We start from the raw sequence: 230,686 nt of genomic DNA, 5'->3' as shown, positions 1-230,686 counted from the left end.
CAGATTCTACAGCAAACCTCTGATTTAGCCATTTTGATTCCCCTGGCTCGTTTAGGAACCACACTGATTGAAGACTATGTCTTAAAAGACTGGCTTAAACTTGCCCTAAACCAGCGAGCAGTGACCCCTGAGCAACAAAACGCCCTTGCTGAACACATTGAACAGGGCCATGGTTGGCTGCTGCTGGATGCTGTAGATGAAATGGACCAACGTGGCAGTTTAGCCATTACTCAACTCGCCAATCAACTACAGGGTTGGCTGAGTAATGGGCGTATTATCGTCACTTGTCGCCTCAACCTTTGGGATGCAGGCAAAAATACCTTGGGTCATTGGCCCACTTACCGACTGCTGGGTTATGAAAAGTATCGGCAGCAAATCCAACACTTTATTCGTCAGTGGTTTTCCCACCAGCCTGAACAAGGAAAAGCCCTGTGTCAAAAACTCTCACTTCCAGAAAACAAGCGTCTTCGCCACAATCTCCGTAATCCCCTACGTCTGGCCTTACTTTGCCGGTTAGGAAATAGCGGACACCTTCCCAACACACAACACCAGCTCTACCAGCAGTTTGTTACGGCTCTTTATGACTGGCAGCAGGACACCTCACCCACGACGCTGCTAGAACAGCATCAAATCAATACGGTGCTATCAAAACTCGCCGTTGTCACCCTCAAAGCCTCGACCACCCAGCTGAATCTCCCGCTGGTCACTCAACACCTGCAAGCCGAAGAACTCCCCTGGTTTGAACGGGCAATGCAACTAGGTTGGCTAATGCCCCTGGCAACGTCCACAGGTGAAAAAGTCTACGGCTTTCTGCATGGTACATTTCGTGATTATTTTGCAGCCCAGGCTATCGAAGAGTGGCAATATTTTACGACCCCAAAGGACGCTCAATTACCCATGGTGTTACCAAACTGGCAACCCGTGATTCTTCTCTGGTTAGGTCGTAGTGATATCGAAAACGCTGACAAGACGGCGCTAATTAATGCCTTACTTGACTTCCAAGATAACTGTGGTGGATTCTTTGAGCATCGCACCTGGCTACTTGCCGGTAGAGCCTTGGGAGAATATTCTGAGTTTCCCAAAGCCCATGGCATCATTCAACAACTGATAACATGGCGTTTTAACTTAACACGCAAGATATCACCCATCTTGATCGAAGCGGCTAAAGCGGCCTTAGCTGAGTCTGATCTGAGTCAGGTGACCCAGGTGCTTACCCAGTTCGCGCAAGACCCCAACCAGGATTTTTTTGATCGATGGATGGCCGCCTACAGCCTAGGGCGCAGCTACGATCCACAGAGTCAGGTCGCCGTCGAAACCCTTGAAGCGTTATTACCTACCGCACGTAGTGACTATCTCAAAATGGATATGGCCCGTCATTTGGGCACGCTATCCCCAGGCCATGGTTTAGCCATTGAAACACTAGAAGAGATTATTCATAGGAGTCAACAACCTATTGCAAAACGAAAAGCGGCCCTACGATTGGCAAAGGTTGCTCCCCATCATCCCTTACCTGTAGCAACTTTAGAAGACTTACTAGCCCATAATCCTCAAGATAAACCGACATTAGACGCGCTGGTCAACCTTAACCCCAACCATCCCGTCCCCATAAACAGAGAGTCATCCTCCCAATCTCCTAGACGCTTACAACACCGAAGCGGCAAGAAACAGCAGTACCAGCCTGATATTGCTAAACAAATTGACAGTCTGGTGACTCGGATAGAAAAGGGCGATCGCAATCGCCTCCGACTAGCCCAAAAGCTGAGCCAGCTGCAAGCCGGACATCCTATTGCCATAAATACACTATGGCAATACCTGATCACTAGTGAGAATAAAACGCAACGTAAACAAGCTGGCAACGCATTACAACGTGCGGCTACTGATGCTCAGTTACCCCAACTCGTCTCAAAACTACGCCTCATATACGAACAAGCCACCATAGCCGAAAACAAAGATCAACAATTAGCCTTCTTCAAATTACTCTGGACTTGGTCAGATACCTTAGGTTATCTAGACTTTCTTGCAGCTTGGCAGGGCACTGAAACTGAGTTGTGAACTAGTGCATTCAGGTGCAGACGTCTGCACCTTCGGATACTATTAACCAGGATTTCGTAGACTATGACAAAATACGTTCAATCGCATCCCTCAGGGCACTTAATCGTTGCAGTTGTAGATCGCTAAGAACTAACGCATCCAACTCTTCAACAGCATGGTTCAGGTTATCTAGCATGCGATCAGCTTTGGTAATCTTGCTAACTGTCTTCTTGCCATTGTTAGCTTTACGTTGTTTTTCGTGGGTACTGATCGCTTTTCTTAGTTGAGAAAATGACACCTCATGCACTGCAATGATGTCTTCTTCAAGGGGCAACTTACCCGCAAGCAACCCCGTTAACGCAACAGGTTCGGGCAAGCGGTAAACCTGTTCTAGCTTGGATACGCCCAGTTCCAGAACACCAGCAATACTATCGGCATAGGAATCTAAAAAGGACTCAACAATATCTTTGTTGACCTGTTTCCCTAAGGATTTAAGATGTTGTTCTAGTTCAGTAGATAATGCCTTGCCATCACGAATGGACTCGGCAATTTGCAAGAACTCTTTTAAGCCACGAGTCACCCGCCGATAGGCCCACACCTGGCGTGTGGTAATAGGCGTGCCATTGGGTCGACGCACTTCACCACCTTTAATAAAAGCAGTGAGATTATCATAATCTTTCTCCTTATAGAGATGCTTCTCTTCAATTACATCTAAGCGACTACCAATGGCATAGGCATATATGGTGCTTTGGGCCTGGGCTGTTTGGAGAGCCTGATCAATCTGACCTTGATAGGTTTCAATTTCATGCAACAGCGTATTCAAGGGCTGAGCATTATTGGCCTGACAAATATCGAGTGCCCGTAACCAATTTTCACGATCGGCCAGGTCCACACGTTCTAAGTTGACAACTTCATCTGTCGTCTTACGTTTGGGGACAACCGCTAATTTGCGAGGTACGGGGGCTTTCTCAGCAACAGTCGCTACCCTGGAAAAACTTTTTTTAGCCAACGGTCTCTACCTCCAGAAGATTAGACGAACTACGTAGGGATTCTAAATACTCTGCGATCGCAACAAACGGTTTACGATGTTCTTCTTTCACAGAGCTGTACGAATAAAGAGACTCCCCTTGAGCCGATAGCTCTGAGTACACGGTTAAATCTCGAATGGGAGGAGAGGTCCAAGACTCTTCTGTTTGATGGGGCAAATGGGTACGCACATCCCAATCGATAATTTGCTGGTGGATGCTCTTATGCAAACTGGTGGACTTCATGCGGTTCGGAACCAATGTGGAAACTCGCAAATCAGGATTCGCCCGATCAGCAATCTGACTCACCATTTGCAATAGTTCTGGAATATTCTTCAGAGCAAAGTACTCAGTTTGCACTGGCACTAACACCTCATCACAGGCAACTAAAGCATTTTTGGTAAATAAACCTTCCCCTTTAGGAGTATCTAGCAGCACGTAATCGTAGTTCTCATAAATACTATTAAACTGAGCCAAGGCATCCCTTAGACGACTCTCACTGGATAAGCCTTTTTCGATTTCAGTTTGATATCCACCTAAATCCATCCCTGGAGTAAGCAGGTGACACCACCCCTGCACGTCGATAATGCCCTGAGCCATCAGATCAGCCTGATCTCGCTTGGGAGCATAGAGGATTTGACCAATATCAGGGGATGAAGCGTCGCGTTCAACGCCCATAGCGGAGGACAGATCCCCCTGATGGTCTAAATCAATGCATAAAACTTTTTTGCCCAGATGGGCTAGGGTGGCAGCTAGACAGAACGTAATAGTGGTTTTGCCAACGCCTCCTTTAATTGCTGCGATCGCGATAATCATTGTCCCAATCCACAATTGCACAACTGTACACCGGACAGGATACATCAGTATTGCAATTTTGAACCATAAAATTGTGAATTAGTGCAATTAAGTGCAGACGTCTGCACTTACAAGAAAAATATGGCAGTGGATACAACACTGAAGACCCTATGGTGTGGACGGTTTTGATCTCACACCATAGGATCGCAGATCTGGCAGCGGCACGGCAGAAAGCTATCCTACTTCAACCTGAGTAGGGCGAAGACATCCAGCCATAATGCTATGTACGATGCCTACTCTATAACCGTTCGCTCAACGATCAAATTAGGCATATCATTCATGGTGCAATCCTTACTTTGCAAGGGTTATAGCTTTGTTTGCCCGCCGTTCAATTCAGTTCGACGAGTGTTCGAATATGAAGCCTTTGAACGGTATGGATACCGATTTACCTGCGAGGGTAAGGATAATACCGAATTTATCTGGAGCGTAGAAAAACTTTAAATAGGGTGTCAGAAATCTAGCCACTCATTGGCTGAAACCAGTTCAAAACAAGGCCTAAAGGGTGTCAGAAAACTCAGCGGAAACGCTTTAGAATAGGGTGTCAGAAAACTGAGGGCTAATAGGCTCAAACACTTATTGCATAAGCACTAGAAGGTGTCAGAAAATTAAAATTCGTAAGTTCGGCATCTTTACCCAACCCTGTAATATCAAAAACCACTTGCCTTGATTTCTGCCCCCCGATTAAAAGTCAGCCCATAATGGGGCTATTCTCAATAATCAATACCTTTGTACTTATTAGTCCACACAATGCTCGAATCTGGTCAGGTAGTCCCCATTAAATTTAAGGATCGCGACTTCAGGGTTGTGATCATCGATCCAGACGGACTTGGCCCCGACCGACCCACCATTGGTGTGGGCTATCGCACCATGAGTCGCCATACCAATGTACCGGCCCAAACCTTTGCTGATAGGGTGTCAGAAATCGAAGGGGTGAACTACCTCAAGCTCCCATCTGGCAAGCAGTTTAGGGTGTCAGAAATCAAAGCAAATGACGGCAATACCTACCGGGTAATCGAAGCATCTGACTGGGTAGAATTGGTCAGCGACTGGGCAAAGAATCCTGGAAAGCTGCGGGCAAAGGCAAAAAATGGACTGATCGACTTTTTGGCCTGGTTTGCAGCTGAAGGTCTATATGCTGAGGCCTACACATTTCTCAAGCAAACGTACACCCGCGAGGATAGTGAACGGATTCAGCAATGGCTAGTGGCTCGGCAGGCAGGTAAGCCAGCCAGAAAGGATTGGGCCTACGCCGTCGCCGAACAAGGGGGAAACAGTCCCTACAAATTTGGTAAGTGGACTAACTATGTCTATCGTGGCCTATTTGGTATGGATGCCAGCGAGATCAAACAAATCTGGGAAGCGCCTGTCTCGGGTTCGCGGCACATTGCTCGCAACTATATTCCTGAGACGCTGGGATTGGAGATGGTTGAGTATTGCGAAAAGCTAGTGGCTATTTTTGAACTCGACGATTTGGAGCAGGCCCATGATGAAGCTATTCGCATGACCCAGATGAAATTTAGACAGCGATTAGACTCTGAAAGATTAGGCGACTGAAAGCAGCACTTACGTTAAAAGCTTTGCAGACCGAGCATCTTAAAATAAGACAAGCAAATCCGTATCGGCTCACCTATAGGCCAAAGGGCCAGAATTACTCGAAAGTTTTGTCTCAATAAGACAGCATTATCCGTATCGACTCACCTGTTAGCAGGGCTGTCTTAACGGCTTGTCTCAATCGCTAAAATTCTCCGTATTCGATCACTTCACCGTCTTGGTAACGATAGTGATTGGAACCGCTAGGGCTAGAGCAAATGTAAGTTTGTCTTAATTTTTAAGACAGTCTTATCCGTATATAGTCACTGCTTTATCTACCGAAAACCTATATTCCTTGTAAGTCAAGGTTTACAGCCAACCTTCGTCAGCTTTACGGACTGTATTCAGCCCTAAAGCCAGAAAAATTATAAGACATGTCTCTCTGTATTAAATCACTTGTGTCTCCTCAGCAGGTTGAAAAGCTTTTAGTGGCATCACATTGCTTCTGGAAAGTCAGGGTTTTTTAGAGAACAGGTGAGATCGCTATCCACCATAGTCAACATCCTTGAGCAGCTACAACAACTAGATTGGGGACCACAACGCATAGGTCAAGAGCTACAAGCATGCTTCTCAGTATCCTCACTAGCCCATCTCACGACTGAACAAAGACAACAGTGGTTATCTTATTTGAGAGCGCACCCTGATACAGAATAAAGGGATGGATGGATTGCGATCGCAAAGCCTAAAAGGTCTTGAATCACCGCGCGCGATCCGTCCAAAGTCCAAAGAGTTTGGATCGACCACTGTACATATAGTAAATTCGACTGCCTAAGTTCTTCAAAAATCATTCTATAAATGAGAACTGAACAACTCTCTCTCTGCCCTCTATTCCAAGACCTTCTGGCTTGGAAAAAGCTTTTACACTTAGCGTATAATTTCCTAATACAGGTTGAACTCCATTATTACTGTAAAGGAAATAAGGACGTGTGTTCTCAGTTCTTGTCTGTTGGCCATCGTTAAGATTCAAAACCACACTACCAACGTATTTCGGATCAGCTATTGCCCTTAGGTTAATCATAGATGGCATATCATTAATGCTGAGCACATCACCATTTTCTATTGACTGGATATCTGCTTGAGTTTGAGCATCTACAAGTGCTAAGCCCATAATAGCCAGGGCAGGTGTTGGCTCTGAATCTGTTGATTCCCACTGCCAGCTCCCTGGAGGGTTCTGGACCCAGGCTGGCAGATCATCGTTGGCTCGTACATAAAGCAAATTAGTAGGAACACGAATATCCCACGGTTCACCAACCAGAATTTCACCCTGTGGTGCCCCCGTACGTTCTTTAATTTCATCGACAATCGATACATAGAGGGGACTGGTAATTTGTGGTGGTTCTCCTTGTCCGTCCCACAATTTACCCGTATCTAGATAATGTTGTAACGCTGTTTCAAACCCTGGGCGTACAGAAATCACGACCCGAGCTGCACCTGCCTTTAAAAACTCACGAAATTGCGGATCTGGATTGTCGGTTGTAAACCGATCTTCCCAGGTATTGGTACGGCTCCAGAAGTATGGGTAAAACACATATTGCATTTGTTCCCATTCAAACACCTGCTCAAAGAATCGGATCAAACTTCCTTCTTCCCGCGCTTCATCAAAATCAAAAATAGGTGGAGCACCATCCATTACCGCATTGATAAATTCATAACGGCTACCGGTGACAATAGATATGGCATGTTTCTTTAGTTCATTGCGCTCCGTTATGCGATTGAGAGACGGTGGAGCCCCAAAACTTCTTTCTTCTTCCGCTGCAGCCTGCGCCAAGGCTTGCTCCGCTCTGATAGCAGCTACCTTCTCCTCATATTCCAATACCCGTCGCTCATAGGCCTGTTGAATCTTTTGGAATGTTTTTAATTTCCATTGTTCATAAGCTTCAGGTCTGCGTTTGCAGACTATTGTGACATCGACTACAAAAGTCCTAGTTTCAAAAACAAGTGCTCCTACTGATAGCTGTGTACTTTCTGGGTAGGCTAAAGAGCTGTTACTTAAATCAAATTTTATTGGAAATGGTGGAAAAACTTTATCCGTTGTCTCAACTTGTCTAGCTGTAGCGCCAACAATAACTGTAATTTCTACTTCGTCATCTGTTGTACCACTGGCCGCATATTCTGCTCTTACAGGTCCATAATCTTTTGGTATTGAAAGCTTTGCCGTTTTAGCAAACCGAGGTCTACCACCTTCATCTCCACCCTGGTTTTCAAAGATTGTAGAAGTTAAAATGTAAGGATCAGGTGGGGGATCAATTTCGGTAGCTCCATATTTAGCTGCTTCAGAGCCATAATTGGCCTCAGTAATTTGCGTATGAGAGGTTAGCGTAAACCTAGGAGGGGGATCTGGTAACTCTAGCTCACTGTCTGGTTGATTACGGAGATAGTGTAAATAAGAGGCTGGTTCCGGAATCATGAAGTCATACATCATGCGGATGCCATAGTCAAAGACTTGAGCTTCGTAAATTTTGTCTACAAACTGATAGACCCCACGAATATGTTCCGCCCCACTATTGGTTAAGGAATGGGTATTTTTCTCCTCAACTTCTCGCAATATTCGCCGTGTTCTTTCTTCACGAATATGCTCAACTATCTTCTCAAGCGAACGCTCAACAATATTTTGGGCATAGCTGGTTGAGTTGCTATTGGTTTCCTCAACTGATTGACTGGTCTCTAACTCGAAATTGGTAGAAAACTCAACATATGGGCCATATTTACCCGATAGATTGACGCCGAAATTTACATTCTGATCCTGTTGAATAGTTCGAGAAGCCTCTCGATTTAACTCAAATCGCTGGGAGGTTTCGAGTTCATTCTGCTCTTCACGTGTTGTTTCAAAGACGTTGGAGAATGTTTCCTCAACCAGTTGAAGTTCACGCTGTTCTCTTGATTTTGCCTCACCAGATAAAATATTTTCAATATGTGCGACTTCCGTAGGCTCATAGCGCTTAATTTGTTGCTTAACGACAAGAAGATTACCGACTCCAGAAGGACGAATATCTCTCTGGGTGCTGCCAAGTTCTGCATGACGAATTACGCGAGCAATCTGCGGTTGAGCATTAGGATCTACAGTGGTAGATGAGATCGCAGACGACTCTTGCTGAAGCGTCGTATATATATCCATCACGATGGCATGAATGGGCGTATTTTCTGGATCAATCTGTTGTGATTCAAGCACCGCCCGTGTCTCAGTCGATAAACTGTTGACGACAGTCTCCTTTAGCGCAAAAACATTTGTCCCTTCAGTGTTTACTTCAGCTGATTCTGGCTGTATCAGGTTCTGGTTGCGATCGCATCTCATTAATTCTTGATAAGCGTTATAAAGCTGAGATTTTCGATCAATCGTCGTATCTTCTGATTGAGTAGTGACAGCAGTTACAGTCGGTTCCGATGAAGCTGCTTTTCGTAAGCTGACAACTGACGTTAAGGCATCCTCTGGAATAATAATGGACATGCGCAAAAATCTATCCCAGGATAGCTGTATATCTTCTTCAGCCGCAGTCTGGACAATAAGATAGTAAGCGCGATAAATGTTTTGTAAGATACTCAGATTTGGCAATGAATTAGTAGTAAACATCCTTGCCAAAAGCGTGTCAGATAAACGCACCCTATCTTGTTGAAACGCGGCATCGTTTGCTAGTTCAGAGATATCCGCTATTTCCAACAAGCCTATAAGCGTCACAATAAACAAATCTGTAGAAGGCTCATCCGCGTCTGAGGTGGTGGCTATCGAATTTTGAATAGCTGTGCCATGCTGAAGTTGCTCAGGGGAACGAACAAACAGCCCACTTTCAGAATTATTAGCAATATAAGTATCGGCAATGGATTGCCTCTCAGTGACCGTTGTAGCACTTTGCATCTGCGTAAAGAAATTCGTCGACGCTACCAACGGAATAAATTGATTTTCGGCCAGACTAATAGGTGGACGCAGCTGAACAAACCGAAACAGGTCATTTGGTGAGCTTTCAGGTCTCATAAGTAGGCCTCCAGCTAAATTATTGAAAATTATTGAAGTTTAAAGCACACTTGAACAAGTAACAGCCACTGCACACATAACTGTTATTTCAGAGAATTCGTCTCAGGCATAGGGTCTTAGAGATATCATATCTCGTGAAAATTGATGTTAGTAACTTACATGTTACAAATTATATTCTTGTTAGTTATTAGTAAAGCCTCACTTTGACGGTTTTGTAGCATTTTTAATACCTGACGGCATTTTGCGCAGCATTACTTAATCGGAGAAAAAACAAAGAGTTGGCTTCTCGGAACTTAATGATCAACAAAAAAATAAGAACAGTTATCATACTAAGAACAGCTGGCATAAGATACCGACAATGCTAGAAAGCATTAAAAATAGAGCGGAACTGACTTTATTTGAACCAGAACCGTAAGCGCTGTAAAGGAGTGTTTCACATGCCTGGAATTGAGCTCCATGCTGACTTTGACCGTGATGGAGGACTCACGGGAAACCCGCGTGAGCGAACTGCCCGCCAGAACTGGCCAGGTGCCATTGTGGTTCCGAATCTTGACCGCGATCAGCGTCGCTTACCTGCAGCTGTCTCCAGCAGCTCAATTCCACGGGCCGATTACAGCTTAGCTACCGCCAACAGTGGTGATGATGAACTAGTCCCCCTGCAAATTAAAGTGACAGCTGGTGCGCTTGGTCCCAACGAGAGTCTTCATATCCGTTGTCCTGGTGTTATGCATACCCGTATTCGCCTCTCCGACAGTACAGGTCAGATCATTCCCCAGCGGCTAGGAGAGCCTGAGGTGTTTGAACTGCCTCCCATCCCCACTAATGGTCGCTTAAACCTTACACTCCAAGTTCGGACAATTGCAGGGGCCAGTTTTGGGCGATTATCTAATCTCGAGCTCGCCTATCGAGCAGATGCCCGTGAGGAGACTCGCTTCGAACTCATACTATTTCGAGTTGATAACCTTGGCAGAGTCCATGAGGAAGATCGCGGTCGTTTCTCAGTTGCCCCCTTTATCTTGGATGATCGACAGGCACCAGCGGTACGGCTCTACATGGTCAACACCGATGCCAATCATCCGTCATTTGTTGATGTTCAGAATGCTACACGGGCGGCGGCGGTCCCGATGGTCCAGGTACCACCTGAGATTAGCAATGGTGATACCTGGTTACAGGACCAGTATCAGCACAGTTTTTTACAAGGGCCAAATCACTTTCGACAGCTCATCCTACATCTTCCTCGTCTACGTCATGAAAATACGAACGCAACAGTAACTGACAACCTGGAAGATTTTGTCAACAGCCATTTTCGTTCACGCAATATTGGACTTTACAACGATCTTTGGGAGCGGATTATCGTCGTTAATACCACCAATGGAAATGTCCTTAGGATTGACTTTCGCGCAGTTACCGATTGGGCTAAGCGAGTACTGAGAATTCTAGGCGTGGCGGAACGACTTAATCACTTTGGGAAATTAATAGACACCACCTGGCAAGAAATTAATGTGATGGCTTGGGTTGATACCCTCAGCAGACTTAGATCGGAGCTTGCTAGATTAAATCAAACCCTCGACCGGGCCATTGATGAAGCGAGACCAGAACGGGCAGAACTGATCAGGGGGTTGAAGAAAGCAGCAGAGAGTCTTGTAGACGAGGTAACTACTGAATTTACTGTCGTTCGCGGCGGTAGTGGTAGAGGCTTAGGCCTTCGATCTGAGATTGCTGGACAGACCGCGACAATAGACCGCGACACTGCGGAACGCCTCTTTGATCGGGCCAATCAGATGAATAGCTCAGCGAACTATGGCGGGAATGTTGAGTCGACACCGCCCGTTCCTGGTGCTCCGCTTGGCAAGATAATCATTGGTAATTTCATCTTTGGTGACGGCAGTGAATTTGTCGATCCCGATCTACTGCGCGTACTCGCCAAACAGAAAAAACAACCCATTGTTGAGATTAATACGGCGTGGCTGCGGGTTGGTCACATAGACGAGATGATGGCTGTTGTACCACACGGACGGTCCGACTTTTCTGTTCTGCACGCCTCATCACGGGCAGCAATGGCCCTTCTACAGCGAGCTGAAACCCGTTATCGGGCTGGGCTCCCTGCCAATCATCCTGATACTTTCCGTAACCGCCCCTCCGGTGTACTTTCACGGTTGATGAATGAAGGCAGTTCTCCGGTCACGCGGCTTTTTCGCGGTAAAGCCTGGCTACACAACCATCCTCCTGCCCAGCGTGGTCAGATACCCGAATCCCACGAACCACCTGCTACTTACATTAAATTAGCCGAAGAGTTGAGTGCTGGAAATGGGTTTAATATACACCGAATTGGCTATGTCCCAGGGGAAGGGCCGCCACGTCGTTATCCGGCTGACATCACCCCCTTTGAGATTATTTGGGCAGAGCGTGATGCCCGCAACAACAGTACCAATGACTTTATTGACAGCGAATTTCTACAGCCAAGCCGTGTCCATTTACAACGAGAGTTAGGGGTGCCTATTTATCCTATTCCTGTTCTCTGGGATAGGGTAGATGATATCAATCGCTTTCAGGAAGCATTTTGGCAACAGCCCACGACCGCATATTCGCCGGATATTGCAAATATGCAAGTCCTAAACAATCATCTGCTGGTTCCCAAGCCCTACGGCCCACGTATGCGACCCAGGGATGCCATGGCAGTGGTTCAAGCAGCGATGCAAGACGTTGGGGTGCCAGGTACCATCCGTGCCCAGGTCGGCCATCGACTGATCAGGCAACATCGTATGACACGCGCCCATTACTGGATTGAAAAAGTGTCTCCCGCTTACCTGTTCAGTCCTATTGGCTCCATTCGAGCGTCCTATGGTGGCTTAATGGATCAACAAGATGTGATTGATGCTTTTAAGGATAGTTTCCCCGGTGCCTCAGACCGTGAAATTCAACGCCGATTGATTCTCCCCAACAGGCGTCATTTTGACGCACGTGGTATTTTACGCCGCGATCATACGCGGCTCTTGGTGAATGATGGTATGGTCGACCTGTTTGAGTTGTTTACAGCCGCGATCGCAGCTCATTTAGGGGTCACTATTCATTTTGTAGATAGTTGGTATTATCACATCCGCGAGGGCCAAATTCATTGCGGCACCAATGTTTTGCGTCGGCCTCGAAGGAGAGCCGGATTACCTAATGTTTGGGATATACCTGATGTGGAGTTTCGTGGCCAAATCTTGATCTTTGAGGATGACGAAGTTTAGATAGTGGCTCAAGGATAAAGATGATGGTTGGGGTCTCTTGCGTCCCATCTAGGAAATAGGTCTGAGGAGATTCCAACCTAAGACAGGCGAGATTGCGATCGCTTATCCCATCAATGTTGTGCTAGAACAGCTCCGTGCTTGGGAGGTTATGAAGTAACTTTTGTCTTCATAACAATTACCAAGGTGTCTCCCAATGCTGAGGCTTACTCAATCGTTCCAACAGGGGAATCTCCTGTAGCCGGATCTCAGGCAAAATTGCTCCTTGTAAATTTGCCTCACGTAAGTTGGTGCGTGTCAGCTTGGCCTGACTGAGATCAGCATTTTGCAAATCAGCCCCATAGAGATTGGCCCCACGTAGATCTGCCTGCTGTAAATTTGCTTGCTGTAAATTTGCACCAGCCAGTATGGCTCCTTTTAAGCTGGCTGAAGATAGATCAATCTGGGACTGAAGCGTTCCCGTGAGCACTGCTTCACAGAGGTTAGCATGCTGCAAATTGGCCTGTTTGAGATTGGCCCCACTTAAATTGGCAACAATCAAAGTGGTCCTGCGTAAATTCGCACCACTCAGATTGGCCATGACTAGAAAGGCACCACTCAGATTGGCATTTTCCAGAATAGTATGGGACAAATCAGCCCGGATTAAATTAATACCGCTGAGTTTTGCTCCAGCCAAATTTACTCCACTCAGATTAACTTTGCTGAAATCTCGTTCTCCAGCCGCGTATCGTTCTAATAGCTCTTCGCGATCCATGGAATTCTCCTCGGTGCTGCGATACTTGAGCTTTAACCCAGGTGCCTGGGAGCATTGAATTTGATAGCGATAAGACTTGTAAGGTTTCCCCCTTAAGTATATTTACTCTAACGTAAAATCTAAATGGAGATTCTAAACCGTCAACAAAGTCAACACCACATTAGAGGGTTGGCACAATGGCTCGTATTCTTCATCGCAAACTATTTCCCCAGGATTGGGTCACAGGTACGATAGCCATCCTACTGGTGGGGACAACAGGTACCTATTTTGTTCTGTCTCAGGCACAAGAGCAGAAATTGGCGCAGGATACCCAGGTCGAAATTCTGCCTGTTAAAGCAGTGACTGCCCTGGGACGGCTGGAACCTCAAGGGGAGGTGATTAAGCTTTCGGTAGCGAATGCTCAGGATAGTCGTGTGAACCAGCTCTTTGTTGAAGAAGGAGATTGGGTAGAGGCTGGCAAGGTAATTGCCGTTTTGCAAGGACTGGATAAAAAACAGGCCGAATTAACAGAGGCACAACAGAATGTGGTCATCTATCAGGCCAGACAAGCCCAAATTGAGACTGGGGATGCCAAGATAGCAGACATCGCCGCCCAACAAGCCGTGATTAATCAGCTCAAAGCCCAGCTCCGTACTGAAACCATTGAACGACAGGCTGAAATTACCAGTGCTGAAGCTGAACTCAGACACGCGAAACAAACCTATCAGCGGTATCACCAGCTCCATCAATCAGGGGCTGTTGAAACGATCGCATTGGATGAACGACAGGAGACTTTCGAAACGACTCAAGCAGCCTTAAGTGAAGCTGAGGCCCATTTAGAAAATACGGTATCCACTCTGCAAGAACGGATTCGGCATGAGCAGGCCTTATTGGCCAAACTTGAGGAAGTTCGTCCGGTTGACTTGCACGTAGCCCAGGCAGAAGTGGAGCATGCGATCGCACAGGTCCATCGCATCAAAGCTGAACTGGAAGACTACTATGTACGGGTACCGGTGGCAGGCCAAATTCTGAAAATCAACACCCGTGTGGGGGAGCAGGTCAATACCAGCCAGGGCATTGTGGAACTGGGGCGCACCGCTCAGATGTATGCGATCGCAGAAGTCTATGAAACCGATGTGGGTCTGGTACAGCCAGGACAGCGAGCTGCCGTGATTAGCGAACATGGTGGTTTTAACGGCGAAATCCGAGGCACGGTTGACCATGTGGGCATGCAAATCAAAAAACAAGATGTGATCGATGCTGATCCGGCGGCAGATAAAGATGCGCGGGTGGTTGAAGTGAAGGTGCGGATTGATCCGGAAGATAACGATAAGGTGGCAGGTCTGACCAATCTGCAGGTACGCATCACAATCAATGTAGAACGCTGAGAGGTGGGCTGATGAAGTCCCCTGCTTTCCAGAAATTGTTCAAGCATTTACGTCAGGAACCGCCCCTAGGCTGGGCGCAGCTGAGCCATCAAAAAGTACGCTTATTGGTTGCTCTAACGGGAGTGGCCTTTGCCGATATTTTGATTTTCACCATGCTGGGCTTTCAGAGCATGTTGTTTGAGGGCTCCACCTTTGTCCACAAAAATCTGCGGGCCGATCTGGTGTTGCTGAGCCAGCGTACAGAGGCCTTGTACTTCGGGCAAACATTCTCTCGACGTCACCTATATCAGGCCAATGCCGTTGAAGGGGTGGCCTCTGCTAAGCCGTTCTATTTTGGTGGGGGTGCGTGGATAAATCCCTGGGATGGCGAAAGCACTGATGTGATGGTGCTCGCATTTGATCCTGCCCATCCTGTCTTGGATTTACCCGAAGTTGATCAGCAGCTCGACAAGATTAAACTGCCCAATGTAATCTTGCTTGATCGAAAAACTCAGCCCAAAGTTGGCCCTGTTGCGGAGACCCTGGATCAAGGCAAATCGGTAACCACCGAACTCTCAGGGCATCGCATTAAGGTGGAAGGATTGTTTACTCTGGGGAGTAGCATTTTTACTGAGGGGCATTTAATTACCAGCGATTCCAACTATTTACGCTTTACTGGCCCAGATAGTTTGGAAACGGTCAATGTAGGGGCATTAATTCTGGAACCTGATGCCGATCTTGAAACTGTTCGACAAGCCCTTGATACCCGTTTACCAAAGGAGGTTAAAGTACTTACCCCTGAAGAATTTATTCAAATTGAGGTCGGCTTCTGGGCGAGTCAACCCTCAGGGGTTATCTTCAATTTTGGAGCGGTTATGGGCCTGGTGGTTGGCATTGTGATTGTTAATCAGGTGTTGTACTCCGACGTTAACGACCATTTGCCAGAATATGCCACCCTTAAAGCCATGGGTTACTCTGATCGAAGACTGTTGATGGTAGTCTTTCAAGAAGCGGCGATTCTAGCGATATTAGGTTTTTTGCCTGGTTATGGGGTTTCGTTAGGGATGTATCAGCTACTGGCTTATTTAACGAAGATTCCCCTTGGCATGCGATTGGGGGTGACATTGCAAGTGTTTACGGCCACGGTGGCAATGTGCATGATTTCAGCAGCCATTGCCATGCGAAAACTGCAGTCTGCGGATCCGGCAGATGTCTTTTAGGAGGAACCATGTTTTCTCAACCTGTTGTTACCGTTCGTCATCTCAACCATGCCTTTGGCAAGGGCGAATTACGCAAGCCGGTTTTGTTTGATGTTGATTTAGATATCTGTGCAGGGGAAATTGTCCTGTTAACTGGCCCGTCTGGCAGTGGCAAAACCACGCTGCTGACCTTGATTGCGGGGCTACGGTCTGTACAGGAAGGCAGTGTTAATATCCTGGGGCAAGAGTTACTTGGGGCGAGTAAACAGCAGCTGGTGCAGGTGCGTAACCAGATTGGATTTATTTTTCAGTCTCATAATTTGTTGGCTTGTTTGACGGCACAGCAGAATGTGGGCATGTCACTGCGGCTACATGACAATCTGTTGCTTGAGGACCGGATTGATCGTGCTCAGGCAATTCTGGAGGCAGTTGGTATGGGCGATCGGGTTAGCTACTATCCAGATAGTTTGTCGGGGGGGCAGAAACAGCGGGTTGCGATCGCACGAGCCCTGGTCAGCGAACCGAAAATTGTCCTTGCCGATGAACCCACCGCTGCTCTCGATAGTAAGTCTGGCCGTGATGTGGTCGACATTATGCAGCGTTTAGCCAAACAACAAGGCGGCACAATTTTGCTCGTCACCCACGACACCCGCATTCTCGACATTGCCGATCGCATTGTCCATATGGAAGACGGTCGCCTGGCCCATGATACGGCGCTAGTCAGCAGTGAGTGATTTCCTCACAAGTTCCTCATGCTTTATTTTCATACTGAAGGGATAAGAACGCCAACTTGAGCTGAACCATATGAACAACTTAAATCGGAACAACCTTAATCGAAAGAAGTCCTGGCTTGGCTTTTTGGGATTTCTAGGATTTCTGGGATTTCTAGGATTTGTTCAAGATATTCCGGCATTTCTATTTTATTTTTCGTTCTTTTCTTTTTTTAGTGCTTTTCGCTATGTGAGAGAAGAGCTAAAGTATCTTAGCCTGCTAGGAGTGGTTGGATTTATCGTGGCAATATTGGGTGTTCTGGGGATTATTCCAGTCTGATGTTTTAACAATGTGAGAAGGAGCAACCCATGAATATGATCACAAAATGATCGCAAAGCGGCTTCTTTTCTAGTGAAAAAGACGATGAATGAAAACGGTTTGCGCATGATCGGTGTAGCAGTTGCATTTCTGCTGGTTTTTGGAACCGGCTTCTATTTGCCCCATTTCGGTAGGCCATATGGTGTGGCTCTTTTTACAGCGCATAAGCTGGTTGCAACTGGAATACTGGTCTTCCTTGGGGTAAACATCTACAAAATTTACAAGACATCAGCATTGGGGGGGAGCGCATGGCTGATTATATCACTTGCGGTTCTGGCATTTGTTGTCATGATTGCATCGGGTAGCGTGCTGAGTGCAGTCAAATCAGCACCAACAGTGATTGCGGCTATTCACAAAGTAGTCTCGTATATGACGGTGCTGCTTGCGATCGCAGCGTTCTATTTGCTGCTGGAGTAGAGAACTAAACCCACGCAAATAATTTTCTCACACCCGCCCGCTTCACGGAGAAATGGGTGAGCAAAAGAACAATTAAGCCAACGAGCGCTGCATCAACGGCATTGAGCTTATTAGTATCAAGGATCAACATACTCCACCCAAAAAGCACCCACTGCACAAAATATATCGCGGTAACGTTCTTACTCCAATAAATCAGCACTTTGATGATTCGATTTTCAATACTCAACGTTTGTTCAAGCCAATGGCAAACGCTAAACCATGCCAAAACGAACCCAATCATTAACAAATGGATGCTTGCGCCACTTCGATAGTAATCGCCTATAGGGGAAAGAACGTCAAATGCTAAAATTCCAACAGCACTGAAAAGAAATATAACTATTCCCAAAGCGCTTAGGCCAAAACCATACCAGCCCATTTTCCGTAGGCTACTCTTGAGCCTGTCACCACTGAGCAAATACCGGCTGAGATACATGCCTAATAGTGGATAAATTATCCATGGAAAAAATGGGAAATAGACAGTGTTAGCCTCGCCCCAAAAAGGATCAAAAAATGGATTACTGCCGAACCTACCCCACAAGAATGGAGAAGCTAAAAGTACAGTGAGAATCAGCAAAGGTATCGTATTTTTTTGATCAGTTATTTTTTTGATCAAGGTACAGAAAATTAGAGATAAACCAGCCAGATGAAAAATATCAACAGCAAATAGCAGGGTTAGAAGAGTCTCACCTTCAGCTAAGTTAAGGTTATCCCTGCCATATAGCGATATCGCGATGAGCACAGGGATCGTGAATCGCAGTAGGTTTAAAATAATCCCAAGTATCAGTAGCTTAATCCCCCGCCACATATTTTGGCGCGTACTTGCCTTTGATTTTATTAAAAATGCTCCCATCAGTAGCATAAATACTGGAGCAGCAGGAGCCGTCCCTAAGAGGACAAAGAGATTCGCTAATAAGCTGTCTCCTTCGCCGCCAGACACTTCATGGACAATCATGCAATGCTGGGTAAACATGCCAAATACAGCAAAACCCCGAGCAATATCTAAATAGTAACTTCGTTTGTTAACCTTGCCTTGTGGTGTCATGATTGATAAGAATTACTGGCTGAATTGTTGGGTGAGCAATTGTGTGCGAAATTTCCAAAAAATTATAGCGATGATGACAGCCACGATGGCTAAGGCTGCTCCAAATTCTCCAGTAATATGGGCAGTGATCTCCGTATCCACTGTCACAGGTAACTGCTATGTACAAAATCTTGACCGCTAGTCTAGTTTTTGCGATCGCTGTGGGGTGTAACAATTTTCTTTCAGACCGTAAAGAGTCTGCTGCCCCAGCTTCCTCGACCACAGACCCCGTCGAGATCAGGCCGTCTAATGAACCCACAACATCGGTACTTGAGCCAGAAGTGACCGTATCTCTAGCTCAGTCTGAAACGCTTTATAGACGATAGGCTCAACCCATAACCTCACAAATTTCTCATATTTTACGTTCAAAACATGATTTGCCGCCTTATCAAGTGGCAGTGGTCTCTCTTTATCCGGGGCTGGTTCGAACGGAAAGAGTCATGCGAGCGGCGGAATACCTGGATTTAAGTAATTCTGAGTCTCCCCAGTTTTTAGGAAGAGTGGTTGCGGCCTTGACATCAGCCCCAAATGTCATGGAAAAGTCAGGCAAGGTTTTAGTTGCCGCCCAATTGGCTATGGATTATGGGATTACTGATATCGATGGAAAACAACCTCGACCGCTATCGCTTGCTCAAGCCTAAACTGAACAACAGCGTGACGCCATCACATCAAATGCCATCACATCAAATGCCATCACATCAAAAATCACCAGTAGTCATGGCCTTACTCTTGCATAAGGTTGGGCGAACAGTTCTTTCTCGCCAACTTGATTTTCAGCCGCACTTTGCCGCCAGTGCCGTTGGGCCAATTTGATAAACAGCCATCGCCACAGGCTGAAGGGCATAAAGGGAATCGGTGTTTTTGTCATCAGCTTGGCGGCTTCAGGTGGGACCCGTTGCCCATCCGCCAGGGCTGCACTGGTGATATCCAGGGCCTGGATAACATGCTCTACTGGTGGCCCCTCGCGCTCAGTTCCCTTGATAGGTTGACCTCCAAACAACGCTTCTCCGGCTCCCAGCGCCAGCCCTCCTAACCAAATCAGCCCCATATCAATGGCAAAGCGTTGACAGATGGCTAACGCCAGTGCATTGTGATGGGCTTCGGGAAATCCATTGTTAGCGATCGCAAAAAGCCGTTTCGGACTTTCCGGTGGGTCGGTGGAGAGATGCTTAGCCATCACCTCAAGTGACTTCATCACCAGGAATGGGAGTGAATCGACATACAGTGGAAACGCCAACAGTATCAGCTCAGCTCGGTCCACAGCCGCCAAAAATTCCGCTTGCCCCTCGCCCTGTAAAAGGTTCTTCTTGAGTGTTAATGACTCGGTTTCCCAACCCCGCTGATTGAGTTGCGCCAACACATATCCGCCCAAGACGCCGGAGGTGCTGGGGGATTTAACCTTGGGGCTACCGATGATCAGCAAAGCCCGACCTGGACCATCCAGGGTTGGAGTGTCAACGCCAGCAGTGACAGCTGGCATTAGCGAGGCAACCACCTTACTTGACGGAAGATTATCATTTCTAACCAGCACGGATTGAAGTTGCTGGCGCACATCTTCTAGAGCATCCGTACTTAAGACAACGTCGGCAGCATAGGTGGGAGCATGAGAGTTGAGGGCGTTACGCCCAACCAGCAGCTTAAACAGGTTGGCTTCCGCGTCATTCGACTGATGCTGGACGCCAATGCCGACCAGTCGCGGATTTTTTGAATACCGGGGGTGGTGATGAAATTCACCATGATAAATGCCAAAATCAGGAAGAACTAGCGGTATCCGGCGATCTTGACTTTTTTTGATTTCCGATGAATATCCCCCAAATGTAACAGGAGTAAAGAGGATGGTCAGATCACTCTGGACGACTGCCTGAGTAATATCACGCCCTGCATCAGGCTCCAGACAGATGCCCGGCGTTTTTACCCAGCAGCCAAAGCAGCCGATACAGGTGCCCATTTTGATGTCTCTCAATGGAAAAGTCTGCACCGTTGCGCCACTACGGTGCAGCTCATTCAACAGAAGGTCTAATATCAGGGATAGGGATTCATCACCTACGCCTGAGCCATCTAGAAGAACAATTTTTTGATTCAACATAGGAAACCTCCCACATACTACAAAGAGTGTCTGTTCATCTTCGGTCACCGTTGCACACAACAGAATTATGAGCCGTCATCATTGGCGGCGAAGATACATCCCATTGCTTACTTCCAAGTTTCAGCAAAAAAGTTGAGGAACTTGTGGGGGGATCCGCTTTAGAGAGCTTCACAAGTTCCTTATGGTTTGTCCTCAAACTTAAAAAAGGGGAATGTGAACTGAAGATGTGGCGTTGAATCTATCGTAACCAACCATCAAAATAAGGAAACCCTGTCTGCTACGGTGTATCCAAAGCAGCCACCGACCGGTTAACGGCAGACACGGCACATGATTTGCAGCCCTATCAAGTAGCCGTGGTTTCTCTTTATCCGGGATTGGTTCGAACGGAAAGAGTCATGCGAGCGGCGGAATTCCTGGATTTACGTAATTCTGAGTCTCCCCAGTTTTTAGGAAGAGTGGTTGCTGCCTTGGCATTAGCCCCAACTATCATGGCAAAGTCAGGTAAGGTTTTAGTTGCCGCCCAATTGGCTATGGATTATGGGATTACTGATATCGATGGGAAACAACCTAGACCCCTGACGCTTGATCAAGTCTAAGGCGGATCAATTTATTCAGATGCGCGTACAATTGATGGGGCATCGTTAACCACCCCGATCAGGAGAAGTACACCGTGGCTCAGGTATTCGATGTTGTTATTCGTCCCATAGAAGATAACGAGCGACGAAGTGTACATGCTCTTATGTGTCGAGCTTTTTCACTTTCCGATCAACTGGCTTTTTCATGGACACCCAACGTCCTAGTTGCCGAGGGAAATGGTCAACTGTTGGGAGCGATTGTCCTCAAACTGTTTGCCCTCCCCCACCATCGTAAAGCAGGCTCGATTTCATGGCTATTTACAGCACCAGAGGTGCGTGGTCAGGGGGTGGGGCAGCGTCTGGTTGAGGCTGGATTTGATTTCTTTGAGCAACAGGGATGTGATGAGATTCTGGTTACCGTTGAGGGTTTTAATACTAGCTCCAGTAAACTATTTTCTACCCGTGGATTTAAGATCCTGTCCCCTGGAATGCAGTTTCGACGCTATGGTCTAGCAACATTTGCTGTATGGGCAAAGCTCTCTCATTATTTTGATCTAGGTCATTTCATATGGGCACGTCCTGCCCCACAGTCATCAGATAGTCCCACATTGCAGTGGTGGGGCACGATTATAGCCAACTCTCTGATTGGGCTATTGATGTGGTGGCGACTGGGCGATTCCATAGCAGTTGATCCATGGATGTGGTGGCAACTACCACCGATAGTGATGCTGTTGTTTGGTGTGCGATATTTGGGCATGGTGCTGATGGCACGCCAGCAAGGGTTGGCAGTACGGTTTCGTGCCTGGGAATCCGGATTTATGCTCAGTGCAGCCATCGCTCTAGTCTTTGCGGGGGCAATGTATCCCATACCCGGCAGCGTTTATCCCACAACAACCCAGTGGCGCTATCGAGACTTGTTGCCCAAGTTGGGTCGAATGGCATTAGCTGGCACTCTTCCGGTGTTGTTTCTCGTATGGGGAGCTTGGACGATATCCCGGTTAGGTTTACTCTCTACCACCTGGCTAAAGATACTGCTTTTAGTAGGTAAACCGTTGATCCTGTTCGATATTGTTATGCCGTTTTTCCCATTTTTCAGTTTTAATGGACGGCGATTATGGGATTGGCATAAAGGTATTTGGGCAGTGTTGGCAACGGCAGCTATAGCGGTCTTTTTGATTGGTAGAACATAGGAAATCAATGTGTATCCATTCTATGGACAAACTCATCGAAAATTTAGTGCATTTAAGTTCCTCAGAGCTTAATGAAATTTTGGATAAGCGAGATTCGGGTGCCTTTGACAATGCCTGGTGTAAGCAGAGTGAAGCCGTCCCAGAAGTAGAAGAACCTTTTGACTTAGAAGATATTTTCGTGAAATTGTCAAAAATCACCAATCACCATGAGATTTGTTCGTATATCGCTGATGATCTTGAGTTATTATATCGTGCAGACAAAGTCGGAATCACCTCTGATTTCTTAACGCATCTAAAGAGTTGTTATGCAAGAGGTGAAGTTCCCTGTAAATGGGAAAGCTGATAGTTCTCGATGGGAGTCGTATTGCGAACGTTAGCCTACAAAATGCTGTTAGGGCGATGTAGGGCTAACTCCACACCGAGTGCGATCGCTGCACTTTGATCTACCCCCCCTGCCGTCAAAATGCCCTGGGCGATCGCTGCCTGCTGCAGTTGTTGAACCGCATGACGACGGTCTACGTGGGCAATTTCGTGGGCGATCACACTGGCTAGCTGTGCCTCATTATCTGCCGTTTGTAGCAAACCTGTATTGAGATATACAAATCCTCCCAATGTGGCAAAAGCATTCACCCCATCGTCTTCAATGACTTGAAAGGTGTAAGGGATTTGGCGGCATTCAGTATAAAACGCCATAATTCGGACATATTCTGGATGATGGCGCTGTTAGGGAATTATAAATATAGTTAGACCAAAGCGGCTCTCTGTTCTGTTTTGTGTCATTGTCATGGGTCTATCTGGTGGCTTGACCAGGATCTATGCCATGGCCCAACACAATCTTGTGCTGCGGCAGACCAATCTGAATATTGGCCTTGTCAAAGGCTTGTTTAAGGCGCAGGCGAAACTCTCGTCCAACGGGCCATTGTTGCATCGCTTGGGTTTTGATCCATACTCGGATCAAGATACCAGCATGGGAGATGTGATCAACACCAAGAACAGAAGCGGGTTCTAGAATTTTGTCTTGCCATCGGGGATCGGCAAACAGGGTGTCAGCAACCGTGCGAATGAGCTCAAGGGCTTGCTTGATATCAGCGTCATAGGCAATCTCGATGGTGAAGTCAATCCGCGACCAGTCTTTAGTAAGGTTTGCAATCGTAGAGATTTGACCGTTTGGAATAGTAATCAATCGGCCTTCAGGATCGCGAAGTTGGGTCGTAAATAAACTCATGTGCTCGACTAGACCAGAATATTCGCCAATTGTAATCACATCTCCCAAGACAAATCGGTCGGTCCATAGAATTACCGCACCATTGAGCATATCTTGCAGGACATCTCGCGAAACAACGGCTGCTACAACTGCGATCGCACCAACACTAGCGAGTACCGTGGGATTAATCCCCAAAGCCTGGATAGTGAGGTAAATGCCAAGGGCTATAAAAAAAATAGTCGTGGCACTTTTGAGAGCAGGAGAATAGGTGCTAACGCGCAACGCAACCCGGCTGGAATTGGGATCTTCGATCTGGGTCACTTTACCCCACTGATTGAGGTGATAGTCAATCTCAATGTCAACCACCGTGTCGAGCAGGCCCATCACCAGCCAGATAATGGGTACCCAAATTGCCTGACTGAAGAGATAGGGGGCATAGGGTCGGGTCATCGGATATAGCCGTGCAATTACACCACCTGCTCCAAAGCCGGTACACACCTCTAACCAAAAGACCAAACGCACAACCAACTTTATCAGATTAAGCCGTTGCTTAAGTAGAGTTTGTTCTTTGAGAAATCCCGTAGAAAAGTTGATCCACAATTGATTCATCGACTGACCCGCCTCGGTTACTGCAATCAGCGGATTGAAGGCCCGATCAAAGCGAAGTTGGAGCGACTGCTGGGCCGATGGGTCGGCGGGGGGCTGAGTGGTCCCTGGGTTGCTAGACTCAGGAGCCACCGTAATTGACTGTTGGAGTTCTTTTTCTGACGCTTTGAGGCGTTTGCGCAGGGTACGCTTGCGACGACGCAACCAGCGACGCACATGCTCAAAGCTAGCGATAAGGAGAGCAGCCAAGGTAAGGACTGTGAGCATGATCAGCGGCCTCGCCCATGGGTACTGCTGATCAAATGATTGTTCCCATAGCCGATGGCTAAGGCCGTTGCGAATTTTCTCTTTCCAGTCTGCGGCTAGAAGTTCTTTGTCTTGACCATTATGTAACGCATCAAACTCATTAACAGTAACTAAGGATTGCTGCTGGAGCCTATACTCTGGCTGAGCAGGCAAAAACACGACCGTCTGATCATTTTCGAATCCCACCTCCACCCTGGGGGTGCTCGGGTGCAGCTCAGTTCGTGCTCGAAACAAGTCAATCCAGTAACTATTAACCGTTACCAAGGTTTTCTGAACCTCCTCCTGTTGCTGCATTGTGCGCAACACTTCCCGAAAGCTTCGCTGCACAAGCTTAGAACGGGTCTCGACATCCAGGGTTTGAGCATCTGGAGCGGCTACTTGAGTTGGGCCTGCAACGCTAAAACTAATCCCCGTTGAACCATAGAGGTAGACATTACTGCACATCAGCCTGCCGCAGGGGTACTCAGCATTAGGACGCCAACCAAAAACGGCTTCGGTCGGGTGATTGGATTGTTGGACGATAGGTGGCAATTGAGCAACTGCTGGAGAGGCAAGCAGCAGGACACTGCTAAAAGTGATGAGGGCGTAGAAGAGACGACATCGCAATGGGATAAAGGGCAAGAAAATGACTACGATATCAGTGTAACGAGGAAGTGATGACGGAACCAGCGGATACCTAACCGATGGCATGCTCAGGTTTATGACGCACGCAAACCGGACTGGGATAACTCACGATCTTGCACTAAGGTCGGTTGTGAAGCTCAAACCCACGTTGGGTTCAAAACCCAACGCTAATTGAGGGCTGTCCACTCAAGGGACAAGATTGGCTGGGCCGCTCTAAATAGAGAGCTTTTAGGGATTTTTTAACCGCTTGAGCGGTTTTGAGCCAGTTAGCCTTGCGACTTTGAGTCCAAGGCGGGTTAATGCTTCCTTGCCAGGTGCAAGATCTCAGATAAGGTAAAACCCAAGGACATTCTATTATTTGTTACGAATTATGTATTCCTAAAGCCCTGATGATGTAAGGCTGACAGATAACAACTTTCAACGGAGACTTGCTAAAAACCCGGTATGCATAGGATTTACTCTCAATGTCACCGATATCCTGACAGTTGTTTGACGTCTACACATAATCCTCATCTTTTTATTCAGGTATTGATGGGGTGAAGGCACTATTGTTAACAGTCCCAATCTGTTATGGGCGTTTCGCGCCACCAGGATACGGATGGGAAAATAGATCCATAACATCATAGGTGAGGGGAGTTTGCTAGCAGATATTATCCCTCCACAGTATACATAGCAATCTCTTTAGCTATCCTACTACACGGAACCAGTATCGGAAGTACTATAGAGGTTGGGTTAGACGACAATTACCCGTCACAATAATTGACGTCTAATATGATGGAGATAGGTGTTGAAGGGGAGCTTATTTCATGAAGCCTCACAAAGGTATGACTTGCCTGGCATTGATGATAGCCACAACAGGGCCGATAATATCTGGATGCACTAAGTTTATTGACCAAGCTCAATTAGGTGTTGATAGGCATCCTTTGACGAACGAGAAAACAACCGAAGCTCACCAAATAATTGTTAATGATGAAGAGGTTGCAACTATTTCTGCTCAGCCAGATGAATTTGCAGGATATGTCCCAGTTATGCCTATTGTAGAGGCGCTGGGAGGAACATATATTTGGGATAAAGCGACTCAAACTATTACTGTTGAGCAACAAGATGAGATGGGCCTCACATTTAGAGTTGGGGATCTAAATGTGATACGAAATGGATATCCACTTCGTATTCGTGAATCCCCCCAAATAATTGATGATCAGGTTTGGGTGCCTGGATACAACTGGCTACCGGGGAGTACCATATCTAGGATGTTTGACGTTGATTATGCCAACTGGGATCAGTCTGAGAAAGTATATCGAATCTATCGATTCCCTGAATCTGACCAGGTTCAGACCGATTTAGAAGATGCGGCTGTCGCAGCAGTGAAACAGTATCTTCAGGCACAGCACATTGAACTGACAAGATCTCCATCGGAATTGTCTCAATCACCACAGGACATTCTCATTAAGAGTGTACAGCAGCTTTCAGAGTCGGGTACAGTTAATAATGGCTTGGTAAAGGTAGTTGTTAGTTTTTCAACAGCCTATCAGCCTATACCTGAAGAGGCTTGGTTGTTTAGCCAAGCAGGAAAGACACAGTATGAGCATAGCTATTTCCTCCGGATTAGAGAAGGTGAGCCTCATTTTGAACTGATTTCAGAGAAGTCAGATCGAACTGGACTCGGTGCTCCCATTCCGCTTTTAGATGAATCTGATTTTTCTCGAATTGCCGACGATTGGGAAGCAGAGAATTTTTATTCCCTTCCCGAGCTATTGGAGATACTTGACCATATGGTTACAGAAGTAGACCGTCCAAGCTTTTCGGAACTATTGACTAGAGTCACTACACAGAACTCATTTTATCTCTCAGAATTGGATGGCGAAGTGATATTTAGCTATTTTTCTGAGTCTGTTAGACGTAGTCCAGAGTGGGAGATATTTCTGGAGCTAGAGAACTCTAAAGATCCTACCTTTACAGTTCTGAGTGCATCTTCATTGGAAGACCAGATTACTGCAACTATCCTTGGCAACTGGACCGTAGATAGTGTCAATATGAGGCCTATTCTGTTGAATATTGAGTTATCTCAGAATAACAAGATTTGGAAAATTACTCGCATGGAAAATATTCGTCAATATAAGAATATCTATAGTCTAATGAGGCTAGAACCTCAGCTCTATGAAGAAATTGCTGAACAGTTTGTTTTTAGGAAAGAAACGGATATTTCTCCTTTCTACTTATAATCTCAGGCAATATGTGTCAGAGGCATGAGATTTATGGGGAGAGCGGGCTATACGTTCGGCAGCTAATCTAACTCGACAAGACGGGAAAGATTTTTTAGCACTTGTCCCGCAGGTACCGATTAAAACAGAAGTGCAGGCATTTCCATTAAAGCAAGCAATCGCAGCGAGCGGATATTAGATCTGCCTTTGGCTGTAATCACAAAACCTTGGATTGAAACAACATGACTCAAAGATATTCTCATTTTATCCGGAAGGTAGCTAGTTACTCATTCGGGAGTACGAAGTACCTTGTGTAAAGTGTTGAGCAAAGACTCTGTAGCATAGGGCTTGAGTAAAAACGACTCGACATCAATGCTGAGGGTGGTGGCTAGATTACTATCCGAAGGCAAGCCACTAGTGGCAATAATCTTTACCTGAGGATTCATTTTTTGTAAGGTTTTGATAGCAGTGGGGCCATTCATCTGGGGCATCATCATATCCATTAAGACCACTGCAATATCTTGTTGGTGTTCAGCAAAGGTGGCGATCGCATCAATCCCATCATAGGCTGTTAAGACTTCGTAGTGATAGGTTTCTAACCATCGTTTAGTCACCTCACGGATAGGAGCTTCATCATCTACCACCAAGATTAACTCCCCTTGCCCCTGAGGTAAGTTCTCTTCGACAGTGGGTAACGTCTCAGAGGCCTCAGACGCTGGCAGATAAATCTGAAATCGACTCCCTCGGTCAACTTCACTGTAAATCTTTAAAAATCCACCGTGGCTTTTAACAATGCTGATAGCGGTAGAGAGTCCCAATCCGGTACCTTGACCCAATTCTTTGGTGGTAAAAAAGGGATCAAAAATCTGATCGATAATGTCTGGTGAAATACCTTCACCGGTATCCTCTACGCTAATGATTAAGTAAGAGCCCACATTGGCCTCTAAGTTCACCCGAGCATAGTTGTCATTGGCGTGAAAATTTTGGGCCACTACGGTCAACTTTCCTCCATTGGGCATAGCATCCCGAGCGTTGACACAGAGGTTCATCAATACCTGATGAAGTTGGGTCGCATCTCCATAAATGGTCCAGAGGTCCGATTCAAGTCGGCTATTAATGCTAATCGATTTAGGAAACGTTTGCTGGGCTATTTGTAGCACCTCTCGAATGAGATGCTTGATCTGTAGTGCACCGCGTTCTCCTTCTAGACCCCGTGAGAACGAGAGCACCTGGTTAACCATATCAACCCCTCGCTGGGTACTCGATTGCAGTACCTCAATCAGCCGCAGTGCCTGGGTATTATCTGGGCGAATCAGCATCGGTAATAGCTTGGCAACTCCTAAAATTGGCGTCAGGATGTTGTTTAAGTCATGGGCGATACCACCTGCCAGGGTGCCAATGCTTTCTAGACGTTGGGCACGTAAGAACTGACGCTCTAGCTGTTTTTTGTCGGTGATGTCTGTATTGACAACCAAGATTGACTGGGGATATCCCGTATCCTCTTGCATGAGGGTCCAGCGGCTTGCGACTGTGATTTTTTGACCAGTTTTGGTCACCTGCTGGAGTTCTCCTTGCCACTGCCCTGTCTGATCGAGTGTTGTTTGGATGTCTTCAAATTCAGGCAGTGATTCACGATAGATTAGCTGATTAATGGTTTGTCCTAGGGCCTCGTCTACGGTCCACCCATATAAGCGTTCAGCGCCGCGATTCCAAAAGAGAATTTGTTGCTCAGGACCACGCACCATAATCGCATCAGTGGTCACATCCAGCAAAGCTGCTTGCGCCCGGATTGTTTGTTCGGCCTGTTGGCGCTCATGTTCCTTGGTGTCAAGTTCCTGTTCTAACTGGATAGTACAGTTCTGCAGCAGTCGGAGATTTTCTGTTTCTAACTCCGTCAGTTTATGTTGTAGCAGTTCTAAAATACCGTACATCTCCAATGGATCGAGTATCCTCAGAATATCGGTTTGAGTGATAACCCCCTGCAGCTCTCCCTGGTGGCTGGCTACTACCAAGCGTCGGACTAAGTGCGCCTGCATCTGTTGATGCACAGCCCAGAGCGAATCGTCTGGGTCCACCAGAAATAACGGGGTGCTCATGACTGCTTGCACCTCTAGTTGTTCTAGGTTAAATTCCATCATCCGAAACTGGACAATATCTCGCTCTGTAAGAATGCCAATCGGAAAGAGCTGCAAAGACTCTTTATCCTTATCCGAGGCCTGGCATGCTTCTGTAATCACAATGCAGCTGGTCTGATGCTCGGCCATCAGCTGAGCTAGCTCCATCACAGAGCTGTTGGGTGGTGCATGAATGACTTGTGTGCTCATCACCTCCTTAACTGACCGGATTCTCAGCAAATCACTGGGTTCTAAGATTTCACGAATACTACGAAGCGTGACAATACCCAGGAGTTGGTCTTGTTCATCGAAAATCGGTAGATGACGAATCCGATGCTCACGAATCAGATTCAGGGCGACAAAAATGTCTTGATTGCCTGTTATTTTGAGCGAGATTACCGACTGGGTCATGACGTCGGCAATGGTTAGATCGTCCTGTATCCTCCCATTGGCGATTAGAGTGACCACATCTCGCTCGGTAAAGATACCTAATAATTGCCCATCCGTCATGATTAGGACACAACTCGACTGTTTGGCCTTAGCCGCAGGAGGCTGCGTCTCCGTTGCCGGTTCACCAAAGTTGCAATGGTTAACCCAAGCCTGATTCATCAAGCGGATGACCTCGGCAAGCGACGTAGATGGTTCGACAATCAGGGGCTCAGAATCAATTGCCTGTGACAGCATAAGGGGGGCGGGATTGCTCATTGGCTCAAGAAGAAGGTTGAAGGGGGCTCGAGTCGATGGGGTTGAGCTGTTGAGTTAGCCTAGGGGCATCTCAGAGTTGCGTTATGGCGGATAAAGTCTCTGGTTAATGTCCTTCTTAGATCATAGGTAAGGGGATAGTAGGCTGAGGAAGCAGTATATTTAGAGCCTGTTCGGACGTTGAATCCTGGGGATGGATAACGTTTGCTCTAGCTAGAGTTTGTCTATGGGCGTTGAAAAAATAAATTCACATGAATCCAGATTTACATAACTTATCTTAAGTAATCCTACATAGTTCAGAGGAAGAGTGTAAGGATGTTAAGTTTTCTAAACCACTATAAACGACACTGGCAACAAGCCTTGAGAGAATTTTAGAGAATCTAGCAAGCTGTCGCACCCACCTGATCCGAATCAGAGCTAGAGGTGCAAACTAATTTGTCAGCTACCATGTTTGGAATTATCTAATGCTCCTTTATTTTATTGAGATATTCTCGATATTTTGAAGACAAGCCATATCTAATCGAGCCAGGCCCTTGTCCCGGATCGGTCATTTTAAGAAAACCTAGCAGGCGTAGTGTTTCTAGACGATAATAAGTTCCCTCATCACCCTTAGGCTTATTCAACGGTGTAGAAATATCTTCCTCAGCCGTATCTTTCTGGTCAGCATCCCTTTCCGCAATGACTTGCAAAACATATTTCTGACCCGAAAATAGCTGAGCTAGTTTGACTCGAAATTCACGCTCCAATTCACTGACTTCTTGTACGCGTACCCTCTCTGCCAAAGTACCTTCGCCAGGAGGCAGGTTAGAACAGGTCTGCTCATAGGGAATATCAGGCCCCATAAACCATTGCCATTCCTTCTGGGTCAAGTTACGCTGCACCTTCTCACAGACCATATCGGCAAGTTGATCTGTGTCGATGATCCAATGGCGAACAGTATTGTCGTAGCTTCCTGAAATCAGTGTCTTACTGTCGGGATAGAACGCAACTGAAGTGACACTTTGTTCATGCCCTCTCAAAACAATGGGATCTTCATCTAAGTGGCGGAGGTTCCACATCCTGATGGTTTTGTCATAACTACCAGAGACCAGTCTTTTACCATCTGGGCTAAAAACCACTGAGCTCACCCAAAAATTATGTTCTTCAAGCTCTTTTAGGAGTGTAGGATGTACCTCGGTTTGGCTCAGATCCCATAATCTAATCGTTCGATCATCACTCCCTGAAGCGAGTGTCTGGCTATTTGGACTAAACGCTATTGACCAAACCCGAGCACTATGACCCTTTAGCACTATAGGAGCAACATTGGGTTGTTCATATAGTGAATCCCAGGACAGCCCATCCGTTTTACGTAGATCTAATAGTTTAATAGTTTTATCATAGCTAGCCGAAGCCAGCATTTGTCCATCCTGACTAAATGCGACTGATGTCACACTTTCTGATGCATGGGTCTCCATCTCTTCATGCTTCCACAAAATTGTGTCAATGGTTTGACCAGTAGCATCAGAATTTAACAGATCCCATAGTCGTACGGTGCCATCTTTTGACCAACTACCAGAGGCTAACCATCGACCGTCTGAACTAAACGCAACAGAACTGACCACGTCAAGATGGCCTCTAAGAATTTCAGGTTGTTGTACAGGGTTTTGAAAATCTCTCCAGAGTTTTATGGTTTGATCTTTACTACCTGATGCCAGCATTTGACTGGTTTGATCAAAAGCAACTACAAAGACCTTGTCATCATGTTCTCCAATGACTCTAGGTTGCACGTTTGGGTTACTCAGATCGTATAGTCTCACTGTCTTATCCCAACTACCTGAAGCTAACCAATGGCCATCTGAACTGACGGCGACTGATACAATATTATCTGTATGTTTTCCTATAATCCGAGAAATTTCCTTAGATGGATATAAATGCCAGAGTCTAATGGTTTTGTCCCAGCTACTAGAGGCTAATAGTTGATTGTCAGGACTAAAGGCCACTGCACTAACACCATAACTGTGACCTTTAAGTCTTTCTTTTAAGCGGCTAACTTTTTGATTGACAGCCGCCAGTTCCCATAAGCATATGGTCTGATCTTCACTACCTGAGGCTAACCACTGTCCATCTTGACTAAAAGCCACCGAATGCACACTGTCTTTATGAGCAAGTAATGTTTCGAGTTCTTCTACCTGTTTAAGATCCCTTAGATCCCAAAGAACAATATTCTTGTCCTCTCCTCCTGAAGCTAACCATTGTCCATCTGGGCTAAAAGCTACTGAACGCACTACATCAGCATGACGTATTAGGACTTTAAGGCATGTATTGTCACGAATATCCCAAAGATTGACTAGTTTATCTTTGCTACCGGAAGCAAGCAAATAGCCACTCTGTCTATCTGGACTAAACGCAACAGCTTTAACAGCCGCTTGATGGCCCCTGAGAACGGCTACAGGTTCATCTTCTGATTGATTGTCTAAATTCCAGAGTTTGATTTTGCCGTCATCACTACCGGACGCTAATATTGTTCCATCCCAGTTAAAGGCTACTGACGTAATATTTTGATCATGGTGACCCAAAATTCGAGATGACAAATTAGATTGGTCTATATTTGACCATAAATGGATCGTACAATCAGCACCACTAGCCGCTAAAATCTTACCATCTGGACTAAACGCGAGCGTGTGAACATCGTGTTGCTGATTTTGCAAAATCTGAGGTGGATGAACGGTCGGTGAACGATGAAGATCCCACAGCCGAATAATACCGTTATAATCAGCTGAAGCTAGCATTTGAGGATTTTTGGGATTAAAGGCAAGGGCAGCAAAGCCAAACACACCTTTCTCATGGCTTCGCAGAATGTTACTGAAATATGAAATGGAGAGTATTTCTCGTAACGCTTCATCAATTTGATAAAGAACTTTGTTGCGCTCTCGCTTATAAAAGCAATAAGCTTGGCGAACCAATAAAGCAGCTTTCTCATCCTGCATAGATTTGATCTGACGTATCGACTGAGCTGGCAGACCTTCTTTAATCGCAAGGTTACGGCGATATTTTTCTTCATCTAGTAAGTATTGCTTGCGCCAGTCTAAAATTGGCTGAGCTAGAACATCATGAAAAATTTCATAACGCTCAGAATATGCATCAGATGATTTGCTAGTAGTTCGAAGAAGGCGTTGTTTTCCACTTGTTAGTTTCTCTAGTAATCTTCTTAGCCGAGTTTCAGGCCATTCTGTAATTCCGATTAAATCCTTTAAAGGATAAGCAATCTTACTTCCAGAAGGCGTTACCAGGTATTGAAAAATCCTTGCTATAACCACCAACGACGCTTCACCTTCCTCTTTCCGTAACAGGTCCATCTGTCGGCTGAGATGGTCACTGACAATTTTTTCAGCTCCCCCCATATCAAACAATGTTTGTAGTCTTAAAGAATTTGAACGCTTATTTTCTATTTCCTTCTTCCAAAGGTATTCCATTACCAGTTGCAAATAAGGAGCTTCAATCTGCTTCTCCAACTCCACTCTAGATTCCTTAGAAATACCACGACCATCACTACCGCCAAAGAACTGACTAACTTGATCAACGACAACCTTGACTAAGCTATCTTCAAGGGTAACTGTTGTTTTATCAGGTGATTGACGATTATAGACTTCAATCGGTTTGGAAATCGCATCATAGGCTGACTTGGCATCGAGATGGTCAATACGCAAGTAATTACTGAATATATTTGGGATACTTACCTTAAATCGATCTAGCTTTGCTAAAGCATCTTCACGGATAGAAATTAGAAAATTAACGGAGAGATCAGGACGATTAATGGCCCGAGGAAACTCCTCAGCAAATGTGCCCTTTCCTTTTTCATTAGGGTGATATAAAAAATACTCTTCAAACTGATCGAGAATGATAAATAACTCACCGCCACCCTCGTTTTCGTTGAGACGTTCTGCCCAACTCTCTAGCATTTGATTAAATCTTAATGATGGTGATAATGCTTCAAAGGTTTTTCCATTGAGCAGACTTTTAATTTCTTTTTCTATATGCTGAGTTAACGCTTCTAATGGGTTATCTTGCCAGGCATTAAATACAACTACGGCAAATTCAGGTGCACCAAACTCTACCAAATTCTTTCTTGCATCTTGTTGGAGATGATAAGCAACACCTGCCCGTAGCAGAGAACTCTTGCCTACACCACTAGCACCGTAGAGCAACGTTAGTCTGGTCGCCATCAAATTATCAGCGACAACTTCCCACTCACTCGCACGACCAAAGAAGAAGGGGGCATCGGTTTCAGAGTAATGGGCTAATCCTTTATAGGGAAGGGAAGATAGATCTGTGTTAGATATGCGGTTGCTGGCTCCACTCATAAATCCTGTCTCCTTTTAGCAGGGATATTCTTTACCCTCCGGTCTAGCTCAGCAATGTAGTCTTTTAGAGGCCAATCATGTACAACGATGTTGTAACTCTGCCAAAGCTTCTGAGCTAAGGGTCTTGGGCTTGCCTGGACCGCCCACCAGGCATCTCTTTTTTTTAGCCCCAAATTTTGCCAAATCCGGTGTAAGATAATCCGCTGATTCCAGTTACCCAAGAGATACCCTAAAAATAATACGTTCGTTCTTTTAGTACGTAGTTTTCCAAGTATTTTAGCGGGTAGTAAACTAGAGAGATCTCTAGAAACCAGATATTCGATATAATGCTCTTCAGTAATGACTAAACTCTCCCCTTCACTAATTTGATCTGCAGTGCCATAAAGTTTGAGTATTACGGGTCTTTCATCAAATGAGAGACCTTTATATTTATTGGGCTCTTGAATTTCTTGAGGGGGACCATCGGGTGGCTGATGTACAAATTTATCTCGCTCTTGGGCATCAATAGTGTTGGAATAAAATACTAAATCAAACGGCTCATTAGCATCTTCAAATGCTTGTTCTAATGCCCGGTCATAGTTGGTGGTCACGATGAGTGGATAGGGGGGATAATATCCCTTATCTCGCATGATAGCTGGCAGCCTGGCAAAGAACCGATGTAATTGGTTTGGCTGGCAACCGAGTTCAAGGCATTGCAGTCGGTCATACAGCTCACCTTCTTTCGTCAAATATGCATATTGAGATAAATATTGGAGCAGTCCTCCGCCCACATGCAAACGTCCTTTACCTTCACTGTCGGGATAGATTAAAATTGCATGCTCATGAATGACCTCATTAATCAGAGGATATTCTGTCGGTAATTCATCAGCATTGATCTCTGAGTCTTGATGAGCCAGCAGACGAATAACTTTTTCTGGCTGTGGCGGAAAGGTTTTGGCCAGATAGGCAGCGAGTTCTTTACCTGATGGTGGGTAGGGGCATTGAGGTCTCCAGGGTTCAAATTCGCCATCGCCTTGAATGGAGCGATCGCACAAATTAATATCCGATCCTAGAAAAGGAACTACTCGACCAGCAGTAATCGCTTTTATAAGAGACTCGTAGTGAGCTTCCGAGCTTTCTGAGCCAGAATTTTCAGTTATGTTAGAGGGAGCTAAAAGCGACTTCCTCCCCTGATGAAGGACAGGCGTTAAATGTTCTGGCACCCCTACTAGCTGAATAGCAGTACAGCCTGACTTGTAAGCAAATTCAACTGAACGATCGGCACCTAAAGCGCCATAGAAACCGACAGCAAATTCGATGGCAGCTGTATCACTAATAGCTTGCTCCATGCCAATCACATAGAGGACATGTTTAGCAATTTCCTCAGCCTGTATCTCTGAGTAGCAACCATTGAGAACAACACACTCCAACTTTTCAGAGAATAGATTACATAAGGCAGCTAACGCTTCACCACTGACTAGCTTTGCCTGTCCGACTGTATCCTCAAAAATAAGTCCCTGGTCTTCTACGCCATATCCACAAAAATGAACAATTTGCGGCTCGACGTCTAACATTGCTTGCTGAATGTCTCGTGGACGTACGGCCCATCGCTGAAAAAGTTCAAACTGGTTATGATGTTTAGATCGCCGCAGACCCTCATCAATCTCCCGCACTTCTTCTTCCAGTCTGGTAGGCGAAGTACCAGTGGGATTTGCCGCCAAGATAAGAACTTTTCTAGACATCTAAACATCTCCTATAACTATTTTTTCAAGCGCACACTTGTCAGCGACCTGAAGAAAATATCAAAGATCTGCTTGTGCTAGGTTTTAGGCTTTAAACTTATCTAAACTGCACTTAGAGAGACCAAAACATCATCCTAAAAGCACTAAAGCTAACTCTTAGGGGTTTCCATTAAGAGTTAGCTTTATATCAGAAAAAATGAAAAAGCTTAGTAGATCGATTGTTCGCTACTAAAACTATATATCGACCGACGGGGCCTTATCATCTTCCTCAAAAATACTTAACTCAAGCCATCCCTAAAACTTTAAAGCTGGCATGATTCCTTTTTCATGGTGATCCTTGGGGGGTATAAAAATCTCTATCCAACCCAGAAATAATGGGCAGGGATAGACGAAACACTGACTTGTTGCAGCGTCTGGTCTAAATTGAAACCAGGATTTAAACCATAAAACATCTTTTGAGCCGCCGCCCAGGGAGTCCGGTTAGGTAAAATCGGTGTTGTTCACGATTTGGGTTTAAGCCCATCGGTGCCCTTGGCTTTGAGACCCCCTATCCAATCCCAGAGCAAAATGTCGATGCCTGGATGGTGAGATCGCTACAGCCAAATATAATTACATTTGATTCCCATGACTAAAGTTATGAAGCTTATACTCGCAAAATACCTTATCGGCTGATATCAGGTGTTACTCAGATAAAACTGCGGCCATGCCCCCCATGGAAAGTCCCTTGATTTGCGCCCAGTCTTCACACTCGCGATCAACTGTCAGAGAGACCTTATTGCAACGCTGGATATTTTGCACTTTCTGGCATGCGTGCCCAGTCATGAAATAGAGCTTGAAACCATCATTAGCGTAAGCAAAAGCCATGACGAACCTATGAGGATAGTTGTTCTTAATACTTCAAATCTCTGACTGCTTCACAAGTTCTTCAAGTTCTTTTTCTAGCCTTAAGCGGGAGGCTCGGTCTGATCAGAGATTACATGGCTTTTAAAGACACTCGCCTTTAAAGACACTCACTTTTCAAAAAATTGCTATTTTTGGAGCCAATCTGGGTGCTTTCTCAAGGGGTGTTCAGTTAACCACTGAAGACTTTGAAATGCTAGTGATAGCTGAGAAAATGTAAATTTGGAGAAATCCCATGAAAGCGATCGTATATACCAAGTATGGCCCGCCAGATGTTCTACAGTTAAAAGAGGTCCAAAAACCGGCTCCCAAAGACGACGAAGTCCTGGTTAAAATCCATGCGGCAGCCGCAAATCCATTGGATTGGCATTTTATGAGAGCCTCACCATTTATTATTCGTTTCATCTCTGGGTTGCTAAAACCAAACCCCAAAAATAGGATGCTCGGAGCAGATATTGCCGGGCTAGTTGAAGCAGTTGGCCCAAACGTTAAGCAGTTTAAGATGGGTGATCAGGTGTACGGAGAGATCTCTAGGGGAGGTTTTGCTGAGTATGGGTGTGTTACTGAAGATAAATTAGTGCTAAAACCGGCCAAACTATCGTTTGAGCAAGTAGCTGCCGTCCCGGTTGCAGGCCTTACCGCTTTGCAGTGTTTGCGCGATCAAGGGCAGATCCAGTCAGGGCAAAAGGTTTTGATCAATGGTGCATCGGGTGGTGTGGGCACGTTTGCCATACAGATTGCCAAGTTTTTTGGAGCAGTTGTGACTGGTGTATGTAGCACACAGAATCTGGACACGGTACGAGCGCTTAGAGCAAACCAGGTCATTGACTACACCCGTGAAGATTTCACCCAAACCGGGCAGCTATATGATCTGATTTTAGATAATGTCGGCAATCGTTCGATTTCAGATATTAAGCGTATAGTGAGCCCTAATGGCACCTATCTCTTAAATGCCTATGCTCCAACTTTGATGTTGCAATTGATGCTGCAACCAGGGAAATCAAAGACTGGAGGGCAGACAATGCGCAACACGGATATTACCAAAGCAAACCAGAGTGACCTGGAGTTTTTGACAGAACTGCTTGCAGCCGACAAGATTGTACCTGTTATCGATAGAGTTTACCCTTTGAGCGAAGTTGCAGACGCCATCAGATATTTAGAAACAGGGCATGTCCGAGGAAAAGTTGTCATAACTTTGTAAGCTTGGAGCCGTTTGCATGAAAGCGATTGTATACACTCAACAGGGATCACTGAATGTGCTCCGGCTAAAGGATGCAGAGAGGCCCACGCCCAGATAGAAGACTCTATAACTTAGACCAAAACCCGAGATCTTTGGATAACAACAGATCGGAGGTATACCTCATATCCAAAGGGTCTCAGAATCATTATGGTCTCTTTAGTAGAGAGTTCTATTCTTGTCATCACAAAAGAGAATTGTCAGAACAACTCTATGAATATTGAGTATATGTGGGGAAATGATTCAGTTAGATAGCTCTGAGTAATATAAACACTACTCAAATTCTGACCCACGTGGAGAACCGTAATTATAGAAGCCGGATAACCGAAGTATCTGTATAGCCATTAGAAATAGACATTTGTACGGGTTTCCACCCTCTATCTTCCAAAGGACGGCTAATTAGAATAGCTAATGTAAGTGTTTACTAAACGTAATAAATTGAGGCCGCTACGATGCCTTTGATGACCTTTGCAACTTTTCTGCTATTCCTTTGGTCGATTGGAATTGCGCTGGATCAATTTTCCAAACAAGAATCCGCCGAAAAAGCCTTATAAAGGCTCAATGTGAGGAAAAGTGCTCATAAACACGTTCATATCAGAAAAGATTTACCTCAATCCAAAATGTTTGGATGAGTAGCTTGAACAATATTTAGATAGATTTGGAGTCTTGCCATGCAACATTTCCACGTAACCCAAACGCTTAGGATGAACGTGCCCAACGAAGCAACTTCGATTGAGCACTATCTGTGCCAGCCTCAGCGTCTGGTTCAAGCGATTACTGATTCTAGCCGAATTCAACAGTTAGCCCCATCTCACTTTCGCTTGCGGCTTCGCCCCTTGCAATTCATGATGTTACGGTTTGAGCCTATTGCTGACTTGCAAGTCTGGACAAATCCTGATGGGACACTTCAGTTGCGATCGCTAAATTGTGAGATTCGAGGTGCAGAACGCCTGAATCAGTCTTTCCATCTAGAATTATCTGGCAAACTGCAACCTCAGCGTCAGAAAACAATCACCGAGCTAATCGGAAAAGCAGACTTAATGGTGCAAGTAGAAATACCGCCTACTCTCAAACTGTTTCCTGAGCAAGTTTTGCAGACAACTGGCAAGGCATTTCTCAATGGCATCTTGTTGACCATCAAGTCTCGGTTAGAACGTCAACTTGTTCAAGATTATCGTCGCTGGGTCAGAGCCAATCAGGATAGTCAAATATCTCCTCTAGCTACTTCAGTAGGCAGTCTTGCTAGCTAAGTCATACAGCGTTGGCATACTTGGTGGCATGGCAGGTATGACGTTACCAAGTCGGGGCGATCGCGTCATCAACTGGCTCCATCGGAATGACATTGTTGACACAATTGAATTTACTCAGTTCGAGGACTCAAGACCAGAACCAAACAATTGCAATGTAAATTTACATTGCGTTACAATAATTCACAAAGAATTCCAGATTCTAGGAACCCACCCCATGACTATTGCTGCTGACAAGCCAGTTTACTCTAATATCTTTGCCGCTGTGCCCGATGCGGTGGCCTCCATCCAAAGACTACCTGTTGACGACCAACTAGGTCTCTTATGGGTTCTATATGAAAACATGGGAGGCTTAGTAACGCCTGCAGCTTCCGGTGCAACAGATCGGATCAAGCTAGCCGGAAATTTAATCTATCAAGTGGCTAATCTATCCCATGAAGAGCAGCTACAGTTTATGCGCGATTTGGTGGTAGGAACTAACAACGCCATAACTCGCGATTACGGATGCCTGACTAGCAACAACAAATTGGCATTTTGGTATCAGTTGGCCGAGTGGATGCGCTCCGGAGATGTCATTCCGGTACCACAGGACTATCAGCTCTCTGCACCAGCAATGGCAGTCCTGAATAAGCTCATAGCCCTGGGCTTTAACCAACAGATTGCAGTCCTACGCCTAATCGTTGGCAAGATGGGCATTAATCCCTTAACAGCTTAACCGTCTGCTTAAGCGATTACTTATTTCCCAACAAGCAAGTCAATGCTCACTAGCAACATCAGATCATGCAAATTCATTGGCCGCAATTCCTTTTGAAAATTCTGTTCTGGTTAAGTGCAGAAATAGCATTGACTTGCTTAGGCTTGGACGATTTGGCTGACTACAGCGAGTTTCTCCTCCAAGATCGTAATAATTGCTCATCACCCGCAACATCTGTTGAGCTTGTCACTTCAATTTGACAGCTCACATCCTGCCAAACACTCCAACTTAATAATGCAGTCTTCTCTCACAACAGGTCGAGTTCCGCTTCAGCTCCTCAAGCTATCACTTCCCATGGTTTGGGGTGTCTTGGCAGTATTAGCGTTTAGTCTGGCTGACACGTACTTTATTGCTCAATTGGGTACAAATGAACTAGCAGCTATCAGTTTTACCTTTCCAGTCGTGTCTATTTTGGCGAGCGTAGCCATGGGCTTAGGCACAGGGGCGGCCTCTGTCATTGCTAGAGAAATCGGTAAAGGGAATCGGCAAACGGTACAGCGCCTGACTACGGATAGTTTACTGCTATCTTTCCTTATTGTTGGGATTCTTGCTGCTCTTGGCTTGATGACAATTACGCCTTTATTTACAGCTTTGGGAGCTGGCTCTGTCCTCCTGCCAATGATTCGCGACTACATGGGTATTTGGTATTTAGGCATGGTTTTCCTGGTTGTTCCCCTGGTCGGTAATAGTGCCATTCGTGCTTCCGGTAACACAATGGTTCCTAGCCTGATTATGACGTTTGCTGCAGCTGCTAACATTGTGGCCGACCCACTGCTCATATTTGGTTGGGGTCCGTTTCCAGCCTTAGGTATTCAAGGGGCTGCCTTGGCAACAGTGCTTTCACGTGCGGGTACTCTCGTCGCCTCTCTTGCCTTCCTTCACTTCCGAGAGCGCTTATTGCTATTTACCTTGCCAAGTTTGGCAACATTAGCAAAAAGTTGGTATCGCCTTTTATTTATTGGTGTGCCTGCAGCCGCAACCAATCTAATTTCCCCCTTGTCTGTCGGAGTTATCACAGGTTTGATTGCTCGTTATGGAGCTGAAGCCGTGGCTGGTTTTGGGCTAGCATCACGGATAGAAGCCGTGGCGCTAATTGTACCTTTGGCAATTTCAGCCAGTATTGGTCCTTTTGTTGGGCAAAATTGGGGTGCTCAGAGATATGACAGGGTGAAGCAAGCGCTCCAACTCAGCTTCTATTTCTGCCTGGGCTGGGGAGTTATCATCAGTATCTTACTGGCAATGTCGTCATCTCAAGTCATTGCTTGGTTTGATGGTAACCCTGACGTTATCTCCAGTGCTAATATTTATTTGACACTTGTGCCTATTAGCTATGGTGCCCTAGGAATTGTTTTGACGGCTAGTTCGGCATCTAACGCTTTGGGAAAACCAGCTCCAGCTATGGGAATGTCGTTATCTCGGTTGTTGCTTTTTTATATTCCCTTAGCTTATTTGGGTAGTCAGTTATTTGGCATCGCCGGTATTTTTGGTGCGGCCTGTCTGTCTAATGGAATAGTGGGTCTAGGAGCTTGGCTGTGGCAATCTCGCTGGATTAGTCCTCTCCCTAGAGCAACATCAGAAAAAATTTCAACTTTGCCAGAGGTTGTTGTTCGGTAGCAAGAATTGTCTAAGGACCTAAAAGGCTGGAAAAGTCAATGTAATTACTGTGGTTTTATGAGAGACTCCCTGATTACTTGGATAAAGTCGTGCTTAGTGGCGACTGCTATAATGTCTGAGAAATATGTATAGGAGAATAGATTGAGCACTACTCAGTCTGAGTAAAATGCAGGTTCCTTGCTTTGACACAACACTAAAGAAACCCCTTTGATGAAACTTTCTGGTCTAAACCCCAATACTGTTAACCGAGTCATCGAAATGGCCTGGGAGGACCGCACTCCCTTTGAAGCTATTGAGCTGCAATATGGCCTTAAGGAAAAACAGGTCATTACGCTGATGCGGCGAGAAATGAAGCATTCCAGTTTCAAGATGTGGCGAAAACGGGTTACTGGGCGCAAAACTAAACATTTGAAGCGGCGGAGCTTTAACAGTGGACGCTTCCGTTCACAAAATCAAAAGGGTTCATAAATAACATTACTAACTGGGAAAACCAGCTCCAGCTATGGGAATGTTGTTATCTTAGTTGTTGCTTCTTTATATTTCCTAATTTTCCAAGTCAGTACTTTAGGAAAGTTACGAATCAGAATCTGGTCTCTCTTTGTCAATCTTGACGTTTGATCGACGGCGGCGACAGCGATCTGAGCAATATTTTACGTCTTCCCAACAGGCGGCCCATTTTTTGCGCCAACTGAAGGGGCGATTGCAAACAGGGCAAACTTTAGTGGGAAGATTCGATTTAGAGCGCTGACGTGCCATATGTTCCAGGGAGTGTGTTAGCTAGTGAATGCAGAATTGTAACGTCGCTCATTTGACTTTATGGACTTAAAGAAGTCAACAACTGGGCGCGGGTAATCTATACCTAATTGACATTGATACCTTTTCTGCTCCTCCATAGTGAGTTTTTCTGGCTGATGAACTTTATCTCCAGGAATTTGCATAAGCTCTGGCAGCCAATGTCTGATGTAGTCGCCAGTGGGATCGTACATACTGGATTGCTTGAGCATATTGAAGTATCGGAAGCCTCTCGCATCATTGCCAACACCTGCAGCGTAGTTCCAATTTCCCCAATTGCTACAGACATCGTAGTCAATTAATTGAGATTCGAACCATTCTGCTCCCATCTGCCAGTTAATGCCCAAATTTTTTGTGAGGAAGCTGGCAACGTTTTGTCTGCCTCGATTAGACATAAACCCGGTAGCTGCTAGTTCTCGCATGTTTGCATCAACTAGTGGAAAGCCTGTCTTGCCCGCTTGCCAAAGTTGGAATCTTGGCCAGTCTTCTTGCCAAGCGATCATTAATCGTTGCAATCCAGTGCGGTAAAAAATGCGATCGCCATGTTTTGCACAGATAAAACGGAAAAAATCTCGCCATAATAGTTCAAATATCAACCAATAGGTGGAGTCGTTACGAACGCGTTCACTTTCATAGGCTTGGACTTGTTCATAGATCCAACGAGGTGAAAGGCAGCCTAAGGCCAGCCATGGCGAAAGTTTGGAAGAGTAATCAGCTCCCAACATACCATTTCGAGTTTGCTTATAGTCCTTGAGACAATCCTTAGCCCAGAAGTAATCATGTAATCTTGATTGTCCTGCGTTCTCTCCACCCTTAAACATGAGAACAGCTCGATCATCAAGTAGTGGAGCACTTAGCCCTAACGTCTCTAGTGAAGGGAGCTGCCCCACGTCAACTTCAGCTAGTTTTGGTAGCTGGACAGGTGTAGGAAACACGTTCCTAACCACCACAGCTTTCTCAACTTGCTTACGGAATTTAGAGAACAGTTCTGGCAGTTGATCAATCCCAAAAGGTAGATCGTCAGGATAGTATAACGTTGCCCCCCAGAATGTTCTCAATGGAATTCCCAGCGTAAGCAGTGCATCTTGGAGAGCTTTTTCAACAGCAACTTCCTCAGCAGTCACTTCATGATGGCAAAAAACTGCTTTGATGTTGAACTGCCGGGCAAGTTGTGGAATCACGTCCTCGGGTAAGCCATATCGAACAATTAAGTTACTGCCCAACTGTTTTAGCGAATGGCGCAAGTCGGCTACGCTTTCAAGCAAAAACTGTCCTCGAAAAGCTCCCGTTTTTGGGAAACCAAAAGAAGTCGTGGAAAAATGGCGTGGATCAAAGCAATAGACTGGAATAACCTGAGTGTCTTCTTGAAGTGCGCGAAACATTGGCTCATGGTCATACAGGCGTAAATCATTGCGGTACCAAACTAAATTGATCATTCGTAAGTACAATATCTGAACTTCAAAAAAACTTACTTAACCCTGTGTTCAATCACATGGGTGGCACTCACCCATTCACCTTTTTCGTTGTAATTACGAATCAAGCGTTGACGTTCATTGTCCGTCACGAGCCAACCTAACTCAACAAAAAACGACTGCCGGAGTTTGAGGTGCAGAGGGGTATTACTAGATGTGCCATCAGGGAGTAATAAAATCTTTCGTGGGGTAGGACTCTCTTCAAATTGCAGGATATTACCTGTTATTTGAGCAGTTGATGTAATGGCTTGATTGCCAAACGATAGGGTTTGTTGCAAACGTCCACCATTGATTTCCTGCACGTCCAAGTGAGTTGTATAGGTCGCAGATGGCTGCCAATCAGAGTAAACCGTCAAAGCGGTCCCTTGCCACTGCCCCACCAACTGTTCAAGGGTCAGGGGAGAGCGTTCAGCAGCATTTGTGCCTGTGCGAAATTCTCGAATCAGGGTAAGACTGCTCAACTCTCCTTGACGATCGTAGAGTTGAACAAAACGCAATCGACGGTTTTGAGTCACAAAACCGTATTCTGCTCCAAATTCACTAAAGGGTGCCAGTTGCAGTGACCCTTTAGAAAAGGCTCCCGTTTCGAAGAAAACCACTTGTTTTCCTAGGGAGCGATACTCCTGTGAGTAGTCTGAAACGGGAGGTTCACCGTAGCCACCAGAACCAAATCGACGTACCCTGAACTTTACTAACTGATTATCTTCGACCCCTTCCAGGTTAAGAATCGAAGGAGTCGAGTCTAAGATCTCTCCCTCCAGTGAAACTGAGGTAAACGAACCTTGCCATTCCCCTAAATTTTTTAAGAAATTTTCCCAGTTGGTCTCCATCATGAATCTGAATGGCCTCTAAAAGCCAGCGAAACTTCTGTTTAGCTACAGAAATGCTTTGCTATCTCTACAAAATCACCTAAAAACAAGCAATATGTTCAGACGTTTGTGGACAAATCACTTCCCTTAAGACCTATCTAGATACGTCTCTCTCCATAGCTTGTGTATAAACTGCTAGAGCATTCGCAAAATGAACGTCACAGTAGTTATTTTTTTAGACTTTTGTAAACATTGTAAGGGTTTAGTAGGATGTAAAACAATATCTACTTCCCTCTTGGGGCGTAGGCTCAAAGCAGTTTTGTGATCCGAGTCTTTGGAGATTCTATGGTTGTAGGAGTTTGGGTATTAGGCGATCAACTTTGGGCTGGGCAGTCAGCGCTACTCCGCTGTGCTGATCGTAAAGCACAGACACCTGTTATTGCGATCGCATCCTCCGAGTTTGCTCGTTCTCGCCCGTATCATCGACAGAAGTTGATCCTAGTCTGGTCTGCCATGCGTCACTTTATGACCGAGCTGGAGCAGGCGGGGTGGCCTGTAACCTACGAAATAGCTGACAACTTTGAAATGTCCTTGAGGCAGTGGGGAAAGGCCAATCAGGTGACCGAACTGTTGATCATGACTCCGAATGACCGTCCCTTTGCCAGCCAAATCCAAGCTTTAGACTTACCCTTCAAACTGACATTTGTTCCAAATAATCATTTCCTCTGGACGGAAGCGGAATTTAAAGCGTGGGCAACGGGTCGAAAAACCTTACTAATGGAAACGTTCTACCGAGAAGGGCGACGACGTTTCCAGGTTCTCATGGCGGGCAAGACTCCAGTTGGGGGACAGTGGAATTATGACAAAGCCAACCGCAAACCACCCAAAGGGGATCTCAATCCGCCAGAACCTCTTTGGTTCGAACCAGATGCAGTGACTAAGACCGTCATTGAGCATGTCAGGAGCCAAAATTTCTCCTCCTATGGAGATTTGGAACCATTTCGATGGGCAGTCACTCGTCAGCAAGCCTTACAGGTATTGGAGAACTTTATTGAGCAGCGCTTAGCAACCTTTGGCCCCTATCAAGATGCCATGGTGACAGGGCAGGATACCCTGTGGCACGCTTTACTATCTCCCTATTTAAACCTGGGCTTGATTCAACCGATGGAGGTGATTCAGGCAGTAGAGCAAGCTCACTACGAACGTGCGCTGCCTCTCAACAGTGTGGAAGGACTTATTCGCCAAATTCTTGGATGGCGAGAGTATATGCATGGGCTGTATGGCTATGTAGCCGATGACGTTATCGAGTACTCCAATCGTAATTGGTTTAACCACACTCGACCACTACCAGAGTTTTTCTGGACTGGTGAAACCGAGATGAATTGTCTGCATCAAACTCTCTCCCAAGTGCAGCGCACCGGCTATGCCCACCATATCCAAAGGCTTATGATATTGAGCAATTTTGCCCTGATTACAGGGCTGTCTCCTCAAGCTGTAGAAAGCTGGTTTCACGCTGCGTTTATTGATGCCTATGATTGGGTCATGCAAACCAATGTCCTAGGGATGGGATTATTTGCTGATGGCGGACTCTTGGCCTCTAAACCCTATGCGGCCTCGGCCAATTATATTAATCGGATGAGTAATTACTGCAAATCATGCCGGTACAATGCCAAGGCCCGTATCGGTGAAGATGCCTGTCCGTTCAACTTTTTCTATTGGGATTTTCTGGATCGACATCGAGATAAACTCCAATCCCAAGGCCGTATGAGCTTTATCTTGAAGAACTTAGACAAGATGACTGCAGAGGATTTAGCTCAAATTCACCAACAGGCAACAGATTGGCATAAGTCTTACATCGATGAGTAGTTCTACTCTAACTAGAACATTAGCCAGGAGAGGGTTCCGCCTGCTGCAACCCCAAAGAGTACTATCTCCTTTACTGGCAAAAACGACATAGCTGACCTTTGATGCTGCGATCGGTGCTGCAAGGCAACATAAAAATTTGGCATCCCCAGCAGGAAGAACATAATCGCCAGAGCACTGCTGGCCTGAGGCACCTGCTGTTGCTCCAATCTGAACGGTTGTGTTGTCATGGTTATCTGCTAAAAATATCGACGGTTTGGCTCTATAAAAAAATCCAAATATAAAACCAATGGGTTAGCCAATACCCCAAGCTTCTTTAAGGATCTGACTGAAAGATGCATTCTGAAAAAGCATTAATTCTTTCAATTTCACCAGTAATATCTGAGCATCTTCATGGGAGAGCCGCTCAACTTGCTGTTCAAAGGCCTTCAGTTCAAATTGTTGCTCTAAGGAAAGTTGTTCACGGACGTTCATAGCAACCTCAACAGTGATCGTTGACCTTTACAATCGACAACTTAACACTACGTTACAAACCTTGCAAGCGTAAACACTTTATGATAGGCAATTATGCCTATGTATCCATCGTCAGTCGTTTAGTGTTGGGTTAAGGAGCTGGATAGAAGCTGCAGCCGTTATATCAGAGTCGTCTAGTGACACCAGTGGTGCAGTCATTTTAGGTTTGCAAAATCGTATTAACAAGCATATTTACTTATGGTGTATTCATTAAGTCCATCCTAAAAGGTCAATTTAATTAGAATATAAATTAACACTCTCTTTATATTGCGTTACATTGTAGATACCGCTCCTAATTACAGCATCTTTAGCTGTTTAACGTTATGCCCACACCTTCATTTCTCTTTTCAATTCCAGGGCCTCTCAAGGCTCAGTCCACTGTCTTTGACCTCAAAGATCGTCTTGATTGGGGCGAACCTGCTCTGACTATCATTGATGTCAGAAGTAGAGATGCTTTCAACTCAAGTCACATTACCGGGGCAATTCTAATGCCCATGGATGAATTGGTGGTAAATGCCTCTGCATCTCTTGAGTATGAACGTGACATCTACATCTATGGAAGTTCTGATGTGCAGACTGCTAAAGCGGCTTCTAAACTCCGTGAAGTTGGGTTCCACAATGTTTCTGAGCTTACCGGTGGCTTAGCAGCATGGAAAGCAGCTAGAGGTGCAATCGAAGGTGCTCTGGTAGCTGCCTAGCACTTGACCTCTTTCAGCCAAGTTCTCCTATTTTCTAAAAAACAAGCTCCTCACCATAGCCACATGGTTTGGTGGGAGCTTATTTCTTCGCGGATTGCTTTCATGAAACAGGCTTTACAAAGTAGCTCAATTGCTCTGAGTCAAAGTTATATTCATCTGTTTGACCCATGTTCTTTGACTTACTGTTGCACATATCCCGCAGTTTGTTGATAACAACAGGAACTCAAGTAAACATTCGTCACGCAGAAAGAATTCCGTCCACGAGAGCGATGCTAGTGATTAGCAACCACCGTAGTTTTCTAGACTTAACGCTAGTGATGAACGTTGCAGACAGCTTGGGAATAGAGCTCAAGTTGGTCAACGTTTTTTTGAGGAGTATACACGGCGCTCGACTGAACTGTTAGTCACAAACAACGTTACACAGCTCTCTAAGTGATAACCATGTTAACAACACCTTTTTCGGTTCTTCCTACAGAACTTTCTGTAGGGTAATTTGAACTCGTCTAAAACTTCTTTTCTTTCTGTATTGCTGCAATGGCAGCGTCAGCACTCCTTTCTCTTCAATGCAAGAGTGCAAGTAGCTGAGAAATGCCGGCCTGCTTTATTGGTCTCGGCCTTGGTTGTAAGCATTGCAACCAATCATTATTTCCGAATCTTCAATGCTTGGTATGGCGCATATGCCCTGCAAAGTCGAATAAGTAAAAGTCTAAAATCGTCGGAGTCACTCCAATGGATAAAAACGAGAAAAACTATTTAGTTGCTGTACTACCAGAACGGATACAAGCTGAGAAGGCATATTTAGCTCTACAGAAAGCCAACTTGCCTATAGAACAACTGGACATCTTAGGAAGGGGCTACAAAACTGCAGACGAGTTTGGCTCGATAAATCCCAATGATGAGGCGAAAAAGCAGATTGATTTGCTTGCAAACTGGATCATCCTGTTTGGATTCGCAGCAGGTTATTTCTTCAACTTGCTAACTGGTATTGAAATCATTAGCTGGTTTGGCAATGTGGGCAATCACATTTTAGGTGGACTCTTTGGTGCAGCAGCAGGGGCTTTTGGTGCTTTTGCTACAGGTACTTTGTCTGGTTGGACCGTCAGCAGCAAGGATGCGATCGCTTATCGAAACCGATTAAATTCGGGTAAGTATCTCATTATTGTCCAGGGAACATCTGCTTTCATTCAAGAGGCAACCCAGTTACTCCGCAAGTACGGTCCTGAAAACTTGCAAGGGTATGTTGAGACCAGTCGAGTGTAATTCCTTTGATTGCTCAAAAAGAGTACAAAAAATCTAAGAATGGGATCATGATCGCATGGTCCCTGATATTCTCATCACTTCCCTCCAAATATTGCATCTGCCCAAGTATCAGCTTTGGGAGCAGTTTCTGAAAGTATAACCTTAGCCACATCTGGGAAATACTGTTGCATACAACTATCGCAAACGCCATGGGTAAACTCGACATCTGAATAGTGTTCGATAAACTTCGCAACAGTTAACCAAGAGCCCTGGTCATTGCGAATACCTTTACAGTAGGAACAAATTGAAATACGCCCTTCTATCAGCTCGATTCAGCAGGGGTATCCAGAACTTGATACTGTCTAATTAAAACACTGTCAGCCCCTTCTTATATTTTGACTTAGCATTTCCAGGGTGTAGTAAAGACAGGTGAAACCGCCGTGAGCCTCTCAATCAGCATCATTGATGTATTCCATGTTTCACTCCAGGGGCTCAGCTTGCTATACTGTCTAACTATAAATATGAACTTTTATAAAGCACTTTTTCAAATGGATAGTGTTTTGATAGCTTAACCTTTCTCATTAGAGCGGCAAAGTTGTTACATCTACCGCTGATTCATTGCTCTCAGATACTTTGGCGGGTTCAAGATTATTTCACCAGTGTGTATGTAGTCTTGCGTATGGATAACAAGTTATTTTGCATTATTTCTGTGGCCACAGCAGATTTTTAGATGGCTAGCACTTTGATTTGAGGTTTATCGGGTATGAATTTATTAATGCGCGTGGAAAAGTGGTGCCTTTGGGGCCACGTTCTCTCGATGGTATTTGGTTTAGCAGGGTTACTTTGGGTAATGCCTCATCCAGAGATTTTGGAATATTTACCAGCGGGTTCCACTCTTTACAGCTGGAGTTTAGCAGGTGGTGGAGTGGCCTATATCCTAATGGGAGTAGTCACTACCTCTCTTTATTGTTATCGGACTATTGGGCTTAAGGCACTGCTCGCTTTTTTGATACCCGCTATTAGTGTGTCTTTGTCTTGTGAATTATTGGGTACCAGTACTGGTTTGCCATTTGGCGACTACAGCTACCTCAATGGTTTGGGCTATAAGATTGCTGGGTTAGTTCCGTTTACTATTCCTCTGTCTTGGTTTTATTTAGGCATTTCCTGCTATTTACTGGCGCGAGGTGGCCTCCTGACGAAAGGCCAATCTAGTCTGTGGCAACTACCAGCCTTAACGACAGGGGCGTTATTGCTCATGTCTTGGGATTTCGTGTTGGACCCAGCCATGAGCCAAACAGCGATGCCATTTTGGTATTGGCATACGCCAGGAGAGTTTTTCGGTATGCCATATCAGAATTTTGCCGGTTGGTTTTTCACTGGGTTGATCTTCATGTCTATCGCGGCCACTTTCTGGCGAGAAAATGGGCATGTTAATGGGTTGACTCGTTCCGAGCTATCTATACCCTTGATTATCTACATGGCCAACTTTAGCTTTGCCATGTTGATGAGCTTAGCAGGCGGCATTTATACTCCTGTGTTTCTAGGACTGATTTTGGGTTTGTTACCAGCCTTCATGTGTTGGTTGACTGCCCCCATCGATAGCGACTTAGTTATGGTGCAAATACGGTTACGACCAACCGTTGAAATGCATACGGCTGGGGTATCTGAATCGTGATAAATGTGGCTACTTTGATGCAGGAGGTAGATGGGCTCAGTGCTATCTCACTTATCCTGCTGGCGGTTCAGCTACCAGCCGTGATGGTATTGTTATCACGGCTGTTCAAAGGCCCTACCCGTCGTCGTCCACTCCAACCTCGGTCAGCAGCACCAGACCAATCAGGTGCTGTGAGTGTAGTGGTACCAACGCTTAACGAAGCTAAACGGATTACTCCCTGTCTACAGGGCCTAAGGCATCAAACTGATGAAGTGCGTGAAATTTTGGTGGTGGACAGTCACTCAACAGATGGAACTCGTGATTTAGTTAAAGCTGCCCAGGCAGAGGACTCCCGATTTTGTTTATTGACCGATGATCCCTTACCCCCCAATTGGGTAGGACGTCCGTGGGCTCTCCACTATGGCTATACCCACAGCTCTCCCCATAGCAAATGGGTATTAGGTATTGATGCTGATACCCAACCCCAACCTGGTTTGGTAGCAGCATTGATATCAGCAGCTGAGAAGGAAGGTTATGATCTAGTCTCTCTATCTCCTCGATTTATTCTGAAAACCCCTGGTGAGATATGGTTACAGCCTTCACTGTTGATGACTTTGGTGTACCGCTTTGGTCCTACAGGTGCTAATAATAATTGTTCAGAACGAGTCATGGCCAATGGCCAATGCTTTCTTTGTCGGCGAGAACTGCTAGATCAGCTGGGAGGTTACACCATTGCAAGAACATCTTTTTGTGATGACGTTACCCTTGCCCGATACGCTGCTCACGTTGGGGCAAAAGTAGGCTTTTGGGATGGAGCTTTGTTATTAAAAGTTCGCATGTATGAGGGGATGGAGGAAACCTGGAAAGAATGGGGACGCTCTCTTGATCTCAAGGATGCATCTTCGCAAAGTCAGGTTTGGAGCGATTTGTGGTTTTTGACCAGTGTGCAGGCGTTGCCATGGCTAAGCCTACCTATCCTACTGTTAGGCGCTACTAATCCCAGCCTATCGCTAAGGCTAACTATCGGATTAAATGGCGGTCTGATTGCAATTCGATTTGCCTTACAGTTTGCAATTTCGGTTTCCTACGATTTGACTCAGGCCCAAGGAAAGTGGTTATTTTGGCTATCGCCTTTGGCCGATCCACTGGCAGTTTTACGCATTATGTTATCCTCACTTCGCACACCTAAAAGCTGGCGTGGACGGAAGTATGATCTAAATAACGTGCCGTTAGCTTAATTGAATTTCAGTTTTTTACTATAACACCACTGGTGGTTCTGTTTTCAAAGTGAGTAGAGGACCATCGCTCGTGCATGTGTCAAACATTACATCAGCATATTAGATCCCGAAGAGCCGTTTGGTGGGAGCTTGTTTCTTTATAAATTATCTTCTGGGCAACAATTCTTATTTTGAAGGAAAAACAATCACCTTCCAGCTAACGGTGCAAATAACCTGTGCAAATGGAGCGCAGCGAAATTGGCATCCGCGTTCATTAGCTTGTTATGTACTCTCCACTTTCCTCGCAACCACTGCCATATCAACAGAATTTGTGGAAAAAGCCGAGCCTGCGACATCAGAGTAAAACTCTACGACCTCAAATCCATTCTCTTCAAACTCTTCACGTAATGAATCCTGGCTGAAATATTGCAGCCAGTTATAGACAACACGGATTCTCCTCTCTTCAACTATAGTGTATTTATCAAGTGTTACTTTTTCCTGGTCATATTTGAATGTGTTCAGGAATCCATAATAATTTTCAGAAGACCAAAAATGATCGAGTTGGTTATATTCGTATGTTACAACCTCATCCCTATTATTGAACGCATTTAATGAATGAACGTCCAATAGGACTGATCCACCAAGCTTTAGAAAATTGTGAAACTTGGCAAGTATCGTTTTTCTCTGCGATGGGCTTAACGCACAATAGTCACAAAAAATCATCGTAATGAGATCAAATCGTTTCTCAGTCTCAAACTCCAAGTAGTTTTGTTGACAGTATGTAATATTCAATCCTCTTTGGTCAGCGATCTTTCTTGAATATCGAATAGACCTTTCGGAAAAGTCGATCCCGGTAACATCAGCATTATTTTCAGCAAACAGAGTGGTATACAACCCTGGCCCACACCCAAAATCAGCAATACTTGTATTTGAATGGATGTCAAAATGAGACACTATCCACTTTGCAGATCGGGCTATAAAATCTTTATTTCGGGATGAAAGGTCAACAGCCTCGTTCAAATGATATTCAAGCATTTTCTTTGATGTATACTCATCAGTCCATAAATCTTCTGCCGTATAGAACTGAAAAGGCATAGGGCGCGAGTTTATTTCTTCTAATTTATTAAACATAGATGTCTTCTTTATTATTTTCCACATAACAATTGATTAGGGAGAAACTTTCTGCCTAATTCTCCGATTTAGTAGATTAGGTAGAAATACTTCAGTCTAATACCCCTGATAAGAAGATTAGGTAGACACCTGTCAGCCTAACATACCGATTTGGGGATTATTAGGTAGACACTTTCCACCTAACCACCCAAGGCTTTATACAGTGGTATAGCTGCATAAAACTACAGCTATACCACCTCACCCCTACCACTCCATCAACCTCGGATCAAAATCACGACTATCCACCGCCGCCACCGGACCACCCACATCATCCACATCCTGCATCCATGTCTTGCATTCCACGCCTCAAACCGAGTCGCCTGGCTCAGCACAATAGGGTACGGCAATGATCGAAAATACTTCAGCTTGCCCGTCGCATTCCGCAATTTAGGCAACGGGTCTGCCCCTTGGCTGGCAATTTGCGGTCTTGGCCAGCGCATCGGCTCTTAACCCAAAATTGAATTATCTGAATTCTAAACAGATCAGATCACCACTTGCAGTGTCATCAACCACAACATCCTAGAGACCTGCCCCACTGACCAGTCACAAAAGATTACAACATTAACCTTTATGTCAGAGAAGAGACATTGAACCCCTCAAGGAATATGCTAAATACATGAGCTGAAAAGCTTATAACCACAACAAAGGAGGTCAACAATCGATATTTCTATATCATCGTTTGACAGACTACAAATAGCACCCAAACAGGTCACTGATATTTCTTCTTACTTGCGCTAGAGAGTATTGTTTTTAGTGAAGATAGTCCTTCTTAGAACAACTCTAGAAAGCCTCGTTTAATGCAGAAGAGTTCCTCAGGTAGATCGTTCTGGGTGCTGTTGTGCTTTAAAGCGTCCCTAGAACCATTGCCCAACGCTACACCTCACTGGGCCATAGCATCAGAGAAGCGCTGCTCAGACTATCGAAACCATGGAAACTGATGCTGAACTGTCCTTCATGGGTCGCACCTTCACAATGAGAGCCCCCAGGGCCATGCCTGCTTAGCCTGCTGCTCGCAGCCTCACATATCACGGCGTTCGAGGTCACCACGGCTGCCAGAATCTCTCCCATTTGCTCATTGACACCCAAATGGAGTTTGAGCCAAGTGCGACGTTTACTGACGCCATGGAGACGGGTTTTCCATTCCCCGTCTCCATAGACTTTAATGCCCGTAATGTCTACCACCACATGACGTCCTCCAGTCGTGGGTTGCGTTGGTAACTCAATCGCTACGATCTTTTGACGACGCGACAGGGTTGTATGCACCGGTAAGGTCACCAATACTCCCATCAGCTCAAAGTAAGAACAGATTATTGTTATTCTCCAATTAGTCCATTTTGTTCTAAAAATTCACGGGCTACTTCATCAGATTCTCGCCCATTACCGGCCACCTGCCAATTGAGGGTTCGCATTGTATCAGCGTCTAGTAAGGCAGAGAGCTGATTGAGGATATCTGCAATTTCGGGATATTCATTGAGAATTTCTTGTCTTACAATAGGAGCCGCCGGATAAGGAGGCCAGAAGTTTTTGTCGTCTTCTAAGGCCAGTAAATCATAGGCGACAATTTGTCCATCTGTGCCAAATCCAGCAGTTACATCAATTTCTCCTTCTTCAATGCCGGAATAAAGTAACCCTGGATCAAGGGCAACAACATCTCTAAAATTGAACCCACCGTAGGTATTTTTCAACCCAGGTAGTCCGTCCTCTCGGGCAGTAAATTCCTGGATGGTGCCAAGTGTCAAATCATTGGCTTTACTCGACAGGTCACTCACAGTTTGAATACCCAATTCACTCGCCCGTGGCTTGGGCATAAGGAAGACATAGGTATTATTAAAGCTTGTTGGGTCAAGGACAGCTAGATTGAATTGTTCGGCATAGGTGTCTTTAACTGTATTGTAGACTTCATCTGCTCCCATGCTTGAGTCAAACCCCATACTGAGGTGAACTAGTAGAGCGGTACCTGTATATTCTGGATAGATATCAAGATCTCCGCTGACAATAGCCTGATGGTTTTCACTGGTTCCTCCTATAGATCGGTAGTCTGCATTAAATCCTGACTCATCTAACAGGATTTCGTAGAGATTGCCGAGAATGTATTGTTCGGTAAATTCTTTTGAACCTATGCGAATTTTTGGTGCGTCTGGATTACTACTATTACAAGCGGTCACACCTCCGATGGAGAGGCCTAATAAAATACCTAAAAAGATACGTCGTCTAAACATCAGTACTCTCCTGGCAAGCTACAAGATAAACAATTAATCAAAAACATAGCGAAAATACAAAGGTCAACAAACATCAGGATTTATGGCGATGAAGCCATCCCTCGGAGGTGTTTAGTTCTGGCCTGATAATTGCGATAGTTAAGGATACATTCAAATCCAGTGATCACCGCAATGCTCAACGTCGCTAAGAGAAACATTCCCAATCCGATTTGAAGTTGTTCAATAGTGGTTAAGATCCCAATCAACAGCCATATCAACCCAGCAAGTGCTGTTCCGGCAAGGATAAACGAGGTCAGAAAAGAATGATCCTGCGGCTTTCGTCGAGGAAACAATGTTGCAGTTAAACTCAAAAGCAAAACGGGTAGACCAATGGCTCGATACTCAGGGTGGAGACCCGTTAGCACAATAGGATTGCCAGAAACATCAATAGATAATTCCCAGGGTAGCAAAACTCCAAAGATCAGTGGCATCACAACAACAGCTAATAAAACACTCGTAAATCCAGTGGGGGTTTTGGCTATATCCCTTAAGCCCTGAGGTGTGGCCCAAGTCTCTAGGCGACCAAAGGCCTCCTCAAAGTAGAAGGCTAACAAGGTCGCAGGCAATGCCCCTGCTAACATAATGTGATCTTTATTCAGGGCATGTCCCCGCAAAATCAAATCTCCTAAACCGCCACCGCCAATAAATGCTGCCAGGGTAGCACTCGCTACGACCACCACAGCTGCGGTTCTCACACCTGCCATAATGATGGGCAACGCAATCGGCAGTTCAAGTTTTAGTAAAACGTGGAGATCTCTCATCCCCATGCCATAGGCCGCTTCTTTGGTATCTGGGTTAACTTGTTCAATGCCAACGGTTGTGTTGAGCAACACAGGTAAGGTACCAATAAATCCCAATGCAACTAAGGTGGGTGGCGTACCAATTCCCAACAATGGTAAGGCAAGCGCCAAAATTGCCAAACTTGGGATGGTACGACCAATTTTACTGATGGTGAGCAAAGGGTCTCGTAACCATCTCACCCGTGAACTCAAGATGCCTAACACCAGGCCTAGGACAATCGAAATGGCCAGCGCAATGAATGTAATCTGCAAATGCTGACTCAACGCAATTGTAAACTCTTGAGACTGACTGACAATGTAATCGAACATTTCCCTCAACATGCAGACTCCTCCTACTGAGTGGCGGAGCCGGGCAAGGCTCGCTCAATGTATCCAATGACCTGATCAAATAAAACAGCAAGGACAGCGGCACCAATCGCGCCAGCCACAATTTTGTCGTTCCGGGTACCGCCTGCAGAAATCCCTTCAAAAATTAGATTGCCTAGACTAGTTGCTCCAAAAAAAGAAGCTAACGTGGCCAAACTAATGGTCGAAACCGTTGCAATGCGGATTCCTGCAAATATGACCGGTAAAGCAAGGGGGAGTTCAACCTTAAGTAAAATACTGCGATCGCGCATGCCCATGCCGCGAGCGGTTTCAATGACAGCGGCATCAACGCCGTCAATACCAACCGCCGTGTTACGGATAATCGCCAGCAAAGAATACAGGGTGAGGGCAATAATCGCCGCCTTAAACCCAATACCTACCAGCGGCACCAGCATACCAAACATCGCTAAGCTGGGGACGGTATACAACATTCCAGCAAGTTTAATGACCGGATCATAAAGAACGCGTACACGCGTGATTAAAATCCCCAATGGCACACTAATTAGGACAGCAAGCACCAGTGTCACCAATGTGATCAACAGGTGTCCTCCCAAAAAATCTAGCACTCGGTCAGGACGTCCTACACCAGGCAGGTAATACAGCAAACCATCTTTGATACTGACTAGAAAACGAACGAAATTTTCCATTATTACACTGGGGTTAACGGCCTATTTTACGGAGGTAGTCAGAACCTTGGAGCGTTTGATCAGACGCTGGGCATCGTCCGCTGAGACCAGTCCCACTAAGTGGTGCGCGCTGTCAAGCACAGGCAAAAGACTTATCCCATAGCTCAACATTACAGAGAATGCATCTCGCATGGTGGCTTCCTCTTCAGTTGTCGTAATAATCTCATGCACAATCTCATGGGCATATTTACCCGGATGAGCTTGTGCACCGTCAAGGGTGACATAGCCAATAAGCGTTTGAGCATCATCAACGATAAATATGCTATCCAGGTTGTACTGCTGCATGCGAGTGGCCAAATCCGACGCAGACTCATTACATTGACCTTGAATTAGAGTGGTCTGCATCACCTCACCGACACGCACCAGGGTAAGCTTTTTTAAGCCTCGATCTGAACCGACAAAATCTGCAACAAAGCGGTTAGCCGGATTGGACAGAATATTAGTCGGTGTATCAAACTGTTGCAGGACTCCCCCGACTTGCAAAATACAGATAAGCGTTCCCATTTTGAGGGCTTCATTGATGTCGTGAGTAACGAACACAATGGTTTTTTTCAGCTGCTTTTGCAGACGCAGGAATTCGTTTTGCAACCGATCCCGAGTCATGGGGTCAATGGCCCCAAAGGGTTCATCCATCAGCATTACCGGTGGATCAGCCGCCAGTGCTCTTGCCACACCCACGCGCTGACGCTGCCCCCCTGAAAGCTGTCGAGGATAGCGATCGCAAAACTGCGAAGGATCTAATCCAACAATGTCTAAAAGCTCATTCACACGACGATCAATGCGCCTCTTACTCCAACCCAACATTTGAGGAACAAGGGCAACATTGTCTCGAATTGTGAAATGGGGAAATAGACCGACCTGCTGAATAACGTAACCAATATTGCGACGGAGCTCAATCGTATCCTGCTTCAGGATATTGCGTCCCCCAACAAAGATATTGCCACTGGTGGGTTCAATCAGACGGTTGACCATTTTTAGAGCCGTTGTTTTGCCACATCCAGAAGGACCAATGACGACACAGGTTTCACCTTCAGGCACAGCAATCGTTAACCTCTGAACCGCAGGCTTGCCTGAACTGGGATAGTATTTCGTGACATCATCAAATTGAATCATTGGTACCATTGCATTTACCTGGATTGTGAAAGATCAATACCAGCTAGTTGAGAACAGTCATTCTTAAGATTTAGTTCTTATTACATTTATTTTTATAGTGTGATTGTTAGGGATAAGAGTCATACCACAAGTCCATATCCTTGACTGTGTCTCGTCAAGCTACAAAAGACACCTTCTCATCTTTAATGCCACACCACAAGTAATTGGCAAAGATATTGTCAAAGCTTAACCTCAGAAGAATATTAATAATAATTGAATATTTGGCTCTTAAAACACCTTGATTCGAAGGTGTCTGAGCATTCATGAACAACTCCCTTCTAAGCTGATTGGCTCTCTTCAAAGAGATGAACTCACCTAAAAACAATTAATTGGGGTGATATATCTAAATATCAATTTGAGGTCAAGGGCTAAGTTGTTCCATACTACTTTAGTAACATAGATATTACAGAACAACTTTCTCACTAAATCAAGAGTAAACTAACGATTGTTTTTGAGCAATGAACAACTCCAGTACTCAATTGAGCTGATCATTAATGGTGATAATCACTTTCTGTTATCCCAGTTCTGGGGAGTAGAAAAGAGTTCTTCTATATCAACGACTCTGTTGCATCCACTTGCCCTAGCTGTTGCAAAAATAGTTTTATTTTTTTTAACAGCTAATCACCCCTTGTTGCTGCTCCTTTAGAGGCTATTGCACAAAACCTGAACCCTCTAATACATAAGGATTTAGCCATTGTTTCTTGTAGATAAACACGTCTATACTCACATCATCTGGACACAAGGAGTACCCCATGAACCAACGCCCCAAACGACAACCCAAACGACGGCCCAGACGACAACGACGTTATCGCCTTATCAGCAGTAGCATGCTTATACTCCTCGGTTTCAGCCTTGGTATCGGCCTTCGCTTCCAAGCCAAAGCTGCCTCAGCCAAGAAAGACCTCTGCCAGGATATAATATCCAGCCAAGCCGTTCTCTCACGACAACAGCTTATCCAATTGCTCACGATCCCCGAACGAGAAAATCGCCAGGCCATCGAAGCCATTGCAGAAGAGCCTTACTGCACACTAACCACCCTTGAGGTGAGGGCTGGGGTCATCGCTGAACGCACTGCCTATCCCCTGGCATTTGATCCCAATACCTGGTTGGTTGTGCTTTACGAAGAGGAGGAGTATGTCGGCTATGGCTTTAAACTTCAGCACTAAACACATACTAAAAATCACTGGTGGTGCACTGCTCACTCTGCTGACGGCCTGCCAGTCAGATCCCCCAACTCGCAACATTACCATTCAACAAACCTGGGAACTCCAGGTGGGTAATCAGGTAGGAGATTATCGCATTAGTAGCGGTCTTGGGGACGTTACTCTTGAATTGGATGATGATCCAGTGCGGCTACCCTTTGATGGCCAAGTCCAGCCTATGGATCCGCATTGCATTGCGATCACCAGCCCCGAGGTGCCCGCTTATCTGTTTCGACTCTGCGGCATCAATAGCCCCAAGTTGGGGCAAAACAACAAAGGTCACATCATTGGTCGGGCTCAGCAGCTAGTTTTTGCCGCTTTTAGAAAAGAACCTGATGGTACTTGGGCACTGATCGAACCGGCCACTGATCTGATTGAACAATTTCTGACGGAGTAATGCATCATGACCTATCGCTGGTCAGTTCACTGGTCAATTCCTATGGGTATTGTCTTACTGTGGGCCGCTCCGGCTCCAGCCAAAGATATTGCCCTGACATTTGATTCACCAAAGGCTCATCCTCCCCAACGAATCAAAAACACAGACAACAACAACGCAGTTAGTCTCAGCTTTGCGCCCAAGCCTCAAGGGGCACCAGTACCAGTTACCCAGGTTCTCCATACTTTAGACACGTTATTCCACGGCGGGAGCAACTCCTTAGTTGCTCGTGCTGTGGGCAGTGCTGAGGGCACCCGCACCCCCGACGGTGGCTATACCTCTGCTTACTACGGCCATATAGATCCTGGCAACCACAAGTGGAATCTGGGCAGCTTTTCTTATCAGCATGGAGCCAACTCCCCTGGCGAAGCCGATAACAAACAGCTCCAGCGCCTGTACAACCAGGCTATTGAGCTCCGGCAACAGGCTAGTGCACAACAGATCACTCTATCCCTTGCTGAGGAACTCAACGGCATCGATCTAGCTAATCAGGCCCCCTTAGCGGCTCTAGATCGAGGCTATATCAATTGGCTGGCAAAGCTCTACAGACGTGATAACACCAACATCAACCTGCAAACAATGAGTGCAACCGACCGCATTATCTGGGCCAGAACCCATGCATTTCTTGATCCCGATAGCGGTCACTGGAATGCCCCTGGTCTAGGTAACACCCTAAACTCCATCCGCTGGGACCAGGCTAGACGGCAACAGGCTGTGCAACAGGCAATTGAAATGAACTCAAGCAGGTGAGCCACAACATCGCTCACCCCTAACTCTAAATCAACAAACGTTCTGCTGAGGGATGGGAATGGTGAGGGATGGGGTGATGGGGGTGAAGGCTAGGATGTTGATTGGCTATTTCTGGGGTGAGGAGGCTTATGCGATTCTGGGGATATATTCGCTGGATGGCTTGCATATCAAACTATTGGGCACTGTTGTCTCCCCCTTGAGAAAAGGGGGCTTCTTAAGCTTGTGGAAGTTTAGGTGTAACTGAGCCGATTACAGACTGTTGCCAATCAGGTTAAATCCGGCCCATTCTCTGGGAGTACGACCCTGTTCAATTGCTTGTAACATAGCTTGACGTAGGGCTTGGGCATAAGAAAGATGAGGATTTTTGGTCACTTGTTGATAAAAATCTTGCATCAGGTCTGCTGTTGGGGCATCGGGAACTGCCCATAAAGAAACCATCACCTGCTCTGCTCCGGCTAGCAAAAGAGAACGGGATAACCCAACTACGCCATCGCCCGTAATCTCACCACGTCCAGTATCACAGGCGCTTAACACCACTAGCTCTGCTGATAAGGATAGGTTGGCAATTTCTGTTGCCGTTAGTAAGCCGTCCTGACCATCTCCGGCAGCTAACGCGATCGCACCGGGGACCGTAATCGATTCATCCTCACCAGCGTAATCCAGTAATCCATGGGTCGCTAAATGAATCCATCGGGCATTGGCCAATTGAGGAACTACGGTTGCTTCAGTTGCAGCCTCCCCTAGTAAGGGAGTGGTATTGAGGAGGGGTGCGATCGCAATCGCTTCCTTCTCGGCCCCTGGCAATGGGGCCAACTCAAACCCTGGCACCTCTGGCATCGTTGGGTCACCCACTACAACAGCGCCAGACCCACTGGCAGGTTGGATTAACCCTAATGCTTGTAAAGAGGGCGCACTGAGTAGGGTATGGTGCTCAATAAGATAGCGATTATCATCATCCAGTAAGGCAGCAAACGGCACCAGCAACAAACTTTCCTGGGGAATAATCACAACTGGCTCAGTGGGGTCTGGGGGTAAATGCTGGCCAATGGGAGCTATTAATATATCGTGGAGCTGGCGTAATGAGTTACCTTGTTGTTCCGGATCAAACGTAGAAACAACCTTAATGCCACCTCGACCCAGTACCCCCAAGTCTGAACGAGCATCAGCCACCAAATCACCCAGGGCAGGATAGTCTGTCAGGTCAACCTGCTCAAACTGAATCTCTCCGGTGGGTTGTACCACCCAGATGAGGAGCTCCATAGGCTGATTTTGCAGTTGATTATCCCGTCGCTGGGGTGCAAAAATCTCTTGGTTATCAACAATGAGGGCATATTCTACTACCGTAATTTGCTGCTCTTGGGCAATTTGTTTAAGACCTGCCAGGGTGGGCTTTGGTTGGGCAGGTGGTGGGTTCTCTTTTGCCAGCTGTTCAACAAACGAGCGGGCGCGCCCTTGTTCAGTCACTTCCAGGGCTAACTCAGGCTGGCCTTGGGCAACCAATACCTGCTGCAGGGTGCGATAGGTTAATACCTGGGTATCAAACAACTGAATCCGACTTTGATCATCGGTACCCAGGGTAGAGCGTTGGTCTTCCCACAAACGAATGGCTTGTTGTAGGTAGATAGCAGCTTCGTCCAGACGGTCATCAAGAAAGGCCACATTACCCAGATTATTGAGGGTTTGGGCAGTCCCTAACAGACTACCTGCCGCCTGTTCCGCCTGTAGCCGCTGTTGCAGCAGGTCGGTGGCTTGGCCATAGTTACCCAGGGTGGCATGGGCTAACCCCAGGGTGCCTAGAACATTGCCAATGAGGGTCGGGTCACCCGTTGCTTGGGCTAGTGTTAGCGCCTGGGGCAAGGTTTCTAGAGCTATCTCGGGTTGTTTTAGCGCCAGCTGGGTTTCACCAACGTTGGCCCGTCCTATGGCTTGAAAATAGGGATCTTCTAATGCTTCTGCCCGGGTGACAACCTGTTGATGATACGTCAGGGCTTGGGGATAGTCTCCCTGGAAGAAGTAGGCGGTGCCCAGACTTTGGGCAGCCTGTATTTGGAGGCTTGGGTTTTGGGTTAACATTGCAACCTCCTCCAACTCCTGTGCCGTACTCAACAGACGATCATAATTGCCTAGAACAGAATAGGTGACTGCCAGCAAACTCAGGGCCCTAGCCTGGTTCAGCGGGTCTGTTTGAGAAAGGGCCAAACTCTGCTGCAAATAAGACTCAGCCACATCAAACTGCTCGGCCTGCACGGCAGCACTGCCTAGATTGCCGAATGCCTGGGCTGTGAGCGATGGATCACCTAGCTGTTGGGCGACATTGAGCTGTTGCTGGTAGTGGGTGATGGCAGCGGTATAGTCAGCGGCACTAAAGGCTACCAATCCTTGTTGACCATAGATCAAAGCCAGGGTTTGCCAGATCAACGATAGAGAAGCCGTGTCATTAATCTGTTGGTAGAGACTGAGGGCGGTTTGGAGAGAGTCAATAGCATCGTCTAAACGGTTTTCACCATAGGCGGTGACACCTGTCTGGAGTAAACCATCAGCTTGATCTTTTAGCTCCTGAGAAGAAGCTGTTTGGGCGAGGGTTGATCGTACGCTATTTCCAGCAGGTGTACTACTGGCAGCAACGCTGCCAGGGATCAATAGCAGCAGACAGGATAGGAGCAGACAATAACGGTGGAGCATAGGGCACTGGCATTGATGCGGACACTTCTGGGGCAAATGTCGTTGTTTTTAGCTAGGCTTTCAAATAAGGCTGATTGTTGAATTGCTCTAAGTTTTGGTGGGTTTTGGCTTTTTTATTATAGAACTGGAGTATAGGATCTTGATTGGCCAACACTTTAGGCAGGTATAGCCAACATTTTGTTAAGTCTAACTAATTTAATATCAATCATTACCATAGATTGAGAGTCGCTTTAGATCACAGTCGTCCCATTGATGTGCGGTCATTTTTTAACTGTTGTCAGCATCCTTGTGCCATCTGAATGAAATCTTAAAATTACAGCTCGTTCGAATAACCTGGGTGCATCGAGCGGTAACGATAGATGTAGTGCAAAGAGTGCATCAACGGATCACCACATTGCAATTGACTTCGTTTATCAGATTGGTTTTAGACTAACCCATGAAGAAATTAGTATTCTCTTCTATCGTTGGCATTGGTATTCTTTTTACCAGTGGATTGAACTGGCGACAGCTACAGTCTGCTAAAGCAGATGTAACGATTCGGCGTTCAGCCCCTACATTCACCCTTGACCCCAGCGAACTTGATCTTTCCACATCGGCGTTTGTGCCCGATAATCTGCCCATTTCTAATGAACCTGACGGCGGTCGTGGCATCATTGGCCCTGATGACCGTACTGAGGTGCGCCTACGCGCCTACCCTTGGACAGCCATTGGCCGTTTAGATGGCATGACCCAGGACGGTGGCCGCTACCATTGCACCGCCACCCTAATTGATGTCGATATTATTCTGACTAATTCTCACTGTGTCATTGACCCTGAAACCAGTCAATTTGCTGCTCGGCTAGTCTTTTCACCGAATGTTATCGATGGCACCGTTAGTTCCCCCCTAGACCGTGCAGAGGTTATTGACGGGCTGCTCGGTACAGAATTTCAAGACCGTAGTGATCCCCCCCATGAGGATGATTGGGCCATTCTGAAACTCAATAAATCCCTTGGGGAACAGTTTGGGACTATTCCTTTAAAGGCGATCGATACCCAAACCCTTGTGCAAGGGACCTACCGTAATAACCTGATCATGGTGGGTTACTCCGGTGACTACCCTGCAGTACTTCCCGGTCTCACTGCCGCCGCCCATATTGGCTGTAGTATCACCGCTGAGGCGGAGGAAGTGATTTATCACATTTGTGATACCTATGGTGGTTCTTCAGGTGGCCCGCTTTTAGCTAAGGATGGTGAAGACTTTAGCATCGTCGGTTTGAATGCAGCCGCTCAGCTAGATCGTGAGGAGCGTGGAGTCGTTAACTATGGTGTCAAAATCTCTCGTATTCTTGATCGCTTTCCTCAGCTAACAAGTCGATAAAAATAGCCAGCCATTTACTCTGTGCCATTCACTCGGTGCCACTCACTCTGTGCAATTTAATCTATATGGATCAAACCTATCGCCTTGTTGTTACCCATGTGCAGCAGATCTGTCTCTTTGATCTGACCTGGGGCGATGGCATGCAGCTTACCGCCCAGGTGTCCTATCCTGAAGAACTCACCCTATTACACCAACGCTGGCAGCGGGCTTACTACAATTTCTATCGTGCTTTGCAGAAGACCAATGCAGTGGGTGAGTCATCGGCAATGCGGGGACGAACGGGGGCTGTGGGGCAAGTGCCTGTCGCCCAAACCGACTTGCGGAGTCAGCTGGGTCAGGCTGAGGTACGCCTATTGACGGTGTTTCAAAGTTGGCTGGAACGGCGTGAGTTAATTGGCATTCGTGAACAGTTGAATCGGCGTGGAGAGGGACTCCAACGTGGGGTTACGTTGTACATTACCTGTGCTGCTAAGGAGCTGCGAAGATTGCCATGGGAGACCTGGGAGCTGGCCCGAGGCTTTGGTCAAGGACCACCCATGCGGATTACACGGCTGCCTGCCAATATTTCTGTGGCGGCAAACCCACCGAAGAAGCAACGACGTAAAGCACGTGCTCTGGTGATCATTGGTGATGATACGGGACTGGATTTTAAGCAGGATTTAGATGCTATTGATCGGTTGAAAACACTGGTAACTATTCAAAAAATTGGCTGGCAGCTGGGGCAGAAAACAAATGCTCTGATTGATCAGGTGCGAGATGTAATTCGTGACCCAGAGGGGTGGGATATGCTGTTCTTCTTTGGCCATAGCAATGAAATGGCTGAACTCGGGGGAGAGATTGCGATCGCACCCAAAACCACAATCTCCATGCGCGACCTGGAATCTGATCTCACGGAAGCTAAACGCAACGGCCTCCAGTTTGCCCTGTTTAACTCCTGCAAAGGCTTAGACATCGCTGATCGGCTAGTGGCGCTGGGGCTAAACCAGGTAGTCATCATGCGAGAGCCGATCCACAATGACGTCGCTCAATACTTTCTATTACAGTTTTTACAACAGTTATCCCAATATGCCGATGTGCATACAGCTCTACAGGAAGCAACAAAGGCACTGAAAGCTGAAAAGACAATGGCCTATCCATCGGCCTATTTAGTGCCCTCTTTATTTAGCCACCGGGGTGCGCAGCTCTTTCGACTCCAGCCAGTGGGTTGGCAAGCTAAGCTAACAGAACTATGGCCCAGTCGAAAACAGGGGATGGCGCTGGGTGCGATCGCAATTCTCTCATTGCTACCGCCGGTGCGAGATAGGCTGATGGCGGGTCGCCTATGGACCCAGGCAGTTGCTCGTCAGATAACAACTCAACCTCTCCAGGCAAATGTTTCTCCCCCCGTGCTGTTGGTCCATGTGGATGAAACATCCATTGCCAAAGGGATTCCTGACGGTGATGCCAACCCCATCAATCGAGCCTACTTAGCTAAGCTACTAGACCGGATTGTTGAGTTAGATAGTCAGATCATTGGTATTGATTATCTGTTAGATCGGCGTCAGGATGAGAATAATGCCCGCTTGACAAAAACCCTGGAGAAAGCAGTCAATGAGGGTAACTGGTTAGTGCTGGCCAGTGATTTGCTAGATAAGCAAGAGATTGGCCCTTCAGAAGGGTTGGCTAATCCGGCATGGAGCATGCAGGGGTTGACTAAGGCTCCGGCTTCCTGGCACCTAAAAGCACTACAAATCGGTCAAGATTGCCACAGCCGTTGTCCTTTCAGTTACCTACTGGCAATTACCCATGCAGCAAGGGAGACACCAGCTGGCAAAAGCCTGACCCCCTCCTTAGACAGAACCCACAATCTGCGTAAAGAATTATTTGAGACGATTATAAAAGACAATAATTCTCCAGTCTTATATCAGCTATTGAACTATCGCCTGTCACCGATTTTAAGTCTGTCTCGGTGGATAGAACAACGCTGGTTCCATCCTATTTTAGATTTTTCAATGCCGCTCAGTCATATTTATGATCGCATACCAGCCCATGCGTTATTAGAAGAGGATATACAAGATTTATCTGCTCAATATGACTGGCAAAACCAAATTGTATTAATCGGTTCTGGTGGCTACAACGAGGCGGGTATAGGCTCTGAAAGTGACTATGTGCCGAATCCACCAGCCATTCAATTTTGGCGAGACCAAACCCAGGACTTGAGTAGTCGATTCACAGGGGTAGAAGCTCATTCGTATATGATTCATCATTTTTTAAATCAGCACTGGATGATACCGATTCCTGTTTTGTGGATGGTAGGAATTGGCACCATTGTAGGTGCGATGTCTGCGCTAGCTATGCAACGGGATCAGCAGTTACGACACTATCGCTGGCTAGGGCTCATAGGTTTCAGTGTCGGATATGGGCTATTCGGGATTGTCGTGTATGGTGCAGCCTCGATTGTTTTGCCCTGGCTACTGCCTACGGCCACTGTGTGGGTATATCACATACCCGGTTTGCAACGTTGTAATCAGGAGAAAAATCTATGACGATTCACTTCAAGGCCATGGGGCGCATGGGGTTGGTTAGTGTTGTTGCCCTATGCCTGGGCCTGGGGTTGGGATCAAATGCTAGCGCCCAAAACTCCTCTAGCGATTTACGCAGCCGCTTAACTAATATTTGGAGCCGTATTGTTAGGGATGATGAGGACAGGGAAAGAAGTTTGGTGTCACGGGGACCGCTATGTGTGCTCTCACCCACCCATCTGGGTGCAAATACTCCTGAGATCTGGCATGATCAGCCTGTGATTGTTTGGCAACCTGGGGCAGTGGCTAAAGTCTCTCTAGCGGTTGACTCAAAGAGTCCTTTTTGGGAATACACACCATCTGCTGATGAAACCCATGTAATTTATGATGGTGACCCCTTAGAACCCGGAGAAACCTATACGTTAGGAATATATGCCATTGAGAACGCAGATCCTACCTTAATTCCTAACTTTCAAATGGTCTCAGCTGAGACACGGACATTAATTAGCAATGAATTGGAGAGTTTTTCTAGCCCGAATGAGTCAACGGTGTCTAATGCTGAGTGGACTGCGATTCAGCAGACTGAGTATTTTGTGGAGCATAATTTTCCCTACGATGCGATTCAAGCTCTCTTTAGTGTAAGGGAGCCATCGGCTGAGCTGTTGGGAATCCAAGAAAAGATGATTGAGAAGGTGTGCACCTCTTCTCAAGATTAGGGCACGCTTATATTCAACAGAACGGTGCGCACTAACCAGTATTATCTGATTAGTGCGCACCTGATTTTTTTAACGCTTTTTCTTAAACCCAAGTAATCCCAACCCAAAGAACAAAATTATCATCACCATCCCTGGTTCAGGCACACTGACTACCTTGTCAGATGGGTCTGTTGGATGATGGGGAGGGCGACTACGAGCAGATGTCGGAGGTATATCCCTACCTTCAGGCAAGAACTCTTTGCCTAAACGTGGTTGGGGAGACAGGTCTGGCGGTAGCTCCTCTGGGTCAAAACTGATAATGGGTGTTTCAGGCGTTGTTTCCACCTCATCCTCAGGAAACTGAAAATTAAACTCAGGCTCGTCAGGTTTCTTTTCTGACTCTACTACTGCTGGATAAGGCTGTTGCCGTAAGACTGGAGTCTTTGGCAACGTCTTAGGTGTGGGAAGCTGTATTGGGTTACCTGGAACCGTTGGTAAAATTGGCTCAGGGGGCTGTCTCGGAGCATCAGGTACAGTGGCATCTATGGGTATTGGCTCAGGTCCTTCTGGTAGTGGACCAGATCCTTTAATGGAGGGCCGATCTGGATTAGTCAGAATAATCGGGCGTTCAGGACTATTGCGAAAATAAGGTGGCACTGTCACCTGGGGGGTAACCTCCAGACTGGGGGCAACGTCAAAGTTCGTATTGAGTTCAGGATAGACCTCAATTGTGGGCGAGACGGTAATCTCTGGGTTAAGTTCAGGGTTGAATTGCAGTTCAGGAGAAAAAATCATCCTAGGATCAACCGTAACTGGAGTTGTTACCGTGATGTCAGGATCTACAGATACCGTAGGCAGTTCAATATGAATGTTAGGAATCTGGCTATCGGGACGAAAATCAGGAACAGGTTTATCCAGAGGCTGAGACTCATTGGGTAGGTGAAAGATATTGGTATTGAACCAATTGTTAAACATGTCAAAGACATAGGTATTGCCGGACAGCAAAATGAAACTTAAACTGCCAGCGGCGGATAGTGCGATCGCAGGTAACCCATATTGGAGTAGCTGCCGCAGCACGATTTGAGCTTTGGGCATGGGAGTCTCCTCATTGAAGAATCAGGGACTGAATAGCTGCTACGAGCCACTCAGCAAGGGTTACTTCTTCGTTGTTAAAGCTTATTCACACTTGAGAACATTGTGGATCAGTGAAGTGGATCAGTGAATAAGTCCCTTCAGCTCAGAAGTAACGACGGAGAGTGGATTGAGGATTGACTGAATGCTAAAGCAATTACTTCCCTGGATTCTGATGGCAACGGGTGCGTTTACAGGGGTGTCCCAGCCAGCGGCAGTGGCAAATAATCAGCCCATACTTGCCCAAAATCCAACGCTCACTGCGGATCAAGCGGATCAAGAAGAACAGCTATCCTACACCTTCTATGGCCAACAAGTTCCCCTGGTGGAACGTTCAGATCAAATTGCGGTGGAGTTTAAGCCTGTTCCCTCCTTTACCCGTGACCTTAATGAACCGGCCTATTTACGGCTACAGCGAGACCTGACAGCGGCCACTAGCTTTAGTCGAGAGGCACATAAAGCGGATGTCACCGTGAAACCCCTGGGGAAACGCTATGCTCTGGTGGAACTGCCCCATGGGCTGGATGAACAATGGGCACAGCGGCTGAATCAAGCCTATGTGCAGGCCACCCTACCGGTGCTGAGTCGGGAGAATATGACTGAATCCATTGTGGTCACCCAGGAAATAGTGGTGAGTTTTGAGCCGAGCATTGCTGATGAAACGGCCCGCCGTTTGTTGGCCCAATATGGTGTAGACGTATTGCGATCGCTACGATTTAGTGAAGGACGCTACCTAGTGCGGGCCAATAATGTGTCAGGCACAGCAGTGCTGGCAGCAGCCAACCAGCTAAGGACTTTACCCAACGTTCAATCGGCCACGCCAAATTTTGTTCAGTCCATCCCGTTTGATGTATCCACATTGGATATTCTCTCTATGGACGACCCCCAACGCACCAATGGTCCAGAAAATGTATCGAATGTATCTGCGGCCCATGAGACGTCCCCATTTCCTAACTCATTGTTGCCATTGCAGTGGCATTTAAACAGTCGGGCTGTGCGGCCTCGCCCCTACCCACGGGTAGACGTGCGGGCAGTTGAGGCTTGGGAGACCACCCAGGGAGAAAATGTGGTGGTAGCCGTTATCGATAGCCTGATCCAGTGGGACCATCCTGATCTGGTGGACCGAGTGTATACGGTACCAGAGACTATAGCAGACCGGCTGCCAGACGAAGAATATGGTTGGGATTTCTCAAATAAAGAAATAACCTGTGCAGGGAGTGAAAACTGTGCTCTAGGAGATGCCGATACCCGCATTAATGAAGAGGAGTTGGCCTATCTGAGACCCCATTTTCAGCGCACATTTACATTAGGGGCTGCGGATCTGTTGGCAGCCTATCCAAACCTGGCGCAACAGATTGCTAGGGTCATGCCCACCGCCTCAGAAAAACAACAGGCAGACGTTCTGCGGCGGATTATTCAGTTAGAGATTGGCAATGAGTTTCATGGTACCTGGTCAGCTGGGATAATTGCGGCAAATCCTGCGGACCGTCAGGGAGTAGTCGGTGTTGCCCCTGAGGCACAGTTCTTGCCAGTGCGCGTATTTGGCCTGGGGGGAGAGATTACTGTAGCGGCACTGATTGAGGCCATGGGTTATGCGGCAGCAAGAGATGTGGATGTGATTAATCTGAGCCTGGGGGGATTGTTACCGGACCAGGAGCTTAGCGATCAAATATTTCAGATACTGGATGCACATCCAACCATGGTGATTGTCGCTTCGGCGGGAAATAGCCAGCTGGATGGAGTATCTTTTCCGGCGGCGTTGCCAGGCGTAATTTCGGTGGGGGCAACAAATGTACGGGGGAACCGCAGCTATTACAGCAGCTATGGAGCGGGACTGGATGTGGTAGCCCCCGGTGGTGAGACAAACCGTGAGCAGGCGGGCGGTATTTTGACGGTTGGGGGTACCTGGGTGCCTGGTTTTTGGCAGGGTATGGAGCCACCACAGACGAGTTGGGGCTTGACGTTAGATCCGTTGGGACAATATGTGCAGGTACAGGGGACGTCGTTTTCGGCCCCGGTGGTGAGTGGAGTGCTGGCATTAATGCGCTCGGTGAATGGGGCGCAGCAATTGAGTCGAGATGAGCTGGGGGCAATTTTGGGGCAGACGGCGAATTATGGGCCGTTGGCACTGAGTCAGGCGGATCAGAATCGGTATCGGCTGCAGGCATCTGCTGGATTTGGTACAGCAGTCGATTTTCCATTTGTGCGGCCTTCGGGCATTAGTGGGCCGGTGGAGGCCATTGCACCGGAAGTGTATTTCTTTGGGCAGGGGCTGGTGGATGCTGTGGAAGCAGTTGAAGCCGTGATGGAGGTGGTTGAGAAGAAAGGTTAATAGTTGGTTGAGTTTTTGGATGGGTGGGGGTCATAGTGAGGATGGCCCCTACTGCCGATGTTGCAACAAATTGGTTGCATTGTGGTTTAACTCTTGAAATGAATTATGAAAACCTTAACACTGCAAATAGGATTATCTGTTTTTTTCACAATGTTGATGATAGATAGTAGTGAAGCAGTACAGAAAAATCCAACTGTTGAGTACAGGGTTAAGTCAATTTCGGTAAAACAAGACGATGCCGTTACTTCTATAACAGATGAAGCTGAGCAATTAAATCGGATCGGTATTGCACTCATCAATCAAGAGAAATACTCAGAAGCACTGGAAAAACTGCTTAGTTCTTTAGCGCTCTATAGGAAAATTAATAATCTTCAAGGAGTCGGGGTTTTATTGAGCAATATTGCTACCGTTTATGAATATCAGTATAAGTATGAATATGCTTTGGACGTTCACATACAGGCATTGGCGATTCTTCAGGAGGTTGATAACCGGCATGGTCAACGTAATACACTAAATTCTATAGGTTTCATTTTTAATCGACTAGGTGACTATACAAACTCTCTAGAATTTTTCAAGAAGGCTTTAGTAATCGATCAAGAGATTGGTGAGCTTCATAATATTGGCATATCTCTAAATAATATTGGAAGTGCATATCATGGATTAAGTGATTATTCTCAAGCACTAGAGTTTTACAATCAGTCACTAGAAATTCGAAAAAAACTTAATGATCTTCAAGGGAGAGCTGCTGTCCTAAACAATATTGGTACTGTTTATTTCGAACAATCTTTATACTCCAGAGCCATCGACTTTCATCAGCAATCATTAGCGATACGTAGGGAAATATTTGATTCTTATGGCATCGGAGAATCTCTTAACAATATTGGATTGATTTTCGCCGTGTTAGGCCAGTATAAAAGAGGAGTTGATATTTCCATGGAAGCTCTTGAAATTCAAGAGTCAGTCTCGAATTTTCGAGGTATGAGGGAGGCTCTCACTAATATTGGATTTATGTATTCACGTCAAGGTCAATACGAGAATGCACGGCTGATTTACTCAAGGGCTCTGGAAATTAGTCAAAATATCGATGATCGACGTGGTGAAGCTACTTTACTCAACAGTCTTGGGTTGATTTATTCTAGACAAGGAGACGATTCCAAAGCGCTTAGTTCTTATCAAAAATCACTGAAAATCCGCCGAGAGATAAAAAATCCTTGGGGTATTTCGGAAACACTACACAATATTGCTGCTGTTTATTCACGTCAAGGTGAATATGACAAAGCATTAGAACTTTACAACGAGTCACTTTTGATTGCTCAGGATATTAGTGACCTTGCTGGACAAGGAAGCACATTAGGGAGTATTGGAAGCTTATTTAAAGAACAAAATCAAGTTGAACTGGGAATTACTTTTCTAAAAAAGGCTGTGACTGTTTACGAGAGTATTCATGGTGATCTCAGTGTTTTAGATCATGGGTTACAAGACTCATACAAAGAGACAGTATCAGCAACTTATCGTGAGCTGGCTGATTTACTCCTTCAAGAGAATCGAGTGCTAGAAGCCCAAGCTGTGCTTGATCTTTTGCGAACACAAGAGCTAGAAGACTATTTTCAGGATGTACGTAGTCATGATGATGCCCCTAGAGATGTTGATTATTGGCAACCAGAAGAAGAGATCCTTACCCTTTATAAAGAGGTTCTTCTGGCCAAAGAGGACTTAGCTCGACTCAAAGCCAAAGCAGATACTGAGGGCTATGACTCATTAACTCCCGACGAATTGGAACTGTTTGATCAACTTAGCGCCCGTGAAGGCGAACTGTTGGATAACTTCACTGAGTTTCTAGAATATCCAGCCGTTAAAGCCGCCATAGCCCTGCTACGCACCTCAACAGAAGGCCAAAATATTGAACTGGCCAGCCTCCGCACTCTCCAAAACAACATTGCCAACCTGCCCAATGCAGTCCTACTCTATCCGCTAATTTTTGAAGACCGCCTAGAACTCATCCTGGTCCCCCCAGATGCCCCACCCATCCGTCGCCCGGTGGAAGTCAGTGCTAAGGACGTCAATGAAGCTATCCTCAATTACCGCACCCTGCTCCGTAGCCCCCATGGTTCCACCCAACAGGCAAAAGCAGCTGCGCAAAAACTCTACAACTGGCTAATTAAAGATATCGAAGAGGACCTGGCCCTACTCGATAATGGCACCAGCACCCAAACCATTGTCTATTCTCCAGATGGTGCCCTGCGCTATATTCCCCTCGTCGCCCTGCACGATGGCAACCAATGGCTTGCCGAACGATTCTCAGTCACCCACATTACCACCGATTCCATTAGTGACTTTGACACCCCACCCCAGACTGAGCACGCTATTCTAGCTGCTGCCTGTGCCGACTGTAGTTTTAGCCCCACTGTTGGCGGTGAGCAATACACCTTTAGCGACCTTTCGTTTACCCGCACCGAGGTCAACAACCTGGCAGCCCAAATACCCAACACCGATGTTCTCCTCGATGTTGCCTTTAGCAAAACCGACACCAAACGCCGCATTGAATTAGTTGGCTACAATATTATTCACCTGGCCACCCACGGTGCCTTTGTCTCCAGCAGTCCCGATGAGTCGTTTATTCTCTTTGGCGATGGCAATGTGGCCACGCTACGAGAGATGCGCAGTTGGCCCCTACGCGACGCGGATCTGGTGGTACTGAGTGCCTGTGAGACAGGACTGGGCGGACAGGATTTAGACAGTGGGATTGAGGTATTGGGGCTGGGCTACCAGATTCAGCGAGCCGGGGCAAAAGCAGCAATGGCATCGCTATGGCGCGTAGACGATGGCGGCACCCAGGCCCTGATGAATGCCTTTTACCTGGCCCTCAGTGAAGGATTACCTAAAGCCGAAGCACTGCGACGGGCACAGTTAGCCCTGATAAAAGATGATCTCTCGGTAATTTCAGGAGAATCCAGAGCGGCAATTAATATTGTCGATTTCGACACAGGGGAACCGATTAGTCTGAATGCAAGTTCAGACCATCCCTATTATTGGGCACCGTTTATTTTGATCGGCAATGGTTTGTAGCTAGTGCGTGGATGTGGAACCGCACCAGTTTGGTGCCGCCTAAACAGACGGCTTCAAACATTGACAACCTGCTATCCAAAAAAGACTTCAACCTGACAGGTAAAGCCTGGCAAAATAGGCGATTTCAAACTATCTTGCGGAAATAGTGTATTCATGAGTTTCAACAAACCATCTTCTCGGCGATACACTTCCAACTGCTGAGCGCGCCAATCTAAAATCCAATATTCTTGAACACCACGTTCACTGTAGAGCTTCACCTTGGTTTCTCGATCTCGCTCTTGATTTTGTTTGCCAGCTGATAACACTTCAACCATAAGTTCTGGTGCAATGGTCAAATGGCCTTCATCATCTAACCCTACCGATAGACGCTCATAGCTAATCCATACAACATCTGGAATTACATTATCTGCATCCTCAAAAATGACACCAGGTGTGGGTACAGCTTCACCGAGATTACTAGTATCCGACCAAGTGTTGAGGACCCTGACTACATTGCTAATGACCTTTTGATGTTTCCAGTGAGGCGCGCGGGTCATAAGCAAGCGTCCATCAATTATTTCATAGCGGTTGCTACTATCAGGTAATCGCTTTAAGTCTTCGGTAGTCCAACGAACTCGATTAATAGATTGAGTCATGGCAGGCGCTAGGCTAGGGAGCCGATGGTTCTAGCCCCATGATACTAAAGTGCTTACTTAAACGGTAAATTGTGGGTATTGGGAGTGCGATCGCACTTAAGTGAAATTACCTCTCCGTTAGCTGAGCCTGCTTCTAGGCCTTCAAACAAAACCAAACGGAGGTAGCGTTAATGTTTCACCATCCGATGAACTAATATCCACAGTAAACAGCTCATCAAAATTACCAATTGCCTGGATATATAAAAACGTAGTCATCGCCCCCGGCTGCACCTTACTAGTAGACATGACCGATGTTTGATCGCTTACCTGAAGCTCTGTGCCAATGGGTAATGGCTCATTGGCATCTGCACCAAATAACACAAATAGACTACTCCATTCATTTGTTTCTGCCAGTTCCCAGACGAACGTATAAAAGTAACAAATGACATTACCCACTCCGATGGACTGACAAGCTCCAACTGCGTCAGTGGGCACACCCACACTTCGGTCCTGCAACTCCCTAAGAATGTCTGATATTTTACCTAGAGGATCTTCAGCATCTCTAAAGTCCCTGAGCTCATAGCCACATTCTAAGGACGGGATAAACTGCCACGCTAGCTGCTCGGCCACAGTATCTAACTGCCCCTGTAGCCATTTCCCCGTATTGATAACCGTAGTCACAGTCTCATGCAGCTGAGTAGTAATTTTCTCTTTTACGCTAGATGTGACCGTGTCAGGTTTGATAATAGCCTCTGGCTTTAAACAGCTGAGATACCACAACAGTTTTTCAGGAGGCACTGTAAACTCGCTTACCGGCACCCCATACTCCTCAGCCTCGCACTGTCGCTCAACATAAGCCTCTAGCTGATGAGAAAGTAACGCTGTCCTCACGCGCACCTGCGCCACTTCTTCGTGCACCTCTACTAACACATACAAATGGGCTGTGTGCTTCTCACTCAAGGCACTGGCTGGAATCACCACCTGATCATCCTTAAGCGTGCCCATGGGTAAAATATATAGCCGAAAATCTCCCACCTGAATAGTCGCATCTGTACCCGGCGCGACAGTCTGTGAATAGCTAATTGGTAGCCCACTATTCCCTTGATTTAGCCATTGTTCAAAGCCTGTAATGGCCAGGGCCCTTAAAAAGCTATGCCATTGTTCATCTGCATCTGCAATATCACGACAAACACGCTGAGCCCATTGAGTAGACGTATTAGTTAGCATAATCGTTTCTGTTGCTACAGGGTGAAAACCTTTGAAAGGATCTGGGTTTGAAGGTTGAATACTCATGGCTTATCATCGGGCTGCAATGGTAGGAATGTGTAAATCTTAGGAAGGCAAATCAGGGGGCAGTGGTAGTGTGTCAACAACTGCGCAGAGTTGTCGGGCAAATACACTATTGGCTGTGCGATTTTTCGGTATCTGTGCTTCCGAGGCCGCTTCTGCCATCACCGCATCCGCTTCTTCGTTTAGGATTTGCTCTAGCTTGTCAGCAATGTTATCTAACTGATCAGGCGAAAGATGTTTTAGGGCGTTTTTTTGTACACGTTCCTTAAGTTGGTTAAGCCAATAAATACAGACTTCAGTGCGAAATTTTTTAAGATTCAGTAGCCGTGTGACCTTAACCTGACTGTTTAACCCCAGTGTTTTGGCAATCTCTCCCATGGGCCGTCCCTCGCAGTGAAACAGCTCCAATGCTTGACGATATACTCTGCCCTGGGGGGGTCTACGCTTTTGGTAATGGACCGTGTAGGCCGTCACCGTTACTTTAATGGCCTCGCCTAGAGTATTGAGAAAATCTTGACGATAGTTCTTGGCAAATTCATCCTGGATCTCCTGAAAATCATCAGAGACTGGGACCGCTGGTTCGGTGTATTCATTGGCATCAAGAGATTGCCTAGGTAGACTGCCTCCCCGTGCAGCAACACGGGACTGGCGTAGCTGTTCTGCCAGGTCATGAAGCTGTGATAGAACGACATTTGGCGGTTGGCTAAGATCTATCCGCTGCAACTGTTCATCGGTAGGAGCGCTACATCGTTGCCCACGGCTAGTTCTCTGGGTAATGCGGTCCCTCCGATACACCCGATGGTAAGCTCCTAGCAACTGGGCAGCGATGTCTAACTCTGATGGACTCAGATGCGGTAAAAACCGAGGCAATTGGGTCGCCTTTGTATCATTCAGAATCGCCCAGGGGGTGGCTCGGTACAGTCCCTGACTAAGCAAAAAGTTATTTAATTCACGGTGATTTTTGGTGAGGCGACTGGCCCAGGTACTAAGGGCCCCCCGGTTTGGATCATAGCTAGCCAAGATCTTCATCGTAAACGATTGGTATGTGGCGGGCACTTTACCATCGTCATCTAACACCAATGGCCACAGGTCAGTTGCTTGAAAGCCATAGGTTGCACCAAAACTACGGGCTAGCTGGATGCAGATGTAAACAATTTGGTGAGATAACCAGCAGCGCAGACATAGCTGCGCCATGGACGCTTCATTAGGATGCGCCTGGCAAATGCGCCATAGCGTATCCTGACAAATGCGATCTGATAGCTCCTCAGCCGCGATTTCATCTTCAAAGCGAGCTTTGAACCATTGCTGAGCTTGGGGACAGTCTCGGTGTTCCAGCTGCCCTGCGGCGGTGAGGGTTGTTATTTGCCAATAGCGAAAGGGAGGTTCCATAGTGCTTGGATACGGACAGTGCCCTGGGGTTAGTCTAGATTGATTTTGGCCATGGTCAGAGAAATCTAAGGATTACCTGCAAAATTTCGATTTCGAGGCATTATAGAGGTAGAGTATCGTTTTCATAGGTGGGGGTTCGTTAACCTGTCGCCGTTGGGTATCGCTGGGTTAAGCAGACTTATTCACTCAGCTGGGATATTAACTGCAGCTGGAACTTTAAGCCAGAACTCGGCGAGGCAGGGCATCAGGTGTCAGTGAGATTCTGGATAAAGAGAAGCACTGTTCAACAACACGTCCCAAAAGACTTGCTTCAATGTTTTAATCCCCAACTATTGCTGTGCTAATTCTCTCCACTGATTTCGTAACTCCTGCGCCCGGGTATTTTGCGGATTAATCACCAGTACCTGATCCATCGCCTCAACGGCTTGTCCGTAACGTCCTAAATCTGCCAGGGCCAGCGCCTTGTTATACCAGGGACCCTCCGCCTGTGGATTGAGGGCAATCGCTTGATCATAAGAAGCAATCGCCTCTTCATACCGCTTGAGCCCGGCCAAGCTATTTCCCCGATAGAACCAGATGCGGGCATTATTTGCTGCCAATGCCACTGCCCGATCCAGGGCTGTCAATGCCTCACCTGGTCGCTCTAGCTTGAGCAATAAACGACCTACCCATAACCATGCCCCGGTCAGGTCTGGTTTGAGTTCAGTGGCCAGTTGAAAGTCCGCCAGCGCATCCCCATATTGCTCAGCGTTATTCAACGCAATGCCCCGATGGTAATACGCCCACGCATAGTTTGGATCTATCGTAAGCGCCTGCTGATAAGCGGCTAGCGCCTCTTGCAGGCGATCTGTTTCATCCAGCGCATTGCCCAACCAGACCCATGCGTAGGTTAAATTAGGGTTGAGTGCCGTTACCTGCCGATAGGCTGTTCCTGCCTCTGCATAACGTCGCAGACCGTAGAGGGCTTCTCCCTTACCCAACCAACCTTGAAATTGATTAGGTTCCATCGCAATTGCTGTCTCAAATGAGGTCAGTGCGGCTTCGTAGCTACGCGATTTTAGTTGTTCTAGCCCTGTGTCGATTAAATCACTGTAGGACTGTCCCTGAGATAGCTGGATTGTCTCTTGGGGATAGATGTCAATGTGAGGTTCAATGGCTGCCAGTGCTGTAGTAGACAACAAGATGGGAAGAACAGTACCTAAACCAATGGCAGATAAAAGTTTCATGGTGATGACTCCGAATAAATGATTAGTATTGTTGATCCTCAATGGGGCTCAACTCTTGAAACGTGAGTGTTTTTGAGGCTGATTCGCCATTAATGCTTGCTAAACTGGGTGTTTCTTGGCGGTGTGCACTTATTCATGGTTTATGTGGCACATGGAGAAACGGAAAGCTGAAATTTTGTAGAGAACCTATTGAGCTTCTCCCGTCGGCATCAATGCAGCCCAGTTCTTCACTCCAGGTAGTATGACAGCAGCCTGGTTAACCTTTTTGGACCTTCTTCTGAGCGTATAGTTTAAGAAAATATAATTGCTGTAGTTATGGTCACCCATGCATTGGCATTGATTGCCTTAACGTTCTTGACATCGCTGAACCGTTTGCCTTCGCAAGTAATCTTTGCCGATAGCCATCAGTCACCAGCCTCGGTTGAGGTGACAGCTGAGGCTAACCGTTTACGGGATCGTGGTGTTGCGTCGTTTCAAGCAGAGCAATGGCAAGCGGCTATCGATGACTGGAAGCAGGCTTTAGGGCTGTATCAAGCCATGGATAACCAGGGGAGTGCATCTAAGTTATTGATTAATATTGGGCTCGCCTATCGTAAACAAAATAATTACTCTGAAGCTCTGCGCTACTTTGAACAAGGCCTCAGTGTCAACCGAGAACTGAATAATCAGGATGGAGAGACAGCGGCATTGACCCACATGGGTGTGGTTTATGATCTGCTGAGTCAGTATAGTCTGGCGTTACAGTTTCACCGACAAAGTTTGGAGCTTGCCCGACGTATTGATAACCCCATCCGAGAGTTTAGGGCGTTGGGAAATTTAGGGATAGTTTATAAAAAACTCGGTGACTATGGGGCTGCCCTTGATGCCTATGAACAGAGTCTGTTGCTAGTACGTGATGCGGATGACCCGGTAAATGAAGCGCGAGTGTTAAACAATATTGGTCAGGTGCACCGCTATCTGAAGAATTACGACAGTGCCTTGCAGGCCTTTGCACAAAGCTTGAGCTTAAAACGCCAGCTTGGCGACCCACAGGGTGAAGCCACGACCCTGGGCAACATAGGGATTGTTTACGCTTTACAGGAAAACTATTCGCAAGCCCTGGAATATTATCAGCAAAGCCTTGAATTATCTCAAACATCTAGGTTTGCTGTTGGCAAACTCAGGGTCCTCAATAATTTGGGCGAACTTTATCAGTTGATGGGAGATTACGACACAGCATTACTTTATTATCAGCGTAGTCTTGCGATCGCAACCCAACTCAATCTCCGTCCAGCCCAGGGGACGATCCTCAGTAATCTTGGTTTACTCTACCGGGCTAATCAACAACCCAGTGTCGCAATTCTCTTTCTGAAACAAGCCATTAATCAATACGAAGCGATCCGCGCCGATAATCAGTCACTGGCAGTGGACCTGCAAACCTCCTATGTCGATACGATTGCCGATACCTACCGGCAGTTAGCGGACCTACTTTTACAGCAAAATCGAGTGCTTGAGGCTCAACGCATCTTGGATTTGCTGAAGGTACAAGAGGTGCAAGACTATTTTAACAATGTGCGAGGCAATGCCCGTACGGCCAGTGGCATTGAGTTTTATCAAGCTGAGCAAGATATTTTAGACCAATATGAGCGGTTGCAAACATCCGCCATTGAAATTGGTCAAGAGATTAGGCAGTTAGAAGAAGCAACCATTCAAGGGACATTAACCCCAGCAGAGCAACCGCGACTTGATCAACTGCTTGAGGTCCAGGATCAGCTATTCCTTCAGTTCAATGAATTTACGCGCAGTGAGGATATACAAGGAAGTCTACAGCAAATGGCTGCAGACGAAAGTAGCTTCTCGATCCAAGAAATTAGCAGCCTTGGAGATAATCTAGAACAGCTTAATGCTGTTTTGATCTATCCACTGGTCCTAGAGGACCGCATTGAGTTGATTATTACCACTGCAAATGCTCCACCATTACGGCGAACAGTGAAACATGTCAGCCGGGCTGAGCTCAATAGTGCGATCGCAACATTTCGATCTGTTCTACAACAACCCACACAAGATGCCAAAGGGTCTGCATATCAACTATATCGTTGGCTGATTGAACCTTTGGAAGAAGACTTATCCAGGGCAAATGCACAAACGATTCTTTACGCACCAGACGGCCCCTTGCGCTATGTTCCCCTGGCGGCACTCTATGATTCAGCGAATGCTAGTAACGGCCAATGGTTAGCAGAGCGCTTTCAAATCAACAACATTACAGCCACATCCCTACAAAACCTCAATACACAGCCATTAACCGCACCCCGCATCCTGGCAGCGGCCTTTGCAGATGAAACAGTGACCCACACTGTCAATGTCGGAAACCAAACCCTTAAGTTTTCGGGCTTACCCTTTGCTGGCATAGAAGTGTCCATTCTTGCTCGTACCCTATCCAATATTCAAACCTACATTGACAATGACTTTAGTCTGGCGTCACTGCGGTCCAGGCTAAATACCTTCAATATTCTGCATTTTGCTACTCACGCCTCACTTGTCCCCAAAGATGCAGGGGAGTCATTTATTTTGTTTGGCAACGGCGATCGTCCCACTATTCGAGATATCGAAACCTGGAGGCTGACCAGGGTTGATTTAGTGGTGCTGAGTGCCTGTGAGACGGGTCTGGGTGGGTTTGACAATAACGGTGAGCAGGTGCTGGGATTAGGCTATCAGTTTCAACGACAGGGAGCACGTGCTGTAGTTGCCTCTCTTTGGCAAGTAGACGATGGCGGCACCCAGACATTGATGAATGCCTTTTATCTTGCCATTAATGCAGGCTACTCAAAAACCGAAGCCCTACAAAAGGCTCAGCTAGCACTTATTAACAATGATCTGTCTAGCATCACAGGAGAACCGAGAGCCGCTATTAATATACTGGATACCGTTACTGGTAACCCCATCAGGTTACAGGCTAGCCCAGACCATCCCTACTACTGGGCTCCCTTTATTTTGATTGGTAACGGTCTTTAAGCAGTATCTAGGGCAGATGAGTAGATGGGTCGATGAGTGGATGATTAGTTAATGGCAAGTGTCTATGCGCACTTCTCCTCTAGGAAAAATCCACTCGTATATTTAAATTCGCTTTTACCCGACGGCCACCATCGATAATAAAGAGAATTTCGGCAAACCCACCAGGCCCCGGCTCTTTGACTGTATATAAACGCGTAACTGAGCCAAACCGAGTTTCATAGCTGGTAATACTACTAGGTCCTAAATATTCACCAGTATTCGGATCTACATCACCGTCCCAGGTGCCCCAGTCTTCAAAGCGATTACGAGTGGGTACCAGGGCACCATCTAACTCCAGCGCATCTAAATGTTCGTCGCCGCCCAGCACCTGCATACCGCGATCAACTCCAGCCGTAGTGGATCCCGTAAAGGCAATGGGGCTCACAAAATTATTCACAACTTGGATTGTGCCAAAGCCAGGATTAGGCCCTAGACGTTCATTGCGCTGTCTACCCCAAAGCGGGTTATCCACGTTACCTAAACGTTTAGAGAAAGGGGTTGCGCTATCTGTATAGCTGCGATTCGTAAACTCTTGCTGAACAGATTGGACAACCTCTGCAACAACCGAATTGGTCTCTGGGGGGAGGTTGGCCGTTTCTCCTTGGGCAATATTAACCTCACGAAAGGTTCTAAACACAGCATCAGCCCGACCATCTTGACTTAGCCGATAGTTAAGAGAATAAGCATTGGCCGGTTTAGGAAAAAAGAAACTGGAAGTCTTGGCAAAGGAAAGACTTCCCAGGGTACTGGTTACAATAAATTTGCGTCGGTTGAAGCTCATAGAGATGGCTGGCACTTAGGACAATAGGTTGACGCCAAGGGAGACAACGACGTTTAGAAGAGATCAAAAATATCGTTTACCGTATCTACAGCATCTTCAACTCCATTGAGCACATCATTGGTTTGATCAATCACGCTGCTGGGGTTATTGGGGGGAGTATGTCCTTCAGGACGATTGCTGTCTGAGGCTGTGGGATTTGTTTGAGGCTCGCCCGTGTTGATGACGTATCCTCCTGGGGCTGGGCTGCCTGTGGAGGGACTACTATGGATGGTATTATTTGTAGCACCATACAGCTTGGCTTCTAGAAAGTGAAGATTACAGCTGCTGTTCTGGCCGCTAGAGCCTGCCCGATGACACACAATTTCGATAGCAAAGTCTTCACCATTGCCTAGGGACAACGGAGTATTAATCAAACTACCTGGAATAATATTGTCATAGGAATAGACAACATTACCACTTTGATAAACATTGACTGTAGCTAATGTCTCCTTAGCGACATCATCGTCAGGCACCCCCATCTGTAACGATAGTAAGGGAAATATCCGTGAATCAGTCAAACAAGTAATCGCAGCCCTGTAGGTAGCACGAATCGACATGTAAAACTGTGACTCATAAGGGCGTCGGTTGACTGACACAATAGACGAGCCCGTGCGTAGCCGATCATACTGTGAGCGTGAACTAGTATGGGTACACTGTGCTCCGTCCAATAGCGGCATGTCCACATTAGAATCCTCTCGACCTCGGGGGTCAGGTCTAGATTGCCCTAGAACCGGTAGGCTCGACATTAACAAACCTGTCAACGACAAGGAAAATAATACAGTGGCTTTTGCTTTTGAGGTCATATGAGACATGGCGAGCTAGTAGGGACATCCTGAATGATGTTTGTATCATCAAACGTATCTGCTGCTTGTATATTTACACTGAGAAATAGCACTTCATGTGTTAAAAATTTATCCTGGTTGGATAAACAGTAAAGCTTACTTAAAGGCAATGTACTAGATAACTTTTACGATTGCTGGATATCACGGATCAACGTTTTCTTACATCTTGTGGCAACAGTATCCTATCAACGCTATTCCACCACTTCAAAAACCGCAGAAAATGCTGCTAGTCGCTGGGTATCAGAACTCTGGCGACCGCGTACAAGTACGGTGCTGCGTGCATTACGGTTTAAGTCACCCAATAAACTATCCAAAATCTCTACGGGAGCATCATCCCCTTCGTTAGAACCACGGGTTTGACCTTCGCCAAAAACAAGTGGATTACCGGAGCGGATACCTCGTCCACGGGCAATTTCTCTAAGGCCCCTCAGCGCATCCCGCAACTGGTCGGTACTGGCCAGGACCAACAGCTCAAAATGGCCAGCCGGTCCACCCACTTCAAACTCGAAATTGCTGCCTGGACTGGGGGCAATGAGTCGCTGACCGGGTTGCACCAGCGTCGCGGTTTCCGCTGCATTCCAATCCACAGGATGTAGCACAACGAGCTGACCTTTGCTATCGATAATGAGAATACTAATATAGAGATTTCTAGACTCATTATTGGTGACAGCAATCTCTATGCGAGTTCCCACCTCAACTTTTTGGATGCCTGTGTCGACGGTCTGGGCAATCAAGCCTGCTTCTTGAGCGGCGCGGCTGCCCCGACTGAGCAAAGTACCCCCAGTCGCGACTGGGGTAACGTCCACTTCTACATTGACATCCGAGGTCTCTCCATTAGCAATCGACTTGAGAATCCGCCCTGCCAGCAGCATCTTCATACGAGGTCGTAAACGAGCAACAGCGTTGACAACCGACTCATCGACCCGGCCAAAGGATTCAGGAACGGGCGTTAACCCTTCTGTAAATAAGCCGATACTACCGACAGGCGAGACCATGGTGATGCCCTCAGTGGCGGCTCTAGTTTTGATACTATCTGTCAATCTACCCAGTAGATAGTCAATGGGTTGAGTTTGGTCAACATTAACCACCGTGATGCGGTTAACGGCAGCCAGCGTTTCTCTAGCAATAGCAGCGTCCTCCGCCAGGCTAATATCTATGCCCACTCGTAGGGAAAGATCTGCCGGAATCCCCCGCACCTGTTCTCTCATCAAGATGCCGCGATCGCGTCCGCTGCGACCCATTGTTTCCAGAGTCCCATAGCCTTCCAGGCCAGCCCGGCCTGTTTGGGTTACCACACCGATCGGATTCCCCTCGGTATCGATCAGATTAAAAACGGCCCCTGTGGTAAAGGCTTCGATACTCTGCGGAGAGACACCCCCTAGCCAAAACGTGATGTTGTTGCCGTCGATTTGTCGCACAACGGCCTCCGCTGCGGGGTGAGGAGCCTTAAGAAATAAAGGTGGCTGCTGTTCAAAATTGCTATTGGGAGCAACCTCAAAGATGGGTTCTTGCTCTAGCCCTGCACTTTTAGCCACATCTTGGGTACTACGGGATAGGTTAACAAATACATTGTCGACCGATTGATCGCCCACCTGCTGCCATAAATAGCGCGTGAGTAAATAGCTAAACGCACCTGCATTAAAATCTCCAAAGGGCGCATCGGCGGCTAGCTGGTTAATGCGGGCTGATCCTAGGGCCATGCCTTTGGCAATGCCTGACTGGCGTAATTCTTGAAGTTTTTGTGACGATAGATTATTGAGCCCTTGCCACCTCTCTTGGTAAGCCAGTTCAGTATCCGAGGGTTCTATGTCACCACTCAACAATCGGTCGGTGACTGAACGAATGACTAGATTGCCCCTGGTGCCACCCCCAGCATGACAGCTATCTAAAATCAGGCTAACATTGTTGGTCTTGAGGGCATAGGTGAGCAAGAATAGAGTTTTGCCCATAATGTCATTGACCTGTTTATTATCGTGAGAAACACCAGCGCGTGCATCAATTGGAACAATAGTGCCATTGCGATTGTTAAAGCCTGGAATTCCATTTTCTTCTTTGACCAGCGCTCCATGGCCAGAGTAATGAAAGACAACAACATCGCCTTCGTTGGCCTGGTTGATCAGATGCTCTTCAAATGCAGTTAGTATATTTTCCCGCGTGGGTGGTGCGGCGACACGAGTGCTCAGGATGCCGTCAATCGGGTCGCTAATGATTTTTATGTCGTCGGGTTGAAAGCCAAAGCGATGGACCAGTAACTCGTACTGCATTTCGACATCTGTGAGGCATCCACGTAGACGACCTACCGATCTGGGATAATTATTGATCCCTACCAGCAGAGCCAGCTTGCGAGATGTTTCCTGAGCCAGTGCTTTGCCGTAGCGATCGCACTGTCGCAAAAAGTGTGTTTGACTAAGACCAATGGATGCCAGGGTAGATCCGGCAAGCTGTAGAAAATGACGGCGCTTAAACTGAGGCATGACAGGGGCTCTAACGTCTTATACATCGTCGCTATTTCTGGTGCCTTTGCGCTTATTCACTCAAATATTTTAAGAAATAGACAGAAAGTGCCTCATATTATGTAATTGTTTTTTCTGGCTATAAACAAGAAGATTATTCTACGGACTGATGCCCCTCAAGTCTCTTCACGTCTCAAAACAAGACCTACTGCGGCAAACTCTTCATTACCTACAAGCTGGCCTTCTATGCGTTTTATGACCTTAAAGCCTTCAGCAAGATACAGTTCCAGTGCAGGTGTATTGCCTTCAAGCAATTCAATTGCCATAGTTGGTGCTGAGTTTGCAACAGCATGTTGGACTAACGCACGACCCACACCTTTTCTATAAAATTTAGGATCAACGTAAAGCCAGGTAAGTTCTTCATTCGTATAGGCAACAAACCCTTGGATAACATTATCGACCTCTGCAACAAAGAGTTGACCATCAAAAAGGCCCTCCTCCTTGGCTGTTTGCCCAAGGGTCAGGAACGCATCCATACCAACAGTTAATGTCAGTTCATCGACACGTGATGCATCATGGATTTCGCACAGCCTGGACCAATCTGTAACTTCATAAGAACGTATGTTGATCATTATCGGTAATCGCCAGCAGCTATAGTTGCAACTACTGTTGATCGTGAGTGGGTCGTGTTGCAACTGCGGCGGGATGAGATACGGATGCCAGCGCGAAAAACATGCAACGGAATTTTATTTGCCACCTGATTGTTGATCTTAGTACCCACAGGGGTACTTTTCTTGCGCCTGTGAACCATCTCCACTGAGACCCGATGAAACTCCAGCACCAACGATACACAACAGTCTTCTAACAAAAAATACTCATAACCCAAATCATTAGCCCTTTATTTTCCATTGGGCAATAGAATAAAGACATTGTCGATGCTGAGGATCAACCCACGACTAACCTTTCTCAGGTTGCTAGCAAAACAGCTATCCGCACTGGATGTAAGCTGATTGCCCAGGACAATAACACTCTTACCACTGCATAACAAATTCACCGCTAAAACCCATACCCACCCTTGTTTTTTAACCTATGACCCAGACCATCCCTTCATCTCAACAATCGCCAGTCCAAATTATCGGGGCTGGTCCCGGTGCTCTAGACCTAATTACCGTTCGCGGTCAGAATCTCCTAGCGACGGCAGATACGGTTTTCTACACTGGGTCGCTGGTACCTGAACAGATGCTGCAATGGTGTCAGTCAACGGTGGAAACCATCGATACCCGATCCCATACCTTAGAAACCTGGTTGCCAATGCTCCAAGAACGGGTGCTCAAAGGCAAGCGTGTGGTGCGATTGCAAGATGGCGATCCGTGTCTCTATGGGGCACTCCATGAGCTGATGGCGTTTTTGCTTAAGCATCAGATAACGTTTGAAATTGTGCCGGGGGTCAGTGCATTTCAGCTAGCAGCAGCACGTTTGGCGGTGGAGCTAACGGTACCTCAATTAGTGCAGAGCATTATCCTTACCCGAGTGCAGGGCCGTACCAATGTGCCAGGCGATGAGGACCTGGCCTCCCTGGCCGCGCACCGGGCTTCTCTGTGTCTTTACCTCAGCGCTCGCCATGCCGCTGCCGCCCAGGATAAGCTAATGACCCATTATCCACCAGAAACCCCTGTTGCCCTTTGCTATCGCCTGGGCTGGCCCGATGAAGAGATTTTTGTAGGGCGTTTGGATACCATGGCAACCATGACTCAGGAATCAGGCCACGATCGCACCGTGATGTATCTGATTAGTCCGGCATTGGCTGCCCAAGAAGCGCGATCGCAACTCTATAATCCAGGCCACAGCCACCTCTTCCGTCCCCATTTATCCAGGGTGTGACCATTTGGCTAATCGGCGGCACCAGTGAAAGTCGAGCCATTGCCCAGCGACTCACTCAGCAAGGGATTTCGTGGTTGGTGACCGTCGTTTCCCCTACGGCAGGGCAGCTGTATCAGGGGCTGCCTGGTCAGATACAGCCAGGGGCATTGGATTGGGCCAGTATACAAACCTTGGTTCGGCAGCACCGCATTCGTGCCATTGTCGATGCCTCCCATCCCTTTGCCACCGAAATTTCTAAACAGGCCATGGCCCTCGGCTTGCCCTACCTGCGGTTTGAACGCCAGGCCTGTTCTCTAGAGCCACCTGCGGAGTCCGTGCCTGATTTAGAGACCCTTTTGCAACCTCAATATCTGGACAATCGTCGTGTGCTCCTTACCCTGGGTATCAAAGCACTGCATCGGTTTCAGCCCTGGCAACAGCGGTCTGACATCTGGGCCAGAATTCTGCCAACGGCTCAAGCTCAGGCCATCCAGCTTGGGTTTGAACCAAAACAGCTGATTTGCGATCGCTCCCCCACCGATGCCCTAGCAGAACAAACCCTATGGCAGCGTCTGGGAGTGGATACCGTCATCACCAAAGCCAGCGGTGGTCCAGGAGGAGTCCCCGTAAAACTAGCCGCAGCCAAAGCCCTGGAAGTGAGACTATTAGTGATTGCTCGTCCTGCATTAGTTTATCCCCAACAAACCTATAATTTAGATGAGGTCATTGAATTTTGTTGCTATGCATGATCCCGTAGGAGTCGTGCCTTGTGCCTACCCCGCGATACCCCACACGATTAGCCAGGATAACTAAATAATTCTGTAGGGGTAATGCCTTGTGCTTACCCCGTAATGCCTTGTGCTTACCCCGTAATGCCTTATGCTTACCCCGTAATGCCATACGCGATCAGCCAAGATCTCATACATACGAATTCTGGTTGGTGGCATAGGTTATCCCAGGGCAGGCACGAGACCTGCCCCTACGAGATATCTATAAGGAGATTCTATGGCCCGAGCCGGGTATACACTGCCAGTTTTTGCTGTTGCTGCCGCTAAAGCTGCTCTCATCCATCTGCTTGTTCAGTCTGGAGAGTTTGGAAAGAAAGAACAGGTTTCTAAGGCCCTACTATCTGACAAGGAACACGAGATACAAGTAACCCTTGATTTGGCTCCAGGTGAGGCTGAAGTTACAATCCAGCAAGTGGCCAACATCGACTCCACCACGGCCCTTAGCATTTGTCTTAGCGACCCCGGCGATAATCTTGACCTGACCCGCGATACCCCTATCTGGGCCTGGGTAAATCTAGAAGAAATTGGTGCAGATGCTGAAGACAATCTGATCTTGGAAGCGGGTGAAGGCATCGGTCACACTGCCGCCGGAGAACCTGCTTTCTATACCTATGCTCGTAAACTGTTTGATGTGAATGTTCGCCCTCTCATTCCAACTCAGTATCAGGCCAGGGTGCGGATTATTTTGCCAGAAGGGCGTCGGTTGGCCCAACGGACCTCCAATGAAGCTTTTGGCATTTTGGAAGGACTCGCCCTTGCGGGCACCAGCGGTATCTCTCAACCTCACTCGTCCACTGACCAGTTAGCAGAGTATCGAGCTAGCTTGCAAAAGGCCGTTCAGACGACACCGCATCTGGTGTTTTGTATTGGTCACAATGGTCAGCATACGGCCCACCGGTTGGGGATTGGCGCACAACATATTGTGCAGACGGGTAACTGGATGGGACCAATGCTGGCGGAAGCAGGGTTACGGGGTGCAAAATCTGTGCTGCTGCTGGGTTATCACGGCAAGTTGGTTAAGTTGGCAGGGGGGATTTTCAACACGTCGAGTCATGTGGCGGATGGCAAACTACCGATACTGGCAGCGGCAATTGCACAAGTGGAGGAGACTCCGGAAACGACGGATCGTTTGGCGGTAATTCGTTCAGTGTTGGCATCTCCTACGGCGGCAGCAGCCCATGAACTTTTGATAGAAGTGGGTTTAGCTGATTCGGTATTTGGGTTGTTGGCAAGGCAAATTAGCGATCGCGCCCAGGCGTATATTCAGAAGTATGCCAATGTGCGGGTGGAGGTGGGGACAGTGTTGTGCGATCGCAAAGGCCACATCATTGCCCAGGATACACAATTAAATTCCTATCTCTCGGATGATCTTTGAAAATAATGGACACCCCTGTAGGGGTGGTGCCTAGTGCCCACCCTGGACAATCTGGCGCAATCAACCAGAATCATATACAACAAATTCCGTTGGATGATATAGGTTTTCCCAGGGCAGGTACAAGACCTGCCCCTACCGGGATTGTCGCCTATTTTTCAATGTTTTTTGGAATTTGCCTATCTCTCAGATGATCTGTGAAAAAGAATGGATAACCTGGTAGGGGTGGTGCCTAGTGCCCACCCTGGACAATCTGGCGCAATCAACCAGGATTTATATTTAACGAAATGTTGCTAAATGGCATACGTTGTCCCAGGGTAGGCACAAGACCTGCTCCTACAAGGGTTGTCGTCTGCTTTTCAATGTTTGACGAAATGTTGCGAAATGGCATACGTTGTCCCAGGGTAGGCACAAGACCTGCTCCTACAAGGGTTGTCGTCTGCTTTTCAATGTTTGACGAAATGTTGCGAAATGGCATACGTTGTCCCAGGGCAGGCACAAGACCTGCCCCTACAAGGGTTGTCATCTATTGTTTGATTAAAAATTGTTCACTCCTGGGATAAATAGGCCAGGGCATTAACGATGGCAGCAGCCACTGGAGACCCTCCTTTACGTCCTCGCACCTGAATCTGGGGCACATGCACCTCTGCTAGAGCCTGTTTGGCTTCTTCAACGGCAACAAAGCCTACAGGTACACCGATTACTAGGGCTGGTTTTACTCGTCCTTTGCGAATTTGTTCCACTAGGGCAAGTAGAGCTGTAGGGGCATTACCGACAACAAAAATGCCAGTGGAGTATTGTTGTGTCAGGGTCAACATGCCCGCTGCCGTGCGGGTGGTGACGGCGGCACTAGGTATAAAATCCTCTGGAACATAATCCAGAGCACAGGCAATAGAAGAATGTCCTATGCCCTTGAGAACACCTGTGATGCCCATTTGCACCATGCGTACATCGACAATTACGGGTTGCCGTTGCTGAAGTGCCGCTATCCCTGCTGCCACTGCACCATCGCTGAACTCAAACAAGTTTAGAAGTTCAAAATCAGCGGTGGAATGGATGGCCCGGCGGATAATGGCATATTCCTCAGGGGGCCAATTGTGATGGTCAATTTCTCGGTCGATGATGGCAAAACTTTCGACGGTGATCGGGTGCATAGGTAAAGGACGAAGGCGGCAGGATGAGGAATTTGGGCGTTGTAGGGACCGTTGCATGCAACGTCCCCGCGTGGTTAAGGTTGTAAGGCCTGGGCAAGGGCGGTTAATAATTGATCGTTCTCTCCAGGAAGACGAACAGCAATGCGAAAATAATTCTCCCCGAGTTCTGGAAAGCTAAGGCAGTCGCGAATCAGAATTTTGTGAGATTTAAGTAAATCCTTTTGTAATTGAGTGCAAGGAACCTCTGTTTTGACCAGGAGAAAATTAGCGGCACCGACTAAGGGGGTAAGTCCAGGTAATTTTTGGAGCCCTGCAATAAGGGCATCGCGGGCAGGGGGCAACCAGTCCCAGGTTTGTTGCTGGAATGAATGGTCTTGGAGAGCTGAGATCGCAGCCACTTCAGCCAATGTATTCACAGGCCATGGATCCCGCCACTGCTGCCAACGTTTTAGATAGTCAGGATGACCCACGGCATAGCCCAGCCGTAGACCCGGCAGACTGTAGAATTTGGTTAGCGATCGCAACACAATCAAGTTAGGAAAGTCCGGCACCAGATCCAATACACTTTGCTGCTGCTCCGGCGGCAAAAAGTCCATAAAGGCTTCATCCACCACCACCAGGGCAAATTGATCAAGATAAGGGATTAAATCTTTTCGCAGTGTGAGGGTACCCGTAGGATTATGGGGATTGTTCAACAATAAGCCGCAGTTAGTCGATGCTGTTATGTTTGCCTGGGGGGGCACTGCTGCTAGATCCATGGGCACAGGAACAATCCTGGCGTTAAAAGCCTTGAGACTCCGTTGATAATCGGCAAATGCGGGTGTGACCAGATAAGTGGCATCTAACTGGGCCAATTCTCGCCCCATCCAGGTTAATAGTTCTGCGGCTCCATTACCGGGCAAGATCCAGTCCATGGGCAAATGGTGAAAGTTACTGAGGGCTGACCGCAGTTGAGGGTATCTGGGGTCAGGGTAGGCCGTTAGGTGCTGCAACTGCTCCGCCAGTATTGTCAAGACAGATGGGGGCGGTCCCAACGGGTTAATGCTGGCAGAAAAATCTAAAATCTCTTCCGGTGTGCAATTGGCAAGCTGAGCTGCCCAATTACGGTTACCACCATGGGTAGGGCGACCTGGGCTGGATGGGGAGGGAGCTGTAGTCATAGGGTGCCAGGTAGCCAATTACAGACATCCAACTGCAATATGTTAAGGAATGTATAGTCGACCAGTTCCAAGGTATTTGTCAAGGTCCAGAATAATTGCGACAAGACGTTCAGCACATTGCTCTCGATAGTGGCTATTTCCCAATCGCCTCAGGTTAGATATTGTTACGACTGGTAAAGAGGTATTTGTGTTTTCCTTACGAATAATCTCCTCTAATGAATTGTCTCCCTTCATATTCCGATTTGCTGTCAGCAAAATCATCTTATGAGATTGGGCGAATTGCCAAACAACTCGGTCACTACTATCAAAAGGTAAGCCAACGTCTTCAAATGTGACCAAACGAATTGTTAATAACTCTAACCACCCCTCAGTAGCAATAGTATTGGAACTCAGGACTGCATGACCTTCAAGATTATGATCAACTAGATAGCTCATGATTATTGGGCGTTCAGCCTGTTTTTCCAGGCTTGCAGCTTTTTATGAGCCGCCGTCATTTCATGCTCAGATTTTATAGATTCTCTGTAAGTCAGTAGCTCTTGATTACGGGTTTCCCAGTATTGGCGATTTTCTTCAGCTTGCGCTAAAACCTGATGATACTCACCAATAATATCTATATGATGGGCCGCAATATAGGTTTGAGCAGCATCCCACTGAGCTTGATTTAAACTCAACATCTTCCGGATAGTCTCATTTTCATATCCGGCTGTTAGATAATCCATTACGTCGTAGAGAGTAATGCGAGTACCTTGAATCGTTAAACCACGTTCAGTGCGACTAATACTAACCGATTCCCTATCTGATTCATTTTGTAGGGCATGGGTAATTAATTCAGTCACTATCTTATTGAGATCTTGACCTTGTTCGGTTGCCTTTTGACAAAGTAGAGCCTCTAAGGCGGGTTCTAGAGATATTTCTAGCGTCATGCCCCTCACATTAGTCAACAATGCTTAAATTTTAGCACTTGTCAAAGGTTGGCTATGTAGCAGTAACACAACGCTTTCAGTATCCTATCGCTACCAGAACTGACTGACACTTAACCAAATACTGAGCCATAGTAAAAAACAAAACCGATTTAACTGCAAACACTCTCGAATTACTTCAGGCGTAATCGCACGTATCGGGTCGCCCATCAGGGGTTTCACTTTAACCACACCTTTATAGACGTTCTTTCCACCTACCTGCACCCCCAAGCTGGCGGCATAGGCACATTCACTCCAGCCGGAGTTAGGGCTGGGGTCAGCGGCGGCATCTCTCTGGCAAAGGCCGATCACGGTTCGGGGTTTTCTAGAAATTAGAGCCAGGGTTAACACGGCTAAACGACAGGGAAGCCAGGTTAAGGCATCTTCGAACTTAGCGCTGCACCAGCCAATGTCGGTATAGGGGGCGGCCCGATAGCCCACCATGGAGTCCAGGGTGCTGGCGGCCTTATAGGCCAATGCTAAGGAGGCACTACCCAGGGGGGTGACGACTCCGACTAAGGCATAGAACAAAGGCCCCATAATGCCATCAACGCTATTCTCGGCAACAGTTTCAAACACCGCTCTAAGGATTTCAGGTCTCTCCAGATCGTGGGTATCGCGCCCGACATAGCGGCTCATACGCTGGCGAGCCTCGGCTAAATCGTTCTGTAGCAACGGCGCGAGTACATCTTCTGCTGCATCTCGCAGGCTGCGTCCGGCAAAACAGGAAGCGACTAAGATTATTTCTAAACTTAGGCCAAGCCAGGGATTGAACCACCGTGCGATCGCAACCAGTCCCCAGCCCACCATCGCACTCCCCCCAACCAAAAGAACGCTCAGCAACACCCCCAGCCCCTTCAGCACCCTTGCCGACTGCGTCGCCTTAAACGCCAGGTTGGTATACCGCTGAATTACCCAACCCATCGCCTGCACCGGGTGAGGCCAGTGCCACGGGTCCCCCACTAGAAAATCCAGCCCTGCCGCCCCCATCAGCACAATGGCCGCATAACCATCCACAAATTCAGTCATAGTAGTCATTCACCCATCCACCCCATCCCCCCATGAAAGCACTGTCTGTCCTCGGTACATCGTCTAATGCTGGTAAAAGCTGGATTGTTACGGCCCTCGGGGCCTGGCTGCGGCGACAGGGGGTAAAGGTGGTGCCCTTTAAGGCACAGAATATGTCCAATAATTCCTACGTCACCCTGGAGGGGGGGGAAATTGGGCGGGCCCAAGCGGCCCAGGCGGCGGCCTGCGGGGTACGTCCGGTGGCGGAGCACAATCCGGTGTTGCTCAAACCCTCGGGCAATGGTACGTCTCAGCTGGTACTGCTGGGGCAGCCGAAGCAGCATATTCGGGCGGGGGACTATTACCAGCACATTGAGGATATCTGGCAGGTGGTGGCGCAAACCCTGGACTCTTGGCGCGATCGCTGCGATGTTTTGCTGTTAGAAGGAGCGGGCAGCCCGGTGGAGCTGAACCTGATGCATCGAGACATTGTCAACCTGCGGCCCATTCAATACCTGCAGGGGCGCTGGCTATTGGTGGGAGACATTGAGCGGGGGGGCATTTTCTCCCAAATTATTGGCACCCACACCTTGATACCGGAACCGGCAAAATCCCTGGGGTTAGGGTTTATCGTTAACAAGTTTCGCGGCGACCTCAGCTTATTTGATACAGCAGGAGAACATTTTGCTAAGCACCTACCGGATTTTCCTTACCTGGGCACGTTGCCCTACCGGGGTCATCTGCAGCCAGAAAGTGAAGACAGTCTATGTAAAGAAGCAGAAGAATTTGGCAGTGGTGCAAAATTCGCCTGGATTCGGTTTCCTCGGGTGTCGAATTCCCAGGATAGTCAACCCTGGCAGTTGGATACGGGGATTCGCACCTGTTGGGTAACCACACCAGAAGACCTGAAGGATGCCCAGGCCATTATTCTCCCCGGTAGCAAAAACACGCTGCAGGATCTGGAGTGGCTACGAAAGACGGGATTAGCGATCGCGATTCAACAGGCAGCTCAACGGGGTATTCCCATTGTGGGTATCTGTGGCGGTTATCAGATGCTGGGGCAGTCTCTCTCGGACCCCCATGGCTATGCGGGGCTAGCAGGGGAGGTACCAGGGTTGGGGCTGTTGCCCATTGCCACTGAGTTTATTGCTGAAAAAGAGGTGCGGCAGGTGAGTGCGATCTCAACCCATAACAACACAACAGACACCTGGCAAGCCTACGAAATCCACATGGGCCAAACCCAGATAATGACCTCCCATATTCCAGCTTCACCCTTGCTAAAGATTGAAGTGCAGGGAACACAGCGACCCGAGGGCAATCACTGCGTCCACACCTGGGAGACAACCCAAAGTCACGTATGGGGCACCTACCTCCACGGATTGTTTGAATCCACCTCTATGCGCCAGGCTTTAGCCCAACTGGCACATGTGCAAGACTATCGACCTGGCACCATATCTTGGCAACAACAACAATTTAAGCTCTACGATCAGATGGCCGACACTCTGGAGGAATACTGCGATATGGCCCTCATTCGCGATTGGGTTGATCTGGTCTGATGAAGCTAATACAAAATATATGTCCGAATATGTCCGATAGTGATGAGCGGCACTATGGGCAAAACCGTTGAGATATACAGACCACTCCTGATTTGCTAAGCTTAATAAGCGTGATATCCCTGAAATATGCCGACCATCTTGAGAGTAGGGCCTTATCGGCTCTACTTTTATAGCCATGAACCTAATGAACCACCTCATATTCATATTGATCGTGATAGTTCATCAGCCAAGTTCTGGATCGAGTCTGTCAAGCTAGCATCTAACATTGGATTTAGTCCAAAGGAGTTACGCAAAATACAGGCCATTGTTGAGGCAAATCAAGAAAAATTATTGGAGGCTTGGCATGGGTACTTCGGCAATTCAGGTGGATGAGCGGGTAAAAGCAGTTCAATTTACAGAAGAGACAATTAGCGTTGATCTCATGGATGGACGAACAATTGTCGTCCCACTGGTGTGGTATCCAAGATTATTAAAGGCAACTTCAGAACAACGAGAGAAATGGGAGCTTTGTGGAGGTGGCTATGGTCTACATTGGGAAGAGATTGATGAAGATCTAAGTACATCAGGAATGTTGCGTGGTGCACCTGCGCCAGCCAGGTAAGGTTCCCTGACACCAGATCATATTTATTTTATCTGAACATTGTTTATCACAGAATCTCCGTTTTTATACCTAACTTCGGATACAGATACGTTCCACCCATAAATCTTCCGGGTAGCCTATCGTAGGCTTAGTCACCATAGGCTGGGCGCTAATCATCAGTTGAATTACAGATGAAATTGCTGAGATTGTTCTACCCAGTGGTTTTTGGAGTATAAAATTGCCATGGCAAGCGATACTTTATATGGGGTCCACTTATTATTTACAGATGGCCCTTCCCACCTTAATGACAATTCATCTCGGGCTGAAACCTTCAAGAACTACATTGATGAAGCCATTCGACTAGGCTCGGATGTGGTTCGATTTCCAGGGGATTGGCATGAGCTAGAACCTGTAGAAGGTCAATGGAATAACAACTACATCAATGATGTCCGTGATGCTATTCAGTATGCTGAGGACAATGGGGTCCAGGTTGTTATGTTATTTGCCCAAACCCCTGAATGGGCGCGCCCCAACCCTAACGATGACATTTGGCATCCGCCAGCAGATGTGAATGATTTTGCGAATGCGGTTGCTTACTTCTACAATCAATTGGCTAGTGTCCGCGACAATATTACGGCTTGGGAAATTTGGAATGAACCCAATGTGTTTGAGTTTTGGGGTAGCGCTGATCCCGCCACAGATCTCCGGGACGTCAACGGCCAAACGGCCTATGCTCTGATCGATACAGGGTTTGCCAGTGATTATGCCCCATTATTGAATGCCGCCTACACTGCTCTTCACAATGCTGCTAACGCTGCCAATACAAATGTCACCGTATTGGGTGGTTCGGTAGCGGGCACCGATTTTCAGTATGTCCAGGCGTTACTCGATGCCGGGGCCATGTTTGATGGTCTGGCGGTGCATCCCTACACCCGTCCTAATGATTCCACTGGGATTCCCTGGGCACCGGATACAACCTTTGCACCCACTGCTCAGCCCACCCTGGATCAGCTATGGTCGTTTCAATATGGCATGGAACAATTGCGGAATTTGGTTGCTCAGCCCCTCTGGATTACGGAATTTGGCTGGCGGATTGGTAATGGCTGGGGAGATGTGTCGTCTGAGCTGCGGGTCGACTATATGGAAACAGCCCTTGAGTTAATTCAGGGATGGAATGATGTGGAAGTTGCGATCGCATACCGTCCGTTTGACGATCCAGCCAGTTCTGGGAATACAAATCGATATGGTTTGTTGAATGACGATGGTTTAATTCGTCCAACTGGCAGAGTGTTGCAGGAGTATGCAGGGTTAACTATTCATGGGACTCCCAGTAATGATGAACAATTGTTTGGTGCCCAAGGCCAGGATGAGCTTTTTGGTCATGCAGGCGATGATATTCTCTGGGGGTTTGGTGGCGATGATTTTTATGTTGGTGGTGCTGGCAACGATCAATTTGTCTTCACGGCTGGCAACGACTTTGTCAAAGATTTTGAGGTAGGTGCTGATACTGTAGTGCTCTCAGAGTCTTTGGGAATTTCTTCTTTCAGTGAAGTTCAGCCCTTACTACAACAATGGGGAAATAATGCCGCCATTGTGATTGATGCAAACACCTCAATCGTAATGGAAAATATCGATATCAATCATCTCAGTGCCAGCTCTTTCCACTTTGATGATCCTGATTTACAAGTTTACGGCACACCAGATAATGATTTGCTGTTGGGCGCGTTAGGCCAGGATGCCCTCTTTGGCGGTGCCGGTGATGACATTCTTTGGGGGCAGGAAGATAATGATTTCTATGTCGGTAATGCTGGTGACGATCAGTTTGTTATTACGGCTGGCAATGACTTCGTTAAAGACTTTGAACTCGCTGCTGATCGGCTGATATTACTAGATTTGGGAGTTTCTACCTTCAGTGAGGTTCAACCTTTGCTGCAACAGTGGGGGAGTAATGCCGCCATTGTGATTGATGCAAACACCTCAGTCGTGTTGGAAAATGTCACCACTGGTGATTTGACCGCTACCCATTTTGGCTTTCTCGATCCTAGTTTACCCGTCTAGAAAGAACGTTTATTTTGCACTACTGGGCACTAAAAAATGTGCCTTGCAAGATATACATCCGGATAACATCTCGATATTTTCCACCTGTAAACACTTCTTGGATCAAGCGACCTTCTTCAGTAAATCCTGACTGATTATAGAGATAAATTGCTTTTTCATTTTCCACTGCAACAAGAAGATATACTTTATTGAGGTTGAGAATCGAGAAAGCATAATCTAAGGCTTGGGCAATCAGAGATCTCGCAAATCCTTTGCCTTGATAACCCGGTGAAATAATGATTGCGAACTCTGATGTTCTATGGATGTAGTCAATTTCCAGGAGTTCTACAAGCCCTATGGAATTGCCGTCGCTATCTTCAGCAATGAAACGTCTTTCTGTATTGTCGTGAATATGCTTTTTGTATAAGTCTTCCAATTCATCAAATGATTCATACGGCTCCTCAAACCAGTAGGCCATTATATTTCGATTATTGTTTAATTTATGAATAAATTCTAGGTCTGTTTTCTCTAGAGCACGTAATGTTAATTGTTCAGGCATGGTTTTCCATAACTTAACGGTAGGTCTATCTAACCATGGTTAATTGAACAGTTAGGATACTTTTCATGGCCCTATGCATTTGAATATAACGTTGCTCATCATCCGCTGTAGATAACCTGTGCATCATGCAGCTCATGTTTTTGGTTCGTCCTTCTTTCCCAGCACCTTGGTCACCAAGATTCCCATGCAGACGGCAGGAAACAGCAACAATAATCCCTGATAGAGCACCCGCCCGCCATGCAGAGGGAACAGGCCTGTCGAGCCGGCGACACAGAGGAGAACGACCAACGATGTATAGGTTATTGCGATCGCGTCATACACGTTGTGGCGAATATACCGACCGATCCCGGCTTGAAGGTCCCGAAAGAACTCTTTGGTTGATGCGATGGTGTACGAGAAATAGAAAACAAACCAAATCCCTGTGAGAATTCCCAGTCGAAGCAGGAGATGAACGTAAGCAAACCGTCCTTCCTTCGGTGTGTCGAGGCCGGTTACCATCATAACGCTGTTGATAACAGTGACGATCAAAAACGCGTCAGAAACTCCCGCGACGGCGTTCTTCTCGGAGAAGAAGCGCTTGAGCGCACTTATCACTTTTGGAGCACGAAACGGCATGTGCATTCACCCTATTATCGACTCAAATGCTTGAACAGTGAGCATTTCTTCCAGTTTTCCTTTAACCTCTTCCAGCTTTTCAGCCTGAGAGAAGTTCAAGCTAGCATGAGGCCAGGATCAAGCGAAACGCATACAATTATGATTGTCTTTTCAACTTGATGAGAGGCAGCTGCACGGCCCCAGCTTCTTGATTGAGAACAAGATTCTGAAGATACAGCACCCTCCTATAACTATACATATATCTAGCTATAACTATACATGTATCTAGAAACTTTCTGGACAACACCCTTTAGACCACAGGGCAAACGCATATTCAATGAGCGAGGATTCCTAATAGAATAATCGTTATCCTATCCAGCTTTGAGACGTTTGCCCTTCGTGCCAGCTTTGGTTAAAGCGTTCTACCCCACCGTCAAAACTCAGCAAATAATAGCGTTGTTCGAGACTGGGAGGGTTAAGCTCTTTAGCTCAATGTCCTTAAGGATATTGAGCTTTTCTATAGCTTTGAAATAATCAGCCTTGTCATACGTTCAGTGTGCCCATGATTCTCTCTCGTAACCATAGAGACCTACGAGGCTGAACTTATTAATGACGCAATTGTTCGTAATGCCTGATCCACCCCTTGTTCTGCCAGGTCCGATAAGGGATGACCCATGGTAAAGTCGCAGGCAGGCACTTCAACCCACCAAGCTTTCGGGAAATGGCCATAGACAGATTGGGTCAATGCCAACAAGGAGCAGGGACTACAGGAATGACCAAAACCAGGCAGTGCAGAACCCGTAGTTTCGGTGCCACGGGCATCCAATGGTTTAACTTGAACCGTGTCAGTATTTGTTAATTTACAAGCATCAACAAAAATAGCAACACTTGCCCTGGCAAGCTTACTAGAGAGTTCTGGCGTCAGTTGTTTAACTGAATAAGCTTCGAGATTAGGTGTTTTTAACCCTTGAAGTTGAGCAACGACTTTCTGACCAATGGCATCATCGCCTTTGTCAGGATTACCATAGCCAATCACAACAAAAACAGGACTAACCTCAGAGGAAAAACCGTCAATAACATTGGCCATGGTACCTTCCTCTACTCATTTACCGATGTCTTACCTACCTACATTCTAGTAGCAAATTGATCTACCTGCTAAACGATACTGATGTCGTTTTATTATGTCCTCTACCAGGCGTAATTGCCTGGTAGAGGACAAGGGAGCAGAACTATAGTGTGATGAGGCGTTATTGATGGTCTACGATGACGTCCTCAGTCTTGTGTTCATGACGTTTGGTTGCATTCGGCTCATGGACGACCAAGACCGAACAGGGAGCATGATGCATGACATAATTACTCACACTGCCCAATAGCATCTCACCCAAGCCTTTACGGCCATGGCTGCCGACCATCACCAACTCAGCTGACCACTCTTTTGCATGGTCACAAATGGCACGACCAACGTCGCTATTGACCAGCTTAAAATCACTCCGAACACCGGCCTGTGTTGCTTGGTCAACAAAGTGACGCAACCGCTCGGTTGCCGCCGCTTCATAGTCACGATAGCTTTTGAGATACACCTCCCAAAGACTCTCGTGCCCCCCTAACGCGAAAGCTGTCAGCCCAGTCTGTTCGGGGAGGGGTAAATGCCCACCCCCATCAGGGGTTAAGACACTGAAAAACAGAAGTTCAGCCCCAGTCGCCTGGGCAAGGGTCAGCGATTGTTGGCCGAGCTCATGGCAGGTATCGCCATGATCGAGAGCAACCAGAATTTTAGTGAACATCCCACAACCTCCCCATCAAAATAGATCGAATAGACCAACAATTATCCATCGTCGTCATGCCCCCCCTACACAGACAGCTCCCTAGGTCATGGTCTCCGCCTCCATGGCCGCAATCGCTAAGGTGGTCTTTAAGACAGAGTCTGGATTGAGACTAATGGAATCAATCCCCTGCTGCACCAAAAACTGAGCAAATTCAGGATAGTCACTCGGCGCTTGGCCACAGATGCCAATCTTGCGCTGATTCGCCTTCGCCTTCGCAATCACCTGACGTACCATCGCCTTGACCCCAGCACTGCGTTCGTCAAAGAGATGGGCCACCAGGGCAGAATCCCGGTCGAGGCCCAGGGTCAGCTGCGTGAGGTCGTTCGACCCAATGGAGAAGCCATCAAAGATCTGGCTAAACTCATCCGCCAAAATCACATTGTTGGGAATCTCACACATCACATACACCTGTAACCCCTGTTCCCCTCGCACTAACCCATAGCGGGCCATTTCAGTGAGCACCTGCTGCCCTTCTTCGGGGGTCCGACAGAAGGGCACCATGGGAATCAAATTGGTCAAGCCCATGTCTCGACGCACCCGCTGTAAGGCCTGGCATTCCAAGCCAAACGCTTCCCGATAGCGCGGGTCGGTGTAACGAGAGGCCCCCCGCCAACCAATCATCGGGTTCTCTTCGGTCGGTTCAAACGACGCTCCGCCCAACAGATTCGCATATTCATTACTCTTGAGATCGGAGAGCCGAATCACCACAGGCTTGGGATAAAACGCCGCGGCAATCATCCCTAATCCATGGGCCAACTGTTCCACAAAGTAGTCGGGCTTATGGGCATAGAGCGCGGTCAGCTGCTCAATCTCATGTTTGATGGGGCCGACGGCTAACTGGTCAAAGTTGAGTAAGGCCAGGGGATGCACTTTAATGTGGTTGGCAATGATAAACTCCATGCGCGCCAATCCCACCCCATCACACGGAATTTTCGCAAAATGAAACGCTTCTTCGGGATTCCCCACATTCATGAGAATTTGGGTCCGCGTCCGGGGGATGTCATCAATCGCCGTTTCTTCGACCGTAAAGGGCAGGTGTCCCCCATAGACTTTACCCACTTCGCCAGCGGCGCACGTCACCGTCACGCTCACTCCGGTGGCTAGACGCTCGGTCGCGTTGCCACACCCCACTATCGCCGGAATGCCCAACTCTCGGGCAATAATGGCCGCATGGCAGGTGCGACCCCCTTGGTCGGTGACAATCGCACTCGCCCGTTTCATAATCGGTTCCCAATCCGGGTCTGTTCGCTGGGTAATCAGCACATCCCCCGGTTGAAACTCGGCCATGTTTTGCACCGATTGGATCACCCGCGCGGACCCCTGACCAATCATTTCACCCACCGCTTGACCCGTCACTAAGGGCGTCAGGTCGGTGGTATCCGCCTGGAGAACATAATTACGCAGAATCGAGGCTGACGTTTGAGATTGAACCGTTTCCGGGCGCGCCTGCACAATAAACAACTCTCCCGTGAGACCGTCTTTCGCCCACTCAATATCCATCGGCGTGTAGGTGCCCCGCACCTGGGTATAGTGGTCTTCGATGATGCACGCCCACCGCACTAGGGTTAAAATCTCATCATCACTAATCGCATAGCGCTGACGCTCCACCTCCGACACCGGGACATTCTTCGTCAGCTTGCTACCGCCCACGTCGTACACCATTTTGATCTCTTTACTGCCCAGGCGCTTTTTCAATATGGGACGATATCCCTCCCGAAGGGTCGGCTTAAACACTAAATATTCATCGGGGTTCACCGCCCCCTGCACCACATTCTCGCCCAACCCATAGGCGGCGGTGACGAGTGCCGCGTTCTTAAAGCCGGTTTCGGTGTCGATGGAGAACATCACACCCGAGGTCGCCAAGTCCGAGCGCACCATCCGCTGCACACCCACCGACAGGGCCACCGTAAAGTGGTCAAAGCCCTTGATGGTGCGATAGGAGATCGCCCGATCCGTAAAGAGCGAGGCAAAACATTTATGGCACGCCTCCAGCACGCCCTTGACACCATGCACATTCAGGTAGGTTTCCTGTTGGCCGGCAAAACTCGCATCCGGCAGGTCTTCAGCGGTGGCACTCGAGCGGACCGCCACATCCAGCGCTGGATTCCCACTGTCAGCACAGAGGGTCAAGTACGCCTTGGCAATGGCCGCTTCGAGCTCCGGCGGAAAGGGCGTGTCGAGGATTAACGAACGGACGGTTCGACCACAGTGGCGCAGGGCCGTGACATCGTCGATATCTAGATCGCTTAGGTGCGCTCTCAACGCCTCGTCCAGACCGGCCTGCTGTATAAAATAGCGATACGCATCGGCGGTGGTGGCAAACCCAGTGGGCACCTGCACCCCTTGGGGCGTCAGCTGTTGAATCATCTCGCCCAAGGATGCATTTTTTCCCCCCACACAGGGAACATCATCAATCGTAATCCGCTCAAATTCAAGGATAAAGGCGGATTGAGTCGGCGTCGGGGCCAAATTTGCAGGGGTCGTTTGCACCATAAAAACAGAATCCAAAATAACAATCACTAGAAACGGGGGTGACCGTTTCCAATCTGGGTATAAGTCAAGACTTTGAGGAATCTATGAGGATGCCCACCCACGTATCGTTTCATTAACTCCAGACCAGGGGGCAGTCCCTTTTTTGGCATCCATGCAACAATTAAAGCAGGGTAGATGAGAGTCGTCGTCTGCTCGATGGAGTTCTCGTTCAACAGGGTGCAACAGCCTGGCTGTTGACCTAGGAGGAGACTATGAAACGACACTATTTAGCCGCACTCCCACTCAGAATGGGTTCGTAAATTATTGTAAAGGAGTGAATGTTCTTCCTTTCGTCCCTGTATAACCAGCAGTGTTGTTAGCACTGGAGGAAGGGATGAATTGTCTTCCGTATCCCTCAGATTTAAGCGATGATGAGTGGGACTTGGTTGAGCCATTAATTCCCGTCCATCAGGGTGTCGGTCATCCTCGAGAAGTGAACTTACGAGAGATCGTGAATGCCATTTTGTATTGGGTCGATAACGGTATCAAATGGCGTGCGATGCCCTATGATCTGCCGAACTGGTCAACTGTCTATGATTATTATCGTCGTTGGGTCAAGATAGGCTTATGGGACCAGATCAATGAACGCTTGGTAAAGCTAGTAAGACTCGCAGAGGGACGAGCTGAGCAACCGAGCTTGATCAGCATTGACAGTCAATCTGTGAGGACCTCAGAGAAAAAAGGACCTGAACAAGGAATTGATGGTCATAAGTGTGTCAAGGGACGTAAGCGTCATATCGTTGTTGACATCTTAGGCATGGTGTTAAATTGTTTTGTGAGTGCCGCCAATATGGCGGATATTAAAGCAGCCGTTGCAGTGTTAGGTCCTGTATTAGAGACCTATGTGAGGCTTGAGAAAGTGTTGGCTGACCAAGCATATAAGGGAGCTTTAGGAGAGATTATAAAACACGTTCATCACTGCATTCTAGAGGTGACAAAAAAACTAGGAGAGGGGTTTATCCCGGCTCCTTATCGATGGGTCGTTGAGCGAACCCATCGGTGGGCATAAGCGCAATCCCCCGAACGGTATGGGCATCTAAATAATTCACCACTTCAACAGTGCCACTTCCACCGATAATCACCTGGGTATGTAAGGCCGGTAAGGTGCCTGGAAAATACAGATCGACTACACTGCCTCGCACAGCAATCACTCTTCCCGAAACTGCTCCAGTCACGATAGACCTCATTGCTGATGAGTCTCTGAGATATCCCCATCAAAGGGTTGTACCCCTGTCTTAGGATCACCATCTTTAATGTATGAAGAAAGTTTGGGGATATTATGAGGAAATGAGACATCTGTTGCTTGAATTTACCCGATCCCTCAGCTCGCAGCAGTGTAGACGTTGAAGTAACAACACTGCAGTTAATATTGGAAAAGATAGGTTCTGTTGATGTGCTCAAGGTAGACGTTGAGGGCTCGGAACATAGCATTTTAATGCCCTTTGGCGACTTACTAAAGTCATCAGTTAAATATTTAATTGTTGAAGCTGGCGGTTCTCCCCGAGGAGATGGTATGACCTTACTAAAATTTCTGAAACATTTGGGGTTTTCCTGTGATTTTCAGGGTGACGCTTCGCTGATGCTAATTCGAGCTAAAAACAAACACTTACTGGGCGATTAATACCCACCCCATTTTAGAGCGATTTTTGATCTTGTAGAGTGCTCTCTTCACTGTACTCCTACATACCCTATCAATAGATTCTTGGGAACGCACCATGCCTATACATTCCTTGCAGTAAGCGGTCACAATGGGAAATGGTATGACAAAGTTTATGATAGTGCGAATTACTAGTTGTCTAAACCATCTACCCATACAGGCCCGTTATGACCATGGAAGCCTCGTCCTCTTCTAATAGTACGATTAAGCTTGAAGCCAGCTGGAAAGCGGTATTAGAAGATGTGTTTACCACTCCCTACATGCAGGATCTAAAAAAATTCTTAAAGGCGGAAAAGGCCGCTGGCAAGGTTATTTACCCCCGTGGCGCACTGATGTTCAATGCAATGGATAGCACACCATTTGACCAAGTCAAAGTTGTGATTCTTGGACAGGACCCATATCATGGCCCCGGTCAGGCCCACGGCTTGAGCTTTTCTGTCCCGGAGGGCATTGCGCCGCCGCCTTCTCTGGTTAATATCTTTAAAGAAATTGAGCAAGATCTGGGCATTAAACCTCCTAACCACGGCTGCCTGCAAAGCTGGGCAGATCAAGGCGTGTTACTGCTTAACAGCGTCCTCACAGTGGAACAACATAAAGCCGCCTCCCATCGGGGAAAAGGCTGGGAGCAATTTACAGATGCCATTATCACTAACCTAAATCAGCAACGAAAAAATCTCGTGTTTCTGCTGTGGGGTAGCTATGCACAACAGAAAGGAAAATTTATTGATCGTGAACGGCATTTAGTGCTGACCTCACCTCACCCTTCGCCGCTCTCAGCACACCGTGGTTTCTTTGGCAATCGGCACTTTTCAAAAGCCAATGAATATTTGCAAAAAAATGGCATTGCACCTATTTCATGGTCGCTATAGTCGTTTTTTACCGATTTCTAGACTTTGTAACCCCTGGGGGTAACCATGCGACCCTGATGCAAAAACGTGCGGGTATTGCCGATTAACACCACGGTGAGCATATCGATGGTGGTCACATCTACCTCTTTCAGGGTAAGACAGCGGACGGATTCTCCTGAACGGTAGAGAGAACGTGCGATCGCAACCGGTGTATCAACCGGACGATGCCGCCGCAAAATCTCTAACGCAATTTCAATCCCTTTGGTGCGGGTTTTCGAACGCGGGTTGTACAACGCCACCACAAAGTCACCCTGGCCAGCTGCCTCCAACCGCTGTTCGATCACGTCCCAAGGCACTAGCAAATCAGACAGGGAAATGGCACAAAAGTCATGCATCAGGGGAGCCCCCACCCGGGCTGCCACTGCCTGGAGTGCCGTAATTCCTGGGAAGGCTGAAACACCGGGTGTGTTGCCATCCCAGCCTCGCTGCACCAGGCATTCCATCACCAGGCCCCCCATGCCATAAATGCCGCAGTCGCCGGAGGACACCATGCCTACGGTTAATCCTTGGTGGGCCAGGGCAACGGCTCGCTCTGCCCGCTGTACTTCCTGGGTGATTTTGCTAGTCTCAACCACCTGGTTAGGATGGAATAGGGGCCGCAACAGGTCTAAATAAAGGCCATAGCCAATTACCACATCACAGTCCAACAGAGCGGCCCGGGCCGCTGCGGTGAGCTGGGCTAAAGAGCCAGGACCTGAGCCAATCAGATACAGGTGACCCGGCCGGGGATTGTATGGCTGGTCAGCGCGGGCTACGGCAATGGTGCAGGCCCCCTGCTGCTCACCTTTAAAGACTTGTTTTGTTATCACCAGTTCCTGACTATGGGCGGCCAGCAGGGCAGCGGCTTCAGCGACAGACGGTGTCCCCACCGCCTGGGTAACGACATCTGAGGGATTGGGAACCGCTGGTTCTTGTAGTTGAGCAGCGCTGAATAAGTGCAGGGGCCACTGATGCCGTTCTGCCAGGGTTTGAAAGGCGACTTCGTCTTGCTTGAGGTCAATGGAGGCGATGCCGGCGATGGATTGCCAGGCCAGGTTGCGATCGCGCAACACCTGTCTAATACTGACCTCAATTAACTCTGTCGATGTCCCTCGCTCACAGCCCAGCCCTAGCCATAATGTACGAGGATGCCAGCACACTTGAAGAGATTTCGCTGGGTTGTGCCCTTCTGAATCCTGACTAGGGGGTAGCTGATCCGAAATCCACAGTTGCGGAGAGGCTGGTAATTGAGTATTTGAAGCCGCAGTCTGCTGATCTGCAAAATAAAAAGAAGAATCGTCAGGTAACATCTGTCGCCATAGAGTCTCACCACAGGTTTGATGCACTGCGATCGCCTCTCGTTGTGCCAGCGCTGACGCCACCTTTGTCCAATCTCCCCCTCCACGCTGCCAACCATAGGGCTTACCCAACAGATCTACAGCCGGTAGCTGTTGTCCTTCAGAGGCTGACGTAATTACCGGTGCAGCTCTCAGTAGGGCCGCACATTGTCGTGTGAGCGCATCAGCTCCCCCCTGGTGTCCCCCGCTAACGCTAACCACAAACTTACCACTGTCATCAATGGCCACCACCCCCGGATCCTGGTGTTTGTTTTGGAGTAGTGGGGCAATCAGTCGCACCACTGCCCCCACGGGCAAGAAAAAGACTAGCTGTGTGGCTCGGTCCCAACAAGCTGCCACCACAGGGATTAGGGAGCCACTATAACAATGAACGACACCAAATTCTAAGTCAGTAAACCCAGCTAAAAATGGATGCTCCTGTAGGGGCAATCCCTTGTGGTTGCCCTGCGATATTTGGGGCTGACAATCAGGATATTGTATAACACGATCAGCAGTATCCATCGAAGCTAGAGTATCTTCCCTGGTCCAAAGTTCCAGGGGCTGCAGACCATCCCACAGCTGCAGAGCTTGCTGGCAACCTGCCTCCGTGGGCGCAATCATCACGATCTTGGATTCGAGCTGTCTAGATTCAGACTTTGGAGAAGATTTAGAAGTGATAGTCATGGCGGCGCACAATCAAAATGGAAAAGTAGGGGGGGGTATGGTCAGCCAGGTCCACCAGGCTAGAATACAGTTTTTCCTCCGGTGAACCCACTTGTTCCACCAGACTGGCGTGGTCTAGAAGGTCTGCTGCGTGGAGGATTTGCCATACCTGACCAAACACCGATGCCACTTTCATCAACACCACAACTTCAGCCCACTCCAGGGCATGGGTCAGTTCGGAAACGTCATACAGGGCAGGAAGAATGGCAATTTTTTCTGCCCCCAGGGATAAGGGCATATTGAGGGCAGCCATGGCGGCTAGGGGAGAACACACACCCGGTACAGTGGTAATCTTGACGTCAGGGGCCAAACGATGCACCGACTGGGCCACATAGCTAAAGGTGCTATATAGGCTGGCATCTCCCTCGGTGATAAACACCACATCCTGGCCTTGGGCTAACAAAGGTACTAGTTTCTCTCCTGCTGTGGTCCAGGCCTGTTGTAGCTGCACCGGATCGCGCACAAAGGGCAGATCTAAGGGCAAAATCGTTTGCTCGGGCCGCAGGTGAGATTTGACAATGTTGTAGGCCATGCCGGGCTTTCCATGTCGATTCTGGGGACAGGCCACCACATCCACGGTCTGTAAAATTCGCAGTCCTTTTAGGGTGAGCCATTCGTCATTTCCTGGACCAACGCTCACTCCCCACAACTTGCCCCAGGCAGAAGATTTTGTCAGTAACTCATTAGATGTCATTGCTTTCTCCTTGATCTGAGCCTGCATCGGGTTGAGGGAATGGTCGAGAGGCTTGCAACAAAATCACAGGGTTTAAAGGAACAAACCGGGTGGCGGTGGCCAGGGTGGCTGAGCGGGCAATGTTGACTTGCAATAGCTGTACAATCCAGCCCTTATTTTGTAGCTGTTGCTTGGCTAGCATACAGGTTTCGAGGGTGGCAAAGTTGGCGACAATGAAACCGTTCGGGCGGATGCGATCGCAACACACCGCCAAAATTTCCGACATTGCTTTTCCTCCCCCACCAATCATGATTCGATCCGGGTCTGGCAAAGAGTTTAGCGCCGCTGGCGCAACACCTCGGATAGGAGAAATGTGAGGCGTACCAAAGCGACGACAGTTTTTTTCGATTAAGGTCAGCCCAGCAGCCGTTTTCTCAATGGCATAGATGTGGGCATCGGGTATTAGCCGCGCAATCTCAATGGAGATGGACCCAGTACCGGCTCCTACATCCCATACCGTGATATCTGGCTGTAATCGCAGCAGGGAGAGGGACAAAGCACGGACTTCCTGCTTTGTAATCAAACCAGGCTGATCGGGAAAGGTGTGAAAGTCTTTATCGGCAATGCCGAAGAGGGGCTGAGGCAGGGCTTGTGTCAGAGGCTGTGCTTCTAGGACAACAACATTAGGGCTCGGGAACGAACTGTCTATTGCTGCTTCTATAGAAATTGATTGGATAGTCTCCTCAGTAGCTCCGAGCTGGCTACATACGGTCATGTGATACTGCGCAGGGGGGCGTATATCTTGAATAAGCCGGGCAATTTCTCCTGGCGTATGGACAAAATCGGTCAGAACTGCGAGGGGAGATTTGCCTTGTTTGAGGGCCTGCTCCAGGTGATCGGGCTGACGACCGTGGACACTGACGATGGTGGCCGACTGCCAGGGAATCCCTAGACGGTTAAAGGCCAGTTGGATAGAGCTTACCTGGGGATAGAATCGGAGATATTGCCGGTCGAATCGTTGTGTTAGGAGGCGGCCTAGACCATAGAACAGTGGATCGCCGCTGGCTAGAACTACAACGGATTGTTGTTGAAGTATGTCGGCTATTTGGTCGATCCAGGCGACAATATTGTTGCTGAGGGGCAGCTTGCGAGCTGGATGCTCGGCTACAGTTTGTAGATGGGCTTTACTACCTGCAATAATCTCAGCTTTTTTCAGACAGGCTAGAGATTCAGGGCTCAGACTTTGCAGACCGTCTAACCCTAAACCGATAACATGCAGTAAGTTTTGAGGACAAGATTGTTTCACGCTGAAGAGCTTTTAAACAAAAGAGAATTGCATGGCTTGGGATAACCTGAACAATCGACCCCACCGTAACCTCACCACACCCGTATTGTTGCTATGAGCGACTACCCTGTCGGGGAAACCCAGCTTGCCTAAGTGGGATCACTTGGATACTTCCGTAAAGGGGAGTTAGGCCCCCACGAACAGAAGGGGTTCGGGGAGGAAAGTCCTGAGCAGTCCTTATCGCAATTAGCCAACTTTACAACCAAGATATTTTGAGTAGTTGGCTAACTGCAAAACCAGCTGCTTGGGGTCCCTCCGAGTTCCCCAAACCCCCATGGGCAGGGCCGGAACGCCGCCCTACAACCCAACGTACTAGGCTATCCAAAATTGCATAGATTAAGGGGTTACGGCGGGGTCGATTGTATATATCCTGAGCTGCTGCCTGCCAAAAACGTAGCGCAGAAAAACAGAATCATGGACTTAGTGTTAATGCTCTTTTAGGGTACCTGCCAGGCTCGCTCATGGTAATCCTCCACTTCGGGATAGAGGTCGGGAATGCCGTGGTATAGGGCTTGTCCTTCAGGGTGGTCGTGGCTATGACTGTGGCCGTGCTCGTGATTGTGGCCATGGTCGTGGCTGTGCCCGTGATCATGATGGTGATGCCCATGTCCCTGGGCGCTGACTACCTGGCGAAACTTGCAGGTGTAGCAGTTCATGGAGACCTGGCCAGCTTGGGCTTCTTGTTCGCGATCGCGAATTAGCTCAAACAAAATTGGATCGGCACCAATTACTGATAGGCTCTGCACTTCTATGTCAGGGTGAGCCGCCTGCTCTTGTTCAACAATGGTCTGAATCCGCTTTGCCAGCACCCCATCAAACAGCAGGTGGGGGATCACAATAATTCGTTTAGGATTCCAGGCTCGGGCGCGCTCAAAGCCTCGTTCCATCCGAGGGTGGGTAATGCCGGTAAAGCAAACTTCCAGGTCGTGGTAGCCGCTACCTTCCCACAGCATCCGAGCCAGCTTATACACATCGCCATTGGCATCAGGGTCCGATGCGCCGCGACCGACAAATAGCAGTACGGTTTGTTCACGGGGTACGGTGCTTTCTTTATCTGCCTGTTCTAGCCGTTTTTGCCACAGGTCTAACCAGCGTAGGGATACACCAAAATGGCGACCATAGTTGAGCTTCAGTTGAGGGTGACGCTGGATAGCCCGATCTAGTTCATTGGTGACGTCAAACTTGCTGTGGCGTGCAGCAAACAGTAGCACCGGCAGTACGGTTAGCTCGTGATAGCCCTGCTCAACACAGCTATCAATGCCTGCCTGAATCAGGGGATCCGTCAGTTCCAAAAAGCAAGGAACCACGGGACGGCTAGGGTCATAGGTTTGAAACGTATGGGCAAAATCAAGAAATGCCTGACGCCCATTAGCATCACGAGTGCCATGGCCCAAAAGTAAAAGAGGGTTAGATTGACTCATGTGGTTATCATGGCCTCTGGGCAATCCAGAGAGATAGAGGTCAGGGATTAACGTTAACATTTGTCGGCAGCCGACGAAACATGGAATTCCCCCATGCCGATTTGCCCTATGCACACTTTGATTTTTCGGAAAACTATAAACTCTCGCCGTCTTCCAGGATCAAATGCTCCATAGGGCAGTGGCATGTTACGAGAAATGTTATGTAACTAAAGGACCTTTAGCGTTTCAACATAGTTTTCACAGCATGCCGATTCCCACCCTTGTTATTGCTGGAACCCACAGTGGTGTGGGTAAGACGTCTATTGCCATTGGTCTCATGCGGGCGTTTACCCATCAGGGTCTGCAGGTACAGCCTTTTAAGGTAGGACCCGATTTTATTGACCCCAGCCACCATCAGCGGGCAACGGGGCGAGTGTCCCATAATCTGGATGGCTGGATGCTAAATCAGGCTCAGAATCGTCAGATCTTTGATCAGGCTTGCCAGGGAGCTGATCTGGCCATTGTTGAAGGGGTGATGGGGCTGTTTGATGGCTACGGCGCGGAGTCTGAATCGGGGAGTACGGCGGAAATGGCCAAGTGGCTGGGGGCACCGGTGGTTCTTGTGATCAATGCCCGTTCTTTGGCCCGCAGTGCAGCAGCCCTGATTTCAGGCTATGGCAACTTTGATCCAGACCTGACGGTGGCGGGGGTGATTTGTAACCAAATTGGCAGTGCGTCCCACCTGGATCGCATTTGTTCGGCGGTCAGCCAGACTGTGCGGGTGCCTATTGTAGGGGGGATTCCTCGCTCTAAGCCCGTAAGGATTCCTGAACGTCATCTAGGACTATGGCGGGCGACAGAGGAAGAATTAGCTGAGACTGACTATCTGGACAGTCTGGCAAAGCTGGTAACCGACAATCTGGATTTGGCAGAGTTAGTCAATATTGCCAACTCTCGCTCAGACCAACTCGTAGCACCCAGTCATCTAGAGATGAAAACCGATGCTCAACAATGCTTGTCCCACTCTCCTAAGGTCCGTATTGGGATTGCCCAGGATCAGGCGTTTTGTTTTTACTATGGGGTCAATCTGAGTCTGCTGGAACAGGCAGGGGCAGAACTGATTCCTTTTTCCCCTCTAAAGGATTCTTTGCCTGAGAATTTGGATGGTCTTTATATTGGTGGTGGGTACCCTGAGCTGCATTCTAAACAACTGTCTGGGAATAAGGGTATGCGGGATGCGATCGCAAACTTTTGCCGGTCAGGACGCCCAGTCTATGCAGAATGCGGTGGCCTGATGTATCTTTCCCAGGGATTGTTGGGTGCTGAACAACAACGCTATCCCTTTGTCGGCATGCTTCCGTTTTGGACAACAATGGGACAACGGGTGAAGCTGGGCTATCGCCAGGTAGACATGGTGGGACCCTACGGTGGCTTCCCTAAACAGGGCACCATTCGCGGTCATCGGTTTCACTATTCAGACATTGTGGATGCTCAAGGTAATCTGCTGGAAATCACCCCGACGTCCCCTGAGCGAAGTCGAAAGGGACAATTAGAGTTTAATTACAAACTGCAAGGATGGAAAAACCATCAAACCTGGGAAGGTTATCAGGTCTATAATGTCCTCGCCAGTTACGTTCATTTACACTTTGGCAGCAATCCCACCTTTGCCCAACAGTTTGTTAAATGTTGTCGGCCATAGTCTTTAGAACTACCCCGACAACATTAGTATCAGCTAACGTCCTTGAGCCTAGCGATGCGGCAAGAGCTCTCGATTAAAAGGACACCCGTGATCGTCGCAACCCTAGAACATTATGGCTTTGTCTCTAATGCTGAGCCAAATGCCAAATCTGCTCTAACGCCACCGCTGCTCCTAAGGCAATCCGATATTCCACCACAGACGACAACATCGTTTCACCCGGATTAATTTCTACCGTGGGAATACCCTTCAACTGTGCTCTAACCAGAGGTTCGGCAATATACGGAAAAAGCCCCGACGTTCCTACCGCAAAGACAAGATCCCAGGCCATGTCCCGAAACTGGTAAAGCGCTTGGATGCCCCGTTCGGGCAAAGTTTCACCGAACAGGACAACGGCAGGACGAATAATCCCCTGGCAGGCTGGACAGATGGGGGGCAGAGGCACCTCTTGGCCATAGTCCGCCAGGAAGTCCTGGGCTGTGGTGACATAATCACACTTGATGCAATAAAGCTCTGAAGCACGACCGTGAATTTCCACCAGGTTTTGACTGCCTGCCGAGCGGTGAAACCCATCAATATTCTGGGTTAAGACCCAAGTGTTAGGCTTATGGTGCTCAATTTCCGCAATCACCTCATGCCCACGATTGTGGCAAGTATTGTGTAATGCCGCACCAAGTTGCCAGAGATATTTCCAGGTAATGTCGGGCTGCACCTGAAACATGGAGCCACTTAGGGCTTCTTCAATCGAAAAGCCTTCTGCTGTCGTTTGTCCTTCGTATAGCCCACCCACACCCCGGTAGGTGGGCAAACCCGAATCAGCAGAGAGGCCTGCCCCCGTAATAAACAGAATCTGCTCGGCTTGACTCAAATGCTCGGCAACGTCCTCAAGAATAGTAGTCATAGTCTAGGTATAGCAATGGGTAAGGTGTTTGGAACATCCAGGTTAACCTACCCATCCCAATGTCCTAATTGCTTAAGGACGACTATAGTCTGGTATTACTTCCTCGAAGCTACCGAACCACTAAAATCTCTAACTACAGGCCTTTTCTACATCACCCTTCGTAATGGAAAACGCATCAAACTCTCCCCCTTCAAACTCACCGGTTACAGTCACTTGTTCCCCGACGGTGATGTGACGAGTGGTGTTATCTCCACAAACGTCGTAAGAGTCAACAGTTATAGAGCGATCTTCCGTCTTCAACTGAAATCCGTCTTCCCACACTCGATACACTTCACCCACAAAGGTAGTATCCTGCGTCTGGGCAGTGGCAAGCTCACCAATAAGGATGCCGGCAAACACAAAGAAAGAACTTACAATAGTTAATTTCATCAGATACCTCATCTGCCATTGAGAATTATTAATTGTTTTTTAACCTTAATCAACTTTAGATGAATTGAGAATGACGTTTTTTTATCGTTTACATTTATAAAATCTCAGATTGCTGCAACACAAATTTCCAATATTCAAACAATTCGACGGCTCAAAGAGATACAACGCAGTTTGACTTCGCCTTACTTCGATGAACTTCGCCTGACATCTGGCCTATTGGATCTGCTTCCGTCAGCTACACCATACTCATGGAAAATTCATTGAAACTATTGCCAAACTGGCTCCATAGACAGATGAGGGTTTATGCAGGTAGTAGCTATGTCCAAGTTTCGTCGACAACTTCGCAAGGAAGCAGAACAGTGGTGGCAAGAAGGTGTCATTACCGTAGATATCTACGAACAACTGTCGGAGCGTTATAAATTTGGTGAGATTGAACCAGACGCCCAAAATCAGTTTATAGCTATTTTGTTAGGCCTTGGTGGCATCTTGTTGGGGTTGGGGCTAATCACCTTTGTGGCTGCCAACTGGCAGGTTTGGTCCCGAGCATTTCGAGTGTGCTTGTTGATGGTGCTGTTTGTTGGGATCAATGCAGCAGGGTTTTATTTATGGCGACGACCCTCTCGCCATAAAGGGTTACAGCGGTTGGGCCACGGTCTTTTATTAACAGGGGCACTATCGCTGGGTGCAAATATGGCCCTGATGTCGCAAATGTTTCACCAAAGTGGACAGGCCTATGAGCTTTACTTTTTCTGGGGAATAGGGGTGACCTTGATGGCCTACAGCCTCAGGCTCACATCCTTAGGTGTAATGGCTTGGGGACTTATGGCGATTAGCTATGGTTCATGGGCTGTTTCGACTTTCTGGCCAACAAACTCTAGCTGGCTAGAGTTCCCCATGAGAATGATGCCGCTGATAGTCTGTGGATTATTTGTGCCATTGGCCTATTGGTGTCGGTCACGGGTGGTGTTTGTTCTGGCTGGATTGGGTTTTGCAAGCGCATTTCCCCTAGCTCTATTTTCCTATGATGTCACCAATGGACTGTTGGCCATTTCACTGCTGCTGCCAGTCGCCTGCCTATGGAGCTATGACCGAGACGTGTGGAGATTTACTCCCCGTTCTATTCATACTCGACCAGATCCGTTTCAAACGGTGTCACGTAGCCTGGCTATTACGGTGCTGAGTCTCACACTCTATATCTTTTCATTTAAGGCTACCTGGGCCAGCCCACACCTATTTCAAGATGATACGTTGACCGAGTTGTCCTGGTGGTTTGTGAACATCGTAGTATTTAGCGTTTTTGCGGGGCTAGGATGGCTGCGACTGCGACACCAGCTGAGACATGGGAATCTCTGGCAAGAACAGTCGATCAATACCGTTACAATCGCCCTGATACTCATCCTATCTACCGGAATCGTAATTACCCACATCTCCCTGGGGGATATCAACATCGTTGCAACTATTGTCGTTAACATTATGTTGTTCTTACTGGCGCTGGCCCTGTTGCGGGATAGTTTAGCCTTAGGCGTACGCCGCACCTTTTGGGGTGGAATGGTGTTGTTAGTGTTAGGACTACTCAGTCGCTTATTTGAGTACAACACTGACTTAATGTTGAAGGCCGTTGTATTAGTACTCTGCGGCATCGGCATAATTGTTGCAGGGTTATGGTTTGAGCATCGACTTAAGCATTCATCAGCACGCCTCAGTCAAGCTTAAACCTGATTTTTGCAAACGACACTTCTTGAACAACAAAACAACATTTATCATTGATCGTTTTTTTAGGTACTGTCCTATGTCATCTTCGTCATCTCAACATCCCGACATTAAAACTCTGGTTAAGCCTGATGGTAAGCCAGTGCCCATCCAATCGTTGCCAAGACGTAGACTACCCGGTTGGCGATTGTGGGCTCCCCTACTGATTCAGACCGCAATAATTGTCGCAGTGCCTGCTCAGGATGTCTATACCTCCGCCACAGGCACATCTGTTACGCTACAAACTGCCCCTGTCGATCCCTACGATTTTTTGAGAGGGTATTACCAAACCCTGCGTTATGACATTTCCCAACGTGAGACGTTGCGCACACTTCCGGGTGGCGAGAAGTTTTTTGAGGACTATGACTATCAGCCTCAGGCCTTTTTTGTTGTCTTGGAAGCTCCCAAAACAGAGACTTCGCCTCCAACTCCCTGGCAACCCATTCTCGTCAGTGAAACACGACCTGACGATCTAGACACTAATCAGATTGTTCTAAAAGGTCAATACGCTAACAATCGAATCACCTACGGTCTGGAGCGTTACTACATGCCAGAGGATCAAAGAGTAGATATCAATGCACATATTAATGAAACTCAATGGCGAGATCAAGAAGCTTTTGTGGTAGACATCAAAATCGATAGCCATGGCAATGCGGTGTTAGTAGGACTATGGGTAAATAGCACTAACTATCGTTTTTAATGTAAGGAGATATCTTTGGGTTAGTCCCATTGGTGTTGTCGAGCTTCATCGACGATCCCTTGGGCCTCTTCGAGGGGAATATCATAGCGAGTGCTCAAGAGTTGGGGCATGCGATCGCAGGCACGATTGGGATTCACATCTGGTTGCTTGGAATAAGCAGGCAATGCAACATTACATAAAAAAGGTGAAGGTTTCACCTCGAGTTGAAGCGGTTCAAGATTTAGAACTTCTCGTAAATTTATAAAAAATAGCAAGGCCCCGCTGAGGTTAGCATCGCTGAGGTTGGCATCGCTGAGTAGGGTACAGTTGAGGTTGGCCCCGCTGAGGTTGGCATATCTGAGATCGGCCCCGCTGAGGTCGGAATATCTCAGGTCAGCCCCGCTGAGATTGGCATACCTAAGGTTGGCCCCGCTGAGATTAACCCCACTGAGGTCGGTACTGATAAGGTCGGCCCCACTCAGGTTAGCGCCGCTGAGGTCGGCCCCGCTGAGGTTGGCGCCGTTGAGGTTGGCACTTATAAGGTCGGCATATCTCAGGTCGGCATATCTCAGGTTGGCCCCGCTCAGGTTGGCACTGATAAGGTCGGCGCTGATGAGGTCGGCCCCGCTCAGGTCGGTCCCGCTCAGGTCGATTGCCTCTGCATTTCTGTTAGCAATGCGGAAACGGAGAAAAAGGAAAACTCCACCGGCAACCATTGCGAGCGTCCCAATCCCCCTGATGAGGGTTTGACGATGTGGGTGAGCAAGGGTGACTCTTTCGTTGTGGGATAGGCGACCGTCATCTGGCTGAGGTTGACGAACGGGGAGTAACCAAAGCCACCACACTAACCAGAGAAAGACTGGAGTGGCGATCGCTCCCATCACCCACCCCTTGTTGATGCTTATCTTTGGTGGCCACTGCTTGAATCGCTCTCGCATGCTTGAGACTCCCTCAATGTTGAGCCCATTATCGCTCCCATCATTCGGGAACGCCCTAAATATTTATGCGCGCTTAACCACCCCATTTACGCCAAGGCGTATTCTGCCTTTTTTGTGCTTTTGCAACCAATGCGGGTTTGAGCCATGGTCCATGGACTTTTGAACTAAGTCGATGGGCCATGGCTCACCATCAGGCCTATGCAGTTCCTGCCATAGCTTGAGTAACGGTCTCTTTATCCAGCTCAGAGCCAATGACCACTAGCCGAGTCTGACGAGATTCATCCGCTTGCCAGGGGCGATCATAAAAGTGATCAAAACGCTGGCCTACACCTTGCAAAACTAGTCGCATCGCTTTGTTTGGGACAGAGACAAAGCCTTTAATGCGATAAATCTCTTGCTGCTTCACCAATGATTGCAAACGTTGCACCAAAACAGCAGGTTCAAACGCCTTATCTAGCTCAACATAAACGGACTCCAGATGATCGTCATGCTCATGCTCTTCTTCATGATCATGATGGCTGTGACGACTATCCAAGTCATCTTCAACAGCGGCATTAAAGCCCAGCAAAATATCTGGGCTAATCTCACCCTGCTGACAAGGAACAACCTTAACACCCGTGGGTGCCTTCTGTTGGAGCCATCGTTGTACCTTAAGACGGTTATCCTCCGACATCACATCGGTCTTAGTCAGTAGCACCATATCAGCACAGGCTAGCTGATCCTCAAACAGTTCCTCAATGGGTGTCTCATGGTCTAATGAGTCATCTGCCTGTCGTTGGGATTCTAGGGCCTCTAGATCGCCAACAATTTGACCCTTGGCAAGGGCATTGCCATCCACCACCGTCACCACACCATCCACGGTTGCGCCAGTCCGAATTTCAGGCCAACGAAATGCCTGCACTAAAGGCTTCGGCAGCGCTAACCCTGAGGTTTCAATGACAATACAGTCAATGTCTTCTCGTCGCTTTAGAAGAGTTTGCATGGTAGGCAAAAACTCTTCTTGCACAGTGCAGCATAGACACCCATTAGCAAGCTCTAGAATTTTAGTATCAGGGGTCTCATCTTCATCACAGACCTGGCAGGATTTTAGAATTTCTCCATCAATGCCAACTTCTCCAAACTCGTTGACTAATACAGCGATGCGTCGTCCCTGGTTGTTTTGCAATAGATGACGCACCAGCGTAGTTTTACCGGAACCTAGAAAGCCGGTGACTACGGTAACAGGAATTTTATGCATTGGTTTTTCCTAACGACTAAAGATTCAAGATTTTGTGCAAATTTGGTTTGGTAGAGGTGCACATTGGTGCACCCGTCAGGATGCAGACAACTGATTCTGATCCTGCATTGGACGTACAGCAGTGGGTTCCTACAGAGGAACTATTTATTTCTAAAAAAGCTCTTTCCTAAATTCTCTCCAAGCAAATTGAAGTCAAGTATGAAAGAAAGCTAAAAATAACAAACAGGATAGTTTGAGATGTCTAGTCGATCTTTTACCTTTCCTTTTGGAGCTACCATGTACGCATAAGTTGCAGAGTGGGCAAATTCAAGACCATGTCTACCTTTTGGGACATTATCTTCCAGATACATACACAGTACCCTTTAAGAGGGTTCACAGTAGATCAGCGTAGGTTAAGCGAGCAAAACATAATCCATCATCAGTGTGGACAGAAACGTACCGCCCACACCGCAAATAATAAAACCAGCAAATCGCAGCGCTGAACTTTCGGGTGACTGTTGGAATAGGCGACTACCCATCCCATAGGCAGCTGTTGCGATCGCAAGCTGAATCAATGCAAATCCTAGCAAATAAGCCATCAAAGGACCCATTTCAGCACCAAAAATGGATTCTCCGTAAGCAAATCCATGGAACAACCCAGAAATGGCAGCTAAACCAGTGATAATTGTGCTATTTGGCCGCTTTTTTAGGGCTAGTAGTACACCAAAGACAAGCACTGAGGCAGAAATTACCAGCTCAGGAAGCGGCAAATCAATGCTCACCAAATGAATTCCTGTACCCAAAAGAGAGGCTAAAACAAAGGCAACAGGAATAATTAAGTTGCGACCAATGGCTGCTGCTAACAACCCTGAGGCAATGACAAACACTAGATGGTCTAATCCAATGACCGGATGACCAATACCGGATAAAAATCCTTCAATGAAATTACCGGGTGTCTTTCCACCTAACGGATGGTGAGCTAGGGCAGGCAACCCATTGAGGAGAAGTGCTGTGATCGCAACAAGCGCAATCTTGCCTGAACGACAAAGATTCTTAACCTTGAAACCCTTCAAGGCGACTAAAGCATATAAACCCATCTGTACCTCGCAGATCAATAAAACGGCAGGTTGACCATCGGCGGGCATTCTGACTGGGAGGTATAAAACTTCCTTCACAGCTGCGGGACAGTGGCAGATTTTCACTGCGCTTTCCCCCTTTCCTCTAGCGGCTGTTCCCCACTAGAACCGATGCTAAGCAGATTAAATCTACCACCTTCGCCTTCGCTTTGGATATCAAAATTGCATAGGATTAACTATTTAGGATTGGCATAGAACGTTGTTTCTTGGCCTTTCTGTTAGAACTATACCCATACCCTGTTGTAGGTCCTATGCCATTTGCCACGTCATCTCTTCCCCTGCCCGTAACGGCACAAGTTCAGACTCAGTCAGAGGCACTTGATCAGGGATGCGCCACGTTGTTTTGACCAAGGTAATTTGCTGCGTATTGCGGGGTAGTTGGTAAAAGTCTGGTCCATGGAAGCTGGCGAACGCTTCTAGTTTATCGAGGGCGTCAACGCTCTCAAACGCTTCTGCATACAACTCCATAGCATGCAAGGCCGAATAGCAACCGGCACAGCCACAGGATGTTTCCTTATTGTTGCGATCATGGGGGGCACTATCGGTACCCAGAAAAAACTTAGGATTACCCGAAGTGGCCGCTTGCAAAATTGCCCGACGATGCTGCTCATGTTTCAAAATTGGCAGGCAATAAAAGTGGGGGCGAATTCCCCCTTGGAAGAGCGCATTACGGTTAAACAATAAATGCTGCGGTGTGATGGTTGCAGCCACATGGTTATGGGCCAGAACAAATTGCACAGCATCTGAGGTGGTAATGTGCTCAAGCACGATACGCAGGTTGGGAAATCGCTGCTTAAGTGGGAGCAACTGTTGCTCGATAAATATCTTCTCACGATCAAAAACATCGACCCCTTTATCGGTCACTTCCCCGTGTAACAATAGGGGCATGTCCACCTGCTGCATGGCAGCAAAGACGCGATCGCACTTACGAATATCCGTCACACCAAAGTCTGAATTGGTTGTTGCACCGGCTGGATAGTATTTAACCGCTTTAACAAACTGGGAGGCTTTGGCCGCAATGATCTCTTTGGGGTCTGTATTGTCAGTCAGGTAGAGGGTCATCAGCGGCTCAAATTGTTTGCCAGCTGGAATGGCTGCGATAATGCGATCTCGATAGGCTGCCGCATCCGCTACCGAGCGCACGGGGGGCTTCAAATTCGGCATAATGATGGCGCGGGAAAACTGACGCACCGTATGGGGCAAAACCGCTTTCAGCATCACACCGTCCCGCACATGCAGATGCCAGTCGTCGGGTCGAGTTATGGTAAGCTTTTGCATCTTTTAATCATTAAACAAGTAGCAACGTGATTATAGTGTCCATCCACTATGGAAAGCCATCTAATACTCAATCCCTATCTGGGCTGGAATACCTGCACTGATGGGGTGCTTGATGCGATTCATTTCTGTCACCAAATCAGCAACATCAATTAATTCCTGGGGCGCATAGCGTCCGGTACTGGCCACATGACAATGGTTAGGACGAGCCTGAATGCCTGCCATTACAGGTGTCAGATCTAGCCGAGCTTTTTTGAGCGCAATGTGTAATTCATCCAGAACAACCAGGGAAATATCGGGGTCCGCAATGAGCTTGGTTGCCGTTTGCCAGGCCTGCTCCGCCATCCGCTGGTCTTGATCCGGGTCCTGGGTTTCCCAGGTGAACCCCCCACCCAGGGTATCGATACTGATGGGAAAACCCTGTTCCTTGAGCTTTTCCAACATGATGCGATCGCCATCGGGAAACGCACTGTCGTTTTTAATAAACTGCACCACAGCCACCCTCATATCATGGGCTAAATGGCGATAAACCAGGTTCATGGCACTACTGGTTTTACCTTTACCTAATCCTGTAAACAAAAGATACAGTCCTTTTTCATTCCCTGCGCGGTTGGCACGGGACTGATCTTTAGCGGCTTTTATCTTCTGTAGACGGGCTTGCTCTTCTGACGTATTTTGTGGGGTGTTCTGTGGGTTGGTCATAGTGTTTCCTCAATGTGAGCTTCGGCATCTAATACAATGGCCCTCAGCTGTTCTAGCATTTCGGGTGAAACCTGTTGCCATAATCCTCGCTGGTGGGCTTCTAACAACCGTTCTGACATATCCCGTAACGCCCAGGGATTATGGGTCTGGATAAAGCGTTGAACGTTGTCGTCTAGAATGTACGTCTCGGCAACGCCAGCATACATAAAATCAGCCACCGCGTGGGTTGTTGCATCATAGGCAAAGAGATAATCCACCGTGGCAGCCATCTCAAAAGCGCCTTTATAGCCATGGCGCATCACCCCGGCAATCCATTTAGGATTGACAACGCGGGAACGGTAAACTCGGCTGATCTCCTCGGGCAAAGAGCGAATTCGCGGCTGTTGGGGGCGGGAGTGATCACCAAAATAGGCTGTGGGATTTTTGCCCTGGGTGGCGCGCACGGCAGCGACTAGGCCCCCCTGAAACTGATAATAATCGTCAGAGTCCAATAGATCATGTTCTCGATTATCTTGATTGTGCAACACAATTTGCAGCTGCCCTAGCCGTTGTTGAAAGACATCGGGAACGGAGGTGGAGCGCAATTTGCCGTTACCCGGCTGTTGTTGCTCCGAAGACTCTCCTGTGCTGGGTCGCCCATAGGCATAGCAACTCCAGTTAATATAGGCCTGAGCCAGGTCGCGATCGCTACTCCAGTTTTGTGCCTCAATCAGTCCCTGAAGTCCGGCACCATAGGCCCCTGGCTTAGACCCAAACACCCGGTACTGGGCACGAATATCGGCATCCTCAGCACTAAACCCCAGGGACTGCCAATGGTCGGCTTCTTGCTTTACCTGGGTAGCCAGGGGATTCATGCCAGACGGTTCATCCAGCGCTGCCACCGCTGCCACCGCTGAGTTAAACAAATCAATCAGGTTAGGAAAGGCATCGCGGAAGAATCCCGAAATGCGCAGGGTAACATCTACGCGGGGGCGTTGCAGCACCGATAGGGGCAGAATTTCAAAATCCACCACCCGACGACCCACCCCATCCCAAACGGGGCGCACTCCCAGGAGAGCCAGGGCCTCAGCCATGTCATCTCCGCCCGTGCGCATGGTGGCCGTGCCCCACATGGACAGACCCAGGGTTTTGGGATAGTCTCCCTGCTCTTGGGTGTAGCGCTCCACCAGGTTCTCTGCGGCTCGACGACCCACATCCCAGGCACTTTCCGTCGGCAGTCCCCGAATATCAACGCTGTAAAAATTCCGCCCGGTGGGCAGCACATCCGCCCGTCCCCGCGTCGGTGCACCAGAGGAACCGCTGGGCACATAGCCTCCATTTAAGCCGTGGAGCAGGTGGGTGATTTCCTCGGAGGTTTGGGTGAGTTTGGGCCAGAGCCACTGGCGGATCCAGGTAAGTTCTGCAGTTGTTTTAGGACCGCAGACGAAATTCTCTTCCTTAGCCAGCAATTGTTCCACTAAGCAAGCCGCCTGGTGTTCTAGTACTTCAACGGCATCACCAACGGTGTAGAGAGTTGCCAACCGCTCAGGCTGCAACAAAGTATCTGGTATCTCCAGATCTTTGATAACAGTGCCTAAATCTGCGGTGAGGGGGTCAAAATGCAGATCCCAGCCCCAGTCGTCTGCGATCGCACGGGTTAACCCCTGACGACCGGGACCGGGCTGCCGGGCAATGGCCACCATCAAATCCCGCAGCTGCCTGCCATCGGGGCACAGACCTAAAATATGCAACCCATCACGGATTTGAGCTTCCTTGAGATCACACAGGTACCCGTCTGTTTGGGTAATAAATTCGCTAAAGGCATTTGAATCTAACGATTGATCATTGCGCCGCGATCCAGGTTGCTTTTCTTGGGAGAGTTGCAGCTGTGGCAAGATGGGAGCCAGACCTGGCAACAAACTGAGATCCTGTTGTAGATTTGCTTGGGTGACCAGGGAACAGATGCGATCGCGAATTACCGGAAGTCTTTTTGGATCTAACGACTCCGCATCATAATACTCATCAATCAGCGCCTCCAAGCGATGCAGCGAGCCATAGAGTTCAGCCCGAGTCAAAGGTGGCGTCAGGTGATCCAAAATCACCGCCTGCGCCCGACGTTTTGCCTGGGTGCCTTCCCCCGGATCGTTGACAATAAAGGGATATAAATGGGGCATTGGCCCCAGGGCCACTTCTGGATAACAGGTTTCAGACAGGGCCAAACTCTTGCCCGGCAGCCATTCCAAATTGCCATGTTTGCCCACATGGACAACAGCTTGGGCTCCCCACTGGCAACGCAGCCAAGCATAAAATGCAAGATACCGATGGGTGGGTTCTAAATCTGGCGCATGGTAGTTCAGCGACGGATCATCGTCATAGCCCCGAGAGGGTTGAATGCCGATAAAAATGTTACCCAGTTGAATGCCGGCAATGGGAATATCCACGTCAGGGTCCACCGCTCCCCAGCGGTCAATGACACCCTGTTGCACAGCCGCAGGCAGCATTTGAAAATACTCTTGATAATCTTTTGCTGAGAGAGTTTGATGCACAGGGCGCATGCCTTGCCCTTCAGGATCATTGGTAATGCCCTGGGTAAGCCAGTCGATCAAATCTGCACCGGTGGCCGATAAAATTTCTTCTGGGGGAATAGTGCCGGGGGTAACGGTATAGCCTGCTGACGTTAGCGATCGCAAAATCTCCAAACAGCTAGCGGGAGTATCCAGCCCCACCCCATTGGCCAAACGACCATCTTTGTTGGGGTAGTTGGCCAGAATTAGTGCCACCTTGCGCTGCTGGGGTGCCGTGCGCCGCAGCGTTACCCAATTAGCTGCCAGGTCAGCAACAAACTCAATACGATCAGCCTTCGGCTCATAGGCCATCACCGTCGTCTCCAGCTGAGGATGATCCGTCTGCACCGCCTTAAACGACACCGCCCGACTAATGATGCGGCCATCCACCTCCGGTAGCGCCACATTCATCGCAATATCTCGGGGTGACAATCCTCGCCACTGTTGTTGCCACTGGTCTTCACTGCCACCGCTGAGCATCACCTGAAGCACCGGCACATCTAACTTTTGCCAAAAGTCCACCTGGGGAGACTCAGCATTTAACTTAGCAAGAGAGAATCCAGTGGTATTCAAAATCAAATCAATACTACGATTCTCAGTGAGTTCAGTTAGCAGCTGAGCCTGAATATCTGGATTGCGGAGAGAGGGCAGAAAAAGCGGCAGCGGATTTAACCCACGGCATTGCAAGGCTTCGCAAAGAGTATCAATGACGCGGGTATTGCCAGACAGATAATGAGCCCGATAGAAAAAAATCGCCACCGTCGGCTGGGGCTTAAGATATTTTCTCGAAGAAACTATATCGGTTGAAGTCCCCCCGAGCACCCCAATTCTGGGAGAAATAACGACATTTTTGTCTGTTTCTTCCCTCTCCCACTCTCCCATTCTCCTACTCTTCCATGCATATTCCCCCCACTGCGGCACGGACTTCGGTGCAGGTGGCTCATAGGGATATTCCAAACAGGTTCGAGCCAAATACTGTAGCCCGTAAGTCAGATTTTCCGCTCCCCCTTCCACAAAGTAGTGCCAGAGTGTATCCGCTACGATTAGGGGCACCGTACCCAAACTGCTCAGGGCCGGATCGGGGCGATCGTCACCGGGTAATACCACCAGGCTAATGCCCTGGAACTCTGCAACTTCCCGCAGGCGTTCTAGACCATAGCTCCAGTAGCTGCGTCCCCCCAACAGCCGCACTACAATGACCTGGGCTTTACTCAATACATCATCTACATAAGTATCAATGCTCAGTTCTTGTTGTAGCTGCAGCAGGCTAGCGACTCGAAATTCAGGAAAGTCTTTAGGAAGTCTCGGCAGGCTAGCAGCCAGGGTTTGGATTTCTGTATCGGCAGCGGTGAGGATTACGATGGGGGCTGGGGTTTGTTCCAGAATGATGACTCCGTCTGTATCTGGGCTCCATCCTCCCGGTGTTGCGGCAATGCGATGCATGCGGTCATAGGTGGGTATCGGCTATGGATCTTAGCACTTCCCATCACCATCCTGATCCCGTCCATTGTGCAGACAGCCTGCACGCATATGCTCAGCAGAACAGCTTAAACCCCGCAATTAACAGCTTGGCAGTTCAGCACATTGATATTGTAGGTAAACCGTCCTGGTCTGTAGACGTCAAAGTTAATAAACGCAGTGTTACCAAATGTCACGTCCCTGGCGAAAACTTACCGATTACCAATCCTCCCAAGTTCCTCAAAATTCTTACCTATATTGCGGGGGTAAGGAAAAGAACTCTACGAGGTACTTACAAATGCTATCTCAAATAGAAACGGTAGCGCCACCCAGGACAGTACTTAGTATACGTAATACTACCGTACGTTATGGCTCTGCCTTGGGTGTTTACGACGTTTCTTTCGATATTCCAGAACATCAGATTACGGCTTTGATTGGTCCATCCGGGTGTGGGAAGAGTACCTTAATTCGTTGTTTGAATCGCCTCAATGATTTGATTCCAGGAGCACGTACCCAGGGAGATATCTTATTTTATGGTCAAAATATTTATAATTCGACGATGGAGGTCGATATCCTGCGTCGAAATGTTGGCATGGTGTTTCAAAAGCCCAATCCATTTGATCATTCTATCTATGAGAATATTGCCTTTGGTGCACGCATCAATGGTTATACCGGTGATCTAAATGAGCTAGTCGAGCTCTCTCTGATGCGGGTGGGGCTTTGGGATGAGGTAAAAGATAGGCTGTATTGTAGCGGTTATGATCTTTCAGGAGGACAACAGCAGCGGCTTTGTATAGCCCGCTCCATTGCGGTTGAGCCTAAGGTGTTATTGATGGATGAGCCTTGTTCTGCTCTAGATCCGCTGGCAACTCACCTGATTGAAGATCTAATGCAAGAGTTGCGGGAACATTACACCATTGTGATTGTCACCCATAACATGCAGCAGGCATCTCGTGTGTCTGACATGGCGGCATTTTTTAATACGAAGACTGATCCGAAAGGTCTTCGCTATGGTTATCTGGTGGAATATAATACTACCGAGACAATTTTTCAACAACCCCATGAGACATTGACCCGAGACTATGTGAGTGGTCGCTTTGGCTAGGCGAAGAGAAGGACGATAAACCATAGCGAACATTAAACTAGCGACGGGGAGATAGGGGGCAATGGCTGCCAAGTTTCTGCCATCGGATACTAGAGGCCTTTAATTACTGCTTTTTGCGAATATTCTTCAATCTTTTTTAAAGCAGTGTGATGGGCTTTGGTGTGGGTGGGCACCTGATGTAAATAGTTCAAGGCTTGCTCAAAGTTTTCAATAGCAGCTTGTTTATAGGCTGCGCGCAACAGGGTTTGGGCCATGATTTCTTGCTTCTCGCTGTATTCAGCTTGAGACTGGCTAAAGCTGGGACGAACATCAAATTCGCCGGGAGTCTCTGGCACAGGAATGGGGACTGAGTCACGGTTAGTTTGAGCAACCTCTATATCATCAGTAATAACCTTGGATGAAGTATCTGGTGCTGCGGTGACGTCTTGATTGAGATAGTTCCAATTTTGGTAGAGAATAACGCCACCCACTGATGTGGTCATTGCCAAGACAGCTGGTGTCCACTTAAAGTGAGATATTTTTGAACCAGGTGACTCTTTAGGCAGCTCAGGAGCCATCAGCAGTGTTTCTTTTGAGCCTTCAATAACAGTAGGGTTGGCATGGGCTATGGTTGCCTCAACGATAGTCGGTTGGGATAAATCTTCTATGGAGACTGTCTCTAGTGCCATAGAGGCTAGGACTAAGGTCTCTGTGTTCACCAGTTCTGGATGAACAAACGTTGAGTCACGGGATAGTACGTTTAACTCTGACTCGATAGAAAGTAAGGCTACCTGCGATTTGACAACTGGCAACGTGTCGGGACTTGATTTAAACTGGAGTAAAGCATTAGCTGATGGTTCTTTACTTGGCAGAGAGGCTGGGAGTGATCGCTGATCTAGCATCCCATCATAGTCTAGGAGCCTACGCTCCATTTGACTGAGTTGATAATGGTTTGGCTGTCGCTGCCAGGAATCTCCTAAGGTCAAGGGAGCTTGTGGAAGTTTGTTTTCTTGCTCTCTTCGTTGTTGTTCTATGGGTGCTGGTCGTTGTTGCTGGTCGTCTAATTGAACGTTATCTAGAGCAAACAGTGCGATCTGAGCATTCATATAGCGCTGGTCTGGGATGCTATTAACCATGCGCTTAAGGATAGTTACCAACGGCTGATAAGGTAGACTACTAAGCAGTTGATGGAGCTGCGTTTCAGAAGTCCAAGACTGGCGACCAAGAAGAAACTGCAACCCTAACATTCCTAGCGCATAGATATCGCTGCTGGGTTGATGACAGCCTTGCCATTGTTCGGGAGCGGCGTAGGCAGGATGTTCTAATAGTCCTAAAATGTTACTTCTGAGGCCCACCTTATGCCGTCTCAGGGTTTGGTGATAGCGTCCTTGGGTACCGGTAAAATCCGTCAATATCAGCTGTCCATCAGGTCGACGGATCACATTATTGGGGTGAAGATTGCCATGAACAGCACCTTCTTGATGACATTGGACCAGCGTTTTCAAAATTGACCGCAGCAGGTTAATGACCTGATTGCCATTCCAGCCTATCTGATTTGGAATTTCCCAAGTCAGCGGTTGTCCAGGAATATATTGACGAATGAGATAGCTGTAACTGTCTACTTGAAACCCACCTAGCAGTTGAGCTGCCGCTGAGATGCTGGGTGTTGGCTGAAACAATTCTAAAATCGGTTCGTCATTGTTATTTATCGGTAACACGCGTACAAGACAATAACACCCTTCAGGTTCGCGGTTATCTCTGGCGACGTAGGTGACGACATCTTGGAACGTGCTGAGTTGCTCAATTAGAGCATAGCCTCGGAAGGTTAAATGTTGGAGAACATGTTCCTCACGAACGGATTCACATTTGAGGCAATTGTCCACGGTCATAGGACTACCAGTTGAGCTAATAACGTTATATCGGTAGATTTGTGACCCTACCTACTTTCGATAGTTAGGAATTTAAATTAGCAACAGGGATAATACCCATTGCTCGTAGATGGTCCTGGCTTTCCTGACGATTGAAAAGTTAAGCAATAACTGCCTCCATTTCAGAGTTGTTTGGATATACCAATACCAGTGCATAGGCTAGTAGTTCTTCATCTACTAGCTGGTAGATCAGGGTTATATCTGGTTAAATAAAATTCTTATGGTCAAATGCATGATTGACATTGGTAAAAATGTCTTACTGTCTCCGGCTATGGCCGCTTAGAATTTGCGATCGCACTTCCCAAACAGATCCACCACCCAGTCCTGAGACCGTGTTTAGCTGAGAAAAACCGTGTTTAGCCGAGAATTACCGTGCGTAGCCGAGAATTACCAAAATAATATCATCGGCCCGCAAAACCGCCATGACTATCAGACTTTGCTATTGTCAGATGCTTAGGCTAAGAGACGTCTAAGCATGGGATGTTCTATCAACACTGGCTCTTCCGGTAGAAAACGGGAAGGATAATTAGATTTTTTGCCTAATGCCTTCATCTTACCGATGGGCAAAGGGGGTTGAAGTTTTTCTAAATCTTTGAGTAACCAAAAAACGGCCCAGGTGGGTTTGTCAGTGGCGGTTGTTTCTGGGCGATGTATCGCTTTGCCAGGATAGCGACCTCGACGAGAATGAACCTGTTTAATGTAAGTTGCCCTCCAGGTCGCCTGGGAATTTAAAGTGGGATTATCTGCATGGGATGCATAAATATAAACGTCGGCCATGCGATCTTTACGCAATGCATCTGCTTGCCCAAAAACTTCAAAGGCATTGCTGCCTAAGGCTACCATGGGTTGTGTCTCAATCGCATCATCGTCCAGCTGGCGAGTAATCGCATCAAGCCCCGAGACCAAATGATGTTCTGGCACAGGGGCCAAAATAGCAAAGGTTTTAGTATTAGTTTTTTCCATAGACTGTGTTCATTGATGCCAGCTGTTTAATGTAACAAGTTCTGAGGTACTTAGGTTAGATCGGGGCATAGAAAATAAATTTACCCTTCATACCTTGTTACCAATAAACACCCACCCAATAGGCTTACAGCCGTTAGTAAATATCATCTCCTGGCTTGATCACCCCATCCACATTTGATAGTGGTCAAACTTACGCCACACACGCCACACACACCACACAGTACTAGTAGGCAGGAAATAGCCGATGACCCCGAAATTACAGAAAATGGGCCATCAGACTAAAGGTATTGAATTCATTACACGGTCAAACGTTGGGCATGGGCATCACGGTTACACCATCGTTGCATTCATAAGCTCAGACGATTTTAACGGAGTGTACTACCTGGTATTGTTTGACGGGTTTCAGCTTTATAGTTTGATTGGCCTCGGTTGCAGAACTACCAGCACTGATAATTTCATCTTTCTCTTTAACGGTAACCTTATATATGCCAGTGCCAGAGGATGTCTCATAGCTAACGCTCATATTGACCCAGGTTGCACCTTTGGTCCAGCGGTCTAACCAGAGCTGCAACAATTTAATAGGAATGATTTTCAAGATCGGATAGGCAAGTTTTTTAATTCCCGTCAGTCCCTTACTGGTGGTTTTAACAGTTCTCGGGCAGTTAAACCAGTCCCATCCTTCTTGTTGCCAGACCGCTCGCTCAGCCATCTGCTCAAACTTGTTAACGCCTGCCCAGCCCCGATAGCATAATGCAAGCTGGCGTTGATCGCCGCTGCGCTGCATCAGATGTGTTAGGAGACCCGACTCTAAGTGCCCCCAAAACTGTCCTGTGGGTAGGTCAATTAATGTGGGGGCAAACTGATGACCACCAAAGTGAGTGCTTTGCCATACCCGAACATGGGACTGACCAAAGTGTTTGCGTAACTGGCGATATATGGGAGTGCCAAATCGGCCACAGGCCAGATCAACCTGGGTGTGGGTGCACACTAGCATCTCTCGTATATGTTGAGTCTCTTGTTGGTAGGTGGCAAAAGACTTGACCGGATTTTTTTTGCCCAATAGGCGATTTAAGAGGCCCAGAACCAGCTCAATGGTGAGATCTTCGGGGACCAGGTATTCTTCTTTCAGGTACTTGGCAAACTGTTTTGCGGGACGCGAGTAATACAGAACGCGGGTAAAGCCGGGGGCAGAATAGTCGGGATCGGGTGCGATCGCAATCGGTCTCACTATTACTCCCCGTCTAAAAATCAGCTTTTTGATCAGCGGAAATATCTGACTGATAGCTGGATTATCTGTAGCCATTGTGATGGGCCAGGGCTGAGGAACTTCCACAATTAGCCAGTAATCTATCTGAGGGGCTGAACCAATGGGATCTTCGCCATTGGCCTTAGAGACCTGGGAGCAATAGCGACAGTCAGCAAGACTTTCCGGCAGATTATCTAGAATGTGCATAGCTCCTTTATAGGATTTATTCCTAATAAATCTAATCTATGCACATCTTAACGCCTGGCAGGATTTATTGAAATATTGTTCTCTTTTAGGCTATGCCTTGTACCAATACTTTGCGCCCTATGGAAATCCGCACCATGGGAATCCACAGTCGTATTTCAGACCAGACTCTGACGTCATGGATAGCTGGGTAAAGAGATTCATCAGGAGAGATTTAGAACATTATAAAAATGGACAAAACCCTTTTTGTCTAAAACCCTACGGTGTACACATAAGTCCTGGATACTAGCGTTCGCGGTTGCATCACCCCCTCTAACTCCCCCTTGGTAAGGGGGAGGACTGGAGTTTCCCCCCTTACCAAGGCAGGGCTGTTTCATTGTCTGGACAGAAAATCTGAAGGCATTGAAAGCTCATTTGAGGAAAAGCATGCTCTACTTGGAGGTGGGCCAAACAACAATGCGATAACCTGATTAATCGACCCCGCCGTAACCCCTACTTTAATGCAATTGAGGACAACTCAGTAGGCTGGGTCCTAGGGCGGCCTCCGGCCCTAGCCATGGGGGTTTGGGGAACTCGGAGGGACCCCAAGCAACCGGTTTTGGTTCCCTCCGATCATATGTCGATTCAGTATGAACGAAGTAATAAGCCTTACAGATTTTCTCTGGTGAACATGAAACAACCCTGCCCTTACCAAGGGGGGATTAAGGGGGTAAAGCAGGATTTTGAACCATCTTCCGAGATATGTGTACACGGTAGGTCTAAAACCAATATCTGGTTTTAATAACCCTGGTTAAACAAAAGGATGACGTCGGGATACTCCCTTGGGAATGCCCCGCTAGGATTGTTTATTTAAAGTCTCTCTTGTTCAGGGCAAGACGTTGATAATTATCTTCTCTAACTGGGACTGTCTTGATTTATGCGTATCTGCCCAAGCTGATCTTTAAATGATTGAGCAGAGAAGTTTGTTCTGTTTGAATAAAAAAGTGTTTGCCTGGTAACACATGGCGGGTGAATTTGGCCTGGGTCTGTGACTTCCATGTTATTGAGCACCGCTGGTGGAGTGCCCTGAAGCCGGGTGAGTTTCTCTCGAAAGGCCTGTTCCGGCAGATTGTGCACCGGCTCTTCCGGGTCGGGCAGTTGCGGCGCACGATGACCTGACACATAGAGATGGCTGGGCATCGGCAGATGGTGGCGGCGACAATAGCGGGTCAGCTCAAAGCTGATCAAGGCTCCCATGCTGTGGCCGAAAAACACAAAGGGGCGATCGCAAAGGGGCAAAATCACCTGGGAGATCGCCTCCAGAACTAGATCCCAATTGTCAAAGGGCTGTTCAGTCAGGCGCATCCCGTGCCCCGGCAGTTCAAGGGCACATACTTCAACATTCTCCGGCAGGGACTGGCTCCAGGTTTGAAAAATGCGGGCACTGCCCCCGGCATAGGGCAGGCAAAAACAGCGCAGGGACGCATTGGGATTGGGGGTACCGCGTCGGAGCCAGCGGTTGGTATCAGGGGTGGTGATCATAGCGGGGATTTATAGAAACTACCTTAGGGTTTGCAATTTGGGAAATTGGTGGAGCAGTTTATCCACCTGGGCTTCGGGCAGCTGATCGATTTGGTCTAGCAACTGCTGGATATCTGAGCTTTCAAACCTGGGTAGGGGTGCGATCTCATCCACCACCAGCTGATTCTCGCTCTGATACTAGACAATCGCCCGAGCCAGACCAGCCATCGTCAATGCCGATGGGACGAATCCCTAAAAATGACTCCCAAATCTCCGCCACCTGCTGTTCTAAGGGAGAGCCGCCTGATAGTCACCAGCCAGGGCCGCACGCTCGGTTAGCCTCGTTGCTGGCGCTAGCTGTTGCTGGCGCGCCGTCAGGTCCCCTTTGGAGGCAATTATCTGGGGCACGGTGAATACGCAAACAGCCGCTGCCACGTTCTCAAGAGATTATAAAGTGATAGCAGACTGTACCTCTCCCTGGGCGTTATTTTTTATCGAAGAGAGAGGTTCTTCTGATCGCACCAGTTTGGTCATCAGGAGTTAAGTCAACTTTGTCACTTCTAATCCACGGGCAGCTGCAGGTCGTTGGCGGCAGCGTTCGTACCATGACATCACGTTAGGAAAGTCCTGCTGTAGCTGGAACACCTCAACTGCGCCATACCCCCAATCGAGCGCACCCACCCAAGGGAACATTGCTATATCAGCAATGGTATAGCCCTCTTTTAGAAGATAATCTTGTCCCTGCAGCTGTGTCTCTAAAACGCCCAACAAACGCTTAACTTCTGTTTGATAGCGATTAATGCCATAGGGAATCTTTTCCTTAGCGTACTTATAAAAGTGACCAAACTGACCAAACATCGGCCCCACGCCGCCTACTTGAAAAAACAACCACTGCAAACACTCACTACGAGCGGCTGGATCAGTGGGCAAATATTGGCCTGACTTTTCTGCCAGATAGATCAGTATTGCACCTGACTCGAATACTGATATCGACTCGCCCCCAGGCCCGTTGGGATCAACAATGGCGGGAATTTTTGAGTTGGGGTTAATTGCTACAAATTCATCGGTAAACTGATCGCCTGCCATAATATCGACCCGATGAGCCTCATAGGGCAGGGCCATTTCTTCGAGAGCAATGGCTACTTTCTGGCCATTGGGGGTTCCCAGTGAATAAAGTTGAATTCGATCGGGGTATTGAATGGGCCACTTTGAAGTCATAATTAAGTCTCCTAGGTTATCTCAGTTTAGAATTAGCTCCACTTAATCGAACAGCCCATGCTAGGGTGCTGGACCGTTGGACCAGCGCCAGTTGCTGCCACTAATGTCATGGCTGCCAGCAGCTCAGGCTTGCGGTTAGTCGGATCGCCCATGCGAGCATCGTCTAACCGACCACGATATTGCAGGGTGCCATCAGCATTAAAGCCAAAGAAATCAGGTGTACAAACCGCACCGTAGGCTTTACCCACAGACTGGTCTTCATCGACTAAGTAAGGAAACGTAAACCCATGCTGTTGGGCAAATTTTTTCATATTGGCAGGGCTGTCGGCAGATACATAGCGGTAGTCGTTCGACATCACCGCCACCACGTTCACTCCATTGGCTTGGAGTAATTTGGCATCAGCAACAAATCGGTCAATCACCGCCTGCACATAGGGACAGTGATTACAAATAAAGGCAACCAGCAAGCCTTTGTCGCCCATCAGACTTTCGAGAGAATAGGTTTTTCCATCTGGATCTGAGAGGGTAAAGTCTGGGGCCTGCTGGCCTGCTTGACAAGCCGGGGTGTTGAGTAACATGGGTAATGTTCTGTTGAAAGATTGTTGAGTGTTTTTTCTGATAGAAGCGTTATGTCGAATGGGGGTTAGTGCAGATAGGCTAGGCTTCGTTGGGCCATCGCCTATCTTTTAGGCATTGCATTAACCCAGCCGCTCTAAGGCAACATTTCAGCAAACTGTTTTTCAATGGCCTTGAGTCCTTCAGTCACTCCTGAGAGAACTTGTGCAGCTGTGTCATCGGGATAAATATCTTCGATGCCGTTTTCTAGTCCGTGCAATAGAGCATCGGCGACCTGGCTAGTGGGTGCTTTGTCCAAAGGTAGCTCTTCTGCCATTCTGGTGTCGATGGGACCGGGGTAGAGACCGACAACAAGCGTGCCTTGGGCCGCTAGCTGAGCCCGAGTACCCTGGGTCAGTGAATGTAGGGCAGCTTTTGCGGCGCTATAGGTGGCAACAGAAGGAACATTTACATAGGACGCGAGGGAGCAGAGATTGACCAGTGCACCGCCGCCATTGCGTTTCAAAATGGGTGAAAAGGCGCGGGTCATGGCCAATGTGCCGAAGTAAGTCACATTCATTTCCCACTGGGCGGTTTCAATGCTGTTATCGATGAACAGGTCACCGCCCCCCAGCACGCCTGCATTATTGATGAGCAAATTGACATCTTGAGCCTGCTGCGAAATGGCAGCTATCTGCTCAGCATTGGTCACATCTAGAGTTAGGGGAACAATCCGAGCTGGGTCGATGGCAACAACGTCAGCCAGGGAGTCAACATTACGCGCTGTTGCGTAAATCTTTTGTGCTCCAGCCGTGTGTAGAGCTTCAACAAACGCTCGACCAATGCCTCTGTTGGCACCGGTTACTAAAGCGATCGCACTTTTAATTTGAATAGGCTGAACTGCCATGGATTGATTCTCCGAATAAATAGGATGTTTTGAAACAGTGTTTAGACCACTTGGTACAAACTATCACAAAAAAATAGTTTGTACCACCCATTCCAGAAAAAAAGTTTTTATCGAGGCGACTCGGAGTCTAGGTAATGAGTCGCTGTGCCTGGGCTGCAATTGATCTCAAGGCGCTTTCTTCAAAGACTCCGCGACCCAAGACTCTAATGCCGGTGATCAGAGCAACTAAGGTTCTAGCGGTTGCCTGGGGATCGATGGATTCGGGCAGCTCAGATCGGGCCTGACCCAGTTCAATTTGGCGTTGCAAAAAAGCTTCAACGGCCTGTAGGCCAGTCTTTACAATGGTTTTAATCTCTTTGTCATGGGTTGGTAACTCTAGGGATGTATTCACCAGTAAGCACCCTTTTTGGTCCGGGTCGTTCAGGGCTTCTTGGATCACGCCTTCAAATAAGGTTTGGATGACTTGACGGGGATCTTCGATTTCTTCAAGCTTGCTTAGGGTGGCTCTGCTGTTCTCACGGTCGTATTTACGCAGTGCTTTAACGAATAGATCACGCTTGCCACCAAAAGCGTTATAAAGGCTGCTGCGCTTGATTCCTGTCGCTTCAAGCAGGTCTGCAATTGAGGTGTCTACATACCCTTTGGTCCAAAACACCTGCATGGCTTTGTCAACGACATCTTGGATTTCAAACGTTTTTTCCCACGGCATGAGCTGACACGGTTAGAGGATGGTGGGATCCTAACACTTTGGACCGATCGATACAATCTAGCGGGATTGGGCATACTATCCCTTACTGGCTGTGCGGTAGCTTAGGCGTGTCACTGGTTTTATCCATCACTGCTGAATTAAGTATTCGCTCAGGCTGCATCGACACCTATGCGGTGAACTCGTGGCGCGAACAATAACTTTAGCTAATGCTAGTCCTGTCTTTATTAAGCTGTGCCGGACAGCAGCTAGCCAAAAATATTGCCACGGTCGAAAGCTTCATCAGATAAGGTAATGCTTGTTTTAGGCAGTTGAGCTACCCATCTACGAAAATCCTCGGCGCGTTCTACAGGCGTTGCACGTTGCCAAAATGGCATTGACTGTGCGGATCTGCTGAGCCTGGTTATCATCAGAGGATTAGTTGCTGCGCACAGCAACTTGGAGTTATCTATATCTAGTTATATTAGGCTGATCTTCAAGTGATTGAGGAGAGAGGCTTGTTCCGTTTGAATAAAAAAGTGTTTGCCTGGTAACACATGGCGGGTGAATTTAGCCTGGGTCTGTGCTCTCCAAGCCCGTAGGCGGCCCCGTTGGGTGGTGGGATCTTGGGTGCCGCCAAAGGCGGTAATGGGACAGGGCAGGGGCGGCTCTTGAACATAACTGTAGGTTTCACACAGGGTGAAATCAGCCCGCAGCACCGGCAACAGCATCGCCATAAACTCTTTGTTATTGAGCACCGCTGGTGGAGTGCCCTGAAGACGAGTGAGTTTCTCTCGAAAGGCCTGTTCAGGCAGATTGTGCACCGGCTCTTCCGGGTCGGGTAGCTGGGGCGCACGATGACCTGACACATAAAGATGGCTGGGCATCGGTAGATGGTGGCGGCGACAATAACGGGCCAGCTCAAAGCTGATCAAGGCTCCCATGCTGTGGCCAAAGAACACAAAGGGGCGATCGCAAAGGGGCAAAATCACCTGGGAGATGGCCTCCAAAACCGCGTCCCAATTGTCAAAAGGCTGTTCGGTGAGTCGGGTGCCGTGCCCCGGCAGTTCTAGGGCACACACCTCAACACTGTCGGGCAAGGACTGGCTCCACGGTTGGAAGATGCGGGCACTGCCACCGACATAGGGCAGACAAAAACAGCGTAGGGACGCATTGGGATTGGGGGTACCGCGTCGGAGCCAGCGGTTGGTATCAGGGGTGGTGATCATGGCGGGGATATGTAGAAACTAGGTTAGGGCCTGCAATTGGGAAAATTGGTGGAGCAGTTCATCCACCTGGGCTTCGGGCAGCTGATCGATCTGGTCTAGCAATTGCTGGATGTCTGAGCTTTCAAACCTGGGTAGGGGTGCGATCGCATCCACCACCGGCTGATGCTCACTTTGGTGTTGAACAATCGCTTCGGCCAGACCAGCTACCGTTGGGTTATCAAACAAGCAGCGCAGGGGAATATCCACCTGAAATTGCTGACGCAGATGGACCATAATCTGGGTGGCCAGCAGGGAATGGCCGCCCAGTTCAAAGAAGCTATCGTCAATGCCGATGGGCCGAATGCCTAAAAATGACTCCCAAATCTCCACCACCTGCTGTTCTAAGGGGGTGGTGGCCGCCTGATAGTCACCGGCTAGGGCTGGGCGATCATACTGGGGACGGTTGGCCTCGTCGGTGGTGGTCGCTGGCGCTGGCTGCCATTGCTGCTGGCGCGCCGTCAGGTCCCCCGTGGAGACAATCATTTGGGGCACGGTGGCATAGGCAAACAGCCGTTGCCAAACGGCACCGCCCTCCGCCGGGGTGAGGGCAAAATCGGCCATGGTTTGCCCCAGCTCTGGATGCTCGTCCGGTTGAAACCGCCAACCATCCCAGTTAATGCTCATCCAGGGCAAGGAGTCGCCTTGGGACTGCTGCTGGGCAAAGGCATCCATAAAGTAATTGGCGGCGCTGTAGCTGGCAAAGCCTAACCCGCCTAAGACTGAGGCCAGCGAAGAGCAAAGCAGTCCAAAGTCTAACGATTTACCCTCCAGGGCCGCTGCCAGGTTTTGTAAGCCGGTAACCTTAGCCTGAAACTGCTGCTCTAATTCAGCACTGCTCGTTTCCGCGATCATCCGAAAGGCTTGCTCACCGACGGCACCAGCGGCGTGAATGACGCCGTTGATGGGGCCGAAGTGGGATTCGGTTTTTGCGATCGCACCCTCCAACTGTGCCGCATCAGCCACATCAGCGGCGAGTATGAGCACCTCCACACCCGCAGCCTCCATGGCCTGAATCTGGCGAATTTTGTCACAGATCGGATCGGTGGGCACATTCTCTAAATAAGCGGGCCACTGAGCGCGATCCGGCAGGCTGCGTCGACTCAGCAGGGCCACCTTGGCCTGCCAGGGGGCCAGGGATGCGGCCAGGGTAAGACCCACATTCCCCAGACCGCCGGTAATGAAATAAACACCCCGTTGGCGCAGCAGCGCTGGCTCTGCCTCCGGTAGAGGCATGGGGACAAAGCGCTGTACCCACCGCAGTCCGTGACGATAGGCCACCGTCGGTTCTTCAGCAGCCCCAGCGACCAGCTCTGCCAGCAGTACTTTTAGCTCCTTGGGGCTATCGCCATCCACCGGCCAATCCACCAGGCGGCTGGTGATTTGCCGATATTCCTGGGGAATCACAGTGCAGGGGCCAAGGATGGTGGCATGGGCTGGGGACAGGGATTCGGTGCCATTGACGTTCAAAATATTGGCGGCCAGCACCGTTAGCCGCAGATCATGGTGCCACCCGCACTGGGCTAAGGCCTGGGTCAAATACAGCAGGCTCTGGCAGCCCTGGGCCTGAATCTCGTCAAAGTCGGTGCCTGAGGTCAGACTCCAACCGTGCAGAATTTCGGTGGGGCGGTGGTCCCCCAAGGCATTGAGCAGGGCTCGATAGTCTTCTGGGCGGTGAGGGTTGATCGTAAAGGTGTGCTGATCTAAGCGACTAAAGCTGTCGCCAGGGTGTACCGTGACGGCGGCATGGGCCAAGGATAACCCCTGGGCAATGGCCTGGTTACGGGCGGTGTCATCCACAAACAACAGCCAGGCAGCCTCGGACGTGGTGTGGGCCACCGCCGGTCTTAGGTGAGAACGCTGCCACTCCGGTAGATAAAACCAGTCAGCCACATCGGGCTTTTTCTGTAGGACGGGCTGGGGGGCTGCGGCTAAGGGCTGCGCCTCAACCCAGTAGCGCTGCCGCTCAAAGGGATAGGTGGGCAAGGGGATCCGCCGTCGCTGCTCATGGGCATAAAAGCCTTGCCAGTTAATGGCCACATTGGCGAGCCACAGCTGCCCCACCGCCGATAGCAAACAGGCGAGATCCGGCTGAGAATCTCTGGGGTGACCCAGGGAGGGAATGATCGATGGGGTTTTCAGGTCATGCTGGCGAGCCAGGGTGGTTAACGTCTGGCCTGGTCCCACTTCTAGCAGCAGCGACCGATCATTATTGAGGGTTTCCAAACCAGGGCGAAACTGCACCGGCTGCCGCAGATGCTGCACCCAGTAGTCTGGATCGGTGGCTTGCTCGGGGGTAATCCAGGTGCCGGTCAGGTTAGAAACCCACAGTTTTTTGGGGGGATTGAGCGCAATTTGGCTCAGCTGTTGACGAAACGGTTCTAAAACACCGGCCATCAGCGGTGAATGGAAGGCATGGGAGGTTTTGAGCAACCGGCAAGCAATGTCCTGGGCCTCTAGCTGCTGCTGATAGAGGGCGATGGCCTCAATTGGCCCAGCCACGACACATAGCTCGGGGGCATTGTCCGCTGCCAACACCAGATCCGTCGGCAGCTGGGCTGCAATTTGGCTAGCGGATTGGGCCACACTTAGCATGGCTCCCTCTGGCTGCTGGGCCATTAACCGACCGCGCCATGCCACCAGGGGCAGCAGGGTGTCTAAATCCGCCACCCCCGCCAGACAGGCAGCGACATATTCCCCGAGACTATGGCCGATAAACGCCTTGGGGGTAACGCCCCACTCTTGCCACAGCTGGGCCAGGGCATATTCCACCAGAAAGAGTGCGGGCTGAGCGATGTCGGTGCGGCAAATCTGTTCCGTTGCTTCGGCCATCTGGCCATCGTCTGGGTAGAGGATCTGCCGAATATCTAGACCCAGGTGGGGCTGCAGCAGTTCGGCTCCGCGATCAATCACCTGGCGGAAACGGGGCTCCGTTTCGTAAAGCTGTTGCCCCATGCCCACATGCTGGGCTCCCTGGCCTGGTAGCAGAAATACCACCTGGGGGACGGTGTCAGGGGCAGTGTTGGACTTTAACCGCTGGGAGGTGGCTCCGTTGAGAACGGTGAGGGCATCGGTGCGATCGCAACACACCATCATCCGCCGATGCGCAAAGGCCTGCCGCCCCACCTGGAGAGTATGGGCTGCATCGGCTAAATCCACTTGTTCTAACGCCGTACCTAACTGCTGAGTCGCTGCGGTCAGCGCCGTCTCGGTTTTAGCCGACCACAGCAACAGCTGCCAGGGACGGGAGGCACTAGTGGCCGCCACCGGAGGCGCTTCCTCCACAATCACATGGGCGTTGGTGCCCCCCATGCCAAAGGAACTCACCCCTGCTCGCCTGGGGCTATTGGACTGCTCGGGCCAGGGCTGCAGCTGATCATTGACGTAAAACGGACTGTGGTCAAAGTCAATCTGGGGGTTAGCCGATTCAAAATGCAAACTGGGGGGAATCTGCCGCTGCTTTAGCGACAGCAAGGTTTTAATCAACCCCGCTGCCCCGGCGGCGGCATCCAGGTGGCCAATATTGGTCTTCACCGACCCCAGGGCGCAATATCCCCGCTGCGCCGTTTGAAACGCCTGGGTCAAAGCGGCCACTTCTATGGGGTCACCCAAAATTGTCCCTGTACCGTGGGCCTCAATATATTGAATGCTCTCCGGCTCCACCTCCGCCACCTGCTGGGCTGCCCGAATTACCGTCGCCTGCCCTTCAATGCGGGGAGCTGTGTAGCTCATTTTGGCTGAGCCATCGTTGTTGATGGCGGACCCCTTAATCACGCCATGGATCGTATCGCGATCCGCCAGGGCATCCTCCAGCCGCTTGAGCACCAGCATCCCGACCCCGCTACCGCCCACCGTGCCCTTGGCACTGGCATCAAAGGCGCGGCAGTGGCCATCCGGGGAGGAAATTCCCCCCTCCTGATAGACATATCCCCCCTTTAGAGGCATCCGAATCGAAACCCCACCCGCCAGGGCCAGATCGCATTCGCCACTGAGCAGGGCCTGGTTCGCCAGGTGAACCGCCACTAGGGCCGTGGAACAAGCCGTTTGCACATTGACGCTCGGCCCCTGCAAATTCATCAAATAGGAGGTCCGCGTGGTTAGAAACTCCCGACCATTGCCCAGCACCAGGGGAAACTGGCCCACGGTCTGCATCAGATGGGGGTTGCTGTAGAGATTAAATAAATAGCTGCTGAGGGTGGCTCCGCCGTATATGCCGATGGCTCCCCCAAACCGTTGCGGGTCGTATCCAGCGGTTTCTAGGGCGGTCCAGGCGGTTTCTAAAAATACCCGTTGTTGAGGGTCAAGGATTTCGGCATCGCGGGGACTGAGGCCAAAGAACCCGGCATCAAACACATCGGCATTTTCAAGAATGGCGCGGGCTTTGACATAGTTAGGCTGCTTTACCGTTGCCGTCTCAATGCCGGCATCCAGCAGTTCCTCCTCCGAAAAGAAGGAGACCGATTCCACGCCGTTTTGTAAGTTGTGCCAAAAATCAGCCAGGGTGGGGGCACCGGGAAAGCGACCGGCCATGCCAATAACGGCGGTTTCTAAGCCCGTGTAGTGAGTCGTCATGGTGAGTCTGAAATAAGGGGGATCAACTTAAGTCAAGAAATTTCGGCTAGGGTGGAAGGCGGAAGGCGGAAGTAAGAAGTAAGAAGTAAAAGGGAGATCATTCCGAATTCCGAACTCCGAATTCCTTAGGAAACCGTCTCGCTTTGTGTTGTTACCTGAAATAAGCACTGGAACTATCGAGATTTCGTGGTTTGGCGGCGCTGCCGTTGTTGCTGCAGACGGGATTTTCCTTGCTGCCGCTGGGGGGCAGCCGCTGGCGTAGGCTCAGCTGGAGTCTGGGTGCTAAGGAATTCAGCAAAGTCATGCACCGTGGGATACCGGAACAGATCCATTAGCTCAAACGATGTCTTTAGCTCTGTCTGCAGCCGGTGATGTAGCTGCATCAGTCCCAGGGAATCTCCCCCCAGGTCAAAGAAGCTGTCATGGATGCCTACGGTGTCCAGATGCAGCAAATCCTGCCAGATGCGCACAATGGTTTGTTCCTGCTCCGATTGGGGTCCGGCATAGGCCACGGGCAGGGATGGGCGCTCGCCACTGGGGGCGGGCAGCTGCCGCCGGTCGAGTTTGCCGTTGGGGGTGAGGGGAAATGCGGGCAGAGTCACCATGGCGGCTGGCACCATGTAGTCCGGTAGTTTGCCCTTGAGCCACTGGCGCAGTTCACCTTCGCTGAGGGGCTGATCGCGATAGATCGTGTAGGCCACTAGTCGCGGCTGAGCTGGTGGGTCATGGCGCAGGATTACCGTTGCTTCCCGGATTGCCGGATGCTGGTTGATTGCTGCCTCAATTTCCCCTAGCTCAATGCGAAAACCGCGCAGCTTCACCTGATTGTCCAAGCGGCCCAGATAATCGAGATCGCCGTCGGACCGCCACCGCACCTGATCGCCTGTGCGATACATTTTTCCTAGATGCGGATCAAATGGATTTTCTAAAAAGCGCTCTGCCGTTAGCTCTGGGCGATTTAGATAGCCCAGGGATACCCCGGCACCGGCCACATATAGCTCCCCTGGCACCCCCACCGGCACCAGCTGTCGGTGCTGATCGAGGACATAGAGGGCTAAGTCAGGAATGGGACCGCCAATCATACTGGTGGAGGCAAGGGCATCCTCTTGGCGCAGGGGCCGGTAGGTGACATGCACCGTCGTTTCGGTGATGCCGTACATGTTCACCAGCTGGGGGGTGCGATCGCCATGGCGTTCAAACCAGGGTCGGAGGCTGGGTAAATCCAGGGCTTCCCCACCAAAAATCACCCATTTGAGCGCTAGGGGGGCCTGGACCGCTTCGTCTATGGCCATGAGTTGACGGAACGCCGTTGATGTCTGGTTCAGCACCGTCACCCCGGTTTGCTGCAAATACTGGTAAAACGCCTGGGGTGACCGACTGATCTCATAGGGCACAATCACCAGCTGGCCGCCATGGAGTAGGGCTCCCCACGTTTCCCAAACTGCGAAGTCAAAGGCAAAGGAATGGAATAACGGCCAAATATCCTCATGGGAAAACTGAAACCACTGCTGCGTGGCCGTAAATAGGCGCACCACTTCGCCATGGCGCACCATCACCCCTTTGGGCTGTCCGGTGGAGCCGGAGGTATAGATCACGTAGGCCAGCTGCCCTGGCTGAGGGGTGGGTAGCGTTAGCTGGCTGGACTGCTGGTTAATCACTTCAGCATCGCGGTCCAGGCAGACGCTGACCTCAGGCGCTAACCCTAGCCGTTCGATTTCTGCCGCTAGGGTCACGACCACCGTTGGCTCCGCGTTGGATAAAACCCAGCGCAGCCGCTCGGTGGGATAGCTGGGGTCCAACGGCACATAGGCCCCTCCCGCTTTAAGAATACCGAGGGCGGCCACGATTAAATCTAAACTCCGGGGCAAACATAGCGCCACTCGGGTCTCGGCGGTCACCCCCTGCTGGGCGAGATAGTGGGCCAGCTGAGTGGAACGTCGATCGAGGTCTTGATAGGTGAGGGTGCGATCGCCGTCTAAGAGGGCCACGGCATCGGGACGCTGTTCCACATGGGTGATAAAGCGCTCCACCAGCCCTGGCTGCTTGGGAAAACTCCCCTGGGCCTGGCCCCAGCTGAGTAGCTGTAAACGCTCAGCCTCTGTCATCCAAGGCAGCTCTCCGAGGGCTGCGGTGCCATGGTCAGGGATGGCCTTAAGCAGGCAGGCCAGCTGCCCCAGTAGCCGCTCGATACTATCGGCCTCAAACTGCTGCGGGTCGTATAGCCCCTGCAGTTCCAGTCCCCCCGGAGCCGCCGTCGGATCCGTCAGGGCGACGATGGTTAAGGGGTAGTGGGTACGCTCGGTGGTGTAGATATCGCTGATTTTAGCCTGCTGGTTGGTGGCCGCCTCCTGGGAAACCGCCTGTAGCTCTGGGTCCACCGGGTAGTTTTCAAACACCACAATACTGTCAAACAAAGCGGTGCCAGGGGGCACCTCGCTCCAGCGCTGCACCTGGGTGAGCGGGCTATATTCGTACTGCCGCAGGCTGGCCTGCTGCGCCTGAAGAGACTGCAGCCAGGGCACTAAGGGCTGATCAATATCCACCGATACGCGGGCGGGCAGCGTGTTGATAAATAGCCCCACCATGGCCTCAGCCCCTGGTAAATCTGGGGGACGTCCGGCGGAGGTTACCCCAAAGACCACATCGGTTTCGTCGCTATAGCGGCTGAGTAAAAGGCCCCAGGCCCCCTGCACCAACGTATTTAAGGTGAGCTGATGTTGGCGGACAAAGGTTTTGAGCGTCTGTGTCAGTTCAGGGCTAATCAGGTGGGTGGCATTGGCGATGTCTGAGGTGCCTGCCGACTGCTTGAGGGTGCGGGGAATGCCCAGGGGTGTGGGGGCGATGAATCCCTGGAGATGCGATCGCCAAAAGTTTTCTGCCTGAGCTAAATCTTGCCGCTGGAGCCAGGCCACATAATCCCGGTAGGGCGGTGCCGGTGTGAGGGCGGGTGCCTGGTGCTGCCGTAGGGCCTCGTATCGAGTCAGTACAGCCTTCAGCACTAAGCTGGTAGACCAGCCATCCAGCAGCAGGTGATGCTTACTCCAAATGCAGTGATAGGTGGTGTCGGCCCAGCGGATTAATGTCAGCCGCATCAGGGGGGCCTGGGAAAGGGTAAATCCCTGCTGTCGATCCTGCTGGATCCAGGTCTCTAGCTCTTGCTGTTGCTCAGCGGTGGACCGGTCTCGCCAATCCAGCTGAGTCAATGGCAGCGCCACTTTTTGACGAACAAGCTGGATTGGCTTTTCCAAGCCTTCCCAAACAAAGGCCGTGCGCAGAATGGAATGCTGCTTTAGGGTTTGTTCCCAGGCCTGACAAAAGGTATCGATGGCCAGATCGCCCTGGAGGGTAAAGCCAAACTGGGTGCAGTACATGCCCTCATTGGGGGCCATTAAACTGTGGAATAAAATACCCTGCTGGGTGGGGGTCAGTTCGTACAGGTCTTCGAGATTATCTACTTTTTGCATGGTTTAACCCTCCCCACTGGTTTGCAACTGAGCTAGCACCTGATCGAGGGCCGTCTGACTCAGGTTGGCTTGGGGAAAATCAGAGGGGGTATAGCCGCCAGCCTCATTGGAGGTGCAGTGGGCAATCAGCGCTTTCAAGGCGGCCATTGTTTGCTCGGCTACCTGGGCAATGGTTTCCCGCCGATGGCACTGATCGCTGTAGGTCCAAGCCAGCTGCAGTTGGCCGGACAACACCCGGCCATTAATCTCAATCACATGGCGTCGCGGTGTCTTAGGGTCTCGACTGCGGCCCTCGGGTTCTGGAGCCAAACCAAACAAACTGGCCTCGGGCAGGCTGCTGTCAAACTGGCCCAGGTAGTTGAACACTAAGTCAGGCTCTGGGTGCTTTTGGCCTGCGGCACTGAGATAGCGCCCAACGCCGTAATCTAGGGGCCTGCCGGGGCGACGCAGCTGTTCTTTGATGGCCATCAGCGCCGCTCCAGGACTGGGGTCCGCAGGCAGTGTCAGCTGCACTGGGAAGATGGCGGTGAACCAGCCCACGGTGCGGGAGAGATCCAGCTGGCCGTCAAAATCATCGCGGCCATGGTTCTCTAGCTCAATCATCAGGGACGATTGCTGGGTCCATGGGGCCATCCCTTGCAGCAGCGCCGTTAGCAGTACGTCATTGATCTGGCTCTGGTAGGCCTTGGGCACCTCCCGTAACAGGGCCTGGGTTTCGGTGACATCCAGGCTGAGGGCCAGTGTGCGTGCAGAGGCCACTGTGTTGTTGCCGTCGGTAAAGTCCAGGGGTAGGGGGGCTGTGTTTGGAGCGAGCTGGGTCTGTTGCAGGTCCGCTGATTGACTGTAGGTGATCAGGTGTTCGCCCCACTGTTGGAAGGAGGTGGTTTTGGGGGGCAGTGCGATCGCAACTCCACTTTGCAGCTGGCCATAAACCGTCTGTAAATCCTCCAGCAGCACCCGCCAAGATACACCGTCGATCACTAGATGATGCACCACCACTAATAATCGGGCCGAGCGGGCAGGGCCGAAGTCAAACCAGGCGGCCCCCATCAGCGGTCCATCGGTAATATTTAATGAAGTTTGCAAGGCGTCGGCGTGGGTCACAATCTGGGTTTCCACGTCAGCATCAGCGCAGCCTGTCTGATCGATCCGCTGCAGCGAAAGCGGCCTGTGGTCTCCATGCACCGCCTGCCAGCGATTGTCTTGACGCTGGAACCGTAACCGCAGGGCATCGTGATGCTGGCTCAGATGATTGAGCGCTTGCTCCAGTAAATCTGGGTTGAGAGACTCTCGTGCCTCCAGCAAGAGGGCCTGGTTCCAGTGGTTGCGATTATCAACTGCCTGCTCAAAAAAGCGATGTTGAATCGGGGTGAGGGGGGCCACACCGCTCATGGGGCCTTGCTCCGCCTTGGCCGCTGTGGCGGTGCCCGCGACGGCGGCTAGGCCCGCAATGGTTTGATGATCAAAGAGTTGGCGGGGGGTGAGCTGCAGACCGGCCTGGTTGGCCCTGGCAATCACCTGAATGCTCAGAATGGAGTCCCCACCCAATTCAAAAAAGTTGTCGTGGATGCCGATAGTCTCCGTCCGCAACAGGTCTTGCCAGATGGCCACCAGTTGTTTTTCAGCATCGCTGCTGGGAGCCGTCTGCTCAACCGCCGAACCACGATTGGGGGCAGGCAATGCCTGGCGGTCAATTTTACCGTTGGCGGTGAGGGGAAAACTCCGTAATGGCACCACCGCTGCTGGCACCATGTAGTCAGGCAGTTTTGTCGCTAGATATGTTCGCAGGTCTTCTACAGACGTGGTCGGGGCAATCGCATAGGCCACCAGTTGGGGCGTCTCGGTCTCTTTGCGTAACAGAACGATCGCCTGTTGAACAGCCAGATGCTGTTGCAGTACGGCGGCTATTTCTCCCAGTTCAATGCGAAAGCCCCGCAGCTTAATTTGGTCATCAATGCGACCCAAAAATTCTAGCTGGCCACTGGGTAAGTGACGCGCCCGATCGCCGGTGCGATAGAGCCGTCCCGGTGCAAAGGGATTGGTGATATATCGCTCTGTAGTTAGGTCGGGGCGATTGAGATAGCCTCGACTAACAGCCGCACCACCCACATAAATCTCACCGGGAATACCCACCGGCACTGGCTGATGGTGAGGGTCCAAGACATAAACCTGGATGTTGGGCAGCGGCTGACCTAGGGGCAGGGTGGTGGCTGGCTCGAAGTGCTCGGGCACAGTATAGGTCAGCACCCCAACGGTGGTTTCAGTGGGGCCGTAGTGATTTAACAGTTTAAGCTGGGGCCGATAACGGCGTATCTCTGCGACCAGGGATCCTGGGGCGGCTTCTCCACCCAGTACTAAACAGTGATGGGGCAGCCAGACGGCGGCAGATTCATCACTGAGCAAGGCTCCGAGATGGGACGGCACAATTTTTAAACAATCGAGGGGATATTGACGACAGTAGTCGGCAAGGGCACTAGGCTGTAGGGCTCGATCATCATCAATCAGGTGTAAACAGCCGCCGGTACACAGGGCTGCAAACAACACGGTATTACCTAAATCTGCGGCCACACTGGACACTAGACCATAGTGGGCATCGGCCTCTAGACCCAACTGGGGTAATATACCCTGCACATAGTTGAGGATGTGGCGATGTTCAACGGCCACCCCCTTAGGCTGTCCTGTTGAACCAGAGGTGTAAATCACGTAGGCCAGATGTTCGGGAGCTGTCTGGTGAAGCAAGTTCTCGATATCTGTTTTATCCCAGGGGGTATCTAGACAATGGGTGGGAACAGTCTCGGGCATGCGATCGCACCATTCTGACCAAGTCAATACCTGTACTACAGCTGCATCTTGGCAAATGGTTTGGAGCCGTTCGGTGGGCAAATGGGGGTCGAGGGGCAGGTATGCGCCTCCAGCTTTGAGAATACCCAGGATGGCAACAACCCAGTCGAGACAACGGGGGAGGGCTACGGCCACCACAGTCTCCGACGTTACCCCTTGCTGCCTCAGCATTTTGGCTAACTGATTAGCCCGACTATTAAGCTGGCCATAGGTTAAACAATCTGCTTCAAATCGAACAGCCGGATGATTAGGCGTTTGCACGACCTGGGCCTCAAACCACTGATGTAGACTGGTATAGCCGCAGGACTGGCTGGTGGCTTGATTAAAGTCCACCAGTAAGGCTTGTCGCTCTGCTGCACTGAGTAACGGCAGCTGCGAAATAGTCATCTCCGGTGCAGCTATTGCTGCCATCATCAGGGTTTGCCAGTGGTTCTGAATCTGTTGAATAGCCCATAACTCTAAACGGCTAGCGTCGTAGAGCCAGTCTAGGGTGAGAGTGTTTGCTGCGGACCGACACACTAGCTTTAACATGGAGGGTTCTAGCAGAGCGTTGGCTGCCATAACCTTCACAGGAGAGAGAGTTTCTAGAGAGAACTCGTCTGGGGAAGCTGACTGCATACCAAAGCTAATGGGAAACCAGCCAGCTTCATCCTGCACGTTTTCCCAGGCAAAACAATCCTGCCAGGGTTTAATTTCTTCTAGTTTCTGATGAACGTGAGCGACAAGCGTGGCAAAACTTTGGTTGGGCTGCAGGTCTACCTGTAGCGGCAGATCGCGGGTTAATGGGCCACAGGCCGTTTGCAGCTCTTCATAATGCTGACGGGCATCACAGCTATAACCCAAGGTGAATGTCGATTGTTCAGTGAGTCGCGCGATTAAAATCTGCCAGAGTGTCAGACACACCTCATCTACTGTCACTCCCTGCTGAGCTGCCCAGCGATACAGGGTTTGGGTTTGCTCCACCGGCAACACAACAGAATGGACCTGGAGGTGAACGGTGTCAGCCACAGTAGAGTCCGCTGACCGCTCCAAAGGTAGTCGTTGTATTACCTGTTCCAAATTGCTTGAGCGTCGCCAGTAGCTACGTCCGGCGGCGGTATCTTCCCCTGCCAACAGATCGGTCTGCCACTCGGCTAGATCAGCGTATTGCAGTGGGGGGTCCTGATTGATTTGTGGGGTTTTTCCAGGGGTTTCTCCATAGAACTTCTGGAATTCGTTGGCTAACAGTGACAGGGTGGCACCATCGGCACACAGCGCTGGCAAATTAAATAGCAACTCATCGTAATCCCTTCGCTGAATCCAGTGCACTTGAAACAGGGGGCCTTTCACCCAGTCAAACGACTGCGCCAACAGGGTTTGCACCTGGGCTTCTACGACCTCAGTCGACAGGGTTGCATCATTATGCTGCGTCAGTACCGACTGACTCGACAGGGTTTCTGCAATTACCTGTAGTGGCATTGTCATCCCCGGCAGGGTGGGAAAGGTCGTACGCAGAATTTCATGTCGATCAATCAGCTGTTGTAGGGCTGTAGAAAGCTTTGCGGCAGCATAGGGCTGGGGCGATCTCAACCGTAGCGAAGCGCGAAAGGGCTGTCCAGGATAGCGTTGCTGTAGTCGCCATAAACGTTGCTGCTGGGGAGAAAGACGATAACCTGCAATTTCAGACGGAGGGGGGGCTTGGGTAATTTGCATAGGATCTACGCTGATGGTTAGAGAAAGATATTAGGAAACAAAAAACGAACAGTTAGTCAGCGACCCCTGCAAGGTTTTGGTGAGGTTGGGCCATGCCCACCAACACCTTGCGAGGGCCACTATAGGGAGTACGTCCGTGGGCCGCCAACATGTTGTCGAGCAGCAGCACATCCCCTTGTTGCCAGGGAAACATCACCGTATGGGCCTGGTAGGCCGCGCGAATAATAGCTAAATCGGCCTCATCTATTGCCGAGCCATCGCCATAGTAAGCGTTACGTGGCAAGTCTGCTTCGGCAATATCTGCCAGCAAACCCTTACGTACCGATGACTCCAGGTTAGAAATATGAAATAAATGAGCCTGGTTAAACCAAACCCAATCCCCAGTGTGGGGATGACGGGCCACCGCCTGACAGATCTGCTGGGTGCGGAGACGGTTGCCGTTGCCCCAAGTCCAGGTCATGCCGTTGGCCTGACAAAACACTTCCACCGCCGCCGGATCGTCCGTTTGAAATACGGTTTGCCAGGGCAAATCGAGGGAGCCACCATAGTTGCGCACATAGAGGATTTGTTGTTCTTGCCAGCGCGATCTCAAATCTGTTGGCAGGGCCTGATAGACCTGACGGCTGTCGGCAATGGGCGTCATCCCCCCCGAGACAGCAGGCTGGACACAGAGAAACGCAATTTTGAGGGGCCACTGACGGCTATAGGCCATTTCGTTGTGCAACGGAATGGTCTGGCTGGCCGGATATTCTGTTGAAGTATACACCTTGCCACTCACCTGAGTGCGTGGCGTAGAGCGGTAGGCGTAGTCCAACAGATTGTCACTGAGCACGTTTAAAAACTGTTCTAACCCTGGGGTGTCGGCGCTGTCAAAACCACGAAATAACAATCCACCATGGTGATGGAGTTTAGTCTCAATCCAATCTCGCTGGGTCTCAGCCCAGGCAGCCAAGTTGAGGGAACCCTGGGTGGGTCGCACCACCAGCGGTAGCCGCCGGTCGGCAGCCAAGGTCTGAGCTGTAATTAAAGATTCCGAAGAGACCTGAACCGAGCGGCGACGAATGCCAGTCAACCGCTGACGAGAAGAAAAAGTCATAGGGCTAGGAAGTAAAGGATTGACGGCGGGTGCCTCTAAGCTTTTGCCGCTGGGTCGATAACAGCGCTCGTTTTTGTTCCAGCATTTTTTGCTGCTGTCGCTGTTGTAACTGTTGGACCAGGTTTGCAATTGACTGGTCGGGATCGCGGGCAATGTCGGCCAGGAGATCTTCATAGCCACGGGCTAGCCGAGCCACTGTAGCCGATTCAAAGAGATCGGTGCTGTACTCCAATGCCCCCTGTAATCCCTGGGGACTTTTCCATAGACCTAGCTTCAGGTCATGCTTAGCGGTGCCCAAGTCAATCTCAATCGGTTCTAGGGTCAGCCCCGGAAACGACACCGTGGTGACTGGATCGTCCTGGAGATAAAACCAAACCTGATATAGCGGTGTTTGACTTAGATCCCGCTCGGGCTGGAGTTCATCCACCAGTTTTTCAAAGGGTAAATCCTGATGGGCATAGGCATTGACTGCCTGGTCGCGCACTCGCTGTAGCCATTGACAAAAGGACAGATTGTCGTCGATGTCGGCACCCAGCACCAGCGTATTGGTAAAAAAGCCAATCAGGTTAGCCACTTCCGGGCGATCTCGGTTAGCAATGGGGGTGCCCACTCGAATTGTGGCCTGCTGGGCATAGTCATATAGCAATACCTGAAAGGCGGCCAGGGTGGTCATAAACAGGGTGGCATTTGTCTGCTGGCTCAGCGTTTGCAGCTGGGCTGTGAGTTCTGGCGATATCCCTAGGGAATGTCGGTGGCCGCGGTGGCTGCGCACGGCAGGGCGGGGAAAGTCGGTGGGCAGGCTGGGTAACACAGGCGGAGAGAGTTGAGTCCGCCAGTAGTGAAACTGTTTTTCTAAAATGTCTCCCTGCAAAAACTGTCGCTGCCAGACGGCAAAATCAGCATATTGAATGGGCATAGGGGAGAGCTGAGCCTGTTGCCCCCGTTGATGGGCATCGTACAGAATGGCTAACTCCCGGATTAACACTTCCATGGACCAGCCGTCAGAAATAATGTGGTGCAGCGTGAGCAGTAGTACGTGGGTCTCGGTCTGTAATTGGATCAGATGAGAGCGCACCAAGCCATCTTGCTCTAAATCAAAGGGCTGTTGCACCAGCTTAAGCGCCTGGGATTGAATGGCCGCTGTTGGGTCCGCTGATGGTAAATCTTGCCAATCTAGCTGGGTCAACGAGACAGCCCCCGTGGGCTGCACCCGCTGATAGGGTTGACCATCCACCAGCACAAAACGCGTCCTTAAGGATTCATGACGCTGCACCAAATCCTGCCAGGCACACTTTAATGCGGCTACATCCAGGTCGCCCCGCAGCCGCACCGTGGCCATCATTGTGTAGGCCGGATTACCCGGTTGCAACTGGTCCAGAAACCATAGTCGCTGTTGGGCAAAAGACAGCGGGAACGTATTGGGATGTTGAAGGTGAGATCGCAGCAGGGTCGCTAGTTGCGATCGCTTATCGGATAGCTGGGCAATGGCTGGCCGAAGTGTGGAAGTCATAACCTTTAAAAAGAATAATTCTCGATAAATTTGAGGCTAAAAACCCATAAACTCAGGTGCGTGAGCAAAGTCAACAAGCTCAATCACCCTCTAACCTGATTTCACTAAAAACTTTCAATGCTTTTTTCAGAAAGAACTTTGTCGAATAGACACAAACGGATTTAAGATCTGAAACGTAGCAACGTCAGGACATGCATCCTTAATTAACTCAAGTATGTCCACCAAACAAATGGAAAACCATGCAATAGCAGGCTAGTCTTAAACAAGAATCTTTGTCAATAGAATTATTTTACACGCCATTTGCCATGAATCTTCTTTCCCTGCTGTTGCGCACATCCCCTATGGCAATGGTCATAGCTATCGTGGCTGGGGGGCTCAGTGGTGGTGGCAGTGCTCGTCTAGTGGCCCTGGTCAACGAAGTTATAGCGGGGCGACAAGCAACAACGGCATCCTTTTTTTGGGGCTTTTTGGGGCTGCTGGTCGTTGTTTTGGTGGCCGGCTATTTATCACAGCTACTCTTGATTCGCCTGGGTCAGGGGGCTCTGCTGCACCTGCGTTTGATGCTAGCTCGCCAGCTGCTAGACTGCCCGTTACGTCAGCTCGAAGATTTAGGCAGCCATCGTCTATTTGCCTCGCTCACAGCAGATGTTGAAACCATTGCCTCGGCATTCACAGTGGTGCCTTTTCTCTGTATCGACTTAGCCATCGTGGGCGGTTCTCTGCTGTATTTGGGCTGGCTATCGGTCCCGTTGCTGTTAATTATGGTCGCATTTTTGCTCTTAGCAACCGTCACCTATCAGCTGATTGCCCGACGCGCTCGACGCTTTTTGGTCAAGGCCCGTAACGAACAAGACCGATTATTCAAACACCTGCGCGGCCTGATTCACGGCATGAAAGAACTCAAACTGCACCAGCAGCGACGACAGGTTTTTCTAACCGATGAATTGCAACAGACAGCCACCACATATCGCCGTTTTACCGTCTGGGGCATGGGCATCTTTGCCGGAGCCGCTAGCTGGGGGCAGCTAATTTTCTTTGCCGTTATTAGCGTCTTTTTGTTTGTTATCCCCCAGTTCAGCGCCCTGGATATGACGCTGTTCTCTAGCTACGTGTTGACCGTTATTTATCTCAACGGTCCCCTCGAAAATTTAATGCGACGCCTGCCAATTCTGAGCCGAGCCAGTGTGGCCCTAGACAAAGTAGAGTCCTTTGGGTTTATGCTTAACCAGTTTCCAGAACTTCCTAGTATAGAGTCCCTATCTCCATCGTGGCAGCATCTAGAACTGAAAAACGTAGTCCACCACTATGACCGGGGAGCCGATACGACTCCATTCACCGTAGGCCCCATCAACCTGGCATTCAAACGACCAGAAGTGGTGTTTCTCATTGGTGGCAATGGCAGTGGTAAATCCACACTGGCAAAGCTGATTACGGGTCTATATCCTCCGAGTTCAGGCCAGATTATCCTGGATGGCAACCGGATTACTGATGCCAATCGAGAAGCCTATCGACAACAGTTTTCCGCGATTTTCGCTGATTTTTATCTGTTTGACCGCCTCCTGGCCCTAGATAACCCCCAACAGATTGAACAAGCCAACGCCTATTTGCAGGCCTTGCAGCTCGCTCACAAAGTTCACATCCAGGATGGCAAGCTGTCCGACATCGATCTCTCCCAGGGGCAACGCAAACGCCTGGCACTCCTGACCACCTATCTAGAAGATCGGCCCGTGTACCTGTTTGATGAATGGGCTGCCGATCAGGACCCCCATTTTAAGACCGTGTTCTATACCCAAATTTTGCCTGAACTCAAGCGCCAACAAAAGCTAGTCTTGGCCATTACCCACGATGATAAATATTTTCATCTAGCTGATCGTATACTCAAGTTAGAGAGCGGTCAGTTAGCCGATAGTTCAATGGCAAAAGTCCTTTCATAAAAGGGTTATAGTAAATTTATCCAGGAACGGAAGATAGTTTAATTATTGCAATGATTTCTCATTTAAACTATCTTGATTTTTTATGGGTCTAGACCGACTTAGGAGTTAAAGCAAAACCAATGTTGGAGGAGATGCGCTATATCAAAAGGCTGCTACCAGCCATCATCGCGTTGGTGCTAGTTGTTGCCTGTGGTGGGTCATCCCCCACAACTCAGCTGGTCATCCCAGAGCAGGGACACGCTGTCGAAACCGCATTAGGTGAGGTGATTGTTCCCCAATCACCCCAGCGGGTGGTAGTGCTGTCTCAGAATGCGCTTGATAACAGTCTGGCCCTGGGGATTAAGCCCATTGCCTCTACCTATTCAGGATTTCCCCAGCGCTCCAACTACGGCAATTTTGCCAGCTATTTGGCAGATAAAAGCGACGGAATTGTCAATATCGGCCATTCATCTCAACCTAATTTTGAAGCTATCCTGGAGCTAAAACCAGACCTGATTTTGAGTAATGTAGAGGACCACCGTACCTTCTATAATACGCTCTCCCAAATTGCCCCAACGGTACTGGTTGAGACCCGCGCCGATGCCATTACCACCTATGCTACGGCCTTGGGTAAACCAGAACAGGGGCAAGCACTGATTCAAGATTTTCAGGCTAGGGTTCAAGACTTTCGGCAACAGATGGGTGATCGTCTGGAAACCACTGAAGTTTCCGTGCTACGATTTCGCCCCGATCAGGTGCGCTTATATATGCGGAATTCATTTTGTGGCTACATTTTAGAGCAGGTGGGGCTGCCTCGCCCACCGTCTCAGGCCAAGGCAAAATTTTACGAAACGGTTAGCCTCGAAGCCATTCCCGCTATGGATGGGGATGTTATTTTTTACTTTCAAGACAATCCTCAAAACTCCATGGCTCAAAAGGTCACTCGCCATCCCCTCTGGCAACAGCTTGGGGCAGTACAACAAGAGAAAGTATATCCAGTATCCTTTGATACTTGGTTTTTGGGAAATGGGATTTTGGCAGCTAACGCGTTGTTAGATGATTTGTTCAAATACTTAGTTGATACCCCAGTGTGATGTCATCCCAATCCATTACCACTTGCCCCGACATCGATCTCTGTGCTGTGTTTTCTAAGCACAGCGGTGAAGATCCGATCGGGTCAGCCCCAGAGTGCGATCGCTACCTCATTGTTGAGGTGCCCATGCCCTGGGGACGTAATGTGCTACAGAGTAAAAATTTTCCAGCAGCCTTACTACCACTGCTATTACAAGCAGCGGCCCGCAGCACCAAGGGGCGTTGTCTAGCAATTGCTCCAGAGCCACGCTACCATCGGCCAGGCTACCGCCGCATTATTTACTTTCAGCGCCCTGCAGAACAGTTTTCTGTCTACGATAAGCAAGAGTTTTGGCTACCTGAGCATCTTGTGGTGCCACTGGTCAACGCCCTATCTACACCGGCCAAACTTAAAGCTTTTGAGGCCTATCGCCAGCCAGCTACAACGCGAGACTTTCTAGTTTGCGCCCATGCCGAGTTAGATATCTGCTGTGGTCGCTTTAGCCGACCCATTTATGAAAGGCTTAACACCTATGCTCAAAAAGATACCGTCCGCATCTGGCGCACCAGCCATATCAGCAGCCATAGACTGGCCCCCACCCTAATTGACTTTCCCGAAGGCCGCTATTGGGGACATTTAGAACCCGATACATCTCACCATTTGGCACAACGCAACAGATCTGTGACCGATTTAAGATCCTACTACCGAGGCTGGGCTGGGCTGCCACCCCTGGCCCAGATCGTAGAGCGAGAGATTTTTATGGAGAGAGGCTGGGACTGGTGTACCTACCGTCAGTCAGGCTGGGTATCGGCTATAGATGAGGCCCGTTCTCAGGTGCAAATTGACTTTACTAGCCCGGATGGAGAAACAGGCTGTTACCGCGCCACCGTAACAGTCAATGGCACCGTGATGACGTTACACAATTCGGGCAAAGGTGATTTCAGTCCAGTTAAGCAATACAAAATTAGCAACTTAGAACAACTGTAATGCCCGTCTACCCTGTATTTAGCCATGTCACCATTGACGCGTACTGACGGCGACTTTTGATCAGGATTCTGACCTTGGCGTAGTTTGGAAACACCAACGTACGCCAAGGCCAAAACCAATTTTCAGTAAGCGTTAGGAGTTTAGCTAATGCTGTTAAACCCTTGCTGTTACCATTCCATCAAATACATAAGACGTATGGTTCGGCCTCGACCTCCGACATAGTTACGATCGTCAAACCCCGACAAAAATTGAGCTGTAGCTGGATAGTATTGGATGTCAAAGATATTCTCAACACCCAGTTGCAACCTGCCTGAGCCAATATCCACACTACTGATAAAGTCAATCGTGGTATAGCTCTCAATCGATAAGGGCTCAATGCCTTCATCAGCGGCTCGACTACGACCGCCTACGATCAAGGCCTGTAGACGATTAGTCCAGCCAGGTAGGGTTTCATTTTCCACATAAGCGGTAAATTTAATCGGAGAAATTTCGCCACTATTCAAGGGGTCAAAATCATCATCTCGATCCACATCATTTTCACCTTCAGACCAACCAACCGTACCGCCAATGCCCCAGGTGTCTGCTGGTTGCCAATCCACTGTGGCTTCTACACCATATATCCGCTGAGGGGCACGCTGAATAGTCAGCAAACCATCTTCGTTGGGCACCAGACTTGAACCCAGGTCTGATGTGTTGTAAAAACCGCTGAGGCTCGTTTGAATCGATGGCCAATTACCGCGCACACCAATTTCATATTCAGTAACTTTGATCGGTTGAGTAATATCCAAATCGTCCTCAATACTAGTAAAGCCAGGGGGGGGCAAGCGTAAGACTCGACTAAACTCAGGCACACTGAAGCTCTGGGCAAAGCTGGCAAAGAGTGAAACCTCGTCAACAGGCTGATAAACCGTACTAGCGTTAAAAACAACGTCATCAAAGTTGCGATTGCCACCTTCAATATTGCGACTGCCAGTGACTGAAAAATAGTCATCCACGTCAAGGTTGATATTTTCATAACGCACCCCACCCCGCAGCAGCCACGATTCACTGGGCTCCCAATCAAGCTGAGTGAAAAGACCCAGACTATTCACCCGATAAGGGGGGGTAAAGTCAAATTCTTGGAGCGGGGTTAGTCGCTGCTCATTGTCAAATGTTGTTGCATCAAACTGGGCCGTAATCTGTTGATTTTTCTGATTTTCATAGTCTGCACCCCACAGTAGGTTAAGGGTTTCATTCCTGGTTAAAGGGGTTTCAACCTGTAGTCGCCCGCCCCAGCGTTCGGCCTCAAGACGTGATTGAAACAGAAAGGGAAAGAAATCGATGCCGAGACGACCATCAGCAAATTCACCACGGGCGAGCGTATTTTGGTAATACAATTGTCCTCGCAATTCGCTACCCCATAGATCATCATGGGAATAGCTCAAGTTTGTGACCAGGCTCCGATCTGTTGGATTATTTTCTCGTTCAAAACCAGGGATCTTCAAGGCCCGAGCAGTTTGTCGACCAGGAATAAGGAGGGTTTCGGGACTAGCAATAAACTCCGTATCTCGCTGGGAATTAAAGTAGTTAATTGTGAAATCGAATTGCTCTTGGTCGCTGGGCTCATAGTTAAATTTGCCCAACAGGTTGTAGCTGGTGGTATCGCTCAGACTCGACTCTGAAACGTTACGATTACCGTCGGCATCGAAAAAGCTACCGGTTTCGTCACGGGATAGGATCAATCTATAGGCGGAGCGTTCAAATCCTTCTGAAATATTGATAGCAAAATTAGTGCCAAAGCCATCGTCCTCTAGGTCACCTAATGATGCGCTACCGCCAACCCGAGTTTCCAGAATCGCTTGACCATCTTCGGGACGACGGGTGATGATGTTGATGACGCCACCGGTACTTTGGCCACCAAAAATGGCGCTGGGGCCACGAATCACCTCGACTCGCTCAATGGCAGAGGGGTCAATACTACGCAGTTCTTGGCGATTAACCCGAAAGTTAGTGGACAGCGGTACACCGTCAATTAAGATGGCAGCTTCTCGACCTCGAAGGGTTTGCCCACGGGTGGTGCGTAACTGGTTCGGGGGGCCAAATCCTGGCACTAAATTGCCTAACGTATCAGCAAGATCGTTGGAGAGAATAGACTGTTGTTCGATTTGTTCTCGCTCAATGACGGTGATGGAACGTCCGATGTCGTCTATGGACTCTTCGGTACGGGTGGCCGTAACAACTAAGCGCAGGGGAGCTGCGTCTTCCAGTCCCTCTGCCGATTCATCAGTGGGTCCAGGGGGATCGCCAGAGGGATCGGTGGTTACGGGCTCGCCATCGGGGGACGCTGGGTCAGTGACGACGGTGCTGACGGCGAAAATTAGACCTCCAGGCTGCTGATCAATTTCAACGGCTGGGGCAGTATCTTGCCCGACAATCGTTACCTGAATACGGTTGGTGGCCAGGGATTTAACCGTAATTGATTCGATCCCCGTAGCCGGATTGTCTTGCTGAAAGGTATCCCCCTCGGAGGTTTGAAGTTGGGCGTCAACAACATCGACAACAATTGTGTTGTCGCCACTGCGATTGATAAAGGTTTGTAGGGGGGCCTCAGTGGGAGATTCAAGGGTGAGTGACAACCCTGTGTCAGTTTGGGTCAGCTGTACAGCAGTAATTATGGACGTCTGTGCATAGACAGGTTGCGCGATCGCAACCGTAATCGCACTTGCGATCCCAAGCGTACAGGTTCCTAAAGACAATTTCATCATCATTCCTCACACACAAATAATGGGGCCCTAAGCCAAGTAACTGGGGCCTAAACTCGCGGGTCTCAGACATCGCTGTTGCCACGCTAAAGCTAAATATTGTCAATTAAGAGACCAAAAAATGGATTTTTAATGAGAATATTATCAAAAACCTAAAGGGCAAAACACTCCCTTGTCAAGCTCATCATGGACGTCAAGAAAATAATTAAAACCATTGATTTGCATAGAGTAACTGCATTGACTATCTAACTTCTTGCGAATGAGAGCTGAGTCATCTATACTCACTATTGCGAAATGGTATCAATTAATAAGTTTGAGTTTTAATCTCATTCGCAAATGTATTGCCTCCGCAATTCGCAAATGTATTGCCTCCGGCACTCCGGTTCGCTCCCGTTTACCTCAACCTGTTGGGTCCGTCTACCTCATCTATTAGCCCTACTCCATGCCCCATCTGACCTTTAACTGTCTCCAGGGTGTTAGCCCAGGTTTGACCTGGGTTGATCTCCTTAGGGAGAGAGCGGCACAACAGCCCTCTCGAATTGCCTTCCAAATGTGGAATGACGGTGTAGTGTCGTCTGAACAATTAACCTATGGCGATTTAGACTGCCGCAGTCGAGCGATCGCCGCCCAGATGCAGCGATTAAATCTCCAGGGAGAGCGCGTACTCCTGCTCTGTCCCCCTGGATTAGACTATGTTTTGGCATTTTGTGCCTGTTTGTATGCGGGTGCGATCGCTGTGCCGATACAGCCACCTCGCCCCAATCAGTCCCTAGAGCGATTTCAAGGTGTTGCTGCTGATACGCAAGCTGCGCTGATTTTGACAACGTCTGCTCAGCAGTTCCAACCCAGACCCCTGTCGAACATTCCCACGCTTCAGCTAGATTCTGTTCTTGCTACAGCGGCAACTGCCTGGCAGTCACCCAACATTGATCCTGAAGCAATCGCCTTCTTGCAATACACTTCGGGCTCTACCGCTGCACCGAAGGGGGTAAAAATTAGCCATCGTAATCTCATCCATAACGTTGCTGCCATTAGCCATAAGTTTGAGTTAAACAACCGTAGCGAGGGAGTGTGCTGGCTACCGCCGTATCACGATATGGGACTGATCGGCGGCATTCTCACATCTCTATACCAAGGATTGACCACCACACTGATGTCGCCCGTGGACTTTTTACAACGTCCCCTGCGCTGGTTACAGGCTATTTCCCGCACCCAAGCAACCATCAGTGGCGGTCCCAATTTTGCCTATGACCGTTGTGTAGAACGGTTCAAGCCAGAACAATGCGTGGGACTGGACTTAAGTCATTGGTCAGTGGCCTTTACGGGGGCGGAACCAATCCGGATGGCCACCCTTGAGCGCTTTGCTGCAACATTTGCCGATTATGGGTTTTGCCCTGAGGCATTCTATCCCTGCTATGGCATGGCCGAGGCGACGTTAATGATCACCGGTGGCGATCGCACCAGTGCCCCCAAACAATTAACCGTAGATGAGAAAAAACTAGCGGACCATCGCATTCAGCCTGCCGACCAGGGACGCTTGCTAGTGGGCTGTGGACAGGTGATTGACTCAGGTCAGCTGATAATTGTTAATCCCCAAACCCTGACGCGGTGCCAACCCAACGAAGTTGGAGAAATTTGGGTGACTAGCCCCAGCGTCGCCCAGGGCTATTGGCAGCAGCCACAGCTAAGCCAAGAAACCTTTCATGCCCACCTGGCTGACCCTGGGGCTGGACCTTTCCTACGCACAGGGGATTTGGGCTGTCTGCAAAATGGAGAGCTGTTTGTGACCGGGAGGATAAAGGAAGTCATGATTATCCACGGTCGCAATCACTATGCCAGCGATGTGGAAGCCACCGTGGCTGCTAGCCATCCGGCTTTTCGGACCACATGGGGAGCCGCGTTTACCGTGGATCGACATGAACAAACTCAGTTGGTTGTTGTACAAGAAGTCGGACGGGTGTGGCTGCGGCGATTAGAGCCTAAGCCCATCATCCGAGCCATTAAGCAAACCGTGAGCCAGGTTCATGGCCTGCGGGTGGAAACCATCGTGCTCGTTAAGCCTGGAAGTATTCCTAAAACCTCCAGCGGCAAGATTCAACGTTCTCGCTGTCGTTCACAATTTTTGGCTGGGCAGCTGCATCCCATTCCCATGGCCCAACCTGCAAACACTCGTTAATTGTGAGCAACTGTGAGCAAGGCTTCTCCTATGAATTCATCCGTTAACCCGCAACCATCTGTTATGGACCAACCAACGATAGCAAACATTGAGGCTTGGCTGTCTGAGAGACTGGCAGAGTCTCTGGGCACCACAATTGAGGGCATTGATCCAGATGCGCCTTTTGACAGCTATGGACTCGATTCTACCGAAGTAATTGGGCTGTCAGGAGAACTTGAGGAGTGGTTGCAGCGACAGGTTTCACCCACATTGCTTTACGACTATCCCACGATTGCCACCCTGGCTGAACACTTAGGAGACCTGTCCTTAGAAACTGAGGGGCAAGAGAGCTAGTACTTTATGGCGTAAGTTTGTCCACCATCCAATGTGGATGAGTCGATGGGTGGATGGGTGGATGCAAGGGTGCCAAATTTTTGCCATCGGGTACTAGGTCTTTGGCATTCCTGGCGAGAACAGTCTGTTTAAGAGCGACATTTGGCCAAGCCGATGCCATGGATGATGGCTCTGGCCAGGCAGCAGTGAACCAATGACCATTTGTTAATCTGCACTGAGAGGCATTCTAAACGATGAACCCAATTGCGATTGTCGGTTTGGCCTGCCGGTTTCCGGGGGGCGACAATGCCGATAACTTTTGGCAGTTCCTGTGCCAGGGAGGTGATGCCATGACGTCAGCTGCACCCAGAGAACTGCCAGGGCTAGCCACCACCGGATGGGGGGGGTTCCTGTCCCATATCGATCAGTTTGATGCAGCGTTTTTTGGGATTTCCCCCCGTGAAGCGGCCTATCTCGATCCCCAACAGCGGCTGTTATTGGAAGTTTGTTGGGAGAGTTTAGAGCAGGCGGCTATTGCACCTCAATCCTTAGCGGGCAGCCGTACAGGGGTATTTGTTGGCATTAGTCACAGTGACTATGGTTATCTTTTGGGTCAACACCACAGCCCAGAGAGCGACGTGAGCCCCTACAGTGCCACTGGGACGGCGCTTTGTGTGGCCGCTAATAGAATCTCCTATGCCCTCAATTTAAAGGGGCCTAGTCTAGCCGTTGATACTGCCTGTTCATCGTCGCTGGTGGCCGTACACCTGGCAGGGCAAAGCCTGGCGGCTGGCGGCTGTGACTTAGCGCTGGTAGGGGGGGTGAATTTAATTCTCAGACCCGAGGTGACGGAGGTGTTTCAACAGGCCGGGATGATGGCCGTTGATGGCCACTGCAAGACGTTTGATGCTGCCGCCGATGGCTATGTGCGCTCAGAAGGGTGTGGCGTTGTGGTGTTGAAGCGACTGGCTGATGCTGAACAGGCGGGAGATCGGATCTTAGCGGTGGTACAGGGTTCAGCCGTTAATCAGGATGGGCTGAGTAACGGTCTAACCGCCCCCAACGGCCCTGCCCAACAGGCGGTTATTCGTCAGGCATTGACCCAGGCCCAGGTGCCTGCCGCCCATGTTAGCTACGTTGAAACCCATGGTACGGGGACACCCCTGGGGGATCCGATTGAAGTGAATGCGCTAAAAACGGTGCTAATGGCGGGTCGTTCCTCCCAACAGCCCTGTGCCCTAGGGGCGCTAAAGGCCAACGTCGGTCACATGGAAGCGGCGGCTGGCATTGCGAGTCTGATTAAGGTGGTACTAGCACTACAGCATCGCTACATTCCGGCCCATGGGCATTTACATCAACTCAATCCCCGCATCGACCTGACGGACACGCCGTTGTTTATTCCTCAGCAAGGTTGCCAGTGGCCGTCATCGGTTGGTGTGGATCGACCGATAGCGGGGGTGAGTGCCTTTAGCTTTGGGGGGACCAATGCCCATGTAATTGTGTCTGCGGCATCCAGCTCCCCGACGCCTGCCTCGACTTCTGTTGCTGCTCCCGCCTGGCACAGCCTGATGCTAACGGCTAAATCGGAGCCTGCTTTGACCGCCCTGGCGGGTCGCTATGCGGAGTTTTTGCAGGCCCATCCTGGGGTGAATCTGGCAGATGTCTGTTGGACAGCCCATATGGGGCGTTCTATCTTTTCTCATCGGGCGATGGTGGTGGCGGATTCGTTAGAGGGGATGAGATCGCACCTCACTGATATGGCCCAGGGGAAAAATTCGACCGCTGTGGCTATGGCGAAAGCTCCCCGTCGTCCCCAGCGAGACATTGCATTTTTGTTTACGGGGCAGGGGGCACAGTATGTCGGCATGGGACGACAACTCTATGACACACAGCCCGTGTTTCGACGCATCTTAGATGAGTGCGATGCTGCCTTGCAATCTGAGCTAGACCCGTCGCTCCTGACAGTATTGTTTACGGAAACAGAAGAGCAGGCAAACAGACTACACCAAACAGCGTATACCCAGCCCGCCCTATTTGCTTTGGAATATGCCCTTAGTGAACTGTGGCGGAGCTGGGGGATTGTCCCCACGGTTGTTCTAGGCCATAGCCTGGGAGAATATGCTGCTGCCTGTGCGGCGGGGTGCTTAAGCTGGACAGATGGGCTGCGGCTTGTGACCCTGCGTTCTCGTCTGATGCAACAGTTGCCGCTAGATGGCACCATGGCCGCCGTATTTGCTGCACCTGAACAACTACAGCCCTTAATAGAGACCTTAGATGGGGTGGAAATTGCTGTCATCAACGGACCCGGCAACACCGTCATCTCTGGTAACAAAACAGCTGTGGACTCCGTCTTAAAAATTCTTGCTGATCAGGGGATTCGTACCCGCCCCCTACCTGTTTCTCACGCCTTTCATTCGACGTTAATGGAGCCAATGCTCGCGGAATTCGCAACATTTGCCCAAACCCTGACCTATGCATCCCCAAAAATCCCGCTAATTTCTAATTTGACGGGCCAGCCGTTAACAGCGGCCCCAGATGCCGATTACTGGTGTCAACAGCTGCGCCAACCGGTTCAGTTTGCCACTGGTTTAAAGACCTTGCTGGCCCAACGCCCTAATCTATGGCTTGAAATTGGGCCACAGCCCACGCTGCTAGGAATCGCACAGCGCAGTTTTTCTGAAGCTACCAAACCTTGGCTGCCCTCCCTGGTGCCGAAGCAAGATGACGAATGCGTGATGCTAAAAACCCTCAGTCAACTAGCTGTTCGAGGGTTTACCGTCGATTGGGCCGCTATCAATCAAACCCAGGGGCAGCGGATTGCCCTACCCACCTATCCTTTTCAACGCCAGTCCTATTGGTTTATGCCGACATCTCCCACACGACCTACCCCCACGGACACCGCCAAGGTCCTAGTAACGTCCAACCAAGTTGCCCAGATACAGACAGAATTGCAAACGCTGGTGGCCAAGCTGCTAAAGATCGCGCCAGAAGCCGTTGATTCGCAAGCGCCATTCCTGGAAATGGGCGCTGATTCTATCGTGCTGATTGAAGCTGTTCAGGCCATTGAAGCCCGATTTGGTGTGACGGTCACCATTCGGCAATTCTTTGAAGATCTACAGACTCTAGAGGCATTATCTAACTTTATCGCTCAGCAAACGGCAGATGGGACCAACCGTAATTCCGATCATAGTCCCAACAGTAGTACTGGGACGCCCGCAGCGACCGACTCTCCCCCACTCAACAACAGAGAACCACTCACTGTAACAACAGCATTTCCAGAAATGTCTGTGGGGACAAGTCCTGTGGTTGCTACCACAGGCTTAGAGCAGATTGTGTCACAACAGATGCAGCTAATGACACAACAGATTGAGCTGCTGCGTCATGCCCAGCAAGGCACCCAAATGCCAGCCACGGTCTCTCCAGCCACGGTCTCTCCACCACGGCCCCCACAAAAACCGGCCCCGCCACATGTCTCCTCTCCACCCCCCACAACAGTACCCGCAGCTCATCAGTCCCTAACTGAATCACAGCAGCACTATCTCCACACATTTATTCAGCGCTACACCCAGCGCACGGCTGAGTCAAAACGTCGTAAGCAGACTAGCCATCCCTATTTAGCCGATAGTCGTGCCTGTGCCGGATTTCGGCCCTCCATCAAAGAGATGCTCTATCCCATTGTGGGTACCCGAGCTGAAGGGGCTCGACTGTGGGATATCGATGGCAACGAATACATCGACATCACCATGGGGTTTGGAGTCTATCTATTTGGTCACCGCCCCGACTTTGTTCAGCAAGCGATCGCAACCCAGCTACAGCGCGGCATTCAAATCGGTCCCCAGGCAGAACTAGCGGGAGATGTGGCCAAACTCATCCATGAACTGACGGGCATGGAACGGGTCACCTTTACCCAGTCCGGCTCAGAGGCCGTGATGACGGCTCTACGGTTAGCCCGCACGGCCACGCAACGCCGTCTCATTGTCAGATTTGAGAACGCTTACCACGGTCACTTTGACGGAGTCCTAGCTAGATCAGCAGAAGATAATGCTGGCGTGCCCATCGCTCCAGGCACTCCCCCCGGCATGGTGGCGGATGTGCTGGTGCTACCCTATGGCGACTCTACTGCACTTCAGGTGATTCAGAACCGGGCCTCTGAACTTGCCGCCGTCTTAGTAGAACCCGTGCAAAGCCGTCGCCCCGGTTTACAACCACAAGACTTTCTGCAAGATCTACGTCGCATCACCCAGGACCATGGGGTGGCGCTCATCTTTGATGAGATTATTACGGGCTTTCGCATTCATCCCGGTGGAGCCCAAACCTGGTTTGGCGTGGAGGCCGACTTGGCCACCTATGGCAAAGTGTTGGGCGGCGGCATACCCATTGGTGTTGTTGCCGGTAAGGCCCAATACATGGATGGCATTGACGGTGGTCTCTGGCACTATGGCGATGACTCTTATCCGGGTGTGGAGCGTACTTTTTTTGCCGGAACATTTTGCAAACCCCCCCTGGCGATGGCCGCTGCTAAAGCTGTTCTGCTACACCTTCAGCAGCAGGGAGCAGACCTACAAAAACAGCTGAACCAGCGCACTGAGATATTTGCCCAGCGGCTAAATACGTTCTTTAGCCAGGCCGAAGTGCCGATCGAGATCGTGCAGTTTGGTTCGCTCTTTCGGTTTGCCTTTACCGGCAATTATGATTTGTTGTTTTATCACCTGATTGAGCAGGGAATCTATGTCTGGGAAGGACGTAACTGTTTTCTCTCCACCGCCCACACAGAGGCCGACATTGAACAAATCATCCAGGCGGTCCAAACAGCGGTGGCCCAAATGCAAAAGGGAGGCTTTCTGCCGGGAAAGTCATTGACGGCAGCTCAGGTACTGCCCTTGACCGAAAGCCAGCAAGAGATTTGGCTATTAACGCAGCTCAATCCTGATGCCTCCCTTGCCTATACAGAATGTGTCTGGTTAGAGTTGCGGGGGCCATTGCATGAGTCGGCGCTACGCCAGAGCCTGCAACAGCTGATTGACCGCCATGACGCGCTACGAACTGGAATTGTCTCCACCGGCACAACCCAGCAGGTAGTCCCCAGTCTGACATTCACCTTGCCGTTCATTGACTTGAGTGCCCTCAGCTCCGAGAAAAAGACTCTCGAAGTTCAGCATTGGCTACAGCGAGAACAACACCACGTTTTTGACCTCACCCAGCCGCCCCTACTGCGCATGCAGGCTCTGAAATTGGCGGAACAACACCATGGTTTGGTACTTACCGTCCATCACATTGTCGTAGATGGCTGGTCCACTCAGATTTTACTCGAAGAGCTGAGTCAGCTATATAACATGGCCGTTGGGGATAACATTCAACCACTGCCGTCCCCAGGTTCCTATCGAGACTATGTCCAGCGAGTCAGCCAGGCCGCCGATGCGGCCTACTGGCAACAGCAACCCCTGCCCCAATGGCAGCTATTGACCGACAGCGAGTCGATGGGGTCACCCGATTACCACAGCACCTCCCAATCATGGCAGCTATCTGCTGAGCGCTATCGACAGTTTCAAGTTTGGAGCCAGAAACACGGTTGCACTCCCTTTATGACATTGTTGGCGGCCTTTTGTTTACTGCTACATCGCTGGAGTCAAACAACAGAATTAGCGGTGGGTATTTCTGTGGCTGGCCAGGGACAACCCGGCTGGTCGCGGCTAGTGGCTCACTGTGTGAATGTGTTGCCAGTGTATAGCCAGCTTCGCCCGGAGCAATCACTGACCGATTATCTGCATACAATTCGGACGACATTGTTAGAGTGCTACGACCATACCGACTATTCTTTAAGCCAGTGGGCGCGCTGGGCAAAAAACAACCGAGCAGAAACATCGGCTAGATCCGCCGATCCGCTACAGCCAATTGTGCCCGCGTTCTTTAACCTAGACCCATCGTTAACCACTCCTGATTTTCAAGGATTGGCCGTAGAAGCAGTGCCCCCATCCCCAGTGTATGGACGGTGGAACCTGACTTGGCACCTGAGCGAGGCTGAAAACGGCCTTCATTTAACAACGGTCTACCGCAGTGCTCTGTTTGAAGACACAACTATCGCCGGTTGGATAGCGGCCTATGACAGGCTATTAAACCTGATGATGGAATCTCCGCAAGCAACGCTGGAAGAGATCCATCAGACGTTGGACGATTTTTTAACAACCCAGACTCAGCGCCTACAGACAACGCTCGTCCAGCAAAACCGTCTAAAACTGGAAGCCACACGCCGTTCTCAAGGGATCAAAAGGATGAATTGAGCCGGCTGAGCCCATAGATGGCCTAATACGTCTATGACAACAGAATCCTCTGAAGGCTAAAACAATTTCATTTTACTAGTCTCTGCCGTGGCTTGCATCGTGGCAGAGGCTATATTGTTTTCAAAAATGAAACTAAGTATCAATAGTGATTTCGCAATGAGCATACACTATGAAAGCTTTTGTATCTTGAATTTGCAGCCTTTTTATATAAATTTTCAACATATTAGCTTGATTTCAGTATAAAAAACTACTTTCGGCATGGCTGTATTTAATGAAAATGAATATCATTAAATAGAAGGTTTCAGAAAAAGGGGCAGTACCCTCTGTCATAGTGAACATGCAGACAGCAACATTAACTCGATCTAAATCTTTAATTGGTACAGCTGTTCCAGCTAATACCTTTATCCTGCTTGAGGTGCCGCCACCGTGGGATAAGCCAGCCTTGTTGTCGTCAGGGGTGCCTGAGTCCTTAAGGAAGGTGGTTAGGTCGTTATTGGTTGCCAAGTCTGATGTGCGTGTGCACCTGATTGCTAATGAAGAGTCTGGGCAGCAACAGCGGCGGCGCATTTTAATTTTTCGGCGTGCTTGTTTGCCAACTGACAGTGGCCTCCAAACCGAGCAAGCGAATACCTTAGTGAAAGACTATGGCTGTTGGGACATTCAAGTTGAATCACCTGATGATATGGCCGTAGCCATTGATGATTTCTTTCAGCAGAAATGCCGACCCCTAAAGCTTTCATCACAGCGACACTTGATGGTATGTACCCATGCAAGCCACAATGAGTGCTGCGGTATGTATGGTTATCCATTTTATCGAGATGCGATCGCAACTGTTCAGCAACTTGGCCTGAGTGACGACGTTAAACTGTGGCAAGTTAGTCACATTGGTGGGCATCGATTTGCTCCTACACTAATTGATTTTCCCCAAGGACGTTATTACGGCAATCTGAATCAACAATCTCTGATGTGTCTGCTGAAACAATCAGGCAATATGGCACCCTTGTTATCCACCTATAGAGGTTGGAGCCTTCTACCTAAACCGCTTCAGCGTTTAGAAGCAGAGCTTTGGCGACATCATGGTTGGTCTTGGATGCAGAGCCCAGTATTTGGCCAGATTTTAAAACAATCGACAGCCTATGTATTGGCTGAGTTGACTGTTAAGTTGCCTGGTCAAAACCTGTTGCGCTACATAGCTGAAGTTCAAAATAATCAATTAAACTGTTATCCACTGGGTTCGTTGGTTGGAAGCGATATGCCCAGTTTCTCGATACGGCTTGAGTAATTGCCCCCACAACTAGGGGTACTTTCAACTGTTCTACCACCTGATGCTAGGAACTACCACTGGCAAGATAACTGCCCACGAGCTTTTGTCGAAAACAAAGTGCATAAGGCTGTATAGCTTGCTAAGCCTAGCTTATTAAGTGGCACGAGAGTTTTGCCTCCGGCTAAATCTGATCGAGAAATACTATATCGTCTGATAGTGAAGACCTATGGCGAACTTGAATGGATTCCACTACAACAATATAGTAGGTGTTTAGTGGGATAGTTATGACTATCTTCACACATATCAAAGCATCAACAGATACGGGGAAGTTGCTCACCACTGAGAAAGTCGAGAATCCGCTGGGATCCAACAGCATTTTTTATTGTGACCAATGCCCTTTGATCATCTACGACTTGTCCAATAATTTGAGCGTGTGAATGGTACTGTTGCAGGCATTTCCATACATCTGATGCCACACTTGCTGGTACAAAAGCAACAAAACGGCCTTCATTAGCGATATACAGTGGATCAAGTCCCAGAATTTCACATGCACCTTGGACTTGCTCTTCCACCGGAATCGCTATACTCTCTAGTTCAATGTTCACATGGGCAGCCAATGCAATTTCATTCAGGGCACTGGCTAACCCACCCCGAGTTAGATCCCGTAAACAGTGGATTGGCCAATGTTGCAGCAATTCAAGAACAGGTTTCACTAAGGGAGCGGAATCACTCTTTATGGTCGTTTCAAACGTCAGCCCTTCTCGGGCAGACAAAATAGCAATGCCATGACGGCCAACATCTCCACTGAGAATGATCACATCGCCTACTTGAACAGAAGAGGGACCGATTAAACCGTCGTGCTGAAGCACACCAATCCCAGATGTGTTGATAAATATCCCATCTCCCTTGCCCCGATCAACGACCTTGGTATCGCCGGTAACAATCTGTACGTGGGACTGTTGCATGGCTGCTTGGATTGACTGCACCACTTGCCACAGGGTTTCCATCGGCAGCCCCTCTTCTAGAATAAAACTAAGACTGAGATAGTGCGGTCTTGCGCCGGCCATAGCCAGATCATTGACCGTGCCATAAACAGCCAGGGAACCAATATCACCCCCTGGAAAAAACAGCGGGGTGACCACATAGGAATCGGTAGTAAATGCCAACCGGTTACCGGCCATGGTTAAACTAGCGGCATCATGCTGCCAGTCTGGGTCCGGCTGGAATGTAGCTAGCAACATAGTCTCAATGAGCTGGTGCATGAGACGTCCGCCGCCGCCATGGGCCAGAAGGACTTGAGGATATTGATGAATGGGAATGGGACAGGCAGCATGCATAACATTATCTGGGTTTAACTTGACGCCCTGCCTGGAGTTGCCCATTGAGGTGCAGGACAATGTGTTCTTCAGGCTGTAAACTGCCTGTTATCTCAGCGGCCATAGTACTGCACTGAAACACAAATCCCACTGACTGACGGCGAAACCATGTCAGGGCTTGCTCATTAAACTCCCACATGATAAACATTAGCTTAAAAATGTGAAGAAGTTGTGAGCAGACGCCCATCAGGCCATAATATAGAATTGTATTCTTCTCTTATCTTCCCTCTCTTCTACTAAAATCCACATACCACTCCATTCTTCCTCATGAGTTCCTCAAACTATTCTTTTACAGTGTAGTTGAGGACTTAGCTCAGCTGCCCAAGTTCTCTTCATCCCCTAGCCAGCCATAGGAGGAAGCAGTATGTGGACCATATTTTTTAGTGCCGCTGCAATTTTGCTCATAGCTATAAGAGTCTTTCTCACAGCCGATAAACAATTTGAAGTCATCTCTGCTGGGCTTACCGCCACGGCCTGTGTGATGATTTTGATTGGAGTTGCTCCTCCGGCACTTCAGATCGCCTTGCTAGTAGCTATTTTCCTGATTGAAAACTGGGTTTTGGATCACCAACCCAAAGCCAGTTAACTATCTACCGCAATACCCATTAGTTTCTTCGAGGAAATTATCGACTGACTTCATTGTGGATACGGTAACAAGCCCATCCATTACCCATGAGTTGACGAGGTGAGGATTAACGAATATTCACAATACCTATTGAAAATTATCGATTCCAGAACTTGTTGAGCATGCGATCGCATTCATCTCATTGAGCTAGCTACCCTGAGACTGGGGAATATCTCAAAAGTCTCAGGGTATTTTTTTTCAGGATGGAATTGTCATTACTGGACAAGACGCATGGTGCAAAACATAGTTGCTAATACTACCCAAGAACAATTCATCTAGTTTAGAACGATCAGGTTGCCGAATAACAATCAGATCAGCCTCCCAATTATCGGCCATATGACAAATAACATGACCAGTGTTACCGACATTTTGTGAAAACTCAGCCTTTACTCCAGCAGTTTGAGCCTTTTCTGCTAAAGCTTTGAGCATTGCCAACCCTTGATTTTCGACATCTTCCCACCGTTGTTGATAGCCCTGCATCAGCTCATCTGTAATGACTGGATACCGATACAAGGTTGGATTAGGAAGTGCTGGAGTACTCCTCATCTCAGGAGAGATCACATGGAGCAACATCAAACCTGCCTGATTTTGTTGCGCTAGAACAAGAGCCTGATCAAAAACACCTTGATCGGTCATAGTTGTCTGAATTGGTGCAAGTATCTTAGAAAACATAGAGCCTCGATCTAAGTGGATAATGTAGAGGGGAACATTACTATTTTTATCTATCTCTACAAAAATATCTTTAGTTGTTAATCCAAATTATTTTTTGTAATCAAGCAACGTGCTTGAAACAACAAAAGCTATCACTAAACCCCATTACCCCATCACTCATCCACCCATCGACAGCCCCAACCTGAGTCTTTTTTTGTGCAGTCCCCCAATACCATGCTCACAAGTTCCTCAAATAAAATCTTTATATTAAAGACATACGACAGATGCCACCAAACTTTTAGCTGCTGTAGCAGCTGTGTAGATACGATTGCTCAATGCTATGCCAGAACATTCCTCGCCACCTCGCTCAACTCCACCACAAAAGAATTCATCTGGATTCAAATCACCCCTAATTAATCTAGGATGGCTGGTGGTTGGGCTGTTGATCATGATGTTCACAGTTACCCGCATGCCACAACGATCTAAGGAAGTAGCCTACAGTGAGTTTCTCAACCAGGTTGAAAGTGGCCAGGTCGCTAAGGTACACATTAGTGAGCACCAGATTCAATACACTCTCAAAACATCGGCTGATCAAGAACCAGCAGACACTGAGACTGTATCGAAAACATCCGTGACCACCCCCTTACCCGATGATCCCGATCTCTCCCGTATTCTACGCAGGCATGGTGTTGAAATTACAGCCACAGCCGCCAATGAAAACAACTGGTTGGTCGGACTTTGGCTCCTTGGATTTCCCCTATTATTGTTATGGATATTATGGGGAGTCTTTGCCAATAGAATGCAAGAAGGGCCTGCTGCTCTCAATGTTGGTAAGAGTAAAGCTCGTATTTATGCCCAAGGTAGTACCCATGTCACATTTGATGATGTAGCTGGTGTAGATGAAGCGAAAGAAGAACTACAAGAAATTGTTGAGTTTTTAAAAGATGCCCAAAAATATACTCGGTTGGGAGCCAAAATCCCTAAGGGTGTTTTGCTAGTTGGCCCACCAGGAACTGGTAAAACCCTATTAGCCCGAGCCATTGCTGGCGAAGCAGAGGTGCCCTTTTTTAGCATTTCAGCCTCGGAATTTATTGAAATGTTTGTCGGTGTGGGGGCCTCTCGAGTAAGAGACCTGTTTGAACAAGCCAAAAAACAGGCTCCTTGCATTGTTTTTATCGACGAACTAGATGCACTAGGCAAATCACGTACCGCGAATAATCCCTTTTCTAGTAACGATGAACGGGAACAAACCCTGAACCAGCTTTTGGCAGAAATGGATGGATTCGAGCCAAATACAGGTGTGATTTTATTAGCGGCAACTAACCGTCCAGAGGTATTAGATCCGGCACTGCTTAGATCTGGCCGATTTGACCGACGTGTGGTGGTCGATCGCCCTGATCGTCAGGGTCGAGAAGCTATTTTGCAGGTCCATGCCAGAACAGTTCACCTATCGGATGATGTAAAACTAGCCAAACTAGCAGCCCGCACTCCTGGCTTTGCTGGGGCTGACCTGGCCAACTTAGTGAATGAAGCCGCACTCCTGGCCGCCAGGAAAAATCAAGAAGCGGTGATGATGGCTGACTTTAATGAAGCCATTGAACGGATGTTAACAGGGCTAGAAAAGAAATCACGGATCCTAAATGATTTAGAAAAACGGACCGTCGCCTATCATGAGGCAGGTCATGCCATCATTGGAACCTTAATGCCAGGCTCTGGTCATGTAGAAAAAATCTCCATTGTACCTAGAGGAGTCGCTGCATTAGGCTACACGCTTCAGTTACCAGAAGATGATCGGTTCTTGATGATGGAAGATGAGCTGCGGGGGCGACTCATGACGTTGTTGGGCGGGCGGGCCGCTGAAGAGTTGATCTTTGATAGAGTATCCACTGGCGCAAGTGATGACATTCAAAAAGCAACTGACCTGGCAGAACGCTGCATCACCCTCTATGGCATGAGTAAAACTCTCGGACCGGTAGCGATAGAGCGTAACCAGGCTCAGTTTTTAGATGGCTTTGCCCAACCTCGCCGTCCCATTAGTCCCCACCTGTCAGAAACCATTGATCAAGAGATCAAAGAACTCATTGACCAAGCGTATCAAATGGCCCTTGAAATTTTAGTTAGAAATCAAGGTGTTTTAGAAAGTATTGCCCAAAAACTGCTGCAAACAGAAACTCTAGAGGGCGATACATTAGAAACACTGTTATCAGAGCTTCGGCCATCAACAGCGCTGCAATCTTGGCTAAATCCAGGACATCAGAGGCTACAGGCAAATAACTTACGAGGAGATTGGCAGTATGAAACACCCTATTAGCTCAGATCATCACCATCCTAGCTTTACCCAAACTGTCACAAAGTTATTCGTTATTCTAGGACTCACCCTCTTGCTGATGCTCCTATGGTCTGCGCCTGTAGCCTTAGCAAAGGTACAGTTTTTGAAAGAAGCCGATCAATGGGTTTATCATTCACAACAGTCACTCACGGATACAATCGGCAATCGGTGGGATGCAACAGTACTAAAATCCATGGAACAGGATAACGCAGGCGTTTATTTATGGTTAACAACTCAATCAAACAGTGTTTATCTTGATGCTGGCCAGCCACTAGTCGTAGAGACCAATTTAGGGCAAAAATTGAGTGCCCCTAATCTTACCCAGCAACATTTTATGGGTACATTACCTGCCCCAAATGTCGGTCAATACGATATCCTTACATTGTTTGCATCTATTCAGGATGCAGAATCTCTACAGCTACAGTTACCTACAAAAACAGAGAGTCCAGTAAGGCTCTCGATTCCTGCTGATGTATTGGAGGAATGGTTAAATGTAGGAACATGCAAAGGCTTAATTTGTGGGCACCTGTAAAGCGGGCAGCTATCAGTACTTTATGACTGCGGGATGGCTTCCAATTCTGATTGTGTGTGCGAAGTTAATCCAGGGTGAAGAGCCTTAGGGGCAAGCCATCAAGTAGCATCAACTGATACCCTGGAACACCAACTAGAACATCCATGACAAAATGGATAATATTCAGAATGGTATACACCAGCGTCATACCAAGTTGAGAAACTTATGAGGCTGAACGGTAACGATAGTAAGCTGCACAGGCCCCTTCGGAAGAGACCATCGGAGCACCGAGGGGATGCTCTGGGCAGCACTTGGTCCCAAAGGCAGAGCACTCATGGGGCTTTTTGAAACCTTGTAGGATGAGACCGCTGATGCAGGTATTTTCAGAGGGAGAGGGGGAGAGGGGGAGAGGGGGGATGGTCAATCGGTCGGCAAACCGCAATTGAGCATCCAGGTAATCGTAAGATTTACGTAATCCCAAGCCGCTTTGATCAAGACTGCCCAGACCGCGCCAAACCCGATAAACTACTTGAAACACCTGGTCCATGAGCTGTTGTGCAGGTTGATTACCCTGGATTTGAACAGACCGGGTATATTGATTCTCAACCTGCGCATTACCAGCTTCTAGCTGCTTTAGGCAGAGATAAATCCCCTGCAAAATATCGACGGGTTCAAAGCCAGTTACCACAATGGGGACGTGGTACTTTGCTGCAATCTCGTGATATGCCCCATAGCCTGTTACCGTACACACATGACCTGCTGCTAAAAACCCCTGTACCTGACAATCTGGTGATGACAAAATCGCCTCCATAGCCGGAGGAACGAGCACATGGGCTATCAACACTGAAAAATTCTCAACCTGTTGCTGATGCGCCTGGTAGACTGCCATGGCCGTTGCTGGAGCCGTAGTCTCAAAGCCAACGGCAAAAAACACCACCTGTCGGTCTGGATGCTTACGGGCTAGTGCTAACGCATCCATCGGGGAATATACCATGCGCACATCCCCTCCTTGGGCCTTGATACTTAACAAATCTGTAGAGGTACCGGGGACCCGCAGCATATCACCGTAGGAGCAAAAGATAATCTCGGGCTGAGCAGCCAGTACCAAGGCCTGATCGATAATTGCCATGTCGGTCACACAGACAGGACAGCCAGGACCATGGATTAAGGTGATATCTGGTGGTAACAGCTGATCGAGACCGTATTTGACGATGGTGTGGGTTTGACCACCGCAAATCTCCATCAGGGTCCAGGGTTGGGTAATTAGAGATGCAATGGCATCCCCATAATCCTGTACTATCAAGCCATCTCGATACTCGTCAACATACTTCATCCAGAGACTATCCGATGACACGGGTCTAGAATATTAATCTTTTTAGTCACGGTTCCCACAAATATCAAAGAACCATATGAATCAGGGAGCCAGATGAATGGAGTGTGGCTGAGGTCGATAACTCTGGAGCGATTTAATATACTGAGCCCGCTCAAACGCACTGGGATCGGGGCAATTTATCTGGCTCATGCTACCTTTTAGCTGGCTAAGAGAAGCATACTCATGGTCCTGTAACCACTGACGTAAGGCCTGTTCAACGGTACTAAGGTGATCAATGCCATAACTTAACAACGCACTTACCATCATGGTCACATCGGCCCCTGCCATTAACAGTTTGATGGCATCCTGGGCATGGTGAATGCCGCCTGTTGCGGCAAAATCGATAGGCATAATACCATAGAGAATAGCGATCCATCGCAAGGGTAGACGTAAATCTTGTGAGGTACTCAGCAGAACATGGGGATACACTTCCAGGGTGTCGATATCAATGTCAGGTTGATAGAATCGATTGAATAGAACTAAACCATTTACCCCTGTATGGGAGAGACGATGGGCAAAATTAGCCAGGTTTGTAAAATATGGACTGAGTTTGACCGCAACCGGTAGATCAACACTGTGGGTCACCGAATGCACTATATCTAGATAGGTTTGTTCAACCTGAGAAGACGTTAAGCTTATATCTGTCGGCACAGCATAGAGATTGAGTTCTAAAGCATCGGCACCAGCAGACTCAATTTGTTTAGCATAGTTAGCCCAACCATCATTTGTCGTACCGTTCAAGCTGGCAATAATGGGAATATCCACTCGCTGTTTAGCCGCCTGAATATGCTCTAGATAAGCTTCAGCACTGACATGAAACAAAGGCCGCTGAGGAAAGTAGCTAAGCGCCTCTCCATAGCTTTCAGTTCCCTGGGTCAAATAGTAATCTAGTTCGAGGCGATCTCTATGTAACTGTTCTTCAAACAACGAATGAAGAACAATTGCCCCGGCACCCGCGTCTTCCATCTGGCGAAGATTGTCCAGATTTTCGGTTAAGGGACCACAGGCACCGACGACCAGAGGAGAACGGAGGGAGAGACCAAGATAAGTGGTAGAAATATCCATAGTATTTATCATTGATTAGGTAACTGAGAAGATATTTTTTGCACATAGCTCAAGCCAGACGTGATCGCTGAAAAATTTAGGTGGCAACAGCCATGTGCGGCACAAACCATCGGTGTGTGATACTAAACGTTGAGGCCCCACAGCAAATACACAGGCTTAATTACACTGGGATCTTGACTGACCCATAGAGCCCACAGTAGAGCGATTACAGCCAACAGCCACCACTTCAAAGGTTTCCATCCCAAGGGATTACGACTTACGTGAATGTCAGTCATGGTTTTTCTTCTCCTAACGCAGCTAAATACTGATATAGTTGCCACCGAGTTTGTACATCTTGTTGTGCCTGCTGCAACAGGTCTTGGGCTACCTGAGGCTGGCTGTGCACCAACATCTTGAACCGATTTTCAGCGTACATGGACTGTTCTAACGGTAGCTTCGGCGCACGACTATCTACGATTAGGGGATTTTTGCCAGCTGAGCGACGGCGAGGATCGTAGCGGTAGAGCAGCCAGCGACCGGAATCAACAACTGCTTTTTGATGGCTCATGGCAGCGGACATATTAATTCCGTGGGCAATGCAGTGGGCATAGGCAATGATCATAGACGGCCCATCATAGGATTCGGCCTCCAGGAAGGCTTTAAGGGTATGTTCATCACGCGCGCCCATGGCTACACTGGCTACGTAAGCATTACCGTAGGTCATAGCCATTAGACCCAGGTCTTTCTTAGGTGTTGTTTTACCACCTGCTGCAAACTTGGCAACAGCGCCTCTAGGGGTAGCTTTAGATTGTTGTCCACCAGTGTTGGAATAGACTTCTGTGTCGAGAACAAGGATATTGACGTTGCGATCGCAACTCAACACATGGTCCAATCCACCATAGCCAATATCATAGGCCCAGCCATCCCCTCCTACAATCCAGACACTCTTTTTCACCAGATAGTCTGTCAGGGGCAACAACCGTTGAATTTTATCCTTCAGCTCTATCGAAATCTCCTGTACTATCAATTTCTTCAACAAGCCTTTAAGCTGAGCTACACGCTCTCGTTGCTCGACAATATCAGCCTCATCTGTTTGCTGGGCTTGCAGAATCTGTTTGGCCAATTGCTCCAGATGAGAAAAGCCAACTTCCACAACCATCTCTGCATCGACCTGCTGTAATAGTTCAGCTGCGTAGGTAGTCTGTTTATCAATGGACACCCGGAATCCTAAGCCAAATTCAGCATTGTCTTCAAACAATGAATTTGACCAAGCTGGCCCCCGTCCATCTGCATTATGGCTCCAGGGAGTAGTGGGCAGATTGCCTCCATAAATAGAGGAACAGCCAGTGGCATTGGCCACCAGTAAGCGGTCGCCAAAGAGCTGAGTTAACAACTTCAGATAGGGTGTTTCACCACAACCTGCACAGGCTCCAGAAAACTCAAACAAGGGCTGCTGCATTTGCTGCTGACTGATCTTGTGCAGATTCAGCTGCTGCCGATCCGGGTTCGGTAGATTCTTAAAGAACTCCCAGTTAGGTTTCTCCTGCTGCCGTAGATCAACAATATTTCGACCATTTCCATTGACTGATGTTTCTTGGTAGACGGGGGTCATATTGATCGCTTTAAGTCGAGGAATTGATTTATTTTTAGCCGGGCACACATCGACACAGATACCGCACCCCGTACAGTCTTCCGCCGCCACCTGGAGGGTAAATTCTTGCCCCGACCACTCGCGAGCGGTGACATGCTTAAAGGTTTTCGGGACTCCATCCCATGCCTCTGGTTTATAAACCTTGCTACGGATGACGCCATGGGGACAAGCCATCACACACTTGCCACACTGGACACAGATATCTGGATCCCAGACAGGAATTGTCTGGGCAATATTGCGTTTCTCCCATTGAGCAGTGCCCGTTGGATAGGTACCATCACAGGGTAAGGCACTGACAGGCAGGGTATCTCCCTGGCGTTGCATCATTTTACCGAGAACGTTTTTTACAAAGGCAGGCGCTACCTCTGCCACAGGAGACTTTAAAGGAGGAATCTTGCCAACTTGTTTTTCTGCTGGTAAAGGAATCTTATACAAATATTGCAGCGTTTGATCCACGGCCTCCAGGTTCATCAATACGACTTTTTCACCTTTTTTGCCATAGGTTTTCGAAATAGAGGTCCGAATAGCATCCAGTGCCTCTGGGGTTGGCAAAATCTTAGATAGGGCAAAGAAGCAGGTTTGCATCACCGTATTGATCCGGCCTCCCAACCCAACGGATCGAGCGACTTCATAGGCATTAATGACATAGACCTCAAGGTGTTTTTGAAGAATCTGGGTCTGAATTCGTTCGGGTAGCTTATCCCACACCTGATCTAGGACATACGGCGAATTTAACAACAACGTAGCCCCTGACATAGCAGGCCCTAAAATATCCAGCTGCTCTAAGAGTATCCATTGGTGACAGGCAATAAAATTAGCCTGGTTAATTAGATAAGGGGCATGGATAGCATCAGGACCGAAGCGCAGGTGAGAGATGGTGACCGAACCCGACTTTTTCGAATCGTAGACAAAGTAGCCTTGGGCATGATGATCAGTTGTCTCACCAATAATCTTGATGGTATTTTTATTAGCACCCACCGTCCCATCTGAACCTAGACCGTAGAAAACTGCACGGATAGTCTGCTCTGGCTCGATGGAAAATGTGGCATCATAGGCCCAACTGGTATGGGTCACATCATCATCAATACCAATGGTAAAGTGATTTTGGGGCTCTTTCTGACTATGTTGAAACCCATCCAATAAAAGATGATCAAAAACAGCTTTGACCATTGCTGGGGTAAATTCTTTTGACGAGAGTCCATACCGTCCCCCCACAATCATCGGCAACTGATGGTCTACTGTGGTGAAATGTGATTCTATCAGGGCTGAGAGAACGTCTAAATAGAGAGGTTCACCCGCTCCCCCTGGCTCCTTAGTGCGATCTAAGACAGCAATCGCCTTGACGGTTTTGGGTACAACTGCCGCAAATCGTTGGACATCAAAGGGACGATAGAGTCGGACTTTAACCACACCGACATTTTCTCCCATCTCATTAAGGGCGTCTACAGTCGCCTGAGCTGTTTCACAGCCAGATCCCATTAACACCATCACTCTTTCTGCATTAGGATCACCATAATATTGGAATGGCTGATACTGTCGCCCCGTGAGTTGGGCAAATCTATCCATTGCCTGTTCGACAATATCCACACAACGGGGATAGTAAAGGTTTACGGCTTCCCGTGCCTGGAAGAACACATCAGGATTCTGGGCCGTACCTCGCATCACCGGATAGTCAGGACTCAGAGCCCGTTGACGGTGTTGAGTAATTGACTCATTATCGATCAGAGAACGTAAACTCTCCTGGGAAAGAAGATCTATCTTTTGAATCTCGTGGGAGGTGCGAAACCCATCAAAAAAGTGGATAAAGGGAATACGACTGGCGAAGGAGGCCATTGTTGCGATCGCAGCCATATCCTGTGCCTCTTGCACCGACGCAGAACACAGCATGCCAAACCCAGTACTGCGAGCCGCCATCACATCACTATGGTCCCCAAAAATGGACAGGGCCTGAGCCGCTACCGACCGCGCTGCGACATGAATAACACAGGGCGTCAGTTCACCCGCAATCTTGTAGAGATTTGGCAGCATTAACAGCAACCCCTGGGAAGCCGTAAACGTAGTTGTTAACGCCCCTGTCTGCAATGAACCATGCACCGCCCCTGCTACACCACCTTCACTTTGCATTTCCACAATGGCAGGCACCGTTCCCCAAAGATTAGGCTTGTTGCTAGCTGCCCAGACATCCGCCCATTCACCCATAGGTGATGCCGGGGTGATTGGGTAAATTGCAATCACTTCATTGAGGGCATAGGCCACCCATGCGACGGCTTCGTTGCCATCTAAGGTGGCAAACCGAGGTTGAACAGGTACAGAGGTTTGCATCATGGTTTCTCAACGCTGTGTTGGCGGCCTCACCAGGACATGAATACCGTATCTACAGTATTTAGATTAAGAAAATAGTTTGAGGAACTTGTGAAGACCAATCATTTTTATTTTTCGGTAAAAATTATGCCACAAGCGTCATCCCATTGGGCTCAATTGTTATCGTAAGTGTCAATCAAACCAGACACTTTGGGGCCATCAACAGATGGAGAAAGCAAACATTGAGACAGTTAAGCGAGAGTTTGCTAAGGCAGGCAAAACTGTATAGTCATCTGCATTAGGCGCTTACGCTGACATAATTACCCCATTTCCCGTTACGGGCTGGTGACGGTGACCATTATTTGCCGAGTCTAGAGAGTTGGAGATCAGGGCATGTTGGAGGATTTGTTGGATGCGATCGCACCCAACAAACTCCATCTCCTGCTTAACATGGTCTGGCACATCCATCAGATCTTTTTCATTTTGCCGTGGCAACAGTACTCGACGAATACCCACCCGGTGGGCCGCCAATACCTTCTCTCGAATACCGCCAACGGGTAGCACATCACCACTTAGATCAATCTCCCCAGTCATGGCCATATCCGTACGAACCGGTTGATTTAGCAGTAGAGAGGCAATTGCCGTCAGCATCGTTACCCCTGCAGAGGGACCATCTTTGGGAATCGCCCCTGCCGGCACATGTAAATGTAATCCATTACTCTTTAGCTGAGATAGCTCAATGCCCAACTCCTTCGCATGGGCCCAAATATAGGAGCGAGCGATCTGCACAGACTCTTCCATCACATCGCCTAACTGTCCGGTTAAGGTGACTTCCCTCAGCTCAGGCAATAACACCGCCTCGACAAAAAGGACATCACCGCCCGCCAGGGTCCAGGCCAACCCTGTTGCCACCCCTGGCTGCGGTCGTTGTCGTCGATTATCCCGTAGATAGCGCGGCGGACCTAATAAGGTCTCCAACTGTTCAGGGTGGATATTGACAGATGTAGCTGCTCCAGTCGCATACTTCACTGCTATTTTGCGACAAAGGCTGCCCAGTTGCTGCTCCAGACGACGAACACCGGCTTCGCGGGTGTAGTCGTCGATGATCTGGCGTAGGGCTACCTCCGGTAAAATAATCGCATCTTTGGGCAACCCAGCTTTTTCTAGCTGTCGTGGTAGTAAGTAGGTTTGTGCAATCGCCAGCTTATCGCGATCGGAATAACCTGAGAGCTCTACAAGCTCCAACCGATCTAGCAAGGGTGGAGACACCTTTGAGAGATCGTTGGCCGTGGCAATAAAAATCACCTGGGACAGATCAAAGTCCACATCCAAGTACAAGTCATGGAAGCAATAGTTTTGCTGTGGATCCAAAATTTCCAACAATACCGACGCCGGATCGCCCCGGTAATCCATACCCACCTTATCCAGCTCATCTAGCATAATCACCGGGTTCTTCACACCAGCCCGATAGATTGCCTGAATAATCCGTCCCGGCATCGCCCCGATATAGGTACGACGGTGCCCCCGCAATTCTGCCTCATCTCGTAGACCACCTAGACTAATACGTTCAAAAGGACGCCCCAATGCCCGAGCAATTGATCGTCCCAGGCTAGTTTTACCCACACCTGGCGGCCCAACAAAACAAACAACCGTACCAACAGCGTAACGCTCCGCCTGCTCTCTCATCGACCCATCAGTATCAGAGGGCTGCTGCCGATGTTTGAGTTTGAAGGTGGCTAAATGCTCAATAATTCGTTCTTTTACCTTCTCTAGACCATAATGGTCTGCATCTAGAACAGTATGAGCATTTTGCAAATCTAAATTATCTTCGACGGTCTTCTGCCAGGGCATTTCTAGCAACCAATCCAGATAGGTGCGAATAACCCCACCCTCCGCAGAACTACTACCGATCCGTTCGAGGCGCGCCAGCTCTCGCTTGATTTGTTTTTCAGCCACTGCTGGTAAGGCTATCGCGTCAAGAGTTTTACGTAGTTCAGCAATTTCTTCCTGATCGGGGTTACCCTGTCCCAACTCCTCTTGAATTTTCTTTAATTGCTGCCGCAGGAAAAACTCTCGCTGCTGCTCATCAATTTCCTTTTTGGTTTCCCCCAAAATTTGACTACGGAGCCGTTGTTCCTCGACATGTTTTTGTAAGTTACCTAACACCTGCCTTAATAGCGTCTCTAAGTCATTTTCAGCCAATGCTGCCTGGGTTTCAGCCACATCTTGCTGCATTAGGATAACTGATTGATAAGCAATTTGGGCCGCATCGTCATTACGGCTCAAAACAGCTAACAATTCGTCAGGAAAATTAGGATTAAGAGATGCGGCCTCTTCCCAAAGAGACTTGATGGCATCAACTAAGGCATTGATCTTTGTAACCTCTCCCCCATCGGCTACAGCAGCTTCTACGGTCAACGCAGGTAGCCTGCAAAACTCTACTTCAAATCCTTGCTTGGTTACGTGTAATTTCTCTAGCTGTATACGCTCTAACCCCTCAATCAGCAACTGAATAGGACCAATGGGCAGCCGTGCCATTCGCCGCACCACACCGAGGGTAGCAACAGAATATAGATCCGATATTTTTTTTGCTTCTGCCTCTGCATCACGAGCCTTAGCTAATCTCTCTAGACACTCTGGACGCATCGCTGCAATCACCATCTGCTTGCTCTCTGTAGCTACCGCTGTTTCTACAGAGGCAATAGAATGGGGGCGTCCTGCCACTATTGGCAGAGTAATACTGGGCAATAGCACAGTATCCCGCACTGGCAGTAGAAAACCAGATTCGAATTGAGTCAATTTTTGAGCGGAATGGGGTAGCCACAGCATGGTTATTATCTCCCCCTATTGTGATGGATAATTGCTCGACAACATAGAAACTTTTTTTCGTTTGGGAGCAACTGTTTTTTGTTATCAGGTGTTATAGAATCAATCTCTATCAGCTCTGCCAATGGAGATTGTAATTGCCTTTGGTCCATCTCTAGTATAAAGCGAATGGGATGACGATCTTGTGAGTTAAACCGTACTTACTAATCAATAAAAATCAGGAATTCGTGAGTATATCCTGCCGGTTTCCCATATTCGCCACCTCATAAAGTTCTCACGTTTCATGTCTACCCTATAGACGTACTTAGTGACAGAAAGTCAATTCGTATCAGATAACCCCAGTGGCCCTGCTCAAGCCAGCAGCAATAGAAGAGAAGGAATTACCATAATGACCCAAATACCCAGTGTACAAATTTTTAAAAATATTCCTGAAGAAATAAGCGGCGTAAGCCTCAGACGAGATCCATCAACAGGAACCCATATTGCAGTGATACGATTTAAAACTTTAGCGTCTATAGAACATTTCTTGAGCTTTAGAAAAAGTTCAAGAAATGCGTTACACCTGATCGACACTGAGGGCGAAATCTTAATAATGCCCTCTGGTGTCAAAATGTTCTATGGAGACATAGATGGAGAAGAGCTCACAGGCGTTGAATGCAAACTTGAGATCGATCGAGACGATCATTGGGAACGGTTCATGCGATTTATGCATCGCTATGCAGAAGCCAATGGGTTAGCCTATGGAGAATCTGAATCAACCTAGATATCGCGTAGACAATTAGGTAGATTGAAATCCCATCATTCGATAAGTTTCGATAAGTTTTGCGTCCTGCTCTCCGCACCACAGCCAAGCATATGTTCTACAGTAAGTAATATGCATGCCAGGGGGCAACTGCCCATGGTCAGCCCACGAAACAACATCATATTGCTGAGATAGAATATGATGCACGACGCTAATGTGGAGAGCAACTAAGCCAAACTCTGCCACCATAGGACGCAACATCAATGGCTGTGGTGGAAACAGCAGTCTCGGTATCACTACAATCAACAAACCCAGCAGCAATGCTAGATCTATCAGGGGTTCTCGTGGCTGCCCATGGGGTCTCACCAGCACTCTCGTCTTGACGTGAGGCTCGTGGTGAGGCCTATGGCCAAATCGCAGGTCCCACAAGTGCCTGTGAGGGCCTACCAGGACTTTCGTCTTAAAGTGGGGGGCGTTATCTTTTCCGATAAAGTAGTGTCATCTTTCCTGAGAATCTTACTCAAAAGAACAATGTCTAGGTCTGAGTTACCTCATTGGTACCTCACTAGTACATCTAAAGTACAAAGAAATTATGGGGAACCTATGAGTCCCTGTAGAATAGGGCGACTCCCATGACAGAACCCGCAACTGATATGATCATCATTGGGGCTGGCATTGCCGGATTAGCAGCTGGTTGCTACGCCCAGATGACTGGTTATCGCACCCAACTCTTTGAGCTACACAACCAGTCTGGCGGTTTCTGTAATTGTTTATAGCGCCCTATCGGCTAGAAAATCATTTAGTTGCTCTTATTTCACACTGCCATTAAGCTGAGCAGTCTTTCAAGTCTCCCCGTTGGGTCACCGCCATCCAAACCCTACAAGATGATTCACCTTGCATCAAAGCTCAGTCCTATTTTGCTTGATCATTCACATCTGCTGATTCTTGTCGCTCAATAACAATCGTCAGGTGGGCTACCATAGCACCAATGATTCCCACAGCTGCAATCACAGGAAAAAAGGCAGCACTAATAACACCACCAAGGACTCCCACAGTCATGGGAATCTCAATCAGAGTATAACCTTCTTCATTTTTGATAATAATGCGGCGAATATTACCTTGGTGAATCAGTTCTTTCACCTTGGCAACAAGGGCATCACCAGAAATTTTAAGCTCTTCTACAACCACCCTCTCGGCAGACTTGCCTTCTGACTCAGTAACAGTGCCCCCTTCAGAATTGGAAACATCAGATGCCGAAACATCCAACGTTTGAGTCACTTTTCCAGGATGAGTATTCATAACAAAGTCTTTTGACAGCTTACATTTATAAGCTAAACAAGATTTATGAGGAAGTTGTGAAGAACCTCAAGTCAATCAACCTGAGGTCAAGTAATCTGAATAATGCATATAAAACAGGGATTCACCCAAACAGAAATTTTTATCCAAAAGGTGTTTATTTTTCTTAAAGATTGAAAAACAAACACCTCAAAGTCTTATGATGTAGTTAAATCAGCTTCAAAGGGCTAAAAAGACAAAGGAGGGTATCTCCCCAAAAAGGGATAACTGGAAAAGGATATCTCTAAGCAAAACGGTTTTACTCTTCTTCTGCTTCTTGTAAATCAAAGCTGACCGTAGCCTGTAAGGAGACCAATCCTATATGCGATGGGTTATTCAAGGTAAAGATCTTAAAGTCACAGATGCCATAAATGACTATGTCCGTCAAAAAATTGGTAAAGCACTAGCACGTCATGAAGATATTGCAACCAAAGTTGACGTTAAGCTATCCGCCCCTCTTCAAATCAAAAAGCCATCCCAACAACGTGCTGAGGTGACGGTACATGCAAGTGGCACAGTTATTAGAGCTGCTGAAAAACATGAAAACCTCTATGCCAGCATTGACTTAGTAACCGATAAGCTGATTCGTCAACTACAGAAATATAAAACCAAAAAACAACGTCGAGCCCAGCCTCGGGAATCCCTTAGCAATGATCTAAATCAGTCACTTGAAACAACTGCTTTGGAATCGTCAGATCGCTCTCCAGAACTACCGCCTAAAGTAGTGCGCAACAAGTTTTTTATGATGCCTCCTATATCTGTCGAAGAGGCTCTGGATAACCTCCAACTCGTGGATCATGATTTCTATATGTTTCGCAATGCCCAGACTGATGAAATCAATGTTATCTATGAGCGGAACCATGGCGGCTATGGCGTCATTCAACCGCGCGAGCAGTCTGATAGTTAGCGAAGTGATATAGGTTGGGACATAGGCGTTTTTAGCGTTAACGCCTATGTCCATAAGTTTATACCTCATGGGAAAGACCAACAATATCATCAGACGATAGAGTCAGAACTACTGCCCATAGGAGCCGAAGTGTCAATGTATTCATGGTAACCTCTTTATCTCCCCATGCATGGGTAACCGCACTGCATTAGCGAGGGGAGTAATTGTCATATAACCACTCACCCCTAACCACTACACCAGGCCTCATACTCTCTATCCTTAAATGCCTCTGGGTACTCTTCATCGTAATATTGCTCAGAGGCCGTCTTGTCAATGGATTCAGCTCGTTGACGTGCAGCTTCTGCTTGTAATGCATCGACCGCTAACCAAGCATTGAGGCAGGCCTTTGACGCTGGACCATTCTCTCGGCAAACATGACGTGCTTTCTCTGAGAGATCACAAATTTGATCCGCAAGCAAGGTTTCCTGAGGTTGTTCAATTGCGTTACTACGTTCCAAAATATCGGTAACAGACACAATTCCCAATAGTTCCGATTGAATGACGGGGGCACTGTGTAGATTCGCCTGGGTCAATAACCGGGCTGCATATTCCACACCTAAATCAGGATTTAAGACGATACAGGGTTTTGTCATCAGTTCATAGACTCTTATCCACCTAGCATCTCGGCCAAACGCGATCACTCTGCCAACAATATCTTCAACCGTGATTACACCATAGGCATCTAGTGCATGGCTGCGTTCCACAATTAACGCCTGAACCCCACGCTGACTCATCAGCTTAGCGGCTTCTGCTATGGTTGCAGAGTTACGAATAGTAACCACTTCGCGGGTCATAATATCGGCTACTCGCATCATTATAGATACCTCTACTAATTTACTGGCCAATCACATAGCTGTACGGGCGATGTCATCCGCGGACTATCATACAGGTACATGGATTGCATATTCAGTTTTGCGGTGTGAAAGATAATCCACTTCACCTGTTCTTCTCCCACACCCTCGCTATGGACTAACTCAGCCTGACTTAAGGATAAAAGCCCCTCTGGAGAGTCCCAAGTGAACTCTTCCTGAGAGATCTCTGGCCAGGGATTTCCTGTCCAACTAATCACTAGACCTTTACCCTGGAACCAGTCATCAATAACTGAGCCACGTAAACAGACAAACGCACTGCTGTGGGGATAACCATAGTAGCCATCAACAATTGTGCCCTGTTTATCAATATTTAGACAGGTTCCTGAACCATCACGCCAATCTTCAGGGGCAGGCTCAGTACAAAGCTGATAGGCCCCATCCGTGAGATTGGCCAATGGAGTTTCCATGGTAGGGGACTGCGACTCAACAGTGACAGGAGTGAGTAAGATAACACCCAATGTTAGAAGCCAGCCAAAGTTAATTAACCTAACTGGGCAACATCTACCAGCCATAGAGATGCCTCCAGCTATTTCTCTAGGTTGATCCTAGACAAAAATCTTGGTGAACTTATGAGGATATTTAATAAACCTTATGCATGTCCAAAATGGTTGTCTTGGCCATGTTTAGAATTCTATACTAGGAGAGTCAACCATATGCCCACACCATCTTTGCGGTTGTGAAGGAGACTTTTTATGGGCATGACTCTGTCCCGTACTAAAGTGACCTCCATGCCTATCTGCCCCAGCTAAAGAAAGTTCTAAACAGTGATTCCCTGATCTTTCCCTCGGGCGAGGCTTTACCCCTTTGTTGGTTTGATTCGGCATATCGTCAACATATGTCCATCCCTGATATAGCAGTACATACTTGATTAATCCGAGTTGGCACTGGCTGCAATCTGTTGAAGATAGGTCAGGGTTTGTTCTGCTTCTTCTAAATCAAGTTTGCTAATGGCAAATCCTACATGGACCACTACGTAGTCACCGGCCTGGGCTTCAGGTACATAGGCCAAGCTAACTTCTTTGACTACGCCTCCAAAACTAACTCGGCCCATGCGAGATAGATCCTCCCCTTTAATACTGATGATTTTTCCGGGTACGGCCAGACACATCGTTGTTCTCCTAAGGGTTAGACAGACATAGACAGATGACGTAATGCACCGATTATCTGCCCAACGGCAATCCCACCATCATTGGGCGGCACACGCTGATGCCAGTGGGGGGTGAATCCTGTAATTTGTAAATGTTGAATGGTCTGCTCACTGAGAAGTTTGTTTTGAAAGCAACCGCCGGTCAATATGATATTGGAGTTGTTGATGAGTTTTGCGATCGCAGTCACAATTTCCACCAACGTGCGGTGAAACTTGGCAGCCACCACCGCTGTCGCCACCCCCTGACCCTGATCATGAATGATTTTTCGCACCATCGGTCGCCAGTCAATAATGTAGGGTACAGTACTTGAAATTATAAAAGGATAGCCTCGCTTAACCATTGTTTCAGCGGCGGCAAACTCCAGGGCCAGTGCCGCCTGGCCTTCAAAACTAACAACTTGATGTAAATTAAGCAGTGCCGCCACCCCATCAAAGAGTCGCCCCACGCTGGAGGCCATAGGCGTATTAATTTTGTTAGTCAGCATTTGCTGTAGAACAGTCCGTTGAGATGCTGAGAATTCTTGTACGGGAACTAAGTCATCACGCTCAAATGCCACGTCGCCATAACAGCCATAAAGCAGACCCAAAGCAGACCTTCGAGGTTCTCGGCTACACAATTCCCCCCCAGGTAGAGGAAAGGGTAACAAATGGGCAACTCGTTCAAAACCAGACGTCGTAATCTGGAGAAATTCTCCTCCCCAAACAGTTTGATCAGGACCATACCCCATACCATCCCAGGCAACGCCCAGGATCGGCGCACCTAGGGAATGCTCAGCCATACCCGCGAGAACATGGGCATAGTGATGCTGTACCGAGATCACGGGCACAGCCCATTGCTCAGCCAAAGTATGGGCCAGTCGCGTAGAGCCATAGTCCGGATGAAGATCACAGGCAATGGCCGTCGGCTGACAGGTATAGAGAGAAAGCATGTCAGTCACGGTGTGTTTCAACCGTTCCAGGGTTCGTGGGGCATCCAAATCACCAATATACTGACTCAGCACAATGTGATCGCCTGAAAACAGAGCAATTGCGTTTTTGAGGTGAGCACCCAAGGCTAAAATACGCGTGTCAGAAGCCACTAGACCAGACAGCGAAATCACCTGGGGTGCATAGCCTCGACCATGACGTAACACCTGGCATTTGTCGTGGATAAGTTGAACAACAGAGTCATCAACCGGACGTTGGATGGGACGATTGTGGACCAAGAAACCATCTGCCACGGGAGCTAGTCGCTGACAGGCATCTTGTTTAGCAATACAAATAGGCTCCCCGGAAAGATTTCCACTAGTGGCAACAACAGGAGAGGTCAACGTCTGAAGGAGAAGATGATGCAGCGGTGTGGTCGGCAGCATGACCCCCAGACGATCCATCTTGGGTGCAATATTGTTGGCTAGGGAAGAACTCCCTAATCGTTTTGGCAAAAGCACAATTGGAGCCTGGGCTGAGGACAACAATTTAGCAGCGTCTGCGGAGACCTTACAGTCCTGGTGAACCTGTTCTAAGGTAGGGTACATCAGGGCTAGCGGTTTATCAGGGCGTTCTTTACGCTGTCTGAGACGGTCCACAGCACTATGGTTTTGGGCATCCACTAGTAATTGGAATCCACCCAACCCTTTCAGCGCAACAATGTCACCCCGACGTAGCATGGCGATAGCCAACTGTAGCGGGTTGCCAGACTGCTGTGGTCCTTTTTGTTGTTCTTTTATCCAAAACTCTAGATGCGGACCACAAACAGCACAGGCATTGGGCTGAGCGTGAAAACGGCGATTGTCAGGCTGGGTGTATTCAGCCTGACAGTCTGCACACATGGTAAAGTTCGCCATCGTTGTGTGGCAGCGGTCATAGGGCAATATCCGGATAATGCTAAACCGAGGACCACAGTGGGTACAGTTGGTAAACGAATAGTGATGGCGACGATTATCAGGGGAAAGAATATCTTGCAAACACTCAGCACATGTGGCCAGGTCTGGCAAAATTTGGGTCTTAGTAGCCTTGCCCACAGCCTCAGAAGGCCAGATGTGAAACCCCCCTATTACCCCCTGCGCTGGTAGGTCCTGTTGCTCTAGTGCTCGAATCACTACATGGGGTGGCAAGTCCTGTTGTAGCTCTTGAAAGAAAATCTGTAACGTCTTTTCAGGCCCCTCTATTTCAATCACGACGCCCTGGGAAGTATTTTTCACACCACCCGCCAGACCTAATGCTGTTGCCAGCTGATACACAAATGGCCGAAAGCCCACTCCCTGCACAGTCCCTCGCACAGTCAGGTGACGTCGACAAAGGGAAGGCGTTACCGGCATCATGACTGTTCCAACTTCATGTTTTCTATAGCTTATAGCCAATTTGTCGTAGAAATTGTTGGCGCTCAGCCACATCCTGCGACGCCTCTACTCCCTTGGGCGCAAAACCATCAATAACGCCCAAAATGCCACGTCCCTGGTCGCTGGTGGCGATCACCACCTGGACCGGATTGGCCGTAGCACAGTAAATGCGACAAACCTCTGGACACTGTTTAATAGCGTTCAGCACATTGACCGGAAACCCTTGCTGCATAACAATCACAAAACTGTGACCTGCACCCATCGCTTTAGCATTTTCAACTGCCACTGTCTGTAGCGACTCACTATTCCCAGCTGCGCGAATCAAACAGGGGCCGGACGCTTCGCAAAACGCTAGACCAAACTTGATCTGGGCAGAGGCATTGACCATGACTTCATAGAGATCCTCTACGGTTTTGATAAAATGGCTCTGCCCCAAAATTAAATTGCTATCGCTGGGCAAGGTTAAATCAACAAGTGTTAGTTCCATTGATAATTCCAAAGAGTGATGTATTTAGGGGGCGGTATGAAAATGCAGTCCCGGCTAAAGGTGATAGCAGAAATCTCACTTAACATGCATTCACAACAGGGTTTACCTTGTCATGGCATTGAAAGATGGCCTGTCCTATGTAAGCATAAAAACTGGCTAACCCTTCACCAGTGGTAGCAGAAAGTTCAAATACTAAAGCTTGGGGAATAATCAGATGTAGATGGTGTAGTGCTTCATCACGATTAAAGCCTACAACTTTAGCTAGATCAATTTTGCTAATGATAACAGCGTGAGCGGACTTAAAAAGGGTGGGATATTTCAGTGGTTTATCTTCTCCCTCAGTCACAGACATCAACACCAGGCGCAGGTCTTCTCCTAAGTCATAGGCAGCAGGGCAAACCAGGTTACCTACATTTTCAATGATAAGTAAATTTAGGTCATCCAAACCCAGTTGTCGTGCGGCCCGACCAACACCTTCTGCTTCTAGATGGCAGAGATTTCCTGTGTTAATCTGTATGACTTTTTGACCGGTTTGACGCAGCCTTTCGGCATCACGGTCAGTAGCCAGGTCACCAACAATCACTCCCGGTTTCACCTTTCCATGCAGGCGGTCTAATGGATCAGCTCCCGCAATTAAGTCACGGTCGTTGAGGATACGCTGAATCAGCGTTGTCTTACCCGCCCCCGGAGACGACAACATATTGATCACCAGAAGATGCTGCCAAAATGCCCGATTATGCTCGGCATAATGATCGTTCTTCTCTAATACATTCTGATGTAACGGCAAAATCTGCCGGTCATGCTGACAACCACAATGTCCACACATACTAAATGCACCTCCTTATGAAATTTCTAAGGACGTGAGTGCTAAGGTTTTACCTTGACGAATGTCCGTACTCAATTGATGACAGCGTGGACATTTATACACCCAGTCTGAGGGCTGAAATATCTGTTGGCATGATGAGCAATAACACCTCACGGGTATTGGTATAAGCTCTAGCTCGGCCTTTTCTGCCAGGGTACCGCCACTGACCACGTCAAAGGCAAATGCCAGAGCATCTGGATCCACCCCTGATAACTCTCCTACCTGGAGTTGGATACGATGAATCTGTCGAGCACCCTGATCTTGCGCATGGTCTAAGGCCACAGATAAAGCAGTCTGTATCAGGCCAATTTCATGCATGGGGCTGGTTGTCGATAGGTAACTAAGAATTGCTCAATTGACCTCAAGGCGCGATCGCAACCTTGATGGGCTTTGGATGAAAGCTGACGTCCTAAACCACAGGATTCAATGGGAATTTGCAATAGCCAAGCCTGGGGATGATGGTTATACAGCCGCTGGGTGAGATTGAGTAACGCCAGCGGATCATAGCTGTGGGCTGCAAACGCCATGGACTCAGGTTGCTCGTCGTAGGCAACAATGGGATCAATCTGTACCGTTTGAATACCCTGATTACCACAGGCATCCACAAACATCACATAGTTTGTTTTCGCTAATTCAGCGGTCAGTTCTGGTGTCAGTTGTGGCACAGCCAAGGATTTAACAGCCGGTAAGTGCCATTCGGCCACCACCATCGCAACCCAAGGACCAACGGCGTCGTCTCCGCATAGTTCATTACCGTAACCAATGATTAAAAAGTCATATTCAAGCGTTGTTAATTCTTGAGTCGATGGCAGCATAGGACCAGCCTCGTGTGTGCTCTGCTTTTTCTTAAAGCTATTAAAAAGATATGAGGATCTTATGAAGTCTTAACGGTAACATTCAGCCAGCAGCTGCCCCTCTGCACTGATCAACTGGAGCTGCAGCGGCATTTTGCCAAAGGCATGGGTAGAACAGCTCAGGCACGGATCAAACGCACGAATACCCGCCTCTACACGATTTAGCATGGGTTCTGGAATCTGGGGACCGTGAATATAATGACGGGCAATCTGGGCAACCGTACGATTCATGGCCAAATTGTTCTGTCCCGTAGCAATAACTAGGTTGACGTAAGTTAATAAACCCGTGTCATCAATTTTATAATGATGAAACAAAGTACCCCGTGGAGCTTCCCCGACGCCGATAGCTTCATGTTGATTGACATCGGCTCTGGCTCTGAGATGATGGCTCTGTAGGTCTGGATCGTCCAGGGCAAGCTCAATTCGTTCAATACAGGTGAGAATCTCAATCAGTCGCGCATAGTGATAGAAAAAAGAACTGTTACCCATATCGTACTGCCGGAAACGTTGCAGCTCAATTTCGGCCAGGGGCGTGCCGATGCGATCGCAAATATTCAACCTGGCCAGCGGCCCTACCCGATACAGGCCATTTTCTAAGCGACAATGTTGCGTCTGATCAGGATATCCCAAAGGTTTATAGTAAGGTGACTTTAAATAGGAATCTGGCTGCACCGCCTCACCGATGAAATCTCTGTAATTACTGGGATCTAGCTGATCCCCAAGAATGTTGCCACCGCTATCGACCACTCGCAAACAGCCATCATAGTGCTCCCAGGTACCATCAGCACCAACTAAGCCCATAAACAAACTGGGAAAATTACCAAAGATATGAACCTCTTCTTGAAAGTCTTCCAGTAGTTTCTTAAATAGGGTGAGCGTTTCTAAGATCGTTTTTTTAGCCTCAGATAACTGCTGACAAATTTGCTCCCGCCCAACCCGTGACAGACTGCTCCTAACACCTCCTGGGACAGCCCAAGCTGGATGAATCTTGCGTCCCCCCAGTTGTTCAATCACGGTTTGACCAAACTGACGTAGCCGCACTCCCCCCCGAGCTAGTGCAGGCTCAGTTGCCATGACCCCAAATACATTACGTTGAGCCGGATCACTCTCCCAGCCCAACAAGAGATCCGGACTGCTCAAGTGAAAAAAACTCAGAGCATGGGACTGAATAATCTGTCCCAAATTCATTAATCGCCGTAACTTCTCTGCCGCTGGGGGGATTTGCACTGCCAGTAGACGATCACCAGATTTAGCCGATGCTAACAAATGACTGACAGGACAAATGCCACAAATACGAGCCGTAATTCCTGGCATTTCCCAAAAAGGGCGACCCTCACAAAACTTCTCAAATCCACGAAACTCAGTTACATGAAATCGAGCATCTGCAACCTCTCCCTGATCATCCAAATAAATCGAGATCTTGGCATGCCCTTCAATCCGAGTAACCGGGTTAATGACAATTCGTTTGCTCACCGCACCGATAGTTCCTCAGGCTAACTACGAAATGACCGTCCACTCACTTCAACCTTTTGGATATACAGGCGTTCCAGGCAAAGTCTCTCCAGTATTTGCTTGAATTTCCTCCAGCACCTGCCAGGCAATATCACATTCTTGCTGGATCTGCGCATCTTGATCATCAATGACACGAGCATGCTGAAGAGCTTCATTGACACGTCGGGATAGATCATCCTTGGATAAGGCTCCTGGATTACCTTTCATTAAAATATCCGTCATTGAAACAATCCCTAAGAGCTGTTCATTTTCAATCACAGGAGCCCGATGAATCCCGGACTCGGAGAAAATTTTGGCAGCTTCTTGCAATGTTGCCTCCATCGGCATACAAATACAGGGGCGTCGCATGATTTGGTCAACACGAACAAAATGAGGTGATCGCCCCTTAGCAATTACGTTATAAACAATATCTCGTTCCGTCAAAATCCCATAGGGACCTTGCTCATAAAATTCTTCTACGATTAGCGATCGCACTCGCTTAGTCCGCATCAGCCAAATAGCATTTTCTACCGTAGCCGAACTGCGAATGACAACAACCGGCTTGGTCATAATATCTTTAACAAATAACATGATCGCCCTCCCTCAGCGGTGACTCCAATACAAACAGGTGCCCTACCCCTTATTTTTATGTCGAAAGTGTGAGGAACCTGTGAGGAAATCCCCTATTCAGGCATTTATTTCGTAGATAAGTAATGGGGTAATGGGGTGATGATTGAAGGGCAAGCGCTTTACTTCACCTAGCCAAATTTAATCAGTTCAGGACCTATCAAATGCGGTTGTTTCCCCTGTAGCAAATGCCCCAACACAGCTCGAATCCGTTTAGCATCCGGTGGACAGCCAGGTAAATAACAGTCCACCGATACCACCTGGTGAACAGGTATGACCTGGTTTAGCAAGGTGGGAACCAGATCTCCATAGGGCAATTGAGGTTGAACATCTGCCTCTAGATAAGCGCGGTTGAGAACAGAGTCGGCTGACTCCGATGCACCTAGGATGTTGCGGATGGCCGTGACATTGCCAGTGATCGCACAGTCACCAAAGGAGACGAGAAATTTGGTGCGATCGCGAACCTGATGGATCATGTCTAGATGGTCTTGGTTTGCGATCGCACCCTCCACCAAGACCACATCCACACCGTCAGGATAGGTCTTAACATCCGCTAGGGGGCTGTAGACTAACTCCACCTGACTAGCCAGCTCAAATAGCCACTCGTCCAGGTCGAGAAACGACATATGACAGCCAGAACATCCCCCTAGCCAAACCGTTGCCAGTTTAAGTTTTGCCATGGTCTATAGACTCGCAATATATGTAAAAATTTTGAGGAACTTGGGAAGGCAGTCTGTTTATCTAATCCACTGTTGTTGCTGACGAGCCGTTGTAATAAAGCTAAGCTGGTCTCGATCATGCTGCATTTCCCCAACCGTTGAACCCCGATGAAATAAGGCTCCTGTCGGACAAGCATTCACACACTTACCACAGGAGGTACAGCTACTCGACTCTCCCCAAGGTTGGTTCAAATCGCTAATCACATGGGATGTATGGCCTCGCCCAGCCATATCCCACGTATGGGCCCCTTCCACCTCATCACAAACTCGGATACAGCGCGTACAGAGAACACAGCGATTGTGATCAATCCCAAAACGAGCATGGGAAATATCTACCTTACGGTCTGGAAACTGATAGGTAAGACCAACATGATCGATCCCCATTTCCACCGCTAAATCTTGCAATTCACAATTACCATTGGAGACACAGACCGCACAGACATGATTACCTTCAGCGAGCAGCAATTCCACAATTGTGCGTCGATAATGGTGTAGTCGCTCGGTATGCGTCTGCACCACCATAGCTTCCTGCACTGCTGTCGCACAGGCAGGTAAGAGCTTAGACGCTCCTTTCACTTCCACTAAACACAGGCGACAGGCTCCTACGGTAGATAATCCCTTTAAATAGCAAAGGGTAGGAATTGCGATCGCTGCATTTCTAGCAGCATCTAAGATAGTCTCTCCCCCACGGGCACTAATCAATTGATTATCAATGGTTAGAGTTTTAACAGACATTGGAGATTAGTGTGAAAATAAAGTGCTAGTAAACGTCAAATGGAAGCGATATTACTCTTAAGGAGATAAGATGTAGACCCTAGGGACGATACAATTCTGATTCCAGGTTATTTTAAAACGTTGAGAAACTTATGAAGTTTTTTGACCTCAGTGACTATTTTCTCACTCTTATTTATCTAAGTGTCAATGTGTAAACATCTTAGATAAAACATCAAACTACATAAGATAATAAGGATGTAGGATAAATCGTTCATCTCTTTGATGGTGATTTTTCTGATAGGGAAACACCAACAGAGACGGAAGTAGGGAGTCATCCCGAAGGAACGCGCCTCTCTTCTCTACACAGTCTAAGGAGGCGGCACTATGTTAAAGTATCGTGGTGTTTCTTATAATTACCAGCCTACAGAGTTGGGCACTCGCCCTACAGGTGATGTGGGGAAATATCGTGGCCAGGATATTCAATTTAAAACTGTTGAAAATCCTCCGCCTGCGTATCCCTTTGAGGCTAAGTTGGTTTATCGGGGTGTACCTTACACAGTTGGTGAAACAATGGCTGAATCAACACCCATAACCACTGTTGCTGAAACAGCTCCTGTTGAGTTTCTGCCGATTAAGGCTTGGATGCGTGGCCTTGTTATGAAACATCTGCGCAACATTCGTCGGCGTGAACACTCTATGCTGGTTCGAGCTGCTAAAGATGTCGGTCTACCGATGGAAAATGCTGCCGAATATGAAAGCCATATTCAAGGGAAAATTCCCCATGATTTTGCTGGTTATGACCGCAGTAAATCGGCCATGAGTTGAAAGGTCTGGCTCAGCCATGAGTCTCATGAGACATACCGTTTCTATCGCTAAACTGCCAGGCCCCCTTAAGGGTACGTGGTAAAGCTCCTGAGTCCAATGTCCTTAAGGGCGTTGGACTTTTCTTGAGGGTTGAAATGATATGCCTGGTCAGGATTCAACACGACAGGTTTAACCTTTTAGCCTGATAAAAACAGTTTCAACTTATCTTTCTCCGGAAGAAGGAGGATGCTATGAGCTTGATACGTTTTAGTCGTTTGCTAGCTGCGACTGTGATTGGGTTGGTGGCATGTGTGTCACCTGTGAGTGCGGACTCCCGAGATAGCACTCTCCATATTCTTATATGGCTCCACTCACCAACTGATAACGGGGTTACTACCAACAATGCAGAAAAGCCAAATTTCCTTAAGAACAGTGGACTTTTCTGTATCGTTGAAATAATCTGTCTGGTCAGCGCAACTGGTTTCAACTTAAACGTATTTTAGGAAGTCGTAGAGTGGAATATTCTCCTCCCCCCTGGCCGCTAAATTCCAATACCCGAGCACCATCAGCTACCCTATAAATAGAGCCCTTACAGAAGGGAAAGAGAGCAAAAATGACATAGATCCTGGTGTACCAAGAATTTTCATGTAATAGTGCAATCTCATTATCACCAATGCTCAATGTTGTTTCAACGATATAGTCCTGATTATGGGCATAAATCGTTGCATCCAAAGGAAACTTCTGTTGAGCCTTGGGGTCCAAGCACCAATGGTGATGCTGCCACTGTAATTGGCCTTCCCTAGCCCAAAAGCGAAACGCTTGTTGAACACCCTCGATGGGAAAACTAAGGTCTAGATAACTTAAGTCTTGAGAATGATGATAGGTTTGCCAAACCCATTGAACACCAGTTTTTTCGTCTGACATAGCGGCAAAATCCCAGCCGCCTGCCCAAAATAGCCATCGCCCAAAGGAATTTTCGCGATAGCCATGGCCAACAATTTCAAAAGTTACTTTTTGCCTTAAGTCTCGAATATAGCCAGAGACTTGAGTCCGAGGCCAAATGACATCAACGGTCCATTGTTCCCATGGCAGGAGCCCCATATCTCGACCGGTAACGGGCGTAAATACTTCGCTGCCATGGGAAGAGTGATTTTGCCAATCTTCTTGTACGGCCAGCTGATACTCAATGTCATGGGTGCGCCCTGCTATCTGTAGACTATTATTGGGTTTCACGTGGAAAGTAGCCTGGAGATTACTGACATCATCCTGGGCGGTGAGGGATTTGGTATCGGTGGAAAGTTGAGCCTGATCGAAATCGAAATGTAGGAAATTTGCGATTTTGTGACCATGAGTGAACATGCCTGCGATCGCAACACCCACACCACTCGGCAACAGTGTAAATCGTTTTAACCAACGTACTCTTTGCGCAGTTGGATCAGCTAACACATAGCCAATGGATCCAGTAAAGGCTCCTCCATGGTCATGGATCATAAAATAATCCCATTCCAGTCTTAAGCGACTGAAAATGCCAAACGCCTGCCGTGGGGGCTGCAAAATATGCCACCCTAACTGTTTGTCTGTACTAGGTGTTGTTGACATGAATTTTTCCCGTAACCATAGAGCCCTAAACAACTGAACCCACCTATGAAGCCATTGTTTGTAATGCCTAATGATCTCCCCCCTGTTCCGCCAGGTCTAATAAGGGATGGCCCATGGTAAAATCTCAGGCAGGCACTTCAACACCCCCCACCGCCATCGCCGCCAAATATTCATCTCGGAAATATCGCAGCGTACTCAACACTGGATTTGGAGCCGCCTGTCCTAAACCACACAAACTCGTATGCTTCACCACATCACACAGCATCTCCAACTGCTCTAAATCTGCGGGTGTTGCCCGGTGTTCTTTAAACTTTGTCAACAACTGGTAAAGTTGTACCGTCCCAGCCCGACAGGGAATGCACTTCCCACAGGACTCATCCATGCAAAACTGCATAAAAAACTGAGCGACATCCACCATGTGGGTATGCTCATCCATCACAATCATGCCGCCTGAGCCCATAATCGAACCCAGTTTTTTCAGCGATTCATAATCCACAGATGTGTCAAAAGCATCCGCAGGAATACAGCCACCGGAAGGCCCGCCGGTCTGCACAGCCTTCACCTGAGCTCCATCTGGGGCACCCTGTCCCATCTCCTCCACAATCTCTTTGAGGGATATTCCCATGGGTACTTCAATCAGTCCTGCATTTTTCACCTTGCCCGTGAGAGAAAAGACTTTAGTCCCTTTACTCTGCTCAGTCCCAATAGAGGCAAACCAGGCCGCACCATTACGGATAATGGGAGCAATGTTAGCATAGGTCTCCACGTTATTAATTAATGTGGGACACCCCCATAATCCTGACTCAGCGGGGTAAGGGGGACGCGGTCGAGGAATTCCCCGTTTTCCTTCAATGGATGCCATTAAGGCAGTCTCTTCACCACAGACAAAGGCACCTGCACCCATGCGCAAATCAACGCGAAAATCAAAGGGAGAATCAAAAATCTGACTACCTAAAAGACCATGGCGCTTGGCCTGACGAATGGCAGTTTGTAGATGATTAATGGCCAGGGGATACTCTCCCCGCACATAGATATAGCCCTGGTTAGCACCGACGGCGTAGGCTGCGATCGCAAGTCCTTCCAACACCCGATGAGGATCACTCTCTAACACGCTGCGATCCATATAAGCCCCCGGATCACCCTCATCCGCATTACACACTACATACTTTTGCCCCGACGGCATTTTTGCCACTGTGGCCCACTTTAATCCGGTCGGATAACCTGCCCCACCTCGACCCCGTAGACCGCTGCGGGTAATCTCATCTACCACCTCGTCGGGTGACATCTCTCGCAAACAATGATAAAGCGCTTCATACCCAGATGCCGCAATATACCCCTCAATCTTTTCTGGATTAATGCGACCACTATTTTCTAAAACAATCCGATGCTGTCTGGTAAAAAATGGACTATCCATCGGCTGAGTTTTGAGATTGCTGCTTTCAGCGTGAGGCGATTGAGTGAGCAATGCCACAATAGCCGCAGACTGTTCTGGCGTCACCTGCCGATAGAGCACATCAGCTACGTCTTCAGATTCCACCCGTACCAATGGCCCCTGACTGCACAACCCCATGCAGCCCACACCCGACACCTGCACCTGAGCGGTTAAATTACTAGCAGCCACCGCCGTTTTCAGATGTTTTTTAACGACAGCACCATTAGCAGACAGACAGCCACCAACCGTGCAACAACAAATGCGACATTTTTTTGGAGCAGCTGATGCAGACTGCCGTAATTGCTCTAAAGTCATGACTTAGATGCAGATAAACAAGTATTCAGACGTGCCGTTACGCTTTCTACGGTTTGATGCCCTTCAAGCCGCTCATCAAAAACCACGGCAGGGGCAATGCCACAGGTACCCAAACAGCGAGCCGTCATCAACGACAGCTGCCCATCAGACGTTGTCTCTCCAGCTTTAATACCCGTAGTTTTTTCCAAAAAGCTGAGCAGCTGTGCCGCCTGTTTTACATAACAAGCTGTCCCCATACAGACAACACAGCTGTGTACGCCTTTTGGAGCTAACGAGAAGAAGTGATAAAAGGTAGCTACACCATACACCTGACTAGGAGGCAGTTTCAGTCGCTGAGCAATGTGCAGCAACAAATTGATATCTAAATAACCAAATAGCTCCTGAGCGCGATGCAACACCTCAATCAGCGCATCTGGACGATACTGATGCCGTTTCATGGTGGCTTCTAACAGGCGTAATCGCTTGTTAGAAGCTGAAGGAGCATGAATGGTGGAGTTAACAGTCATTGATGGTCTACGATGACGTCCTCCGTCTTGTGTTCATGACGTTTGGTTGTATTCGACCCATGGACAACCAGGACTGAACAGGGAGCATGATGCATGACATCATGACTCACACTCCCCAATAGCATCTCACCTCCCTATGCCCCCCTACACAGACAGCTCCCTAGGTCATGGTCTCCGCCTCCATGGCCGCAATCGCTAAGGTGGTCTTTAAGACAGAGTCTGGATTGAGACTAATGGAATCAATCCCCTGCTGCACCAAAAACTGAGCAAATTCAGGATAGTCACTCGGCGCTTGGCCACAGATGCCAATCTTGCGCTGATTCGCCTTCGCCTTCGCAATCACCTGACGTACCATCGCCTTGACCCCAGCACTGCGTTCGTCAAAGAGATGGGCCACCAGGGCAGAATCCCGGTCGAGGCCCAGGGTCAGCTGCGTGAGGTCGTTCGACCCAATGGAGAAGCCATCAAAGATCTGGCTAAACTCATCCGCCAAAATCACATTGTTGGGAATCTCACACATCACATACACCTGTAACCCCTGTTCCCCTCGCACTAACCCATAGCGGGCCATTTCAGTGAGCACCTGCTGCCCTTCTTCGGGGGTCCGACAGAAGGGCACCATGGGAATCAAATTGGTCAAGCCCATGTCTCGACGCACCCGCTGTAAGGCCTGGCATTCCAAGCCAAACGCTTCCCGATAGCGCGGGTCGGTGTAACGAGAGGCCCCCCGCCAACCAATCATCGGGTTCTCTTCGGTCGGTTCAAACGACGCTCCGCCCAACAGATTCGCATATTCATTACTCTTGAGATCGGAGAGCCGAATCACCACAGGCTTGGGATAAAACGCCGCGGCAATCATCCCTAATCCATGGGCCAACTGTTCCACAAAGTAGTCGGGCTTATGGGCATAGAGCGCGGTCAGCTGCTCAATCTCATGTTTGATGGGGCCGACGGCTAACTGGTCAAAGTTGAGTAAGGCCAGGGGATGCACTTTAATGTGGTTGGCAATGATAAACTCCATGCGCGCCAATCCCACCCCATCACACGGAATTTTCGCAAAATGAAACGCTTCTTCGGGATTCCCCACATTCATGAGAATTTGGGTCCGCGTCCGGGGGATGTCATCAATCGCCGTTTCTTCGACCGTAAAGGGCAGGTGTCCCCCATAGACTTTACCCACTTCGCCAGCGGCGCACGTCACCGTCACGCTCACTCCGGTGGCTAGACGCTCGGTCGCGTTGCCACACCCCACTATCGCCGGAATGCCCAACTCTCGGGCAATAATGGCCGCATGGCAGGTGCGACCCCCTTGGTCGGTGACAATCGCACTCGCCCGTTTCATAATCGGTTCCCAATCCGGGTCTGTTCGCTGGGTAATCAGCACATCCCCCGGTTGAAACTCGGCCATGTTTTGCACCGATTGGATCACCCGCGCGGACCCCTGACCAATCATTTCACCCACCGCTTGACCCGTCACTAAGGGCGTCAGGTCGGTGGTATCCGCCTGGAGAACATAATTACGCAGAATCGAGGCTGACGTTTGAGATTGAACCGTTTCCGGGCGCGCCTGCACAATAAACAACTCTCCCGTGAGACCGTCTTTCGCCCACTCAATATCCATCGGCGTGTAGGTGCCCCGCACCTGGGTATAGTGGTCTTCGATGATGCACGCCCACCGCACTAGGGTTAAAATCTCATCATCACTAATCGCATAGCGCTGACGCTCCACCTCCGACACCGGGACATTCTTCGTCAGCTTGCTACCGCCCACGTCGTACACCATTTTGATCTCTTTACTGCCCAGGCGCTTTTTCAATATGGGACGATATCCCTCCCGAAGGGTCGGCTTAAACACTAAATATTCATCGGGGTTCACCGCCCCCTGCACCACATTCTCGCCCAACCCATAGGCGGCGGTGACGAGTGCCGCGTTCTTAAAGCCGGTTTCGGTGTCGATGGAGAACATCACACCCGAGGTCGCCAAGTCCGAGCGCACCATCCGCTGCACACCCACCGACAGGGCCACCGTAAAGTGGTCAAAGCCCTTGATGGTGCGATAGGAGATCGCCCGATCCGTAAAGAGCGAGGCAAAACATTTATGGCACGCCTCCAGCACGCCCTTGACACCATGCACATTCAGGTAGGTTTCCTGTTGGCCGGCAAAACTCGCATCCGGCAGGTCTTCAGCGGTGGCACTCGAGCGGACCGCCACATCCAGCGCTGGATTCCCACTGTCAGCACAGAGGGTCAAGTACGCCTTGGCAATGGCCGCTTCGAGCTCCGGCGGAAAGGGCGTGTCGAGGATTAACGAACGGACGGTTCGACCACAGTGGCGCAGGGCCGTGACATCGTCGATATCTAGATCGCTTAGGTGCGCTCTCAACGCCTCGTCCAGACCGGCCTGCTGTATAAAATAGCGATACGCATCGGCGGTGGTGGCAAACCCAGTGGGCACCTGCACCCCTTGGGGCGTCAGCTGTTGAATCATCTCGCCCAAGGATGCATTTTTTCCCCCCACACAGGGAACATCATCAATCGTAATCCGCTCAAATTCAAGGATAAAGGCGGATTGAGTCGGCGTCGGGGCCAAATTTGCAGGGGTCGTTTGCACCATAAAAACAGAATCCAAAATAACAATCACTAGAAACGGGGGTGACCGTTTCCAATCTGGGTATAAGTCAAGACTTTGAGGAATCTATGAGGATGCCCACCCACGTATCGTTTCATTAACTCCAGACCAGGGGGCAGTCCCTTTTTTGGCATCCATGCAACAATTAAAGCAGGGTAGATGAGAGTCGTCGTCTGCTCGATGGAGTTCTCGTTCAACAGGGTGCAACAGCCTGGCTGTTGACCTAGGAGGAGACTATGAAACGACACTATTTAGCCACACTCCCACTCATGGCCCTTTTGATGGGCGCTCCCCCCAGTCGGGCAGAGGCACCGATTGAGTCAGGCTTGGAGGCACGGGTGGCCGCCAATGTACAACAACTGCTCATCACCAACCACTGTCAACGCTGTTATTTGGTCGGGGCTGACCTCAGTCAAACGCATTTGATTGGCGCGGACCTCCGAGGCGCAGACATCCGAGGCGCAGACCTCTCCTGGAGTAACCTCGAAGGCGCGGACATCACCGGGGCCAGCTTGACCCATGCCAATTTGACGGGGGCCTTTTTGACCAATGCCAGTCTGGTCAACGCCAACTTAGACCATGGGAATTTTGCACAGGCTCAGCTCTACTATGTGGATGTGACGGGGGCCTCTATGGAGAACCTCAACCTTGCCCAGGCAACGGTCGTGGGCACTCCCATCAGTATTGGGGGAGGCACGGTACCGGCTGAACCGGGCAACCACCTCCCGATCTTTGTCCCGGATGAGGCGCATCCCCTGGTGCCGCCCCAGAATCTCTGGCTTGTGCCACACCCTCATACCCCTGACATCTTAGATGTCCCCACACACATTATTCCCCATGCTTGAGGGGGTATGAGAGCCCTCCCTTATCCATACCCAGAACTGGCAGATGTTCCCGTAGAGAACTCAGCCGGTTACACCTTGGACGTGATTTAATGCTCGAAATATTAGTCATAACAACGTTGGGGACGACGTCATTTCTCCCGTCAAGAGATAGTTCACTACGGCCACAGGACATCCCTTACCAATCGTTACTTAGGTATGCAGAGTTGGCAGCCCATCTGCATTTTCCAGATGGGCTGCCAACCCTTTACTGTAACCACAGTTCCACCTGCTATGGCCTACTGATTAGTCTCTGAAATATCTCCTTCAAAGGGCTGTACCCCCGTTTCAGGATAGTTATCATCACTGGGAGAGAAGAGTCGTTTAGCAGCATCAAATATCCAAACTGTAGATTGCTGAATAGACTGACCAACCGTGCTTACCATTCTTTGTAATGCGCTCATAATAAAGCTCCCTTAATGCAGATAAATTGATCTAGCAATGCTTTTCTTTGTAGGAATATTACAATTCCCAACAGTCTTCTAAAGACTAAACTCTATGGTTAGGCAAAACTGCTATGGCTCTAGAAGAATTATCCTGCTGCTTGTATCAAACAGCGATTGGTTCAGATAACGCCATAAAAGCATCCCTACATGCTCCAAGCGAGTTTTCTAGATGAACACTGGCTACCCCCCTCCCTGATTGTTTAATATCGAACACCTTTTAAGATACAGAGAAAGTTTGGGGATATTGTGAGGACAAATAATATGGTGCAATGAACACGCCGACAGCCCCCCTAGTACCTCCCCATTTACAACCAAGCGTTACGGCCCTCAGGCACTTGCAGCTAAATAACCACCACGTCCCATGCACCCATCTACCCATGCATCTACCCATGCATAGTCCTAGCCTGGGACGGTTTTGTGGGCAATCTAGCACTCTGGTGGTATTTCCTTCAGCCTTTTAGAGCACGCCGTTAAAGGAGTATAGATTGCAACTCTATTGAAACGATATAGTTTAAATACGTCTAACACCAATACATCTTGTATTATGACTCATTACCAAGATGCTTTTATTTCCTATGGTCGGGCAGATAGCAAAGCCTTCGCTACCAAGCTAAATGACCAGCTGGTCGATCAAGGATTAGATGTTTGGTTTGATTTTGAGGATATTCCTCTAGGCGTAGACTATCAAAAACAGATTGACACCGGTATTGACCGGGCTGACAATTTTCTCTTTATCATTTCGCCTCATTCTGTTAATTCATCCTATTGTAGCTTAGAAATTGAGCGGGCCATATCGCGAGGGAAACGGATTATTCCGATCTTACACGTCGAAGAAATTAGCCGAGAAATTTGGCAACAGCGCAACCCCCAAGGTGCAGATGCAGATTGGGAAGGCTATAAGGCTGCTGGGAAACATTCTAGTTTTTTAAATATGCATGCTGCGATCGCAAAAATCAACTGGATTTACTATCGCGAAGGCATTGATGATCTTGACCAGTCCTTTCAAGGACTGTTAGCAATCTTACAAAAACAGAAAAAATATGTACACCGCCACACCATCCTGTTAAAGCAAGCGCTTTATTGGGAATATCATCAAAAGCAATCTGGCTATTTGCTAATTGGAAAAGAACGGCAAACCGCAGAAGCCTGGCTCACTCAACCATTTAAAGATGAGCAGCCTCCTTGCCTACCAACAAATTTACATTGTGAGTTTATTACTGAGAGCACTAAAAACGCCCATAATCTGATGACTCAGGTGTTTTTAGCCCATGCCGAAGAAGACATTTCTTTTCGGGAACAACTGCGTCAGCGTTTAATGCGGGAGAACATTACTGTTTGGACCAACAAAACCGATATTCTCACTGGCACAGACTTTAAACGAGCCCTCAAAGTCGGCATTGAAGAAACAGACAATATAATTTATATTCTTTCCCCCGCAGCCTTAGGGTCCACCTATTGTCAGCGAGAGATTGCCTATGCCCAGTTATTAAACAAACGGATTATTCCCCTGCTGGTTAAACCGTTGGATATGCAGCGGCTTCCTCCCCGCCAACGCTCCCTTCAGTTTATTAACTTTTCAGACAACACCAGCCTCGAACAGTATGAAGATGATATTGCCAAGCTATTACGAATTTTGCGCCATGGGGCCGATTACCACAGCGAGCATAAACAACTACTAGCAAAAGCTCTAAAGTGGAAACGCCAGCATCGCAATCCCAGCATTTTGTTAAGGGGCTACAATTTACGCCATGCTGAAACCTGGCTAAAAGTCGCTCAAGACCGTCTCCAACAAGGGCCTACAAAATTACAGACCACCTTTATTAAAGAAAGCTTACGCCAGCCTCCGGCCCAGTCACTAGACGTTTTTATCTCCTATTCCCGTAGCGATTCAGAATTTGCTCGTCGTCTCAATGATACCCTTCAAATTCAGGGTAAAACCACCTGGTTTGATCAAGAAAGTATTAGCTTTGGGGTAGACTTTCAGCAGGAGATTTATCGAGGCATTGCCTCAACGGATAATTTCTTGTTTGTGATTTCTCCACAGGCCGTAAACTCTCCCTACTGTGCTGATGAGGTAGCCTATGCAGCCAGCCTAAATAAGCGCTTTATTCCTCTATTGTATCAGTCTGTCGATACCCAACAGTTGCCTCCTGAGTTAGCTAAAATACATTGGATTGATTTTTCACCCCAAACCCACGACTTTTTAACTAGTTTTAGCCAACTAGTACGTACCCTGGATACCGACCGCAACCACGTGCAAAGCCATACAAAGTGGTGTCAACTGGCCATTGAGTGGGAACAGAAAGATCGCAGTGCCGATCTGTTGTTACGAGGCAGTGAATTAGTGATTGCTGAAGCCTGGCTACAGGAAGCCGAAATTGGCAAAAAACAGCCTCCTGCCACATCATTGCAACAAGCATTTATCCATGCTAGTCGTGCCGCCCAGAGGTCTGAAGAGGCTGCTGAACAGCAGCGCCAGATCCACCTACTTCAGCTACAAAAAGAGCGTACCCAAGAAGCAGAAACCCGGCTCGCTGAACAGAAAAAGTATGCCAAACGGCAACGGTGGTTTGTTGGAGTGCTGAGTGTTGCCTTAATCGTCGCCACTGGGTTAGGCGTGGTCGCCTTGATGTTGTTTGGTTGGGCTCGCGTGAGTGAACAACAGGCTAAGACCAGTGAGCAACAGGCTAAAGCCAATGAAGTAGAGGCCATCAGCCATACCTCAGAAGCACTATTTGTCTCCCATCACCAGCTGGAGGCCCTGCAAGCAGCTCTGCAAGCTGGAAGAGAGTTAGAAACAATGATCAATCCCACTGACCAACAGACTATTCCCGTCATTCGGGCATTGGGCTCGGTGCTCTATGGTATCCATGAAGCCAATCGGTTTTCAGGCCATGCCAACCTGGTATCCGATATTAGCTACAGCCCCGATGGTAAACATTTGGCCTCAGTCTCCTGGGATCATACCCTACGGCTTTGGCGCTGGGATGGCAAACTTTTACGGGTGTTTAAGGGCCATAATGAAGCAATCTACAGCGTTGCGTTTAGCCCTGACGGTCAAACCCTAGCCTCTGCCAGTGGTGATCGCACTGTGAAGCTCTGGGATATCGAGGGGACCCTGCTCAAAACTCTCAGCGGCCACCGCAAGACTGTCCGGGCCGTTGAGTTTAGTCCCAACGGCCAGCTGCTTGGTTCCGCTAGTGATGATGGCGATATCCGCATTTGGAATCGGGATGGTACTCTGCGCCAGACGCTCACAGCGCACCATGGGGGCAGTCCAGTGCTGACACTGGTTTTTAGCCCTGATGGTCAAACCCTGGCTTCTGGCGGCGGAGATGGCACGATTAAGTTGTGGTCCGTCGAGGATAACCAACCAGCAAAACTGTTGTCCGGTCACCGCCAGGCAATCTCCAGTATTGTCTTTAGCCCCGATGGGGCAACCATTGCCTCTAGCAGTCGAGATCGCACTATTCGACTCTGGAATTCTGATGGGACTGCCCGGCAAGAACTCAAGGGGCATACGGCCTCAGTGGATAGTGTAACCTTTAGCCATGATGGTGAACGGCTGGCATCGGGCAGTCGCGATCGCACTATCAAACTATGGAGTTTGACTGGCCAGTTATTAAAAACATTACAGGGCCACGAAAATGAAGTACAGACAGTCACCTTTAGTCCAAATCATCAACTAGCCTCAGCCAGTGCAGACAACACCATTCGCATTTGGCACACTCAGGAAGACCTGGTAACCGTCCTGGATGAACACAAAGAACCGATGCGGGATGTCAGCTTTAGCCCCGATGGGACCTTAATGGCCGTAGCTGAGGGGAAAAACGATATTAAGATCTGGCACTCTAACGGTACCCTGCTGCAAACTTTAAAAGGTCATAACAATATCGTGCATTCGGTGACCTTTAGTCCCGATGGCCAAACCCTGGTTTCCAGCAGTTACGATCAAACAGCAAAAGTTTGGCAGGTGGGCGCTAATCAACCGGCACACACATTGTCTGGTCATCAGGGACGCGTCTATGCCTCTAGCTTTAGCCCCGATGGTAAAACCTTGGCCACGGCTAGTCGCGACACCACCATTAAACTTTGGGATCTGGAAACTGGTAATCTGCTACAAACTCTTTCTGGTCATAGCGATCGGGTTTATGACGTCACCTTTAGCCCCGATGGCCAATGGTTAGCTTCCACAGGACGAGATACCCATGTTCACCTACGGCAACGACACATGGATGGTAGCTTCGCTAATGAGCCTGCTCGTGTGCTTACCTTAGATGAAGAAGACCGGGCCTGGAATAGAGCGATAGAGTTTAGTCCCGATGGCCAAACCCTGGCAGTGGCAGGCTACGACAAAGCGATTCGCCTGTGGAGTTTAGAGGGAGAATTATCACATACATTAACCGGTCACGGTGCCTGGGTGTATGGCATCAGCTTTAACTCCGATGGCACGTTACTTGCCTCCGCCAGTGGCGACAAAACAATTAAACTGTGGCATCTGGATGGCAAGTTACTATTAACCTTGGCAGGTCACAATGACTGGGTATTTAATGTTGCATTTCATCCCGAACACTCACAAATTGTTTCTGCCAGTGCAGATGGAAAAGTCATTCTCTGGAAATTACAGTTCGAGCTAGAGAACCTGATGAAACATGGTTGTGATTGGGCAAGGTTTTACTTGCACAACAATGTGGAGATGGATGAGAACGCTCGCCAACTGTGTAACGGTTAGGATGCTATTACCATAATCTTTCCGAGATAGGAAGAATGCTAGTAATAACAAGACTGAAAGAAACAATGGAGCTGATGTCGGAGAGCTTAACTCTAGCCTATGGAAACGTACATAGGATGGGGTTTATTGCTTTTAGTCATAGTTGTGTGAATAAAATCTTGTAAGCCAGCAATATCTCTAGCAAGCCCTTTTTCCCTACTTTGTCGATCCAGAATCCGAAATCGTTGAGAATTGATGCTGGCGTATGAATCAATAAATCGCCGATGGGATTTTTCCTTAATTGAGTTGATGGGAATTAGAATAGCGGCTTCGATCACATTGCCAAACTCAAGATTACAAACACTGCCAAAGTAACGAAGCTGATCGCTCGTCTTTAGATAACTATTGAGCAATGATGGCATTGACTGTCCTGTTTTCTTAAGTTGAACCCTAAGAGAATTGAGGGCAGTTTTATCAGAGCCCTCTGCCCATGAAAAATGGGGAAATGAACCATTAAGGGTAGCCGGGTCATGAATTCGACAATGGATCTTAGGGACAACCAACCTGTCTTGAGTCATCCCGTAACGTTGCATAAACGGCAATAATAGCGCTTGGACAGAGTAATAATGGGGTGATGCAATAGTCACTTTGCCAAAAAAATAGTCCATGTCAGGATACTCTCGTATCAAAGCACCCAACCCACACCAGACTGCAAATAGTCCTAGTCTGCGTCGTTGGGCACTACGATTAACAACTGAGCGCCCTAGTTCAATGGTCTTAGGCAAATATTGCTCTAGAAACCGTTGGGAAAAATCAAACAGTTTAGCTGTGGCCAGATCCAGCCTACCGTCCACATGCAGAGCATCACGGCAGAGAATGTAACGATGCATGGAGACAATTTCTTGAGCAATGGGATCCCATACCACGAGCTGACGATAGGGAACCGGTCCATAATCAAAGCAATCGATATCTTTCGGTTTTCCACTGCCACCTCCCTCCCGGCGAAATTCGACTTCTCGAATCCGGCCAATTTCGGTCATCACCCGAGGCGCATCATCCGCCGTTACCAGATAGATCTCTAACCCTTTATGGGTCCGAATCAGCTTGTCTACAGTCAACTCAGAGGACAAGACCTGTTTGTCAATGGCGTTGGTGATGGAGGGCAGCATTGTCGATGTCGCATTCATTAGTAACACCTTTCAAGTTATAGCGATCAAAGAGGATACCATCCTTAGAAGATGTGCCACTTTACTGGTGAGACGCCAGAAGTCTAGTTGGTACGGATGACATTACCACTAGCTGCGTCCTCAACCACAGCAATCCATAGACTTAAGCCACTGATTAGCAAGGATAACAGTGAAAAATAACAACGTTAACGTTTGTATCAGAGAAGAGATTTTGAAGCACTACAGGAATATGCTGTACACATGAGTTGAAAAGCTCATAGCCACAACACAGGGAGGTCTAACGATAGATATTTCGATAGAATCATCAGAAGGCTCAAAGACAACACCCAAGCACATCACTGATATTTCTTCTTACTTGCACTAGAGAGCCCTGTTTATAGTCAGTTCGCCTGACATTAAATACCTCTAAAAAGTCTTGTTTATTTTAGAAGAGTTCCTCAGCTGAGTGTTCTGGATGTTGTTGTATTTTAAACCTGCACTCAATCCATCGCTACAACATCCGGGGCTAACACAGGAATACACCGTTAATCCCTGACTCAATCCCTAATCCGCTTACACCGCAGTGATCGCCGACACAAACCAAGCAACCTTGATGGTTGTATAAGCAGACCATAGGCACATCGGATAAAGAGAATGACATGACCCATAGTTAGCTTACTGTGAATTCACAGACAACGCAAGTGAGTGCATAACGTCTTTCAACCCCTACATCTGAGTAGAAAGAGCACTATATTTCTTAACCCTTTATATCTAAATCGAAGCCCCCATGGGTCTTAGCACTTGTGGGATTTCTTATATAGCAGTTATCTCACCGACTAGTACAAGGTAACTGATTTACCCACCCTCATAACCCTTTGAACAATAAGCAGAAAGTTGATTAATCTTTAGGTTTTGGGAATCAACTGTAATGCTTTGACGCTGTCTTTGTAACGGATAAATTGAGTCTAGGCAGGAGGGAGTTTATTAATGAGGAATATGAGACTCTCCTAAAAGAGGATGTCGAGTATGTGCCACTGATATGCACTGCGGAATTTGTTAACCTGTTTATACAGGTTAAGACCTGAAGAAAATTGTAAGCCTACAATAAAACCACTGAGAATTACTTCACACCATGCGACTTGATGGATAAAGTCAAATTAAGGTGATACTCTACACAGATATCTTGATACTACATAGATATTCTTGTTTAACGAGCCATAGATGTCGAATTCCATGTCGACTCGAAATATGGCTCCATACGATGCTATCCAAGGAGACACTGTGGAACACGTTGGCATTGAAGCAATGAATGTTTTCGGAGGTACGGCCTACTTGGATGTAAGTAAATTGGCTGTGCATCGCAAACTGGATGTTGATCGTTTTGAGAACCTTCTGATGAAGGAAAAGACCGTAAGCTTGCCTTACGAGGATCCGATCAGTTTCGGAGTAAATGCAGCTAAACCGATTGTGGACGCGTTGAGTCCGGCTGAAAAAGATCGCATCGAACTGCTCATCACGTGTACGGAGTCGGGGATCGATTTTGGTAAATCGATCAGTACCTACATACACCATTATCTTGAACTCAATCGAAACTGTCGCCTGTTTGAACTCAAAAATGCCTGTTATTCCGGGGTTGCTGGCCTGCAAATGGCAGTCAATACAATTCTTTCTCAAACATCGCCCGGGGCAAAAGCCTTGGTAGTGGCAACAGATATCACCCGTTTTCTGGTTGCGGAGGGTGGTCAAGAGCTGACACACGACTGGTCATTTGCCGAGCCTAGTAGCGGGGCTGGCTCAGTTGCCATGCTAGTCAGCGAAATGCCCTATATTTTCCAGGTCGATATCGGTGCCAATGGCTATTACGGGTTTGAGGTCATGGACACCTGTCGTCCGGTTCCCGACAGCGAAGCGGGTGATGCGGACCTATCGCTATTGTCCTATCTAGAGTGTTGTGAGAAGGCCTATCTGGAATACCAAAAACGCGTCAAAGATGTCGACTATACCAGCTCCTTTGGCTACCTCTCGTTTCACACCCCGTTTGGTGGCATGGTCAAAGGGGCTCACCGCAACATGATGCGCAAGATGGCCAAGGCTAAGCTACCGCAGATTGAGGAAGATTTCAGCCGTCGGGTTGCACCGGGTCTCACTTATTGTCAGCGGGTCGGCAACATTATGGGGGGAACAATGGCATTGTCCCTGGCCAGCACCATCGATTGCGCGAGTTTTGATTCACCGCAACGGATCGGATGTTTTTCCTATGGGTCTGGCTGTTGCTCTGAATTTTTTAGTGGAGTAGTGACCAGTGAGGGACAGCAACGTCTTCGTCGCATGGGGATTGAGGCGCAATTGAATCGGCGTTACGAGCTATCCATGGAGGAATATGACAAGATGCTGTTGGGTAATCATGCGGTTCGTTTTGGCACCCGCAACGCGACATTAGACCCCAACTTTATGCCTGCAGCAAGATCAGCAAGGAATGGGAAACCACTGTTGTTTCTCAAAGCGATTCAAGAATATCATCGTGAATATGAGTGGGTATCGTAATGGAGCAATACGATACCATACGCATCAGGTTTGACGGTCCAATTTGCATGCTACAGATTAACCGTCCAGAAGCCAATAATACTATCAACGATCTACTGATAGCAGAATTCCAAGACGTGCTTCGGAGGTATCGAGACACAATTACCGTTCTGGTAATTGAGGGATTGCCTGAAGTGTTTTGTTTTGGGGCAGATTTCCAGGCAATCGAGCGTAGTCTAGCGGGTGGTGAAGCAAAGGGGCAGGATCCTGAACCTCTGTACAATGTCTGGTTAGATCTGGCCACTGGGCCTTATGTCAGCGTGGCCCATGTTCGGGGAAAAGCCAACGCAGGCGGTATGGGATTTGTTGCGGCCTGCGACATTGTTCTGGCCAATGAAACCGCCATATTCAGCTTGTCCGAACTGTTGTTCGGACTCATGCCTGCCTGTGTGCTGCCGTTTCTAAACCGTCGCATTGGCTTTCAAAAGGCTCATTACCTGACCCTGATGACCCAACCCATCTCCGTTCAAAAAGCTGAGGCTTGGGGGTTGGTGGACGCTTATGATGCCAACAGCGAGAACCTGCTGCGTAAGCATCTGCTCCGCTTGAGACGGCTTTCTAAAAAGGGCATCACCCGTTATAAGCGTTACATGGGCGATCTCGATGGCTCGCTCGCCCAGGCACGACCCCAGGCTTTGGCGGCCAATCTAGAGGTTTTCACCGACATGGACAATCTTGATAAAATTGCCCGCTATGTTACAACAGGGGTATTCCCATGGGAGGAATGAGCACGGTATCGGAATCAGTGGTCAATGTTAAGGAGGTGGAACCCTATATTGTCCAGGTGACTATGTGCGATCGCGTGCACAAGAATACCTTCACCCATCAAATGAGCCGTGAACTGATTCTTGCTTTCCAAAGCATCGCAACCAACAACACATTTAAGGCCGTTATCCTGACTGGCTTTGACAGTTATTTTGCCAGCGGTGGCACACAAGAGGATTTACTGACCCTCCAGGAAGGGAATGGAAAATTTTCAGACAACAACATTTATGGCCTCGCCCTCGATTGCCGGATCCCGGTAATTTCAGCTATGCAGGGGCATGGCATTGGCGGCGGATTTGTGATGGGTTTATTTGCCGACTTTGTGATCTTAAGCAGGGAGAGTATTTACACAACCAATTTTATGAAGTACGGATTCACGCCAGGCATGGGGGCCACTATGATCGTTCCCCATAAGTTAGGACCAGTCCTGGGGCCAGAAATGTTGCTTCAAGCCCGTCGCTACCGGGGGGCAGAGTTAAAAGAGCGAGGCGCTGTTTTTCCTGTTTATCCAAGAACCGAGGTCATGAAGCAGGCATTGGACGTAGCTCGGGACCTAGCTCGGATACCGCGTGTTTCCCTGATCACCCTGAAGGATCATCTTGTGCAGCAATTGCGGAAGGATTTACCCCGGTTCATTGAACAAGAAGTAACCATGCATGGCATCACCTTCCATCAGCAAGAAGTAAGAGATAACATTCGGTCTTTATTCGGCAAATAACATCACCTGACCCATGAATGATCTGCTCACCTTATTTAAACGCAAGCTGAATACTCAAGCGCCTACATCCCCTGATAACAGACCAACCATTGCCCGACCGCTCGGCAAAATGGAATATTCCGCCTGGATCTTTGACCAAGCGAGCCCATTTAACATAGGTGCGGCTGTGGATATTCATGGCAATGTGACTGAGGATACTTTAGCGCAGGTGCTTCGTTGGTGCCAAATACGGTATCCGATGCTTCGCAGCATCCTACGCCAGGAACATCAGAAACTATACTTTGCCTGTTATGAGCCAGCAGAAGCACCGGTAATCCCCATCGAAATGTGTTCAAGCACCGAGGAGAATCGAGATCGGATTGCCACCGAAGAATTGCGCCGACCATTTGACGGCTATCATGAGTTAATGATCCGGGTAAAACTCGTAAGATTTTCCGAGGATTACTGCTCCGTATTCGTAACCTTTCAGCATTTAATCGGCGACGGCTTTTCCCATGCAAACCTGTTGGTGGACATTGTCAATTTACTTGGCACAGTCTCCTCCGGTGACAGCTTACCATCACCGGAACCGCTTCCCTTCCCGCCGATGCTGGAAGATGGCATGGCCTCCCGTTTCAAGGGAATTAAAGGTCTGTTGCAACTGGTAAGCTGTCAATCCAAGGTAATGGGGCAACTCAATCAGCTGGGCGACATGCCAGCACCGTTGCGCAACGACGCAGATGTGCCGTTTGCTGAGCGACGGCCCATCGTCGAGACCTTCACGTTTAATGCTGCTGAAACAGCATCCCTAATTGCATATGCCAAGCAAGAACAGGTCACCCTTTACGCGCTGCTCATCGCCATCACCATGGATGTCATTCACCCACTCCTGGCCGAGAGCCCAAAGCAAAAAGATACAACCGAGCGGGTCATCACCATGCCCATGCCCATCAATCTACGTCCTTTCCTGTCCATTCCCAAAAATGATTTTGGATTATTCTCCTCTACCGTGGATGTGGTTCGCAAACTAACGGATAAAAAAAATATCCCCGAGATGGCCAAGGATATTAGACGCGAAATCAAATCCGCCATGAAGAAAGATTCTCCCCGGTTGTTTGTGATGCCAACGGTTGCGGCCATCATGGACTGGAAACTATTTTTCCCAAAAGGAAGCAAAGGTGTTGATCGAGCGGCTCGGTTCATTGTCAGCATGGCTAAGTACAGTTCCACCAGCTTGACGTTCCTAAATCTAACAAGAATGTCGACTAAGACTGGCAATTTTACGGTCACCAATGCCCGTGGTTACGTAGCTCCGTCGATCCTTGGCACTGCTCTTTTCAGCGCTGTCTTGTTCAAAGACTTACTAAATATTCACCTGAGTTACAACGAGAAACAATTCAGTGGAGAGGATGCTGCCCTATTGAAGCACCGATTTAAGACAACGGCACTGGCCGTGGCACAGGGAAGCAACACCATGGCTCAAAGCAAGCCTTAATGAGCTTGGACAACTGATGACTAAAACCAGCGAGCCCCCATCAGACTGCTATAGGGTTGATACGGCTGGAAAGCCCCAGTGACGAACCAGACGTATCGGTTGGCTACTGCGAAGGGCTGTCGTCACAATGTAATTTGGTGAGGGTAACCATTGCTCAAAAAACCAGTCACCAGCTTGGTTAAGCAGTCGAGGACCTCCTTCTCGTAGTTCAAATGCAATGCGTTCAAATGGCATTGACAGACCAAGTCCGAGGGCTTTTGAATAGGCCTCTTTGAGTGTCCAATATCGACTAAAAAGCAGAGGTCGCTCAGAGTCTGGCACCGTCAACAAGCTAGCCAACTCGGCAGGGGCAAGCACATTTGCAGCCAAGTGTTCCAAACAATTAAAGCGCTCGACTGACTCCACATCCACACCACAATCTAACTCGCGCGCTACGATAACAGCCACCATGCCACGTGTATGTGAAATATTGAAGCGCAAGGGTGGAAAGCCATACCCTGTAGCAATTTCCGGTCGACCGTAGGGGGTGGATTTGAAAACCCAATTCTGCGGTGCCACGTCCAGTTCAAATGATGAGAGAGCATGTCGGGCAAGGCCATGGGCCGCACGATAAGCATCCCGATCCCGATCGAACTGGAACCGTCGCATTTGCTCAATTTCTGCTGGCACGAGTGCAGCTTCGCAGCGCAGAATATCGACTCCACTAAGCTGAGAGACATCGACTACCCAAATCTTTGCAAGATTGTTAGTCAATGATCTCATTGCAGAGCCGATTTCAATCGATATGGCAACTCTCGATTCATCTAATCGTCAAGCCAGTCATGAAGACTATCAATAGCTGATTTCGGCATGAATCTCTTGGCCTGCCTTTCATTCTCTTTGTGGGCCTCAGAATTCTCAACTACATGCTTCCAAGCAGCCTTTTGGGCTTTGTGGTTATTAGTCAAAATATCCACGAGAGAGCTGTGCTTCTTATTACTCTCCGATTCTTCATGCAGCTCGCTTAATTTCTCGAAATAAACAGCAGCAGCTTTAGAAAAGACTTTGATCTCGTCCGTCAGGCCACCGAGAAGCTTATCGGTGGCAGGCTTATCATCGTCGTTATCGGATGCATCAATGACTTCAACATCATTATTTTTCTGGTCAGACATGATAATTACTTCCTATTTGACTAGTGTGTTTAAGTTGACCGTTATCTAAGGTGGTATCACCTATCGTTGAAAACTGATTGTGCCATGGGGCATCTGCCCCCTACTTCACCATTGCGATGACGATTTGAGTATCGTCTTCGACTTTTCCCTCTGCTTCCAACCCCTTCAATATATCTGAGATTTTATCCATGATGGGGCCATCAAAGTTTTCCCTTAGTTGGGTAATATGTGAGCGAGGCTTTTTCCCGAGCTTTACCAAAATTGGCTTCGTCGCGGCTAGACTCACTTCGGGAATCGCGCCAGGTAAAACTCCAGTCTCAAGGAAAACCAAGGCGCGCTGCTGGAAACTAAACGAGTTTTCATAGCCAATAACCTCAGCATAGCCCGTGCCGTTGGCAAATTGGCCACTGGTATCTGTGAAATCTACAGGCATCTCACTGGCAAGGCTCCAATCCTCTGCATTAAATGTAGCGTCATCTGACCATGCCGTCACATTACCTGCCAGGGCATGAGCCCAGGTATGATCCTTAACATTAGTTAGGGTCCAACCATTAGGGATGAGCGCATTTGGGGGATAGGGGCCGGACGCATTCGTAATCGTTGGCAATACTTGAAAATTCGTGATTTTCATCTCTCCGACGAGTGGAGGTTTCTCAGGGTTACTAAGAATGGTTACGTCTAACTTACCCTCTTTGATCGATGTATAGTAGCTAGATGTGGAGATTATAGGTAGTTGCGGCGAGAGGCCTATCGGATTTGGTCCAACATTTAAACCGATGGTCATTAGAGTATCTTTGTTGGCCAGGTTCAAATACATCCAACACCAACCGAGAAAAGGCTGGCCATCGTCAACAAAGGGGATACTGTCATAACCAGGAGTTTGCTGAGGCGGATTTTCCAAACTGCCATTCAGGTTTTGATGATCAATCCAACCTAAGCCAGACTCTACCTGATACGTTTTGCCCTCCACCATGACCGTACCAGACACCTTGATCTGGGGCCAACCATACTCAAAGCCAGGAGCGGGTAATTCGGTGAATCCGCAACCATTAACACCGCGAAGGAAAAAAGCGGTCTCAGGGGTAAGCTCATCCTGACAGTCTGCCACCAGGTCCAAACGCATACGGTCTCCATCGTTCACCTGCGCTCGCAGCGGCAGAACATTCTTCGAGCCGGAGAAAGAATCTGGACCACACACAAAGCGAAAATTCTCACCAGGTTTGCTGTAAGCTATATGCCCGCCTTTAAGAGGCCACTGAAGGTTTCGATTTCGCCGAATGAGTCGTCCCTTGCCATTGTCTGTTTTCATAACCACAGTCACCTTAGAGGCGCAAATAAGGGATTCCTCATCGCTCCACTTCGCCTCCGTTTGAGCCGTAGTACCGACAATGCGATTCTTTTGCAGCCAAATCATTACACCAATGCGCTGCGATTCACCATTCGGGCCTTTGGTATTCAGATCACAGCTCAAATAATGCCACTCGGGCCCCATTTTTGGATGTAAATGGTGATCCTTCGGAAAACTGAGGGGCTGCTCAGGCCCAGCTGTCTCCATATCAAAGCTGGCACCTCTGCCGAGAAGTCGTTGAATAATCAGCGCTGTTTGCGATGGATATGAAGATTCATCCAATCCACGAGCAGCCCTTTGAAGGACCTCATAGTTTGGGATTTGAACGGCTTCACCAGTTGCTGGATCCGTAATCTTGTTAACGGCAGTGTTAACAGATTCCAAGTATTTCAATATAGTCCCGGAGACCGGTTTTGACTGGGTAATGTTCACGATATCTCTAGCGAGCTGACAGATGCACTAAGTTGATAACCGATTCGAACAAGTTCGCCACAATAACCTGGCGAGTCATTGAGATCAAGTAAGAAATAACACTTTTGAGAAGGAATCCTGCGTTGTCTTCTTCTATTTCTTTAATACTTTATGGCCTATAACAGGTACCACGATACAGTGAATGGCTAAGAATAACAATTTTTAATCATAATAATCTCTGACATTTAGGCACACCTTGCAGCTGACTGAAAGTATCTTTCTTCAGGTGAGTAAGTCTCATATTTTCTTATTACTACCAAATCTAAAAACTGTATAATTCCCTGTAAACAAAGATGTTCATGGAATGGCAGGCCTGACGGTTGTCGAGATTACAATCTAAGGATATATCTTGAATCTAAACACCTGAACGTGTTACATCTCACCAAAAATCCGGATTATCAGGAGCATGAATTATGGCCGATGTAGTGGTTGTAGGCTTTGGCTTCAGTGCGATTCCATTGATCCGCGAACTGATCTCCACAGGTATAGACTTTAGGATAATCTCGGCCGATGGCAACAGCGTCTGGGACCGTCTTAATAAGAGTGGAAGATTAGACTTTGATCTAGTTTCCAGTTACTTAACAAGCTTTTACTCGTTTGACCTCGTAGATGAATTCCAAAGGGATCATTACCCTTGTGCTACTCAGTATTATGAAATGCATCAGAAGTGGCAGAAGCACTACGGAGAAAGAGTTATCCGAGACATTGTGACCAGGGTCGATAACTTTGCCGATCACAGCGTTGTATATACCCAGAGTGGCACTACGATTAACGCACGGCATGTGGTCTTCGCAACTGGGTTTAGTCGAGCCATCTTTTCACACCTCACCACCACCGATTACAACGCGCCAAATAAGACGTTTGTGTTTGACACAATGGGAGATTCTGCCAACCTGATGATTTCCCATTTAATTCCCCATGATGCGAAGGTGATCATTCGCACGAATGGGTTTCACCCACGGGATAAGGTCGTGCCAGCGTTTGAAACGACCCACACCTTAGATCAACTGGAGTTTCAAAATTTTCGCTACTTCTCCAATCGTCATTACGCTGACATCGTTTACGGTGCAACCGCTGGTACTGGAATTCCTATTTTGATCGGCGATCAATTTCCAGTCAGCCTACGGGACGATAGTTGGAACACCAGCGAGTCACGTCCAGCCAGTGGTGCCGTTGCCATAAAATACTGGCCCATTGATGAATATTGCCGCAATTTTAGCGACAATTTGCCCGATGCATTTTCAAAGGGCTATTTTTTGAATGACATTTGCATGTGGTTGCATACGGGCCGAGCCATTGTTGTCCCCAAAGATACCCCAATCGATTTTGAAAAGAAAACGATTACCTACGCTGGGATTGAAAGAGCTTTCGATCATTACATCAAGGGCGATACGGAAGCACCAAGGCTGCCCACCATTATGGTTGACGGAGCAGACCCCTATCAATATCAATATCGCGATAACTTTATGGGAGTGATCCCAAAGACGCTGAACAATATCTACATGCTTGGCTATACGCGACCATACAGTGGGGGGTTAGCGAATATTATAGAAATGCAGGGATTGTTTATTCACAAGCTTGTTACTCAACCGGGTTTTCACTATCACATCCATCGCAATTTAGATGCTCGCATCGCAAGCTATAACAAGCATTATTTTGGTGATAGCGAGCCTCGTCGGCATGACCATCTGGTTTACTACGGCTTTTACAACGATGATGTGGCGAGATTGCTTGGTATTGATTACAAACCTCAAGATTGCAAATCGATACAGGACTTGATGTTCTACTATGCCTTCCCAAACAATGCGTTCAAGTATCGCCTGAGGGGAGAGTATGCGGTGACAGGTGTCGATAGATTAATTGGGAAAGTAAATCGGCAGTTCAAGAACTTTATCGTCAGCTTTGCCTATCTGTTGCAATGTAGCATCAAAGAACCTGACAAACGTCCGGCATGGCTGCACACCGTCAAACGGCACTTCTTTAATGACATGCGACATAAGGAACCTTATCGACCCTTTCTTGAGGAGTATATTCAGGTTTATCGCCAGTTCAAGCAGGTGCACATTGAGCCGATTGAAGATCCACAATGGAATGCCCTGGTAGCTAATGCCTGCCAGACCAGAGACGAGGCGATGTCACAAATCTCGTCCCCGTTGAATCATCAGATGGATGAGGATATTGCAAGTGAAATTCAGCTAATTCAGTCATGGCTTGATGATAATCAAGAATTAGACCAATTGAGATTTGACCCAACGCGCGCCTCAATTTTTGCCTCTATGGTGGAGCCACCAGATTACGAGATGTCATTTTTAGATTAAAGGAGCTATGCAGCCTTTATTTTTTAGACACTCGCTGCAAATACTGCCAATAGTAACTGTTCCACCGACACCGTTGGCTGAGCGAAGCGTCTCCTTCGGAGTTAGTCTCCTTCGGAGTTAGGCCAACACTCCTAGCCAGCATCCCCTTCGACTTCGCTCAGGGGACGCTTACCTACCAATAACCCTAAAGCTGTAGGTCTAATCTCTGTAGTAATTCGGGCGAGGGTTGGAAATCTAGAACCCGAAACTCCGGTTCGTTTATCATCTTCACCAGCAGGTTTTGCATGGCTTCACCAAACAATTCGATGGTGTGAGACGACAACAGGGTTTTGTCGTACAAAAGCTGCAGAGTTAGTTGTCCTGCCGTTTTCACTAGACATACGACCAAGGGGCCAACAGGGTCACGCTCCTCCAGCGGCATGTCAATCATTCGCTCGGCAAAGTCCGTTACCTGACAGAGGGCGTCTCGATCATTGCTGTCGATGGAGATACCACTCCACTTTCCTGAGCTACCCAACTGACCAATCACGTCCATGAAATCAAATCGCTTGTGCATCTGGAGTTCCAAGGATGTCTGGCTATAGCATGCAAAGACATCACGGAGCGTCATGGTTGATTGGATATCCAGCGTTAAGGGTGCCGATGATGAAAAGTCTCCGAAAACATTCTCAAACTCGTAGCGATCGCGCAAATTGTAAACCATTTGCACTACCATATTTTGCCCCGTCAGGCGGTACATGAGCACGCCAACCGCACAGGCGACCATTTGTGTCAGGGTGACCCTGAATCGTCGGGCACCGTCCAAGAGGTCTATCGAAGTATCGATGGTTAAGACACCAGCTTTCGGGGATACGCTTTCTAAATACTCCGCCCGGTCCCGCAACATTGGCCCATGGGCTTGTCTGTTCAGGTAGTCCTGCCAAAATTGCGTATTCTCGGCATTAGCCGACTCAAATAGAGAGAGCGAAAAGTGCGCATATTCAGCTCGCAGTGTGGGAGGTGTCCAATCTGCTCCTTCCACCAGAGCTCGATACCGCTGATACAGTTCCTGCTGAAGGAGGAATAACGTGAATCCATCGGCATGAAAATGATGCGTTTGGAAATAGATTGCCCCCAAATCCTTCCCGTTATGTACCACGAACAGGTCTAGCAAGGTTGTCTGAGCAGCATCAAACCCTGCACCAATCTGCTCTAGCTGAAATGTCTCTAGAGCGTCAAGGAAGGTTGCTTGATCTTCGACATCAGGCCAAAGCTCTTCCTGACAGTCGACTTCGTTTCTCTCGTACACAACTTGAACCCATTGCTCGCCTGCGCGTCGAATGCCAGTGCGTAAAATGGCATGATGTTGCGTCATCTCGTTGAAAGCCCGGCGGAGCAATTCCATATTGACAGGACTATCGATCCAAAATGCCTGGCCAATATTGAGAGCGGTCTTCCCGTGAACTTCAGAGGCATCCAGTGCAAATCGCTGCATTTGACTGGTCGGATAATAGCCAACACCTTCCGTGAGTAGCGACAGCAGTGAGCGAGGATGACTCAAGAGACTTTGAACCGACTCGCGCGTTTGCGTGCCCTTGAGGAACTCGAAGCATAGCCGTCCATTCACTGACCAGACACCGACCCCATGTTGTATTAAATGTTCTAACTGGGCCTCACCGTTGCCGGTGTTTATCACCTCCGTTCCAGGTGAAATCGCCAACTCTAGCCGCTCAATAAATGCCGGGCAAGGTCGCTCAATGCCCGAAGTCCGTAAGGGTGATAGGCTTGAGGGTACTTCGTCACCATTCCATTGAGATCCTGTCTGAATTGTCGCCGCCATTTCATCTAGGCTGCTATTCTGCAAAAGTGATGCATCGAAGTCCTCGCTAGAGAAGGCATTAATTCGATTTAGTAAACGCATGCCTATCAATGAGTCCACACCGTAAGCACTAAGCGGTTTTCCACTCTCAATCTCATCCGGTGACAGGCCGGTCAACTCACCCACAAAAACTTTTAGATGCTCAACAATCTCAGCTGTAGGCTTGGATTTTGTAATCTTCTGTACACCCTGGGATGTTTCGCCTGAGCCGGTGCCGGATACCCAACATCGACGTTTTTCAAATGGATATCCAGGTAGTGACAAGACAGCCTGCTCTGCCGCTGTAAAACAAGCTGACATGTCCAGGTTAACGCCTTTCGTATAGAGATCCGCCAGGACTATTAGGTCTTCTTCCGTTGGTTGCAACGGTGCCTGGAGGCCTTTAATGGTGGCAGCCGCAAGTGTGGACAAGGCAGGACTCAAAGGACTGGAGGCGTCCACCCTGCCAAGAAAGCCCTTTTCGATCGGATGGCCATCGCCGATGCGAGATAACTGTGTTCGCAACGTGGCAACATCGCTGACCACAATGGCACAGCGTTCCTCAAAGTGCGACCGGTACATCAATAGGTTTGCGGAGAGACGTTGCAAATCACAGTTCAGACCCTCTGAGAATGAATCCAGCCAATGCTGAAGATCGCAACATCGCTGCCGCAGGCCAGAAGCAGTGCGAGCAGACAACGGAATCAGCACAGGCCCACTGCGAACTGAAATTGGCTCTGCCGCCGCTGCCACCGCAGGAGATTCAGAAAGTACCAAATGCACGTTGGTTCCGGTGGCTCCAAACGAATTGATGGCTGCTCTGCGTAACTGCCCAGGTTCAACCTCCCAAGGGAGGGTTTCTTGGATAATCGAGAAGGGGCTATTCTCCAGGTCTAATGAGTCTGATGGTCTTCGCACGTTTGGCGTGCCTGGAATTCGCTGATACCGCATCGCGAGTAACGTCTTCATGAGGTGGCTCATGCCCGAAGCATGAAACGCATGCCCGACATTATTTTCTACCGTCCCCAGAACACAAGGCTGCTGGCGTTTCGTAGTAGCGCCTCCAAAAATACGAGTCAGAGCGTGAGCCTCAACTGTGTCCGCCAACGGCATACCGGACGCATTAGCCTCCATGAGCGTAACGGTTTGAGGATCAATGCCGAAGCGAGTATAGACGTCTTCCAATAAAGCCACCTCAGCATCTGCGTTTGGGGTAACCATGCCATTTGTCTTGCCATTATGGTTACTGCCCCAACCCTCAATTACACCGTGAATGCGGTCCCCATCAGCTAACGCGTCGGCCAACCGCTTCAAAACAACGACACTGACTGCTTCAGCGGGCATCATGCCGTTAGCCTGCGCGTCCAATGCGTGACCGGTCTCAGCCGCTGAAAGCAGCTCGATCTGACAAGCACTGATCAGAAGATTGGGGGTTGAGTGGAGCAATGCCCCGCCTGCGATCGCGGCTTCACATCGGTGCATCACCAGTTGATCGCAAGCTTGTGCAATCGCCAGGAGGGAAGAGGCGCAGCCAGCATCCACCGATTGGCAAGGTCCATTCAAGTCCAGACAGTGTGCAACTCGGGCTGGAACCTGGGAGAGGGTAACATGGGGCGAGAATCCCAAGACCTCTTTTAGCCGCAGCGAGTAATCACCGCCGTTGCCGCAAAACACACCCCATCGACACCCAGAAAGACTCTTGGGGTCAATACCGGCATCCTCAATCGCCCGCCATGATTCCTCCAGAAACAAACGTTCACATGGATCCATCGTCATCGCCTCTTTGGGCGAAATCTCAAAAAACAATGGATCGAAGCAGTCGATACCCTGCAGAAACCCTCCACGGCGCACGTAGGTTTTGTTGGGGTGCGGAGTCGAGTGATAAATCCCCTCCAAATCCCAATCTCGATCCCGTGGAAGGGGAGAGAATGCAGTTTCTCCCCTTTCAATCAGGTGCCAGAACGCATCCAGATCCGGTCCACCGGGAAACCGCCCTGACATGCCGACAATGGCAATATCGCTCGTCTGCTTATGGGAGGTTTCCAAACGATGATGCGCTGAGTTGACCGTAAAAGAATCTGGTGCCGCTGTCTCTGATTCATGGGACTGAACCACGCTGGGCTGCCCCAAAACAGCTGCATCGATAGGCTCTGTCTCGCGGCTGGTAACTGGCATTGGTTCGGCCAACGGTACGGGTGACGGGGACACCGAAGGGCTCAGGTCGCTTATTTCATTATCAAGGAATGCCGTAAACTTTCGAAGGGTTCCATGCTCATAGACGATTGCTGCCGCTATGTCCAAACCAAACTCTTGGTTGATATACCGAATCCATTCCGCCGCCACAATCGAATCAAGCCCCAAGTCCATGAATGGCTTGTCTAGCCCGATTTCATCCACTCCCATAAAGAGTGTTTCAGCCAGACTGGTCAGCAGCTTTTTCTGGAGGGATTCAAGCTCAGTCACTGAACGCTCCGATGGAGGTGCCACTGAACGTGGTGCCGCGACCGGCTCACTGATAGATTCAGCCGGTCTAATAGGTTCGGCATCATCGGTCGCCAACTGCTCGCTGGACACAACGTTCCTGGAGAATTGTGGATTAGTCGATAACGGCGTCAATTCGACGAGTTGATTAGGCTTGTTCGGCATCGCCGTCATGAAGCGGGACTCCATACCATCAAGGGTGGCCAATGGTTGGGAAAGTCCAGTCAACTCGGCCATTGGTGATGGTGCCGTTCGCGGTGGAATAGCGACTTGGGCGGCCATTGGCCATGGACCACCAGATGGAGTGCCGGGTCTTTCAACCCAATATCGACGGTGGGTAAAAGGGCTCGTCGGCAGGCTGATACGTCGGGGGCTTGGGCTGATGGCACGGTGGAGTCTAGTCCAGTCAAATTCATGTCCGCAAACCCAAAGTTGAAGGATTTCTTGCCCATCGCCCCCCCCAGCGAAGCGATCAACCATGGCGTTACTATCCGAATTTGATGACAAGGATTTGAAGCCATCCGACAATTGCTGATCGTCGCGGCCACGAAGCTGTCCCTCCACGGGCAAAGCACTATTGAGAAACATCTCAAGTTGGTCCCGTAACTCCCCCATGGAATCCACCACGAAACCTAAACGCTCCGTCATAGGTTCCCGTCCTACCTGTAGCGTGTAGGCGATGTCATGTAATTGAGTATCGGAGGCGCGTGATGGATCAGTCACAAAATCGCGTAGGTTGCGAGCCGCTTGGCGCAGTTGTTCCTCGCTTCTGGCCGAGAGCAAGATGAGGGCGCGTGGAGGCTGACCGGCCTTGAAATTCGCGTTCGGGGTATCCTCCAGCGGTTGCGAAATGGATACGTTGGGGGCTTCTTCGATTACCAGGTGGGCATTAGACCCGCCAGCACCAAAAGATGAGATGCCAGCAATGCGCTTCATCGGCCTGCCGTCAATATTGGCAGGCTGCCAATCGCGCAATTCCTGATTAACGACAAAGGGCGTGGATGCAAAATCGATATGGGGATTCAGGACACTGGAGTGAATCGACGGCACAATTTGTTGATGCTGCATTTGCAATAACACCTTGGTCAGGCCAGCAATACCCGCCGCCGCCTCGCAATGGCCAATGTTAGATTTTGCCGACCCGATCCAACATTGCCTATTGTTAGGCTCCAGACCAAATGCCTTGGTCAACCCTGCAATTTCAATTGGATCTCCAAGCTTAGTTCCGGTGCCATGGGCCTCAATGTAGCTAACGGCTCTGGGGTCAATGCCCGCTTCGTTTAGGGCTTGAACAATCACTCGCTTCTGCGCGTTAGGGTTCGGCACGCTATAGCCGTTGGTGCGACCACCGTGATTCAAAGCGCTGCCCTTGATCACGCCGTAAATGTGGTCTCCGTCGCGCTGGGCATCAGCCAAACGTTTCAACAATACGACGCCAACACCCTCACTGGGGATATAACCATCACCGCCCTCGCCAAAGCTTTCGCATCGACCCTGGGTGGAAATAAACTGACCGCCACTGAGCATCAGATACTTATTGGGATGGACGGTGAGATTGACCCCGCCAGCAATGCCCAGGTCAGTCCGACCTGACTTTAGATCCTGACAAGCCAGGTGCACACAAGTGAGTGAACTGGAACACATCGTGTCCACAATCATGCTGGGGCCGTTGAGATTAAGGACGTAGGAGACTCGATTGGCAATACTGGCCAAATTGCCCGCAAAAGCTGCGGGTTTACCGACCATCGTCGACTCTGCACCCAGCAACTGATATTCGCCATACATCGAACCGATATAGACACCGACCGGTGAAACCGTATCCTCACCAAGCTTTGCTTGAAGATCCTGGGGACGATATCCAGCATCCTCTAGTGCCTTCCAGGTCTCCTCTAGAATCAGCCGTTCCTGCGGATCGATGAATGGAGCAACCCTGGGCGAGATGTTGAAAAACTGGGGATCAAACTTGTCCACATCGTCGATGAACCCTCCCCATTTACTGCTGTGGCCAGCACCATTACCGGATTCGTCAGAGTAATAGTCCCTCCAGTTCCAACGGTCAGGCGGTACTTCTGTGATGCAATCGCGACCGTCCCGCAGATTGGCCCAGAACGCTTTCAAATCGGCTGCCATGGGATAACGCCCGGACAACCCAATAATAGCGATGTCAAGGGCACGGCTTGAAAGAGCTTCCTGAGGTTTAGTGTCCTGCACAGCGGAGCGATGCCGTCGAGTTCGCAACATACTGTTCGCTATGGGGACGGTTGTTGTCAGTGCTGTCAACGGCTCGGTAGTTGCCGCCTGTGTCCTGCCCTTTGCCATTCGGTCTCCGCGAATGACCGATGTCAGTTTTGCCCTATGGGTTTCAACAAAATATCGTGCCAGCGAACCAATGTTGTCATATTCGAAAAAGAGTGTCTTTGGTAATGATCCGAAGGTTTCCTCCAGTTGATTGGTCAGGTTCATCACCACAATCGAATCAATGCCAAATTGTGAAAAT

171 protein-coding genes, 5 pseudogenes and 2 riboswitches (2 of these 178 cut by a window edge) are annotated in these 230,686 nt (G+C 48.6%); of the genes and pseudogenes, 69 read left to right on the top strand and 107 right to left on the bottom strand.

Annotation, left to right across the window (positions count from 1 at the left end):
• Positions 1-2,052: the 3' portion of an NACHT domain-containing protein gene (locus SPB21_RS33795; protein WP_499869450.1), read on the top strand. The gene continues 735 nt to the left of window position 1, outside the view; 2,052 of the gene's 2,787 nt are visible here — the last part of the coding sequence; the start codon falls outside the window, past its left edge; the stop codon is at positions 2,050-2,052.
• A 61-nt stretch (positions 2,053-2,113) separates the two neighbouring features.
• Here SPB21_RS33795 and SPB21_RS33790 read toward each other — a convergent pair whose 3' ends face one another.
• Both SPB21_RS33790 and SPB21_RS33785 read right to left on the bottom strand, forming a co-directional pair.
• Positions 2,114-3,040 carry a hypothetical protein gene (locus SPB21_RS33790; RefSeq protein WP_499869448.1) on the bottom strand — a complete coding sequence of 309 codons (927 nt, stop codon included), beginning with the start codon at positions 3,038-3,040 and terminating at the stop codon, positions 2,114-2,116.
• Positions 3,033-3,893, bottom strand: coding sequence for a ParA family protein (locus SPB21_RS33785; RefSeq protein ID WP_499057886.1), 861 nt, complete (start codon positions 3,891-3,893; stop codon positions 3,033-3,035). The genes SPB21_RS33790 and SPB21_RS33785 overlap by 8 nt, the downstream gene beginning before the upstream one ends.
• A 765-nt stretch (positions 3,894-4,658) precedes the next feature.
• Here SPB21_RS33785 and SPB21_RS33780 point away from each other — a divergent pair.
• Positions 4,659-5,465, top strand: a complete 807-nt coding sequence (locus SPB21_RS33780; RefSeq protein WP_163663119.1) for a hypothetical protein — start codon at positions 4,659-4,661, stop codon at positions 5,463-5,465.
• A gap of 820 nt (positions 5,466-6,285) precedes the next feature.
• Here SPB21_RS33780 and SPB21_RS33775 read toward each other — a convergent pair.
• On the bottom strand, positions 6,286-9,468 hold the full coding sequence (locus SPB21_RS33775) for a hypothetical protein (RefSeq protein WP_499869446.1): 3,183 nt from the start codon (positions 9,466-9,468) through the stop codon (positions 6,286-6,288).
• Between the two features lie 437 nt (positions 9,469-9,905).
• Between SPB21_RS33775 and SPB21_RS33770 the strand changes: the two genes are divergently transcribed.
• Positions 9,906-12,701 (top strand): protein-arginine deiminase family protein, encoded by a 2,796-nt coding sequence (locus tag SPB21_RS33770; RefSeq protein ID WP_499869445.1) that lies wholly within the window; start codon positions 9,906-9,908, stop codon positions 12,699-12,701.
• Between the two features lie 175 nt (positions 12,702-12,876).
• Here SPB21_RS33770 and SPB21_RS33765 read toward each other — a convergent pair whose 3' ends face one another.
• Positions 12,877-13,452 (bottom strand): pentapeptide repeat-containing protein, encoded by a 576-nt coding sequence (locus tag SPB21_RS33765; protein ID WP_499869444.1) that lies wholly within the window; start codon positions 13,450-13,452, stop codon positions 12,877-12,879.
• Between the two features lie 176 nt (positions 13,453-13,628).
• Between SPB21_RS33765 and SPB21_RS33760 the strand changes: the two genes are divergently transcribed.
• The 5 genes from SPB21_RS33760 to SPB21_RS33740 all read left to right on the top strand — a co-directional run bounded on the left by SPB21_RS33760 (position 13,629) and on the right by SPB21_RS33740 (position 17,503).
• The gene (locus SPB21_RS33760) at positions 13,629-14,819 is read left to right on the top strand and encodes an HlyD family secretion protein (RefSeq protein WP_499869442.1); all 1,191 of its coding nucleotides are present in this window, start codon (positions 13,629-13,631) and stop codon (positions 14,817-14,819) included.
• A gap of 11 nt (positions 14,820-14,830) precedes the next feature.
• On the top strand, positions 14,831-16,018 hold the full coding sequence (gene devC, locus SPB21_RS33755) for an ABC transporter permease DevC (protein WP_499869440.1): 1,188 nt from the start codon (positions 14,831-14,833) through the stop codon (positions 16,016-16,018).
• A gap of 8 nt (positions 16,019-16,026) precedes the next feature.
• Complete coding sequence (locus SPB21_RS33750; protein WP_163669275.1) at positions 16,027-16,731, top strand: DevA family ABC transporter ATP-binding protein; 705 nt, start codon at positions 16,027-16,029, stop codon at positions 16,729-16,731.
• Between the two features lie 70 nt (positions 16,732-16,801).
• The gene (locus SPB21_RS33745; protein WP_163669273.1) at positions 16,802-17,047 is read left to right on the top strand and encodes a DUF3796 domain-containing protein; all 246 of its coding nucleotides are present in this window, start codon (positions 16,802-16,804) and stop codon (positions 17,045-17,047) included.
• An 84-nt stretch (positions 17,048-17,131) separates the two neighbouring features.
• Positions 17,132-17,503 (top strand): hypothetical protein, encoded by a 372-nt coding sequence (locus SPB21_RS33740; protein ID WP_499869438.1) that lies wholly within the window; start codon positions 17,132-17,134, stop codon positions 17,501-17,503.
• Between the two features lie 4 nt (positions 17,504-17,507).
• Here SPB21_RS33740 and SPB21_RS33735 read toward each other — a convergent pair whose 3' ends face one another.
• A complete protein-coding gene (locus tag SPB21_RS33735) occupies positions 17,508-18,584 on the bottom strand; it encodes an acyltransferase family protein (RefSeq protein WP_499869437.1) in 1,077 nt (358 codons plus the stop codon).
• Positions 18,585-18,596: 12 nt separating this feature from the next.
• A complete protein-coding gene (locus SPB21_RS33730; protein ID WP_499869436.1) occupies positions 18,597-18,731 on the bottom strand; it encodes a hypothetical protein in 135 nt (44 codons plus the stop codon).
• A gap of 11 nt (positions 18,732-18,742) precedes the next feature.
• On the opposite strand from SPB21_RS33730, the gene SPB21_RS33725 reads away from it, so the two are divergent.
• A complete protein-coding gene (locus tag SPB21_RS33725) occupies positions 18,743-18,949 on the top strand; it encodes a hypothetical protein (RefSeq protein WP_499869435.1) in 207 nt (68 codons plus the stop codon).
• 51 nt (positions 18,950-19,000) lie between these two features.
• Positions 19,001-19,264, top strand: coding sequence for a hypothetical protein (locus SPB21_RS33720; protein ID WP_499869434.1), 264 nt, complete (start codon positions 19,001-19,003; stop codon positions 19,262-19,264).
• Positions 19,265-19,338: 74 nt separating this feature from the next.
• Here the strand turns inward: SPB21_RS33720 and SPB21_RS33715 are convergent, their stop codons facing one another.
• Complete coding sequence (locus SPB21_RS33715; protein ID WP_499869433.1) at positions 19,339-20,709, bottom strand: NAD(P)H-dependent oxidoreductase; 1,371 nt, start codon at positions 20,707-20,709, stop codon at positions 19,339-19,341.
• A gap of 284 nt (positions 20,710-20,993) precedes the next feature.
• Here SPB21_RS33715 and SPB21_RS33710 point away from each other — a divergent pair.
• The 3 genes and pseudogenes from SPB21_RS33710 to SPB21_RS33700 form a co-directional block, all read left to right on the top strand.
• Positions 20,994-21,305 (top strand): annotated as a pseudogene (locus tag SPB21_RS33710) (Rossmann-fold NAD(P)-binding domain-containing protein); the annotation flags it as partial.
• Between the two features lie 74 nt (positions 21,306-21,379).
• Positions 21,380-22,474, top strand: a complete 1,095-nt coding sequence (locus tag SPB21_RS33705) for a GNAT family N-acetyltransferase (RefSeq protein ID WP_499869431.1) — start codon at positions 21,380-21,382, stop codon at positions 22,472-22,474.
• A gap of 22 nt (positions 22,475-22,496) precedes the next feature.
• On the top strand, positions 22,497-22,817 hold the full coding sequence (locus SPB21_RS33700; protein ID WP_499869429.1) for an immunity protein PIM1 family protein: 321 nt from the start codon (positions 22,497-22,499) through the stop codon (positions 22,815-22,817).
• 44 nt (positions 22,818-22,861) lie between these two features.
• Here the strand turns inward: SPB21_RS33700 and SPB21_RS33695 are convergent.
• Positions 22,862-23,140, bottom strand: a pseudogene (locus tag SPB21_RS33695) (M48 family metalloprotease); the annotation flags it as partial.
• Between the two features lie 124 nt (positions 23,141-23,264).
• Entirely contained in the window at positions 23,265-25,280 is a 2,016-nt protein-coding gene (locus SPB21_RS33690) for a mechanosensitive ion channel family protein (protein WP_499869427.1), read from the bottom strand.
• Positions 25,281-26,137: 857 nt separating this feature from the next.
• Between SPB21_RS33690 and SPB21_RS33685 the strand changes: the two genes are divergently transcribed.
• Positions 26,138-27,436, top strand: coding sequence for a copper amine oxidase N-terminal domain-containing protein (locus tag SPB21_RS33685; RefSeq protein ID WP_499869426.1), 1,299 nt, complete (start codon positions 26,138-26,140; stop codon positions 27,434-27,436).
• A 266-nt stretch (positions 27,437-27,702) separates the two neighbouring features.
• On the opposite strand, the gene SPB21_RS33680 is transcribed toward SPB21_RS33685, so the two are convergent.
• The 4 genes from SPB21_RS33680 to SPB21_RS33665 all read right to left on the bottom strand — a co-directional run bounded on the left by SPB21_RS33680 (position 27,703) and on the right by SPB21_RS33665 (position 37,156).
• The gene (locus SPB21_RS33680; protein WP_499869424.1) at positions 27,703-30,234 is read right to left on the bottom strand and encodes a CBS domain-containing protein; all 2,532 of its coding nucleotides are present in this window, start codon (positions 30,232-30,234) and stop codon (positions 27,703-27,705) included.
• Positions 30,235-30,692: 458 nt separating this feature from the next.
• Positions 30,693-34,571, bottom strand: a complete 3,879-nt coding sequence (locus SPB21_RS33675) for an nSTAND1 domain-containing NTPase (protein WP_499869423.1) — start codon at positions 34,569-34,571, stop codon at positions 30,693-30,695.
• Positions 34,568-36,292, bottom strand: a complete 1,725-nt coding sequence (locus SPB21_RS33670; protein WP_499869421.1) for an SIR2 family protein — start codon at positions 36,290-36,292, stop codon at positions 34,568-34,570. Before SPB21_RS33670 ends, SPB21_RS33675 begins: the two co-directional genes overlap by 4 nt.
• Positions 36,293-36,973: 681 nt before the next feature.
• On the bottom strand, positions 36,974-37,156 hold the full coding sequence (locus SPB21_RS33665) for a pyridoxamine 5'-phosphate oxidase family protein (RefSeq protein WP_163697603.1): 183 nt from the start codon (positions 37,154-37,156) through the stop codon (positions 36,974-36,976).
• Positions 37,157-37,292: 136 nt separating this feature from the next.
• Between SPB21_RS33665 and SPB21_RS33660 the strand changes: the two are divergent.
• From SPB21_RS33660 to SPB21_RS33635, 6 genes and pseudogenes are all read left to right on the top strand, one after another.
• Positions 37,293-37,412: pseudogene (locus SPB21_RS33660) on the top strand (class I SAM-dependent methyltransferase); the annotation flags it as partial.
• Between the two features lie 15 nt (positions 37,413-37,427).
• Positions 37,428-38,393 carry an NAD(P)-dependent alcohol dehydrogenase gene (locus SPB21_RS33655; protein ID WP_499869419.1) on the top strand — a complete coding sequence of 322 codons (966 nt, stop codon included), beginning with the start codon at positions 37,428-37,430 and terminating at the stop codon, positions 38,391-38,393.
• A 707-nt stretch (positions 38,394-39,100) separates the two neighbouring features.
• Positions 39,101-39,679 (top strand): DUF1997 domain-containing protein, encoded by a 579-nt coding sequence (locus SPB21_RS33650; RefSeq protein ID WP_163697607.1) that lies wholly within the window; start codon positions 39,101-39,103, stop codon positions 39,677-39,679.
• Between the two features lie 214 nt (positions 39,680-39,893).
• Positions 39,894-40,391 (top strand): orange carotenoid protein N-terminal domain-containing protein, encoded by a 498-nt coding sequence (locus SPB21_RS33645; protein ID WP_163697608.1) that lies wholly within the window; start codon positions 39,894-39,896, stop codon positions 40,389-40,391.
• Between the two features lie 273 nt (positions 40,392-40,664).
• Positions 40,665-42,044 (top strand): MATE family efflux transporter, encoded by a 1,380-nt coding sequence (locus tag SPB21_RS33640; RefSeq protein WP_499869417.1) that lies wholly within the window; start codon positions 40,665-40,667, stop codon positions 42,042-42,044.
• 210 nt (positions 42,045-42,254) lie between these two features.
• The gene (locus tag SPB21_RS33635) at positions 42,255-42,512 is read left to right on the top strand and encodes a TIGR03643 family protein (RefSeq protein WP_163669233.1); all 258 of its coding nucleotides are present in this window, start codon (positions 42,255-42,257) and stop codon (positions 42,510-42,512) included.
• Positions 42,513-42,617: 105 nt separating this feature from the next.
• Here SPB21_RS33635 and SPB21_RS33630 read toward each other — a convergent pair whose 3' ends face one another.
• From SPB21_RS33630 to SPB21_RS33620, 3 genes are read right to left on the bottom strand one after another with little or no spacing between them, the layout of a single operon-like run.
• Positions 42,618-42,800, bottom strand: a complete 183-nt coding sequence (locus tag SPB21_RS33630) for a DUF2256 domain-containing protein (protein ID WP_499061424.1) — start codon at positions 42,798-42,800, stop codon at positions 42,618-42,620.
• 17 nt (positions 42,801-42,817) lie between these two features.
• On the bottom strand, positions 42,818-44,272 hold the full coding sequence (locus SPB21_RS33625) for a DASH family cryptochrome (RefSeq protein WP_499869415.1): 1,455 nt from the start codon (positions 44,270-44,272) through the stop codon (positions 42,818-42,820).
• A gap of 32 nt (positions 44,273-44,304) precedes the next feature.
• Positions 44,305-45,141, bottom strand: coding sequence for a DUF3598 family protein (locus SPB21_RS33620; RefSeq protein WP_499869414.1), 837 nt, complete (start codon positions 45,139-45,141; stop codon positions 44,305-44,307).
• Positions 45,142-45,462: 321 nt separating this feature from the next.
• Between SPB21_RS33620 and SPB21_RS33615 the strand changes: the two genes are divergently transcribed.
• Positions 45,463-46,983, top strand: coding sequence for a cryptochrome/photolyase family protein (locus tag SPB21_RS33615; RefSeq protein WP_499061422.1), 1,521 nt, complete (start codon positions 45,463-45,465; stop codon positions 46,981-46,983).
• An 11-nt stretch (positions 46,984-46,994) separates the two neighbouring features.
• On the opposite strand, the gene SPB21_RS33610 is transcribed toward SPB21_RS33615, so the two are convergent.
• Both SPB21_RS33610 and SPB21_RS33605 read right to left on the bottom strand, forming a co-directional pair.
• Positions 46,995-47,210 carry a hypothetical protein gene (locus SPB21_RS33610; protein ID WP_163669223.1) on the bottom strand — a complete coding sequence of 72 codons (216 nt, stop codon included), beginning with the start codon at positions 47,208-47,210 and terminating at the stop codon, positions 46,995-46,997.
• Positions 47,211-47,274: 64 nt separating this feature from the next.
• Entirely contained in the window at positions 47,275-47,454 is a 180-nt protein-coding gene (locus SPB21_RS33605; RefSeq protein ID WP_163669221.1) for an NblA/ycf18 family protein, read from the bottom strand.
• A 362-nt stretch (positions 47,455-47,816) separates the two neighbouring features.
• On the opposite strand from SPB21_RS33605, the gene SPB21_RS33600 reads away from it, so the two are divergent.
• The 4 genes from SPB21_RS33600 (at position 47,817) to cruG (ending at position 52,322) form a co-directional block, all read left to right on the top strand.
• Entirely contained in the window at positions 47,817-48,191 is a 375-nt protein-coding gene (locus SPB21_RS33600) for a rhodanese-like domain-containing protein (protein ID WP_163703054.1), read from the top strand.
• Between the two features lie 729 nt (positions 48,192-48,920).
• A complete protein-coding gene (locus SPB21_RS33595) occupies positions 48,921-49,451 on the top strand; it encodes a hypothetical protein (protein ID WP_499869411.1) in 531 nt (176 codons plus the stop codon).
• Positions 49,452-50,193: 742 nt separating this feature from the next.
• Positions 50,194-51,105, top strand: a complete 912-nt coding sequence (cruF, locus tag SPB21_RS33590) for a gamma-carotene 1'-hydroxylase CruF (protein ID WP_499061420.1) — start codon at positions 50,194-50,196, stop codon at positions 51,103-51,105.
• A 17-nt stretch (positions 51,106-51,122) separates the two neighbouring features.
• Entirely contained in the window at positions 51,123-52,322 is a 1,200-nt protein-coding gene (cruG, locus tag SPB21_RS33585) for a 2'-O-glycosyltransferase CruG (RefSeq protein ID WP_499869410.1), read from the top strand.
• Between the two features lie 261 nt (positions 52,323-52,583).
• Here cruG and SPB21_RS33580 read toward each other — a convergent pair whose 3' ends face one another.
• The 6 genes and pseudogenes from SPB21_RS33580 to SPB21_RS33555 form a co-directional block, all read right to left on the bottom strand.
• Positions 52,584-53,432 carry a class I SAM-dependent methyltransferase gene (locus SPB21_RS33580; protein WP_499869408.1) on the bottom strand — a complete coding sequence of 283 codons (849 nt, stop codon included), beginning with the start codon at positions 53,430-53,432 and terminating at the stop codon, positions 52,584-52,586.
• A 1,065-nt stretch (positions 53,433-54,497) separates the two neighbouring features.
• Positions 54,498-54,773: pseudogene (locus tag SPB21_RS33575) on the bottom strand (transposase); the annotation flags it as partial.
• An 11-nt stretch (positions 54,774-54,784) separates the two neighbouring features.
• Positions 54,785-55,690, bottom strand: a complete 906-nt coding sequence (locus SPB21_RS33570; protein WP_163669209.1) for a glycine betaine ABC transporter substrate-binding protein — start codon at positions 55,688-55,690, stop codon at positions 54,785-54,787.
• An 80-nt stretch (positions 55,691-55,770) separates the two neighbouring features.
• Positions 55,771-56,838: an ABC transporter permease gene (locus SPB21_RS33565; protein ID WP_499869407.1), complete on the bottom strand. Its 1,068-nt coding sequence runs from the start codon at positions 56,836-56,838 to the stop codon at positions 55,771-55,773.
• A 23-nt stretch (positions 56,839-56,861) separates the two neighbouring features.
• Positions 56,862-57,542 carry an ABC transporter permease gene (locus tag SPB21_RS33560; protein ID WP_163669206.1) on the bottom strand — a complete coding sequence of 227 codons (681 nt, stop codon included), beginning with the start codon at positions 57,540-57,542 and terminating at the stop codon, positions 56,862-56,864.
• A 21-nt stretch (positions 57,543-57,563) separates the two neighbouring features.
• Positions 57,564-58,703: an ABC transporter ATP-binding protein gene (locus tag SPB21_RS33555; protein WP_163669204.1), complete on the bottom strand. Its 1,140-nt coding sequence runs from the start codon at positions 58,701-58,703 to the stop codon at positions 57,564-57,566.
• A 782-nt stretch (positions 58,704-59,485) separates the two neighbouring features.
• On the opposite strand from SPB21_RS33555, the gene SPB21_RS33550 reads away from it, so the two are divergent.
• From SPB21_RS33550 to SPB21_RS33540, 3 genes are read left to right on the top strand one after another with little or no spacing between them, the layout of a single operon-like run.
• Positions 59,486-59,899 carry a hypothetical protein gene (locus tag SPB21_RS33550; protein WP_499869405.1) on the top strand — a complete coding sequence of 138 codons (414 nt, stop codon included), beginning with the start codon at positions 59,486-59,488 and terminating at the stop codon, positions 59,897-59,899.
• A complete protein-coding gene (locus SPB21_RS33545; protein WP_163702207.1) occupies positions 59,877-60,332 on the top strand; it encodes a hypothetical protein in 456 nt (151 codons plus the stop codon). The genes SPB21_RS33550 and SPB21_RS33545 overlap by 23 nt, the downstream gene beginning before the upstream one ends.
• A gap of 6 nt (positions 60,333-60,338) precedes the next feature.
• Positions 60,339-61,121: a hypothetical protein gene (locus SPB21_RS33540; RefSeq protein WP_499869403.1), complete on the top strand. Its 783-nt coding sequence runs from the start codon at positions 60,339-60,341 to the stop codon at positions 61,119-61,121.
• 249 nt (positions 61,122-61,370) lie between these two features.
• Here SPB21_RS33540 and SPB21_RS33535 read toward each other — a convergent pair whose 3' ends face one another.
• Positions 61,371-63,803, bottom strand: coding sequence for a CHAT domain-containing protein (locus tag SPB21_RS33535; protein ID WP_499869401.1), 2,433 nt, complete (start codon positions 63,801-63,803; stop codon positions 61,371-61,373).
• A 436-nt stretch (positions 63,804-64,239) separates the two neighbouring features.
• Between SPB21_RS33535 and SPB21_RS33530 the strand changes: the two genes are divergently transcribed.
• The 3 genes from SPB21_RS33530 (at position 64,240) to SPB21_RS33520 (ending at position 68,377) form a co-directional block, all read left to right on the top strand.
• Entirely contained in the window at positions 64,240-65,160 is a 921-nt protein-coding gene (locus SPB21_RS33530) for a trypsin-like serine peptidase (RefSeq protein WP_163702201.1), read from the top strand.
• Between the two features lie 65 nt (positions 65,161-65,225).
• Entirely contained in the window at positions 65,226-67,685 is a 2,460-nt protein-coding gene (locus SPB21_RS33525) for a CHASE2 domain-containing protein (protein ID WP_499869399.1), read from the top strand.
• Positions 67,682-68,377 (top strand): hypothetical protein, encoded by a 696-nt coding sequence (locus tag SPB21_RS33520; protein WP_499869397.1) that lies wholly within the window; start codon positions 67,682-67,684, stop codon positions 68,375-68,377. The genes SPB21_RS33525 and SPB21_RS33520 overlap by 4 nt, the downstream gene beginning before the upstream one ends.
• Before the next feature lie 69 nt (positions 68,378-68,446).
• Here the strand turns inward: SPB21_RS33520 and SPB21_RS33515 are convergent, their stop codons facing one another.
• Positions 68,447-69,451 (bottom strand): hypothetical protein, encoded by a 1,005-nt coding sequence (locus SPB21_RS33515; protein WP_499869395.1) that lies wholly within the window; start codon positions 69,449-69,451, stop codon positions 68,447-68,449.
• Between the two features lie 181 nt (positions 69,452-69,632).
• Between SPB21_RS33515 and SPB21_RS33510 the strand changes: the two genes are divergently transcribed.
• Positions 69,633-71,819, top strand: a complete 2,187-nt coding sequence (locus SPB21_RS33510; RefSeq protein WP_499869393.1) for a S8 family peptidase — start codon at positions 69,633-69,635, stop codon at positions 71,817-71,819.
• A 150-nt stretch (positions 71,820-71,969) separates the two neighbouring features.
• The gene (locus SPB21_RS33505; protein WP_499869392.1) at positions 71,970-74,885 is read left to right on the top strand and encodes a CHAT domain-containing protein; all 2,916 of its coding nucleotides are present in this window, start codon (positions 71,970-71,972) and stop codon (positions 74,883-74,885) included.
• Positions 74,886-74,956: 71 nt separating this feature from the next.
• On the opposite strand, the gene SPB21_RS33500 is transcribed toward SPB21_RS33505, so the two are convergent.
• The 4 genes from SPB21_RS33500 to SPB21_RS33485 form a co-directional block, all read right to left on the bottom strand.
• Positions 74,957-75,520, bottom strand: coding sequence for a Uma2 family endonuclease (locus tag SPB21_RS33500; protein ID WP_499869390.1), 564 nt, complete (start codon positions 75,518-75,520; stop codon positions 74,957-74,959).
• Positions 75,521-75,661: 141 nt separating this feature from the next.
• A complete protein-coding gene (locus SPB21_RS33495) occupies positions 75,662-76,792 on the bottom strand; it encodes a DUF1822 family protein (protein ID WP_499869389.1) in 1,131 nt (376 codons plus the stop codon).
• Between the two features lie 39 nt (positions 76,793-76,831).
• Positions 76,832-78,178 (bottom strand): hypothetical protein, encoded by a 1,347-nt coding sequence (locus SPB21_RS33490; protein ID WP_499869387.1) that lies wholly within the window; start codon positions 78,176-78,178, stop codon positions 76,832-76,834.
• Positions 78,179-78,507: 329 nt separating this feature from the next.
• Positions 78,508-79,404: a tetratricopeptide repeat protein gene (locus tag SPB21_RS33485; RefSeq protein WP_499869386.1), complete on the bottom strand. Its 897-nt coding sequence runs from the start codon at positions 79,402-79,404 to the stop codon at positions 78,508-78,510.
• 315 nt (positions 79,405-79,719) lie between these two features.
• Here SPB21_RS33485 and SPB21_RS33480 point away from each other — a divergent pair, with 315 nt between their 5' ends.
• The gene (locus tag SPB21_RS33480) at positions 79,720-82,395 is read left to right on the top strand and encodes a CHAT domain-containing protein (RefSeq protein WP_499869385.1); all 2,676 of its coding nucleotides are present in this window, start codon (positions 79,720-79,722) and stop codon (positions 82,393-82,395) included.
• 79 nt (positions 82,396-82,474) lie between these two features.
• Here the strand turns inward: SPB21_RS33480 and SPB21_RS33475 are convergent, their stop codons facing one another.
• From SPB21_RS33475 to SPB21_RS33460, 4 genes are all read right to left on the bottom strand, one after another.
• Positions 82,475-83,215 carry a hypothetical protein gene (locus SPB21_RS33475; RefSeq protein WP_250565130.1) on the bottom strand — a complete coding sequence of 247 codons (741 nt, stop codon included), beginning with the start codon at positions 83,213-83,215 and terminating at the stop codon, positions 82,475-82,477.
• A 53-nt stretch (positions 83,216-83,268) separates the two neighbouring features.
• Entirely contained in the window at positions 83,269-84,057 is a 789-nt protein-coding gene (locus SPB21_RS33470) for a hypothetical protein (protein ID WP_499869383.1), read from the bottom strand.
• Positions 84,058-84,287: 230 nt separating this feature from the next.
• Positions 84,288-86,570, bottom strand: coding sequence for a caspase family protein (locus SPB21_RS33465; RefSeq protein ID WP_499869381.1), 2,283 nt, complete (start codon positions 86,568-86,570; stop codon positions 84,288-84,290).
• 155 nt (positions 86,571-86,725) lie between these two features.
• The gene (locus SPB21_RS33460) at positions 86,726-87,181 is read right to left on the bottom strand and encodes a GNAT family N-acetyltransferase (RefSeq protein WP_163669167.1); all 456 of its coding nucleotides are present in this window, start codon (positions 87,179-87,181) and stop codon (positions 86,726-86,728) included.
• 457 nt (positions 87,182-87,638) lie between these two features.
• On the opposite strand from SPB21_RS33460, the gene cobM reads away from it, so the two are divergent.
• The 3 genes from cobM (at position 87,639) to cbiD (ending at position 90,572) form a co-directional block, all read left to right on the top strand.
• Positions 87,639-88,430, top strand: a complete 792-nt coding sequence (gene cobM, locus SPB21_RS33455) for a precorrin-4 C(11)-methyltransferase (RefSeq protein WP_499869379.1) — start codon at positions 87,639-87,641, stop codon at positions 88,428-88,430.
• Positions 88,427-89,158: a cobalt-precorrin-6A reductase gene (locus tag SPB21_RS33450; protein ID WP_499869377.1), complete on the top strand. Its 732-nt coding sequence runs from the start codon at positions 88,427-88,429 to the stop codon at positions 89,156-89,158. Before cobM ends, SPB21_RS33450 begins: the two co-directional genes overlap by 4 nt.
• A gap of 256 nt (positions 89,159-89,414) precedes the next feature.
• Positions 89,415-90,572: a cobalt-precorrin-5B (C(1))-methyltransferase CbiD gene (gene cbiD / locus SPB21_RS33445; protein ID WP_499869375.1), complete on the top strand. Its 1,158-nt coding sequence runs from the start codon at positions 89,415-89,417 to the stop codon at positions 90,570-90,572.
• A 259-nt stretch (positions 90,573-90,831) separates the two neighbouring features.
• Here cbiD and SPB21_RS33440 read toward each other — a convergent pair whose 3' ends face one another.
• The 6 genes from SPB21_RS33440 to cbiB form a co-directional block, all read right to left on the bottom strand.
• Complete coding sequence (locus tag SPB21_RS33440; protein ID WP_499869374.1) at positions 90,832-91,095, bottom strand: hypothetical protein; 264 nt, start codon at positions 91,093-91,095, stop codon at positions 90,832-90,834.
• A 22-nt stretch (positions 91,096-91,117) separates the two neighbouring features.
• Positions 91,118-91,723, bottom strand: coding sequence for a precorrin-8X methylmutase (locus SPB21_RS33435; protein WP_499869372.1), 606 nt, complete (start codon positions 91,721-91,723; stop codon positions 91,118-91,120).
• Positions 91,724-91,797: 74 nt separating this feature from the next.
• Positions 91,798-92,883, bottom strand: coding sequence for a threonine-phosphate decarboxylase CobD (cobD, locus tag SPB21_RS33430; protein WP_499869370.1), 1,086 nt, complete (start codon positions 92,881-92,883; stop codon positions 91,798-91,800).
• A 42-nt stretch (positions 92,884-92,925) separates the two neighbouring features.
• Positions 92,926-93,318: a DUF5615 family PIN-like protein gene (locus SPB21_RS33425; RefSeq protein WP_499869368.1), complete on the bottom strand. Its 393-nt coding sequence runs from the start codon at positions 93,316-93,318 to the stop codon at positions 92,926-92,928.
• 2 nt (positions 93,319-93,320) lie between these two features.
• Complete coding sequence (locus SPB21_RS33420) at positions 93,321-93,806, bottom strand: DUF433 domain-containing protein (RefSeq protein ID WP_499869366.1); 486 nt, start codon at positions 93,804-93,806, stop codon at positions 93,321-93,323.
• 90 nt (positions 93,807-93,896) lie between these two features.
• Entirely contained in the window at positions 93,897-94,871 is a 975-nt protein-coding gene (gene cbiB / locus SPB21_RS33415; protein ID WP_499869459.1) for an adenosylcobinamide-phosphate synthase CbiB, read from the bottom strand.
• Positions 94,872-94,903: 32 nt separating this feature from the next.
• Here cbiB and SPB21_RS33410 point away from each other — a divergent pair, with 32 nt between their 5' ends.
• The 4 genes from SPB21_RS33410 (at position 94,904) to SPB21_RS33395 (ending at position 99,044) form a co-directional block, all read left to right on the top strand.
• The gene (locus SPB21_RS33410; protein ID WP_499869364.1) at positions 94,904-96,406 is read left to right on the top strand and encodes a cobyric acid synthase; all 1,503 of its coding nucleotides are present in this window, start codon (positions 94,904-94,906) and stop codon (positions 96,404-96,406) included.
• Between the two features lie 126 nt (positions 96,407-96,532).
• Positions 96,533-96,778: a DUF4160 domain-containing protein gene (locus SPB21_RS33405; RefSeq protein WP_163701645.1), complete on the top strand. Its 246-nt coding sequence runs from the start codon at positions 96,533-96,535 to the stop codon at positions 96,776-96,778.
• Positions 96,750-97,007, top strand: coding sequence for a DUF2442 domain-containing protein (locus tag SPB21_RS33400; protein WP_163701642.1), 258 nt, complete (start codon positions 96,750-96,752; stop codon positions 97,005-97,007). The genes SPB21_RS33405 and SPB21_RS33400 overlap by 29 nt, the downstream gene beginning before the upstream one ends.
• A gap of 222 nt (positions 97,008-97,229) precedes the next feature.
• On the top strand, positions 97,230-99,044 hold the full coding sequence (locus tag SPB21_RS33395) for a cellulase family glycosylhydrolase (RefSeq protein WP_499057958.1): 1,815 nt from the start codon (positions 97,230-97,232) through the stop codon (positions 99,042-99,044).
• 19 nt (positions 99,045-99,063) lie between these two features.
• Here the strand turns inward: SPB21_RS33395 and speG are convergent, their stop codons facing one another.
• The 5 genes from speG to ppsA (SPB21_RS33370) form a co-directional block, all read right to left on the bottom strand.
• On the bottom strand, positions 99,064-99,582 hold the full coding sequence (speG, locus tag SPB21_RS33390; protein ID WP_163665278.1) for a spermidine N1-acetyltransferase: 519 nt from the start codon (positions 99,580-99,582) through the stop codon (positions 99,064-99,066).
• Between the two features lie 132 nt (positions 99,583-99,714).
• Positions 99,715-100,197, bottom strand: a complete 483-nt coding sequence (locus SPB21_RS33385; RefSeq protein WP_163701635.1) for a hypothetical protein — start codon at positions 100,195-100,197, stop codon at positions 99,715-99,717.
• A 568-nt stretch (positions 100,198-100,765) separates the two neighbouring features.
• Positions 100,766-101,263, bottom strand: a complete 498-nt coding sequence (locus SPB21_RS33380; protein WP_163665274.1) for a hydrogenase maturation protease — start codon at positions 101,261-101,263, stop codon at positions 100,766-100,768.
• Between the two features lie 160 nt (positions 101,264-101,423).
• Positions 101,424-101,960 (bottom strand): universal stress protein, encoded by a 537-nt coding sequence (locus tag SPB21_RS33375; RefSeq protein ID WP_250564983.1) that lies wholly within the window; start codon positions 101,958-101,960, stop codon positions 101,424-101,426.
• 81 nt (positions 101,961-102,041) lie between these two features.
• Complete coding sequence (gene ppsA / locus SPB21_RS33370; protein WP_163659054.1) at positions 102,042-104,495, bottom strand: phosphoenolpyruvate synthase; 2,454 nt, start codon at positions 104,493-104,495, stop codon at positions 102,042-102,044.
• Positions 104,496-104,868: 373 nt separating this feature from the next.
• On the opposite strand from ppsA (SPB21_RS33370), the gene SPB21_RS33365 reads away from it, so the two are divergent.
• Positions 104,869-105,543: an IS5 family transposase gene (locus tag SPB21_RS33365; RefSeq protein ID WP_163659055.1), complete on the top strand. Its 675-nt coding sequence runs from the start codon at positions 104,869-104,871 to the stop codon at positions 105,541-105,543.
• On the opposite strand, the gene SPB21_RS33360 is transcribed toward SPB21_RS33365, so the two are convergent.
• On the bottom strand, positions 105,491-105,709 hold the full coding sequence (locus SPB21_RS33360; RefSeq protein ID WP_348917850.1) for a hypothetical protein: 219 nt from the start codon (positions 105,707-105,709) through the stop codon (positions 105,491-105,493). The genes SPB21_RS33365 and SPB21_RS33360 overlap by 53 nt on opposite strands.
• A gap of 128 nt (positions 105,710-105,837) precedes the next feature.
• Here SPB21_RS33360 and SPB21_RS33355 point away from each other — a divergent pair, with 128 nt between their 5' ends.
• Entirely contained in the window at positions 105,838-106,155 is a 318-nt protein-coding gene (locus SPB21_RS33355) for an FkbM family methyltransferase (protein ID WP_499869360.1), read from the top strand.
• A 203-nt stretch (positions 106,156-106,358) separates the two neighbouring features.
• Positions 106,359-107,060 (top strand): uracil-DNA glycosylase, encoded by a 702-nt coding sequence (gene ung, locus SPB21_RS33350; protein ID WP_499869358.1) that lies wholly within the window; start codon positions 106,359-106,361, stop codon positions 107,058-107,060.
• Between the two features lie 17 nt (positions 107,061-107,077).
• On the opposite strand, the gene cobJ is transcribed toward ung, so the two are convergent.
• The 4 genes from cobJ to SPB21_RS33330 all read right to left on the bottom strand — a co-directional run bounded on the left by cobJ (position 107,078) and on the right by SPB21_RS33330 (position 112,637).
• The gene (cobJ, locus tag SPB21_RS33345; RefSeq protein WP_499869356.1) at positions 107,078-109,099 is read right to left on the bottom strand and encodes a precorrin-3B C(17)-methyltransferase; all 2,022 of its coding nucleotides are present in this window, start codon (positions 109,097-109,099) and stop codon (positions 107,078-107,080) included.
• Complete coding sequence (locus SPB21_RS33340; RefSeq protein ID WP_163702973.1) at positions 109,083-109,832, bottom strand: precorrin-2 C(20)-methyltransferase; 750 nt, start codon at positions 109,830-109,832, stop codon at positions 109,083-109,085. The genes cobJ and SPB21_RS33340 overlap by 17 nt, the downstream gene beginning before the upstream one ends.
• Positions 109,822-111,117 (bottom strand): precorrin-6y C5,15-methyltransferase (decarboxylating) subunit CbiE, encoded by a 1,296-nt coding sequence (gene cbiE / locus SPB21_RS33335; protein WP_163702972.1) that lies wholly within the window; start codon positions 111,115-111,117, stop codon positions 109,822-109,824. Before cbiE ends, SPB21_RS33340 begins: the two co-directional genes overlap by 11 nt.
• A 476-nt stretch (positions 111,118-111,593) precedes the next feature.
• Positions 111,594-112,637, bottom strand: a complete 1,044-nt coding sequence (locus SPB21_RS33330) for a sirohydrochlorin chelatase (RefSeq protein WP_499057977.1) — start codon at positions 112,635-112,637, stop codon at positions 111,594-111,596.
• A gap of 184 nt (positions 112,638-112,821) precedes the next feature.
• Between SPB21_RS33330 and SPB21_RS33325 the strand changes: the two genes are divergently transcribed.
• Positions 112,822-114,255, top strand: coding sequence for a cobyrinic acid a,c-diamide synthase CobB (locus SPB21_RS33325; RefSeq protein ID WP_499869353.1), 1,434 nt, complete (start codon positions 112,822-112,824; stop codon positions 114,253-114,255).
• Positions 114,256-114,379: 124 nt separating this feature from the next.
• Here SPB21_RS33325 and SPB21_RS33320 read toward each other — a convergent pair whose 3' ends face one another.
• Both SPB21_RS33320 and SPB21_RS33315 read right to left on the bottom strand, forming a co-directional pair.
• Positions 114,380-115,153 (bottom strand): SIR2 family NAD-dependent protein deacylase, encoded by a 774-nt coding sequence (locus SPB21_RS33320; protein ID WP_499869351.1) that lies wholly within the window; start codon positions 115,151-115,153, stop codon positions 114,380-114,382.
• A 129-nt stretch (positions 115,154-115,282) separates the two neighbouring features.
• Positions 115,283-115,582: a hypothetical protein gene (locus SPB21_RS33315; protein ID WP_499869349.1), complete on the bottom strand. Its 300-nt coding sequence runs from the start codon at positions 115,580-115,582 to the stop codon at positions 115,283-115,285.
• Between the two features lie 318 nt (positions 115,583-115,900).
• On the opposite strand from SPB21_RS33315, the gene SPB21_RS33310 reads away from it, so the two are divergent.
• Both SPB21_RS33310 and SPB21_RS33305 read left to right on the top strand, forming a co-directional pair.
• Complete coding sequence (locus SPB21_RS33310) at positions 115,901-117,295, top strand: DUF2157 domain-containing protein (RefSeq protein ID WP_499869347.1); 1,395 nt, start codon at positions 115,901-115,903, stop codon at positions 117,293-117,295.
• 76 nt (positions 117,296-117,371) lie between these two features.
• Entirely contained in the window at positions 117,372-118,031 is a 660-nt protein-coding gene (locus SPB21_RS33305) for a GDYXXLXY domain-containing protein (protein ID WP_499869344.1), read from the top strand.
• 20 nt (positions 118,032-118,051) lie between these two features.
• On the opposite strand, the gene SPB21_RS33300 is transcribed toward SPB21_RS33305, so the two are convergent.
• The 6 genes from SPB21_RS33300 to cobN form a co-directional block, all read right to left on the bottom strand.
• On the bottom strand, positions 118,052-118,948 hold the full coding sequence (locus SPB21_RS33300; RefSeq protein WP_499869342.1) for a pentapeptide repeat-containing protein: 897 nt from the start codon (positions 118,946-118,948) through the stop codon (positions 118,052-118,054).
• A 196-nt stretch (positions 118,949-119,144) separates the two neighbouring features.
• Entirely contained in the window at positions 119,145-120,185 is a 1,041-nt protein-coding gene (gene cobW, locus SPB21_RS33295) for a cobalamin biosynthesis protein CobW (protein ID WP_499869340.1), read from the bottom strand.
• Positions 120,186-120,577: 392 nt separating this feature from the next.
• The gene (locus tag SPB21_RS33290) at positions 120,578-121,309 is read right to left on the bottom strand and encodes a HupE/UreJ family protein (RefSeq protein ID WP_499869338.1); all 732 of its coding nucleotides are present in this window, start codon (positions 121,307-121,309) and stop codon (positions 120,578-120,580) included.
• Positions 121,284-121,428: riboswitch (cobalamin riboswitch) on the bottom strand. Its footprint overlaps the gene before it by 26 nt.
• A 121-nt stretch (positions 121,429-121,549) precedes the next feature.
• Positions 121,550-122,578: a dihydroorotase gene (gene pyrC, locus SPB21_RS33285; protein ID WP_499869336.1), complete on the bottom strand. Its 1,029-nt coding sequence runs from the start codon at positions 122,576-122,578 to the stop codon at positions 121,550-121,552.
• 60 nt (positions 122,579-122,638) lie between these two features.
• The gene (locus SPB21_RS33280) at positions 122,639-123,277 is read right to left on the bottom strand and encodes a cob(I)yrinic acid a,c-diamide adenosyltransferase (protein ID WP_163665247.1); all 639 of its coding nucleotides are present in this window, start codon (positions 123,275-123,277) and stop codon (positions 122,639-122,641) included.
• Positions 123,274-127,263 carry a cobaltochelatase subunit CobN gene (gene cobN / locus SPB21_RS33275; protein WP_499869334.1) on the bottom strand — a complete coding sequence of 1,330 codons (3,990 nt, stop codon included), beginning with the start codon at positions 127,261-127,263 and terminating at the stop codon, positions 123,274-123,276. The genes SPB21_RS33280 and cobN overlap by 4 nt, the downstream gene beginning before the upstream one ends.
• A gap of 313 nt (positions 127,264-127,576) precedes the next feature.
• On the opposite strand from cobN, the gene pstB reads away from it, so the two are divergent.
• Positions 127,577-128,383 (top strand): phosphate ABC transporter ATP-binding protein PstB, encoded by an 807-nt coding sequence (gene pstB / locus SPB21_RS33270; protein ID WP_499869332.1) that lies wholly within the window; start codon positions 127,577-127,579, stop codon positions 128,381-128,383.
• Between the two features lie 89 nt (positions 128,384-128,472).
• Here the strand turns inward: pstB and SPB21_RS33265 are convergent, their stop codons facing one another.
• The 16 genes from SPB21_RS33265 to SPB21_RS33190 form a co-directional block, all read right to left on the bottom strand.
• Complete coding sequence (locus SPB21_RS33265; protein WP_499869330.1) at positions 128,473-130,251, bottom strand: serine/threonine protein kinase; 1,779 nt, start codon at positions 130,249-130,251, stop codon at positions 128,473-128,475.
• A 492-nt stretch (positions 130,252-130,743) separates the two neighbouring features.
• Positions 130,744-131,253 carry a hypothetical protein gene (locus SPB21_RS33260; protein ID WP_499869328.1) on the bottom strand — a complete coding sequence of 170 codons (510 nt, stop codon included), beginning with the start codon at positions 131,251-131,253 and terminating at the stop codon, positions 130,744-130,746.
• Positions 131,254-131,608: 355 nt separating this feature from the next.
• Positions 131,609-132,706, bottom strand: coding sequence for a ferredoxin family protein (locus SPB21_RS33255; RefSeq protein WP_499869326.1), 1,098 nt, complete (start codon positions 132,704-132,706; stop codon positions 131,609-131,611).
• An 891-nt stretch (positions 132,707-133,597) separates the two neighbouring features.
• Positions 133,598-134,224 carry a thioesterase II family protein gene (locus SPB21_RS33250; RefSeq protein WP_499869324.1) on the bottom strand — a complete coding sequence of 209 codons (627 nt, stop codon included), beginning with the start codon at positions 134,222-134,224 and terminating at the stop codon, positions 133,598-133,600.
• An 18-nt stretch (positions 134,225-134,242) separates the two neighbouring features.
• Entirely contained in the window at positions 134,243-134,380 is a 138-nt protein-coding gene (locus SPB21_RS33245; protein ID WP_499869322.1) for a hypothetical protein, read from the bottom strand.
• Between the two features lie 363 nt (positions 134,381-134,743).
• Positions 134,744-135,421: a glutathione binding-like protein gene (locus tag SPB21_RS33240; protein ID WP_499869320.1), complete on the bottom strand. Its 678-nt coding sequence runs from the start codon at positions 135,419-135,421 to the stop codon at positions 134,744-134,746.
• Positions 135,422-135,453: 32 nt separating this feature from the next.
• Positions 135,454-135,999: a thioredoxin family protein gene (locus tag SPB21_RS33235; RefSeq protein ID WP_499869318.1), complete on the bottom strand. Its 546-nt coding sequence runs from the start codon at positions 135,997-135,999 to the stop codon at positions 135,454-135,456.
• Positions 136,000-136,133: 134 nt separating this feature from the next.
• A complete protein-coding gene (locus SPB21_RS33230) occupies positions 136,134-136,883 on the bottom strand; it encodes an SDR family oxidoreductase (RefSeq protein ID WP_499869317.1) in 750 nt (249 codons plus the stop codon).
• A 127-nt stretch (positions 136,884-137,010) separates the two neighbouring features.
• The gene (locus tag SPB21_RS33225) at positions 137,011-137,592 is read right to left on the bottom strand and encodes a TetR/AcrR family transcriptional regulator (RefSeq protein WP_163670540.1); all 582 of its coding nucleotides are present in this window, start codon (positions 137,590-137,592) and stop codon (positions 137,011-137,013) included.
• Positions 137,593-137,837: 245 nt separating this feature from the next.
• A complete protein-coding gene (locus SPB21_RS33220; protein ID WP_284682003.1) occupies positions 137,838-137,966 on the bottom strand; it encodes a hypothetical protein in 129 nt (42 codons plus the stop codon).
• An 81-nt stretch (positions 137,967-138,047) separates the two neighbouring features.
• Positions 138,048-138,797 (bottom strand): thioesterase II family protein, encoded by a 750-nt coding sequence (locus SPB21_RS33215; RefSeq protein WP_499869316.1) that lies wholly within the window; start codon positions 138,795-138,797, stop codon positions 138,048-138,050.
• 18 nt (positions 138,798-138,815) lie between these two features.
• Positions 138,816-143,405: a type I polyketide synthase gene (locus SPB21_RS33210; protein WP_499869314.1), complete on the bottom strand. Its 4,590-nt coding sequence runs from the start codon at positions 143,403-143,405 to the stop codon at positions 138,816-138,818.
• Positions 143,406-143,578: 173 nt separating this feature from the next.
• Positions 143,579-146,869, bottom strand: a complete 3,291-nt coding sequence (locus tag SPB21_RS33205) for an amino acid adenylation domain-containing protein (protein ID WP_499869313.1) — start codon at positions 146,867-146,869, stop codon at positions 143,579-143,581.
• A gap of 3 nt (positions 146,870-146,872) precedes the next feature.
• Entirely contained in the window at positions 146,873-151,402 is a 4,530-nt protein-coding gene (locus SPB21_RS33200) for an amino acid adenylation domain-containing protein (RefSeq protein ID WP_499869311.1), read from the bottom strand.
• 52 nt (positions 151,403-151,454) lie between these two features.
• Positions 151,455-152,498: a TauD/TfdA family dioxygenase gene (locus tag SPB21_RS33195; RefSeq protein WP_499869309.1), complete on the bottom strand. Its 1,044-nt coding sequence runs from the start codon at positions 152,496-152,498 to the stop codon at positions 151,455-151,457.
• 4 nt (positions 152,499-152,502) lie between these two features.
• Positions 152,503-154,008: a condensation domain-containing protein gene (locus SPB21_RS33190; protein ID WP_499869308.1), complete on the bottom strand. Its 1,506-nt coding sequence runs from the start codon at positions 154,006-154,008 to the stop codon at positions 152,503-152,505.
• 305 nt (positions 154,009-154,313) lie between these two features.
• Between SPB21_RS33190 and SPB21_RS33185 the strand changes: the two genes are divergently transcribed.
• The 3 genes from SPB21_RS33185 (at position 154,314) to SPB21_RS33175 (ending at position 157,980) form a co-directional block, all read left to right on the top strand.
• On the top strand, positions 154,314-155,942 hold the full coding sequence (locus tag SPB21_RS33185; RefSeq protein WP_499869307.1) for a cyclic peptide export ABC transporter: 1,629 nt from the start codon (positions 154,314-154,316) through the stop codon (positions 155,940-155,942).
• Positions 155,943-156,073: 131 nt separating this feature from the next.
• On the top strand, positions 156,074-157,015 hold the full coding sequence (locus tag SPB21_RS33180) for an ABC transporter substrate-binding protein (RefSeq protein WP_163670524.1): 942 nt from the start codon (positions 156,074-156,076) through the stop codon (positions 157,013-157,015).
• Positions 157,015-157,980 carry a ferredoxin family protein gene (locus SPB21_RS33175; RefSeq protein WP_163670522.1) on the top strand — a complete coding sequence of 322 codons (966 nt, stop codon included), beginning with the start codon at positions 157,015-157,017 and terminating at the stop codon, positions 157,978-157,980. Before SPB21_RS33180 ends, SPB21_RS33175 begins: the two co-directional genes overlap by 1 nt.
• A 167-nt stretch (positions 157,981-158,147) precedes the next feature.
• On the opposite strand, the gene SPB21_RS33170 is transcribed toward SPB21_RS33175, so the two are convergent.
• Positions 158,148-160,727 (bottom strand): TonB-dependent receptor domain-containing protein, encoded by a 2,580-nt coding sequence (locus SPB21_RS33170; RefSeq protein WP_163670520.1) that lies wholly within the window; start codon positions 160,725-160,727, stop codon positions 158,148-158,150.
• 436 nt (positions 160,728-161,163) lie between these two features.
• Here SPB21_RS33170 and SPB21_RS33165 point away from each other — a divergent pair, with 436 nt between their 5' ends.
• The 4 genes from SPB21_RS33165 (at position 161,164) to SPB21_RS33150 (ending at position 170,769) form a co-directional block, all read left to right on the top strand.
• Positions 161,164-162,897, top strand: a complete 1,734-nt coding sequence (locus SPB21_RS33165) for a fatty acyl-AMP ligase (RefSeq protein WP_163701677.1) — start codon at positions 161,164-161,166, stop codon at positions 162,895-162,897.
• Positions 162,898-162,927: 30 nt separating this feature from the next.
• Positions 162,928-163,230 (top strand): acyl carrier protein, encoded by a 303-nt coding sequence (locus SPB21_RS33160; RefSeq protein WP_163670517.1) that lies wholly within the window; start codon positions 162,928-162,930, stop codon positions 163,228-163,230.
• 233 nt (positions 163,231-163,463) lie between these two features.
• The gene (locus SPB21_RS33155) at positions 163,464-169,487 is read left to right on the top strand and encodes an aminotransferase class III-fold pyridoxal phosphate-dependent enzyme (protein WP_499869304.1); all 6,024 of its coding nucleotides are present in this window, start codon (positions 163,464-163,466) and stop codon (positions 169,485-169,487) included.
• Positions 169,488-169,824: 337 nt separating this feature from the next.
• Positions 169,825-170,769 carry a ferredoxin family protein gene (locus tag SPB21_RS33150; protein WP_499869302.1) on the top strand — a complete coding sequence of 315 codons (945 nt, stop codon included), beginning with the start codon at positions 169,825-169,827 and terminating at the stop codon, positions 170,767-170,769.
• A 293-nt stretch (positions 170,770-171,062) separates the two neighbouring features.
• Here SPB21_RS33150 and hypE read toward each other — a convergent pair whose 3' ends face one another.
• The gene (gene hypE, locus SPB21_RS33145) at positions 171,063-172,088 is read right to left on the bottom strand and encodes a hydrogenase expression/formation protein HypE (RefSeq protein WP_163697951.1); all 1,026 of its coding nucleotides are present in this window, start codon (positions 172,086-172,088) and stop codon (positions 171,063-171,065) included.
• 4 nt (positions 172,089-172,092) lie between these two features.
• Positions 172,093-172,275: a hypothetical protein gene (locus SPB21_RS33140; RefSeq protein ID WP_163670509.1), complete on the bottom strand. Its 183-nt coding sequence runs from the start codon at positions 172,273-172,275 to the stop codon at positions 172,093-172,095.
• A 216-nt stretch (positions 172,276-172,491) separates the two neighbouring features.
• Between SPB21_RS33140 and SPB21_RS33135 the strand changes: the two genes are divergently transcribed.
• On the top strand, positions 172,492-172,713 hold the full coding sequence (locus SPB21_RS33135) for a hypothetical protein (RefSeq protein WP_163670507.1): 222 nt from the start codon (positions 172,492-172,494) through the stop codon (positions 172,711-172,713).
• A gap of 237 nt (positions 172,714-172,950) precedes the next feature.
• Here the strand turns inward: SPB21_RS33135 and SPB21_RS33130 are convergent, their stop codons facing one another.
• Positions 172,951-173,424 carry a universal stress protein gene (locus SPB21_RS33130; RefSeq protein WP_284681669.1) on the bottom strand — a complete coding sequence of 158 codons (474 nt, stop codon included), beginning with the start codon at positions 173,422-173,424 and terminating at the stop codon, positions 172,951-172,953.
• A gap of 319 nt (positions 173,425-173,743) precedes the next feature.
• Here SPB21_RS33130 and ftsH point away from each other — a divergent pair, with 319 nt between their 5' ends.
• Both ftsH and SPB21_RS33120 read left to right on the top strand, forming a co-directional pair.
• On the top strand, positions 173,744-175,714 hold the full coding sequence (ftsH, locus tag SPB21_RS33125) for an ATP-dependent zinc metalloprotease FtsH (protein ID WP_163697953.1): 1,971 nt from the start codon (positions 173,744-173,746) through the stop codon (positions 175,712-175,714).
• On the top strand, positions 175,698-176,264 hold the full coding sequence (locus SPB21_RS33120) for a DUF3122 domain-containing protein (RefSeq protein WP_499869298.1): 567 nt from the start codon (positions 175,698-175,700) through the stop codon (positions 176,262-176,264). Before ftsH ends, SPB21_RS33120 begins: the two co-directional genes overlap by 17 nt.
• A gap of 202 nt (positions 176,265-176,466) precedes the next feature.
• On the opposite strand, the gene hypD is transcribed toward SPB21_RS33120, so the two are convergent.
• The 5 genes from hypD to lon all read right to left on the bottom strand — a co-directional run bounded on the left by hypD (position 176,467) and on the right by lon (position 185,440).
• Positions 176,467-177,576 carry a hydrogenase formation protein HypD gene (gene hypD, locus SPB21_RS33115; RefSeq protein WP_499869457.1) on the bottom strand — a complete coding sequence of 370 codons (1,110 nt, stop codon included), beginning with the start codon at positions 177,574-177,576 and terminating at the stop codon, positions 176,467-176,469.
• Between the two features lie 81 nt (positions 177,577-177,657).
• On the bottom strand, positions 177,658-178,680 hold the full coding sequence (locus tag SPB21_RS33110) for a dihydroorotate dehydrogenase-like protein (RefSeq protein WP_163670499.1): 1,023 nt from the start codon (positions 178,678-178,680) through the stop codon (positions 177,658-177,660).
• 122 nt (positions 178,681-178,802) lie between these two features.
• The gene (locus SPB21_RS33105) at positions 178,803-178,955 is read right to left on the bottom strand and encodes a hypothetical protein (RefSeq protein WP_499058024.1); all 153 of its coding nucleotides are present in this window, start codon (positions 178,953-178,955) and stop codon (positions 178,803-178,805) included.
• Positions 178,952-182,632 carry a pyruvate:ferredoxin (flavodoxin) oxidoreductase gene (nifJ, locus tag SPB21_RS33100; RefSeq protein ID WP_499869456.1) on the bottom strand — a complete coding sequence of 1,227 codons (3,681 nt, stop codon included), beginning with the start codon at positions 182,630-182,632 and terminating at the stop codon, positions 178,952-178,954. The genes SPB21_RS33105 and nifJ overlap by 4 nt, the downstream gene beginning before the upstream one ends.
• Before the next feature lie 285 nt (positions 182,633-182,917).
• Complete coding sequence (lon, locus tag SPB21_RS33095) at positions 182,918-185,440, bottom strand: endopeptidase La (RefSeq protein ID WP_499869296.1); 2,523 nt, start codon at positions 185,438-185,440, stop codon at positions 182,918-182,920.
• A gap of 385 nt (positions 185,441-185,825) precedes the next feature.
• Here lon and psb28 point away from each other — a divergent pair, with 385 nt between their 5' ends.
• Positions 185,826-186,200 carry a photosystem II reaction center protein Psb28 gene (gene psb28 / locus SPB21_RS33090; protein WP_163670493.1) on the top strand — a complete coding sequence of 125 codons (375 nt, stop codon included), beginning with the start codon at positions 185,826-185,828 and terminating at the stop codon, positions 186,198-186,200.
• A 611-nt stretch (positions 186,201-186,811) separates the two neighbouring features.
• On the top strand, positions 186,812-186,955 hold the full coding sequence (locus tag SPB21_RS33085) for an NAD(P)-binding protein (RefSeq protein ID WP_499058031.1): 144 nt from the start codon (positions 186,812-186,814) through the stop codon (positions 186,953-186,955).
• Positions 186,956-187,091: 136 nt separating this feature from the next.
• Here SPB21_RS33085 and SPB21_RS33080 read toward each other — a convergent pair whose 3' ends face one another.
• On the bottom strand, positions 187,092-187,478 hold the full coding sequence (locus SPB21_RS33080; protein WP_163697961.1) for a DUF4342 domain-containing protein: 387 nt from the start codon (positions 187,476-187,478) through the stop codon (positions 187,092-187,094).
• A 358-nt stretch (positions 187,479-187,836) separates the two neighbouring features.
• Between SPB21_RS33080 and hpf the strand changes: the two genes are divergently transcribed.
• Entirely contained in the window at positions 187,837-188,421 is a 585-nt protein-coding gene (gene hpf, locus SPB21_RS33075; RefSeq protein ID WP_163670489.1) for a ribosome hibernation-promoting factor, HPF/YfiA family, read from the top strand.
• 224 nt (positions 188,422-188,645) lie between these two features.
• On the opposite strand, the gene SPB21_RS33070 is transcribed toward hpf, so the two are convergent.
• From SPB21_RS33070 to hoxU, 12 genes are all read right to left on the bottom strand, one after another.
• Positions 188,646-189,275, bottom strand: coding sequence for a CBS domain-containing protein (locus tag SPB21_RS33070; RefSeq protein ID WP_163697963.1), 630 nt, complete (start codon positions 189,273-189,275; stop codon positions 188,646-188,648).
• Between the two features lie 14 nt (positions 189,276-189,289).
• Positions 189,290-189,739, bottom strand: a complete 450-nt coding sequence (locus SPB21_RS33065) for a hypothetical protein (RefSeq protein WP_163670479.1) — start codon at positions 189,737-189,739, stop codon at positions 189,290-189,292.
• Between the two features lie 461 nt (positions 189,740-190,200).
• Positions 190,201-190,440, bottom strand: a complete 240-nt coding sequence (locus SPB21_RS33060) for a HypC/HybG/HupF family hydrogenase formation chaperone (protein ID WP_163697965.1) — start codon at positions 190,438-190,440, stop codon at positions 190,201-190,203.
• Positions 190,441-190,457: 17 nt separating this feature from the next.
• Positions 190,458-192,779 (bottom strand): carbamoyltransferase HypF, encoded by a 2,322-nt coding sequence (hypF, locus tag SPB21_RS33055; protein WP_499869293.1) that lies wholly within the window; start codon positions 192,777-192,779, stop codon positions 190,458-190,460.
• 22 nt (positions 192,780-192,801) lie between these two features.
• Positions 192,802-193,284, bottom strand: a complete 483-nt coding sequence (locus tag SPB21_RS33050) for an adenosine-specific kinase (RefSeq protein WP_499869292.1) — start codon at positions 193,282-193,284, stop codon at positions 192,802-192,804.
• A 79-nt stretch (positions 193,285-193,363) separates the two neighbouring features.
• Positions 193,364-194,110 carry a hydrogenase nickel incorporation protein HypB gene (gene hypB / locus SPB21_RS33045; protein ID WP_499869291.1) on the bottom strand — a complete coding sequence of 249 codons (747 nt, stop codon included), beginning with the start codon at positions 194,108-194,110 and terminating at the stop codon, positions 193,364-193,366.
• Between the two features lie 15 nt (positions 194,111-194,125).
• Positions 194,126-194,467, bottom strand: coding sequence for a hydrogenase maturation nickel metallochaperone HypA (hypA, locus tag SPB21_RS33040; RefSeq protein ID WP_499869289.1), 342 nt, complete (start codon positions 194,465-194,467; stop codon positions 194,126-194,128).
• Positions 194,449-194,964: a hydrogenase maturation protease gene (locus SPB21_RS33035; RefSeq protein WP_499869287.1), complete on the bottom strand. Its 516-nt coding sequence runs from the start codon at positions 194,962-194,964 to the stop codon at positions 194,449-194,451. The genes hypA and SPB21_RS33035 overlap by 19 nt, the downstream gene beginning before the upstream one ends.
• A 69-nt stretch (positions 194,965-195,033) precedes the next feature.
• Entirely contained in the window at positions 195,034-196,476 is a 1,443-nt protein-coding gene (locus tag SPB21_RS33030; RefSeq protein WP_499869285.1) for a Ni/Fe hydrogenase subunit alpha, read from the bottom strand.
• Positions 196,477-196,524: 48 nt separating this feature from the next.
• Positions 196,525-197,085 (bottom strand): CBS domain-containing protein, encoded by a 561-nt coding sequence (locus tag SPB21_RS33025; protein WP_163670458.1) that lies wholly within the window; start codon positions 197,083-197,085, stop codon positions 196,525-196,527.
• A gap of 167 nt (positions 197,086-197,252) precedes the next feature.
• Complete coding sequence (locus tag SPB21_RS33020) at positions 197,253-197,801, bottom strand: NADH-quinone oxidoreductase subunit B family protein (protein ID WP_499869283.1); 549 nt, start codon at positions 197,799-197,801, stop codon at positions 197,253-197,255.
• Between the two features lie 57 nt (positions 197,802-197,858).
• Positions 197,859-198,575, bottom strand: coding sequence for a bidirectional hydrogenase complex protein HoxU (gene hoxU, locus SPB21_RS33015; RefSeq protein ID WP_499869281.1), 717 nt, complete (start codon positions 198,573-198,575; stop codon positions 197,859-197,861).
• Positions 198,576-198,820: 245 nt separating this feature from the next.
• A riboswitch (Glutamine riboswitch) is annotated at positions 198,821-198,905 on the top strand.
• A 33-nt stretch (positions 198,906-198,938) separates the two neighbouring features.
• Here hoxU and SPB21_RS33010 point away from each other — a divergent pair.
• Positions 198,939-199,379 (top strand): DUF4278 domain-containing protein, encoded by a 441-nt coding sequence (locus tag SPB21_RS33010; protein WP_499869279.1) that lies wholly within the window; start codon positions 198,939-198,941, stop codon positions 199,377-199,379.
• 462 nt (positions 199,380-199,841) lie between these two features.
• Here the strand turns inward: SPB21_RS33010 and SPB21_RS33005 are convergent, their stop codons facing one another.
• From SPB21_RS33005 to ppsA (SPB21_RS32985), 5 genes are all read right to left on the bottom strand, one after another.
• Positions 199,842-200,957 (bottom strand): hypothetical protein, encoded by a 1,116-nt coding sequence (locus SPB21_RS33005; protein ID WP_499869277.1) that lies wholly within the window; start codon positions 200,955-200,957, stop codon positions 199,842-199,844.
• A gap of 124 nt (positions 200,958-201,081) precedes the next feature.
• A complete protein-coding gene (gene nuoF / locus SPB21_RS33000) occupies positions 201,082-202,704 on the bottom strand; it encodes an NADH-quinone oxidoreductase subunit NuoF (RefSeq protein ID WP_499869275.1) in 1,623 nt (540 codons plus the stop codon).
• The gene (gene hoxE, locus SPB21_RS32995; protein WP_163670435.1) at positions 202,701-203,210 is read right to left on the bottom strand and encodes a bidirectional hydrogenase complex protein HoxE; all 510 of its coding nucleotides are present in this window, start codon (positions 203,208-203,210) and stop codon (positions 202,701-202,703) included. Before hoxE ends, nuoF begins: the two co-directional genes overlap by 4 nt.
• Positions 203,207-203,335, bottom strand: a complete 129-nt coding sequence (locus SPB21_RS32990; RefSeq protein WP_348918559.1) for a universal stress protein — start codon at positions 203,333-203,335, stop codon at positions 203,207-203,209. The genes hoxE and SPB21_RS32990 overlap by 4 nt, the downstream gene beginning before the upstream one ends.
• 35 nt (positions 203,336-203,370) lie before the next feature.
• Positions 203,371-205,824: a phosphoenolpyruvate synthase gene (ppsA, locus tag SPB21_RS32985; RefSeq protein ID WP_163659054.1), complete on the bottom strand. Its 2,454-nt coding sequence runs from the start codon at positions 205,822-205,824 to the stop codon at positions 203,371-203,373.
• 251 nt (positions 205,825-206,075) lie between these two features.
• On the opposite strand from ppsA (SPB21_RS32985), the pseudogene SPB21_RS32980 reads away from it, so the two are divergent.
• Positions 206,076-206,531 (top strand): annotated as a pseudogene (locus tag SPB21_RS32980) (pentapeptide repeat-containing protein); the annotation flags it as partial.
• Between the two features lie 428 nt (positions 206,532-206,959).
• Here SPB21_RS32980 and SPB21_RS32975 read toward each other — a convergent pair.
• Positions 206,960-207,124, bottom strand: a complete 165-nt coding sequence (locus tag SPB21_RS32975; RefSeq protein WP_163670432.1) for a hypothetical protein — start codon at positions 207,122-207,124, stop codon at positions 206,960-206,962.
• Positions 207,125-207,710: 586 nt separating this feature from the next.
• Here SPB21_RS32975 and SPB21_RS32970 point away from each other — a divergent pair.
• Positions 207,711-211,898: a TIR domain-containing protein gene (locus tag SPB21_RS32970; RefSeq protein WP_499869273.1), complete on the top strand. Its 4,188-nt coding sequence runs from the start codon at positions 207,711-207,713 to the stop codon at positions 211,896-211,898.
• 92 nt (positions 211,899-211,990) lie between these two features.
• On the opposite strand, the gene SPB21_RS32965 is transcribed toward SPB21_RS32970, so the two are convergent.
• The gene (locus SPB21_RS32965; RefSeq protein ID WP_499869271.1) at positions 211,991-213,064 is read right to left on the bottom strand and encodes a GNAT family N-acetyltransferase; all 1,074 of its coding nucleotides are present in this window, start codon (positions 213,062-213,064) and stop codon (positions 211,991-211,993) included.
• Between the two features lie 1,260 nt (positions 213,065-214,324).
• Between SPB21_RS32965 and SPB21_RS32960 the strand changes: the two genes are divergently transcribed.
• The 4 genes from SPB21_RS32960 to SPB21_RS32945 are packed head-to-tail and all read left to right on the top strand — an operon-like array spanning position 214,325 to position 218,583.
• Positions 214,325-215,587 carry a hydroxymethylglutaryl-CoA synthase gene (locus SPB21_RS32960; protein ID WP_163671846.1) on the top strand — a complete coding sequence of 421 codons (1,263 nt, stop codon included), beginning with the start codon at positions 214,325-214,327 and terminating at the stop codon, positions 215,585-215,587.
• Positions 215,587-216,354 carry an enoyl-CoA hydratase/isomerase gene (locus SPB21_RS32955; RefSeq protein ID WP_163699966.1) on the top strand — a complete coding sequence of 256 codons (768 nt, stop codon included), beginning with the start codon at positions 215,587-215,589 and terminating at the stop codon, positions 216,352-216,354. The genes SPB21_RS32960 and SPB21_RS32955 overlap by 1 nt, the downstream gene beginning before the upstream one ends.
• Positions 216,342-217,109: a polyketide synthase gene (locus SPB21_RS32950; RefSeq protein ID WP_163699968.1), complete on the top strand. Its 768-nt coding sequence runs from the start codon at positions 216,342-216,344 to the stop codon at positions 217,107-217,109. The genes SPB21_RS32955 and SPB21_RS32950 overlap by 13 nt, the downstream gene beginning before the upstream one ends.
• A 13-nt stretch (positions 217,110-217,122) precedes the next feature.
• Complete coding sequence (locus tag SPB21_RS32945; protein WP_499869269.1) at positions 217,123-218,583, top strand: condensation domain-containing protein; 1,461 nt, start codon at positions 217,123-217,125, stop codon at positions 218,581-218,583.
• A gap of 48 nt (positions 218,584-218,631) precedes the next feature.
• Here SPB21_RS32945 and SPB21_RS32940 read toward each other — a convergent pair whose 3' ends face one another.
• From SPB21_RS32940 to SPB21_RS32930, 3 genes are all read right to left on the bottom strand, one after another.
• Positions 218,632-219,345, bottom strand: a complete 714-nt coding sequence (locus tag SPB21_RS32940) for a 4'-phosphopantetheinyl transferase family protein (protein WP_499869267.1) — start codon at positions 219,343-219,345, stop codon at positions 218,632-218,634.
• Positions 219,346-219,386: 41 nt separating this feature from the next.
• Positions 219,387-219,734: a hypothetical protein gene (locus SPB21_RS32935; protein WP_163670421.1), complete on the bottom strand. Its 348-nt coding sequence runs from the start codon at positions 219,732-219,734 to the stop codon at positions 219,387-219,389.
• Between the two features lie 100 nt (positions 219,735-219,834).
• Positions 219,835-221,466 carry a lipocalin-like domain-containing protein gene (locus SPB21_RS32930; protein WP_163670419.1) on the bottom strand — a complete coding sequence of 544 codons (1,632 nt, stop codon included), beginning with the start codon at positions 221,464-221,466 and terminating at the stop codon, positions 219,835-219,837.
• A gap of 500 nt (positions 221,467-221,966) precedes the next feature.
• Between SPB21_RS32930 and SPB21_RS32925 the strand changes: the two genes are divergently transcribed.
• Positions 221,967-223,871: an NAD(P)/FAD-dependent oxidoreductase gene (locus SPB21_RS32925; protein WP_163699976.1), complete on the top strand. Its 1,905-nt coding sequence runs from the start codon at positions 221,967-221,969 to the stop codon at positions 223,869-223,871.
• 184 nt (positions 223,872-224,055) lie between these two features.
• On the opposite strand, the gene SPB21_RS32920 is transcribed toward SPB21_RS32925, so the two are convergent.
• On the bottom strand, positions 224,056-230,686 hold the 3' portion of the coding sequence (locus SPB21_RS32920) for an SDR family NAD(P)-dependent oxidoreductase (RefSeq protein WP_499869265.1). 12,398 nt of this gene lie beyond the right edge of the window; 6,631 of the gene's 19,029 nt are visible here — the last part of the coding sequence; its start codon lies beyond the right edge, outside the window — the gene reads right to left on this strand; the stop codon is at positions 224,056-224,058.

The sequence above is a fragment of the Leptothoe sp. ISB3NOV94-8A genome, from assembly GCF_043421595.1.
Classification (GTDB): Bacteria; Cyanobacteriota; Cyanobacteriia; order Phormidesmidales; family Phormidesmidaceae; genus Leptothoe; species Leptothoe turfae.
The sequence above is the reverse complement of the archived record's forward strand: the minus strand, read 5'-3'. Positions and strand labels throughout refer to the sequence as shown.

Coding starts and splice junctions, on each gene's coding strand:
- cobM (WP_499869379.1), top strand. CDS start 87,639: ATGACCCAGACCATCCCTTCATCTCAACAATCGCCAGTCCAAATTATC.
- SPB21_RS33520 (WP_499869397.1), top strand. CDS start 67,682: ATGACGATTCACTTCAAGGCCATGGGGCGCATGGGGTTGGTTAGTGTT.
- SPB21_RS33420 (WP_499869366.1), bottom strand. CDS start 93,806: ATGACGCTAGAAATATCTCTAGAACCCGCCTTAGAGGCTCTACTTTGT.
- SPB21_RS33510 (WP_499869393.1), top strand. CDS start 69,633: ATGCTAAAGCAATTACTTCCCTGGATTCTGATGGCAACGGGTGCGTTT.
- SPB21_RS33680 (WP_499869424.1), bottom strand. CDS start 30,234: ATGAGCAATCCCGCCCCCCTTATGCTGTCACAGGCAATTGATTCTGAG.
- speG (WP_163665278.1), bottom strand. CDS start 99,582: ATGCCTGAACAATTAACATTACGTGCTCTAGAGAAAACAGACCTAGAA.
- cbiD (WP_499869375.1), top strand. CDS start 89,415: ATGGCCCGAGCCGGGTATACACTGCCAGTTTTTGCTGTTGCTGCCGCT.
- SPB21_RS33580 (WP_499869408.1), bottom strand. CDS start 53,432: ATGTTTAATAAATTAGAAGAAATAAACTCGCGCCCTATGCCTTTTCAG.
- SPB21_RS33155 (WP_499869304.1), top strand. CDS start 163,464: ATGAACCCAATTGCGATTGTCGGTTTGGCCTGCCGGTTTCCGGGGGGC.
- SPB21_RS33315 (WP_499869349.1), bottom strand. CDS start 115,582: ATGAAATTAACTATTGTAAGTTCTTTCTTTGTGTTTGCCGGCATCCTT.
- SPB21_RS32990 (WP_348918559.1), bottom strand. CDS start 203,335: ATGCTATTGGGGAGTGTGAGTCATGATGTCATGCATCATGCTCCCTGT.
- SPB21_RS33310 (WP_499869347.1), top strand. CDS start 115,901: ATGTCCAAGTTTCGTCGACAACTTCGCAAGGAAGCAGAACAGTGGTGG.
- SPB21_RS33185 (WP_499869307.1), top strand. CDS start 154,314: ATGAATCTTCTTTCCCTGCTGTTGCGCACATCCCCTATGGCAATGGTC.
- SPB21_RS33555 (WP_163669204.1), bottom strand. CDS start 58,703: ATGGTACCAATGATTCAATTTGATGATGTCACGAAATACTATCCCAGT.
- SPB21_RS33690 (WP_499869427.1), bottom strand. CDS start 25,280: ATGCCATCGGTTAGGTATCCGCTGGTTCCGTCATCACTTCCTCGTTAC.
- SPB21_RS33365 (WP_163659055.1), top strand. CDS start 104,869: ATGAATTGTCTTCCGTATCCCTCAGATTTAAGCGATGATGAGTGGGAC.
- SPB21_RS33070 (WP_163697963.1), bottom strand. CDS start 189,275: ATGATGCGAGTAGCCGATATTATGACCCGCGAAGTGGTTACTATTCGT.
- SPB21_RS33135 (WP_163670507.1), top strand. CDS start 172,492: ATGTGGACCATATTTTTTAGTGCCGCTGCAATTTTGCTCATAGCTATA.
- hypB (WP_499869291.1), bottom strand. CDS start 194,110: ATGTGTGGACATTGTGGTTGTCAGCATGACCGGCAGATTTTGCCGTTA.
- SPB21_RS33160 (WP_163670517.1), top strand. CDS start 162,928: ATGAATTCATCCGTTAACCCGCAACCATCTGTTATGGACCAACCAACG.
- SPB21_RS33525 (WP_499869399.1), top strand. CDS start 65,226: ATGGATCAAACCTATCGCCTTGTTGTTACCCATGTGCAGCAGATCTGT.
- SPB21_RS33190 (WP_499869308.1), bottom strand. CDS start 154,008: ATGACTTCCACACTTCGGCCAGCCATTGCCCAGCTATCCGATAAGCGA.
- ppsA (WP_163659054.1), bottom strand. CDS start 205,824: ATGGTGCAAACGACCCCTGCAAATTTGGCCCCGACGCCGACTCAATCC.
- SPB21_RS33215 (WP_499869316.1), bottom strand. CDS start 138,797: ATGATCACCACCCCTGATACCAACCGCTGGCTCCGACGCGGTACCCCC.
- ftsH (WP_163697953.1), top strand. CDS start 173,744: ATGCCAGAACATTCCTCGCCACCTCGCTCAACTCCACCACAAAAGAAT.
- SPB21_RS33205 (WP_499869313.1), bottom strand. CDS start 146,869: ATGCAAAAAGTAGATAATCTCGAAGACCTGTACGAACTGACCCCCACC.
- SPB21_RS32925 (WP_163699976.1), top strand. CDS start 221,967: ATGGCCGATGTAGTGGTTGTAGGCTTTGGCTTCAGTGCGATTCCATTG.
- SPB21_RS33435 (WP_499869372.1), bottom strand. CDS start 91,723: ATGCACCCGATCACCGTCGAAAGTTTTGCCATCATCGACCGAGAAATT.
- SPB21_RS33475 (WP_250565130.1), bottom strand. CDS start 83,215: ATGAGCTTCAACCGACGCAAATTTATTGTAACCAGTACCCTGGGAAGT.
- SPB21_RS33085 (WP_499058031.1), top strand. CDS start 186,812: ATGACAGAACCCGCAACTGATATGATCATCATTGGGGCTGGCATTGCC.
- SPB21_RS33745 (WP_163669273.1), top strand. CDS start 16,802: ATGAACAACTTAAATCGGAACAACCTTAATCGAAAGAAGTCCTGGCTT.
- SPB21_RS33410 (WP_499869364.1), top strand. CDS start 94,904: ATGAAAGCACTGTCTGTCCTCGGTACATCGTCTAATGCTGGTAAAAGC.
- SPB21_RS33670 (WP_499869421.1), bottom strand. CDS start 36,292: ATGTCTAGAAAAGTTCTTATCTTGGCGGCAAATCCCACTGGTACTTCG.
- hoxU (WP_499869281.1), bottom strand. CDS start 198,575: ATGTCTGTTAAAACTCTAACCATTGATAATCAATTGATTAGTGCCCGT.
- SPB21_RS33535 (WP_499869401.1), bottom strand. CDS start 63,803: ATGCTCCACCGTTATTGTCTGCTCCTATCCTGTCTGCTGCTATTGATC.
- SPB21_RS33440 (WP_499869374.1), bottom strand. CDS start 91,095: ATGACAACCCTTGTAGGGGCAGGTCTTGTGCCTGCCCTGGGACAACGT.
- SPB21_RS33640 (WP_499869417.1), top strand. CDS start 40,665: ATGCAGTCTTCTCTCACAACAGGTCGAGTTCCGCTTCAGCTCCTCAAG.
- SPB21_RS32970 (WP_499869273.1), top strand. CDS start 207,711: ATGACTCATTACCAAGATGCTTTTATTTCCTATGGTCGGGCAGATAGC.
- SPB21_RS33195 (WP_499869309.1), bottom strand. CDS start 152,498: ATGACTTTTTCTTCTCGTCAGCGGTTGACTGGCATTCGTCGCCGCTCG.
- SPB21_RS33655 (WP_499869419.1), top strand. CDS start 37,428: ATGAAAGCGATCGTATATACCAAGTATGGCCCGCCAGATGTTCTACAG.
- SPB21_RS33385 (WP_163701635.1), bottom strand. CDS start 100,197: ATGCCGTTTCGTGCTCCAAAAGTGATAAGTGCGCTCAAGCGCTTCTTC.
- devC (WP_499869440.1), top strand. CDS start 14,831: ATGAAGTCCCCTGCTTTCCAGAAATTGTTCAAGCATTTACGTCAGGAA.
- cbiB (WP_499869459.1), bottom strand. CDS start 94,871: ATGACTGAATTTGTGGATGGTTATGCGGCCATTGTGCTGATGGGGGCG.
- SPB21_RS33490 (WP_499869387.1), bottom strand. CDS start 78,178: ATGGAACCTCCCTTTCGCTATTGGCAAATAACAACCCTCACCGCCGCA.
- SPB21_RS33065 (WP_163670479.1), bottom strand. CDS start 189,739: ATGGAAACTCCATTGGCCAATCTCACGGATGGGGCCTATCAGCTTTGT.
- SPB21_RS33485 (WP_499869386.1), bottom strand. CDS start 79,404: ATGAAACTTTTATCTGCCATTGGTTTAGGTACTGTTCTTCCCATCTTG.
- ung (WP_499869358.1), top strand. CDS start 106,359: ATGACCATGGAAGCCTCGTCCTCTTCTAATAGTACGATTAAGCTTGAA.
- SPB21_RS33330 (WP_499057977.1), bottom strand. CDS start 112,637: ATGTTAACGTTAATCCCTGACCTCTATCTCTCTGGATTGCCCAGAGGC.
- cruF (WP_499061420.1), top strand. CDS start 50,194: ATGAATTTATTAATGCGCGTGGAAAAGTGGTGCCTTTGGGGCCACGTT.
- cobW (WP_499869340.1), bottom strand. CDS start 120,185: ATGCATAAAATTCCTGTTACCGTAGTCACCGGCTTTCTAGGTTCCGGT.
- SPB21_RS33780 (WP_163663119.1), top strand. CDS start 4,659: ATGCTCGAATCTGGTCAGGTAGTCCCCATTAAATTTAAGGATCGCGAC.
- SPB21_RS33140 (WP_163670509.1), bottom strand. CDS start 172,275: ATGTTTATCATGTGGGAGTTTAATGAGCAAGCCCTGACATGGTTTCGC.
- SPB21_RS33545 (WP_163702207.1), top strand. CDS start 59,877: ATGGCTTTAAACTTCAGCACTAAACACATACTAAAAATCACTGGTGGT.
- SPB21_RS33325 (WP_499869353.1), top strand. CDS start 112,822: ATGCCGATTCCCACCCTTGTTATTGCTGGAACCCACAGTGGTGTGGGT.
- SPB21_RS33375 (WP_250564983.1), bottom strand. CDS start 101,960: ATGTTCACTAAAATTCTGGTTGCTCTCGATCATGGCGATACCTGCCAT.
- ppsA (WP_163659054.1), bottom strand. CDS start 104,495: ATGGTGCAAACGACCCCTGCAAATTTGGCCCCGACGCCGACTCAATCC.
- SPB21_RS33320 (WP_499869351.1), bottom strand. CDS start 115,153: ATGACTACTATTCTTGAGGACGTTGCCGAGCATTTGAGTCAAGCCGAG.
- SPB21_RS33175 (WP_163670522.1), top strand. CDS start 157,015: ATGTCATCCCAATCCATTACCACTTGCCCCGACATCGATCTCTGTGCT.
- SPB21_RS33005 (WP_499869277.1), bottom strand. CDS start 200,957: ATGTCAACAACACCTAGTACAGACAAACAGTTAGGGTGGCATATTTTG.
- SPB21_RS33110 (WP_163670499.1), bottom strand. CDS start 178,680: ATGGATATTTCTACCACTTATCTTGGTCTCTCCCTCCGTTCTCCTCTG.
- SPB21_RS33700 (WP_499869429.1), top strand. CDS start 22,497: ATGGACAAACTCATCGAAAATTTAGTGCATTTAAGTTCCTCAGAGCTT.
- SPB21_RS33305 (WP_499869344.1), top strand. CDS start 117,372: ATGTCATCTTCGTCATCTCAACATCCCGACATTAAAACTCTGGTTAAG.
- SPB21_RS33010 (WP_499869279.1), top strand. CDS start 198,939: ATGTTAAAGTATCGTGGTGTTTCTTATAATTACCAGCCTACAGAGTTG.
- SPB21_RS33250 (WP_499869324.1), bottom strand. CDS start 134,224: ATGATCACCACCCCTGATACCAACCGCTGGCTCCGACGCGGTACCCCC.
- SPB21_RS33595 (WP_499869411.1), top strand. CDS start 48,921: ATGGATAAAAACGAGAAAAACTATTTAGTTGCTGTACTACCAGAACGG.
- SPB21_RS33120 (WP_499869298.1), top strand. CDS start 175,698: ATGAAACACCCTATTAGCTCAGATCATCACCATCCTAGCTTTACCCAA.
- SPB21_RS33500 (WP_499869390.1), bottom strand. CDS start 75,520: ATGACTCAATCTATTAATCGAGTTCGTTGGACTACCGAAGACTTAAAG.
- SPB21_RS33565 (WP_499869407.1), bottom strand. CDS start 56,838: ATGTTCGATTACATTGTCAGTCAGTCTCAAGAGTTTACAATTGCGTTG.
- SPB21_RS33735 (WP_499869437.1), bottom strand. CDS start 18,584: ATGACACCACAAGGCAAGGTTAACAAACGAAGTTACTATTTAGATATT.
- SPB21_RS33600 (WP_163703054.1), top strand. CDS start 47,817: ATGCCCACACCTTCATTTCTCTTTTCAATTCCAGGGCCTCTCAAGGCT.
- SPB21_RS33170 (WP_163670520.1), bottom strand. CDS start 160,727: ATGATGATGAAATTGTCTTTAGGAACCTGTACGCTTGGGATCGCAAGT.
- SPB21_RS33765 (WP_499869444.1), bottom strand. CDS start 13,452: ATGGATCGCGAAGAGCTATTAGAACGATACGCGGCTGGAGAACGAGAT.
- SPB21_RS33560 (WP_163669206.1), bottom strand. CDS start 57,542: ATGGAAAATTTCGTTCGTTTTCTAGTCAGTATCAAAGATGGTTTGCTG.
- SPB21_RS33775 (WP_499869446.1), bottom strand. CDS start 9,468: ATGAGACCTGAAAGCTCACCAAATGACCTGTTTCGGTTTGTTCAGCTG.
- cobJ (WP_499869356.1), bottom strand. CDS start 109,099: ATGACTATCACTTCTAAATCTTCTCCAAAGTCTGAATCTAGACAGCTC.
- SPB21_RS33495 (WP_499869389.1), bottom strand. CDS start 76,792: ATGAGTATTCAACCTTCAAACCCAGATCCTTTCAAAGGTTTTCACCCT.
- SPB21_RS33130 (WP_284681669.1), bottom strand. CDS start 173,424: ATGTTTTCTAAGATACTTGCACCAATTCAGACAACTATGACCGATCAA.
- hoxE (WP_163670435.1), bottom strand. CDS start 203,210: ATGACTGTTAACTCCACCATTCATGCTCCTTCAGCTTCTAACAAGCGA.
- SPB21_RS33400 (WP_163701642.1), top strand. CDS start 96,750: ATGGGTACTTCGGCAATTCAGGTGGATGAGCGGGTAAAAGCAGTTCAA.
- SPB21_RS33080 (WP_163697961.1), bottom strand. CDS start 187,478: ATGAATACTCATCCTGGAAAAGTGACTCAAACGTTGGATGTTTCGGCA.
- hypD (WP_499869457.1), bottom strand. CDS start 177,576: ATGAAGTATGTTGACGAGTATCGAGATGGCTTGATAGTACAGGATTAT.
- SPB21_RS33280 (WP_163665247.1), bottom strand. CDS start 123,277: ATGACCAACCCACAGAACACCCCACAAAATACGTCAGAAGAGCAAGCC.
- SPB21_RS33165 (WP_163701677.1), top strand. CDS start 161,164: ATGCCCCATCTGACCTTTAACTGTCTCCAGGGTGTTAGCCCAGGTTTG.
- SPB21_RS33150 (WP_499869302.1), top strand. CDS start 169,825: ATGCAGACAGCAACATTAACTCGATCTAAATCTTTAATTGGTACAGCT.
- pyrC (WP_499869336.1), bottom strand. CDS start 122,578: ATGCAAAAGCTTACCATAACTCGACCCGACGACTGGCATCTGCATGTG.
- hypE (WP_163697951.1), bottom strand. CDS start 172,088: ATGCATGCTGCCTGTCCCATTCCCATTCATCAATATCCTCAAGTCCTT.
- SPB21_RS33615 (WP_499061422.1), top strand. CDS start 45,463: ATGGTTGTAGGAGTTTGGGTATTAGGCGATCAACTTTGGGCTGGGCAG.
- SPB21_RS33200 (WP_499869311.1), bottom strand. CDS start 151,402: ATGCAAATTACCCAAGCCCCCCCTCCGTCTGAAATTGCAGGTTATCGT.
- SPB21_RS33550 (WP_499869405.1), top strand. CDS start 59,486: ATGAACCAACGCCCCAAACGACAACCCAAACGACGGCCCAGACGACAA.
- SPB21_RS33645 (WP_163697608.1), top strand. CDS start 39,894: ATGACTATTGCTGCTGACAAGCCAGTTTACTCTAATATCTTTGCCGCT.
- SPB21_RS33230 (WP_499869317.1), bottom strand. CDS start 136,883: ATGGCAGTTCAGCCTATTCAAATTAAAAGTGCGATCGCTTTAGTAACC.
- SPB21_RS33715 (WP_499869433.1), bottom strand. CDS start 20,709: ATGTTGAATCAAAAAATTGTTCTTCTAGATGGCTCAGGCGTAGGTGAT.
- SPB21_RS33395 (WP_499057958.1), top strand. CDS start 97,230: ATGGCAAGCGATACTTTATATGGGGTCCACTTATTATTTACAGATGGC.
- SPB21_RS33020 (WP_499869283.1), bottom strand. CDS start 197,801: ATGGCAAAACTTAAACTGGCAACGGTTTGGCTAGGGGGATGTTCTGGC.
- SPB21_RS32975 (WP_163670432.1), bottom strand. CDS start 207,124: ATGAGCGCATTACAAAGAATGGTAAGCACGGTTGGTCAGTCTATTCAG.
- SPB21_RS33570 (WP_163669209.1), bottom strand. CDS start 55,690: ATGTTTAGACGACGTATCTTTTTAGGTATTTTATTAGGCCTCTCCATC.
- SPB21_RS33105 (WP_499058024.1), bottom strand. CDS start 178,955: ATGACTGACATTCACGTAAGTCGTAATCCCTTGGGATGGAAACCTTTG.
- cobD (WP_499869370.1), bottom strand. CDS start 92,883: ATGACTACAGCTCCCTCCCCATCCAGCCCAGGTCGCCCTACCCATGGT.
- nifJ (WP_499869456.1), bottom strand. CDS start 182,632: ATGCAAACCTCTGTACCTGTTCAACCTCGGTTTGCCACCTTAGATGGC.
- cobN (WP_499869334.1), bottom strand. CDS start 127,263: ATGCATCGCATTGCCGCAACACCGGGAGGATGGAGCCCAGATACAGAC.
- SPB21_RS33380 (WP_163665274.1), bottom strand. CDS start 101,263: ATGGCCAATGTTATTGACGGTTTTTCCTCTGAGGTTAGTCCTGTTTTT.
- SPB21_RS32965 (WP_499869271.1), bottom strand. CDS start 213,064: ATGAATGCGACATCGACAATGCTGCCCTCCATCACCAACGCCATTGAC.
- SPB21_RS32955 (WP_163699966.1), top strand. CDS start 215,587: ATGGAGCAATACGATACCATACGCATCAGGTTTGACGGTCCAATTTGC.
- SPB21_RS33725 (WP_499869435.1), top strand. CDS start 18,743: ATGTACAAAATCTTGACCGCTAGTCTAGTTTTTGCGATCGCTGTGGGG.
- SPB21_RS33060 (WP_163697965.1), bottom strand. CDS start 190,440: ATGTGTCTGGCCGTACCCGGAAAAATCATCAGTATTAAAGGGGAGGAT.
- SPB21_RS33625 (WP_499869415.1), bottom strand. CDS start 44,272: ATGATCAATTTAGTTTGGTACCGCAATGATTTACGCCTGTATGACCAT.
- SPB21_RS33300 (WP_499869342.1), bottom strand. CDS start 118,948: ATGCGAGAGCGATTCAAGCAGTGGCCACCAAAGATAAGCATCAACAAG.
- SPB21_RS33750 (WP_163669275.1), top strand. CDS start 16,027: ATGTTTTCTCAACCTGTTGTTACCGTTCGTCATCTCAACCATGCCTTT.
- SPB21_RS33265 (WP_499869330.1), bottom strand. CDS start 130,251: ATGACCGTGGACAATTGCCTCAAATGTGAATCCGTTCGTGAGGAACAT.
- SPB21_RS33405 (WP_163701645.1), top strand. CDS start 96,533: ATGCCGACCATCTTGAGAGTAGGGCCTTATCGGCTCTACTTTTATAGC.
- lon (WP_499869296.1), bottom strand. CDS start 185,440: ATGCTGTGGCTACCCCATTCCGCTCAAAAATTGACTCAATTCGAATCT.
- hpf (WP_163670489.1), top strand. CDS start 187,837: ATGCGATGGGTTATTCAAGGTAAAGATCTTAAAGTCACAGATGCCATA.
- SPB21_RS33530 (WP_163702201.1), top strand. CDS start 64,240: ATGAAGAAATTAGTATTCTCTTCTATCGTTGGCATTGGTATTCTTTTT.
- SPB21_RS33650 (WP_163697607.1), top strand. CDS start 39,101: ATGCAACATTTCCACGTAACCCAAACGCTTAGGATGAACGTGCCCAAC.
- pstB (WP_499869332.1), top strand. CDS start 127,577: ATGCTATCTCAAATAGAAACGGTAGCGCCACCCAGGACAGTACTTAGT.
- SPB21_RS33025 (WP_163670458.1), bottom strand. CDS start 197,085: ATGTTATTTGTTAAAGATATTATGACCAAGCCGGTTGTTGTCATTCGC.
- SPB21_RS33260 (WP_499869328.1), bottom strand. CDS start 131,253: ATGGAAAAAACTAATACTAAAACCTTTGCTATTTTGGCCCCTGTGCCA.
- SPB21_RS33255 (WP_499869326.1), bottom strand. CDS start 132,706: ATGCACATTCTAGATAATCTGCCGGAAAGTCTTGCTGACTGTCGCTAT.
- SPB21_RS33605 (WP_163669221.1), bottom strand. CDS start 47,454: ATGAACGTCCGTGAACAACTTTCCTTAGAGCAACAATTTGAACTGAAG.
- SPB21_RS33470 (WP_499869383.1), bottom strand. CDS start 84,057: ATGACCTCAAAAGCAAAAGCCACTGTATTATTTTCCTTGTCGTTGACA.
- cruG (WP_499869410.1), top strand. CDS start 51,123: ATGCAGGAGGTAGATGGGCTCAGTGCTATCTCACTTATCCTGCTGGCG.
- SPB21_RS33480 (WP_499869385.1), top strand. CDS start 79,720: ATGGTCACCCATGCATTGGCATTGATTGCCTTAACGTTCTTGACATCG.
- SPB21_RS33620 (WP_499869414.1), bottom strand. CDS start 45,141: ATGATGGAGACCAACTGGGAAAATTTCTTAAAAAATTTAGGGGAATGG.
- psb28 (WP_163670493.1), top strand. CDS start 185,826: ATGACCCAAATACCCAGTGTACAAATTTTTAAAAATATTCCTGAAGAA.
- SPB21_RS33505 (WP_499869392.1), top strand. CDS start 71,970: ATGTTGATGATAGATAGTAGTGAAGCAGTACAGAAAAATCCAACTGTT.
- SPB21_RS32950 (WP_163699968.1), top strand. CDS start 216,342: ATGGGAGGAATGAGCACGGTATCGGAATCAGTGGTCAATGTTAAGGAG.
- SPB21_RS33635 (WP_163669233.1), top strand. CDS start 42,255: ATGAAACTTTCTGGTCTAAACCCCAATACTGTTAACCGAGTCATCGAA.
- SPB21_RS33740 (WP_499869438.1), top strand. CDS start 17,132: ATGAATGAAAACGGTTTGCGCATGATCGGTGTAGCAGTTGCATTTCTG.
- SPB21_RS33770 (WP_499869445.1), top strand. CDS start 9,906: ATGCCTGGAATTGAGCTCCATGCTGACTTTGACCGTGATGGAGGACTC.
- SPB21_RS33225 (WP_163670540.1), bottom strand. CDS start 137,592: ATGCCGTGGGAAAAAACGTTTGAAATCCAAGATGTCGTTGACAAAGCC.
- SPB21_RS33630 (WP_499061424.1), bottom strand. CDS start 42,800: ATGGCACGTCAGCGCTCTAAATCGAATCTTCCCACTAAAGTTTGCCCT.
- SPB21_RS33540 (WP_499869403.1), top strand. CDS start 60,339: ATGACCTATCGCTGGTCAGTTCACTGGTCAATTCCTATGGGTATTGTC.
- hypF (WP_499869293.1), bottom strand. CDS start 192,779: ATGATGCCGGTAACGCCTTCCCTTTGTCGACGTCACCTGACTGTGCGA.
- SPB21_RS33610 (WP_163669223.1), bottom strand. CDS start 47,210: ATGACAACACAACCGTTCAGATTGGAGCAACAGCAGGTGCCTCAGGCC.
- SPB21_RS33760 (WP_499869442.1), top strand. CDS start 13,629: ATGGCTCGTATTCTTCATCGCAAACTATTTCCCCAGGATTGGGTCACA.
- SPB21_RS32945 (WP_499869269.1), top strand. CDS start 217,123: ATGAATGATCTGCTCACCTTATTTAAACGCAAGCTGAATACTCAAGCG.
- SPB21_RS33425 (WP_499869368.1), bottom strand. CDS start 93,318: ATGAGCTATCTAGTTGATCATAATCTTGAAGGTCATGCAGTCCTGAGT.
- SPB21_RS33180 (WP_163670524.1), top strand. CDS start 156,074: ATGCGCTATATCAAAAGGCTGCTACCAGCCATCATCGCGTTGGTGCTA.
- SPB21_RS32935 (WP_163670421.1), bottom strand. CDS start 219,734: ATGTCTGACCAGAAAAATAATGATGTTGAAGTCATTGATGCATCCGAT.
- hypA (WP_499869289.1), bottom strand. CDS start 194,467: ATGCATGAAATTGGCCTGATACAGACTGCTTTATCTGTGGCCTTAGAC.
- SPB21_RS33465 (WP_499869381.1), bottom strand. CDS start 86,570: ATGCCTCAGTTTAAGCGCCGTCATTTTCTACAGCTTGCCGGATCTACC.
- SPB21_RS33220 (WP_284682003.1), bottom strand. CDS start 137,966: ATGCCATTTTGGCAACGTGCAACGCCTGTAGAACGCGCCGAGGATTTT.
- SPB21_RS33340 (WP_163702973.1), bottom strand. CDS start 109,832: ATGACATCTAATGAGTTACTGACAAAATCTTCTGCCTGGGGCAAGTTG.
- SPB21_RS33240 (WP_499869320.1), bottom strand. CDS start 135,421: ATGACTTCAAAGTGGCCCATTCAATACCCCGATCGAATTCAACTTTAT.
- SPB21_RS33675 (WP_499869423.1), bottom strand. CDS start 34,571: ATGAGTGGAGCCAGCAACCGCATATCTAACACAGATCTATCTTCCCTT.
- SPB21_RS33035 (WP_499869287.1), bottom strand. CDS start 194,964: ATGCTGCCATCGACTCAAGAATTAACAACGCTTGAATATGACTTTTTA.
- SPB21_RS33665 (WP_163697603.1), bottom strand. CDS start 37,156: ATGGCTTTTGCTTACGCTAATGATGGTTTCAAGCTCTATTTCATGACT.
- nuoF (WP_499869275.1), bottom strand. CDS start 202,704: ATGACTTTAGAGCAATTACGGCAGTCTGCATCAGCTGCTCCAAAAAAA.
- SPB21_RS33515 (WP_499869395.1), bottom strand. CDS start 69,451: ATGCCCAAAGCTCAAATCGTGCTGCGGCAGCTACTCCAATATGGGTTA.
- SPB21_RS32940 (WP_499869267.1), bottom strand. CDS start 219,345: ATGAGATCATTGACTAACAATCTTGCAAAGATTTGGGTAGTCGATGTC.
- SPB21_RS33050 (WP_499869292.1), bottom strand. CDS start 193,284: ATGGAACTAACACTTGTTGATTTAACCTTGCCCAGCGATAGCAATTTA.
- SPB21_RS33460 (WP_163669167.1), bottom strand. CDS start 87,181: ATGATCAACATACGTTCTTATGAAGTTACAGATTGGTCCAGGCTGTGC.
- SPB21_RS33210 (WP_499869314.1), bottom strand. CDS start 143,405: ATGACGACTCACTACACGGGCTTAGAAACCGCCGTTATTGGCATGGCC.
- SPB21_RS33235 (WP_499869318.1), bottom strand. CDS start 135,999: ATGTTACTCAACACCCCGGCTTGTCAAGCAGGCCAGCAGGCCCCAGAC.
- SPB21_RS33290 (WP_499869338.1), bottom strand. CDS start 121,309: ATGCCCGCCGATGGTCAACCTGCCGTTTTATTGATCTGCGAGGTACAG.